Here is a 227,206-nt window from a genome sequence, read left to right as displayed (position 1 = left end):
CCAATCGACATGCAATCCCTGTTTGACAGCGGGCCCTTCGCGCCCTGCCCCGCGCCGTTCAATCTGGCTGACCACGTGCTTTACCAACGTGGGTCGGCCCAACCTGCCGCCGCGGATGCCATGGCACTTGCGGTTCTGGCGGTTCAGGCAAACGCCGAAGCGTCGACGTCACCGGGCCAGCAGCCAAGCCCCCAGGTGCAGTCCTGGACCTATGGAAACCTGCGGGCCGCTGTGCGTGGAACCGGTACGGGATTGCTGGCGCAAGGTTTGAAACCCGGCGACCGGGTGTTGCTGCGCCTTGGCAATACGCCGATCTTTCCGATCGCCTATCTGGGCGCCATTGCCGTGGGTCTGGTGCCGGTCCCCACGTCATCGCAGCTGACCGAACCGGAGGTGGCACGTATTATCGACGACCTGTCTCCGGCCGCTGTGCTGCGCGATCCCGAGGTTCGGTCGGTACCACATCCCCACGAGATTGACCGCGACTCACTTGAGGCAATGCAGCGCCACGCTCCGGCAGAAGACAGGTTTCAGATACCCCTCGGCGACCCTGATCGGCCCGCTTATATCGTCTATACCTCCGGAACCGGCGGAAATCCGCGCGCGGTTGCCCATGCCCATCGCGCCATCTGGGCGCGGCAGATGATGATCCGCCACTGGTATGATCTGCGCCCCGACGACCGGCTGCTGCATGCCGGGGCCTTCAACTGGACCTTCACCCTCGGCACCGGTCTGATGGACCCCTGGAGTATCGGCGCGACAGCTCTGATCCCCGTGGAGGGCACGCCAGTGACCGCGCTGCCGGAGCTGTTGCGTCAGCATCGCGCCAGCCTCTTTGCCGCCGCGCCCGGTGTCTATCGCAAGCTGCTGCAAGCTGACGGGTTGCCTGATCTTCCGGCCCTGCGCCACGGTCTGTGCGCCGGGGAAAAGCTATCGGGCCAACTGGCTCGGAGCTGGCATCAGACCACCGGCACGCAGCTCTATGAGGCCTTTGGCATGTCGGAGTGCTCCACCTTCATCTCCTCGGATCCGGCGCGTGATCGCGATGCGGCTGAGGTCGGCGATACCCTGGGGTGGCCGCAGCCGGGGCGACGGGTTGCCATCCTCGATCCTGACGGCAATCCGGTCCCCCGCAACACCCCCGGCGTCATTGCCATTGATCGCCACGATCCCGGGCTGATGCTGGGCTATGTCAACGCGCCCGAGGCGACCAGGGACCGCTATAGGGGCGACTGGTTCCTGACCGGTGACCTTGGCGAAATGACGGGAGATGGCCAGATCCGCTACCTCGGTCGCAACGATGACGTGATGAATGCAGGCGGCTATCGCGTCTCCCCGCTGGAGGTGGAGGCCGCGCTGATGGCCCACCCCGATCTGGAACAGGTTGCCGTCACCTCGGTCGAGGTGAAACCCGACACTCATATTATCGTCGCGTTCTACACCGGTGCCAAAGACGTGACCGCCGAGGCGCTATCGACTTTTGCCAAGACCCGGCTGGCACGATACAAACAGCCCCGCGCCTATCTGCGCCTCGACGCGCTGCCCAGCGGAGCCAACGGAAAACTGCTGCGGCGCGCCCTGCCCGATTGCTATATTCGACACCAAAGGACCCCGTCATGAGCCTCGTTAAGCTGGATATCCTGTCCGACCCGATCTGCCCCTGGTGCTATATCGGCAAGACCCACCTGGACAAGGCGCTGGCCGACGTCGGCGATCATCCGTTTGTCATCGAGTGGCATCCGTTCCAGCTGAACCCTGACATGCCAGGCGAAGGCATGGATCGGCGCGCCTATCTTGAGGCGAAATTCGGCGGCAAGGATGGCGCGGTCCGGGCCTATGCCCCGGTCGTTGAACACGCCAGCGCGGCCGGGCTGGAGATCAATTTTGAGGCCATGGAGCGCACCCCCAACACGCTGGACGCCCATCGGCTGATCCACTGGGCCGGGATCGAAGGCAAACAGGGCGCCGTGGTCGATGCTTTGTTTGACGCCTATTTCGTTAAAGCGCGGGATATTGGCGACGCCGAGGTCCTCGCCGATATCGCCGAAGCGGCCGGCATGGACCGGGCCGTCACCCTGCGCCTGTTGTCCGGCGACACAGACGCCGAGGAGATCCGCAGCCGCGATGCCCATTCGCGCAAGATGGGGATCACATCTGTCCCGACATTTGTGGTGGCCAATCAGCACGCCGTTCCCGGCGCCCAACAGCCCGAACTGTGGAAACAGGTTATCGCCGACATTCAGGCGCAGCTGGACCAGGACGCCGCTCCAAATGCGGAGCTGACCTGAGGGGCGCACGGTAACACACTGAAATACTATAAAAAACAATGAAACCGGATCGCTGACCTCTGGCGGTCCGCTTCGCATCTGGCTTACGACGCATAAAGATGCACATAATTCTGTGCGCCCCCGCTTCTGGCCCAATCCCGGTGGATATGTTAGCGCGGACAGAGTGACGCCCAGACAGCGCCCGATTACCGGGGCTCCTGATGTGTCACCAGAGGTTTCAAATGACAAAAGATATTCACATCAGCATGTCAAAAGCTGAGTTCATTGCCCTGATTGCGATGATGTTCGCAACCGTTGCATTTTCCATCGACGCCATGCTGCCAGCCCTGCCCGAAATCGGTCAGACGCTCAGCCCTGACAACCCCAACCGTGCGCAGCTGGTCATTGCCGCCTTCGCGCTTGGCATGGGGATCGGGACCTTCTTTACAGGCCCGCTTTCCGATGCCTTTGGGCGCAGGGCGGTCATTTTTGCTGCGGCTGCTCTTTATATTCTCGCCGCGCTGGCGGCCTACGCTAGCTCTTCTATCGAAATGCTGCTGCTCAGCCGTGTGGTCATGGGGCTTGGCGCTGCCGGTCCGCGTGTCGTGGCTCTGGCCATCGTGCGCGATCTCTATTCCGGCCGGGAAATGGCGCGGATGATGTCCATTGCCATGCTGATCTTCACCCTGGTCCCGGCCATCGCGCCGATGCTGGGGGCTGGTATTATTCTGCTGACAAGCTGGCGCGCGATCTTCCTGGCCTTTGCGCTATTTGCGATCATCATCATCCTGTGGATGGGGCTGCGCCTGCCCGAACCCCTGCCGCGGGAAAATCGCCGTCCGTTCCGCCTGCCAAGCCTGCTGGCTGCCGTGGCCGAGATGCTCCAGCACCCGACCGTCCGGCTGTCAATGATGGTCCAGTGCCTGTGCCTGGCGATGCTGTTTTGCATGATCACATTGGTGCAGCCGATCTTTGACGTGGTTTTTGACCGCGCGGCCAGCTTCCCCTTCTGGTTTGGCTTCATTGCCGTGATGTCTGGCACCGGCAGCCTGATCAATGCCTCCGTTGTGGTCCGCCTTGGGATGCGGCGCATGGTGACCTGGGCGCTGGGGGGGCAGATCCTGCTGTCAGCGATCATGCTGAGCCTGGGCACGCTGAACCTGCCGAATGATGTGATGTTCGGCCTCTTTGTGGCCTGGCAGACAAGCGTCTTTTTCATGGCTGGGCTAACCCTAGGCAACCTCAACGCAATGGCGATGGAACCGATGGGTCATATTGCAGGTATGGCAGCCTCGATCGTCGGGGGGGTCTCCACCGTCTTTGCTGCCGCTGCGGCTGCAACCGTCGGGCTTCTGTTTGACGGCTCCATTGCGCCACTGACCGGGTCGATCCTGCTCATGGTCGCCGCAGGCTTTTTCATCATGCTGCATATGGCGCGGGTTGAGAACCGGATCGCAGCCGAATAATCCCGCCCCCAAGAGAATGAAAAACAAAGCCTCTCCAAAATGTTGGAGGGGCTTTTTCACGTTCTCACTTCAAGCCGATCAGATCAAGCCGATCAGCTGGTTTTGGCCCTGGCCTTCTTCTTCTCGGCAACCACTTTTTCCGCCAGATCCCGCGCGATGGCAAAGGCACCTTTGATCTTGTCGCCGTCTTTCTTCCAGTCCCGACGGACGACAATCTTGTTGTCTTTCACCTTGGCCAGCCCATCCTGGGCCTGGATGAAGTCCACCAGCCCCTGGGGTGATGCGAATTTATCGTTGTGGAACTGGATCGTTGCCCCCTTGGGCCCGCCGTCCAGTTTGGCAATGCCAGCGCGTTTGCACATTGCCTTGATCCGCACCACAAGCATCAGCGTATTGACCTCCTTCGGCAGCGGACCGAAACGGTCGATAAGCTCCGCCGCAAAGCCTTCCAGCTCCACCTTGGTGCTAAGGTCGGAAAGCCGACGATACAGACCCAGACGCACATCCAGATCGGGTACGTACTCCTCTGGGATCAGGACCGGCACCCCTAGGTTGATCTGTGGCGCCCATTGATCATCGCTGCCGGTCAACCCTTCCAGCTCACCAGATTTGATCTTGGCAATCGCCTCTTCCAGCATGGACTGATAAAGCTCATAGCCCACATCACGCATCTGGCCGGATTGCTCCTCGCCCAAGAGGTTGCCAGCGCCGCGAATGTCCAGATCCTGTGACGCCAGAGAGAACCCCGCGCCCAGCGTATCCAGCGACCCCAACACCCGCAGGCGTTTCTCGGCTCCGGGTGTCAGACGCACCCGCGGCTTGGTCGTGAGATAAGCATAGGCGCGCGTCTTTGACCGGCCCACGCGGCCCCGGATCTGATAGAGCTGCGCCAGACCAAACATATCGGCACGATGCACGACCATCGTATTGGCGGTCGGAATATCGAGGCCGGACTCCACGATTGTGGTCGCCAGCAGAATGTCGAACTTACCATCGTAAAAGGCATTCATCCGGTCATCCAGATCCCCGGCGGCCAGCTGGCCGTGAGCGATGACGTAGCTCAGCTCGGGCAGCTGCTCCTTCAGAAAGGCTTCGACATCGGGCAGATCGGTGATGCGCGGCACCACGTAAAAGCTTTGCCCGCCACGATAATGTTCCCGCAGTAGCGCCTCGCGGATGGTGACGGCGTCAAACTCGCTGACATAGGTGCGGATCGCCAGACGGTCCACCGGCGGCGTGCCGATGATCGAGAGGTCCCGCACCCCGGTGAGGCTCAGCTGAAGCGTGCGCGGAATCGGCGTCGCGGTTAGCGTCAGGACGTGAATGTCGCTGCGCATCTGTTTCAGCCGTTCTTTATGCGCGACCCCGAAATGCTGTTCCTCGTCGATGATCAGCAGGCCAAGGTTCTGAAACCGGATCGATTTGGCCAAAAGCGCATGGGTGCCAACCACGATATCAACCGTTCCGCGAGCCATGCCTTCGCGGGTTTTCGCCGCTTCCTTTGCTGAAACAAAGCGTGACAACTGCCTGACTTCCAAGGGAAACCCACGAAACCTCTGGGCAAAAGCCGCCGCATGTTGACGGGCAAGCAGCGTCGTCGGCGCGACAATGGCCACCTGCACGCCGGACATCGCCGCAATGAAGGCCGCGCGCATCGCAATCTCGGTCTTGCCAAATCCAACGTCGCCGCAGATCAGACGATCCATCGGCGAGCCGGACTGCAAATCCTCCATCACCTCGGCAATGGCACGCAGCTGGTCGTCGGTCTCCTGATAGGGGAAACGGGCGGAGAATTCCTCCCAGGCGTGCGGCGGCGGATCCATCATCGGCGCCTTGCGCAGCGCCCGTTCTGCGGCCACACGGATCAGCCGATCCGCCATCTCGCGGATGCGTTCCTTTAGCTTGGCCTTCTTGGCCTGCCAGGCACCGCCGCCGAGCCGATCCAGAAGCCCCTCGTCGTGGCCGTATTTGGACAGCAATTCAATGTTTTCGACCGGCAGGTACAGCTTTGATTGTTCTGCATATTCCAGCAGAATACACTCATGCGCCGCGCCAGCGGCGGTCACCACCTCCAGACCCTTGTAGCGGCCAATCCCATGGTCCACATGCACCACCAGATCACCCGGGCTGAGCGATTGGGTTTCGGTGAGGAAATTCTCGGCCTTGCGCCGCTTCTTGGGCGCGCGGATCAGCCGGTCACCCAGCACATCCTGTTCGGAAATCACTGTCAGATCGGCGGTCTCGAATCCGTGCTCCAGCGCCCAGACCGCCAGATGCAACCCAGATTTGCCGATCCGGGTGCCATCGCGGATCGCGATCACCTCGGCCAGGCCCTCATCCTCGATCAGGCCGGTCAAACGCTCTCGGGCGCCCTCTGAATAAGAGGCAACAACCACCGGACCCACCTGCAAACGCGCTTTAATATGATCTGCCAGCGCACTGAACAAGCTCACATTTTCCAGCTGTCGCTCCGGCGAGAAATTGCGTCCTATCCGCCCACCGGCATCAATCACCCCCGGCCCGCTGGCCTGTGGCAGCGGATGGAACTGGATCACCCGGTGATCCGCGATCGCGGCCTCCCAAGCGGCATCATCCAGATACAGCAGCCCCGGCGGCACCGGTTTATAGACGGTATCCATCCGCCCCTTTTGCGCCATCGCGATCTTGCGCGTCTCATATTGGTCCGCGATGCTGTCCCAACGCGCCAACCGAGCCGGTGTCACCTGATCGTCCAATGTCACCGTGGCTGACGGCAGATAGTCAAACAGCGTTTCCAACCGCTCATGAAAGAACGGCAACCAATGCTCGATGCCCTGGTATTTTCGCCCGGCTGAAACCGCCTCGTAAAGCGGATCATCGGTGCCCGCTGCGCCAAACTCAATCCGGTAGTTCTGCCGAAACCGGGTCACCGCCGCCTCATCAAGGATCACCTCGGAAACCGGCGCCAATTCAACCACGCTCAACTTTTCGGTGGTCCGCTGGGTGGCGGGATCAAACCGCCGGGCCCCATCCAGCACATCCCCAAAAAGATCCAGCCGCACCGGGCCGCTCTGTCCCGGCGGATAGATATCAATGATACCGCCCCGCACCGCAAAATCTCCCGGCTCCATCACCGTCGGGCTCTTGGTGAATCCCATCCGTGTGAGGTAGCTGCGCAGCCCCTCCTCGTCGATTCGACGGTCCACTTCGGCGGTAAAGGCGGAATCCTTCAGAACCTGTCGTGCAGGCAGCCGCTGGGTCGCCGCATTCAGCGTGGTGAGCAGCACAAATTGCCCCGGCATCTGATGCACAAGCGCCGCCAGCGTCGCCATCCGGGCCGCGGCAATATCTGCATTGGGCGACACCCGGTCATACGGCAGGCAATCCCAGCCCGGAAAGCTGATCACCGGCATGTCGGGCGCAAAAAAAGCCAGCGCCGCCCGGGTCGCTTCCATCCGCTTGTCGTCGCGCGCCACATGCAGGACAGGACCATTGCTGCTGGCCGCCTCTTTCAGGATCAGCCGCGCATCAAAACCTTCTGGTGCGCCGCCCGCGGTGATTGCCCGTTGCGCCATCTACGTCTCTCTTTCGTCGTCTGCCCGCAGGCGATTAGCCGAGGAACCCGATTTGAAGGTTCTGATACATGCCCCAGAGCGCGGTGACAAAAATCGCCACCATCCCCACCAGCTGAATGAACAGCCGGCTGAGTGTCAGCTGCCGGATCAGGGTTTCCCCCGCCAGCCCTTCGCGGTGGATCCGGCGCGCGGAGTTCCAGTTAATTAGGCCGACAAACCCCATGGGAAAGGCCAGCAGGAACACGGCCTGGGCAAATTCAACACCGTAGTAAAACCCCAGCATCCCCAGCATGGCGAGCACAAAACAGGTCATGCCCAGCACCCAGTGGCCCGATACATCGGTGATATACATCATCCGGTTCACATTGACCCGCGCAATCGCCTCCAGATCCAGCGCTGCCTGTCCACCCTGCTTGCGGGCGCGGTACACCATGTCAAACGGCACCCCCATCACCCAATGGCTGGCAGAGGACCAGACAACGGCCAGCGCGATCCAGTACCACAGGTTGGAAAAGGACCGCAGATCAATCAGCTCGGTCAAGGTATGAAACAGATCCACTGCGCGGCCCTTCTCTCGTCCAGTCTTTGCGCCCCTATATCCCCCGCGCGGCGCCCTGGCACAAGGGGTGGCCCCGCGCCGCCATAAGATGGGGACATTTGGCGCGGCGAATCTGTCACTTGTCGCCGCCGTCATTCCATGCGACCCAAAGGGAGACCACCGCGACCGCCCCCGGTCGCGCCAAAGACCTGCGAGGACCCGATGAAGCCGACCGTCGCCCCATTTCCCGCTGCCCGTCCACGCCGACTGCGCAGCACCTCTGCCCTGCGCAATCTGGTGCGTGAAACCACCTTGACCAGCGACGATCTGATCTGGCCGGTTTTTGTCCGTGACGGCGAGGCGATCGAGGAGCCGATCCCCTCCATGCCTGGTGTCACCCGGCGCAGCATCGACAAGGTGGCCGAAGCCGCCGTCGACGCGCAGGCGCTTGGTATTCCGGCGATCTGTCTGTTTCCCTATACCGACCCCGCGCTCAAGACCGAGGATTGCGCAGAAGCCTGGAGCCCCGACAATCTGGTCAACCGCGCCATCCGCGCCATCAAATCCGCCGCACCGGATATAGCGGTGATGACCGATGTGGCGCTGGATCCCTATAATATCAACGGCCATGACGGCTATGTCGTCGATGGCGAAATTGTCAACGACGAAACCGTCGAGGCGCTGGTCAAGATGACCGTGGCCCAGGCCGATGCCGGTGCCGATATCATTGGCCCCTCCGACATGATGGATGGTCGCATCGGCGCCATGCGCCGCGCGCTTGAAGCGGCGGGCCACCGCAATGTCACCATCCTGTCCTATGCGGCCAAATACGCCTCCGCATTCTACGGACCCTTTCGCGATGCCGTCGGCGCCTCCGGCGCGCTAAAGGGGGACAAGAAGACCTATCAAATGGACCCGGGCAATACCGATGAGGCGCTGCGTATGATCGAACGCGATCTGAGCGAAGGCGCCGATATGGTGATGATCAAACCGGGGCTGGCCTATCTCGACATCTGTCAGCGGGTGAAATCCACCTTTGGCGCGCCCACCTTTGCCTATCAGGTCTCCGGCGAATACGCGATGATCGAGGCCGCTGCGCAGAATGGCTGGATCGACGGCGAACGCATCATGATGGAAAGCCTCATGGCCTTCAAACGGGCGGGCTGCGATGGCGTGCTGAGCTATTACGCCCCGGCTGCGGCGCGGCTGCTGAACGGCTGATCCGCATCGGACCGGTGGCCTCTTTCGTGCATTGCGCGGGCAGCGGATCGCCTAAAATTGACGGCAGGAAGCCGCTGATTGCGGCGGTCGCAGTGATGACAGACGGCAGCTTTCCGCGTATACCATGCCACAGAGCCAGAGAACTGGCCGCAACTGAACAGTGACAGGCCGAAATGACAGCCCGCGCGGCGCCGGCCCCAGAAAACAGGCAAACAAGATGAGCAGCTCTTATTCTTCCCGTTTGACCCGGCGCGGTTTTGCGCTTGGCGCCCTCGCCGGTGCCGGTGTCACCGCCGCCTGCGGCAATGGCATCGGCAACAGCAATGCCAGCAAGATCGACGCCCGCGTCGATGCAACTCTCAGCCAGATGTACAGCCAATACCCCGGCGCCGTCGCGCTGGCCGAAAAATCAACCGGCATGCTGGTGATGCCACTGGTGACCGAGGCAGGCTTCCTTGTCGGCGGTGCCTTCGGCCGCGGCGCGCTACGCATCGACGGCGTAACGGTGGATTATTATTCCACCGTAAAGGGGAATGCAGGCCTGCAGATCGGCGCACAGCAATACGCCCATGTGCTGTTCTTCATGACCCAGGAAGCACTGTCGAACTTCCGCCGCTCCTCCGGCTGGGCCGCGGGCGCCGATCTGGAATATGTGATCCGCGACGAAGGCGACTCGCTGGCCGCCGATACCAATACGCTGAACAGCCCTATCCTGGCAGCGGTCTTCGGACAGGCAGGGCTGCGTCTTGGCGCCACCCTGGAAGGCACCAAATACACCCGCATTATCCCCTGACCCCTGTCCGCGCGCGCCCCGGCGGAGCGGATCAGCCAGGCTGGCAACGCGCGCGGCATGAAACAGGGTTTCGACTGTCGCGCGGCTGCCTATCTTCTGGCCCGAAATATCCCCGCCGGAGGCATGGCCTTTCCATCAGGAAAGGCCATTTTCATACCTACCTACTCAAAAGGCCTTCAGGCGTTTGAACAGGCTGGAGGTGTCCCAGCGGCCGCCGCCCAGTTTCTGGACATCCTTGTAGAACTGATCGACCAGCGCCGTAACCGGCAGGCTCGCGCCGGTTTCCTCCGCCGCATCCAGACAGATGCCCAGATCCTTGCGCATCCAATCGACCGCAAACCCATGCTCGAAGTGATCGTCCAGCATGGTCTCATGCCGATTGACCATCTGCCAGCTGCCTGCCGCGCCCTGGCTGATCACTTCCACCACAGCCCGACCATCCAGCCCCGCCTTCTCGGCGAAATGCAGGGCCTCGCTCAGCCCCTGAACCAGCCCGGCGATGGCAATCTGGTTGCACATCTTGGTCATCTGGCCAGCGCCGCTGTCGCCGATCCGGCGGCAGATCCGCGCATAGGCGCCGATGATCGGCTCTGCCTTGTCATAGGCGGCCTGATCACCGCCGCACATGACCGAGAGCACGCCATTCTCCGCCCCCGCCTGTCCGCCGGAAATCGGCGCATCGACAAAAGCCAGATCCAGATCCGCCGCAGCGCCATATAAGTCGCGCGTGACCTTCGCCGATACGGTGGTGTGATCGACAAAGATCGCCCCCGCGTCCATGCCGCCAAAGGCACCGTCATCGCCCAGGCAGACGCTGCGCAGATCATCGTCATTGCCAACGCAGGCCATCACGAACTCAGCCCCTGCCGCGGCCGCACGCGGCGTTGCGGCGGTGCGGCCACCATGTTCCTTGGCCCAAGCCTCTGCCTTGGCCGCAGTGCGATTATACACCGTGACCTCGTGACCGGCAGCCACCAGATGACCGGCCATCGGATAGCCCATCACTCCCAAACCCAAGAATGCAATCTTCGCCATCTGCTTTCCCCCTGATGCGTCTTGTCCTATGTTGGCGCCACCCTAGCAGCCGCGCCGCCCGGTGCAATCTGCGAGGGCGACAATCTGCGCCATAACCGGGCCAATAACGCCAAAAACCTGAGGAAACGCACCACCGATGGGACTTCTCTTTCGCTGGCTCCTGCGCCTTGCCGCCGCTTTGATTCTGCTTCTGGTGATGGGGCTTGGTCTGGTCTATTTCCTCGCCGCGCAATCCCTGCCCGACTACGACAAGGAGATCACCCTGCCCGGCCTCCTCGCACCGGTGGAGATCGTGCGTGACAATGCCAATGTGCCGCATATCTTCGGCAGCTATGGCGCCAGCGATGAAGATGTCTATTTCGGTCTGGGCTATGCCCATGCGCAGGATCGCCTGTGGCAGATGACCACCCTGCGCCGCACCGCCATGGGCCGCCTGTCGGAGATCTTTGGCAGCCGCACCGTACAGGTCGACACGCTGATCCGGCGGCTGGACATCTACCGGCTGGCGCAGCAGTCGGTCGCTGCGCAAACGCCTGAGACGATGACCGCCCTGCGCGCCTATTCCGCAGGGGTCAATGCCCGGCTGCAAGAGATCAACGAGGATGCGCTGGGGCGAGGCGCACCTGAGATGTTCCTGTTCAATGTGCCCATGGCGCCCTGGCAGCCCGCCGACAGCATCGCGGTTATGAAACTGATGGGCCTCAAGCTATCAGGGCACATGCAGGAGGAAATCCTACGCGCCCGTACCTCTCTGGCGCTGCCGGATCCCAGCCGACTGAAGGACATCCTGCCCGATGCCCCCGGCAATGGCGTGGCGGCCCTGCCGGAATATGCCGCGCTGTTTCCCCAGCTGCCCCGTCATGCCAGCACCAGCACCGATGGCAGCCAGACGCTGCCCTTCATGCCGATTGCGCCGCGCGGGCTGGCCGGTGCCTCCAACGCCTGGGCTGCGGCACCCAGCCGGTCGGCGGCGGGCGGTACGCTGCTGGCCAATGATCCGCATCTGGAGCTGACGGCACCCGGTCTGTGGTATCTGGCGCGGCTGGAACTCGGCACCGGCGGTGTCATCGGCGCCACCATTCCCGGCATTCCCGCTGTGATCTCCGGCCGCTCGGACCTACTGGGCTGGGGGGTGACCTCCTCTTATATGGATGATCAGGATCTGTTCATCGAACAGCTGAACCCGGACAATCCCGAGGAATACAAGACCGCCGACGGCTTCAAGCGGTTCACCAGCCGCCCTTCGATCATCAATATCAAGGATGAGACGCCGGTCACCCTGACCCTGCGCTGGACCGACAATGGCCCGGTGCTGCCCCGCTCGCTGTTCGATCTTGCGTCGATCACACCGCCCGGTCATGTGGTCAGCCTCGGCTGGACCGGCCTTAGCGGGCAAGACACCTCGATGAGCGCCGCACTCGAGCTGATGCGGGCCAATACGGTCGCAGAGGCGATCGCAATCGGCGAAGGCTATTTCGCCCCCTCGCAGAACCTGACCCTTGCCGACAGGACCACGGTCGCGCTCAAAACCGTGGGCGCCATACCGCAGCGCGACGCACGGCACCAAAGCCAGGGCCGGATGCCGAGCCAGGGCTGGCGCCCCGAGAACCAGTGGCAGGGCCGCGCACCCTATGCCGCCAACCCGGAATTTGTCTCGCCCATCGGCGGCATTCTCGGCAATACCAACAACAAGCTACTGGACCGCCCCTTCCCCAATCATGTGTCCTACACCTGGGGCGATACCCAGCGGATCAACCGCTGGAAAAAGCTCATGCAGGACCGCCAGGTCCATACCCGTGACAGCTTTATCGAGGCACAGCTCGACACCGTGTCCTATACCGCGCGCACCCTGCTGCCGCTGATTGGTGCCGATCTGTGGTTCACGGGAGAGGCCGCCCCCGAGGGTACCCGCGAACGTCAGCGCCAGATCGCCCTGACCCTGCTGTCAGAGTGGAACGGTGAGATGAACGAACATCTGCCGGAACCGCTAATCTATGCCGCCTGGGTTCGGGCTTTGCAGAAACGCCTGATCACCGACGATCTCGGCCCGCTGGCTGCTGAGTTCACGCAGGTCGATCCGCTGTTCCTTGAACGGGTCTTCCGCGATGTCGAAGGCGCCTCGGTCTGGTGCGATATCCGCCAAAGCGCACCTACAGAGAGCTGCACCGAATTGGCCCGCCTGGCCGTTGATGATGCACTGATCTGGATCGAAGAAACCTATGGGACCGCATTGGAATCCTTGCGCTGGGGCGATGCCCATCAGGCCACCCAGAACCACGAAGTGCTGGGCGACGTGCCCCTGCTGCGGGTTTTTGTAAACATCCGTCAGTCCACCAGCGGCGGCGACAACACGCTGCAACGCGGGCTCACCTCCGGCAAAGGCGAGCACCCGTTCAGCAACGTTCACGCCGCCGGCTATCGGGGGGTCTATGATTTTGCCGATCCTGACAGCTCCGTTTTCATCACCGCCACCGGCCAATCCGGCCATTTCCTGTCGCGGCACTACGACGACATGTCCCAGCTCTGGCGGCGCGGCGAATATATCCCGATGTCACTGGACGAGGATTTGGCCCGGGCAGCAGCCGTTGGTATCACCCGGCTGATCCCCGCGGCCCCCGCGGAATGAGGCGGGCGATCCGGCGCCCGCAGCCAAACGTATCTTTTTCAAAACAAAATACCCCGCAACCGGTCCGGTTGCGGGGTATTTTCTAGACGAACTGCGCGACCTGATCAGAGCGCCGCGAAGCGATTCTTCTGTGTCTCGGTCCACAGAACAGTCAGTTCGAACCCGGTATCGGTCTGGGTTTCGCTTTGCACAACATCCTGTTCAAACAACCAGGCACGCTGCTTTCCTTGCGCAAATGTCAGGGTGATATCATCCTCATGCCGGATCAGCCGCAGCTTGTCGGTGATATCCGCCAACAGCCCATCCAGCCCCTCGCCGGTGATCGCAGAGATGGCATGAATGCCATCTTCACGCTCCGCGCGCTGGCGGCGGGCCTCGGCCTCTTCCTCATCCAGAAGATCAAGCTTGTTCCAGACCTCAATCCGCGCACGGCTGTCATCAACCCCGAGCGAGGTCAGAATGCTCTCGACATCCGCCGCCTGGTTCTGGGTCTCATCATGGCTGATATCGCGTACATGCACGACCACATCGGCGGCCAGCACCTCTTCCAGCGTTGCTCGGAACGCAGCAACAAGCTCGGTCGGCAGATCAGAAATAAACCCAACCGTATCCGACAGGATGATTTCCGGCCCATCCGGCAGCTCAACCCGGCGCATGGTCGGATCCAGCGTGGCAAAGAGCATGTCCTTTGCCATCACCTCGGCACCGGTCAGCCGGTTGAAAAGCGTCGATTTTCCGGCGTTGGTATAACCCACCAGCGCCACAATCGGATAGGGAATCTTGGCCCGTGCTGCGCGATGCAGCGTCCGGGTTTTCACCACCTTGTCCAACTGCCGGCGCAGCCGAACGAGCTGCTCGTCAATGGCGCGCCTGTCGGCCTCGATCTGGGTTTCGCCGGGTCCGCCGACAAATCCCAATCCGCCACGCTGCCGCTCCAGGTGGGTCCAGGCCCGCACCAGTCGCGTGCGCTGATAGCTGAGTGCCGCCATTTCAACCTGCAACACCCCCTCACGGGTGCGCGCCCGGTCCGAGAAGATCTCGAGGATCAGCCCGGTCCGGTCAAGGATTTTGACCTTCCAGGCCTTCTCAAGATTGCGCTGCTGAACCGGCGACACCGGGCCGTCGATCAGGACCAGCTCCACCTCTTCGGCCTGGAACATCGCCTTCAGCTCTTCGATTTTCCCGGATCCAAACAGCATCCCCGCATGCGCCTTTGGCAGGCGCACGACGGCCGATCCGATCACCTCGATGTCGGGCAGAGCCTCGGCCAATGACACACCCTCAGCAAGGGCGGACACCGGATCGCGGCGATCGCGGTCTGATTTGATATCGGGATGCACCACCCAGGCACGGGTGGGCGTCCGGTCATGCTCCATCAAGAGGCGTCTTCACCTTCATACAGGCTGATCGGCTGGGCAGGCATGATCGTCGAGATGGCGTGTTTGTAAACCAGTTGCGACTGCCCGTCCCGACGCAGCAGGACACAGAAATTGTCAAACCATGTGATCACACCCTGCAACTTTACGCCGTTGATCAGAAAGATGGTGACCGGAACCTTGGTTTTACGAACGTGGTTCAGGAAGGCATCCTGAAGATTCTGTCTGTCCGAAGCCATTATTATTATCTCGCCTTTGTTCTTGTCGCGCTGCGGACCAGCGCCCCGTTAATGAATACTATGAACGCAGATAGTCGGAGTTTCCACCCGAAAATTACTCATATGACATCCACGGTAACCATGATTGATCAGCTGCGCCAGAGGTTTGGTGTCATAAGGGCAATGATCGCCAATGTTTCCAGCCGTCCCAACACCATGGCAAAGCACAGGATCAGTTTTGCGCTGGCTGTCAGATGGATCAGGGCGATGGGTTCGGATCCTGCGACCTCGGTCAACGGGCCGGTTGTGGACAGGGTCGCAATGGTCAGGATCAGCGCCTGTTCGAAATCCGAACCAACTGCGGCCAGACTGATGCTGATCACCGCCAGTGACAGCGCAAACAGCATGAAGAACACCCAGGCGACAAAAGCCCCGTTGCGTTGCAGTCGCCGATTGCCCTTGCCCTCGTTGCTGACGGAGGACGGATGCACCAGCCGTTCCATCTCGCGCAAGCCGTTCAGATAAAGCGCATAGACCCGCAGCAGTTTCACCCCGCCTGCCGTAGTGGCGACGCCGCCGCCAATCACCGCAAGCCCCAGTAGGATCATGCCCGGCGTATCCAGCCCCGACCATTGGCGGGCGGTTTCCCAGTCGGCGCTCTCGAACCCGGTGGTCGACAGGAACGACAGCACGGTAAAAGTCGCCCCCCACCATGAGTGCAGCCCCTGCATCAGATCACTGGTGGTTGCGACATCAAAACTGGCGATCCAATGGCGCAGGAACAACAGCAGAGGCACGCCAAAGACGATCAGCAGGCCGATGCGGAACTCCGGGTCGCGATCCAACCGGCTATGGCCGCTGGTCACCGTATCGGTCGAAAACGTCAGCCGAGACAGGGCAAAGAACATGAACAGGAACATCACCATTTCCCCGGCGATGCCACTGGCGCCATTTTCCACCCCGCCCACCGCCGAGATCCCGGAGGTGGCCAGCACCGACATCGCATGTCCCAGCGCAACAAGGGCGGTCTCGCCCGTGATGATCAACAGGATCCACAGAACCAGCGTCAGCCCGGCATAAAGCGGCGCCAGGGTTTTGGTCACCACCACCAGTTTGCGACGTGGATCAGCCCGCTGCATATGGAGCGGCGTCTCGGTGCCGCGTCCCGGCTCCCCCCGCGCGGTCACCTCAAATCCCCCCAGCGACAGCGGCGCCAGAATGGCCGAGGCCGCAACCCACATCAGCAGCCCACCCAGCCAGCCCACCATGGCCCGCCACAGATGCACGCTCGGCGGCAGGCGGTTGGGATCGGCAAATACATCCGCCCCGGTGGTGGTGATCGCGCTGACCATATCGAAATAGGCGTTGAGATAGCTGGTGTTGCCCAGGGCATCCTGTACCGGAACCGCCAGGAATGCGGGCAACACGGCAAAGCTCGCAAGCAGCGAGGTGAGCTGCCCCGGCATGCTGTACCGCGGCATCCGGTTGCCCATCGACAGCCCGACCAGCACAACCAGCATCAATCCCAGCACACCGGAATAGAAGAAACTGCGCGAGGTCTGGTGATCATCCAGGATCAGCGCGTGAACGGCAGGCACCCACATCGCCAGCGCGGCCACCATCAGGATCAGCAGAAAGAGCGGCAGACGCAGCAGGCCGCCTGTCTTTTCCATCGGCTGTTTGCGATGACGCGCCATGTTAGAAGAAGTCAATCGAGACCTGCATCAGGCGCTCAACCTCCGGCACATCCGCAGCCATTGCAAAGAGCGCAATCACATCGCCCTCCTCGATCCGCATTCCTCCGGTCGGCCGCATCACCTTACCGTTCTTGCTAACGGCGCCGACCAGTACCCCTTCGGGGAACGCGATGTCGCGGATCATCTGCCCAGCCATGGGAGAGGTCGACATCACCTCGGCCTCGATCACCTCGGCCTCGGCATCGCCGATGGAATAGACCTGTCGCACCCGGCCATAGCGGATGTGGCGCAGGATCGAGCTCACCGTTGTGGCCCGCGGATTGATATAGGCGTCGATCCCCAGCGGCGCCATCAGCGGCACCAGCGTCGGATCGTTGATCAGTGCAATCGCCAGCGGGCAGCCTTCGGCCTTGGCCCGCACAGCGGCCAGCATATTGACCTTGTCATCATCGGTGACCGCCAGCATGGCGTCGGCCCGGTCGATCCCCGCCTCGATCATCAGGCTGCGATCAAGACCATCGCCGTTCAGCACGATGGTTCGCTCCAGCGTCTCGGCGGCGCGTTCGGCACATTTGCGGTTGCGCTCAATCATCTTGGCACGGGTGCGCCCAGTCCGGGCCTCCAGCGCCTTGGCCACCTCAAGCCCGACATTGCCGCCGCCAACGATCACAACGCGATCCTGACGTTTCTGTTGTTTGCCAAATACTTCGATCGTGCGGCTCACGTCATCAACATGGGCAAACACATAGGCGCTGTCCCCCACAAACAGCTGATCTCCCGGCTCTGGCGCAAACAGAGTGCCATCGCGGCGAATGCCCACAACGATGGCCCGCAGCGTCGAAAACAGATCCGTCAGCTGTCGCAGCGGCGTGTTGACCACCGGACAGTCCTCGTCAATCTGCACGCCCAGCAGCTGCGCTTTGCCGTCCATGAACATCTCTGTATCAAAGGCGGCAGGCGCCGAAAGACGCTGCATCGCCGCCGCTGCCACCTCGCGCTCGGGGCTGATCACCACATCAATCGGCAGATGGTCGCGGCGGTAGAGATCCGAATAAATCGCTTCGAGATAGCTTTTTGAGCGCAGTCGCGCGATCTTGCGCTGGATCGAAAAGACCGAATGAGCCACCTGGCAGGTGACCATATTGACCTCATCCGAATGTGTGGCCGCAATGATCATGTCTGCGTCACGGGCACCGGCGCGAGTCAGCACGTCCGGGTAGGAGGCAAACCCGGCAATCCCCTGCACATCCAGCGTATCCGTCGCGCGGCGCACCAGATCGGGATTGTTGTCCACCACGGTCACGTCATTGTGCTCCCCCGACAGGTGCCGGGCGATCTGCCAGCCGACCTGACCTGCGCCACAGATAATAACCTTCATGTGCTTGTTCCTCAGGGCGCTGCTGCGCGAAATCGCGCGTTTTGAATGACAGAAGCCGCCGGAACGGTCAATTCAATTGTCTTACCGCCCGTTCTGGCGCACAATCAAAGGATGTCCATAAGAAATCATATGCTTGCCGCACTGCTGGTGACATCAGCGCTGGCGGCCTGTGGCCCGGTTCCGGTCTATTACCGCGCCGGTGCGGATGTAGCCCGGCGCGATGCGGATCTCCTCGCCTGCGAGGTCAGCGCCCTGCGCGACGCCCCGGTGGCCACCCAGATCCGCCAGCACCCGCCGATCTTTCGCCCCGGTGGCGAGGTTTGCCGCAACGGGCGTTGCTATCACCGGGCCGGCTATTGGGAGGATGGCGGCATCTATACCGTGGATGTCAACGCCGATCTGCGCCAGCGGGTCGAGCGGTCCTGCATGGCCGCGAAGGGCTACGAAAACATCGCCGTAAAACGCTGTCCGCAGTCGGTGGCGGATGCCGTCGGGGCGCGGCGCGCCGCAACCCTGCCTCAACTCAGCCAGACCTCCTGTGCGATCGAACGCCGTGGTCAGTCGCCACAAATTGTGGCGACGACGCCCTAAGGCTCAACCACGGCGTACCGAGCTTTCAGTCAGGAAACCCTGACAACCCACTGATAAGCAGGGGATATGGCCTGAATCAGACCATATCCTCCTCGGTTTCCTTCTCAACATGCGCGATCCGCGCGCCTGCCTTGTTCGAGGTGACAACCCCCAGCGATTTCAGTTTGCGGTGCAAAGCGGAGCGTTCCATCCCGACAAAAGACGCGGTGCGGCTGATATTGCCGCCAAAGCGGTTGATCTGTGTCAGCAGATATTCGCGTTCAAACGCCTCGCGGGCCTCCCGCAGCGGCAGGGTCGCCAGCGCCCCGGAAAGCACAACCCGGCTCTGGTCATCAACCGCTTCTTCATCGCGAGGCAGATCCTTTGGCTCAATCGGACCGCTGCTTTCGCCAAGGATCAGAACCCGTTCCACCATGTTCTTCAACTGCCGCACATTGCCCGGCCACAGCATGGTCTGCATCAGGGCAATGGCATCCTCGCTGAGCTTGCGCAGCGGCAGGCCCTGGCTCTGGTTGAAATGCGCGATGAAATGATCCGCCAGCAGCGGAATATCCTCGCGCCGGTCGGCCAGCGAGGGCACCGGAATCGGCACCACATTCAGGCGGTGATAGAGCTCCTGACGGAAGCGATCCGCCTCAATCTCGCGCTCCAAGTCCTTGTTTGTTGAGGAAATAACCCGCAGGTCAACGCGCACCTTATCGGCCCCGCCAACCCGCTGGAACTGCTGATCCACCAGCACCCGCAGGATCTTTGACTGGGTCCCAAGCGGCATATCCGCCACCTCGTCAAAGAAGATCACGCCGCCATGCGCCTGTTCCAGCAGCCCCGGCTCAACCCCGCGTTCGGCGCTTTCCCGACCAAACAGCACCTCTTCCATACGGTCCGGCTCGATACTGGCGCAGTTCACCGTCACAAAGGGGGCAGAGGCGCGATTGGACTGGGTGTGAATATAGCGCGCTGCAATCTCCTTGCCGCTGCCCGCAGGCCCCGTCAGCATCACCCGGCCGTTGGACTTTGTCACCTTGTCCAACTGGCCAATCAGCGCACGATAGGCCGCGGAGGCCCCGATCATCTCGCTCACGCCGGCATCCTGACGCTTCAGATCGGAGTTTTCGCGGCGCAGCTTCGAAGCCTCCATCGCGCGGCGAATAACCACCAGCAACTGGTCGATATTAAAAGGTTTTTCGATGAAATCATACGCGCCCTGCTTGATCGCGGCGACGGCAATTTCAATATTTCCATGGCCGGAAATGATCACCACGGGGATTTCCGGGTTGTCGCGTTTCACCACCTTCAGGATGTCGATCCCATCCATCTGGCTGTCCTTCAGCCAGATATCGAGGATCAGGAGCGCCGGCGGCTCGGCGTTGAGCGCGGCCATGCATTCCTCAGAGCTGCCGGCCTTGCGCGTTGCATAGCCTTCATCCTCAAGGATATCGGAAACCAGCTCACGGATGTCGCGTTCGTCGTCAACAATCAGAATGTCACTCATGTCAGACCTGCTTTCACTGTACTCTTATTGGGGGCTGCCGCCTCATGTGCGGCAGGCAGGCGGATCACGGCCATGGCGCCATAATGGGCCTGACCTTCGAACACCGGTGCGTCTTCCAGCACCAGCGTTCCGCCGTGTTCTTCGATGATCTTCTTGACGATCGGCAGGCCGAGACCGGTGCCTTCGTCACGGGTGGTCACATAGGGTTCAAACAATCGGGCACGGTCTTCTGGCAGACCGATGCCATTGTCGGCGATGGTGACCTCATAGCCGGTTTTCGTCGAGGTGACGGCAATGCGAATTTCCGGATCCAGATCCGGCACGCCACCTTTTTGCTTCAGGGTTTCAACGGCTTCGCCCGCGTTCTTGATCAGATTGGTCAAGGCCTGGCCGATCATGGTTGCATCCAGATCGGCAAGCATCGGTTCGGTGGGCAGATCGGCGGTGATGCGCAGATCAGGCTGGCCTGCCCGTTGCAGGGTCACCGCATCGCGCAACAGCTTCACCAGATCCTCTTCGCGGCGCTCCGGCTCCGGCATCCGTGCGAATTTTGAAAACTCGTCAACAATGCGGCGCAAGTCATTGGTCTGGCGCACGATCACATCTGTCATGGATTGCAGGAGATCGCTGTTCTCCTCCCCCAGCTTAGGCGCGAATTTGCGCTTGATACGCTCGGCACTCAGCTGGATCGGGGTCAGCGGGTTCTTGATCTCATGGGCAATCCGACGGGCCACATCGCCCCAGGCCGCCATCCGCTGGGCGCTGACCAGGTCGGTGACATCGTCAAAGGCAACCACATAGCCCTCAAGCCGCCCCTCCTCGCTGCGCCGTGGCGACATCCGCACCAGCAGGTTCTCCAGCTGCCCCTGGCGCGTCACCTTGACCTCATCCTGCACCACATCGGCGCCGGTTTCGCTCAATTCCACAAACAGCGGCCCAAACTCCGGCACGGCCACAGCCAGTGCCAGCGACTGACGATCGCCATTCCAATCCAGCAGGCGCTCGGCGGAGCGGTTCACAAAGGTCACCCGCCCCTCAGGGTCCAGCCCGACCACACCGGAGGTCACCGACATCAGCACGGAATCAAACAACCGGCGGCGGCGTTCGATCTGGCGGGTGTTCTCAAGCAGCGTGTCGCGCTGCTCGCGCAGCTCCAAAGTCATCTGGTTGAAATAGCGCCCCAGCTGCGAAATCTCGTCATCGCCGTCGTCTTCGGGCACCTGCACGTTGAGATTGCCCGCCCCGACCCGGCGCGCGGCAATCGTCAGCCGTCCGACAGGCCGCGACAGCCGTTCGGCAAACCACATGCCCAGCCACATCGCCGCAAGGATCAGGATCACCGCAAAACCGAGGTACAACAGCACAAAGTCAAACAGAACCCGCCCGCGTTCGCTCTCCAGCTGCTGGTAGAGATGCGCGGTTTCCTTGGTGTCATCCAGGAGGCTCAGCAACTCACCGTCCACATCACGGCTGACATACAGGAAGCGGTCGACAAACGCATCCAGCCGCACCAGCGCCCGCAGTTCGCTGTTTTCCCAGTCCTGGATCAGCGTAACCCCGTTAAACGACGCCTTGCTGATGTCAGCGGCGCGCGGCTCTTCAAAGTCAAACTCATAGGAGCGTTCGCCACGGGCCCGGATGGCCCCGGCGCCATCCACCACATAAGCCTCCTGAAGGCCGCGTTGGATCTGCAATTGCCCCTGTGTCAGCACCTGGCGCAGCTGCCCGTCGCTGATGAAGAAATTGCGGTTCCGGCTGTTGTCGATATAGCGCGCCAGCGCCACCGCATCCTCCGACAGGTCGCGCTGCTGCTGCTCCTGATAGGCCTCAGCGGCGGCAAGCGAACTTCCCACGACCTGACGGACCCGGTCCGAAAACCAGCCCTCAAGGCCCACGTTCACGGTCAGCCCGGCAAACAGCGCCACAATCACGGTGGGCGTCAGCGCCAGAAAGGCGAAGGCCCCGATCAGCCGCAGATGCAGCCGGGAACCCGCGGATTTGGCCCGTCGGGCTGCGATCAACCGCCCAACCTGCGTCAGGACCAGTGCCGCGACAGCCAGTACATAGATCAGATCAGCCAGCAGGATCAGCCGCAGCGACAGCGAGGCGACCCCTTGCGAGAACGGGCCGATGATCAGAAATGTCGAGAGCGCCAGCACAGGCCCCAGAACAACCAGCCCAAGCGCGCCGACATTGCGTGCCCTGCGGGTTCTGCGCCAGCGGTCAAGGGCCGCAAATGGCCCGTATGCCGAGCGAAGATGTGACCTCTGCGCCACGTACCGTCCCCATCCTGATGTGCGACCATTCTGGCCGACCGCCACATATCGTGATCGTCACCAGCGCGAACGCTGATCTGCCACGGTTCTGTGGCTATATTACATCAGTTTGCGACGGCGTGTCACCTCAATATCAAGGTCGGTGATCTTCTTGCGCAGCGTATTGCGGTTAATACCAAGTAAATCCGCACATTTTGCCTGATTTCCGCCGGTCATCGCGAGCGATAATTCAATCAAAGGGGTCTCAACCTCCCGCATCAACCGGGCATATAGGCCGGGTGGCGGCAGCATATCGCCGTGCAGATCGAAATAGCGCTGCAAATGGCGCGCCACTGATTCCGACAGTTTCTCGGTACTGAGGGCCGCACCGCTGGCTGCCAGCGGCTCCCCGCCCGATTGCGCGCCCAGCGCACCGTTGACTTCATCCAGGCTGATGTCCTCGCTGCGGGCGGTCAGCGCCAGACGCCGCATCACATTCTCCAGCTGGCGCACATTTCCCGGCCACGGGAACTGCCGCAGCGGTTCGCGCGCTGCCTCGCTCAACCGGCGGTGCGGTGCGCCATCATTTTCGGCCCGCGTCAGGAAATGCGCGCAAAGCAGCGGAATGTCATCCACCCGCGCCCGCAGCGCAGGCACGGGGAGCTCCGTGCCGCTGATCCGGTAATAGAGATCCTGTCGCAGCCGCCCGGCCTCCATCGCTGCGGTCAGATCCTGCTGGCTGGTGGCGATGAAACGCGGCTGGTGGTCTCCGGGGGCATCCATCATGCGAACGACGCGTGCCTGTGCCTCCTCGGAGAGATCCGCCAGCTCATCCAGCAGCAGCGTGCCGCCACGGGCCTGCGCCAGCAACTGCGCCGGACCATCGAGCGAGGCGAGATCAGCCGCCTCAGCCCTGACAAACGGCAGGGTGCGCCGATCCGAAAGATCATGCATGGACCGCGCGATCAGGGATTTTCCAGTGCCGCTCTCGCCGGTGATCAACAGCGGGATATCGGTGTTCATCACCCGCGCCACCAGACGGTAAAGTGTCTGCATCACCTCGGTGCGCCCCACCAGTGGCAGGTCCTCATGGGTCTCGCCGCTATGAAGGCCGAGATCGCGCGCGCCCTCCCCCTGCGGCGTCGAACGCCCCTGCCCCTGCGTTTGCCGCCGCTCTGTCAGCGCCTTGGCAGTCCGCTTCATCAGCTCCGGCAGGTCGAACGGTTTGGGCAGGTAATCATAGGCCTCGGCCTCAGCCGCCTTGATCGCTGTCATGATGGTGTTCTGCGCCGAGATCACGATCACCGGCAGCCCTGGCCGGTCATCGGCGATCTTGGGCAGCATCTCCAGCCCATTGCCATCCGGCATCATCACGTCGGAGATGACGACATCACCCTTGCCCTCGCCAACCCAGCGCATCAGCGTCGTCAGAGAGGAGGTCGCATGCACCTTGCACCCGGCCCGTGTCAGGGCCTGTGTCAAAACCGTGCGGATAGTGCGATCGTCATCTGCGACCAGAACGGTGCCGTCCATGATGTGCTACTCCTTGGGTGCGTCTGCGGTATGGTTGGGATCATGTGGAAACGGTGCCGGGCGTGGCGCCGTCGGCACGCGCGACAGCGACAGGCGAAACACCGTCTGCCCGGGTTCGGAACTGACCGAGATCCAGCCCTGATGATCGGCAATGATCTTGCTGACCAGCGCCAGTCCCAGACCAGTGCCATTCTCGCGGCCAGAAACAAACGGATCAAAGATATCATCGCGGATCGCCTCAGGCAGACCCGGACCGTCATCGGAAATCTCAATCTGCAGCGGCAACAGCTTGCCCGACCCATCACTGCGCCGCAGGCGGAACGAATGCTCATAGAAGGTACGGATGCGAATGGTTCCACCACCGGGATCGGCGGCCTCTGCTGCGTTCTTCAGCAGGTTCAGGACCACCTGCAACAGCTGGTCCCCATCGCCCCAGGCCATCGGCAGCGAGGGGTCGTAATCCTCGATGATGGTCATCTGCGCGCCAAACCCCAGCAACGCAGAGCGGCGCGCCCGGTCCAGCACATCATGGATATTGACCTCCTGAAAGGCCGGGGCCGAGAGGTTGCCGAATTGCTCCACCTGTTCCAAGAGTTTCACGATCCGCCGACTTTCGCTCACGATCAGATCGGTCAGCTCCAGATCATCCCCCGACAGCCCCATGGACAGCAGCTGCGCCGCACCGGTGATCCCTGCCAGCGGGTTCTTGATCTCATGGGCCAGCATCTCGGCCATACCGATTGCGGATTGCGCGGCGGATTTGGCCGAATGGTTCTGCGTCAACCGCCCGGCCAGCTCGCGCGGGGAGAGCAGGATCAGCATCCCCCCCTGAACGCCCTGCACCCGCGCCACCTGTACATTGCATTGCAGCGGCGCCCGCCCGGGGGTGCCGACGTCGATATCGTTGACAAACAGCGGCGTGCCATTGTCGCGGGCGCGCTCCACCGCCTCGTCAATGGCCGGGGCAATGATCACATGCTGCCAGATGCCCTGACCCAGCAGCGCCTTGCGCGAGGTATTGAGGAAGCCCTCACCGGCGGAATTCACATCCGCAATCCGGGCCTCGCGATCTATGACAAAGGCCGGGATCGGCAGCGACGCCCAGAGCGCGCTGTCTGCACCGTTCCAATCGACCTGCGTGGCGCCGGTTTTTCCGCCCTCTGCCTGCGTCATGCCGCCTGCCCGCCCATGGTTTGTGGCCCAAGATCCGGCCCAGCGCCCCCGGTCAGCGCCGCAGGCAGGAGGCTGAGCACCGTCTTGGGGTTCTTGGCTGTCAGCACGTCCCGGCGCAGCTGAGCAGGAGTGGCGGCCTCATCCATATACCAGCCCAGATGTTTGCGTGCGACCCGCAGGCCAAGATCCACGCCGTAAAAGGCGATCATCGCCTCGTAATGAGCGCTGACCATCTGAACCAGATCCGAACCGGTCGGCACATCGGGGGCTGCACTGCCCCAGATGTCATGCGCCACCTCAGCCAGCAGCCAGGGCTTGCCCTGTGCCCCGCGCCCAATCATCACGCCATCCGCACCCGAGAGTGCCAATGCACTGCGGGCCGTGGCCGTATCCACGATATCGCCATTGGCCAGCAGCGGAACCGTCAACGCAGCTTTCACTGCTGCAATGGCCTGCCAATCTGCATTGCCCTTGTAGAACTGACACCGGGTGCGGCCATGGATGGTGACCATCTGCACCCCAGCCTCCTGCGCGCGATAGGCCACATTGGCGGCGTTCAGACAGCTGTCGTCCCAGCCAAGCCGTGTCTTCAACGTCACCGGCACCGAGACCGCAGCCACCACCGCCTCAATCAGCGACAGCGCATGATCCGGTGTCTTCAGCAGGGCCGAGCCGGAATAACCATTGGTCACCTTCTTGGCCGGGCATCCCATATTGATATCAATCAGCTTTGCGCCCCGGCTTTCCACCTGCCGCGCGGCCTCTGCCATCCAATAGGCATCGCGCCCGGCAATCTGCACCGCCGTATTCTCCACATCCGCACTCAGCTCGGCCCGTTCACGCACGCCGGGCTTGGCCTGCACCATTTCCTGACTGGCAACCATCTCGCTCACCATCAGCCCGACACCAAAGCTGCGCACCAGATCGCGAAAGGGGCGATCGGTGATTCCAGCCATCGGCGCCAGCGCGATGGGAGGGGTCAGAGAGGTGGAACCGAGAGTGAAGGACAACTGCCTAATCCTTGTGCATATGTGGTGTTTCTATCCGAAGCAGCCTCTATGCGACAATGAAACCCCTGGCGGCAAGGCTGCTTCTTTTGGCAGTTGCCTAATTTTTAGGCACTTTACCCAGGGTGACGCGCTGCCATTGCCTCCCCTTGCATCACCTCCTAAACATTTGCGACCCAAGAAAGAGCCATCCCATGCCGTCTGCCCCCCTACCCACCGCGCCGGTTACCACCGCAGCTGATCCTGCGTCCCACCAAACCGCAGCGCTGATTGTTGCCGCAGGCAAGGGCCTGCGGGCCGGCGGCGGTCTGGCAAAACAATGGCGCCCCCTGATGGGACGCCGGGTAATCGACTGGACCATTGATGCCTTCCTACGCGCAGGCGTTCAGCGGATTGCCCTCGTTCTCGCTGCTGAGGATACCGATCACTGGCAGGAGTTTGCATCGCGCGCGGAGCTGCTGCTCACAAAGGGTGGCGACACAAGGGCGCAGTCGGTGGCCAACGGGGTGGAACTGCTCAATCAGCACGGGCTCCACAGGGTTCTGATCCATGATGCCGCCCGCCCCTGTGTCTCTCCCCGGGTGATCCGCGATGTGATGGCCGCGCTTGATAACCATCCGGCCGCCGCCCCGGCGCTGGCGGTGACCGATGCGCTGTGGCGCGGGGATGGTGGGACGGTGACCGGCACCGAGAACCGCGACGGCCTGTTTGCTGCCCAGACCCCGCAAGGCTTTCACCTGCCGCAGATCCGCGCCGCCCATCAGCAGCTTGCCGCATCCGGCGGCGACGCTGCAGACGATGTGGCCGTGGCCCGTGCGGCAGGGATTGACGTTGCCATCATTCCGGGCGACCCAGACAATATCAAAATCACCCGCCCGGAGGACTTTGACCGGGCTGCGCGCATATTAGGGGGCGACATGGATGTAAGGCTTGGCAATGGCTATGATGTTCACCGGTTCGGACCGGGGGATGAGGTCGTGCTCTGCGGTGTGCCCGTGGCCCATGATCGCGGCCTTCAGGGCCATTCCGACGCCGACGTCGGGCTGCACGCCATCACCGATGCCCTCTATGGTGCGCTGGCAGAGGGCGACATAGGTCGCCACTTCCCGCCCTCGGATCCCCAATGGAAAGGTGCCGCCAGCGATATCTTCCTGCGCCACGCCGCCGATCTGACCCGCTCCAAGGGCTATCAGATCTCGAATGTGGACTGCACGCTGGTCTGTGAATTCCCCAAGATCACGCCCCATGCCCCCGCCATGCGCGCGGCGGTGGCCGAGATCCTGTCGATTGATATCTCCCGCGTCTCGATCAAGGCGACCACCTCCGAACGGCTTGGCTTTACCGGTCGCGGCGAAGGCATCGCCGCCCTCGCCACCGCCTGCGTGGTGAAATCATGAAACGCTCGCGCCTCGCCTTTCTGATCGGCACCGTGGGCGGCATCGGCTACATGCGTCCGGCACCCGGCACCTGGGGGTCGCTTGCTGCGCTGCCCATGGCTTTTGTCCTGCACCAGCTGGGCGGTTTCCTCCTGCTGGCGCTGGCAACCGTGATCTGCATGGTGGTCGGCGTCTGGGCGGCGGAGGCGATGACCCGCAACCGCGAAAACATGGATCCTTCCGAATTTGTGCTGGATGAGGTGGCAGGCCAGTTTGTTGCCCTCTGGGCGATTTCCTATCCCGCCTGGGCGCATGACATTGCCATCACTGCACTCTGGCCCGGCTGGATTGCCGCATTTGTGCTGTTTCGCCTGTTTGATGTGTGGAAACCCGGCCCCGTTGGCTGGGCCGACCGTCAGAAAGGGGCCACAGGGGTGATGATGGATGATATTATCGCAGGCATCCTTGCTGCCATCGGTGTCGCCGCGCTGGCCGGCCTCACCCATGGTGTACTGGGCCTGTAAATTGCAGAGGTAAGTCCATGGACGCGTCCGACATCATCCGCAAGGCCAGCGCAAAAGGCCTGACCATCGCCACCGCAGAGAGCTGCACCGCCGGTATGATCGCCGCTGCGCTCACCGATGTGCCCGGCTCCTCGGCGGTGGTTGATCGGGGCTATGTCACCTACTCAAATCGCGCCAAGCAGGAGATGCTGGGTGTGCAGGCCGCGACACTCGAGGCTCTCGGCGCGGTCAGCGAGGAGGTCGCGATCCAGATGGCAGAAGGCGCCCGCAGCCGCGCCCGTGTCGATATCGCGGTGGCCGTGACCGGGATCGCAGGCCCCGGCGGCTCCGAACACAAACCGGAAGGCCGCGTCTGTTTTGCGCTGGCAGCCGGGGACCGCAGCACCCATGTCGAAACCGTCGATTTCGGCGCCCTTGGCCGCGACGCGGTGCGACGGGCCACCCGCGACTATGCGCTGACACTGATCCGACAGGTGCTCTGAACCCGCTGACGCAAATCACCGCCCATCTGCCGCAATTTCATATTCTGTGCGCAGATTGGGCAGCACCCCCTCGATTGTGCTCATTTTTTCGGCATTTTGACAAAAGCCTGCTTTTTTAGCGCCAACATCAAACCTGCCGCTTTTTTCAACGCTGCAACTCCGCTTTGTCAGGCCTCAGATAGAAATCAGCCTGAAATGCGGAAGGAACGGCGATGAACGCAGCCGATACAGCTTGGATTATTGTGGCCACGGCCCTTGTCCTCTTTATGACTTTGCCGGGGCTAGCCCTGTTTTACGGCGGGCTTGTCCGTGCCCGCAATGTGCTCAGCGTGTTCATGCAGTGCTATGCGATTGCCTGTTTGATGAGCGTTCTATGGCTCGCCTTCGGCTATTCCATCGCCTTTGGCAGCGGCACCTCCGGCATCTGGGGCGGGCTGGACAAGATGTTCCTGTCCGGCGTCACCGCCGACAGCCTGTCCGGCACCCTGCCCGAGGTGCTGTTCTTTGCCTTTCAGATGACCTTTGCCATCATCACGCCCGCGCTGATCGTCGGCGCCTATGTCGAGCGCGTCGGCTTTGGCTTTGTGCTGGTCTTCTCCGGCCTCTGGATGCTTCTGTGCTACGCGCCGGTGGTGCATTGGATCTGGGGCGGCGGCATGATGGCCGATGGCGGCATCTTTGGGGAGACTGGCGTGCGCGACTTTGCCGGTGGTATCGTGGTCCATGAAACCGCCGGTCTGGCTGCGCTGATCATCGCCGTCTTCCTCGGCCCGCGCAAAAACCGCACCACACCGCCGCACAACCCCGGCTATGTCTTCATCGGTGCCGCGATGCTTTGGGTCGGCTGGTTCGGCTTTAACGGTGGCTCGCAGCTGGCCGCTGACGGCGGTGCGGCAATGGCGCTGACCGTGACGCATATTTCTGCCGCGACGGCCTCTCTCACCTGGGCGCTGTGGGAAAAGATCAAATACGGCAAGGCCTCAATGGTCGGTCTGGTCACCGGCACCATCGCGGGGCTGGCCTCAATCACGCCGGCCTCTGGCTTTGTAGGTCCGGTTGAGGCGCTGATGATTGGCGCTGTCGCGGGTATCCTCTGTCAGGAAGCCGTGAATCTGGTGCGCAATGTGCTGAAGATCGACGACACGCTTGATGTCTTTGCCGTGCACGGTGTCGGCGGCATCTTTGGCACCATCATGATCGCGCTCTTTGGCCAGGGCACCTGGCTGGCACAGCTGGGCGGTCTTGCGATCGTCGGTATCTTCACCGCCGTTGTGACTGTTGTTCTGGTCAAGGTTACCGCCGCGATCACCCCGCTGCGCGTCGATCCGGAGACCGAGACAAACGGCTTGGACATCTCCGTCCATGGCGAACGCGCCTATGATATGACCAGCTGAGGACGCAGCACCAGCCGCCATAAAAAAGAAACGGGCCTGCATCGCGGGCCCGTTTTCTTTCAATAACTTACAATGCGTTCCTGATCAGCCATACAGCTCCGCCGCGCGCCGCTCAAACGCCCGCACGATCCGCTGCATCGCCTCGTTGAAGACCACACCAATAATGCCCTGCAACACTGCGTTCTTGAACTCAAAATCCACGAAGAAGGACACGTCGCAGCCGCCATCCGCACGGTCGGCAAAGGCCCAGTTCGACTTCATATAGCGAAACGGACCGTCCAGATATTCGGTGTCGATCTTCTTATCCTCGGCGTAGAGCGTCACCCGGCTGCCAAAACGCTCGCGGAACACCTTGAAGGAGATCACCAGATCCGCCTCCATCACCTCCGCGCCCCCCTGCGGCACCCGGCTACGGATCCGCGCCGCCGCACACCAGGGCAGAAACTTCGGATAATCCCCGACATCAGCCACCAGATCATACATCTGCTGTGCCGTGTAGGGCATTGGCCGGGTTTCTGAATGGGTAGGCATGAGTGGCGCATTTCCTGCTATGATCATCCGGCGTCATGTCATATGAACGCGCGGGAATTTCAAGGGGGCACCCATGACACAGCGGCCATATGTCATCGATGTGATGATCTCAGCCAAGGCCATTGCGGCCCGGATCGAAGAGCTTTGCGCCGAGATCCAAGACGAATTTCAGGGCACCGACAAACTGGTGGTGGTGGGGCTGCTGCGCGGCAGCTTCGTCTTTATCGCAGATCTCGTGCGGGAACTTGACCTGCCGATCGAGGTCGATTTCCTCGAGGCGTCCTCTTATGGGGACGCGATGGAAAGCAGCCGAGAAGTTCGCATTCTCAAGGACTTGCGCGGCGCAATTGAAGGGCGCGACGTGCTGGTTGTCGAAGATATCGTCGACACCGGTCATACCCTGAACCATGTCACCCATCTGCTGCGCAGCCGTCAGCCTGCACGGTTGAAGTCGATCGCGCTGCTGGACAAACCATCACGGCGTGAGGTCGATTTCCGCTCTGACTGGATCGGCTTTGAGATCCCGGACGAATTTGTGGTGGGCTACGGAATCGACTACGCGCAGCGCAACCGCAACCTGCCCTTCATCGGCAAGGTCCGCTTCACCGATGAGGGCTAAGCGCCGCACGGAACTGCCCGGCCGGTATCAGAGCACCTAACATGGCACCGAGAAAGGCGCGCAGACACCGCGCCTTTTTTCATGCGCGAGGGAACCGGCGGCCCCTTGCCGATTGTCGCACCCCGGTCAGCACAAAGCAGCGCAGGCGATTTGCCAAAACCGGCAGGCTCCCCCATGTCTTGGTCAAAGCAGAGATCACGAGGAGATCCGCCATGACGACGAAATACCTTGCCGCCGCGGCCACTGCCGCCGCGCTGAGCCTGACGCCCGCCCTTGCCCCGACCATCGCCAATGCGGCGCCGCCAAAATGGGCTCCGGGCCATAATAACAGCGCCGCCCATTACGCGCCTGGGCAAATCAAGAAACAGTATAAGAAGCGCCACAAGACGCGGGAGCGCATCAGCGGCGACTATATCTATATCGACGATTACGCGCGTTGGGGTCTGGCACCACCGGCTCCCGGCCACCGCTATGTGCGCAAGGATGACCGCATCTATGAGGTGGTGCGTGACACGCTGGCAATCGTAGGGGCCGTCGCACTGGTCGAAGCCCTGACAAACTGACGCTTGAGCGGATTGAACAGGTCCGCGCAAGGGCCTGTTGCAACACGCTAATCGCTCAAAATCTCGGCGATAACCTCGGCAAAGATGGCAACCCCGACCGGGATTGCCGCATCCGGGAAATCATAATCGGGATTGTGCAGCTGCGGCTGATCCAGGCCGGAGCCGAGCCAGAACATAGCTGCCTTGGCCTGCTTGCCAAACTGGCCAAAATCCTCGGACCAGCGCTGTGGCTGCGCCCGCATCCGAACGGCATGGCCTGCGCGCGTGCAGGCGCGCCGCAGCAGCGTCACCGCCTCGGCGTCATTGGTGCAGGCCTCGAACACATCATCAAACCTGATCTCACAGCCAAGGCCGCTCTCAAGGCAGGTGCTCTGTACCAAAGTCGTGGCGGCTGTGATCAGCTCCGCCATGCGCGTATCATTCACCGTGCGCAGCGTGGCCCAGACCTCCCCTTCGCCGGGAGCGATGCCAAACGTGGCCTGCCCCAGTCGCGCATGGGTCAGCGTGACCAGCGCGTAATCGGGGCCAAGATCCCCACCACCCCCCAGCGCGACCAGCCCCGGAAGCAGCTGCGCCATGGCAGATGCAGGCGAAATTCCATCCTGCGGCGCCGCCGCGTGAGAGGTCCGGCCAGTCAGCTGCACCCGCATCCCCCGCGAGGCACAATTGGCGGCACCCGCGCAGAGCGCAATCTCCCCAACCGGCAGCCCCGGCAGATTATGCAATGAAAACGCGTAGTCAGGCGCGATAGTGGCAAAGGCCGGGTCGCCGATCACCGCAGCGGCCCCCTTACCGGTCTCTTCGGCCGGCTGGAACAGGAGCACCACCCGCCCGCGAGACGGGCGTCGGGCTGCCAGATCCTCTGCCAGCGCGGCGACCATCACCATATGGCCGTCATGGCCGCACAGATGGCCACGCCCGGCATGGCTGGACCTGTAGGGCTGCTCCGACAGTTCCTCGATTGGCAGGCCATCGAGCTCGCAGCGGATCATGACGGTCGGCCCCGCCTGTATGCCCTGATAGACTGCAGCAACGCCATCGCCGCCGAGCCCGGTCAGCAGCTGGTCCGGCTGGTACTGGCGCAGATAGCGCGCCACCACCTCCGCCGTCTTCTCCTCGGCACCCGAAACCTCGGGGATCTGGTGCAGGCGATGGCGCAGCCCGGTCAGCCGCGCCAGACGCTCCGGTGTCATGCCTGGCCGAGCTTGGCGTTCCGTGCAGCACGCAGCCGGGCAAAATCATCCCCCGCGTGATAAGATGACCGCGTCAGCGGCGTCGCCGATACCATCAGAAAGCCCTTGCCATAGGCGGCCTTCTCATAGCTCTCGAATTCTTCCGGCGTCACAAAACGGTCCACCGCATGGTGCTTCGGCGTGGGCTGAAGATATTGGCCGATGGTCAGGAAATCGATATCCGCGGCGCGCATATCGTCCATCACCTGCTTTACCTCCTGCGCATTCTCGCCAAGGCCGACCATGATGCCGGATTTGGTGAAGATCGCAGGATCCAGCTCCTTTACCCGCTGCAACAGCCGCAGGGAGTGGAAATAGCGCGCACCGGGGCGGACACCGGGATAGAGACCGGGAACGGTTTCCAGATTGTGGTTGAACACATCCGGGCGGGCCTCCACCACGGTTTCCAGCACCTCAGGGGCGCATTTCAGAAAATCCGGTGTCAGGATTTCGATCGTGGTTGTCGGGCTGCGATGGCGGACCGCGCGAATGGTCTGGGCGATATGGTCTGCACCGCCGTCTTCCAGATCGTCGCGGTCGACGGAGGTGATCACAACATGGTTGAGGCCAAGTTTCTGCACCGCATGGGCGACGCGACCCGGCTCAAACGCATCCAGCGTATCGGGTCGGCCGGTGGCGATATTGCAGAAGGTACAGCCGCGGGTGCAGATTTCACCCATGATCATCATGGTGGCGTGCCCCTGGCTCCAGCATTCGCCAACATTCGGGCAGCCGGCTTCCTCACAGACCGTGACGAGGTTGTTCTCACGCATGATCTTATGTGTTTCCGCGTAGCCTTTGCCCCCTGGCGCCTTGACCCGGATCCAGCTCGGCTTCTTCGGCTGAGCATTGTCAGGACGATGCGCCTTTTCCGGGTGGCGTTGCTCGGGGATTTTCAGATCTCGCACGTCGATGTTCCCTTGCGGCAATGGTCTTTTGGTCTTCGTAACATAGTTGCAATCGCTTGGCACGACCAGTTCTGCACCTGACGACGAAGGCAAAACAGATCAGCTCTGCACCGTAATAATCTGTCTTGATTAAGATATTTGCGCGCAATGCAGAATTTGCAACCCTGCCCGCCGGTTTTGCCTTCCACGCTATTGCAGGATCAAACCCGCCTCCGAGTCGGTCAGAAAGCGGCGCATGACCACAGCGATGCGGCGCCACCCGGACACCGCTGCACCAGCGCGCGAATACCCCATTGCGGGCGATTTAGAACTATTATAAGTCACCGCCCGACACCGAATTGATCAACTAGGAGCCGATGATGAAAGCTGGCGTAAAACTGCCCGACGTGACCTTCCGCACCCGTGTTCGCGACGAATCCGTGGGCGGCCCGAACCCGTTCCGCTGGGAAGACAAAACCACCGCTGACTATTTCGCGGGCAAGCGCGTAGTGCTGTTCTCCCTGCCCGGTGCTTTCACCCCCACATGCTCGACCTATCAGCTGCCCGGTTTTGAAAACGGCTTCGCCGACTTCCAGGCCGAAGGCATCGATGCGATCTACTGCATGTCGGTGAACGACAGCTTCGTGATGAACAAATGGGCCGAATCCCAGAACCTGAAGAACGTTGGCGTGATCCCCGACGGGTCGGGCGAATTCACCCGCAAGATGGGTATGCTGGTGGCCAAGGATAACCTGGGCTTTGGCAACCGGTCCTGGCGCTATGCAGCCATCGTCAACAACGGTGTTGTCGAGGCATGGTTCGAAGAGCCGGGCCTGTGCGACAACCACGGCGAAGATCCCTATGGCGTCTCCTCCCCGGAGACCGTTCTGGAGCACCTGAAAACCGCCAAGGCTGAGGTCGCCGCCTGATCCGCGCGACCCCGGTCAGGTCCGGACCGGCCAGAGAAAATCCGCAAACCCGGTGCCGCATGGCGCCGGGTTTTTCTATGTCAGGCCATGGGTTCAGCCGATAAGCTCATCCTGCGCCTGCTGGGCGTCATAGTGAAGTTTCAGCTGTTGCAACGCGATGCGCAGCACCACCTTGCCTGACCGCGCCGACCAGCCCAGCTGGCGTTCGGCCGCCTCCAGCCCTTCCAGATGGCAGCAACAGCGCATCACGATGTCGCTCAGCCCCTCGCCAAGCGCGTTGAGCGCGGCAGAGGCCCGGCGTTTGGCGGCTGCCGCGGCCTGTCCGGGTCGGCGACGGCGGGCGGCGGCCGGACTGCAATCGCCATCGGCAAACTGCGCCACCGATTGCGCCAGATGATCGCCGACCTGCGCCAGTTCGAAATCTTCGCGCAGCCGCTCACCGGCGCGCACCAGATCGCTGGTCAGAAACGGCGTCCCATCACGATCCGTCAGCCGCGCCAGCATATGCAGCGGCGTCTCACCCAGCCCATAGCGCGCCCGGCGTGGACGACGCGGACCGCGACCAACCTTGCGCGTCGCCAGGCTGGCGCTTTCCAGTCGGGAACGGGCGCGGTTCTCGCGGCGGGCCACAAACTGGCTGAGCGCGGTGCGCCCTTCGGGTGTGATATGATAGCGGCTGAGCCGCCCCGGCGCCGGACAGGCGATCCAATCGCGCAGCGCCATGGCCTCGGCCAGGATGCGATCCACCACGACCTTCTTGTCACCGCTTGCCGCCTCCCGCACGACAACCGCTTTCTCCATGCCATCCGCCACCGCGAGCACCGCGCCCTGCGGGTTCAGACAGGTCAGGATTTCGACCACCTCGCTCTCGAAGGCTTCGGCGCAGGCGGGCACTGTGCCCAGGGCCAGGGCACGGGCCGACATTGGCCTGGGCCCCGGCATCGTTTCGGCGTAGTGGCGGGCCGCCAGCGACGCCAAGGCGCCATCGACCAGCGGATCGTCGCGTCGGGTTTCGACCCGTCGGACCTGTCGCAATACCGTGGACGGGTGGCAGCCCGCCTGTTTTGCAAGATTGCGGATCGAACGGCCCGCTTCGGTGTGTTCAAGATATCGGCACGCCTCCTCAGGCACCCATTCCGGCAAGCCGGATACAGCCATAGTTTGCATTTTATCACCCCACATGTGATCATTCGAAACTATCCTCCCACTGGCCGCCTACGTGTTATCCACAGACACCATTCACCGTACTGGCCTGATTTTTCTGGATAGTCTCAGTCAGAGCATCATTGGTTTCAAATTTTCATCAATCAATATCGAATAGACCGTTCGCCGAACCGGCCCCTTCGGCAACACCCGCCTCAGTTGTGTTACACAGCGCTATCAACAGAGCTGGAAAGGACATGACGATGCAGGATATCTTTGGTCATCTGGCCGCTTTGCGCCGCCCTCGACTGTTGGTGCGGACCGCGCGGATCGGCGCGCGGGACTATAGTCGGCGGCGCGATTTGAAACGGGTGCTGGGCTATGGCACCCTGCCGAAACCGGCCGCTGCGGTGATGCGGCTGCTGGATCTCGAACACGATTACAACCGCCAGCGCGAGTCCGGCGATGCCGGGTATTCACTGACCCGCCATGTCGATGTGCTGATTGCCCTGATGGGCGAGGCCGAGGGGCTGCGCCGCCCGACCCTTAAAGTCGCCTGAGACCGTCGCCAGACAGGATGGATCCCAGGGCAGACCACCGGCCCGTAACGCAAAACGGCGGCCCCGAGGGACCGCCGTCTGCCTGCCAGCCGGGCTGGCATATATCAGAGTGCCGCTCTCAGCCGGTCTTACATGAAGGCATCGGGCATCGAGGCTTTCTTCTCGGCGACATAGGCCTCCAGCCTGCTCAGCACTTCAGGATCGAGCGGCGGCGCCTGATAGGCGTCGAGCAGCGTTTCCACCCGGCTGCTGGCCAATGCAACGGTGTCACGCGCACCTTCTTCTTCCCAGGTTTCAAAGGGCTTGTAGTCCAGCAGCTCGGATTTCCAGAATGCGGTCTTGAAATTCGCCTGCGTATGGGCGCAGCCAAGGTAGTGACCACCGGGACCAACCTCGCGGATGGCGTCCATGGCCTGGGCTTCCTCGTCCACGGCAACACCTTTGGCAAGACCATGCAGCGCGCCCAGCTGATCGGCGTCCATCACGAACTTCTCGAAATCGGCAACCAGACCGCCCTCGAGCCAGCCGCAGGAGTGCAGCTGGAAGTTCACGCCCGACAACAGGCCCATGTTGAGCGAATTGGCGGTTTCATAGGCCGCCTGCGCGTCGGGCAGCTTGGAGCCACAGAACGATCCGGCCGAACGGAACGGCAGGTTCATCCGGCGTGCAAGCTGACCGGCCCCATAGGTCACCAGCGAGGCTTCCGGCGTCCCGAAGGTCGGCGCACCGGAGTTCATGTCGATCGAGGATACAAAGGCGCCGAAGATCACCGGCGCACCGGCGCGGATCAGCTGGCTATAGGCCACGCCTGCCATCACCTCGGCCAGAACCTGTGTCAGCGTACCGGCAACCGAGACCGGTGCCATGGCACCGCCAACGATAAAGGGCGAGATGATGCAGGCCTGGTTGTGGGCGGCGTAGACCTCCAGCGCACCCATCATCACATCGTCAAAGGTCATTGGCGAGTTGATGTTGATCAGCGAGGTCATCACGGTGTTGTCGCGCACGAAATCCTTGCCAAAAAGGATCTCGCACATCTCGATGGAATCCTGCGCCCGGCTGGGCTCGGTCACCGACCCCATGAACGGCTTGTCGCTCAGGGTCATATGCGCCATCAGCATGTCGAGGTGGCGTTTGTTCACCGGTACGTCGGTCGGCTCGCAAACGGTACCGCCGGAATGGTGCAGCCATTTGGACATATAGCCCAGCTTCACGAATTTCTGGAAATCATCCAGCGTCGCGTAACGGCGCCCGCCCTTGGCATCGCGCACAAACGGCGGGCCATAGACCGGTGCCAGCACCATGTTCTTGCCGCCGATGACCACGGATTTCTCCGGGTTGCGGGCATGTTGGGTGAATTCGGACGGGGCCGTCTTGCATAGCTCGCGCGCCAGGCCGCGCGGGATCCGAACCCGCTCGCCATCAATCGTGGCCCCGGCCTCGCGCCAGCGCTCCAACGCGCCGGGGTTGTTCACGAAGTTGACACCGACCTCTTCGAGGATGGTTTCGGCGTTGGCTTCGATGGTCTGCAGCGCCTCTTCGCTCAACACTTCGAAATTCGGAATATTCCGCTCGATGTATTTTGCGGTATCAATCTTGACGCCGGTTCGTTCTGCGCGACGGGCGGCACCACCGCCTCCACGAGCGCGACGGCGCGGTGCTGCTGGAGCTGCTTCTGTCATGGTTGTTCCTCACCACAGGCATTTCGTTGCTGGTGTGATTATAGCGCCCAAGACCAAAGCCGCCGCAGGATTACGGCCATTGAAGTTGAAAAGCGACATTCCCGACAGGTTTCTCGCGCCTGCGGCCCGATATCGGCCGTAAGAGGCCGCGCGACAACCGGATCAGAGATTGTGCAAACGCGGCCCGAAACACGAAAATACCTTGCGAATTTCGCGCCGCTGCCCTATGGCGCGTGCATGACAGAGACATCCCACGACCGCCTTCTCATCATCGACTTTGGCAGCCAGGTCACGCAGCTGATTGCGCGCCGCCTGCGCGAACTGAATGTCTATTGCGAAATTCACCCCTACCAGAATGTCACGATGGATTTTGTGCGCGAAATGGCGCCCAAAGCCGTGATCTTTTCCGGTGGCCCGGACAGCGTGACCCGCGAAGGCAGCCCCCGTGCGCCGCAGGAAATCTTTGACCTTGGCGTGCCGATCCTGGGGATCTGCTATGGTCAGCAGGTGATGATGCACCAGCTGGGCGGCAAGGTGCTCTCCGGCCATGGCACCGCCGAGTTCGGTCGCGCCTATGTGACGCCGACGGTCAGCAGCCTGCCGCTGCTGGATGGCTGGTTTGCAGATGACAGCGACCGCGAACAGGTCTGGATGTCTCACGGCGATCATGTCAGCGAAATCGCGCCCGGTTTTGAGGTCTACGGCACCTCGCCCAACGCGCCTTTTGCCATCACCGCCGATGTGTCGCGCAATTTCTACGCGGTTCAGTTCCACCCGGAGGTGCATCACACTCCTAATGGTGCGAAACTCTATGAGAATTTTGTCAAGATCGCAGGTTTCACCGGCGACTGGACCATGGGTGCCTACCGCGAACAGGCGATCCAGGCGATCCGCGATCAGGTGGGCGACAAGAAAGTCATCTGCGGCCTCTCCGGCGGCGTTGACAGCTCGGTTGCGGCGATCCTGATCCACGAGGCCATCGGCGACCAGCTGACCTGTGTGTTCGTGGACCACGGGTTGCTGCGCAAGAACGAGGCCGAAGAGGTCGTCACGATGTTCCGTGACAACTACAATATTCAGCTGATCCACGCAGATGAAAGCGATCTGTTCCTGGGCGAACTGGACGGCCAGTCCGACCCGGAAACCAAGCGCAAAATCATCGGCAAACTGTTCATCGACGTGTTCCAGAAACACGCCGACACGATCGACGGCGCCGACTTCCTGGCGCAGGGTACACTCTACCCGGATGTGATCGAATCCGTGTCCTTCTCGGGCGGGCCGTCTGTCACCATCAAGTCGCACCACAACGTCGGCGGCCTGCCGGAGAAGATGGGCCTGAAGCTGGTCGAGCCGCTGCGCGAGCTATTCAAGGATGAAGTCCGCGCGCTTGGCCGCGAACTGGGCCTGCCGCAAAGCTTCATCGGTCGCCACCCCTTCCCCGGACCGGGCCTTGCGATCCGCTGCCCCGGCGAAATCACCCGTGAAAAACTGGAAATCCTGCGCGAGGCGGATGCGATCTATATCGACCAGATTCGCAAGCATGGTCTCTATGATGAAATCTGGCAGGCCTTTGTGGCGATCCTGCCTGTTCGCACCGTCGGTGTGATGGGCGACGGCCGCACTTATGACTATGCCTGCGCCCTGCGCGCGGTGACATCTGTCGATGGTATGACTGCCGATTATTACCCGTTCAGCCACGAATTCCTGGGTGAAACCGCCACGCGGATCATCAATGAGGTCAAGGGTATCAACCGCTGCACCTATGACATCACCTCGAAGCCTCCGGGCACGATCGAGTGGGAATAATCTAAGCCCCTGAAACCCCGGCCAACTGGCCGGGGTTTTTCTTTTATAGAAAGCCCTGAATTTATTCTACTTTCACTGATGTCTTAACAGTTTCAAAAACTCTATTTGCGAGGTTTCAGTGAAGTTCTATTGGGAGAATCTCTGGAATGATTATCTGCCATCCGCTCAAACTGATTTTCATTAAGACCAAGAAGGTTGCTGGAACCTCGTTTGAAATCGCACTGTCCAGCTATTGTGATGAAAGCAGCATCATCACACCAATCAGCCCAAAGGATGAAGAGAGGCGGAGGGCGTTGGGCTATCCCGGCCCTCAGAACCATCAGACCCAGACTTGGCCGGATGGAAACGGGGGCACGCAGGTTTTCTTCGATCACATGACCGCCGGACAGATCCGCGCCGCAGTTCCTCAGGATATCTGGGAGACCTATACCAAAGTAACGATCCGGCGCGATCCCTACGATGCCATGGTTTCCCGCTACTACAACGAGGCGATGGATCAGAGAGATGTTCCGCTCGATATCTTTGTCCGACGCTACCGCAGCCTGTTGAGCGAAAACCGCCGTATTGCACCACTGGATGGTTCGAATTCCGCAGATGTCGTGCTGCGCTATGAGCATCTAGAGGAGGATATAAATGCGCTCGATATCGACGGGCTTTGGGAGCGGTTTTCGAACCTGAACGCCAAGGCGCCGATGCCTGCGAAAACTGGCGCTGATGCGCCCAGGCTCTTCACAGCCCACCCGGAAGCGGCGGACGTGATCGAGGTCGAGGCCGTCGGCGAAATTTCCCGGTTCGGCTACACCCGCCCGGCACTGGCTGCCGCAGTCCCAACGCTTGCCACGCAGGTGTCAGAAAACGCTCAACAACGCTTAAAGCCTGAATTCATCTTCACCCTCTCAGCCGGACGTACGGGCACCGCATGGCTTGCGAAATTTCTGGGTGAGAACCTGAATATCCCGTCGGTGCATGAGCCGCTTGGCGCGAATGACTATGGCATTCGTATGCCCGGTATCGGACACATGCGTGGGTTCAATACCTACGGGATGAACGCGAATGTCTGCGACTTCTGGGAGGGCAAACTGGGCAACCTGCAAGCCCCCTATGCGGAAAGCAACCATACATTGGGCAAATGCGGGTTGATTGAGGCACTGGTGGAACACGGTTTAGCGCCGCGAACCAGCGTGATCATCCTGCGCCGCAACCTTGGCAAACAAATCGCAAGCTATGTGAACCGTAATGATTTCTGCAATATTACAATACCTTGGCAATGGTACCTGCATCCGACCTACAATCACAAGATCCTCGACCCCGCGCCGTTCGAGCAAATGGGCGAAATCGGCATGGCGATCTGGTATGCGCTGGAGATGGAAGTGCGCTACGCCTACTACAAACAACTCTACGGCGACCAACTCCACTTTATCGAAACCACGCTGGAGCAGGCCACGACGCCGGATGGCGCTCGAAACCTGCTGCGAGAGCTGGGCCACACCGCAGGAGCGATCCTGCCTCAGAAGGTCAATGCGTCGCCACAAGTCAGCGCCACGACCAATGCGCTGGTTGAAGAAATCGAGACGCTGCTGTCACGTTTGGGGTTTGATGCCGACACGATAGCGAAGGAGTATATCGAGCGCGGGAACCGGCTGGACCTCCCCTCACTGCCCCACACGGCAATGCTCAAGCAGACGGTAGCCGCCGAATAGACGCCTGTTCTGCGCGGCCCGGATCCGCGACCGCCGCCGCGCAGAGATGACTTGACCCGCCTGCTAAATTAGCCCTTCTTCGTGACCAACGGGCAAAGGGGCGGCCATGGCGCAGGGTGAGTTAAGAATAGGCACGGCTGCGCTCTGGATGGTCGGGGCGATTGTCTCGTTTTCCTCGATGGCCATCGCTGGCCGCGAAGCCGGGTTGAGCCTCGACACCTTTGAGATCATGACCTATCGCAGCGCCGTCGGGCTGGTGATTGTTGTCATCTGTCTGACCGCCACCGGCAGCTGGGGCCAGGTGCGGCGCGATCGGCTGGGCCTGCATCTGATCCGCAATGCCGCCCATTTCACCGGACAGAACCTGTGGTTCCTTGCGGTAACGCTGATCCCGCTTGCACAGGTTTTTGCGCTGGAGTTCACCTCGCCGCTCTGGGTGCTGCTGCTGTCACCGCTGCTGCTGGGCGAGCGGCTGACGAAGCCCCGCGTATTGGCCGCCGCGCTAGGCTTTGTCGGCATTTTGATCGTGGCCCGCCCCAGCCCGGAGACGCTGAGCCTTGGCGTTTTTGCGGCAGCGGCCTCAGCCATCTTCTTTGCGCTGACCATCCTCTTCACCAAAAGGCTGACCCGGCACGAGCCCATCAGCTCCATTCTGCTCTGGCTCACACTGCTGCAACTCGGCATGGGGCTGGTTATATCGGGGTGGGACGGGCAGATCACTCTCCCAAATGCCGCAACGGCACTTTGGCTGCTGATTATCGGCTGCGCCGGGCTTGCGGCGCATTTCTGCATGACCAAGGCGCTCTCCATTGCCCCGGCCACCGTTGTGGTTCCGATTGATTTCGCCCGACTGCCCACCATCGCCGTGGCCGGAATGTTGATTTACGGTGAAGCGCTTAACCTCTGGGTATTGATCGGGGCTGCGGTGATTTTCTGCGCAAACTACATCAATATTCTGGATGCCGCCGGACGTTTCCGCGCGCCCCGCCGACACGGTCATTCTGCCTGATTTTCTTGCCGTTGATTGCCTTTGCGTCAACATTGACCGAAAAAATCCCCCTTGCTAGCGTTTCGCAATGTAAAACCAGGCGCCCAAGTCTGGACAGGGAGGAACAATGAAACGCTATCTTGCAACGTCAGCAGCGCTGGCGCTGGCTTCCGGCGCAGCTATGGCAGGCGGTCTTGACCGCACCGGCCAGCCCGTTGGGATCATCTTTGAAAAAGGGAACTACGCAGAGCTCTCGTTCTCGCACACCAACCCGGATGTAACCGGCACGGACGTGCGGACGCTCAACCCTGCCGGAACCCCGAGCGGCAATGTCGCACTGAGCTTCAACCAGATTTCCGGTGGCATCAAATACGACCTGAACGACCGCGTATCGTTCTCGATGATTTTTGACCAGCCGTGGGGGTCGGACGTCAGGTATCCGAGCGCAGATGCCAACCCGATCACACCCGGCTCTTTCTTGCTTGGCGGAACCACAGCGATTGCCGATTCAGAAGCAATCACCGGGATCGTTCGCTACAAGTTCAACGAGAATTTCAGCGTGCACGGTGGTATTCGTTACCAGCAGATCAAGGGCGACATCACCCTGAAAGGGCTTGCCTATAACAGCCCCTTGACACCCGGCAATGATCTCGACGGTTATAACGTCAGAGTAGCGCGTGATGGCGCAGTTGGCTGGCTGGTTGGTGGTGCCTATGAGCGTCCCGACATCGCCCTGCGCCTGGCTGTGACTTATCAATCTGAGATCGAGCATACCTTCGCCACCACCGAAAGTCTGCCGGATGTCCCGGGCACGACCTTCAACGGATCGACGACAACCAAGACTCCTCAGTCGCTTAACGTTGATTTCCAGACCGGTATTGCTAAGGACACGCTCCTGCTGGCCGGTATTCGCTGGGCCGAGCATAGTGTCGTCAAACTACGCCCCAGCACTGCCAATGTCGATCTGATCGACCTGTCTGACTCGGTGTCCTACACGCTGGGTGTCGCGCGCCGGTTCAACGAAAATCTAGTCGGCTCGATCAGCCTCGGCTATGAAGCCGAAGACAGCGACAATCTGGTGTCGCCGCTGGCCCCGACCAATGGCTACAAGAGCATCTCAGTCGGGCTGCAATACACCAAGGATCAGTTCAAGATCTCGGGCGGCGTGCGCTATACCGACCTTGGCGATGCCTTTGCTGAGACCGGAACGCCGGATGTCGCCCGCGCCTCCTTCAGCGGCAACAAGGCGGTCAGCGTTGGCGTGAAGTTCGGCTACTACTTCTGATCCTGGCGTAGACCTGCGTGCGCCACAGGCAGCGCTGGAACAAAGACAGGTACAGGACCAGTTCTCCCCCGCATCCTATGGTGCGGGGGTTTTGCGTGGTCCATCGCCAGCCGCCGCGCCCAGGTCCTCCAGCGCTGCCGATTGACCCGCAGGCCCGGGGCGATTAGCAAGGCAAGGAACCAGAAGGGACCGGATTTCACATGCTCTATTCGTCTGCCGAAGATTGGCGCAATGCGGCGCATAAGCGGGTTTTGTTCTTTGGCATGTCCGGACTGGGCAAAACCTATATCAGCAATATTCTGCGCGGCGCGGGCAGCTGGTTCCACTACTCGATCGATTATCGGATCGGCACCCGATACATGGGCGAATATATCGCCGACAACGCCAAGGCAGAGGCGATGAAAGTGCCGTTTCTGCGCGATCTGCTGCTGTCGGATTCGATCTATATCGGCTCCAATATCAGCTTTGAAAACCTGACACCCGTTGCCTCCTATCTGGGCAAGCCCGGCAATCCGGCCAAGGGCGGGCTGGCAATGGCGGAATATACCCGCCGCCAGGACCAGTTTCGCACCGCGGAACTGAACGCGCTGCGCGATACCGGTTATTTCATCGACCGGGCCGAGCGGCTCTATGACTATCCAAATTTCATCTGCGACACCGGCGGCAGCATCTGCGAATGGGTCGATGCCAATGATCCAAGCGATCCGCTGCTGAGCGAGCTTGCTAAACACACGCTGATGGTCTGGATCAAGGGGGACGACGCCCATACCCAGGAGCTGATCCGCCGGTTTGATCGCGCCCCCAAGCCCATGGCCTATGAACCGGCTTTCCTCGCCCGCGTCTGGCAAGAGTATCTAAAGGAAAACCACCTATCTGAAAACGAGGTGGACCCTGACAGCTTCATCCGCTGGACCTATGCCCAGGCGCTGGCCCATCGCCAGCCCCGCTATGCCGCCATGGCTAAGAACTGGGGCGTGACGGTCACGGCGGATCAGATTTCGGGCATCCGCAACGAGGCCGATTTCACAGATGTGATTGCGGGCGCTCTTGAGGCGCGCGGCTAGGCCTTCTACATCACAGCGCCAAGACTCCGTCCAGAACGGGCGGAGCATAGACCAAAGGACACGATATGCCGATCAAGATCCCTTCTGACCTGCCCGCCTATGACGTTCTCACGAACGAAGGCGTGATGGTCATGTCACCGGATCAGGCGGCCCGTCAGGATATCCGTCCGCTGCGCATCGGCCTGCTCAACCTGATGCCGAAGAAGATCCAGACCGAGAACCAGTTTGCCCGGCTGATCGGTGCCACCCCGTTGCAGATCGAGCTGTCCCTGATCCGCATGACCGAACATCAGACCCGCAACACCGCCGCAGAGCATATGGCGGAGTTCTACCGGCCGTTCCAGGAGATCAAGGACGAGCGTTTTGACGGTCTGATCATCACCGGCGCGCCGATCGAACATCTCGAGTTCGAGGATGTCACCTATTGGGATGAGCTGTGTGAGGTCTTTGACTGGACCCAGACCAATGTGCATTCCACCTTTGGTGTCTGCTGGGGCGGCATGGCGATGATCAACTATTTCCATGGGGTGAAGAAACACCTCTTGGATCACAAGGTTTTTGGCTGTTTCCGGCATCAGAACCTTGATCCCGCATCCCCCTATCTGCGGGGGTTTTCCGATGACTGCGTCATTCCCGTGTCGCGCTGGACCGAAATCCGTCAATCCGAAATTGATGCCCGACCCGGCCTGCGCAGCCTGCTGGGCAGCCCCGATGCCGGCCCCTGCCTCATTGAGGATCCCAGCCACCGTGCGCTCTATATCTTCAACCATTTCGAATACGACAGCGATACGCTGAAGCAGGAATATGATCGCGATATCGCCAGCGGCACGCCGATCAATATTCCGATGAACTACTACCCGGACGACGATCCCAGCCGCAAACCGCAGAACCGCTGGCGCAGCCACGCGCATCTTCTTTATGGCAACTGGATCAATGACATCTACCAGTCCACCCCGTTTGATATGGCGCAGATTGGGCGTTAAGCGCGTGCTGACAGCCGGTCTGATTCTGGCGCTTGCGGCTGGCGGAACGCTGTGGCGGGCCAAGGCTCGCGAGGCGGACGCCATCGCCGCCTATCCGCCGCTCGGCAGCTTTGTCACGGTTGATGGCCAGCAGCTGCACCTGCTTGATCTGGGGCAGCCGACACCCCGGCCCGACGGGCTGCCTGCGGATGCGGCAGCGCCGGATCTGGTGTTGATCCACGGCGCCAGCGGGCACATCCGCGATATGACCTTCCGGCTGGCCCCGGCCCTCAGCAGCCGCTTCCGGGTGATCATCGTGGATCGCCCCGGGCTGGGCTATAGCGATCCCACCGGTGGCGCGCAGGCGTCCCTCAGCAAGCAGGCCGCCATCATTCGCCAAGCGGTTGCCGCTCTGGGTGCAGAGCATCCCATCGTGCTGGGCCAGAGCTATGGCGGCGGTGTCGCCCTCGCCTGGGCGCTGGATGCGCCCGACAGCCTCTCGGCGCTGGTCACGGTCGGCGCGGTCTCCCATCCTTGGCGGACGCCGCTCAGCACCTTTTACAAGGTCACTTCCTCGCCGCTGGGCCAGCGGCTGGCGGTGCCGCTGCTGACCGCCTATGTGCCCGAAAGCACCATTCGCGACACCCTGACCGAGGTCTTTGCACCGCAGGCCGTGCCAGCGGGGTATTTCGAACATTTCGGCCCGGGGCTGACCCTGCGCCGCTCCGCGCTGCGGGCCAATGCCCGCCAGCGGGCCGACCTTCTGGCCGAAATCAGAGCGATGGCCCCCCGCTACGGCGATCTCAGCCTGCCCATTGAGGCGGTTCATGGCAGCGCCGACACCACGGTGGGGCTGGATCTGCACGCGCGCCAGCTGGAGCGCGATGTCCCCTCGCTGAACCTCACGGTGCTGGATGGCGTCGGCCATATGCCACATCAGGTGGCCACCGATGCGGTTGTGGCGGCAGTAGACCGGGCGGCGGCGCGGGCAGCTACGGCACGGAATTTGCGTTAAAACGATTCACATTTCGCCGCAAAGCCCCATATAAGGGACAGAAGACAGAAGGAATTTTCTATGCCCCTGCCCTTTGACGGCGCAATCAGCGCGTTCTACGAGACCAAGGCCCCAGAGGAAATCCGCGCCGCGATCAAAGCTTCGCAGAAGGATGACCTGCTGGATCCGGGCTTTCCCTATGACACGCGGATGAGCCGCAAGCGCTATGAGAAAGAGATGGCGCGGCTTCAGATCGAACTGGTCAAGATGCAGTCTTGGGTGCGTGAGACCGGGGCACGGGTCGCCATTCTCTTTGAAGGGCGCGACGCCGCTGGCAAGGGCGGCACCATCAAACGGTTTCGCGAAAACCTGAACCCGCGCGGAGCGCGGATCGTGGCGCTGTCAAAACCCAGCGAGCGGGAACAGACCCAGTGGTATTTCCAGCGCTATATCACCCATCTGCCCGCCGCAGGTGAGATCGTCTTCTTTGATCGCAGCTGGTACAATCGCGGCGTGGTCGAGCCGGTCTTCGGCTTTTGCACCGACGGTCAGCGCGAACGGTTCTTTGATCAGGTCAACGGCTTTGAGGAGGCGCTGGTCGAGGATGGGATTCAGCTGTTCAAGATCTGGCTCAACGTCGGACGCGCCGAACAGCTGCGGCGGTTCATCTCGCGCGAGACCGATCCGCTGAAGCAGTGGAAACTCAGCCCGATCGACGTCAAAGGTCTGAGCCTCTGGCAGGAATACTCCACCGCCATTACGGATACGCTGACACGTAGTCACACCGAGCACGCCCCCTGGACCATCGTGCGCTCCGACGACAAGCGCCGGGCCCGGCTGGCCGCCATTCGCCGGGTGCTGCACGCCGTCGATTACACCAACAAGGACGCCAAAGCGCTTGGCGATCTGGATGATTCCATCAGTGGCGGACCGGATCTCTGGGATGCCTAAGCGGGGGTATCACCACGGCAACCTGCGCCAGGCGCTGGTCGAAGCCGCACTGAAGCTGATCGAGGCCAAGGGCCCAACCGGCTTTACCCTGTCGGAGGCGGCCAAACAGGCCGGCGTCACCCCGGCCGCGGTCTATCGTCACTTCAACGGGCGCGAGGATCTGATCGCCGAGGCAGGCCGTCAGGGCTATGTGATGTTTGCCGATCTGATGCAGCACGCCTATGACAAATATCAACCTTCGGCCCTGGCAGCGTTTGAAGCGACGGGCCGGGCCTATCTCGCCTTTGCGCGCAAACATCCAGGCCATTACATCGCGATGTTCGAAAGCGGGATCTCCGTCAACCGTACGCCTGAGCTGGCCGAGGCCGCCAACCGCGCCCGTGCCATTCTGGAACGCGCCGCCGCAGATCTGAGCAAACATATCCCGGCCGAAAAACGCCCGCCCGCCTCGATGTTCTCGGCGCATGTTCTGGCGATGAGCCATGGCGTGGTGGAGCTCTATGCCCGGAACTCTCCCGGTGCGGCCTCCCCCTTCCCGCCCGAGGATCTGCTGGAGAGCGGCATCGGCATCTACCTGCGCGGACTGGGCCTGATCGAACCGGACAGCTAAGACTGACCGCTGCGCAGGCTCAGGCAGCATTCGAACAATCCACACAAAGAAAAGGCCGCAGATTGCTCTGCGGCCTTTTCCAAATCCATGTGATCCAGCGATTAACGCTTGGAGAACTGGAACGAACGACGCGCTTTGCGGCGGCCGAATTTCTTACGCTCGACAACACGGCTGTCGCGGGTCAGGAAGCCTGCGGCTTTCAACGCGCCACGCAGCGACGGATCGTACAGCTGCAGTGCTTTGGAGATGCCGTGCTTGACCGCGCCGGCCTGACCGGAGAGGCCACCGCCCTTGACGGTTGCGTAGACGTCGAATTCGCCTTCGACACCGGCAACCTGGAACGGCTGGCGCAGGATCATCTGCAGCACGGGGCGTGCAAAATATGCGTTCAGCTCTTTACCGTTGACGGAGACCTTGCCGGAACCCGGCTTGATCCAGACGCGGGCAACCGCGTCTTTCCGCTTACCGGTGGCATAGGCACGGCCCAGCTCGTCGCGAACGGGTTCGCGCACGATGGTTTCTTCGGCTACGGTTTCTACGCCTGCAACGGCGCCGAGCTCTTCGAGAGTGTTGATCTGATCAGCCATCGGTCTCAGCTCCGGGTGTTTTTCTTGTTCATGGATTTGACATCCAGAACCTCGGGGGACTGGGCTTCATGCGGGTGCTCGGCACTTGCATAGATGCGCAGGTTGGTCATCTGCTGACGCGACAGACGGTTGCCGGGCAGCATCCGCTTGACGGCCTGATAGACAACGCGCTCGGGGTGGGCACCGTCCAGGATTTCCTGTTTGGTGCGGGATTTGATACCACCGGGGTGGCCGGTGTGCCAGTAGAAGTGCTCTTCGCGCTTCTTGCCGGTCATCTGGATCTTGTCAGCGTTGATCACGATGACATTGTCGCCCATATCCATGTGAGGAGTGAAGGACGGCTTGTGCTTACCACGCAGGCGCATGGCGACGATCGAGGCAAGACGGCCCAGCACCACGCCTTCGGCGTCGATGATGATCCACTTCTTCTCGATGTCTGCCGGTGTAGCAGAGAAGGTTTTCATAGCAGGTCAATCCTGTTTGACGTGAAGGGCACCCCCAAAACGGCGCGCCCGAATTCGATGGACGGGGTTTACGGCAGGCCTGCGCATAGGTCAACACCCTGAAATCATATTAAAACGTTTAAATACAGTACCTTACAAAATAGGTATTATAATACCCCATATTTGAACACCCTCGGATACGCTCCTGCCCCGATCCAGACCGCATCTGTCGTCGCGGAACAGGTCTGGGCTCCTTTTCAGCCGGTGTTTCACACGCTAAAGCTGCACCTGAAAGACAAATTATAGGATCCTACTACATGTTTCGAAAACTTGCTCTGGTTGGCGCCCTGCCGCTGGCCCTTGGTGCCTGCATGCAAAACGCCGAAGTCACCGCTCCCCCGGTGACGGTCGCGCTCAAGAATCAAGGCTCAACAGCGCCGCGCGTTCAGGGCTACAAAGAGCTGACCTTCCGCACGCATGTCGTGCTGGACAAGGAAAAGATGAAGGCGACAGGCGGTCAGCCCAGCAGCGCCAACATGCGCGAAGTTGTAGGCGCCCGGTGCACCGTCGAAAGCGCCGAATTCAAGGCGACATTCATCACCCCGGCTCTCGTCAACGTTCCGGTGCTCAAACGCCGTCCGACCCCGGCCTATGTGCAATGCGACGCGGGCCAACAGTCCGGCCAGACCACGCTTAAACCTGAGCTGAACGGCACAGTGGTTGGCGGGGCCTCGGCAGCAGGTCTTCTGGCCGCTGCCATCACCGCTGGCATCGCTGCTGGTCGCGACAACTGGTCTTTTATCGGGAACCACACCTCGGGCGTGTCGATCCTGGTCGAATAAGCACACCGGTCGATCACCGCTTACATATAAGGGGGCCTGAGTGTTCAGGTCCCCTTTTCCTTTGCCAAACAGCCCACCTCGAGCCGGGCAACAGTTCAGACGCTGATCTGCTCCGGTGGGTTGTCGAGCAGTGCGCGCAGCCGCAGCATTGCCTCCTCAAACCGTTTGGGCGTGACGTGGCCGTTCACCGCGATCCGCACCGCATTTGGGGCGCGGCCGTCGCGCAGGGCGAATTCATCGGCCGAGCGGATCTGAACCCCCTGCGCCTCTGCCGCGCGGGTGAACGCGGCTGAACGCCAACCCGATGGCAGCCTTAACCACAGGAAGGGCACGCTGTCCGACCAGACAAGTTCAAAACTGCCCAGAGCGTTGACGGCAATGCGGACGTATTTGGCCATCTCCTTGCGGACATCGCGCACCAGCTGCGGCGTGCGGGGGTCGGACAGCAGGATACGGGTCAGCTCCGCCAGTGGCTGTGCGATTCCGAAATAACTGTATTCCGCCGTGCGCCGCAGATCGGCGCCACGCCCCTTGGGGGCGAGTGCGAATCCCACCCGCAGCGCCGGTGTTATCGTCTTGGAAAATGAGGTGACATGCCAACCCAGCTCAGGAGCAAGCACGCGGTAGCTTGGCGCACGCGCCTCCCCCATCCGGTAGCAGTCATCTTCTATGATCTGAACCTCGTGGCGCCGGGCGATCTCGACAATCTCCTTGCGACGCTCCAGCGGCGTATAAAGCCCGGTCGGATTATGCACCTCCGGGCTGGTGCATAGAACGGTGGCGCCTGTCTTGCGAATGGCGAGTTCCAGTGAATCCGGCAGGATGCCCTTGTCATCCATCGCCACCCCCACACCCCGGGCGCGCGCCAGCTCTGCGGCGCGCCGAAACCCAGCATATGAGAGATCTTCGACCAGAATCGTCGGCTGCGGCCCCTCAAGCACGGTTTGCAGCACCGTCAGGATGCCGTTCTGCCCGCCGTGGGTCAGCACGACGTCATTCTGATGCACATTGCCCAGCAGCTCATCCGAGAGCCAATCGGCAACCACCTCGCGTACCGGTTTATAGGCATCGCGTGTGGGGTAGTTCAGGAATTGCAGCGGATCGCCCTGGGACACTTTCACCATCGCCTCGCGCAATGCCGCAACCTGACCAACATCCGCGAGGCGGGGACTGAACAGGCTGACGTGGCCGGGATTACTGGCCTCCAGCAGATGCAGCTGCCGCGACCAGACATCATCCAGCACCTTGGTTTCCGGTTCCGCCACAAAAGTCCCGCGCCCGACCTCCGCCTGCAACAGCCCGTCATCGGTCAGGAGCGAATAGGCCCGCGCCACCGTGCCGGGGGTGATCTTCAGCTGATAGGCCAGCTCCCGCACCGGCGGTAGCTTTGTACCGATACAAAGTGTGCCATCTTCAACCGCCGCCCGGATGGTATCAGCCACCCGTTGATATTTCGGCCCGGATCGCCCGGAAAGATCAGCCGGCAGCTCGTTTGGCCAAATTGTACCCATTACAATCCTTTCTTGGACAAGACGTCGCGCAAATTGTACCCATTGATTGTGATATTAACACAGGATTGTATCAATACAATAGGAAACTGCCATGACACAGAACGCAACACCCTCTTCGCCCGACATGATCTATCTTTCCAGCCGCCCCACCCTGCCGGTGCTGGCTGAGATCGCGGTCTCCTTTGCGGTTCTGGTCACCAAATGGACCGTGCGTCAGCGCACGCGACAGGCATTGCGTCAACTGCCGCCGGAACTGCTCAAAGATGTTGGGCTGACCCGCGAGGACGCCGAGTATCAAGGGACTCTTCCGTTCTGGCGCCCATGATCCCCGGGCAACGGAACCACCTGATGACCGGGGCTTGCCCCGGTCTTTTTTATGGCACGATGGTGTTCATTTTACAAAAAACCCCTTGATCGAATCCCGCCCCCACAATAGATGCCCCCTCACTTTCGGTACCGATCCCAACCCCGGACTCTTATCCGGGGGGGCGCTAAGGGCCGGCTGGATTGTCATCTACTGGAACGAAGGGGAGTGTCATGACGGACGCCAACCTCTTCCAACTGGGGATCGGTCTGGAGACAGGCGCCCAAGAGGAAGATACCGCCCGCAGTGCAACCACTGCGATCGTAAACTCACTTGTGGATTCGGATCGCGAAGACCATTTCATCCGTCGGGATGGAAAGGTATTTGCCGGAACCCATCTCATTATCGAGGTCATGAACGGCAGCGGTCTGGATTGCGAAACCCGCATTCAGAACGCCTTCCGCAAATGTGTCGAGGTCTGCGGCGCGACGCTGCTGCACATCCATACGCATAAATTCTCGCCGCAAGGCGTCTCCGGCGTGGCCGTTCTGGCCGAAAGCCATATCTCCGTCCACACCTGGCCCGAGATCGGCTATGGCGCCTTTGACGTCTTCATGTGCGGCGATGCCGAGCCCTGGAAAGCGGTTGACGTGCTGAAAGAAGCCTTCGACACGCCGACGGTTGCGGTGCGTGAACTGCTGCGCGGCGAGGAGTTCCTGGCAAAGGGCATCCTGACCAAGGAAGTGGCGGCATGAGTGATCACACCTGGATCACCGAAGGCCTGCACGCCCATTACGCCCAGCGTTTGCGCGTCGATGAGATGCTCTATGACAGCAATACCGAGCACCAGCGTCTGAAGGTGTTTCAGAACGGCCAGTTTGGCCGCGTTCTGACGCTGGACGACGTGGTGCAGACCACCGAAGGCGATAACTTCATCTACCACGAGATGCTGACCCACGTGCCGATTCTGGCCCATGGCAATGCAAAACGGGTGCTGATCATCGGTGGCGGCGATGGCGGCATGGCGCGCGAAGCGCTGCGCCACCCATCGGTCGAGCATGTCACCATGGTTGAAATCGACGGCGGTGTGGTGGAATTCTCCAAAGAATACCTGCCGATGCTGAGCGATGGCGCCTTTGATGATGCCCGCCTCAATCTGGTGATCAACGATGGTGCGCTCTTCATGAAAGAGAACACCGAGAAATTCGATGTGATCATCGTCGATTCAACCGACCCGATCGGCCCCGGCGAGGTGCTGTTCACCGATACTTTCTATGGCCACGCAGCCCGTTCGCTGACTGAGGATGGCATCATCGTGACGCAGAATGGCGTGCCCTTCATGCAGGGCGATGAGCTGACCGGCACCCTGCGGGCGTTTCAGGCGCTGTTTGCGGATGCCTCCTGCTATCTGGCCACCGTGCCGACCTATGCGGGTGGCCCGATGGCGTTCGGCTGGGGCAGCCATTCGGACAAGGCGCGCAGCGTGAGCCTTGCGGATCTGGAGGCACGTTTTGCCGCCGCGGGGATCGACACCGGCTATTACAACCCGGAGGTTCACAAGGCCGCATTCGCCTTGCCGAACTATGTGAAAAAGCTGTTCCCGTAAGGGGCAGGCATCAGGGGGCTTCGGCCCCCTTTTTCGTTGCTCTCCTGGCAAAAAATCACGTCGCACGGACACCGGACCTTCGGGCCCTGGCAGCCTGCCCGTCGCCTTGCGCTCCAAATCCCCCTTGGCGTGACTGCTGCTTCTTGCTAGGCGCGGCGGGAGCGAAACAAAATCTGGCAGGCCCCATGCAGCGCGACCCTATCCTAGTTGTTGACCGCGACACCGGAGACACCTTTGAAGAGGTCGTTCTGGGTGAAAAATGGATCCGCTGGGCCTATCAGAACGCCAGCGCAAAACCTGTGGAAAAACTGTTGTTCCGCTCCGCCCTGATCAGCCGCCTGATGGGAGCATGGTTTGATTCGTCCCTCTCCAGAGGGAAGATCCAGACCGTGGTCGACGACCTTGCCATCGACATGAGCGAGGCAACGGAACCGACGGAAAACTATGCAACTTTCAACGCCTTCTTTGCCCGCCACCTGAGGCCGGAGGCACGCCCCTACAGCGACGATCCCAGCGAAATCGTCAGCCCCGCCGATGGTCGGGTGCTGGTCTTTCCCGAGCTGGCGGAGGATGTCTTTGTCCCCGTAAAGGGGCATCCGATGTCGGTGCGGACCATGCTGCCCGGTATTTCTGACCGCTTTGTTGGTGGCGCGTTGGCCATCGTGCGGCTCTGTCCTGCGGATTATCACCGCTACCACTTCCCGGCCGCCGGTCGCATCACCGCCGCGCAGGATATTCCGGGCGCGCTGCATTCGGTGAACCCCATCGCGCTTGGCGCAGGTCCGGATGTCTTTGGCGAGAACAAACGCAGCTGGACCCTGATCGACACAGACACCATTGGCAGCTACGCCTTTGTCGAGGTCGGCGCCTTTGGCGTTGGCTCCATCGTCAACACCCGCACCTCGGGCGCGGTGCAGAAGATGGACGAAAAGGGCTATTTCAAATTCGGCGGCTCCACCGTTGTGGTGGTGTTCGAACCGGGCCGCGTGCAGTTCAGTGACGATCTGGTCACCAATAGCGCCAGGGGCCGCGAAACCCTGGTGAAAGTTGGCCAGCCGCTGGCCACTGCGCGCTAGGTCCTACCGGTCTGGCGGGATGGCATAGGTCATGGTGGAGCGGGCCACCGGACGCGGATCCCCTTCGGAGAATAACAGCACATCGCCCACCGCCAGCTGGCGTCCCAGTTTCAGCAGCTTGCCTTCGGCAATCAAGGGCGTGCCGCCTGCCGGTTTGCGCATGAAGTCGAACGAGGCATTGGTGGTCACCGCCAGCGCCTTGCGCCCCAGCCGCGACAGCACCAGCGCATAGATGGTGACATCGGCCAGACCAAACATCGACGGTCCTGAAACGGTCCCACCGGGGCGCAGGTGACGTTCATCCACCAGAAGCCGCATCGTGATCCCGTCCTCATCCAGCCGGTCAATCACAAAATCATTGGCCACCTCTGCAAACACCTCATGCAGATAAGCTCCCAACCCTGCGGCATCAAACGCCAAGCCCATGCTGTCTCTCTCCCTCACTGTTGCCGGTTCCCTGCGAGCCGATGTCGCATGGGGTGGCGGCGCAATACCGGTTCCCCCCTAAGTGCAACATGTTCTAACGTTGGCCTTAATCCGGGGAGGGACACAAGATGACAATTTTGGAACGTCACGACAGCAACGGCATCGCCACGCTCCATCTCAACGCGCCCGAGCGGCTGAATGCGCTGTCGGACGGGATGCTGGCCGCACTTCAGGGGCAGATCGACAGCCTGCGCGACGACGACGAAACCCGCGTCGTCATCCTCGCCGGACGGGGCAAGGCGTTCTGCGCGGGCCATGATCTGCGTGAAATGACAGCCGGGCGGCAGGCCGAGGATGGCGGACAGGCTTATTTCGCCGATCTCTTTGCCCGCTGCACCGAGGTGATGCTGGGGCTGCAACAGATCCCGCAGCCGGTAATCGCACAAGTCCACGGTATTGCCACCGCAGCCGGCTGCCAGCTGGTGGCCTCCTGCGATATGGCCGTCGCCGCCGAGGGCACACGGTTTGGCGTCAATGGCGTCAATATCGGCCTGTTCTGCTCCACTCCCATGGTGGCGCTGACCCGGAATATCTCGCGCAAACATGCCTTTGAAATGCTGACCACCGGCGATTTCATTGACGCCACCCGCGCCGAGGAGCTGGGGCTGATCAACCGCATCGCCGCAGCTGAGGATCTGACCGAGACCACAAATGCCCTCGCCCAAACCGTGGCAAGCAAACTCGGCGCCGCCGTCAAGATCGGCAAACGCGCGTTTTATGACCAGCTTCAGCTGCCCACGGCCGATGCCTATGCCCACACCGGCGCCGTCATGGTCGAAAACCTGATGCTGCGGGATACCGTCGAAGGCATTGATGCCTTTCTGGAAAAACGCGACCCGGACTGGAAAAATCGCTGATCTGCTCAAAAAATCTAAAAGACATCGAAAATTTTAGTCTTTGTTTACGATTGGTGATTTATTGTTTCCATGTCAGGTCTTTCAAACAAGGCAAGATCATGGCAAAGATTGGGCAGGGTTGGTGAGACATGGTCACGAACCCCAGCACAATTAGGGTCGCTGATGCGGACCGTCCCTCCACCGGGTCTCTCCCCCGGCCAGACAGTTCCCCAGCGACCCCAATACCCCTCCCGCTCAGATCAGTCGACATTTCCACTGCTTGCAACAGGCTCGCTTGGCCCAAAAGCACCAGTTTTTCGTGCCGATCTGCACAAGCCGCACCGCGCAATATTGCGTGACGGCCCCAGCTGCCCTATGTGGCGGGCATGACAAAAACATTGCATATCGTGGGCGGCGGCATGGCCGGCTCAGAGGCCGCATGGCAGGCCGCACATATGGGCGTAGAGGTGGTGATCCACGAAATGCGCCCAAAGGTGGAAACCTTTGCCCATCAGACCGGCAATCTGGGCGAGATGGTCTGCTCCAACTCTTTCCGCTCAGACGATGACGAGCAGAACGCCGTGGGCCTCCTGCATTGGGAGATGCGCGCAGCTAACGGGCTGATCATGTCCACCGCCGAACAACACCGCCTGCCCGCCGGCGGCGCACTGGCGGTGGACCGCGAGCCTTTTGCCGAAACCGTCACCGCGCGGCTGAAAGCGCTGCCGAATGTCACCGTTTCCTATGAGGAAATCACCGAGCTGCCCGCCGATGGCCACTGGATCTTTGCCACCGGCCCGCTGACTTCGCCTGAACTCGGCAAGGCCATTCAACGTGAGACCGGCGCCGAGGCGCTGGCCTTCTTCGACGCCATCGCCCCGATCATCTACGCCGACAGCATCGACATGTCGCAGGCCTGGATGCAGTCGCGCTACGACAAGGGTGAGACCGAAGAAGAGCGCACCGCCTATCTCAACTGTCCGATGGACAAGGATCAGTATGAAGCGTTCATCGACGCGCTGCTGGCCGCCGACAAGACCGAATTCCACGAGGGTGAGACCGCAGGCTATTTCGATGGCTGCCTGCCGATCGAGGTGATGGCCGAACGCGGCCGTGAAACCCTGCGCCATGGCCCGATGAAACCGGTGGGGCTGACCAACCCGCACCAGCCGGAGGTCAAGGCGCACGCGGTGGTCCAGCTGCGGCGCGACAATGCGCTGGGAACGCTGTTCAACATCGTCGGCTTCCAGACCAAGATGAAATACGGCGCCCAGACAGAAGTGCTGCGGATGATCCCGGGGCTGGAAAACGCCAGCTTTGCCCGCCTCGGCGGCATCCATCGCAACACATTCCTGAACTCCCCCACCCTGCTCGACGCGCAGATGCGGCTGAAATCAAAACCGCACCTGCGGTTTGCCGGCCAGATCACCGGGGTCGAAGGCTATGTGGAAAGCGCCGCCATGGGCCTGCTGGCCGGCCGTATGGCCGCTGCCGAGATCCTGGGCCAGGAGCTGCCAGAGGTGCCGCAGGACAGCGCCATGGGCGCCCTGATCCATCACATCACCGGCGGCGCCGAGGCCAAGACCTTCCAGCCGATGAATGTGAACTTCGGCCTGTTCCGCCCGGTCGATGGTCTCAAAGGCGGCCGCCGTGGCCGCAAGGACCGCTACAAGGCCTATACCGACCGGGCCAAAGCCGCGTGGCAGGACTGGCTTGGCAACTTTTCCTAGACGCTTCGGGCGGCGAAGGCATAAACTGTCGTCATGAGCAAAAAGTTCCTCGACAAATCCTATGACCTGGAAACACCGGAAGCGACCCTGGCGCATTACGACCAATGGGCCGCTTCCTACGATGCTGAAATCGCCGAGAACGGTTACGCGACGCCGGGACGGATTGCCCTGGCGCTGGCGAAATTCCAATCGGACATGAGCGAACCCGTTCTGGATTTTGGCTGCGGCACCGGCCTGTCAGGTCTGGCGCTGCGCCTCCAGGGGTTTGAAACCGTCGACGGGATGGAGCCCTCCGCCCGGATGCTGGAGCAGGCCCGTGCCAAAGACGCCTACCGCCAACTGACGCAGATCGACGCCGCCGACCGCCAGCCGATCCCCAAGGGCGCTTATCGTCTGATCACCGGCTGTGGCGTTCTGGGCACCGGTGCCGCTCCGCCTGCGGTCTTCGACAGCATCCTGCACGCCCTGCCGCGCGGCGGCCTCTTTGCCTTTTCCTACAATGATCACGCACTGGAGGATCCCGCCTATACCGGCAAGCTCAACGAATGGCTGGATTGTTCGGCGGCACGGCTGCTGTTTCGGGAACACGGTGACCACCTGCCCGGAATCAACCTGAAGTCCACCGTTTATGTGATTGAGAAAGCGTGACATTCGCAACCCGATTTGCGCCATCCCCAACTGGACCGCTGCACCTCGGCCACGCCTATTCGGCGCTTCTGGCACATGATATGGCGCGGGCAGCGGAGGGCATTTTCCTGCTGCGCATCGAAGATATCGACCAATCCCGCTCCCGGCCCAGCTGGGAGGCGCAAATCTATGACGACCTGCATTGGCTCGGCCTCCGCTGGCCGCAACCGGTGATGCGCCAGTCCGAACGGCTGCCACGCTATCGCGCCGCGCTGGATCAGCTTGCGGCAATGGGGCTCACCTATCCCTGCCGCTGCAACCGCGCCGATATCGAGGCCGCCGCAGGCGCGCCGCAAGAAGGCGTACCGCAATTCGGCCCCGACGGGCGCATCTATCCGGGCAGCTGCCGCAGCCGCGCAATGGCCGACGCCGCACCACAGGACGTGATACGGCTCAACATGGCAAAAGCGCTGGATGCGGCCAGCCTGCGCAGCTTCTCGGAAACCGGCCTATCCCATCAGGGCCGGCACCGGCTGAACCCCGATCAGCTGCTCACCGCGGCCGGCGATATTATCCTCGTCCGCCGCGGCATGGGCAGCGCCTACCACCTCTCCGTAGTGGTCGATGATGCCGATCAGCAGATCACCCATGTCGTGCGTGGAGAGGATCTGTTCGAGGCTACGCAGATCCACGTGCTGCTCCAGGCACTGCTCGGCCTGCCGACACCCATCTACCACCACCACGGGCTGATCCGCGACGATCAGGGCAAGCGACTTGCCAAGCGCGACGATGCCCGTGCTCTCGCCAAATACCGCGCCGAAGGCGTCAGCCCGTCGCAGATCCGCGCCATGGTCGGCTGCGCTGCGGTGCCCGAACAGACATCTTCTGGCTAGAAATATCCCCGCCGGAGGCACGGCCCGCACCGGGCCGTCCCCTTCAGCCGGTTGCTGTCAGACCATCGGCGCCATCAGCTCGACCTCATCGCCATCGCGAAGGGCAGTATAAAAACAGCTGCGCCGGTTGGTGTGGCAGGCAGGCCCGGTCTGACGCACCACCGCCAGCAGGCAATCGCGATCGCAATCCACGCGCAGATCGACCAGTTCCTGCACATGTCCCGAGCTTTCGCCCTTGACCCAGAATGCCTGCCGCGACCGCGACCAATAGGTGACCCGGCCACTGTCCAGCGTCTGTTTCACCGCATCGGCATTCATCCAGGCCATCATCAGGACCTCGCCGCTGCCCTCCTGCTGCGCGATGCAGGGGATCAACCCGGCCTCATTGTACTTTAGGCTAAGAGGATCAAACGACATGGCAAAAACCTTTTGCATCTGGAGACTGGCTCCCTATGTATTGGGAACAGCACGTAAGGGAAAGCCCGAGGTATCCGATGTCCGGCGAGACTGATCTGATAAAACTCTACTCCGCACGGATCCTGGCCCTGGCCGCCGATATCCCGCATCTGGATCGTCTCGACGCCCCGGATGTTACGGTGAAAAAACGCTCGCCCCTGTGCGGCTCGACCGTGACCGTCGATCTTCGGATCGAGGATGGCGCGATTGTCGGATTTGGTCAGGACGTCAAAGCCTGTGCGCTTGGCCAGGCCTCGGCAGCGGTTGTCGGCGAGGTCATCCTGGGTCGCACCCTGCCCGAGGTTGAGCGGGCCCGCCAGCAGCTGAAGGCCATGCTGACCGAAGATGGCCCGGTTCCGGACGCGCCGTTTGACGGGTTTGAAGTCCTGATCCCCGCCCGCGAGTTCAAGAACCGCCACGCCTCGATCATGCTGGCGCTCGATGCCACCTATGAGGCTATGCAGACCCATCAGGAACAGAGCTGCGCCTGATGGCCGCCTGCCGATCCAGCGTTACAAGTTCAACACGTTGGATCAGTCGCGCACGCCAATAAGGCAGATCCGCAGTCATGATCCAAGGCCGCCATCTCAGCCGCCGATTGATATGCCTGTCTCACCAGCGCCCGTGACGACAGCCAGAACAACCCGTCCAAAAGGACCACATGAAAAAACCGCCGCACACCTGACAGGTGGCGGCGGCAGTATGCTCTCTCATGCGGGACCCGAACGGGGCCTGTTGACCTGAGGCAGGTCGGCCAGACCGGCAGGCAAACCGGGCAGGCTTGGGACAGGCGGCCCCGTCCGGCATAAAGAGTGCGATCAGGAAATCTCAAAAACTCAAGGCTGGTCGCCCGGCGTCATCACAGCAGACCCGGCAGGTGCAACCCCGCGACCAGCATCACAACCAGTGCCGCCGCGCCAATGGCGTCTTGCAACAGTGTCGATTGGGCATTCTGAACAGTCGTCTTGATTTGGGTCATCATGGTGCATCCTCCTGTCTGTCTTGCGCTCGCTCTCTGGCGTGTTGTTGCCTATTTGTTCTCATATTCAAACGCAGCTGTAAAGAACTTTATGAGAACATTTGCGAACACATGAGAACACGGCGCAAAAACACAAAGCAGCGTCTCGATCATAAGGGCCGCCGCTGATGAAGGTTTCAGCTCAGGAAGACGTGCTAACCGACAGAAATCAAACGGATCGCCTGATCCTGTTTCATCAGCCACAGAAGAACCCGCGCCGCCTGTCCGCGCGGGCTGGACAGATCGGGATCGCTGGCCAGCAGGGCCCGCGCGTCGCTTTGTGCAACAGCCATCAACCCAGCCTGACGGTCCAGATCGGCGATGCGGAATCGCGGCAGCCCCGATTGTGCGGTGCCGATGACATCGCCCGCACCGCGCATCTCAAGATCGGTTTCGGCAATGCGAAAACCATCCTCGGTCTCGCGCAGGATCTCCAACCGTTTCTGGCCGCCCTTGCTGAGCGGCGCCTGATAGAGCAGCAGACAGGTCGAAGCCGCATCGCCGCGCCCGACACGGCCGCGCAGCTGGTGCAGCTGTGCAAGGCCGAATATCTCGGCCCGCTCGATCACCATGATCGACGCGTTGGGCACATTGACTCCGACCTCGATCACCGTCGTGGCCACCAGAACCTTGGTCTCTCCAGCCTGAAAGGCAGCCATCGCCGCGTCTTTCTCCGCCGGGGGCATCTGTCCGTGAACCAGCCCGACCACGCCCTCTCCCAGCGTCGCCCGCAGATGTTTGAACCGCTCCTCGGCGGCGGTCAGGTCCATCACCTCGGATTCCTCAACCAGCGGACAGACCCAGTAGCATTGCCGCCCGGCTTCGATGGCGCCGCGCAGATGGCTGACCACCTCCTGCATCCGCTCGGTGCTGATAACCGCAGTCTTGACCGGTTTGCGACCGGGCGGTTTTTCATCCAGTACCGAAACTTCCATATCGCCATATTGCGTCAGCGCCAGCGACCGCGGAATCGGTGTTGCGGTCATCACCAGCACATCCGCGCCTTTGCCCTTTTCCGCCAGCTCCATGCGCTGACGCACGCCAAACCGATGCTGTTCGTCGACAATCGCCAGCCGCAGATCCCGAAACACCACATCCGGCTGAAACACCGCATGGGTGCCGACCAGAATATGAATGTCCCCCCGCGCCAGCGCCGCGCATTTTGCGGCCCGCTCCCGGCCCTTGTCGCGGCCTGTCAGGATTTCCAGAACCACGCCTGCGGTTTCCGCCAGCGGGCGCAGCGCCTCCAGATGCTGACGGGCCAGAATTTCTGTCGGCGCCATCATGACACCCTGCCCGCCTGCTTCAACTGCGACCAGCAAAGCCATGAAAGCAACAAGAGTTTTGCCAGCGCCGACATCGCCCTGCAACAGACGGTTCATCCGCGCACCAGCCGCCATATCGGCGGTGATCTCCGCAATTGCGCGGGCCTGCGCATTGGTCGGCCGATAAGGCAAGGCCGCAAGCACCCGCGATTGCAACGCCCCGCTGGCCAGGCTGCTGCGCCCCGGCAACGTCCGATCCCGCAGCCGCGCCAGCGCCAGTGTCAGCTGATGGGCAAACAGCTCATCATAGGCAAGACGTGTCCGACCGGGTGCCTCTGCTGCCAGCGCATCCGGCCCATCGGGGTTATGCGCAGCGCGCAGCGCCTGCTGCCAGCTTGGCCAGGATTCCTTGGTGATCTGCGAGGGATCTGCCCATTCGGCCAGCTCCGGCAAGCGCGATAGCGCGCTTTGCGCCGCCTTGAACATGGTTTTCTGCGACACACCATGGGTCAGGTGATAGACCGGCTCAAAATCGGGGATCTCGGCAGCCTCTGCCAGCGGCAGCATATGGTCAGGGTGCACCATCTGCGCCATGCCATCAAACAGTTCCAGTTTGCCCGACACCACCCGGCGCGCCCCCTCCGGCAGCTGGGCCTCCAGATAGCGGCTGCGACCGTGGAAAAATACCAGCTGGAATTCCTCCTCGGCGTCGCTCACCTGGATCCGGTAGGCGCCCCCCTTGTTCCGCGCCGGCCGATGCGCGCCGATGGTCACCTCAACCGTTGCAACCGTGGGAAAATCAAGCCCGCGAATGCTATCGCGCCGCCGTCGATCCACCACCGAATAAGGCAGCGAAAACAACATGTCACGCGGCGTTTCTATATCAATCTGCGCAAAATGCTGCGCCGTCTTCGGGCCGATACCCTGAAGCGTTTCCAACCCGGCAAACAGCGGGAAGAGGATCTCTGGTCTGCCGCTCATGCGCCCGCAATCAGCTCCAGCCAGCCGTCTTCGTCGAGGATCCGCACGCCAAGATCGCGAGCCTTCTGCTCCTTTGACCCCGCACCGGGACCTGCGACCAGAATATCCGTCTTTTTCGACACCGAGCCGGCCACCTTCGCCCCCAGGGCTTCGGCGCGTGCCTTAGCTTCGGCGCGGGTCATTTTCTCCAGCGTCCCGGTAAAGACCACCGTCAGGCCGGTGACCGGGCTGTCGTTCTTCGGAGCTTCGGGCGGAATGATCGTCAGATGGCCGCGCAAGGCGTCGAAGGCCGCCCGCTCATCGCTATTGGCAAAAGCATCGGAAAGCGACAGACCCAGCGTTGCGCCAATGCCGTCGATCCCGATCAGATCCTCCCATGCCGCGGCGGCCTCCGCAGGCACGTTCAGCGCCGCAATGGCCCGGTCTCGCGCTTCCTTGATGCGGGCGCGACGGCCCTGCTGGGCTGCTGCAACCCGCTCGGCCTCCTCGGCCTCATCCGCTGCGCGCTGCGCCAGGGCGGCCGGGCGGGCCAGATCAACAGCCGCCGCCATCGCGTCCCAATCCGCATAATGCAGCGCCAGATCGCGCGCGCCGACCTCGCCCACGTGGCGAATGCCAAGACCAAAGATCAGCCGGGCCAGCGCGATGTTGCGCTTCTCGTCAATCGCGGCGAAGAGGTTGGCGGCAGAGGTCTCGCCCCAGCCATCGCGGTTTTTCAACTTGGCCAGATTCTGCGCATCCCGCGCCTGAAGGGTAAAGATATCGGCCGGCGTTTTGATCGCCAGACCCGCGTCACTGTAAAAGGCTTCGATCTGCTTGGCGCCCAGACCTTCGATATCGAAAGCCTTGCGCGAGACAAAATGCTTCAGCTTCTCAACCGCTTGTGCCGGACAGATCAAGCCGCCGGTACAGCGTCGCACCGCGTCGCCCTCCTCACGCACGGCCGGGCTGCCACACTCTGGGCAAACGGTCGGAAAGGCGAAGGCAACCGCGCTCTCGGGACGTTTGGACAGATCCACATCGGCAATCTTCGGGATCACATCCCCGGCGCGGTAGACCTGAACCCAGTCGCCGATCCGGATATCCTTGCCGTCGCGGATCTCTTCACCCTTGGAATCCAGCCCGGCGATATAATCCTCATTGTGCAGCGTCGCATTGGAGACAACAACGCCGCCCACCGTCACCGGCTGCAACCGCGCCACCGGGCTGAGTGCGCCGGTCCGTCCAACCTGGATGTCGATGCCCTCCAGCCGCGTCCAGGCCAGTTCAGCCGGAAATTTATGCGCAATCGCCCATCGCGGGGTGGTTGAGCGGAAGCCGAGACGGTCCTGCAAGGCCAGCGCATCCACTTTGTAAACCACGCCGTCGATATCGTAGCCAAGCGTCGCCCGCTGTTCCTCGATCAGGCGATAATGCGCAATCAGCTCGGTTGTGCCCTTGCAATATTTGGTCAGCGGGTTGGTCTGAAAGCCCATGCCCTTCAGGCGTTCAAGCGCTGAAAACTGCGTATCGGCGAGCGGCTCCGACAGCTCGCCCCAGCTGTAGGCAAAAAAGCGCAGCGGCCGCGACCGGGTGATTTCAGCGTTCAGCTGCCGCAGGGATCCCGCCGCCGCATTCCGCGGATTGGCGAAGGTTTTGCCACCCTGTGCGGCGTGCCGCTCATTCAGCGCCGTAAAATCCGCATGGCTCATGTAGACCTCGCCACGCACCTCAAGCACCGCCGGAGCATCGTCGATCCGCTGCGGAATATCGGCAATGGTCAGGGCGTTTTCGGTGACATTCTCCCCCACCGCCCCGTCGCCACGGGTGGCCGCATGGATCAGCCTGCCCGCTTCATAGCGCAGCGACAGCGACAGCCCGTCGATCTTCGGCTCCGCCGTATAGGCCAGCGGGTCCTCGGCGCCGAGGCCAAGATATTTGCGCAGACCTTTGTCGAAATCGCGCACGTCCTCGTCGTCAAAGGCGTTGCCCAGCGACATCATCCGCTGTGCATGGGTGATCTTGCCAAAGCCGGAGGCTATTGGCGCACCAACCGTCTCCAGCTCGGTTGCGATCTCAGCCAGATCGGGAAATTGCTCCGCCAGCGCGCGGTAGCGGCGTTTCTTAGCGTCATATTCCGCATCGCTGATCTCGGGATCGTCGGCCTGATGATAGGCAAGATCGGCGGCGCGCAACTGCTCCTGCAACGCCATAAATTCGCGGCGCGCCTGATCCTTGGTCAAACCGTTCAAATCGCTGTTGCCTGACTGTGTCACGTCTGTCGCCTCGCTTTATCTTAGCTAGGTGATAGGACGGTGACGCCATCGCGTCCAGCCACAGCGCAGGTGACAGACGTGAAAAATCCCGCCGTAGCGGGATCGTTCGGGAACCGGGTGAGATGAAGGTCGCGCCGGATCAGGCGCCAACAGCCATCCGGTGACCCCCAGTCAGCTGATCGTCCTGCGGATCGCGCAGCACATAGCCGCGGCCCCAGACTGTTTCGATGTAGTTATCGCCACCTGTCGCCGTGCTCAACTTCTTGCGCAGCTTGCAGATAAAGACGTCGATAATCTTCAGCTCGGGCTCATCCATGCCGCCATAGAGATGGTTCAGGAACATCTCCTTGGTCAATGTGGTGCCCTTGCGCAGGCTCAGCAGCTCCAGCATCTGGTATTCCTTGCCGGTGAGATGCACGGCCTTGCCTGCAACTTCCACCGTCTTGGCATCCAGATTGACCGAAATCTTGCCGGTGTTGATAATCGACTGCGAATGCCCCTTGGAGCGGCGGATGATGGCGTGAATACGGGCCACCAGTTCCTCGCGATGGAAGGGTTTGGTCAGATAATCATCAGCGCCAAATCCAAAGCCCTTGATCTTGTTTTCGGTGTCATCTGCACCGGACAGGATCAGAATGGGCGTCTCGATACGGGCCATGCGCAGCTGCCGCAGCACCTCGTGGCCGTTCATATCGGGTAGGTTAAGATCCAGCAGGATCAGATCGTAATCGTAGAGTTTAGCAAGATCGATCCCCTCTTCGCCGAGATCGGTCGAATAAACGTTGAGGTTGGCATGAGTCAGCATCAACTCAATGCTCTTCGCCGTTGTTGGATCATCCTCAACAAGAAGAATGCGCATATTATTTTCTCCGCCTGTACACTGTTTCCCTCAGGTCGAATTAACCTTGGTGGAAAAAAGTTAATGGCCCGTTACCATGATGGTTAATTTGCGCGTTCACCTCAAGTCTGAATGATTTTTTTGCGTCAGGATTTACGATAGTCTTTGAGACGGGTGGCTTTCAGGGCGTCCTCGCCAAAGTCCGCAACAGCGGAAACCCAGCTGCGAAACTCCTCTTCGGAGAGGCTGTATCTGCGCAATGCCTCGCTTTGCGGGATCAAGCCGTAGAGGACTCCGCGCACAACCGCCGCCTTGCGTGAGGCCACCCAGCGCCGCGTGGTCTTTGGCGGCAGATCCGCGCGCGTCATCACCGTGCCATCCGGCAGGGTCACAGCGCGCGGGCCATCGACTTTCTTCAAGAACATCTTTTCTTCCTTCGTGTGGAGCATAGAAATTGGTCCGTCCCCACATTTCGCGCAAACGCCTTAAGGAGGGGTGAACCTGCCCCCTTGAGGATCATTAGGATTTTCCTATATTCTGCGGTGTCTTTCCCACATATCCGAGGAGTCGCCTGATGGCGCAGGATGCCAATCCCCAACTGAATTCGCTTGGCTTTGCCAAACCACCGTCGGAGACGCGGGTGGTTGTCGCCATGTCGGGTGGCGTCGACAGCTCTGTTGTTGCTGCACATTTGGCCGATGAAGGCTATGATGTTGTGGGCGTGACGCTACAGCTCTACGACCATGGTGCGGCGCTTGCAAAGAAAGGCGCCTGCTGTGCGGGGATCGATATCCATGATGCGCGCCGAGTCGCCGAAGAGCGCGGCTTTCCGCATTACGTGCTGGATTATGAGAACATTTTTAAGGATGCGGTGATCGATGAGTTCGCCGACAGCTATCTGGCTGGCGCAACCCCGGTACCCTGTATCCGCTGCAACGAACGGGTCAAGTTCAAGGATCTGCTGGAAACCGCCCGCGATCTGGAAGCCGACTGCATGGCCACCGGCCACTATATCCAGCGCAAGGATGGGCCAAACGGGCCCGAACTGCATTCGGCCGAGGATGCCAACCGCGACCAGAGCTATTTCCTGTTCTCCACCACCCCCGAGCAGCTGGACTATCTGCGATTCCCGCTGGGACATCTGCCGTCAAAGGACGCCACCCGCGAGATGGCGGCACAATATGGTCTGGCGGTGGCCGATAAACCCGACAGCCAAGACATCTGCTTTGTTCCCAATGGTGATTATGCCAGCGTGATCGAGAAACTGCGCCCCGGCGCGGCGGAGCCGGGGGACATCGTTCATGCCGATGGCCGGGTGCTCGGCCGTCACAACGGTGTCATCCACTACACCATCGGCCAGCGTCGCGGCCTCGGCATCGGCGGGCTGAGCGAACCGCTTTATGTGGTGAAACTGGATGTGGACAAGAAACAGGTCGTCGTTGGGCCCAAGGACTTGCTGGCCACCCGCACCATCCCGGTGCGGGAAATCAACTGGCTCGGCGATGAGCCTTTCACCAGCCGCGACGAATGGCATCTGAAGGTCAAGGTCCGCTCGACCCGGCCCCCGCGCGATGCGGTGATCCGTCCGATCTCGGAGACCGAAGCCGAGGTCGAACTGCTGACCCCGGAAGAGGGTATTTCCCCCGGACAGGCCTGCGTGTTCTATGCTGAGGAGGGCAGCCGTATCTTTGGCGGCGGCTGGATCTGGCGCGGCTACTGACACGGCCAGTAACACGGTGCGTCTGTCAAGGAAGGCGCAGCCTCCGCGCGATACGCGCGGCTTGTCCTTGACAGGCCCTCCCCAAATCCAAAATCGAGATAGCGCCTGAGGGCAGACCTGCCCTTATGCGCATCTCAGCAAAATATAATCCACCACAACACCACGCCCAACGGCACATGCTCAGTTACCCGCATTGCGGCGCGCACCGCGCGGGTGCATAGCGCCCGCGCTACGAGAGGCCACCTGCCGGAGGCTCTGCATCCGGCAGGCTTCAGGAGACGGCGGAGGCCTGCGCAGACAGACGATCCAACACTGCGCGGGCCGCGCGCAGACCGGGGTCTTCGCCCCCCTCGCCCAGCCGCTCCATCGTGATGGCCATGGCAGAGGATTGCGCGGTAGGCGCCGCCTTGACCTTGATCAGCGCCTTGGCGATAGCCTCCGGCGTACACTCAGGGCCGAGGCATTCCGGCACCACGCGTGTATCGCTGACCAGATTGACCAGCGTGACGGTGTCAATCAACGCCATGCGCCGCATGATATGCCAGGTGAGCCACTGGAATTTATAGGCAATCACCATTGGGGTGCGCGCCGCCGCCAGCTCCAGCGAGACCGTACCAGAAGCCGCAAGCGCCAGATCCGCCGCCGCAAAAGCCGCGCGTTTATGCGCCTTGGCCACTTCACCGTCCAGCGTATTGGGGTCGATCACCACCGCGGTATCCGACCATTCCGCAAGATGGCTGCGCACCAGATCGGCAACCGGACCCGCAGCAGGCACCACGATCCGATACTCCGGGTGGCTGTCCTGAAACTGTTTCAGGGCCGCACCGAATACCGGCGCCAGACGTGTCACCTCAGAGCGCCGCGATCCCGGCAGCGCCAGAATGCAGGGCGCCTCCTCCAGCTGGTACTGGCTGCGAAAGGCGGCAATCTCCTCCGCCGTGGCCTGTGGCTCCCCCACAACGGGGTGGCCAACGAAATCGCACTCCATGCCAGCCGCTTCCATATAGGGCGGCTCAAACGGCAGCAGCGCCAGCACATGATCGATGACCTTGGCCATCTTCTCCGCCCGCTTGGGGCGCCAGGCCCAGACCGATGGCGCCACATAATGTACCGTGCGAATACTGCTGGCTTCTTTCACCAATGCGGCGACCCGTAGGGAGAAATCCGGGCTGTCGATGGTGATCATCACATCCGGCTTCATGTCCAGAACCGCCTCTGCGGTTTCGCGAATGCGGCGCTTCAGCTGACGGTATTTCGGCAGCACCTCGGCCAGTCCCATGACCGACAGCTCCGACATATCGAAGCGCGACTTTAGGCCCTGTTCAGCCATCAGCGCGCCGCCAACCCCCTCAAAGATGATATCCGGGCAGAGCTGCCGCAGACCTGCCATCAGCGCACCGCCAAGGCGGTCCCCAGAAGGCTCGCCTGCGAGGATGAACACCCGTAGGCTCATGCGCTGCGCAGCCAGAGAAACAGCCCGAGCCGATTGCAGGTGGCCACCACCTCATCCTGATCGAGCACGATAACACCGCCTGCCTCCAGCACGATCCCCGACAGCCCAGCCTTGGCCGCCAGCTCAACCGTCTGCACGCCAATCGTGGGCAGATCCGCGCGGCGGTCCTGTCCGGGTTTGGGCGCCTTGAACAGCAGACCTCCGGTGCCGTCAGGCCGGTTCTGCAACGCCGTCAGCATCCAGTCGGTGCCAAAGAGGTTCTCGACCGCAATCGCCTGTCCGCGCCGCACCGCGCAGGACTGGCCGACATCGGCGCGGCACATGGCCTCGACAACCTCTGCGCCGCGTTCTGCATCGCGCCGGTCCAATTCGCCGGGCTGCACCTCGGTCGGGATGCCCTCGGCCATCACCAGATCCGGTGCTACCTCATGGGCGGCGCGCACGCACATGCCCGCCTGCTCAAAAAGGCCGATGATGGCGCGCAATGCCCCGTCGTCACCTGCGGCAATCGCCCCCTGCAGAATCGGAACCAGCGGCATGGTCTCGGCATCAATCTGCGATGGATCAATGGCCGGGCGGCGCACTGCGCCCGCCAGGCAGATCTCGCGCACACCGCTGGCCGACAGGCGCGCGATAAAGCTGCCGAGCTGTTCCAGGCGAAAGGTCAGCTCCGGCTCAATGTGATCGGGCTCGGAGCCGCGCATGGCACAGACCAGCGGCCGGTCGGACAGGCGCGCTGCCAGTTCGGCAGGCAGTGCGCCCTGCCCTGCAATCAATGCCAGCATGGTCTCAGCCTCCCGGCGTCAGGAAAGAGCGGTCACTCTCGCCGGTAATGAAATCAACGATTTCCTGCACGTATTCGCTGTCGCTCTCTGCGCCAAGACGGCGCGCGCGCTCCTGAAACGTGCCCTCGCCCTGGGCCAGCATCTGAAAGGCCGCCCGCAGCGCGGTGATATCCGCACGCTGCACGCCCCGGCGTTTCAGGCCGACAAGGTTCAGCCCGTCCAGCTCACCGCGCGGCGCCTGAACCAGCCCGTAGGGAATCACATCATTGGTCACCATCGTGACCGCGCCGACAATGGCGCCGTGACCGATGCGCACCCATTGGTGAATGCCGGACAGGCCACCGATGATGACGTCATCTTCCAGCACGCAGTGGCCCGCAACCGCAGCGGAATTCACCACGATCACACGATCTCCGATCTGCGCATCATGGGCGATGTGGCAGCCGGCCATAAACAAGCCGTCATCACCGATCCGCGTGATCCCGCCGCCGCCTTCGGTGCCGGCATTCACCGTCACATGCTCCCGGATGCGGTTGCGCTTGCCGATCACGGTCTTGCAGCGCTCGCCCTTGAACTTCAGATCCTGCGGAATCTCGCCCAGCACGGCAAAGGAGAACACCGTGGTATCCTCTCCGATCTCGGTATCTCCGGTGACGACCACATGGGATTTCAGCTCAACCCGGTCGCCGAGCACGACCTCAGGGCCAATCAGGCAGAACGGGCCAATGACGCAATCGGCGCCAATCTTCGCCCCTTCTTCGACCACCGCGCTGGGATGGATCCGGGTCATCTGTGTCAATCCTTCTGCACGTCGATCATGGCCGAGAACTCGGCCTCCGCCGCAGTCTCACCATTGACGGTTGCAACACCCTTGAACTTGAAGATCTTGCCACCGGGCTTACCACGTGTGGTCTCCACCCGCATCTCCAGCACATCGCCGGGGATCACCTTGCGGCGGAATTTGCACTTGTCGATGTTCATGAAATAGATCAGCAGCTCGGTGTCGATCATATCCATGCCTACGCCCAGCATCACGCCCGCAGTCTGTGCCATCGCCTCGACGATGGTGACGCCCGGCATAATCGGCGTGCCCGGGAAATGGCCCTGGAAATGCGGTTCGTTCATGGTGACGTTCTTGATCCCGCAGGCCGAGGAATAGCCGTCGATCTCGACCACCTTGTCGACCAGCAGAAACGGGTAGCGATGCGGCAGGATCCGCTGGATCAGGTGAATGTCGGCGCTTTTCAGCTCGGTTGTCATTGCGGTTTCCCCGTTTTCTGAATGTTAGGTATGTCCTAGCAACTGCCCACAGCTTCGGCAAGCGGCAGACCCGGCGATGGCTGCACGGTCGGCGCCCTGCCTCCGCCTGAGGCAATCACCAGCCGGGCGCGGTAAGCCTATTCGCCGGTGGCCTCGGGCAGGCTCTCACGCCCGTCGCCGAGCACTTCGTTCACCCGCGCAATCGCCAGATCGGTGACATCCGCGGCATCCGCGCTCAGGAACACGCTGGCGTGTTCCAGAATGGCTCCGGCTCCGGCTTCCAGCATGATCTGTTGCAGCACAGGCAGCGAAGCGGTGAAGAAATCACGCCGCGCATCTTCGCCGATCTGGTTGATATCGCGCAGTTTCTGATCCTGTTGACGACGGGTTTCCTGCACCTTTTTGTCAAAAGCATCGGCCAGCGCGCGAAACGCCGCAGGATCCATGCTGCTGCGGCGCTCGGTCAGCTCAAGTTCCTCTGCGCGCAGCTCCGCCTCGATCCGGCGGTTTTCGGCCGTCAGGACCGCACCCTCGGCATCCAGTTCCTGGGAAACACGCTGACCAAAGGCGCTCTCGGCATAGAGCCGCTCGGACTGGATGGTCAGCAGCCCGGTCTGCGGTGCGCCCAGCTGCAATGTCTCGCCAAAGGCAAAGCCCGCCCCCGGCAATGCCGTCTCCTGCGCCATCGCAGGCAGCACCAGCAGCGGCAGCATCGCAAGCCCGCGCACAAAAGGCGCCAGCATCTCCGCCAGCGCCCCCGTGTGCCGTGTGTCCACAGCTCGTGTCATTGCGATCAGAACCGCGCCTGCAACGTCAAATCAAAGCTCTGCTCCTGGTCGAAGTCTTCTTTCTTCAGCGCCTTGGAGAAATTGAACCGCAAAGGGCCAAATCCGGTTGTCCACAACAGCGAGAAGCCGACCACATGACGGTACGACCCGCCGCGCCCGACAATATTGCCGCCCGCCGCGCCGGTATCGGCATTGTTCAGACCCCAGAGGTTGCCCACATCATAGAACAGACCGCCTCGCAGGCCGATCTCTTCTGGCAGGCCCAGCGGGAATTCCGCATCAAAGCGGGCCGCCGCGTAATAATTGCCGCCGAGGAAGTCGTTATAGGTCCCGCCTGCGCCATTGGGCGACTGGTCCCGTGGACCGATACCACCCGGTTCAAAACCACGCAGGATATTGGGCGACAGGACAAACCGATCAATGGAGCGGCTGAAGCCATCCCCCTGCCAGGCAAAGGCGCCTGCCTCGATCGTTGCCCGCAATGTCACCTCTTCGTTGAAGACACGACGCTGGGCGATGATCTTTGCGGTGGTGCGCAGATATTCGGAATCCCCGCCAAGCCCGGCATAATCGGCCCCAACCTGGAACAGATAGCCCGAATTCGGATCCAGTCCGTTCAGGCGGCTGTCAACAGTATAGGTAAAGCCGATGGAACTGGCGTTGATCGCACCCTGGTTGATCTCGCTACGAACCACAGGACCGGCCAGCGGGATCCCGGCGGAATCATCACCACGGGTGATCATCTCATCCTCATCCCAAGTGTACCGGATCTGAAGGCTGCTGTTTTCCGAGGTTTGGAAGGTCAGCGCGGGCGAGAAGAACGCACGTTTGGTGTCGTAAAGCGCAAAGCTGGAATCCGTCTCAGACAGACCCAGATCCAGATCAAGACGCAGGTCGCGCCCCAGAAGATAGGGCTCGGTGAAGCCAAGCGTGTATTCCTCGGCGTCCTGAGCGGTCGAGATATTGAACGACAGGCGCTGCCCCCGACCAAGGAAGTTGTTCTCCGACAGGCCGATGCTGAGACCGAAGCCGTCGTTGACCGAGTAGGCACCACCAAGGCTCAGTGCACCCGTTGGCTTTTCCTCGACGTCCACATCGACAACCACCTCACCGGCGCTGCTGCCTTCGCGCACGTCCACCTCGGCGGTTTCAAAGAACCCCAGCGCACGGATGCGTTCAGCGCTTTCGCGGATTTCGCGCGGATTGAACGGGTCGCCCTCGACGGTGCGGAACTGCTGACGGATCACCCGGTCCAGCGTGGTTGTGTTGCCTTCGATGTCGATCCGCTCAACGAACACGCGCGGACCACGGGTCAGCACAAAATCCACGTCCAGCGTCAGCTCGCGATCATTGCGGCTGATCCGCGGCTCGGCCCGCAGGAAATCAATCCCCTTGCGGATCGCATATGTTTCCAGGCGCCGGATGGCATTTTCCACCACGCTCGGCGAATAGGTTACCCCAGGGCGGACCCTCAGAACCTTGCGGAACTCATCGGCGTCAGCTTCCGACATCTCGCTGGTGACCGAAATTTCGCCAAACTCGAACTTCTGGCCCTCGCTGATATCCACCACCAGGAAGGCGGCGTCGCGTTCTTCGGTTACCTCGGCATTGGTGCTGTTGATACGCACGTCAACATAGCCGCGCGACAGGTAGAAATCGCGCAGCACCTGCTTGTCGAATTCCAGACGGTCCTCGATCAGCGTATCGGCGCGGATGAAGGTGCGCAGCAGACCGGCCTGTTTGGTCTCCAGCACGCGGCGCAGACGCCGATCGGAATAGACGCGGTTGCCGATGAAGGACACGCGCTCGACCTCGATGGTGTCACCTTCGGAGATTTCGAACACCAGATCGACACGGTTGTCACTGCGGCGGATGATGCGCGGTGTCACGGTTGTGGCCAGACGTCCCTGTGCGCCATAGGCTTCGGCCAGATTGGAGGCGTCACGCTCGGCGACCGTGGGGTTGAACACCCGGCGCGGCGCCGATTCGATCAGCTCGGCCATGGCATCGTCCTTGATGCGGCGGTTGCCTTCAAAGCTGATCTTGTTGATGGTCGGAAATTCGGTGACCTTGATCACCAGCGTATTGCCCTGCGGAACAATCTCGACGCTTTCGAATACGCCGCTGTCCAGAATGCGCTGATAGGCATCGTTGAGCTGCCCGGCGCTCACCGATTTGCCCCGCTCAATGCCGGTATAGGCCACAATTGTTGAGGTCTGGATGCGTTGATTGCCCTCGACCTGAACGTTTGTGAAACTATAGCTCTGCGCCACTGCGAACTCTGGCGTCAGGACAAATCCCAAGGCAACAGCCAGCGCTACAGCAGATGCGTTTCTATACAAAATATGGGCACCTAATTTGCGCCCCCCACAGGATCTACCTGTGTGCTTCCCCCGAACCATCAGTCAAAACCCGATTTTTTTACAGCTTAATCCGTGCGTATCGGGTTTATCAGCGCTTGTCAAAAACAACAAAAAGGCGCGTGGGAGGACCCCACGCGCCAGATTGCTTGCAACAGGTTGAAAACTCAGAGACTGCCGATCCAGGCCCCGGCCACCAGCGCCCCCAAAATCGTCGCCACAGACATGGCGCGGTCCCAGTTCAGGCGCATAAAAAGACCCAATCCCGTATTGGTAATATGCAGGCTGCTCATGGCGTCCACTCTCCCGTTTATCTAAAAAAAGATCCCACATCCGCCACAACCGCGCCGCGATCTGCGGCACCGCTGCCCACCGGCGGCTTACCAAAGGATTAACAGGGGAATGTGGCGACAGTTTGGCGCGCCCTGCTGCTGCGGGATCTGCCGACCAGCCGGATCGTGGCCGGTCGGCAAGAAAGCGCCTAGCAGAAGATATCGTTGAAAAGCGCAAACATCATCAGGCTGAGGATGGCGGAGATACCAACCGCCATCAGTACCCGCATCACCGCATCATTCGGCGGCTTACCGGTCACCGCCTCATAGGCGTAGAACATCAGATGCCCGCCATCCAGCGCCGGGATCGGGAACAGGTTCAGCAGGCCAACGGCAGTGGAGAGCACGGCGATAAACCGAATGAAGCTGGCCGCCCCCTGGCTTGCCATCGCACCAGAGGTCTCGGCAATGCCAATCGGACCCGACAGGTTGCAGGTGCTGATCGCACCGGTGATCATATGTTTCAGCCCGGAAAGCGACATTTCGACCACGCCCCAGACCTGCGCCGCACCACCGCCAAGCGCCTCTCCAAGGCCCAGGCTCTCGGTCGCAGGCTCAAACGCCAGACCACCGACAATGCCCATACGCCAGCGGGTGGCAAAGCCGCCATCCGCCTGCGGCTCATCCACACGGCGGGGTGCCAGAGCCATCTCGAATTCTTCGCCAGCGCGCCAGACCTTCAGCAGCAACACCTTGCCCTCGGCGCTTTCAACCGCGCGTTTCAGCTGGTCAAAGGCAAAGATCGGCGCGCCATCCACGGCGGTGATCACATCGCCCGGCTGCAGGTCGATGTCAGACGCGGCACTGCGCGGTGCCACGCCACGCACATGCGGCGGCCAGGGATACGGTCCCTCGACCTCGGTCTGCTGGCCGTCGCGCAGCACGGTATAGGTTAGCGGCTGCTGTTCCGGCACCGCATCGCGGAAGGCCGCAAAGGCAGTGTTATCCTCCAGAGAGGGAACATCGACACCGTTGATCTGCAACAGCGCGTCACCTTCGCGCAGGCCGGTTTGCAGCCCCGGCAGCGGCACCAGCCGCTCCACCGTCAGCGGATCGCGCATGGTGCCCTGCACCATGAAAACACCGGCAAAAATCAGCGCGGACATGATGAAGTTGAACACCGGCCCCGCCGCGACGGTGGCCGCCCGCGCCCAAAGCGGCGCGCCGTGCATCGTGCGCCGCAGCGCCACCGGATCAGCCGCCGCATCCGCCATTGCCGCGCTATCCTTGCCCGAGGCCGCATCCGCATCACCTAGGAACTTCACGTAGCCACCAAACGGCAGCAGCGCCACCTGCCAGCGGGTGCCGCGCTTATCCACCCGCGAAAACAGCACCGGACCGAATCCCAGCGAGAAGACCTCGGCATGGATCCCGGACCAGCGCCCGACGATGTAATGGCCATATTCATGCACAGCCACGATCACCGACAGGGCCACCACAAAGCTGGCAATCACATAGAGATACCCGCCAAACTGCGGAAGAAAGGAGACGAGATCCAAGGGCTTACCTTACATATTTCAAAATTTCATTGTCGGCGTCCATACGGGCGAGATGGTCGGTCCGGCGCACCGTATCAAGTGTCATTGCCTCATCTAGCCCGCGATCGGCACTGTCAAATTGATCCAGCACCCGCGCCACCACTTCGGCCATGTCCAGAAAGCCGATGCGCCCGGCGATGAAATGATCCAGCGCCCGTTCCTTGGCGGCATTGAACACCGCCCCCATCAGCCCGCCCCGCGCCATCACATCATAGGCCAGCCGCAATGCCGGATAGCGCGCGGGATCAGGCGCCCGAAACGTCAGCTGCGCCAGCCGCGCCAGATCCAGCCGCTCCACCGGCAGCTCGCGCCGTTCGGGCCAATGCAGCGCATAACCAATGGCATGGCGCATATCCGGCGCGCCGAGATGCGCCATCAGCGCACCATCGCGAAAACCGACCAGCGCGTGAACGATGGATTCAGGATGCACCACCACTTCGATCTGGTCTGGATCGACGCCAAAAAACTCACGGGTCTCAATGACTTCCAGCGCCTTGTTGAACATGGACGCACTGTCGATAGTGATCCGCTGGCCCATGTCCCAATTGGGGTGCGAGGAGGCCTGTGCCACCGTGGCGGTCTTCAGCTGCTCCAGCGGCCAGTCGCGAAACGCCCCGCCAGAGGCGGTGATCACCACACGTTCCACCGCCGCGATGTCTTCACCGACCAGCCCCTGAAACACAGCCGAATGTTCGCTGTCCACGGGCAGGAGCCGCGCATTATGGCTGCGGGCGGTCTCCAGCAGCAGCGCTCCGGCGCAAACCAGCGATTCCTTATTCGCCAGCGCCAGAGTCGCGCCCTGTTTCAGCGCCTCGAGCCCCGGAGCAAGGCCGGCCGCGCCGACAATCGCCGACATGACCCAATCCGCAGGCCGCGCCGCCGCCTCGACCAGCGCCGCCTGCCCGGCGGCCGCCACGATGCCCGAACCGTCCAGGGCGGCCCGCAGCTTCGGCAGCTTGTCATCATAGGCGGTCACGGCGATATCGGCACGCAGCGCTCTGGCATCCTGTGCCAGCTGGGCAATATTAGCGCCACCGGTCAGCGCCACCACATTGTAGTCACCGGGGGCCCGCCGGATCAGGTCAATCGTATTCTGACCAATGGATCCGGTGGCCCCGAAAATCGAGATCTTGCGCATCAGATCGTCCCGCCGGGCAGACCCCACAGGCTGAGTACCAGCAGCACCATGGCCGCCGCGCCCAGCATACCGTCAAAGCGGTCGAACAGCCCGCCGTGGCCCGGGATCAGGCCGCTGGAATCCTTCACAGCCATCTTGCGTTTCAGCGCGCTTTCGGCAACGTCACCGGCCTGGCTGGCCATGGAGACCAGCACCGACAGCAGCACGACGCCAAAGCCAAGCCCGCCCTGCACCGCAAAGACCGCACCAACAGCTGCGGCCGCGATCCAGCCCGCAGAGGTGCCGGACCAGGTTTTCTTCGGGCTCACACGCGGCCAGAATTTCGGCCCGCCAAAGGTCTTACCCGCGAAATAGCCCGCAATATCCGTGGCCACCACAACCGAGATCAGCCAGATCATCCAATCCAGCCCCAGCGCGCTGCGCATCCAGATGAACGCATAGGCCGCGAACAGCACCCAAAGCGCGAAACCGATGTAAATGCCCCGGCGGATGTCGATGGCCAGCGCGCCCAGCACCGCCGGTATCAGCAGCAGGCCAAGCGCCCAGCCGCCGCCCATCAGCGCTGCGGCCAGCACCGCCCCCATCGACAGGACGCCGAGCGGCAGCGCCAGCCCCTGACGATCAGGCACCACCATGCGCAGCAATTCCCAGATCATGCCACCACAGGCCGCCGCGATCAGCAGGTCAAACACCACGCCCCCGCGCCACACGGCCCAGCCCCCCACGACGATCATTACGATGGCGGAGATCACCCGCGGCATCAGATCGGCCCAACGTCCCGCGGCGCTCATGTCTTCACCGCGCCAAACCGGCGATCCCGCTGCCCGTAGCTGCGGCACAGCCGGTCCATCTCGTCGGCGGTGAAATCCGGCCACAGCGTGTCGATGAACTCATATTCCGCATAGGCCGACTGCCACAGCAGAAAGTTGGAGATCCGCGCTTCACCGCTGGTGCGGATGACCAGATCTGGATCGGGCAACACATGGGTATCGAGATAACGTGGCAGGGTTTCCTCATCCACATCCGCAGGGTTCAGGCGCCCCGCTGCCACATCCTCGGCCAGCCGTTTGGTGGCCCGCGCCACCTCGTCACGACTGCCATAATTCAGCGCGATGGTCAGGTGGGTACCGTCATTGCAGGCGGTCTCCTGCTCCAGCTGGTCCATCAGCGCGACCAGCTTTTTGTCCAGCCGCACCCGGTCCCCGATGAAACGGACCCGGACATTGCGCTGCGACAGCGCTTTCATCTCCTTGGAGATATAGCGGCGGAACAGGCTCATGAGGCCTGCGACCTCCACCTGTGTGCGCTTCCAGTTCTCGGTCGAGAAGGCAAAGATGGTGAGGTATTTCACCCCCAGCGCGGGGCAGCATTCCACCACCTCGCGCACCCGTTTGGCGCCCGCGTGGTGACCGAACAGACGCGGACGGCCCCGCGCCTGTGCCCAGCGGCCATTGCCATCCATGATGATGGCAACATGTTTCGGGCCGCGTTCCGGTGCGGGGTCGCTCTCATCCGGCGCCAGGACGGTGTCTGTGCTCTGTGACATAAGCAGGTGTCAGACCTGCATAATTTCGGCTTGTTTGGTTTCCAGAGCAGCGTCGACAACCTTAATCATCTTGTCGGTCAGCTCCTGAACTTCGCCTTCCCAGAGCTTCTGGTCGTCCTCGGACATGCCGTCGGCCTTGGCTTTCTTGATCTGGTCCATCCCATCGCGGCGCACATTGCGGATCGACACCCGCGCGTGCTCGGCATACTGGCCGGCCACTTTGGTCAGCTCGCGGCGACGTTCTTCGTTCAGCTCGGGGATCGGCAGCATGATGATGGTGCCATTGAGCTGCGGGTTGATGCCCAGACCGGATTCACGGATGGCTTTTTCGACCTTGCCGACCAGCGCCTTGTCCCAGACGTTGATGGTGACCATGCGCGGCTCCGGCACGTTGACGGTGCCAACCTGGTTGATCGGCGTCATCGAGCCATAGGCGTCCACCATCACGGGCTCCAGCATCGAGGCGGAGGCACGACCGGTCCGCAGCGACGCGAATTCGGTTCTGAGATTGGCCATGGCACCATCCATGCGGCGCTGTAGATCATCGGTATCGAGAATAAAATCGTCAGACATTCTGCTCTCCCCTGACTTGAGGCGGTGTTTGCATTGCTCATAAGACATTGGTGCGGCGTTGTATAGCGATCTTGCCGCAGATTTGAAGCGGCCACAGGCAGGGTTCTGCCCTTCTCCGGGACGGCCCGGCACCGCAGCCGGTCAGCCGCTGTCGCACAAAACCGGCCGCCAGCGCCGCGCGCCACATGAAAAAACCGCGCGCCGGATCTCGATCCGGGCGCGCGGCTCATCGTGCATGTAGCAAGGGCAAGTGCGCCCCCTCCCACCCCGGCGCGGTTAGCCGTGAACCTTCGTGTAGGTCCCCTTGCCCGCCAGAATGCCCCGGAAGCCGCCCGGCTCATCCAGCGGGAACACCATCAGCGGCAGGTTGTTGTCGCGCGCCAGCGCAATGGCCGAGGCATCCATCACCTTCAACCGCTTGGCCAGAACTTCGTCGTAGCTGATGGTGTCATAACGCACCGCGTCGTCATGCTGCGCGGGATCCTTGTCATAGACACCATCGACGCCATTCTTACCCATAAAGATCGCCTCGCAGGCCATCTCATTGGCGCGCAGCGTGGCCGCGGTATCGGTGGTGAAATAGGGGTTGCCGGTGCCTGCGGCAAAGATGCAGACCCGTTTCTTTTCAAGGTGACGCACGGCGCGGCGGCGAATGTAGGGCTCGGCCACCTCATCCATGCGAATGGCCGAGATCACCCGGGTAAAGACACCCAGACCTTCCAGCGCCGACTGCATCGCCAGCGCATTCATCACCGTGGCCAGCATCCCCATATAGTCCGCCGTTGTCCGCTCCATCCCCTGGGCCGAGCCGGACAACCCGCGGAAGATATTGCCGCCGCCGATCACCATGCAGATCTCCACGCCCATGTCTCGCACGGATTTCACCTCCTGCGCGATGCGCTGGACGGTCGGCGGATGCAGGCCAAACCCCTGGTCCCCCATCAGCGCCTCGCCTGAGATTTTCAGCATCACACGTTTATAGGTTGCCGCCGGCGTGGCCTCCGGCTGATCGTTTGTAAGGGGCATGTTGCGCTCCGGAATATGACGGGGTTAATTTGCGCGCAAAATGAAGCAAATCGGCGGCAGGATCAATGCGGCCTGAGATGTTTTTCGGCGCCCCACCGCAGCAACGCTCCGCGCGCCGCAGAACATCCAAAGAACAGGACGCCCGCATGACCACCGCAACCCAGCTGCCAGACATCCCGCCCCACCAGCCGGTGCTGATCGCCGGGCCAACCGCCTCCGGCAAATCGGCGCTTGCGCTTCAGATCGCCGAAGCTCAGGGCGGCGTGATCGTCAATGCCGATGCCAGTCAGGTCTATGACTGCTGGCGGGTGATCACCGCCCGCCCCTCGCCCGAGGAAGAGGCGCAGGCCCCGCATCTGCTCTATGGCCACCAGCCTTATGACGCCGACTATTCCGTCGGGCATTGGCTGCGCGAGGTGCTGCCGCTGCTGGACCACGGCCCCCGTCCGATCATCGTCGGTGGCACCGGGCTTTATTTCAGCGCCCTCACGCAGGGCCTTGCGGAGATCCCTGCCACGCCGGCCGAGGTCCGGGCGCAGGCCGATCTGCTGTCGCTTGAGGATATGCGCGCGGCGCTGGATGCCGCGACGGCTGAGCGGATCGACCTTCTCAATCGCGCCCGGGTGCAGCGCGCCTATGAGGTGCTGACTGCGACCGGTCGCGGCCTGGCCGACTGGCAGGCCGAAACACCGCCGCCGCCGCTGCCACTGGATCGCTGCACCGCGATTGTTTTTGACACCGACAAGGAATGGCTCGAAGCGCGGATCCGCCGCCGCTTTGATGCGATGATGGAGGCCGGTGCGATGGAGGAGATTGCCGCCATGCAGGATCGCTATGATCCCGCGCTGCCCTCCTGCCGCGCAATTGGCGTGCCGGAGCTGATGGCGCATTACCTGGGCGCGATGACCGAGGCGGAGGCGCGGGAGCGGGCCTCGGTTGCGACCCGGCAGTTTGCCAAACGTCAGCGCACGTGGTTCCGCGCGCGAATGAAGCAGTGGACGCCCTACCGTCCGGCCTGAGGGCCGTCCGAACAGCCTCGAAAACACCGTTCGAACGACGCCTTGGTACTGCCCGGCACCCCGGCTTGCGTCCGGTCGATAGCGCTTTCGCTGGCCAGAATGACATCGGCGGCACGGTGCGCGGAACAGATGTGGACAAAATGTCCAGATGACCGCGCGTCATACGCACATTGTTGCCCAAACCCCATGCAGAGACCTGCAATTCTATTAAATCCTTAAGCATTTTTCGGCAAAAACTTGCCAGAATCAATTTTTCATGTCCATTTGCGCCAACCGAAAATACGAGCATCACATATCAACCAGCCTATGCCTTTTGACCCCACCCATATCGGCGAGATCACAGTCGCACCGCTGTCGCAGCTGACTCCCGATGGGCCTTGGCAGGTCGAATTGGCACATGACCGCCCCGAAAATCTGCTGATCTGGATCACCCGTGGCCAGGGGCGGGTCTTTCTGAACGGGCAGCAGCGTGGCTTTGGCCCCAACAGCGCCATCTTTGTTCCGGCCGGGACCCTGTGGTCGCTGGAGCTGGGTCGGCAGTGCATCGGGCAAGTCATGAATGTGCCCACCTCGACCCCGATGGATTTCCCCGATGCCGCCGACACGCTGCGCATCCCCGATGCTCAGGATCAGGCGGTGATCAACAGCATGTTCCAGGCCATGCAGGCCGAACAGCAGGATCGCCCCGCGCTGTGGTATCGCGCGATGCAGGCCCATGGCACGTTGATCGCAATCCACATCCGCCGCCTGATGGCGGAACGCAGCAGCACCAGCGGCAAACCCACCGCTGCCCAGCGGCTGGCTCAGGGCTATTGCGGGCGCATTGTCGAATGCTATGCCCAACATGCCAGCATGGCCGATCATGCCGCCGCGCTGAATGTGACGCCGACACATCTGACCCGCGTCTGCAAATCCGAAACCGGCAAGACGGCGGGCGCCCTGCTGACCGAGCGCCAGCTGCACGCGGCGCGCAGCCTGCTGATCAACTCTGAATTGCCGATGCGCGATATCGCCTCGACCCTCGGCTTTGGCAGCGCCGCCTATTTCACCCGCTTCATCACCCAGCACACCGGTGAAACCCCAAGCCGTCTGCGCAAACAGGCGCGCGAAAAGCTGAAACGCGCCGCCTGAGATATCAGGCCGCACCAGATCTCCCCCGCACCGTGTCCACCGGGGGCGCAGCGGCGCCGCGCCTGCGCGCCTGCACCACCTCGCGCCGAATTCCCCAGCCCCTGGACCGCGCTAAACGTCCACGAGTCACCCCGGCGACAGACGCGCGGCCTACCGGCAGACTGTGCACATATGCCCAGTACTAAAACTTTCGGACTGGCCTCCCTTGGGGAAAAACACAAAACCGACACCAACAATGTCGCAAAAGTCATGCGAAACGTCGACTTCTTACATTGACCTAACCCGCGATCTGGGGCCGAATGACCAGACGGGGAAACAATCTTTGAACACAGCACCTCAAACGGCGCCAGCCAGCTCAGATGGCCCGCCGTTCCAAAAGCGAAAACTTGCGGTGCAACAGGGAGAGCCACATGACAAAAGACACCATCACCGGGACCGATATCCACCCGGCGGCAAAGATGTATGCGACAGAAACCCTTGCTGGGAAGATGGATCGACGCGAATTCATGGTCCGCGCCACCGCGCTTGGCGTCAGTTCGGCTGCGGCATACGGCCTCCTTGGGCTTGACGCCCCTGTTCAGGCCGCAGGTCATGAACAGACCGGCGGCACCCTGCGCATGCAGATGGAAGTGCGCGCCCTGAAGGATCCGCGCACCTATGACTGGGCGCAGATCGCAACCTTTACCTCCGGCTGGCTGGAATTCCTGGTCGAATACAACAGCGATGGCTCCTTTGAGCCGCTGTTGCTGGAAAGCTGGGACGTCAACGAAAACGCGACCGAGTTCACCCTGCATGTCCGCAAAGGGGTGAAGTGGAACAATGGCGACGATTTCACCGCAGAGGACGTGGCCCGCAACATCACCGGCTGGTGCGACAAGAGCGTCGAGGGCAACTCGATGGCAGGCCGTATGGCGTCGCTGATCGACGCGGAGACCGGCCAAGCCGCCGAAGGCGCCATCACCGTTGTCGACAGCCATACCGTGCTGCTGAAAACCAACACCCCGGACATCACCATCATTCCGGGGATGGCTGATTATCCAGCGCAGATCACCCATGCCAGCCATACCGGCGACACCATGCTGGAGAACCCCATCGGCACCGGCTACATGCTGCCTGAGTCGATGGAAGTCGGCGTGAAAGGCGTCCTCGTACGCAACGAAGACCACGAATGGTGGGGCACCGCAGCGGGCAAAGGCGGCTATCTGGACCGGATCGAATTCATTGATTACGGCACCGATCCGGCGTCGTTCCTGGCGGCCTATGAGGCCGAAGAAATTGATATGAATTGGGAATCCGTGGGGGAATACGTCGATATCTTTGACGGCATCGGCCTGAACCGCTCGGAAATCGCCTCCGGCTTCACCATCGTGATCCGCCCCAACCAGCTGGCCGAGGTCAACGGCACCAAGCCTTATGCCGACAAGCGCGTGCGCCAGGCGATTGCCATGGCGGTGGACAACACCGTCTGCCTTGAACTGGGCATGTCCGGCTATGGCATTCCGGCAGACAACTGCCATGTCGGCCCGATGCACCCCGAACACGACCCGACTGTGACGCGGCTGCCGTTTGACCCGGCCAAGGCCAAGGCGCTGATGGAAGAGGCAGGCATGCTCGACTATGAGCACGAGCTGCACTCCATCGACGACGACTGGCGCCGCAACACGACCGACGCGGTCGCAGCCCAGCTGCGTGACGCGGGCTTCAAGGTCAAACGGACCATTCTGCCCGGCTCGACCTTCTGGAACGACTGGGCGAAATACCCGTTCAGCTCCACCAACTGGAACCACCGCCCGCTCGGCACCCAGGTTCTGGGACTGGCTTACCGCTCCGGCGAAGCCTGGAACGAAGCCGGTTTTGCGAATGAAGAGTTCGACAGCCTGCTGGCCGAAGCCAACGCACTTGCAGATGTCGATAAACGGCGCGAAGTCATGGCCAAGCTACAGGCCATCATGATTGACGAAGGCGTTACCATCCAGCCCTTCTGGCGGACCGCCATCCGCCACCACACCGACAATGTGGTCGGCGTCGACAAGCACATCGCCGATCTGCCCCAGATCTACAAATGGGCTTTCAAGGCCTGATCTGACACAGCGGGCCGCGCCGCACGGCGCGGCCCAAAGCTTCTGGCCGCAAGAAAACGCTCAAAAGCCTGGCAGGCCGCCGACTGCGGCCTGACCATTGGCCTAACTCAAGGCGTACAGCCACCAACGGGAGCATTCCATGGGACTGTTCATCCTCAGGCGCGTCGGGATCATGATCCTGACCGCGCTCTGCCTGACCTTCATCGTCTTCACGCTGACCAATCTCTACCCGAACCTTGAAAAACTCGCCAAGACCCAAGGCAACTTCCGCATGTCGGACGAGGCGGTTGCCAGCTGGCTGGAAAAGGGAGGGTATCTGCAACCGATGCCGGTGAAATACGGCCAATGGCTGGGAGTGCTGCCGGGCTGGACCACGGTGACAGATGAGGGGACCACAGGACGCTGCATCACCGGGGTTCAACCCGCCGAAGAGGCAGCAGCTGCCCCACGTTTCTGCGGCATTCTTCAGGGCGACTGGGGCCATTCGAGCGTTTTCAAGGATGATGTCAGTTCCATCATTGCAACGCGCCTTGGCAATACCGGTTTTCTGATGATGTGGGTTCTGATCCTGATGGTGCCCTCGGCGCTCTTGATCGGGATCCTGGCCGGGATGCGCGAAGGCTCCGTCACCGACCGCACACTGTCAACCGCCTCGATCCTGACCACGGCAACCCCGGAATATGTCTCCGGTGTGATCTTCATGGCGGTCTTCACCTCCTCTGCCGTTGGCTTGAAATGGTTCAAGGGCACCGCAAATTCGGCGATGGTCGACGCCAATTTCGAAAACTTCTTCCTGCCGGTACTGACCATCGCCCTTTATGGCATCGGCTATATCGCCCGGATGACCCGCGCCTCCATGACCGAGGTGATGACCGCACAGTATATCCGCACCGCCCGGCTCAAGGGCGTCAGTTTTCCAAAAATCGTCATGCGTCACGCGCTGCGGAATGCGCTGATCGCCCCCTTCACGGTGATCATGCTGCAGTTTCCCTGGCTGCTGAACGGCGTGGTGATTGTCGAGACCCTGTTCAACTACAAGGGCTTCGGCTGGGCGCTGGTCGAGGCGGCTGGCAATAATGACATCGAACTGCTCTTGGGGATTTCGGTGGTCTCTGTCGTTGTTGTGCTGCTCACGCAGCTGATCTCCGACATTGGCTATGTCTATCTCAATCCCCGTATCCGGATTTCCTGAAGGAGGAACGCAGCATGGACCCTCTCAGCTGGACCGGAAGTCTTGCCTTTCTGAACCCGGTGCTGATCCTTGCCCTTGTGGCACTGGCGCTCTGCATCATTGCCTGGCTGGTGCTCAGCATCGTCACGGTCAGCCCGACAACAATGATCAACGCCCATGGCAGCGCCGGTCTCGCGACCACACCCGATGTGCTGGCCGGCAGGGCGGTGCGCCTCAGCTTTCTTGCGGTGATCGGACTGATCCTGATCTATATCCTCTTCGGCGTGCTGTTTGGCGCCAGCGGCGGCATCGTCGGTGCCATGGCGCGGCTGCTGCTGCCGGTCTGGATCGCGCTGGTGGTGCTGTTTGCGGTGTCGATGACCTTCAAGCGGCGGCTCGGTCTTTATGGCAAGCTGTTCGACAGCCCAATCGGTATGATCGGCTTTGCGCTGGTGATGTTCTGGGTCTTTACCGGTGTGCTGGGCGCGATGGATCTGATCTCACCGCACGACCCGCTGACCCAGGTCAGTGGCCTCAAGAACAAGCTGCCCGGCACCCCCCTGCCCGGCGCCGAGGCCGACAGCGGCATTGCGGCCTGGTATCTGCTTGGCGGTGACAACCTGGCGCGCGACGTCTTCAGCCGCCTGATAGATGGCGCCTGGGTGGTGGTGCAGATCGCGCCGCTGGCCACGGTGTTTGCCTTTATGGTGGGGATCACGCTGGGGCTGCCTGCGGGCTATTACGGCGGCCTGTGGGACACGGTGCTGTCCTTCCTCGCCAACCTGATCCTGGCCTTCCCGGTGATCCTGCTGTTCTACCTGCTGGTCACCCCGGAGATCATCGCAACCGGGCTGCCGCAATATATCGCCGTGGTGCTCTTTGCCTTTCCGCTGATCTTTGTCGGGGTGCTGATCCACTCGCGCTTCCGCACCCGGCCGCAGCACAGCGCGCTCTGGCTGGCCGTTGTACTTATCCCGGGCCTTCTGGGCTATCTGTCGCTGATCAATGAGGCGGGATCCAAGATTACCTTCTGGCCGCTCGATCTCTTTGACGTGCCGGGCGGTATTCTGGTGGTCTTTGTCTCGGTTGTCTTTGTCAATTCGCCCACCGTGTTCCGCATCGTGCGCGGGCTCACCATGGACATCAAGACCCGCGACTATGTCGCCGCCGCCCAGACCCGGGGGGAACGGCCCTGGTACATCATGCTGTGGGAAATCCTGCCCAATGCGCGCGGGCCGCTGATCGTCGATTTCTGCCTGCGCATCGGCTACACCACCATCCTCCTCGGCACGCTGGGCTTTTTCGGACTGGGCCTGCCACCGGAAAGCCCTGACTGGGGCAGCACCATCAACGACGGGCGCAAGCTGCTGTCGGTCTACCTGCACCCGCCGCTGCCGCCGGCGCTGGCGCTGCTGAGCCTGGTTCTGGGGCTGAACCTCCTGGCCGATGGCCTGCGCGAAGAAAGCCTGCGCGATTGATCCGAACCGGTCGGACCGGGGGCCAGCCCCCGGTCCCCCGGGATATTTTGGGGCCAGAAGAAGGGCAGACCACCCTTCCAGCTCCAACAGGGAGATAAGATGATGAACAAACTGGCAGATTATGACGGCCCGATCCTGGAAATCGACAAGCTGTCGATCTCCTTTTTCACCCGGTTGCGCGAAATTCCGGCGGTGATGGATTTCTCCGTCACCGTGCAGCCCGGCGAAGCGGTGGGGCTGGTCGGGGAATCGGGCTGCGGCAAATCCACAGTGGCGCTTGGCGTGATGCAGGATCTGGGCAAGAACGGCCGCATCACCGGCGGCTCCATCAAGTTCAAGGGCCGCGATCTGAGCGAGATGAGCGCCGAAGAGCTGCGCGATGTGCGCGGCAATGAGATCGCGATGATCTATCAGGAGCCGATGGCCTCGCTCAATCCGGCGATGAAGATCGGCAAGCAGCTGATGGAAGTGCCGATGATCCACGAGGGCGTCAGCAAGGAAGAGGCCTATCGGCGCGCGCTGGAGGTGGTGAGCGATGTCCGCCTTCCCGACCCTGAGCGGATGCTGAATTCCTTTCCGCATCAGCTGTCGGGCGGCCAGCAGCAGCGTATCGTGATCGCCATGGCCTTGATGTCGAAACCGGCGCTGCTGATCCTTGATGAGCCGACCACCGCGCTCGACGTGACGGTGGAGGCCGCCGTGGTCGAGCTGGTGAAGGATCTGGGCAAGAAATACGGCACCTCAATGCTGTTCATCAGCCACAACCTCGGGCTGGTGCTGGAAACCTGCGACCGGCTCTGTGTGATGTATTCCGGCGAGGCGGTGGAGCGCGGCTCCATCCATGATGTGTTCGACGAGATGCAGCATCCCTATACGCAGGCGCTGTTCCGCTCGATCCCGCTGCCCGGCGCGGATAAGAATGCCCGCCCGCTGGTGGCGATCCCCGGCAATTTCCCGCTGCCCCACGAACGCCCGCCCGGCTGCAACTTTGGCCCGCGCTGCGACTATTTCGTGGCCGGGCGCTGTGATGCCCAGGATATTCCGATGGCAGCCGTCCATGGCAACGACCGCCACCACACCCGCTGTCTGCGCCATGATGAAATCGACTGGAACGCCCCGATTGCCGCCGCTGTGCAAAAGGAAAAGCCCGAGGTCGGCAAGGTGGTCCTGAAAATCGACAATCTGCGCAAATATTACGAGGTCTCGGCCAATGCGCTGTTTGACAGCGGCGCGCGCAAGGTGGTGAAGGCCAATGAAACCCTGAGTTTCGAGGCCCGGGAGAGCGAGACCCTGGCCATCGTCGGCGAGAGCGGCTGCGGCAAATCCACCTTTGCGAAGGTGCTGATGGGGCTGGAGACGGCGACCGATGGCGCCATCGAACTGGATGGCAAGAATATCGAAGCCACCCCGATCGAACAGCGCGACACCCGCACGGTGTCCGATGTGCAGATGGTGTTTCAGAACCCGTTCGACACGCTGAACCCCTCGATGACCGTGGGCCGTCAGATCATGCGGGCGCTGGAAATCTTTGGCATCGGCGACAGCACGGCGGCGCGCCGGGAGCGGATGCTGGAGCTGCTGGATCTGGTCAAGCTGCCGCGGGCTTTTGCCGACCGGATGCCGCGCCAGCTGTCAGGCGGGCAGAAACAGCGCGTCGGCATTGCCCGCGCCTTTGCCGGTGGCGCCCGCATCGTGGTGGCGGATGAGCCGGTCTCGGCGCTGGATGTCTCGGTGCAGGCGGCGGTCACCGATCTGCTGATGGAAATCCAGCGCAAGGAGAAGACAACGCTCCTGTTCATCTCCCACGACCTCAGCATTGTGCGCTATCTCAGCGACCGGGTAATGGTGATGTATCTCGGCCATGTGGTGGAACTGGGCACCACCGATCAGGTCTTTGCCCCGCCCTATCACCCCTACACGGAGGCGCTGCTGAGCGCCGTGCCGATCGCCGATACCTCGGTTGAGAAACGCCATATCGTGCTGGAAGGCGATATTCCCTCGGCGATGAACCCGCCGCCCGGCTGCCCCTTTCAGACCCGCTGCCGCTGGAAGTCGAAGGTGGCCGATGGGCTCTGCGAACGCGAGGTTCCGCCGGTCCTCACCCTTGCGGGGGGCCATCAGGTGAAATGCCATCTCGACGATGCCGAACTGGCCCAGATGGAACCGGTGATCAAAATCGCCGCCGAGTGATCGGCGGTCAGGGCGCCTGCGAAACGATCAGCCCAGCAGCAGCATCACGATGATCAGCAGGTTCATCGAGGCAAACTGCATCAGTCGCGGCATATCGTGGCGGCGCAGCACGGCATAGGCGGCCAGCGCAATAGAGGCCGCCGCCCCGGCGAGAGAGGCGCCGCCGATCAGCAGCCCGATCTGGCCGGTATTGGGTCCCCAGGGCGCGCCGGGCGTATAGATCCCCTTGAGGCCGACACCGATCAGGATGCCCAGAATGGCGCCCGCCAGCGTGAACTCCACGCCGCGGATCGCCAGCGGTGCGCGGTCGGCAATCACACTGTCAACGATCTGCGGCGACGGGCCGGACTGGGGCTGCCATTGCATCTGGTTCAGGCGTTCGTCGAAGCGTTTGAAAGACACCGGGATATTCCTCTTCTGAAGCTTCCGATTAGTTGCCAAGAGATTAAGGCAACTTTCTGGCAGTCAGACGGAGTTAACGCGGCATTAAGGAAGATTATCAGCGTATTAATGCCGATCCCCCGGACAATCGGCAAGCTGCTGCCGAAACTGCGTAGAATTTCAGATTTGAAGCTCAGATTTCAAACAGAGAAAACACGCAGACCCCCGGTCAATTGCGCCCCCAAGCGCGCAGGCTCAGCGTGGTCAGGCTGCTGCGCGACGGTCACCCTGGCGCAATCCCCTGCCGGAGGGGCTTAGCTGCCCCAGATCTTCTTCACGTAGTTCTGGGTCTCGCGGTAGGGCGGCACACCGCCATGTTTGCGCACCGCTTCGGGGCCTGCGTTATAGGCCGCCAGCGCCAGCCGCCAGGATCCGAACTTGCGGTATTGCCGGGCGAGATAGCGCGCGCCACCTTCCAGGTTCTGCCTGGGATCGGTGGCGTCCACCCCAAGCGCCTTGGCGGTGGCGGGCATCAGCTGTGCCAGCCCCAGCGCGCCCTTGTGGGATTTTGCCGTCGGGTTCCAGCCGCTTTCCTGCTGCACCAGTCGCAGAAACAGATCCTCCGGCACGCCGTGTTTCTGCGCCGCGGCCCGCGCAATGTTCAGATACTGGCCCCGATATTTGCCACTATACGGCAGGCTGCCGTGTTTGGAGGGCGTATGGATGGTGGGCGGTTGCAGGCGGATCGAATTCTTGTACTGCCCGGCAGCGCGCTCATCCAGAACCCGCGCGTGCGAGGCAAACAGCTTGCGCTGGCTCTTTGTGCTGAACATATCTGCCGTTGCCATCTGGCCCGATACAACACCGGCCAGCGTGACCCCCACCAACAGCCTACGCATAAAACGCCCTGCCCTGTCCCTGTTTTTCCGTATCCTGGATTGCGCGAAACTATATCCGGATTGACTAAAAAGAAAAGAACCTTCGCGTTTCCTGCGGCTGCGGCCGGTGATGCGGGCGCCTCTCGCGCAAAATATGAGGATGACCTCAGATATCGCGGCCAGCCGACTTTCATGTGGCGACCCGGAGCGGTAGTGTGGCCGCCAACCCGGCGCGACCAGATTCGGACCGGACAGATTTCATACCCCGACGGGGCCCGCCGAAACCGCTGAGCTGGAGGGGTAGACCACCCGGCTTTTGCTGATTTTCGCGACTCCGAACGACCAGACCAAGAGGACAGACCCATGGCAGGCTCAGTCAACAAAGTAATCCTGATCGGCAACCTCGGCCGTGATCCCGAAGTGCGCAGTTTCCAGAACGGCGGCAAGGTCTGCAACCTGCGGATCGCAACCTCCGAGACCTGGAAAGACCGCAACACCGGCGAGCGTCGTGAAAAAACCGAATGGCATTCGGTCGCGATCTTCTCCGAAGGTCTGGTGCGCGTGGCAGAACAATATCTGCGCAAAGGCTCCAAGGTCTATATCGAGGGCCAGCTGCAAACCCGCAAATGGCAGGACCAGAGCGGCCAGGACCGCTACTCGACAGAGGTGGTCTTGCAGGGCATCGGCGGCACGCTGACCATGCTTGATGGCCGCAACGAAGGCGGCCAGGGTGGTGGCAGCGGCTATGGTGGCGGTCAGGGCGGCGGCAGCTATGGCGGCGGCGGTGGCTACGACAGCGGCCCCAGCGGCGGCGGTCAGGGCGGCGGCTTCGGCGGCGGCAACCAGGGCGGCGCATCGCATAATATCGACGATGACGAGATCCCGTTCTAAAGGCGAATCACAGTCACGAACCGGCGCCAAAAGCCCGGTCGACTGGTGTTTTTCCTGCGCAGACCTCCATCGGTCTGCGCATTTTTTTTTGCAAAACCCTTAGTTCCCATAGCGATAGCGGCGGCGATTGATCCCAGCCAATAACCAGCAAAACAAGGCGATTTTGAATTCATCTTTTATCTAAAATCTCTATCGGGCGATAAAATACATATTCTATTAGCACCTCGAACCTACGGTTTTGCGGACCGATAACGTTAAGCCGGAGCGTAGAGTATGATCAGCCGACTGTTGCAGCGTATGTCCATCCGGGCAAAGATTATGACCCTCATCGGGTTGCCTCTCCTTATTATTATCGGGATATCCGGCGCGGTGCTGTACACGCTGAACAAACGGGCGAGTTTCGACACCACGCTGACCCGGGACATCATGCTGACCGCGAGCGAGCTGGTTCATAATCTACAGCTGGAGCGCGGCATGTCTGCGGAGTTCCTCGCCACCGAGGCGACCGCGCTCCCTGCCCGGCTGGAAACCCAGCGCCAGACATCGCAGGAGTTGCGCGAGCATATGCTGGAGGTGATCGAAACCGCCGATCTGTCACAGTTGCACGACAACACGCGTGTCTTCGTCAGTCTCGCCCATGACGAGCTGGAAGCCCTGGATGACATGCGCCTCAAGATCGCGGATCGGGCCATCAGCGCGCCGGAAGCGGTCGAATTCTACAGCAAACTGAACCTCCACCTGCTGGAAACCGCCCTTGCCTTTGAGGTGCTGGTCCACGACACCGAACTGGCCGAGCGTGCGATGGCCTTTACCTATTTTCAGATGGCCAAAGACGCCTATGGCATCCAGCGTGCGGTCGGTGCCCAGGGCTTCGCCAATGGCTGGACCGAAAACCTGCAATCACGGATGCTCATTTCCTATATGCAGTCAAAAGAACGCATGCGCGTTTTCCATGAGCTGTCCGACAGCGAAAGCGTCGAGCTTTTTGACGGGCAGGCCGCAGGCGAAACCTATCAGACCTTTGCGAATATCCGGTCGGATGTGCTCGCCGGTCGCACCCCTCAGGACCTGACCGCCGAGGAGTGGTTCGAGATCGCCACCAATGCGATTGAGATTGTCAAAGAGGTCGAAACCGAGATCCGCGATCAGCTGATGGCCGATTTCGAGGCTTTCGACAGGTTCAACAACAATGCCTTCTACCAGACGTTGGCTGGCCTCTCTTTTGTGATCGTGGCGATAAGCCTTGGCGCGCTGGTGATGGCCCGCGATATCGCAGGCGGGGTGCGGATGGTAACCACCGCGCTGGAGCGCATCAGCTCCGGTGAGCTGGAGATCGACATCTCCGGCAAATCGCGCAAGGACGAGATCGGCAATATCGCGCGACAGGCCGAAATCCTGCGCGGTCACGCCCTCGAAAAACGCGCGGCCGATGATCATCTGGACCGCGCGATGGCCGAACAGAAACTGGTCTCCGACGCCATCGCCGAAGCGCTGAGCCAACTCAGCAACAAGGTGCTGGTCTACCGTCTGAAAGACCATTTCCCCGAAGATTTCAAAAGCCTGCGCATGGATTTCAACGAACTGGCCGCCTCGCTACAGGATGCCATGAGCACCGTCCGCAGCGCCGCCCTGTCGGTTGGCGACGACAGCCAGACCATTGCCGCCAATATGGATGATCTGTCCCGGCGCACCGAATCGCAGGCCGCCGCGCTCGAACGCTCCACCCATGCCATGAACGAGATCACCACCAGCGTTGGCGAATCCGCCAGCAACGCCAAGGAGGCCGAGACCATTGCCGGCACCACTCAGGACAAGGTCAACGATTGCGAAGAGATCGTTCAGAAGACGGTGACCGCGATGGAGGAGATCCGCGCCTCCTCCGACGAGATTTCCCAGATCACCAAGGTGATTGAGGATATCGCCTTCCAGACCAACCTCCTGGCCCTCAATGCCGGTGTCGAGGCGGCGCGCGCCGGTGAGGCCGGTCGCGGATTCGCGGTGGTCGCCAGCGAGGTGCAGCGGCTGGCACAGCGCTGCTCCGATGCGGTGTCGCAGATCGACGAAATCACCGCCCGCAGCTCGGCGCAGGTCAATACCGGATCCAGCCTCGTCGGCTCTGCCGGCAGCGCCATGTCCGAGGTCAGCACCCAGGTGAGCGCGATTTCCGAACTGATCGTCTCGATTGCAAAGGGGCTGGAGACCCAGTCGACCCAGCTGAGCGAGGTGAACCACGCCGTCGGCGAGATGGAACAGATGACCCAGACCAATGCCGCCATGACCGAGGAGACCACCGCCTCGGCTACACAGCTGTTCCAGCAGGCACGCGAGCTGAACACGATGATCGGCGCCTTTCAGCTGGAAGGCACAGCAGCCCCCGCCTCAACGCAGGAGGAGCACAGCGACGCGGAGATGGCGGCGCAGATGGCCGCCGCCGCCGAGCATGACGCCGCAGATATCGAAGCTGGCGTTGACGACGACGAATCCTGGGTCGCCTGATCCTCAGGCCAGCCAGGCCAGATCCTCATCCGGCATATGACACAGCCCCCGCCATGGCAGGGGCTGTCGTCAGTTGAACGGCGTGCCGAGCAGCGCGCCGTCGCGTCGGGATCAGGTCTGGGCCAGCGCCGCCCCTCAGGCCGTCACCGCTGCGCCAGCGCCTCCCGCAGCACCTCCAGCACCGCCTCCGGCGGCACGTCCCCGGTGACAAAAGCATGGCCGATGCCGCGCGCCAGAATGAACCGCAGCTGGCCATCGACCACCTTCTTGTCCTGCCCCATCAGCGCCAGCAGCACCTCGGCATCCGGCAGGTCGCCGGGGATATCGGCGAGGTCGGTCTTCATCCCCATCGCCTTCAGATGCGCCCGCACCCGGCTGGGGTCTTCCTGGCTGCACAGGCCCAACCGCGCCGAGAGCTCAAACGCCAGCGCGCAGCCGATCGCCACCCCTTCGCCATGCAGCAGCCGGTCACCATATCCGGTGGCCGCCTCCAGCGCATGACAGAAGGTATGGCCAAGATTAAGCAGCGCGCGGTCGCCCTGTTCGGTCTCGTCACGCACCACGATATCGGCCTTCATCTGCACCGAGCGGGTCACCGCCTCCACCCGTGCCGCGCGCGCACCGGCCGCCAATGTCGGCCCCTGCGCCTCCAGCCAGTCGAAAAACGCCGCATCCCCCAGCAGCCCGTATTTGACCACCTCGCCATAGCCGGCCAGAAAATCGCGCGGCGTCAGCGTGCTCAGCAGCGCGGTATCCGCCAGCACCAGCGAGGGCTGATGAAAGGCCCCGATCAGGTTCTTGCCCTGCGGCGCATTGATGCCGGTCTTGCCGCCGACGGAGCTGTCGACCTGCGCCAGCAGCGACGTCGGGATCTGCACAAACCGCACCCCGCGGCGCAACACAGCCGCCGCAAACCCGGCCAGATCGCCGATGACGCCGCCACCAAAGGCGATGACGATGTCATTGCGCTCGACCTTCTGCTCCAGCAGCCATTCCACAGCGCGGCTGAACTGCGGCCAGCCCTTGGTGCTTTCTCCGGGGGGCAGCGCCAGCGCCGCCATCTCGATCCCCGCCTCCGCCAGCCCGGCCTGCAAGGCCTCCAGATGATGGGCAGCCACCGTCTCATCGGTCAGCACCGCCACTTTCGGACGGCGCAGCAATGGTTGCAGCCGCGCGCCCACATCCGCAAGAAGATCCGGCCCGATCACCACGTCATAGGCCCGCTCGCCCAGGTCGACATGCACAACCCGTTCCAAGCTGAACTGCACCATCATATCCACTCCAGCACGTCCGGGCGGGCGCGCAGCGCCTCGATCACCCGGTTCACCATTTCATCTATCGACGCCTGCCCGTCCGACACCACGGTCAGATCCGCCTGCGCATAATAAGGCACCCGTTCATGATAGAGCGCCGACAGCGTCGCATGGGGATCCTTGGTGCGCAGCAGGGGCCGCGTGTCGCGGTGTTTGACCCGGTTCCACAGCACCTCAAGATCCGCATTCAGCCAGATCGCAACCCCGCGTTCGGAGATGATCCTGCGGTTTTCCTCGGCCAGGAACGCACCACCGCCGGTGGACAGCACGCCACGCTCCTCATCCAGAAGACGCCGGATGACCTGGCGCTCCTTCTGCCGAAAGAACGGCTCGCCATCGCGGGCAAAGATTTCGGGAATGGTGCGGTTGGCCGCGGCCTCGATTTCGTGATCGCTGTCCAGAAACGGGGCCTTCAGACGGGCAGCAAGGGCCCGGCCCACGGCCGTCTTCCCTGCCCCCATCATCCCCACCATGACGATGGTCTTCTTCAGCGCTCCGGGCACCCGGCGGTCACCCGCGCCACTGAGTGTTTGCTCTTTTTCGCTCATTCTTCAGTGAATGACGTGATATTGCTAAAAAGGCCATATATAACTTGCACAAAAGCCAAAGAAGCAGTCAGCGGGACACCCATGGGGCGATTGATCAAATACCTACTTTATTTAGTTATACTGGCAGCGATCGGATTGGTGATCTATGCCTATGTCGGGCCGTGGTTCGGGGCGGATTTCGACGCCCCCACCTCCGAGGTCCGCAAACCGGTGGTTCTGAATGCCGACTAGAAAACGGCGCGGTGAGTCGGCCCCTGCGCGCTCTCCCTCGGGCAGAGAATGCGAGGCCGCCCCCGCCCTGATCACCCAGCGACTGGCGCAGATCGCGTCTCTGACCCGCCCCCTGACGCTGAGCCTCGGGGTGGCGGTCGGCGTTGGCCTTGCCGCTTCGGCCCCGGCACAATCGCCCGCGACCACGCGCCCCCCCGCACCCGCTGCCACGCCCCCATCAACCACGCCCCCCGCGGCCAAGACGCCGCGACCGGGCAGCCGGGCCGCAAAACCGGATGATCCGCTCGCCGCCATCGACTGGCTGGCCACGCCGGCGCCGGATGCAGGGCTGCCCGGCACCGTTCTGCTGGAACCACCCGTCGCCGGGTCTGCCCAACGCCCCGAGGTCACCGTGACGCCGCTCGCCAGCCTTGTTGCGCCCGTCGGCCTTGTCAAACCCGCCTCCACCGGACTGCCTGTCGACCTGTGGCGCGGCAGCAGCGCCGAGGAGCTGGCCACCCTGCTGGCCGCCGTGCCTGTGCGCAACTCCCCGGCGATGCAGTCGCTGATGTTCACCCTGCTGCTGTCGGAAACCCGCCCGCCTGCCGAGGGCGGCGAGACGCTGCTGCTGGCGCGGCTGGACCGGCTGATGGATCTTGGCGCCCCGGACCCGGCGCAGGCCCTCGCCGAACAGGCAGGCCCCACCCGCAGCACCGCCCGGTTCAAGCGCTGGTTCGACGCCACCCTGCTGACCGGTGACGAGCAGACCGCCTGCCGTGCCCTGCAGGAACAGCCGCATCTGGCGCCCGATTACGCCGCCCGCATCTTCTGCGCCGCCCGGCTCGGCGACTGGCCGACCGCCGCGCTGCTGCTGGAGGCCGCCCATGCGCTTGAACTGGTCGACAGCCGCCAGCTCGACCTTCTGGACCGCTTCCTCAACCCCGATGTGTTCGAGGATGCCGCCCCCCTGCGAGCACCCAAATCGCCGGATCCGCTGACCTTCCGCCTGTATGAAACCATCGGAGAACGCCGCCCGACCGCCAATCTGCCCCGCGCGTTTGCAGCGGCAGATCTGCGCGATATCGCCGGCTGGAAGGCGCAGCTGGAAGCGGCTGAACGGCTGACCCGCATCGGCGCGCTGAACCCCAATCATCTGCTGGGGCTCTACTCCGAACGCGCCCCCGCCGCGTCCGGCGGCATCTGGGACCGGGTTGCGGCGCTGCAACGCTTTGAAACCGCACTCGAAACCGGCAGCGCCGAGGCCGTCAGCAAGACCCTGCCAAAGGTCTGGCAGGCCATGCGCACCGCTGAGATCGAAACCGCCTTTGCCGATCTTTTTGCCGACCGGCTGGCGCGGATCCCGCTGGAGGGCAGCGCCGCACAGCTGGCCTGGCGCATCCGCCTGCTGGCCCCGACCTATGAAACCGCCTCCCACAGCCTGCCGGATCTGAAGGGCCACGCCGCCTTTGTCGCGGCGGTGGCGCAGGGCGTGCCGACGGCCGAGCTGGCACATAGCGGTCTTGAGCAGGCGATCGCCGCCGCCTTTGCCCCCGAAAGTGCTGCCCCCCGCAAACTTCAGCGCCTGCTGGACAATGGCCAGCTCGGCGAATCGATCCTGCGCGCGATGCAGCTCTTTGCCCAGGGCGCCGAGGGCAATCTCGGCGATCTCACCGATGCGCTGGCAACCTTCCGCGCCGTCGGACTGGAGGATACCGCCCGCCGCGCCGCCTTGCAGCTGCTGCTGCTGAACCGTCGCTAGGCCCGCCGCCATGGCCCCTCCCCGATGAGCAGCCCCGCCAATGCCCCACAGGATGATCTGCAATGGATCTCCACCTTTCTGGATGCGCAGGCCGCCGATCTCGGTGCAGCGCGCAACACCTTGCTGGCCTATGGCCGCGATCTGAAGGATGTCGCCAGCTGGCTTGCCCATAAAAACCTCGGTTTTGGCAGGGCCTCCCGCGATGATATCGAGGCCTATCTGATCTCCTGCGACGCCGAAGGGCTGGCCCGCGCCACCCGCGCCCGCCGCCTCTCCGCGATCAAGCAGATCTACCGCTTTGCCTTTGACGAAGGCTGGCGCAGCGACAATCCCGCGATCCAGATCAAGGGGCCGGGACGCCAGAAGGCGCTGCCCAAGACCCTTGAGGTGATCGAGGTCGACCGGCTGCTCTATGCCGCCCGCCAGTCCGGCCGCAGCACCGCCGACCGGCTGCGCAACACCTGCCTGATGGAGCTGCTCTATGCCACCGGCATGCGGGTGAGCGAGCTGGTTGGCCTGCCGGTGGCGGCTGCGCGGGGCGATCCGCGCATGTTGCTGGTGCTGGGCAAGGGCGGCAAGGAACGCATGGTGCCGCTGTCGCCGCCGGCCCGCGATGCGCTGGCGGCCTGGCTTACCGCGCGCGACACCGCTGAGGAGGCCGCCGTTGCCAAAGGGGCCGCCCCCTCGCGTTTCCTGTTCCCGTCGCGTGGCAAATCCGGCCATCTGACCCGGCATCGGTTCTATCTGCTGATCAAGGAATTTGCCGTCGCCGGGGGCATCGCGCCCGAAGCGGTGTCGCCCCATACCCTCCGCCACGCCTTTGCCACGCATCTTCTGACCAATGGCGCCGATCTGCGGGCGATCCAGGCACTGCTTGGCCATGCCGATATTGCCACCACCGAGATCTACACCCATGTGCTGGACGCCCGGCTGAGCGAGCTGGTGCTGGACCATCACCCGCTGGCCCGCCCTGCCGGGGCTGCCGATCACCCCGCCCCACCGGGTAAAACCGACCTGTCGGGAACAGAATAGCTCCCGCACGGCGCGAGCGCGCCACCTCCCCCCTTGCGACAGGGCGGTCGGCACCCCATAACCATGGGGATCACAACATTTCTTTCGGGACTCTTATGGACAGCACCACGACCTTTGTCGATTCCACCTTCTGGACCACCGCCGGCGCAATTGTCTTCCTGCTGGTTCTGTCAGGGTTTTTCTCTGGCTCCGAGACCGCATTGACAGCCTCTTCGCGGGGCAAGCTGCGTTCGCAGGCCGACAAGGGCTCCAACGGCGCCAAACGTGCACTGGCGATCACCGAAGACAGCGAACGGCTGATCGGCTCGATCCTCTTGGGCAACAACCTGGTGAATATCCTCGCCACCTCGCTGGCCACCGCGCTGTTCACCCGCGCCTTGGGCGAAAGCGGTGTCGCGCTGGCCACCCTGGTCATGACCCTTCTGGTGCTGATCTTTGCCGAGGTCCTGCCCAAGACCTACGCCATCTCCAATGCCGAGAAAGCCGCCGCCGCCGTTGCCCCTCCGATTGGCATATTGGTCACGCTGCTGGCCCCCGTGGTGGGGGCCGTCCGCCTTCTGGTGCGCGGTGTGCTGCGTCTGTTTGGCGTACGCATCGACCCCAACAGCCACATCATGGCCGTCCGCGAGGAAATCGCCGGCGCCCTGCACCTTGGCCACTCCGAAGGTGTGGTCGAAAAGGAAGACCGAGACCGGATCCTTGGCGCCCTTGATCTCTCCGACCGCTTTGTCGAGGAAATCATGCTGCACCGCTCCAATATCGAGATGATCGACGCCAGCCTTGAGCCACAGAAGATCCTCGAACAATGTCTGACCTCACCGCACACCCGCCTGCCGGTGTTCAAGGACGAGCCGGAGAACATCATAGGCGTGCTCCATGCCAAGGATCTTCTGCGGGAGATGTACGCCCAGATCGGCGGCCCCGACGGCGATGCCGCCTCGCTGCGCAACTTCAATATCACCAGCGTGACCAAACCGCCCTATTTCGTCCCGGAAACCACCACACTGGATGAACAGATGCGCCAGTTCCTGCGCGCCCGCACCCATTTTGCGCTGGTGGTCGATGAATACGGCACCCTACAGGGCCTGATCACCCTGGAAGACATCCTTGAGGAAATCGTCGGCGAGATCACCGATGAATTCGACCCGGATGAGGAAACCGTGGTGAAGAAAACCAGCGACGGCAACTACCTGGTCGATGGCGCCACCACCATTCGCGATCTCAACCGCGCAACCGACTGGTCGCTGCCCGATGACGAGGCCAACACCATCGCCGGTCTGGTCATTCATGAAGCACAGACAATCCCCGTCGTGGGGCAGGTCTTTTCCTTCCATAATTTCCGCTTTGAGGTCACCGCGCGCGACGGCAACCGCGTGACGGAGCTGAAAATCCGCCCGCTGCAATAACGCAACCGCGCCCCCGCATTATCAGGCCGCCGCCCCACCGGGTGGCGGCTTTTTTTGATGCAGCGCACAACGGCTGACGCCCGGTTCGTCCTTGCAGCGCTCAATCCCGACGGCAGATGTCGCGTTTTTGCTGGACTACTAAACACATCTGTCCAGAATAACCGCAAACAGCCAGTGGGGGATGCAAGATGAAGACGACAACACGGGTAGCGGTGATCGGTGGCGGCGTTGTGGGGTGCTCGGTGCTCTATCACCTGACCAAGCTCGGCTGGTCCGATGTCCTCCTGCTGGAACGCTCGGAGCTGACCTCAGGCTCCACCTGGCACGCGGCTGGCGGCTTCCATACGCTGAACGGCGACACCAACATGGCGGCGCTGCAGGGCTACACCATCAAGCTCTACAAGGAGCTGGAGGAGATCACCGGCATGTCCTGCGGGTTGCACCATGTCGGCGGCGTCACCCTCGCGGACAACCAGGAACGCTTCGACATGCTGAAGGCGGAGCGCGCCAAGCACCGGTTCATGGGGCTGGAAACCGAGATCATCTCTCCCGAGGAGATCAAGAAAATCGCCCCGGTCACCAATATCGACGGCATCATCGGCGGTTTGTATGACCCGCTCGATGGCCACCTCGACCCCTCCGGCACCACCCACGCCTATGCCCGCGCCGCGCGCATGGGCGGCGCCACGATTGAAACCCACTGCAAGGTGATCGAGACCAGCCAGCGCCCCGATGGCAGCTGGGATGTGGTCACAGACAAGGGCACAGTGCACGCCGAACATATCGTCAACGCCGGCGGCCTCTGGGCGCGCGAGGTGGGCGCCATGGCCGGCATCTACATGCCCCTGCACCCGATGGAGCATCAATATATCGTCACCGACGAGGTGCCGGAGATCGCCGAAATCATCAACGCAGGGGGCGAGCATCCCCATGTGATGGACCCGGCCGGCGAAAGCTACCTCCGTCAGGAAGGCCGCGGCCTCTGCATCGGCTTCTATGAACAGCCCTGCAAACCCTGGGCCGTCGATGGCACGCCATGGGACTTCGGCCATGAACTGCTGCCCGATGATTTCGACAAGATCGAGGACAGCATCGCCTTCGCCTACAAACGCTTCCCGGCGCTCGAACGCGCAGGCGTCAAATCGGTGATCCACGGCCCCTTCACCTTTGCCCCCGACGGTAACCCGCTGGTCGGCCCGGTGCCGGGGATGCGCAACTACTGGTCAGCCTGCGCCGTCATGGCCGGCTTTAGCCAGGGCGGCGGCGTCGGGTTGATGCTGGCGCAATGGATGGTTGAAGGCGAATGCGAGCGCGATACCTTTGCAATGGACTGCGCCCGCTTCGGCGGCTGGATCACTCCGGGCTATACTCGGCCCAAAGTCATTGAAAACTATCAGAAACGATTCTCCATCGCCTACCCGAACGAGGAGCTGCCTGCGGCCCGCCCGTTCCGCACCACCCCGATGTATGACATCTTCGATGGCATGGGCGCGGTCTGGGGTGCCCAATACGGGCTGGAGGTGCCGAACTACTTCGCCACTGGCGACGAGCCGCGCTATGAAACCCCCTCCTTCCGCCGCTCCAACGCGTTTGAGGCCACTGCACGCGAAGTCAAAGCCGTGCGCGAAAACGTCGGCATCAACGAGGTCCACAATTTCGGCAAATATCGGGTCAAAGGCGCCGGCGCCCGCGCCTGGCTCGACCGCATCATGGCCGGCCGGTTGCCACAGCCGGGCCGCCTGTCGCTGACCCCGATGCTGTCGCCCAAGGGTCGCCTGATCGGTGATTTCACCATCTCCTGCCTCTCCGAGGACGAGTTCCAGCTCACCGCCTCTTACGGCGCGCAGGCCTACCATATGCGCTGGTTCCTGCAGAACCTGGACGCGGGCGTTCAGCTGGAAAACATCTCCGACACCCGCACAGGCTTCCAGATCGCAGGCCCCCGCGCGCGCGCGGTCCTGCAAGCCTGCACAAGGCAAGACATCTCGGACATGCGCTTCATGGATGTGCGCCGCCTGAACTTGGGCATGGCCGACTGCATCGTGCAGCGGGTCAGCTATACCGGGGATCTGGGCTATGAAATCTACTGCGACCTGCCCAGCCAGCGTGCCCTGTGGGATGCGCTGTGGAATGCTGGCCAGCCCCACGGCATGAAGCCCTTCGGCATGCGGGCGATGATGTCGCTCAGGCTCGACAGGTTCTTCGGCTCTTGGCTGCGCGAATTCTCCCCCGATTACACGGCGGCGGAAACCGGCCTCGACCGCTTTATCTCCTTCAAGAAACCCGTTGATTTCATTGGCCGCGCCGCGGCTGAGGCGGGACGCGACACACCGCCAGCCCGCCGACTCTGCGCCTTTGAGGTGGAGGCTGACGACGCAGATGTGACCGCCTATGAGCCGATCTGGCTGGACGGCGCAGTTGTGGGCTTCTGCACCTCCGGCGGCTACTCCCACCACGCGCAGAAATCCATCGCACTCGGCTTTGTCCCCACCGACCGCGCTGAAGAGGGTCTGGCGGTCGAGATCGAGATCCTGGGCAAGATGCACAAGGCCCGAATGATCACCAGGCCGCTGTTTGATGCCGACGGTGCCCGGATGCGCGGCTGACAGCAGCAGGCGGGTCAATATTTCTGACCCGTCTCCCCCAGTGTTGCCATGTCAGCGCGCGCCGGGCCGCCGCTTTCGCGCAACAGATGGGTCCTGCCCCGGCCCCAATGTTTCGCACGCGAAACATTACGTCAGCCTCACTGACCTGCCCTGTCACTTTTGCTGGACCCCTCTCCTCTTCTGGCCCTAAATATCCCCGCCGGAGGCTTCCGACAGCGCGGCACCACGCCAGGGAGGCGACAGATATGACCGCCATCGCCATTCTGATCCTCGCTGCCGGCAGCGCCTCGCGGATGCGCGGGCGTGACAAACTGCTGGAGGAGATCGACGGAACACCGCTTCTGGCCCGGATCTGCGGGGCTGCCCTTGGCACCGGGCAGGACACCTATGTCACCTTGCCAGCCGCACCCCACCCAAGAGCCCAGCTGCTCAGCCGCGCCTGCCCCGCTGCAACAGCGCTCTTTGTGCCGGACGCGCAGGAGGGCATGGCCGCCTCCATTCGCTCAGGCATCGCAGGTCTGACCAAGAGCTACGAGGCGGTGATGATCCTGCCTGCCGATATGCCGGAGGTGACGCAAGCCGATCTGGCGCAGGTCGCGGGCAGCGCTATGGCGCTGCCAGACCGGATCCTGCGCGCGACCGGGACAGCAACCGGTGCAGCCACAGGCTCAATCACCGGGGCGCAGGAGCGGTTTGGACATCCGGTGGTCTTTCCCCGCCGGTATTTCGCCGCGCTCGGCCAGCTCAGCGGCGATCAGGGCGCCCGCGCGGTTCTAAAGGCTGCACAGGATCAGGGAGAGACCATTCACCCGGTGCCGCTGCCCGAGGCCCATGCGCTCACCGATCTGGACACGCCCGAGGCGTGGACGGCCTGGCGCCGCGCGCGAACGACATTCAAAAGCGATTAGGCCACAGGGCTAGTGGATGAACCACTGCGCCCCCGCCTTGCACCCCGGCCGTCGGCGTGACGGCTGCGCAGGGGGCGCACCGGGCACCGGCGGCCGTGTCTGCAACTCGGGAAACAGCATCAGCACCTCATCGCGCTGGGCGCGATCCAACCCGCGCTGGGACTGGTCGGCAGGCTGAAAACACTCGATCCACGCCCCGTCGGCACAGACCACCTGATGGTCCTCACAGACAAAATGCAGGTAATCGATGCTGGTGGTCTCTACCGCATCGACCCCGGACAATCCGGTCAGATGTTTGGCCGCGACCAGTATCTCGCGATTCTCGAAATAAAACGCGGTCTTGTCATTGCCGATCAGCACCCGATGGCTCGGGCTGAGCAGCAAATCGCGCTCCGGCATCCCATTGCCAAGCGACCCTGCCGCGATCAGCACCGGTTGCAGATGTGCCGCCGCCTGCAGGGCGCTGCGATCCAGCCTCCGCCGCCCGATCCAGCGAATGGGCTGCAGACCGTTGTCGCGGGTCATCACCCGATCGCCAACGCTCAGATCCTCGACAGCACAGCTCCCCTGAGGGGTCGCAACAGTTGTTCCGGGCGTAAAGCAAGGCACGTCATGATCTCCGTCCAAAAGCCCGACCACCCCGGTCGCACAGCCGTGCAACCGGTCCCTAGCCTGCCTTGGTATTGCAAAGGGGCGCCACACCTCGGGGTACAGCTTTGAAGAGAGCGCCACTCATCCTGTGGCAGCATGGGATTACCCTACGCGGGCAAATCTGCCTAAAAAAGAACAAAATCTTAATCAGCGTGCATCCGCCGGCCCGACCGACCGATGATCCCCTCCCCAGAAGCCGGGGATTGTTTCCGGTCTGACCGCCGTCACCGGGCGATCCCGCAGAAACTGCCGTCACCGCCGCGAAACAACCGCCGTTTGTCGCCATCCTGCAAACAATGGCAGATCATCAGAGCGCACAGCCGCCCTCTGTCAGATCCATCACGCGAACCGCTGGGCGCAGGGGTTGTCCCATGGCGCGCAACAATGGGGAGAATTTTAGACAACTTGTCGCCACCACGGGCTGATTTACGATTCGCCCGGCCCCGTGACGCCGCCTGAGGCGCCGACCAGCGCTCAGATCATGTCGCTGACCCGCTGGCGAAAGGTTGCATAGGCTGCGTCAAAACCATCGCGCAGGGCAGCATCGGGGGTGACCGTGCGCGCGATCTGCGGCGCGGTCAGAACCTCGGCGGGATCCGCACCTGTCACCGCCAGCCGGGCCAGTCGCGCCGCACCAAGCGCGGCGCCGAACTCGCCCCCCTGCGGGAGATGCAGCGGCAGGTCCAGCACCGTGGCCAGCAGCTTGACCCAATAGGGTGATCTGCTGCCGCCGCCGATGACCAGACAGCTGTCCAGCTCAGCGCCGGTGCTGCGCAGCGCCGCCAGACAGTCGCGCAGCCCGTAGCAGACACCCTCCATCACCGCGCGGGCCATATCCTCGGGCGTGGTCGCGACCGACAGCCCCTGAAACCCACCGCGCAGGCTTGCCGAGTTATGCGGCGTGCGCTCCCCGGAGAGATAGGGAAGGAATGTCACCTCGCCGGGGGGGCGCAGCTGATCGCCAAGACCTGCTGTCAGATCCGCAGGGCTGCGTCCGGTGATCCGTCCCAGCCAGTTCAGGCAATCGGTGGCCGAGAGCATCACCCCCATCTGATACCAGCGCTCCGGGATCGCGTGACAGAAGGTATGCACCGCCGTTGCCGGATCCGGGTGGAACCCGTCGCGCGCGGTCAGCACCACACCGGAGGTGCCAAGCGAGACAAACCCCTGCCCCGGTGCCATCACCCCGGTGCCACAGGCCGCAGCGGCATTGTCGCCTGCGCCACCGGCCACGGTCACGTCTTTGCCAAATCCCCAGCGCGCGGCCAGTTCGGGACGCAGGATACCACCAGGCTCGCAGCCTTCGACCAGATCCGGCATTTGATCACGCCGCATGCGACCCGCGCGCAGCAGGGGCTCCGACCAGTCCCGCGCCCCCACATCCAGCCAGGAGGTGCCTGCGCTGTCGGACATGTCGGCCACATGGCGCCCGGTCAGATGCAGGTTCAGATAGGCCGCAGGCAGCAGGACCTTGGCCGTATTGGCAAAAATCTCCGGCTCGTGGCGCTGCACCCACAAAAGTTTCGGCGCGGTGAACCCCGGAAAGACGATATTGCCGCTCAGATCGCGGACCTTCGCCGTCGCGTCCAGCTCAGCCGCCTCAGCGGCGGAACGGGTGTCGTTCCACAGGATGCAGGGCCGCAGCACCTGATCGGCGCCGTCCAGCAGCACCGCACCGTGCATATGCCCTGCCACGGCAATGCCGCATATCTGACCATAGCCGGGGGTATCCCGCAGCTGGTCCATCGCGCGATCCAGCGCGGTGATCCAGTCGCCGGGATCCTGTTCCGACCAGCCGGGATGGGGGGTCTGCACGCAATACTGCGCCTCAGCCGAGGCGACGGGCCTGCCCGCCGCACCGGTCATCAGCGCACGCAGTCCCGATGTGCCAAGATCAATGCCAAGATACATATCTGTGCCCTCTCCCCATTACGCCATGGTTCCGCCGCCTCAGACGAAACGGTTGACCAGCGCCTCCAGCTGTTCCTGACGGCCAGAGACCGGCTGCGGATCAAGCGCCCTGGCCTCGGCCTGATCGGCGATGGCCTCCAGCGTTGCGCCCTCGGCCAGATAGGCCTGCGCCTCGGCAGTGGTCCAACCGGCGTAACGGTCGCGGCGCTTGGCCTCAAGGCTATCACTTTCCAGCAAGGCAGCGGCGGCGCGTAGTCCCCGCGCGCAGACGTCCATGGCCCCCACATGGGCCGCGATCAGATCCTCGGCATCCAGCGACTGACGGCGCAGCTTGGCATCGAAATTGGTGCCGCCGCTGGTAAAGCCACCGCCGCGCAGAATTTCATAATAGGCCAGCGCCACCTCCGGCACGTTGTTGGGGAACTGATCGGTGTCCCAGCCGGACTGGTAGTCGTTGCGGTTCATGTCGATGGAGCCAAAGATCCCCAGCGCATTGGCCATGGCGATCTCATGTTCAAAGCTGTGACCGGCGAGGATGGCGTGACCCTGTTCAATGTTCACCTTCACCTCCTCCTCAAGACCAAAGCGTTTGAGGAAGCCGTAAACGGTGGCAACGTCATAGTCATATTGATGTTTGGTCGGCTCCTGCGGCTTTGGCTCGATCAGGATCGCGCCTTTGAAGCCGATCTTGTGTTTGTAGTCGACCACCATCGACAGGAAGCGGCCCATCTGCTCCAGCTCCCGCGACAGATCGGTGTTGAGCAGGGTTTCATAGCCCTCGCGTCCGCCCCAAAGGACATAGTTCTCGCCGTTCAGACGATGGGTCAGATCCATGCAGGCGCGCACGGTGGAGGCGCAATAGGCAAAGACATCCGGGTCGGGGTTGGTGCTGGCACCGGCCATATAGCGGCGGTTGGAGAACATATTGGCCGTCCCCCACAGAAGTTTCGGGCCACCATCTGCCATTTTCTGTTCCAGCAGATCGCCCATCTGGTTCAGGCGTTTGTGGCTTTCGGCGAGGCTTGCGCCTTCTGGCCGGATATCGTGGTCGTGGAAACAGTAGTATGGCACGCCGAGGATGCGGAACATGTCAAAGGCGGCCTCTGCCTTCATGCGCGCCAGATCCATGGTATCGGCGGGGAACCACGGCCGATCAAAGGTCTGCCCGCCAAAGGGGTCGTTCCCCTCCCAAACAAAGTTGTGCCAGTAGCAGACGGCAAAGCGCAGGTGGTCTTCCATCCGTTTGCCCATGATCATTTCATCGGGGTTGTAGTGGCGATAGGCCAGCCCGTCGCCATCTGGATTGTAGGTGATTGCTGCGATGTCGTCGAAATAGCCAGCCATGGTCAGGCCCTCTCTTCTGGCCCGACCGCAGGCTGCGGGGGCATGTTGTGTTTGAAATGGACGGCGGGAATGATCTGCGCGGTCAGCGGGTCGAACGGCAGCCCGTCGCTGAGCGCGACAAGGGCCGCAAGGGCGGCGGTGATTTCCTGCGCCGGTTTCTGGTCGATCACCGCATCAATAAGGCCCTGCGCCACGGCATCGCGGGTCGCGGCGCAGAGTTCGTGGCTGATCACCACCGGAGGGTGCGGCCGTTCCGTCGCCGACAGGGCCGCGACCAGCCCCGGAATGCCGGCACCCAGATTGTAGACCCCGGTAATGTCGGGGTTTGCATCAAGCGCGCGGCGCAGCGCCTGTTCCAGCACATCGGGGTCGTCGCCTGTCTCCAGCGGTGGCAGCACCGGCAGACCGGGCGAGACCACATCGCAGAACCCGGCGTAGCGGTCGGCATGATCGCGGGCGCTGAGACTGCCGGTGATGGGAAGGATCCGGCCCCGCCCTTCGGAGGCCGCTCCGCGATGGGCCAGCACCATCAGGTCGCCTGCGGTGCGACCTGCGGTCCGGTTGTCGATCCCCACATAGGCATCCCGCGTGGTTTCCGGGCTGTCGGCGACCAGTGTGACCACGGCAACACCCCTGGCCCGCAGGCTGGTCAGCGCGGCCTCAACCTGCGGATCCTCCACCGCCACAAGGCAGAGACCGTCGTAATCCTCGGCGGCGCAGTTTTCGATCGCCCGCACCAGCGCCGCCGCATCAAAGGCAGGCACATGGGTGATGGTGATCTGCTGGCGCGCCTGCGCGCGGCGGGTCTGTTCGCTTTTGAGATGCTCATGCAGCCGGGCAAAGAAGCCCTCGCCCGCCATCGGCAGCAGAAAGGCAAACCGGTAGCGGCGACGGCGTGACAGATTGGCGGCGGTGATATCGCGCTGATAGCCCAGCTCGGCAATGGCGGCGCGCACCCGGTCCTGCGATTTTTTCGCCACCCCGCCGCGATTGTTCAGCACCCGGTCCGCCGTGGCGTAGCTGACCCCGGCCGCGGCAGCGACATCATGTAGGGTTGGTTTTCCCATCCTTGCAGCCCATCTGTTTCCGGCAGTTTTGACAGACGTATATCATTTTCTGATAGACGTCTATCATTTTGTCGATCAAGCCGCGGTCGCCACGATCTGACAGGTGGCTGATGGATCACGGGGGCAAGGTCTGAAACGCAAAAAGCCACCACATGCTGTGGCGGCTGTCATAAAACCATCTTGGTCTAGATGTTATGGCGGAGAGACAGGGATTCGAACCCTGGAGACGGTTCCCCGCCTACACACTTTCCAGGCGTGCGCCTTCGACCACTCGGCCACCTCTCCGTTGGGCGGACTTTTGACGGATCACGGAAGCAATTGCAAGAGCGAAAACAGGAAAAAATTCACTCTTGCAGAAACTTATTTGCAGCCCGCGCTCAAGCCCCCAGATGCAGGTAGACACGGCGGTTCTGCTTGCCCTTTTTTTCAACCTTTCCAAGGCGGATAGGACCAATTTCAGCGGTGCTGCGTACATGGGTGCCGCCGCAGGGTTGCAGGTCGATCTGCTCCTGCGTCGTGCCGATCCGCACCAGCCGAATGCGGCCATTGCCACGGGGCGGCGCCACCGACATGGTTTTCACCAGATCGGGGTTTGCATCCAGCTCCTCCTCGGTGATCCAGCGCTCGCTGACCTCCAGATCGCGGCTGATGAGGGCGTTGAGCGCATCCTCCAGCGCCTGTTTGTCCTCCGGCGCCTCGGGCATGTTGAAATCAAGCCGCCCCTTGTCGGCGCCGATGGAACCGCCGGAGACCGGCAGGGGAATCACCACCGAGAGGAGATGCAGCGCGGTATGGATGCGCATATGGCCAAGGCGGCGGTCCCAGTCGAGGGTCTGCGTCACCTCCTGCCCGACGCTGGGCAGCGGCTGGTCAGGTTCCGGCAGCAGGACAATGGCGCCCGCCTCCCCCTTTACCGTATTAGTGATCGTCAGGCGGTGCGCCCCTGCCCCATCGGACCAGCTGAGATGACCGGTATCGCCCGGTTGCCCGCCCCCGGTTGCGTAAAAGACGGATTGGTTCAGCACCAGCCCGCCTTCGGTTGTGTGGTCAATGATCTGCGCCGGGGCCTGTTGTGCATAGGCATCCGTCAGGAACAATTGCTCGGTCATCGATCGCCGTCTCCGTCTTCATCGCCGCTGTCGGCTGCATCGTCCCGGTTGGAGAGGTCCTCCAGATCCGGGGTTTCGGGGCGTTTGCTGGCGGGCGCCGCTGCCGCAGCCGGTGATGGCCGGGCCGCGCTGTCCTGAACAGATCCGGGGCCAGAGTCGGGGCCAGAGTCGGGCGCAGCTTCAGGCGCCGCGGCCGCCGCCGCCGCCCCGGCCAGCGCCTCGGGGTTGCGGATCCAGATATCGCGCTGGGCGAAGGGGATCTCGATCCCGGCCTCGTCGAAGCGGCGGGCGATGTCGTAGTTCATGTCGGATTTCACCGACAGGACCCAGTTCACATCGCGCAGGATCGCGCGGATCTCAAAGTTGAGACTGTCCGCCCCAAAGCCCTGAAACACCACCGATGGCGGCGGGTTCATCAACACCATCGGATGTGCCTTGGCGACCTCAATCAGGATGGCCTCGACCTTGCGCGGGTCGGTGCCGTAGCTGACCCCGACAGGCACGATCACCCGGCCCACGGTATTGCCGCGGGTGTAATTGGTGACGGTGCCGGTGATCAGGTCCGAATTCGGAACAATCACATCGGTGCGGTCGAAGGTCTCGATCCGGGTGGAGCGCACGGAGATATCGCGCACATAGCCCATCAGGCCGCCAACCTCGATCCAGTCGCCCTTGGACACCGGGCGCTCGACCAGAAGGATGATGCCGGAGACAAAGTTCGACACGATGGTTTGCAGACCAAAGCCGATGCCCACAGAGAGCGCACCGGCGACAATGGCGAGCGACGACAGATCCAGACCGGCCATCGAAATCGCCACCAGAGCGGCCAGAAAAATCCCGACATAGCCCATGCCGGAGACGATGGCATTCTGGCCGCCGACATCAATGCGGGTCTTGGGCAGCAGCGCGTTGCGCAGGCTGCCCTGCACCAGCCGGGTCAGACCGTAGCCGACGGCAAAGATGGTCACAAAGGTCAGAAAGGCGGTGGGCGAAATACGGGTGTCGCCAATCTGGAAGCCCTCGAGGAAGTTCGACCACAGCTCCGTCAGATCCGCAACGCGCGCGCCCCAGATCAGCGCCAGCATCGGCAGCGCCACCAGCGCCAGTGCAAAGCCGATCAGCGCCGTGAAGAGCGAGTCGCGGGCGGCGCTACCCTTGCCGGTGACAAAGCCGTAGAGATCGGCAAAGAACCGTTGCAGGACAAACAGGCCCGCCAGCATCGCCAGCGTCAGCATGGCCGGGTAGATCACCGCCTCGGCCGCGTTGAGATAGCCGACCGCAGCCAGCAGCGGCCCGGCAAAGCCGAGAAGGTAGATCGCCCGGCGCACCACCGCGATGATGCGATTGGCCCCGGCGGCGATGGCGCCTTCCTCGGGCTCCTCCTCGCTCTGTGCCTGACGCTGCTTGGCCCCGATGCGGTGCAGACGCAGCAGGATCAGCGCAGCACAGCTGATCAGCGGAAAGGCATAGACCGCGGAACTGCTGTCCGGGATGTTCTGGATCCGCTCGATGGTGGCAAAGACATCCTGCAGCACCAGGATCACCGCCATCATGTCGATCAGAAAGCGGGTCTCGGCCTGATTGCCCTCCTGTACGGGCAGCAGATCATTCTCGATCTGATTGGTATAGAGCTGCTCGCCCAGCCAGTGGAACGACAGCATGATAAAGGCCCAGGCCGGCACGGATTCGAGGAAGATGCTGCCGCGCACCCCAAGAATGCCCGAAAGATCGACCGCTGCGACCAGAAAGATAACACCGATCAGCGGCAGCAGCACCTGTAGCAGCGAGACGACAAAGGTCCAGACGCCGGTGCCCCGCGCGCCGTAGCGCCGCAGGTAATCACCCGCCAGATGCGCCCATGGGCGCCCGCGCAGGATCAGCAGCATACCGATCAGCACCAGCACAAGAATGCCCACCAGATCGCCGCTGATGCGTTCGCTGGTGGTGTCATTGCGCAGCTGCGACAGGGTTTCATTGCCCACGGCGCGGCTGGCGTGGACCAGATCCCGCAGCGCGCCGGGCCAATGTTCGGGGTTGAGCGGCGAGGTGCCGCGTTCAAACAGTCGTTTGGTCAGCCGTTCGCGGACAATCTTGTCGATCTCGTTGATCAGGCCGTCGGCGCGGCTGTAGGCCTCTTCGGCGACGATGCGCGGCACCCGCAGCTCATTGAGCTGCTGGGTCAGCGCGTCGCGCAGCTGGGCGATGTCTTCGGGCTCTTCCTCGCCCTCGCCCGGTGGGGCGCCAAGCGCGTCCAGCTGGCCCTGAAGGGTCTGGATACGCTCGCCGTTTTCCCCACGCTTGGTCTGGAAGGTCTGCCGGAATTCGGCCAGCTCGCTGCGCAGCTGTTCCAAGGCGATATTGGAGGCGCGGCTGGCATCAATGACGTTTTCGGCCCTGTTCGCGGTGCGCAGCCAATCCTCGTAATAGGATTTCGAACGCGCATCGAGCTGGGCCAGAGCGGGAAAGGCCAGGCTGATCAGAAGAACCAGCCCGGCCAGACATTTCACAAAACCACGCATGAGGGCGATCATACGTCCTCGAACACGCCGGGGATAGAGGCCGGGGTGTGAGTCATCCAATCCGGCACCGGCAGGTTCTTTTCACGCAGGAAGTCGGGGTTGAACAGTTTCGACTGGTAGCGCGTCCCGTAGTCACAGAGCACGGTGACGATGGTTTTGCCCGGTCCCATGTCCTTGGCCATGCGCACGGCACCGGCGATATTGATCGCCGAGGAGCCGCCCAGCACCAGACCCTCTTCGTGCAGGAGGTCGAAGACATAGGGCAGCGCGTCGCGATCCTCGATCTGGTAGCAGAAATCCGGTTTGAACCCTTCAAGGTTCTTGGTGATGCGCACCTGGCCGATGCCTTCTGCGATGGAGCCGCCTTCGGTCACGATTTCACCGGTGGTGTAGTAGGAATAAAGCGCCGCGCCCATCGGATCGGCAAGGCCGATTTTCACGCCCTTGGGCTGGAGCACATCGGCCACACCTGCCAGCGTGCCGCCAGAACCGACCGCGCAGACAAAGCCGTCCACCTTGCCGTCGGTCTGCTCCCAGATCTCGGGTGCGGTGGTTTCGATATGGGCCTGCCGGTTGGCGACATTGTCGAACTGATTGGCCCAGATCGCGCCATTGGGTTCGGTCTTGGCCAGTTCCTTGGCCAGACGTTCCGAATAGCGGACAAAGTTGTTGGGATTGCGATAAGGCGCTGCGGGGACCTGCACCAGCTGGGCGCCGGCCAGTCGCAACATGTCCTTTTTCTCTTCGGACTGGGTTTCGGGGATCACGATCACCGTTTTGAAGCCCATCGACGCGCCAACCAGCGCCAGGCCGATCCCGGTGTTACCGGCAGTGCCCTCGACGATGGTGCCGCCCGGCTTCAGATCACCGCGCGCGATGGCGTCCTTGATGATATAGAGTGCGGCGCGGTCCTTGACCGACTGGCCGGGGTTCATGAACTCGGCCTTTCCCAGAATCTCACATCCGGTTTCATCGCTGACGCGGTTCAGGCGGATCAGAGGCGTGTGGCCGATCGCGTCGGCCAGATCATGTGCAATGCGCATGGTATCCCTTTCGATCATTCCAGTTGAGGTGTAGCCAAGGCATTGGACAACCACAAGCCGAGATAGCGGCGCGCCGCGCGGTTGGCGGGGTCAGCCCTGCCGCAAGCGCTCACGATGGCGTGACAGCCAGAGGGCGGCGGTGACCAGTGGCATGTCCTGATAGGTCTGGTCATCTACGCCCTGTATCAGCGCCTCATAGGGCAGGATCTGGCTGCGGATATCTTCGCCCTCGCTCTCCAGTCCGCCGCCGCCGGCGATCTCGTCAAAGTCGCAGAGACCCACAAAAATATGCAGAAATTCGCCTGAGGCGCCGCTGGAGGGGTAGACCTGGGCGACGGTTTCCAGCTGGTCGATCTTCAGCCCCGCCTCCTCCATCGCCTCGCGGCGGGCGGCCTGTTCGGGGGTTTCGCCGGGGTCGATCAGCCCGGCCACCGGCTCCCACATCCAGGGGCGCTGGTTGCCCGCGATATAGGTGGCGGCGCGGAACTGTTCGATCAGCAAAACCGCGTCGCGGCGGCGATCATAGGGCAGCACCACCGCCGCCTGCCCCACCAGCGCGACGCCCCGGTTGATCACCGGGCTGAGGCTGCCGTCATAGCGGCGGAACTGCAGGTCCATCTCCTCCATCGCGAAGAAGTTGAGATAGGCGCGTTTATGCTGGTGGACGACGACGTCGCGGGCCAGATCGTGATCGGGATCGCCGGGGCGGTTCTGCGCCGCGAGCCAGGCGGCGGCGCGGATGCGGATCGGGCGGAACCGCTCGGCCACCTCGGCGGCGGTCAGGCGACCGCGATAGGCCATGACCTCCTCTGCCGCGCGCAGGGACAAGGCGCCCCATTTCTGCTGCCAGTCGCCCAGATCCCAGGCCGCCCCGGTCTGCCACAGGCCCGGCTCCGGGAAATAGACCTCCGCCGGGGCGCTGCCGCCTGCGTCCAGCGCGACCGTGACAGGGCGCAGCGTATAGTCGAACCCGCCTTCGTAGAAATTCAGCGCCGCCATATCGTCCGGGATGAGACCGCGCAGCAGCAGCCCCGGTGCGCGGTGGCCGACGCGGGCCTCTATCGCCGGGAAAGGCTGATCCACCACCGCAAAGGCACCGTGATCGGGCAGATGTGCAGGGGTGACATCCAGCGCGGCACCTGACCGCCCCAACACCAGTTCAAGCAGCGGCATATGGCGCAGCGTGCCATAGACAAAAAGATCAACCACGGTCTGTATCCTGTTGGAATTCTGTTATCTCAGCGCCAGCGTCTTGCGGCATTCTCGGTCACCAGACCGCTGAAGATGCCGCCGATCACCAGCGCCAGCAACACATGTGGCACCGCCATCAAGAAAAAGAAATCCAAACCGATGACAAAAATCGCCGAAAGCGCCTCAAACGGGCCGTCATAGCGGTTGCGCATGGCGAGGCGAAACATTTCCCAGGCGCCTTGCAGAAACAGCCCCCAGAGCACCAGCAGGGCCACACCGGTGACGCCGTTGTTGATCGCATTGACCACGCCGCGACCGACATGGCGGCCGACCCAGACCCAGCCGATCAGCGCGCCAAGCGCGGCGTTGAGCGGCACGAAATAGCCGAAATCGGTGCCCTCGGGCATCAGTGGCATGATCAGGAAAGAGGCGGCAATCGCGACAAGCGCCATGCTGACGGCGGCGATAAGACGGGCGGCTGTGGGCATGATCCGGGCTTTCGTTCAGCGGTGGGCCAGCGTGATCTGGGTCACGTCGCAGGTTTGCGCCTTAAACGCGGCGGCGCAGGAGGTGAGGTAGAAATTCCACATCTTTTTGAACCGATCATCAAATCCCATGGCCGCAATCTCATCCCAGCGACTGTTAAAGGTGGTGTGCCAACGCCGCAGCGTCTGATCGTAGCTATCACCGAATTCGAGCGATTTCATGACCTTTAGCCCGGCATTTTCAACCTGCTGGCGCAAGATCCCGGGTGCAGGGAGCATCCCGCCGGGAAAGATGTGTTTCTGGATGAAATCAACGCCGCGTTTGTAGACCGTCCAGCGCCGGTCGGCGACGGTGATGATCTGCAAGGTGGCCTGACCGCCGGGGCGCAGCCGGTCGTGGATCATCCTGAAATAGGCGGGCCAGTATTTTTCGCCCACCGCCTCGAACATCTCGATAGAGGCAATGCCATCGAAGGTGCCTTTGCAGTCGCGATAGTCCTGCATCCTGAGCTCGACCCTGTCGGAAAGCCCCGCCTTTTCAATGCGCTCGCGGGCGTATTTCAACTGTTCTTCGCTGATGGTCAGGCCCGTGACCCGCAGGCCGCGTTCGCGGGCTGCATATTCGGCAAACCCGCCCCAGCCGCAGCCGACCTCCAGCACGTGATCGCCGGCCTGCACGCCCATCTGGTCGACCATTGAGGCATATTTGGCGGTCTGCGCCGCCTCCAGGCTTTCCTGCCCGGTTTTGAACAGGGCGCTGGAATAGGTCATCGTGTCATCAAGCCACAGCCCATAGAAGGCGTTACCGAGGTCATAGTGATAGGAGATATTCGCCTTGGCCTGCGCGCGGTGATTGCGTTGCAGCCAGAAGCGGAACTGTTCATAGGCGCGGATCAGCCCGCGTCCCGGAAAGCCATCATAGACGGTTTCAGACCCCAGATGCACCAGATCCATGAAGGCCTGAAGATCGGATGTGCTCCACCAGCCATCAAGATAGGCATCAGAGAACCCCAGATCCCCCTCGCGGATCAGCCGGGCGAAACAATCGGGGTTGTGAATGCGCAGATCGGCCACCGGACCGGGGCGGTCGCCAGTGACACGGAACACCCGGCCGTCTGGCAGATGGATGTCCAGCTGCCCCACCTCTAGCGCCTGCAACTGGTCAAAGATCGCCGCGAAATAGCGCGGCAGATTGGCCTGTCCTTCGGTCTGTGTGAGCGCCATTCTCTCCTCCCCTAGACGGGTCCGGTGGGTTCACGGCCCCTGTCCAGAGAAAAGGCTAGGCCAAATCAGGCGCTTCTGGCAAGGGATCTATCAGTCCTCGGGCAGCTCGCGCTGGCCATAGACCTCAAGCGCGCGGGCGCGACCCTCTTTCAGATCAACGAAGGGGCTGGCGCGTCTGTCCTGAGGCGACAGCTCCCAGGACAGAGGTGTCGCGCGGTAGAAATCCAGCGCCGTCTGCGGCGGGCTGTCCTGACCTTCGGCGATCCACGCGGATTGGTAGCGGCCCTTGGGGTCGAATTTCTCCAGCTGGCCGTCGGGGTTGAATATCCGAAAAAAAGGCGAGGCATCGGGGCCGGAGCCGGCCACCCACTGCCAGCCCATGGCGTTGGAGGCCGGATCCCAGTCCACCAGACACTCCTCGAACCATTTCTGACCGATGCGCCAGTGGGTGAGCATATGTTTGGTCAGGAAACTGGCCACGATCATCCGGGCGCGATTGTGCATCTTGCCGGTCACATAGAGTTCGCGCATGGCGGCATCGACGAAATTGTAACCGGTCTGACCACGCCGCCAGGCCTCGACCCGGTCGTCGTCCTGCTCGGACCAGCGGAAGCTTTCCCATTCGGGGCGCCAGTTGCGGGTCAGGATATGCGGAGTGTGGAACATCAGGTGGTAGGCGAACTCGCGCCAGACGATTTCCTTGAGAAAATGCTCAGCGCCGGATTTGCCTGCGCGACGTGCCTCCAGCCCGTGATGCCACATGCGGCGCGGGCTGATTTCTCCCCAGGCGAGGTTTTCAGACAGGCCGGACGTGGCATCCACCGCGGGAAAGTCTCGGTCCTGTTTGTAGTCGGCCACGCGGGAGTCGAGGAATTCCGCCAGCCGCTCCTGCGCGGCATCTTCCCCGACCCGGCAATATTGCGCCACGATGTCAGCGCCGCGCCGCATATCAGCGGCGAGTTTCCAGCCGTCCAGATCATCAGAGGCGGGCCATTGCTCCGGCGCGGGTATTCGGGATGGGGCGGCGATCAGATCCGCGACATCGCGGTCGCGCACGGATTTCCAGTAGGGCGAATAGACCCGGTACATGCCGCCGGTCTTGGTCTCGACGGTCCAGGGTTCAAACAGCAGATGACCACCAAAAGACTGCGCCGCAACGCCCTGCCCATTCAGCTGTTCCTTGATGGTGGTGTCGCGGGCGATGGCGTCGGGATCATAGGCGCGGCTCCAATGCACCGCCCCTGCCCCGGTCTCCGCGATCACCTGCGCCAGCACCTCGGCTGCCGGACCACGCCGCAGGATCAGGCGGCTGCCGCGCTGCTCCAGCACCTTGGCCAGATGGGCAAGCCCCAGCCCCAGCCGGAACTTTGGCGCAGCGCCCAGATGTTCATCCAGCGTGTCAAAGACAAAGAGCGGGATCACCGGGGTGCCCCGGGCGACGGCCGCCTCAAGGGCGGGGTTGTCGGCGAGCCGCAGGTCTCGGCGCAGCCACCAGATCACCGGCGCCTGTCGCGGGGTATGGTCAGTCATGAAAGATCAAGGTCCCTGTATCGCTGCGGTTTTCACAACACGCGATCTAGGGCCTCGATCAACTGTGTCATCTCTTTTTTCGAGGTGTAATGCGTAAAACTGAGCCGCAGCACGCCGTCACCGGTGGAGACACCCATCGCGTTCAGGGCACGCAGGGCGTAGAAATCACCGCCCCCCGCCATGATGCCATGTTCGGCCAGTTCACCGGCTACGGCTTCGGCGGGGCGATCCAGCGCCAGTGCCACAGTGGGCGCGCGTCTGTCGGCATCAGAGGGGCCGATCAGGCGCAGATCATTGCGGTCCTTCACCATATCGAGCAGCGGTTGCAGCAGCTCCACCTCATGGGCGCGCATCAGATCGTGGACAAAGGCCCCCTGTGCCGCGCCTTCGGTCAACGGGCCGCCGTGATGATGGGCCAGCGCGGCGATGTAGTCGGCCATGCCCGCGCAGGCGGCGACCTGAGCGTGGTCCGGCCCCGCCGGAGTGAAGCGTTTGTAGAGCGTGTCACCGTTGAAGAAATGTCCCTGATTGGGCAGCAGCTCCCCCAGGGCGCGGCGGATCACCATCAGCCCCTGATGCGGCCCGTAGGTCTTATAGGCGGAGAACAGATAGATATCCGGCCCCAGCTCGCCGACATTGGGCAGGCCATGGGGCGCGTAAGAGACACCATCGACGCAGACAAAGGCGCCGGCCGCATGGGCCAGAGCGGTGATTTCGGTGACCGGGTTCAGCTCCCCGACCACGTTGGAACAATGCGGAAAACAGACCAGCCGGACGTTTTCGTCCAGAAGATTTTCCAGATCTGCGGGGTTCAGATGGCCGGTTTGCGGGTCGATCTGCCATTCGCGCACCTCGATCCCGGCATCCGCAAGGCGCCGCCACGGGCCGCTGTTGGCCTCGTGATCCTGATTGGTGACGATGATCGCCTCCCCCGGAGACAGGAACTGGCGAAAGGCCTGCGCCAGCACATAGGTATTCTGGGTGGTCGAGGGGCCAAAGCTCAGCTCATCCCGTGCCACCCCGAGGATGCCGGAAAGCCGGTGCCGCGCCTCGTCCATCTCGTCGCCCGCCAGCGTCGAGGCCTCATAGGGGGCATAGGGCTGCACTTTGCGTTCGGTATAAAAACGGGTGAGCCGGTTGATCACCTGCTGACAGGTATAAGAGCCACCGGCGTTCTCGAAAAAGGCCTGACCTTGCAGGTTGGGCGCTGCAAAGGCCGGAAACTGGCTGCGGACAAAGTCGATATCAAGGGCCATGGTCTCTCCTCTTTCTGTCTCAGAAGAAGTGACGGCGATGATGCGCAAGGTCAAGCGCGGAGAGACTGCGGCCACCGCTGACCTGATGTCATTTTCTGTCAACAGTGGCGGGTAGCTAGGGGATACATCAACACGAAAGGATGCAGATGATGGCCTATACGCCCAAGGATTTTCTGGTCTGGGGAGAAATCCCCGTCACCGACATGGACGGCGCGCGCAAGTTCTACGAGCATGTGACCGGCGCCGCGCTGGAACTGGTCAGCGATGGCCCCAACCCGATGCTGCTGTTTCGCCCCAAGGACCCGGCAACCGGGGTCGCGCTGAGCATCTATCCCGGCACCCCGGCCCCGGATGGTGTTGGCCCGACCCTGCATCTGGCCGCCGAAGGTGCGCTGGCCGATGTGATGACGCGGGTGACCGACGCCGGTGGGCAGGTGGTGTCAGAGGCGGTGCCGCTGCCCGACGGGCAGTTCTTCTACGCCAAAGACCCCGACGGCAATTCGGTCGGCTTCTATGAGGCCAAGAGTTGAACGGCAAACGCCCCGGAGTTCTCCGGGGCGTTTCGGGGCGTTTCTGGGCGTTTCTGGTCCGGGATGGCGGCGCGGGATCAGCGCGCCTCGGTCTGCAATCCGCGCAGGATCGCCCAGCACATCAGCAGCAGCACGATGGTGAACGGCAAGCCGGTGGAGATCACCATCGCCTGCAGGGCCACAAGACCACCGCCGAGCAGCAGCACGATCGCAACCGCACCTTCGAACACGCACCAGAAGACCCGTTGCGGCAGCGGCGCGTCGACCTTGCCGCCTGCGGTGATGGTGTCGATCACCAGCGAGCCGGAATCCGAAGAGGTGACAAAGAACACGATCACCAGAAGGATGCCGACAAAGGAGGTGATCGAGGCCAGCGGCAACTGATCCAGCATCTTGAACAGCTTCAGCTCAAGTGCGGCATCCTGCGCGCCGGTATAGCCATCAGCCACCACCTGATGAATGGCGGTGCCGCCAAAGACGCTCATCCACAGGACGCAGACCAGGCTGGGGATCAGCAGAACGCAGATGATGAACTCGCGCACGGTGCGACCCCGGCTGACGCGGGCGATGAACATGCCGACAAACGGCGACCAGCTGATCCACCACGCCCAGTAAAAGGCGGTCCAGCCCTGGCTGTAGTTGGCATCCTCGCGGCCGAAGGGCATGGAGAGCGCCGGCAGATACTGCACATAGGCCACCAGACTGTCGAAAAAGCCGGTGATGATCAGCAGCGTTGGCCCGACCAGAAGCACGAAGATCAACAGCAGGAAGGCCAGCCCCATGTTGATTTCGCTCAGAACTTTCACACCGCCATCAAGACCGCGCACAACCGAGATCAGCGCAACCGCGGTGATGGCGGAGATCAGCAGCACCTCGGTGGTTGAGCCAACCGGCACACCGAACAGCTCGTTCAGGCCCGCATTGGCCTGTGTCGCGCCAAAACCCAGCGAGGTTGCAAGGCCAAAGAGCGTGGCGAAAACCGCCAGAATGTCGATGATATGGCCGGTCCAGCCCCAGACCCGCTCGCCGAAGATCGGGTAGAAGGCCGAGCGGATGGTGAGTGGCAGCCCCTTGTTGAAGGAGAACAGCGCCAGCGACAGGGCAACAATCGCGTAGATCGCCCAAGGGTGCAGGCCCCAGTGATAGATCGTCGCCGCCATGCCCAGACGCACGGCTTCGGTGCTGTCCCCGGCCGCGCCGCCCAGCGGCGCCCAGTCGGTGCGGGCGCCATTTTCACCCATGCTCACACCACCAAAGGCGGTGGAATAATGGCTCATCGGTTCGCTGACGCCGTAGAACATCAGGCCGATGCCCATGCCGGCCGCAAACAGCATCGCAAACCAGCCGATGTAGGTATAATCGGGTGCCGCGTCGGCCCCGCCAAGGCGCACCTTGCCCCAGGGCGAGACGATCAGGAAGAAACAGAACAGCACGAAGATGTTGCCCGCGCTGAGGAAGAACCAGTCGAACGAGCTGGTCACGGCGGGGCGCAGCCAGCCAAAGAAGGTAGCCGCCTGTTCCGGCAGAACCAGCGCGTAGAACACAAACAGCATGATGCTGATGCCGGAGACCATGAAAACCGGGTTGTGGATGTCAAATCCAATCGGTCCCACGGATCCTTCCAGATTGTCCTGTCCGATTTCATATTCGGTGTCGATGACGGCGGCCTCACCGTCGGGGGCGGGTATGCCCTGATTGGCCGTTTCGTCTGTCATGGGTGTCCCTGTTCTGTCTTATGTGAACGTCCAGTGTCTCAACCGTCGCGCGCTGCGCAGGTTCCCGCCGATCGCGAAAAAAATGCAGCCCCCGCACGGGTGCCTCTCCATGACCGGCGCCCGTTGAGCAGGCGGTCGGGCGCGATCATCACAGCGCTCATGCCGACAACGATCGCCAATAGATCCGCGTCAGCCCAGTCACGCGCTGCGGTCAGGCAGCGGCTGGCGTGGCCATGGACAGATCACCAGCCTAGCAGAAAACCATGCAAATGTCGCGTCTTGTGGGGCGATCTGCGTGACAGCGGTGCAATCGCTGCGCGACATGCGCCCGGTTGCCGGGTCTATGACGCGGGGATTGACCGGCTGGCCCCACGGACGCGCAAAGAACGCGCAGGCTGGCTGCGCGTTCTGACAGGTTTCCCTGTGATCATTGCCCGATCAAACTCTGATCTGTCGACCTTCAGGCGAGCAGCCCCGTCAGCAGAGGCCGTGTCAGCCGTTCACATCAACGACAACGCGGCCCTTCACCTGCCCTTTCAGGATATCGGCGCCCAGCTGTGGCAGGTCGGACAGGGTGGCCGGCTGCACCATCGCCTCCAGCTTATCCATCGGCAGATCGGTGGCGATGCGCTGCCAGGCCCGCAGGCGGTTGTCATAAGGCTGCATCACGCTGTCGATGCCCAGAAGGTTGACGCCGCGCAACAGAAACGGGATCACCGTGGCGGGCAGACCGGCCCCGCCTGCAAGGCCAACCGCCGCCACCGAGGCCCCATACTTCATCTGGCCCAGAACCCGCGCCAGCATCGCACCACCGACCGCATCAATGCAGCCCGCCCAGTTCTCGCTTTCGAGCGGGCGCTTTACCGTCTCGTTCAGCTCTTCGCGCGGCACGATCTGGGTGGCGCCAAGGGCGGTGAGATAGTCGGATGTCTCAGGGCGCCCGGTGACCGCCGCAACCTCATAGCCGAGGTTGGAGAGGATCGCGGTTGCCACCGACCCCACGCCACCCGCAGCGCCGGTCACCAGCACCGGGCCGTGGCCCGGTGTCAGCCCGTGATCCTCAAGCGCCATGACGGCCAGCATTGCGGTAAAACCCGCTGTGCCAACAGCCATGGCCTGGCGCGTGTCGATCCCATCCGGCAAGGGCACCAGCCAATCGGCGCGCACGCGGGCCTTTTGCGCATAGCCGCCCCAATGGGCTTCGCCGACGCGCCAGCCGGTCAGCACAACCTTGTCGCCGGGTTTGTAACGCTCATCGCTGGAGGTCTCGACCGTGCCTGCAAAATCAATGCCCGGCACATGCGGATATTTGCGCACCAGTCCGCCGCCCGGACCAAGACAGAGGCCATCCTTGTAGTTCACGGTTGAGTAGTCCACTGCCACGGTCACCTCGGCATCCGGCAGCTGCTCGAGGCTGAGCGTTTGCACGGCGGCGGATGTCTCGCCGCTGTCTTCGTCCTTGGTCACAACCAATGCGTTGAACATGATGGGTCCTCCTCTGAATTCAACCTGACGCGCCAGGAGCGCGGACCCGCCGTGCAGCCGAAACGGCGATGGTGGGCGACTCAACTCTTGCCAATCAAATGTCAGACTTTTAAATGTCTGACAAATGATTTCTGCCGAGACGCGTGCTGCGCCACAGGTCATCACAGAGATCATCACACAGGCCAAGACACTGGCCACCACACAGGGCACCACACAGGGCACCGACATGAAGCTGAACCCCCGTAGCGCCGCCGATCTGTCGGCGCAGATTGCCGAAGCCATCCGCGATGCGATCATCAGCGGCGCCCTGCCTGTGGACCAGCGCCTGCCCTCGGAGGCCGAACTGGCCGAGCAGTTTCAGGTGTCCCGGCCAACAGTCCGCGAAGCCCTGAAGCGGCTGGCCGCGCAGGCGCTGATCCGCACCCAGCGCGGCGCCACCGGCGGCGCCTTTGTCAACCGGCTGAGTTTTGAGGATGCCTACGCCCAGCAGGTGACCACATCGACGCTGCTGCTGAGTATGAATGCTGTCAGTTTCGACACTGCCTGCGAGGCGCGCTATGCGCTGGAACGGGCCTGCGCGCCGCTGGCGGCGGCACGTCGGACGGCGGATCAGCTGGCGACCATGCGCGCCGAGATCTTTCGTCAGGGGCAGCCCGGGCTGACGGATGAGGCGTTCTGCGCCTCGGATGTGGCCTTTCACCGGGCGCTGGTCGATGCGGCGGGCAATCCGGTGTTGTCCTACCAGCTGGCCGGAGCGGTCGAGGCGATGCAGCCGCTGATGAACATGATCACCTTTACCGCGCGCGACCGCGCCCGGATGGTGGCACTGCATGGCGCCATTGCCGATGCGCTGGAGGGGCGCGACGAGGCCGCCGCCACTGCCGGGCTGACCGCATTGGAGGACGAGACCCGCACGCTGGCCGCTGCGGTCTTTGCCCGGCGGGCTGCCGAAGCGACCAGGGGCGACCATGGCTAAACCACCGCCCCGGCGTCGTGGTGCAGCCGCTCCCGCCGGGACGTATTTTATGTGTCATTTCCCCTTTAACTCCGTATCGGCACGGCCTATATTCAGGGTGTTCCTTCGGGAACTATGGACATAAACGCGCTCGTAATAAGCGGATCGGACCCGGGGGCGGTACCCGGCGACTCCACCAAACATCCTTCATTTGGGGATCATGGGGTCGAAACAGGATCGACGAACGTCTAAAGGGGTTAGCTTTGTCTCGGCTGTCTGCCACCGTTATCGGCGAAACTTGTACAATTGCAAATGACAATCGTGCTCCGGCAATGGCAGTAGCAGCGTAAGCTGTTAATGTCGCCGAAACTAAGTCCTTGCGCCTAGCCGCGTAAGGCGGGGTTCGCAGGTACCTGGCAACAGAAACCTGCACTTCCTCCTCGCCTACTCCAGACTTCGATCTTGGCCTCGGCCCTACCGCAATATCTGTTTCTCACAATGCAGGCATCTCGGTACCACAGGCGCCCCCTGACGCCACATCCGGGGCCACGCCGAAGGTCGATACACCAGCGCAGATGCGGGAGGCACCAGAGGCGATCAAACTCGACTGCGGGCAGCGCCAACCGGAGCGAATGCCCATTGAATTGTTGTTAACACTTGTGCTTCAGTCTCATGTCTGACGACGGTCCAGTCCCGCGTCAGGCGTTGTTTCGACCAATGCTGCAACCCTGAATAAGGCTGCCTGCGCAACCCCGATGCTTCAACCGGCGTCAGTTTCTGACCCTTAGGGAATAAATGAAAAACAGTGAACGGCTCTTTCGATGGTTTTACGATGTCTGGGTCGGTCTGGACCTCGACCAGATTGAGCCGATGTTTCATCCTGAGCTTGAGGTAAACGGCCCTCTGCATGGCGCAATCGCAATTGCCGCGGACTACCGCGAAATTGTCGGCACGCTGCACAATCTCATGGAGGATCTTGACCTGACCCTGACCCATGCGCTGGATGACGGCGACTATTGCGCGATCCGGGTCCACGTACGGTGCTATGGCCGCAGTTCGGATGACAAACTGGACTACTACGGCCAGCTGATTGTGCGGATGCAGGATGGTCAGATCCGGGAATTCCTGTCCAACTTCGACTATATGACCATGTTCGAGCAGCTCGGCCAGCTGCCACAGGACTGTCTGCCGATCTGCATGACCGGTGAGCGGCTGACCTGGATGGATGACACCTGACCAGGCAGCCGCAGGCGGCACTGTGAAGTTTCTGTAACCTCTCCGGTTTTCGGCCTTTCCACGGTCCGCGGCCACTGGCACTGGTCGCGCAGAATGCTACAAGGTCAGCGTCCAGCCAATGGTGCGCCTATGACCGACATGTCCGCAGACCCCGAGATTAGCCCAGTCCCCCCCCAGATCGCGATGGCGGATCTGATCCGGGTGTTTGGCCGCATTGGGCTGCTGTCCTTTGGCGGGCCTGCGGCGCAGATTGCATTGATGCACAAGGAGCTGGTCGAGGATCGCCCCTGGCTGAGCGAGGCCGGATTTCTGCGTGCGCTGTCGTTCTGCATGATGTTGCCGGGACCGGAAGCGATGCAGCTGGCCACCTACGCCGGCTGGCGGCTGCGTGGTGGCATCGGCGGGCTGATTGCAGGGCTGTTGTTTGTCCTGCCGGGTGCGCTGGTGATCGCCGCCCTGGTCTTTCTATACGTGAACTTTGGCACCCAACCTGTTGTTCAGGCGGCTTTCCTCGGCATCAAGGCAGCGGTGGTCGCGATTGTCCTTCAGGCGCTGCAACGGCTGGGAAAGAAGGCGCTGCATGGTGTCACCGATTATGGGCTGGCGGCTTTTGGCTTTGTTGCGCTGTTCCTGTTCGGGCTGCCGTTTCCGCTGGTGGTTCTGGCAGCTGCGCTGATCGGCGCGCTGGGGGCCCGGCCCGCGCCCCCCTCTCCCGCCGGGCCGATCGGTCACCGGCCCGAGGCCGCAACGCCGTTCTGGTCGACACTGCTGATCTGGGGCGGGCTCTGGCTGCTGCCGCTGGCTGCTTTGAGCCTGTTCGGCCCGCAGCTGCTGGCGGATATCGGCTGGTTCTTTGCCAAGTTGGCGGTTGTCACCTTTGGCGGAGCCTATGCGGTTCTGGCCTATATGTCGCAGACGGTGGTCGGGCAGTACCAGTGGATCGATACCGGCCAGATGATTGATGCGCTGGGGCTGGCGGAAACCACACCGGGGCCGCTGATTCTGGTGACGCAATTTGTGGCGATGCTGGCCGGTGCGCTGGCCTTCGGGGCATGGATGGCGATTGCGGCCGGGCTGGTCGCGCTTTGGGCGACCTTTCTGCCCTGTTTTCTGTGGATCTTTCTCGCGGCTCCACATGTGGAGCGGATTGCCAGCCATCCCCGGCTGGGCGCTGCGCTGCGCGCAATCACCGCTGCCGTGGTCGGCGTCATCCTGAACCTGTCGGTCTGGTTTCTGCTGCATGTGCTGTTTCGCGAAATTGCGGTTCTGGAACTGCCCGCGCTCACCCTGATGATGCCAGTCATGGCCAGCCTGAATGTCAGCGCTGCGCTTTTGGTGCTGGCCGCACCGGTGGTGGCGCTGGCCTGCGGTGGACGACTGGCGCTGATACTGCCGGTGATGGGCGGACTTGGCATCCTTCTGGCGCAGGTCATCTGAGCAACGCAATCCCAGCGCAAATGTCGGGCATTCCCCTGCTAGTGTCAGAAATTATTTACGAATCCCTAACGAGCGGGCCTTTAGTTTCCGGTAGAAATCCGTATTCTGAAACCAATAGAGACTTAAGGGTATCGGAATGTCCCGCGAAATTGACTATGGAAATCTGATGCATTCGGCCATGCGTGGTCTGATCCGATCTGTACTGGATGGGGTGGCTGAACACGGGCTGCCCGGAAATCATCATTTTTTCATCACCTTCGACACCTCGCACCCTGATGCGGAGCTGGCAGATTGGCTGTCGGATCGCTACCCTGGCGAGATGACCGTGGTCATGCAGCACTGGTTCGACAATCTGGAGGTCGGCGAGGACGGCTTTGCCATCACGCTGAATTTCGGCGATGCGCCGGAGCCTCTCTATATCCCCTATGACGCCATCAAGACCTTTGTCGATCCCTCGGTTGAGTTCGGCCTGAGGTTTGAGACGCCAGAGGATGACGACGACGCCGAAGAGATGATTGCCGAACTGGACGACGGCATCGAGATCGAGGTCGACGAAGACCCGGACGCGAAGAAGGCCGCCGACGTAGTATCGTTGGACAGTTTCCGCAAGTAACACGCGGTTCCACGCGCCCATTCATTCACATCTGACCGCTAAGGTTCGTGAACCGGTGCTTGCATCGGTGCGCTCCTGTGGGGCCACTGAATGGGCCGCGATAGACTGTGTCCCGTGCGGTGCAGCCCTGACATGCCCGGCAGCCGCGCATGTTCGACGCCGCCCGTGACGCCTTAGCTTTGCGCCACAAGAGACTGTTAATAAAATATTTCCCCGGATCCGGCGCGGCGGTCAGTGACGTTCGAGGAAAGTTTTCAGCTCCTTGCGCGGCAACCCGTTGCGATGGGAGGAATAGACCAGATCCAGCCCGCCCTCTGCCAATGTCCGGTCATATTGCTGCATCTCGTAGTCGCCATTGGGGCCGATGAACATCGAGAAAACCGTCAGCGTATCGCCCACGATGCGGCCCCAGACATAGGGTTCGCCCTTCATCGGATCGAGCTGCACGGTATGGCCAAACACATTGCGTTTCATCGCGGCGGCAAAGATATCGTCCCGCTCGGTCGGCTGGAACTCGACACTATAGGACTTGGTCTTGCGTCGCCCATCCTTCTTCAGCGAGGTGGTTGTCCATTGCACATAGAAGCCTTCATCGCTTTTGGCGATCGGGCCGATCTGCACGGTGGCATCACGGTGTTCCTCGCTGCCGTCAGCGTTGGGCACCACCAGAGAGCCCTGATAGCGGCCAAAGAATGGCCGCACATCAGCGGCCAGCGCCTGCCCGGCAAAGATCACGATCAGCGCAAGTGTCAGAAACCCGGCCTGAAGACGCATCTGCAGCCGTGATACACACCGCGTCGCCGCCTCGGGCGTGCAGTGGCGCCTGCCCTGTGAGATGGCCAAAGATGGCTGCAATGGTCGGTGTCTGAGCACAGGCGGATCCTTCGGTTTGGGCTGACGTCGGATTGTCTGAGCCTAATCTAGCGGTCTTCTGCCCCGGTGCAATGGCTCATCCCGCATTGGCCTCTATACCTCGGGTGCGGAATGGCTATGCTGCGCGAAACTGCGCAATTGCCTCGTGGTCCGGCACGGGGTAGACGGCATACCAACGCATACATTTAGTCATCATCAGACGGAGAGAGACTTATGTCCGATACCCGCACCGAAACCGACAGCTTCGGTCCGCTTGAGGTCCCTGCAGACAAGTACTGGGGCGCTCAGACCCAGCGCTCGATCATGAACTTCCCTATTGGCTGGGAAAAACAGCCCGTCGCCATCGTGCGCGCGCTGGGGGTGATCAAACAGGCCTGCGCCATGGCCAACAAGGCATCGGGCGCGCTGGATGCGACGCTGGCGGATGCCATCATCCAGGCTGCGGGCGAAGTGATCGAGGGCAAGTTCGATGACAACTTCCCGCTGGTGGTCTGGCAGACCGGGTCCGGCACCCAGTCCAACATGAACTCCAACGAGGTGATCGCCAACCGCGCCATCGAGATCCTCGGCGGCACCATCGGCTCCAAGGATCCGGTGCATCCGAATGATCACTGCAACATGGGCCAGTCCTCAAACGACACCTTCCCCACCGCGATGCATATCGCCACCGCGATGATGGTGCGCGACGTGCTGGTGCCGGGGCTGACGAAACTGGCCGAAGGGCTGGAAGCCAAATCCGAGGCCTTCAAGGATATCATCAAGATTGGCCGCACCCATACGCAGGATGCCACCCCGCTGACGCTGGGCCAGGAATTCGGCGGCTACGCCCATCAGATCCGTCAGGGTCTGGCCCGGGTCGAGGCGGCGATGCCCGGCATCTACGAGCTGGCACAGGGCGGCACCGCCGTTGGCACCGGACTGAACACGCAAAAAGGCTGGGGCGAGACGGTCGCTGCCAACATGGCCGAGATCACTGGCCTGCCGTTTGTCACTGCGCCGAACAAGTTCGAGGCACTGGCCGCCCATGACGCCATGGTGTTCCTGTCCGGCGCGCTCGCGACCATTGCGGGCAGCTGCTACAAGATCGCCAATGACATCCGCTTCCTCGGCTCCGGCCCGCGCTCCGGCCTTGGCGAGCTGATCCTGCCAGAGAATGAGCCGGGATCGTCGATCATGCCGGGTAAGGTAAACCCGACCCAAGCAGAGGCGCTGACCCAGGTTGCCGCCCACGTGATGGGCAATGATGCCGCGATCAAATTCGCAGGCTCGCAGGGCCATTTCGAGCTGAACGTCTACAACCCGATGATGTCCTACAACCTCCTGCAGTCGATCCAGCTCCTGGGCGATGCGGCGGACAGCTTCACCGAGCGGATGCTGAACGGCATCGAGGCCAATGAGCCGCGCATCGACAAGCTGATGAAGGAATCGCTGATGCTGGTCACCGCGCTGGCGCCGACGATTGGCTATGACAATGCCACCAAGGTTGCCAAGACCGCCCACAAGAACGGCACCACGCTGAAGGAAGAGGCCATTGCGCTTGGCTTCGTGGATGAGGCGACATTTGACGCGGTGGTGCGGCCTGAACAGATGATCGGTCCCAAGGGCTGATGGTGAAACCGGTCAATCTGAACCGGTATCGCAAAGACAAGGCGCGGGCCGAGAAAAAGGCCCGCGCTGACCGAAACGCCGTGACCTATGGCCGGACCAAAGCCGAGAAGGATCTCGACAAGGCGCGCAATGCGCAGGAGATCGACCGGCTGGACAAGCACCGGCGCGACGATGACTAACCGGCCCAGAAAACACTCTCTGACCCTGCGGGGCCACCGCACCTCGGTCTCGCTCGAAGATGAATTCTGGCAGGCCTTCCGCGAGATTGCAGCCGAAGACGGGCGCGCCATCAATGATCTGGCCGCCGAGATCGACGAAACGCGCGGCGTGGATTGCGGTCTGGCCTCGGCCATCCGCCTGCATGTCTTGCGACGCTTAAGGTCACGTTAATCAGGGCTTGGGATCGTATCGCCATACCGATGCCCGCCCCGCCTACCACCGACAGCTGACTGTTGCGGCTGTTCCAATCTCAGGCCACTGCCCGAGGTGGCGTGATCCGCCGCCAGAATCGCGACATCGAACGGCTGCTGGGTTGGGAGCGTTTTCGGCGCGAGCTGAAACGCAGGGGCGTTCATGCCGTTGGAAACGTAAGTCAGGTGATCCTCTTTTGCCATCAGGACGCATTGCGCATCACTCAGTGACGCAAATATCTTAGACGAAATGTGCCAATAAAATTCGAATTTTCTTGGCTAGCGCGGTGTCAGCTGCAGCCAGATCCCGTTCTTTGACCGAACCGTCAGATGGGCCACCGGGATCGGCTCTTTGCCTGATACCGGCGCCACCCGAAACCTTCGCAGGATCATCGACAGGATCAGCGGCCCCTCGACCATGGCAAACCCCGCGCCGGTACAGACGCGCGGTCCGGCCGAAAAGGGGATATAGGCCTCGCGCTGACAGGTCTTGCCATTCTCGGTCTGCCACCGCCCCGGATCAAACCCGTCCGGGTTCTCCCAGAGCCGCGTATGGCGGTGCAGGTGCCAGGGGCTGAGCACGACCTGAGCGCCCTTTGGCAGGGTGCGGCCACGAAATTGCTGCGGACAGGTCGTCTCGCGCACCATCATCGGCACCGGCGGGTAAAGCCGCAGCGCCTCGCGGAATACATCACGGCTGACCCTGAGCTTGCCCACTTCCGCGAAACTGTCGAGTGACAGATCCTGAGCCTCCGCCGCGATCCTGTCCTGCCAGTCGGGCGCAAGGGCCACCAGATAGAGTGCCCAGGCCAGGGCGGAGGCACTGGTTTCATGCCCGGCCAGAAAGAAAATCGCGACCTGATCGACCATCTCCTGGGTTGAGAACAGATCTCCGGTTTCGGGATCCGCCGTGGTCATGATCTTGGTGGCCAGATCATCCGGGGCGCCGCCTGCCGCGATGGTCGCCATCCGCTGTTGGGTGAGATCGGTGATCAGAGCCCGGATCCGCGCGGCGTTGCGGCGTGTGGCAAGGCGGTGAAACCGCGGCATCCAGCGCGGCAGCGGCACCAAGGCGGCAATATTGAGGATCGGCTGCGCCTGCTGATAGGCCCGAAAGCGATGAAAGACCTCCTGCGCCATATGATGCTCTATCGGGATCGAAAACAGCGTGCGAAAGATCACATCGGCCGCCGCGTGAGAGGTCACGGATTCGATTTCGACCGGGTGGCCGGGGGTTTCGCGCTGTTGATCGGCGAGCCGCGCCACTGCGGCCTCGGCGGCGTCATGGATAGCCGGATAGATCTGGCGCAGGCGGCCACCTTCAAAGGCCGGGTCAATGATCCGGCGCTGGCGCTTCCAGACCTCGCCATTGGTCAGAAACACCGAATTCCCGAGCAGCGGGCGCAGCCCCTCGCTGATGCGGCTGGATTTCGGGAAGCTCTCCGGGCGCTGTTTCAGCACCGTATCAACCAGATCCGGCTGATTGACCAGATAAGAGCGAAAGAAGGGTGTGCGAAACTCTGCCATCCAGGCGCGGTAGAGTTTGGCGGGCTGTGCCGATAGAAGATCGGCGCGAAACAGCCGCAGATAGCGCCAGAGCGAGACCTTGTCGGCGCGCGCGGGCGGCTTGGGCGGGGTTACCGTTGATCCTGCGGAACCGGGCGCCGAGCCGGGTATGGCTGTGGTTGGATCTGACGTTTTGCCTTTGCCCGCCATCAGTCCCCCAACGAGGTATATTTGGACGCGGTGACATCAATCCGGGACCGCGAGGGGTTGCGGTTGCGATAGCGGCTTTCGAGCGTCCTTGGCCCTGCCGTGATCTGAAAATAATCGTAGTCCCCCGGCCGGTCGAAGGCGCAGAGATATTGAAAATGCAGCCGGAAAAACCGCCACCGCAGCGCGGCCCATCGTTCCGGGCTGAGGGTCTGGGTAAAGGCCGCCGAGATCACCAGCGGCCAGCGTTTTGTCGCGGGAGCAACGCCGCTCACGGCAACGGGATCACAAAGCGCAAAGGCACAGCCATCTCCCGGCGCCGTGACATCTACCCAGCACAGATCCCCGCGCCCGGACAGGTCGTGCAGATCACGGCGCAGCCGATGTGCCTCGGGCAGGAAGGAGACCATCGGGACCACCTGGCCGAGGCTCAGAAAGCCGAGGGTGGCATGACGTCCGGCCAGCCCGCTGCGCTGCACATCGGCCAGTACGCTGACCCCGATATAGGCGCCGGAGGAATGACCGACGACCAGCACCTCGTCATAGCTGGGGTCACTCAGGGCGACGGCAACCTCCCCGGCGAATTGTGCAATACGCTGTCCCAGTTCGGGCGCATAGGCGCCGCGCAGCGCGGCGGAATGGGCGTAATCATGCATCAGGTAATAGGCAAACAGCCGACCGTCCTGACGCCGGAACCAGCGCATCAGCGCCGCCGCCGCAATCAGCCCCAGCGCCCAGAACACCACCGCTGCCGCCGCAGCAGCCCAGCCCGCGGAGAGACCAAGCCAGGCAACAGCGCCCTGCCCGAGCCGGGCGATGGTCACGGCAAGCAGACAGGCAAGCACCAGCTGGAGCAGCAGCATACCCACAGGATAAAGCGCCGCGATCACCGGACCTTTGCGCAGCCACATGAGCCGCCGCAGGGTGCCGGTGGAGATATAGATCCAGGCGGTGCGCAGCATCTGCCAATAGGTCTGCGCAATCGACGGCGCCATGCTGCCCTGAACAATGTCCGACCAGATCAGCACATCAACATCGGTGTGGACCTCGCAGCCCTCGATCTGTGCGGTGACCTGCCAGCCGAACCCGTGTGTTGCGGCAGCTGCCTGCGGTCTCTCAGATCGGGGCGAGAGCGACAACTGGTAGCCGGAAATCTCCGCCTGCCGGGCGCCCTCCGTCCGGTAGAGCTCGCGGTAGCGGCGCGGTGGCATCGGATCATAGCCGGGGATGTAGAACAGCTTGCGGCGGCGCACGGGCGGATCCTGCCCGTCGCACGGGGAGGCGCCACTCTTTTGCGCACCGGGCTTGCCAACGGCGGATGTCTTGGTTGCTTGCTCTTGCACGGACTGCGCGACCCGATTTGCCTGTTTGTCGTCGCGCCAGCTTAGCGGTGCCGTGCAAAAAGAGTAAGCCCCGCCGGACCTCTGTCAGACGGGGCGATCTCGGGCGGGGATGTCGTGGCAACGGCGCAAAGGGACCGCCAGCCCGGACGGCAGGTCAGCCGAGGGTGGCCAGCGCCGGGAAGGTCTCAAGCAGCCAGAAAGAGAACTCAGAGAACAGGCCGGTGACCAGCATGAACCCGACAACAATCAGCAGCAGGCCCATGAACTTCTCGATCACCCCCATGTAGGGTTTGATCCGGTTCATCAGGACCATCGACCGGGTCAGGAAGATCGCCGCCAGCAGGAACGGCACGCCAAGACCAAGCGCGTAGATCCCGAGCAGCAGCGTACCGCGCGCCACCGATGCCTCGGTCGCCGCCAGCGAAAGAATGGCACCGAGCTGCGGGCCGATACAGGGCGTCCAGCCAAAGGCAAAGGCGAGCCCGAGAATATAGGCCCCCACGGCGGAGCCGCCGGATTGATCGGTTTCCATCCGCGCCTCGCGGTCAAGGATCGGAATGCGGAAAACCGACAGGAAATGCAGGCCGAAAATGATTACGACAACGCCTGAGATCTGCGCAAAGAGTTCCTGATTCTGCAGCACAAAGGCACCAAAAGCCGAGGCCGTGAACCCAAGCAGCAGAAACACCGTCGACAGCCCCATGACAAAGAACAGCGCCGCGACGATGGCCTTGCGCCGGGCATGGGTCGTGCCCTGAATCTCGCCAATGGAAACGCCGCTCATATAGGCCAGATAGGGCGGCACGATGGGCAGCACACAGGGCGACAGAAAGCTGATCAATCCAGCCGTCAGCGCCACCAGCATGGCAGGGATCAGCCCTGCGTCGATGATTTCAATACCAAACATGCCCAATCCTTAGACCAGCCTCTTGCAAAGGTCACGGGGGGGCCCGGTCACAACCTTGTGGACAGGATGAAACAACCGGATTATCTGCAAGGTATGACCGACACCAAAGAGACTCTGGACGCAATCGGGCTGCTGTGCCCCCTGCCCGTACTGAAGGCGCGCAAACGCCTGAAACCATTGGCCTCTGGCATGGTTCTGGAGGTTCATGCCGACGATCCGGCAGCGGTGGTGGATATCCCGCATTTCTGTCATGAGGCGGGCCATGAGCTGCTGGAAATCCGCGACAATCCGAAGCATCAGACCTATCTGATCCGCAAAGGCGGCTGAGCCTATCAGCCCGTGCAACCCTCTGTTCAGGGTACGGACATGGACAGGCTGTGCGCCTGGGCGGGCTGGTGATCGCCAGCGCCTAGGGGAGCGGGTTTTCCGCCCCCTCTGGCAGGGCCTCGGTGTCCTGGCTGAAGATATTGATCCAGACCGCATCGACGCGCTGCCAGATTGAACTGACATACATTGCGGCGGCCTCTGCATCCCCGCCGGTCTGGTCCGGGCGGGCATAGGTGGCACGATAGGCGAGCAACGCGCAATCGGGTGCCAACGACAGGACGCGCGCCTGCTCAAGTCTGAACCATGCCACTGTGGGTCCGTTGGCCAGCTGTTCGCAATGATCGTCGCGCCCGGCAAAGCCGCTGGGGTAGACGCCCAGAAACTGCGGATGCAGCGCGGCGCGGTCCGCGGCAACATCACCCCGCTGCAACGCTGTCCAGACGGCGGTTTCCGCCGCCAGCAGCTGCTCCAATAGCGGATCCATCACGGGGGGCTCGCTCTGCATGGAGGTGCTCCTGATGTCTTGGGGCCTGACATGAAAAAGGCGGGCTAAACGCCCGCCTTTCTTTGGTTTTGCTGATCAGCTACCAACCGACCACCAACCGCGCCGCTTGGGCTTGGGCGGGCTAACCGGCTCCGCCTCTGCGCCTGCCAGGGCAGGTTCGGCCTGGTCCTCAGGCGCCGCTTCGCTAGGCGCTTCGGCAGCGGTCTCCGTCGGCGCCTCGACGTGATCTGCGGCCACATCCTGCGCGGTCGCTTCATCGGTCTCGATCGGGTCGGCCGTTGCCGGTTCGGCTGGAACCTCCTGCGCGGCGGTCGGCTCAACCTCCGCTGCGTCTGGCTGTTCGGGTGTGGAGACGGTGTCTGCCGCTTGGGTTTCTTCCACCGGAGCCGCCCCGTTGAGAGCTGCTGCTGGTGTGGGTGCCACCTCCTCCTCGGTCGGGGCCTCCTCTGCCGCCACCTGCTCATCCGAAGGCTGCGGGGCGGGATCCGCCTCCTCTGCGCCGGCTTCGGCCGGTGTCTCACCATCGGCTGCCACGGTCTCATCGGTCTTCTTCTTGCGGCTGCGCGAACGGGTGCGGGTGCGGGTGCGTTTCTTCACCTCGCCCTCACCCTCCTCGGGTGCGGCGTCCTTGCCTTCGGCGGCATCAGCTTTGTCGTCGCTGTCGTCTGCGTCGCCATCTGCCGAGTCTGCGGCCTTCTGGTCATCAGATTTCGCATCCGCCTGAGCGTCGCCGTTGGTCTCATCGCCCTCACCGCCGGAGGACTTCCGCCGCCGCCGACGACGACGCTTGCGCTTGGGTTTGTTGTCCCCATCGCCCTCGTCGCCAGAGGCTTGGGTCTCTGCGACATCCGCATCACTGGTATCGGTCTCGACCTCATCATCGGCCTCCTCGGCCGCCTCGTCGGCGTCGACCTGATCCATGATCGAGGTATCAACGGATACCACCGGCGTCGTAACAACAGGAACCACACGCGAGGCGGTCTTGAACTTCTCGAGCGAGAAATCCGGGCTGACCAGATGCGGGTCACCCTCGATCCGCACGGACAGGCCGTAACGGGTTTCGATCTGGGCGATATGCTCGCGTTTCTGGTTCATCAGATAGTTGGCAATGCTGACCGGGCAGCGCACCAGCACCTCGCGGGAACGACGGCGGGTGCCCTCTTCCTCGATCTGGCGCAGGATCGACAGCGCCAGCGAGTCATCCGACCGGATCAGACCGGTGCCGTGACAATGCGGACACGGCGCGGTGGTCGCCTCGATCATGCCGGGACGCAGACGCTGACGCGACATCTCCATCAGGCCAAAGCCGGAGATCCGGCCTACCTGGATACGGGCGCGGTCGGTCTTCAGCTTGTCCTTCATGCGCTTTTCGACGGCGGCGTTGTTCTTGCGCTCGTCCATGTCGATGAAGTCGATGACGATCAGACCGGCAAGGTCACGCAGACGCAGCTGGCGCGCCACCTCTTCGGCGGCCTCCAGGTTGGTCTTGAGCGCGGTTTCCTCGATCGAGCCTTCCTTGGTGGCGCGACCGGAGTTCACGTCGATTGCCACCAGCGCCTCGGTCACGCCGATCACGATGTAACCGCCGGATTTCAGCTGAACGGTCGGATTGAACATCGCACCGAGGTAGCTTTCGACCTGGAACCGGGCAAAGAGCGGCAGCTGATCCTGATAGTTTTTCACGTTCTTGGCGTGGGACGGCATGATCATTTTCATGAAGTCCTTGGCGATGCGGTAGCCGCGTTCGCCCTCAACCAGAACCTCGTCGATCTCGCGGCTGTAGAGGTCGCGGATCGAGCGTTTGATCAGATCGCCCTCTTCGTAGATCTTAGCCGGTGCGATGGATTTCAGCGTCAGTTCGCGGATCTGCTCCCACAGGCGCTGGAGGTATTCATAGTCACGCTTGATCTCGGATTTCGTGCGTTTGGCACCGGCGGTGCGAACGATCAGCCCCGCGCCGCTCGGCACGTCCAGTTCAACCGCGATATCTTTCAGCTTTTTGCGGTCGGCGGCATTGGTGATCTTGCGCGAGATACCACCACCGCGCGCGGTGTTGGGCATCAGCACGCAGTAGCGGCCAGCCAGCGACAGATAGGTGGTGAGTGCTGCGCCTTTGTTGCCGCGCTCTTCTTTCACGACCTGAACCAGCAGGACCTGACGGACCTTGATGACTTCCTGGATCTTGTAGCGACGCGGGCGCGGTTTGCGCACCGGACGAATGTCTTCGCTGTCGTCTTCCTCGGCAACAGATTCGATATTCTCATCCTTGGCCGTCGCATCGGCAGCGGTCTCGGCATCGTCGCCGTCGTCATCGGCAGCCGCATCAGAAGCGTCTTCTGCCTCTGCCGCGAGATCGTCAGCGGAGCTGTCGTCCTGTGCTTCCGGCTCTGGCGAAGCTTCCTTCACCGCTTCTTCGACAACCACCTCTGCGGCGGCGGTCTCATTGCCGTCTGTGGCCTCGGGCACATCCGCCAGCTTGGTGTCGGCTGCGGCCATGTCATCGGTCAGGTCGATGGTTTCCATACCCGCGATGTCGGCGCCGCCTTCGCTGGCCTCCGGGCTGACATCCTTCGTCTCGACGACATCGGCGGATTTCACCTCGGCAGCCCGAGTGCGACCACGACGCGACCGCGACTGGCGCTTGGCAGGCCTTGCCTCTTCCTCGTCATCACGGGCGCGCTGTGCCTCGGCATAGGCGCGCTCTTCCTCCATCAGGGCCTCACGGTCGGCGACGGGGATCTGGTAATAGTCGGGATGAATTTCCGAAAAAGCGAGGAAGCCATGGCGGTTGCCGCCATAGTCCACAAAAGCTGCCTGCAGCGAAGGTTCGACGCGGGTTACTTTTGCGAGGTAGATATTGCCAGCGAGCTGACGTTTGTTTTCGGATTCAAAGTCAAATTCCTCAACCTTGTTTCCATCGACCACCACAACGCGGGTCTCTTCCGCGTGGGTGGCATCAATAAGCATCTTCTTTGCCATGAGTCCTTGGTGCACCTGCCGCGCACGCGCGCATCTGGCCCGTTTCCGGGCGGACGTGAACGATTGGGGTGGTGTCTTGTCTGGGCGATGTCTTGAGGCGCGCGATTGGCCCATGCAGTACAGCGGTTAGCCCCGGAACATCTGTCCGGCCCTCCTGCCTGTCTGCTGTTCTCTCTCGCGCGCGTCATCGCGTTTCTTCTCCGACAGGTGGGAATATCCGCGCCCTGCCCTGATTATATCCCTGCTGGGAAACCCCAGTCAGGTGCTAAACTGCCCCGAAATACTGCGGGGCCAATCGGTCTGACTTTGCTTTCTCGGATCTTGCCGGACAAAAACAAAGGCAGCGAATCTCATCAAGAGGGGCAGGATCACTCTAGTCCCGTCCCCATTTAGGCAGCATAAGACCTGTGGATAGGTAATGACAATGGTCATTCGTCACACCTGCAATCTAAATGCTATCCTCTTGGTTCCTTGGCTGAAAATCATGAATATTCCGTTACCGGAACGACAAGGACCGCCCCCAGGAGGGAGGCGGCCCAATCTTGGTTAACGCGCGGTTTGGCGGTCAGGACAGATAGTCGGAGCGTTGCAGCCCGTATTTGGCCATCTTTTCGTTGAGCGTCCGGCGCGGCAGGCACAGCTCATCCATGACGCTGGCGATGGACCCTTTGTGGCGCCGCATGGTGTTGTCGATCAGCATCCGTTCGAAGGCTTCGACATATTCCTTCAGCGGCTTGCCTTCGGTGGTCATCACCGGTTGCATATCCTCGTGGTCCGACATCAACAGCGATGCAATGGTCCCCGAGCCACGGCGCGACTGAAGCACCGCGCGTTCGGCGATATTGATCAGCTGGCGCACATTGCCCGGCCAGGGCGCCTGCAACAGCTGCGCGGCCTCCTGGGCGCTCACCTGAGGTGCGTCACAGCCGTATTCTTCGGAAAACTGTTCGGACAGGCGGGTGAACAGCGTCAGGATATCCTCGCCGCGCTGGCGCAGTGGCGGCACGGTGATCCGAAGCGCGGCAAGCCGGTAGAACAGATCCGGGCGCAGCGCGTCTTCGCAGGTCTTGCCGGCTTCCTGCAGGTTGGAGATCGCCACGATGCGTGTCTCCCCCGGAATGCCCTGCTCATTGATGACGCTAAGCAGCTTGGCCTGGAGCGTTTCGCTCAGGGCTTCGACATCTTCCAGCACCAGGGTGCCGCCACGGGCCTCCTCAATGGCGGGGAGCGAGCTGTCTTCGGGCTGCATCGGACCGAACAGGCGTTTGGACAGCGCCTCCTCTTCCAGCGCGGCGCAGGAGACCAGCACGAATTTCTTGCCCGCCCGGCTGCCGACCGCGTGCAGCGCGTGGGCCACCAGCGTCTTGCCGGTGCCGGTTTCGCCGTCGATCAGCACATGGCCATCCGCCTGCCCCAGATCCAGGATATCCTCGCGCAGGCGCTCCATCACCGGGCTGGAGCCGATGAGTTTCTTCATGATGGTGCTGCCGTCGGAGAGCTCGCGCCGCAGCACCCGGTTGTCGAGCGTCAGGCGCCGGGCCCCGGTGGCGCGCTTGGCCAGTTCCGACATGCGATCCGGGTTAAAGGGTTTTTCGAGAAAGTCGAATGCGCCAACCCGCATCGCCTCAACCGCCATCGGCACATCGCCGTGACCGGTGATCATGATCACCGGCAAGGCAGAGTCGCTGCCCATCAGTTTCTTCAGGAACTGCATCCCGTCCATGCCCGGCATCTTGATATCCGAGATGACAATCCCGGGATAATCCGGCCCCAGCACCTTTAGCGCGTCCTCGGCGCTGGCAAAGGTCTCGGTGTCATAGCCAGACAGCGCCAGCCATTGGCTGATCGACTGTCGCATATCCTGTTCATCATCGACGATCGCGATTTTCATGGCCTGTGCCATTCGCGTGCCCTCCATCCAGTGATACCGCGCTATTCCGCGGCCTCGATACCGTCCACAAGGATCGGCAGTTGCATTTCAAATACGGCGCCACCGCTCTGCCCGTTGCGGGCGGTCAGCCGACCGCCTAGGTCGTTCACGATACCCGAGGAGATGGCAAGCCCCAACCCAACCCCGTCCCCCGGCTGCTTGGTGGTGTAGAAGGGTTCAAACAGGCTGCCGAAGTCCTTGATCCCCATCCCGTTGTCGCGCACCGACAGAGTGGCTGTCTCGCCCGCCGCCAGCAGGATTTCGACCTCCGGGTCTTCGACTGACTTTGTAGCATCTAGTGCGTTTCGCAACAGGTTCACCATCACCTGCTCAATCCGCATCCGATCGCCCATCACATAGACCGGTTCCTCGGGCAGGATACGGGCGATCTTGACGTGCCGCTGACGCAGCTGCGGCTCCATCATCGACAGCGAGGAGGCAAGCGCATCGCCCATATTTACGGGGCTGAACGTATCACCGCCCTTGCGCGCGTAGGACTTCAGCTGGCGGGTGATCGCGCCCATCCGTTCAATCAGATCGTCGATCCTGCCAAAGGAGGCCAGCGCCTCCTCGGGGCGGTTGCGATTGAGCAGCAGCCGCGCCCCCGCCAGATAGGTTTTCATCGCCGCCAGCGGCTGGTTCAGCTCGTGGCTGACGGCCGCCGACATCTCACCCAGAGCGGCCAGTTTCGAGCTCTGCGCGAGGCTCTGTTCGGCGACTGCGAGGGTCTCCTGCATGCGTTCGCGTTCGGCAATTTCCCGCTGTAGCCGTGCGTTCAATACGCGAAGCTCTGCCGACTCGCGCTGGAACAGCGCCATGCGCAGCGCGGTGCGACGGCTCAGCGCATAGAAAGCCAGCGCCAGCAGAATGGCGAATCCCATGATCTCAAGCGCCAAAACCGTGTTCACCCGCTCGCGGATCGACGCGTAGGTGGTGAAAGAGGTCAGCCGCCAGCCCTGAAACGGGATCCGGGATTCCAGCCGCATCACCGCTTCGCCCTGGAGATAGGCATCGGCGGGCAGCGCGGTCCAATCCGTGGTGGCCCGGATCGCCCGCTGAATGGCCCCCTCAGGGGTCTGCAATTGCAGCGCATCCGCCTCCGACAGGCCGCGCCAGCGCGACTCTGTCGCCAGAATGATGGTGCCGGTGCTGTCGGACACCATCACCGCATCCGAAATCCCTGCCCATGCGCGCTCGAACTTCTGCAGATCGACCTCCACCACGATCACCCCGAGGATGCCGGAGGTGTCGACGATGCGGCGCGAATAGGTGAAACGATAGCTGCCGACCTCGCTGCGGATCGCCGAGAACACGGTGGTTTTGGAGCGCAGCGCGTCGACGAAATAACCCGCATTACGGTGAGTTTGGCCCAACCGGTTGCGATCGGTGGCAGCCACGGTGCGCCCGTCCTGCGCCATCAGCATGATGGAGGCGGCGCCGATTTCCTCGACAAAGGAGATCAGCCGCTGGGTCGAGAGCGAAAAATCATTCGATTGCAGCGCCGAGATCAGTGCCTGATCCCGCGCCAGAAGCTGCGGCACGATGGCGTGGCGCCCCAGCTCGCTCACCAGGTTGCCAGAGTAGAGCGCAAGACGCAGCTCAGCCCGGTTGCGGGTGCTTTCGGTGAAGCGATCGGTCAGCGCCCGATTGGTGACCCAGACGGTCACCGCAGCGACGGCCATAAGCAAGAGCAAAGCAAGACGCACCCGCCACGAGGTCGTGCGGGAGCGCGGTTTTCCAGAGGATAGAGTTGCGTCACGCGCGGCAGTCATAGGCAAAACCTAACGCAAGCCGCCGCGCATTCACAAGTCACGCCGCAGTGACTAGCCCGGCCAATGCGCGGAACACTGCCGCCCCGTCGGTGCCCCCGTGGCCTGCATCCGCAGCCCGCTCCGGGTGAGGCATCATGCCCAGAACCCGGCGGTTTTCCGACAGGATACCGGCGATATCGGCAACCGAGCCATTGGGATTGTCGACATAGCGGAAGGCGACGCGGTCCTGATCCTGAAGGGCGGCGATGGTGTCGGCATCGGCATAGTAGTTGCCGTCGTGATGCGCGATCGGCACGCCGATCACATCACCTGCCGCATAGCCTTCGGTAAAGACGCTGTCGGCTGTCGCCACCTGCAGATCGACGGTGCGGCAGATGTATTTCAGACCGGCATTGCGCAACAGCGCGCCCGGCAGCACGCCGGTTTCGGTCAGAATCTGGAAGCCGTTGCACACGCCGATGGCATAGCCACCGCGATTGGCATGATCGACAACCGCTTGGCAGATCGGTGACTGGGCGGCAATGGCGCCGCAGCGCAGATAGTCGCCATAGGAAAACCCGCCCGGCACGCCAACGATATCGACACCCTCGGGCAGCGCGCTGTCCTTGTGCCAGACCATGGAGACGTCACAGCCCGCCTGTTCAAACGCCACCGCCAGATCGCGGTCGCAGTTGGACCCGGGGAAGACAACAACAGCCGCCTTCATCCCTGCATCTCGATGCTGTAGGATTCGATCACGGTGTTGGCCAGCAGCTTTTCGCACATCGCGGTCACATCCGCCTCGGTGGCATCATCCGCCAGATCGAGGTCGATCACCTTGCCCTGACGCACGCCGCCCACCTTGTAAAAGCCCATGGCGCCAAGCGCGTGGCGCACGGCCTCGCCCTGCGGATCCAGAACCCCGTTTTTCAGCATTACATGCACGCGTGCCTTCATCGCATTTTCCCTCAGGTTTCGATGGCAAAGCCCGGATTAGGGGCCTCTAAGTTAGATAGTCAAAATCCCGCCCTTTGGTCAGGGCGGGATCCATGGATCAGGTCAGTTTACCAGCGTCGGCTTGCCGCTCGCCGGCGGGTTGTTCGGCATCACGCCCAGACGCCGGGCCACCTCGGTATAGGCGTCGGTCAGATTGCCAAGGTCGCGGCGGAACACATCCTTGTCCAGCTTCTGACCGGTTTTCATGTCCCACAGACGGCAGCTGTCGGGGCTGATTTCATCGGCGACGACCAGACGCTGGAAATCGCCGTCATAGATCCGGCCGATTTCGATCTTGAAATCCACCAGCTTGATCCCGACCGCCAGCATGACACCGGACAGGAAGTCGTTCACCCGTAGCGCGAGGCTGAGGATATCATCCATATCCTGCTGGCTGGCCCAGCCGAAGGCGGCGATATGCTCCTCGGTGACCAGAGGATCCCCCAGCGCGTCGTCCTTGTAGCAGTATTCCACAATCGGGCGCGGCAGCTGGGTGCCCTCGTCAATGCCCAGGCGTTTGGAGATCGACCCGGCCGCATAGTTGCGCACGATCACTTCCAGGGGAATGATCTCGCAGCTGCGCACCAGCTGTTCACGCATATTGAGCCGCTTCAGGAAATGGGTCGGCACGCCGATCTGCCCCAGACCTTGCATGAAGAACTCGCTCAACAGGTTGTTGAGCACGCCCTTGCCTTCGATGACATCCCGCTTTTCCGCGTTGAAAGCGGTGGCGTCGTCCTTGAAGTACTGAACGATGGTGCCCGGTTCGGGACCTTCATAAAGTGTCTTCGCCTTGCCTTCGTAGATCTTCTTGCGACGTGCCATGCGGAGCCTTTCGGGAAAAAAGCGGGAATCTCATGCCCGGGAACTGTCGCCCTCATACGGCAAGGGGGGCCGTGCCGCAAGCTTGGTCCCTGCCCGCCCGCAATCACGATTGGGGAGACGGGCTTTTCGTCCCTGCGGGCTTGCTGTGCTATGATGGCCCGGCGTGGTCGGGGAGCCACGCGGATTCTGGGATCAATTGCCCCGCCCGCCTCTTGTTGGCGCCGCGCGCCATCCACATATCACAATGATCTACGACACTTATCGCCCTGAGGGAGGATCCATGACCACTTTCGACGACCGCGAACACGCCTTTGAAGCGAAATACGCCCATGACGAGGAAATGCAGTTCAAGGCGCAGGCCCGCTGCAACAAGATGCTCGGGCTGTGGGCCGCTGGGCTGCTGGGCAAAACCGGCGCTGATGCCGAGGCCTATGCGCATGAGGTGATCAAATCCGATTTCGAGGAACCGGGGTTTGAAGATGTGCTGCGCAAGGTCAGTGCTGACCTGGAAGGTCGGGCCACCGCGGATGAGGTACGCCAGAAGCGAGCCGCCCTGCTGCCGGAGGCCAAGGACCAGGTTCTGAACGACAGCGCATGATTTTACGCGCATTTCACGCAGGACCGGCAGCGATGGGACTGGCATTAACCGGGTGACAATCCATCAGGTGTAGCGTGTCGATTGGCGACCTGCCATTTGACACAAGGATGCTGATGCCCAGCCTACTGTCCCCTGCCGCCCGCATCTTTGCGCGGACTGCCGCACGCGGTCTGCGCCTGATGCTGCCTGTCGCCGTCATGATCGGCTGTCTGGCATTGCTGCAGGCCCATGTGGCGCTACCCGATCTGGCGGAACTGCGCGGGATATTGCGCTCTCTTGCGCCGTGGCAATGGGGCGCTGCGCTGATGGCCACCGCGGTAAGCTTCTGGGCTTTGGGCCGCTATGACAGCGTTGCGCACAGGCACCTCGGGACCGGGCTGGATGGCCCGCAGGCGCGGCGCGCCGGTATGATTGCCATCGCGGTGTCGCAAACCCTTGGGTTTGGTCTGGTCACCGGCGCCTTTGCCCGCTGGCGCGTGCTGACGGGGCTGCGCCCGATCCGTGCAGCCCAGCTGACCGGAATGGTCGCCATCACCTTCCTGATTGCACTGGCGGGTATCTGTGGCGGCGCCCTGATCCTGAGCCCGCCCCCGGTGTCCAGCCCATGGCTGGGATCGGCTATTCTCCTTGCAACTTTCGCCATGACCGCTGCCATGGTGGCGGTGCCGGTGGTGCGGATCGGCCGGATGACCCTGCGCTGGCCCTCGCTGACGGCGATTTCCGCGCTTGGGTTCTGGGCCATGATCGACGTGGTGGCAGCTGGCACAGCGCTGTGGCTGCTGCTGCCTGCCTCTGTCGAGCTGTCTCTTGCTGCAATGTTGCCCGCCTATTTTCTGGCGCTTGGCGTTGCGATCCTTTCCTCGGCGCCCGGCGGCGCCGGCGCATTCGAACTGGCGCTTTGCGCGATGTTGCCCGCAGATATCACCCCCGAAGTTATCGCGGCTATCCTCGGGTTTCGTCTGGTCTACTACCTGCTGCCCGCGATCATCGGCGGGATCTGCCTCGGGTGGCCTGCGCTGGCCGAACTGCCACGACGATTGGCAAGCAATACGCCCGACGCTGAGCTCTCTGGTCCCGAAGACAAGCAGGCCCTCAGCGGCAGTCGGATGCGCCCAGCAGCACAGCTGCCGCAGATCCGCCGTGTCGCCGAAACCGCCGTGATCCAGCAGAATGGCGGACATCTGCATGCTTTTGGCTTCAATCAGGTGGCGCTGCTGGACAGCCCGCAGGCCTCAATCGCGCTCTTTGGTGCGGTGAGCGGTCATCTAAGCGAACTTCTTCCGGGCCTTCACCACCATGCCAAACACCGCAATGCCGTTGCCTGCCTCTATAAGTGCACGGCCCGCGAGGCGGTTGAGTGTCGCCGTGCCAGCTGGCGGGTGCTTCGGATCGCGCAGGAGGCGGTGCTTCACCCCGCGACCTTCAGAGAAACAGGCTCAAGCCGGCGGCAGCTGCGACGCAAACTCCGGCAGGCCGAAAAGGCGGGCGTCTGCGCCCTGCCCGCAGCCGCCGAGCTGCCGATTGAACAGATGAAAGCCATCGATGCCGCCTGGCAGTCCACCCACGGACAAGCCAAGGGCACGACGATGGGACGGTTTCAGGCAGATTATCTGGCACAGCAGCAGGTGTTTATCGCCTGGCATGACAAGCGCATGGTCGGCTTTGTCAGCTTTCACGCCATCGCACATGAATGGTGCCTCGATCTGGTGCGCCTGCTGCCCGATGCCCCCGATGGCACCGGCCACGCGCTGATCCGCGCGGCGCTTGCTGCGGCGGCGGAGAGCGGCGTTTCGCGACTGTCACTCGCCGCGGTGCCCGATCATCGTTTTGCCAAGCGCCTGGATCCCGGCTTGCGCCGCTTCAAGACCAGCTTTGCCCCGACGTGGGAAGATCGCTATGTGGCCGCGCCCTCATTCCTGCACATGCTCATCGCCCTTGGCGAACTGCTGCGGCTGGTCCATCATCCTGCGCCGCTGCCCCATTGGCCCAGATCGACCGAAACCGATGGCAGCGACGACACAGCACCGCGCGATGGCGACCGTGGACCGGATGGCGAGCGGCTGAACGGCAGCGTTGCCGACACAAACGCCCGGACCGAAGAGAGCCTGTGGCGCAAATTCGAGCGCCGCGCAGCAGCTGCCCGCGCGGCCCGAAAGCAGGCCTCGGGAAGATGGTCCGACGTGGCAGATCGCGATGATCCGCCGCCCGATGGTGATCGTCTTCATAATGAAGATGAAGAAAATGAAATTGCCCTCACCCGCCGCGCATGACAGACCGGGCCATTGACACAAGCCGACCCCAGGTGCCGATAGCGGCGAGCCGCGGCCCAACCACCGACATCACCCCACAGGAACATCCCATGACAAATACTTTCACAACCCTGCTGGAAACCAAGGACGCCCTGCTTGCCGATGGGGCCACTGGTACCAATCTGTTCAATATGGGACTGCAATCCGGTGACGCGCCTGAACTGTGGAATGTGGACGAACCCAAGAAGATCACCGCGCTTTATCAGGGATCGGTCGATGCAGGCAGCGACCTGTTTCTGACCAACACCTTTGGCGGCACCGCAGCCCGGCTGAAGCTGCACGACGCGCAGCGCCGTGTGCGGGAGCTGAACATTGCCGGCGCAGAGCTGGGTCGCAATGTCGCCGATCGCTCCGAGCGCAAGATCGCGGTGGCCGGATCCGTTGGCCCGACCGGCGAAATCATGCAGCCGGTGGGCGAATTGAGCCACGCGCTGGCCGTCGAGATGTTCCATGAACAGGCCGAGGCCCTGAAGGAAGGCGGCGTTGATGTTCTGTGGCTGGAGACGATCTCCGCGCCCGAGGAATTTCGCGCCGCGGCGGAGGCGTTCAAACTCGCCGATATGCCCTGGTGCGGCACCATGAGCTTTGACACCGCAGGGCGCACCATGATGGGCGTGACCTCATCCGACATGGCGGAGCTAGTCGAGGAGTTTGATCCGGCACCGCTGGCGTTTGGCGCCAACTGCGGTACCGGTGCCTCGGATATTCTGCGCACCGTGCTTGGCTTTGCTGCGCAGGGCACCAGCCGCCCGATCATTTCCAAGGGCAACGCGGGCATTCCCAAATATGTCGATGGTCACATCCATTATGACGGCACGCCAGCCCTGATGGGCGAATATGCCGCCATGGCGCGCGATTGCGGCGCCAAGATCATTGGCGGCTGCTGTGGCACCATGCCCGATCATCTGCGCGCCATGCGCGAGGCGCTGGATACCCGCCCTCGCGGCGAGCAGCCAACGCTGGAGCAGATTGTCCAGATCCTCGGGCCGTTCAGCTCAGACAGCGATGGCACCGGCGAGGATAGCGCGCCCGAACGGCGCAGCCGTCGCGGCCGTCGGCGCGGGTAACACCCGCCCGAACGGCATTGCGTTTTCAGCCCGAAGCGGTCTCAGGATGGCTTCGGGCGATCACCTTCGCGGCCCTGCCACGACTTTTAGAACAGCGCCAGCTGATCCCCGGCCTGTGCCGGTTTTGCAAAGAGATCACAGCGCAGCTGAGGCGCGCGCTGCGCAAGGCCCAGCCGTTTGCACGCGGCATTGAACCGGTTGGCGATCACCGTCGCATAAGGCCCCTCGCCACGCATACGATGCCCCCAGCGCGGGTCATAGTCCCGCCCTCCGTGCATTTCGCGCAGCCGTGCCATGACTTTTTCGGCGCGCAGCGGCACATGCTCCGCCAGCCATTCCTGCCAGAGCTCCGACACGTCACGCGGCAGCCGCAGCATGATCCAGCTTGCCGCATCGGCGCCGGCATCGGCCCCGGCGGCCAGCAGCGCCTCCAGCTCATGGTCGGTCAGCCCCGGCACGACGGGCGAGGTCATGATACGCACCGGGACACCCGCCTCAGACAGGCGCCGGATGGTCGCGAGGCGACGGGCAGGCGTCGGCGCGCGCGGCTCCATGCGGCGCGACAGCTCCGCATCCAATGTGGTGACGGAGATGCCAACCCGCACAAGGCCACGCCCGGCCATGGCCGACAGAATATCAAGATCCCGCTCAATCAGGGTCCCCTTGGTGACGATGGCGACCGGATGGGAGAACTGATCCAGCACCTCCAGACAGGCGCGGGTCAGCCCGAGATCACGCTCACACGGCTGGTAGGGATCGGTATTGGTCCCGATGGCAATCGGCGCCACCTTGTAGCGCGGCTGCGACAGTTCGCGGCGCAACACCTCGGCGGCATTGGGGCGCGCGATCAGCCGGGTTTCGAAATCCAATCCCGGCGACAGCCCCAGATAGGCATGGCTGGGACGGGCAAAGCAATAGATGCAGCCATGTTCACAGCCGCGGTAGGTGTTGATAGAGCGATCAAATGGCAGATCGGGCGATTTATTATAGGAAATCAACGAGCGCGCCACCTCATGCCGGATATCGGTTTCGATCCTCGGCGCGCCGCCATCATCGCCGTCATCACGCGAATCCTGCAGCCCTCCCCAACCGTCATCAATGACATCTCGTGCCAAATCAAACCGCCCTGCCGCATTGCTGAGGCTGGCGCGGGCTTTGCGACGTTGTGGCGGTGGTGGCAAGATCTCGGTCATCGGGGCATCTTGCCGCAAAGTTGAGAACAAATAAAGAACAAACGCAAGAAACCGAAGATTTCCATGCGAAATCTTCATTATTATTCCGCCATTTTTGCGCCTATACGTCGGTTCGGACCAAGGCAACGTCGCAAACAATGCAGTCTCTTGGGGTCAATCTGGACCAATACGAGTTAAACGAGGCCAAACCGGGGTCACCCCGCCCAGTCAAGGAATACACCCATGTCGGAAGACGCAGATGACATCATCCTGGCAGATCTCAATGACGAGGAACTCGTCCAGCAGATGTTCGATGACCTCTATGACGGCCTCAAGGAAGAGATCGAAGAGAGTGTCAATATTCTGCTCGAGCGCGGTTGGGCACCCTACCGGATCCTGACCGAGGCGCTGGTAGGTGGCATGACCATCGTGGGCGCCGACTTCCGCGACGGCATCCTGTTTGTGCCCGAGGTGCTGCTGGCGGCCAACGCGATGAAGGGCGGCATGGCCATCCTGAAGCCGCTGCTGGCGGAAACCGGCGCGCCGCGCATGGGCTCCATGGTGATCGGCACCGTGAAGGGCGACATTCACGACATCGGCAAGAACCTCGTCTCCATGATGATGGAAGGTGCCGGTTTCGAGGTGGTGGACATCGGCATCAACAACCCGGTCGAGAACTATCTGGAAGCTCTGGAAGAGCACAAGCCGGACATCCTCGGCATGTCGGCCCTGCTGACCACCACGATGCCCTATATGAAGGTCGTGATCGACACGATGATCGAACAGGGCAAACGCGACGATTACATCGTTCTGGTTGGCGGCGCGCCGCTGAACGAAGAATTCGGCAAGGCAATTGGCGCAGATGGCTATTGCCGTGACGCGGCTGTGGCCGTGGAAATGGCGAAGGACTTCGTTGCGCGCAAGCACAACCAGATGAGCGCCTGATTTGGCACGCAAAGGACGCGCCGCCCGCCTGACTGAGCGGGCGGCGTTCCAACCGCCCACCGGGCGGTCGCTTGAGGAAACCTCCCTCACCGAGCGGGGCCTAGCCGCACCTTTGAGAAAAACGGGCCGTATCCTGTTGATTGCCTGCGGTGCGCTGGCCCGGGAAATTCTGGCTATCAAAGATGCCAACGGGCTTGATCACATTGATCTCACCTGCCTGCCGGCCAAGCTGCACCTTTACCCTGAACAGATTGTTGATGCGGTGGACGGGGCCGTCGCCAAACATTCCCGCGTCTATGACAGCATCTATGTCGTCTATGCCGATTGCGGTACGGGCGGCGCGCTGGAGCGCAAATGCGCCGAGCTCGGTGTCGAGATGATTGCCGGCCCGCATTGCTATTCGTTCTTCGAAGGCAACGACAAATTTACCGCCCATGGCGAGGCCGGAGAGATCACCGCCTTTTACCTGACGGATTTTCTGGTGAAGCAATTCGACGCCTTTGTCTGGCGGCCGATGGGATTGGATAAGCACCCGGAACTGCGGGACATGGTGTTCGGCAACTACACCAAGCTGGTTTACCAGTCGCAGATCGATGATCCGGCACTGGTTGAGAAAGCTGAACTTTGCGCCAAGCGCATGGGGCTGGCGTTTGAACATCGCCACACCGGGTATGGGGATCTGAAAACCGCGGTGCTGGCCTGGAGCGATAAGACGGCGCGCGATTAGACCGCGCGCCGCAGGTTTATCGGAATGGGTGGCTGCCCTGACCTGCTCAGGCGTCTTCCAGCGCGCTCAACTGCGCGGTTGTTTCGGCCTCGTAGGCCGCGATGGCCTGACCGTCCTGCGCGGCGCTGACCCGCTCCACCCAGGCCTTGATCACGGCGCTGTCGGGCATCAGATGCGGCGCCCACTGAAATGGCGACGCCAACAGGATATCGGCGAGGCAGAGCGTATCGCCCAGCAGGAAGTCACCTTCGGCCAGCGCTGTTTCCAGCGCCGTGCAGACTTCAGCCAAACCGCGATATGCCCCATTGATGGCCGGATGATCCAAGCCTGAGAAGGCCGCCACCAGAACCGGATCCAGCACGCCGCCGGCGTAGGTCATCCAGCTGAGATAGCGGCCACGATCCGGCGCGCCGATCTTGGGGCTGAGCGGCTGACCGTACAGCTCATCCAGATACATCATGATGGCAGCGCTCTCACGGACACCCTGCCCCTCATCGGTGACCAGATAGGGGACTTTCCCCTCGGGATGAGGATTGCGTGGATCACGGCGACCGGTGCCATCAAAGCGCTCTACGCTGACGGGAACGACCTCGACCGCATCCAGTTTGCCGATGAGCATAAGCTGCGCAATGACACGAGAGGAGCGGCTGTTGGGGCAATGATAAAGCGTCGGCATTTCAATGACTTTCCATTTGTTATGTTGCTGATGGTAGTGATATGCGACTACCCTCCTGCCAAATTCTGTCAGGATGTTTGCGGATAGATGGACCCATGCCTAAAACAGATCGCCTTTTTCGTCTGCTGCATCTGATCCGGGGGTTGCGCCCGCCGGTCACGGCGGCCCGGCTTGCCGCCGCGATGGAGGTGTCGGAGCGTACGATCTACCGTGACATCGACAGCCTGCGCGCGGCAGGGGCGCGGATCGAGGGAGAGGCGGGGCTGGGTTATACGATGACCGAAGATCCGGCGCTGCCGCCGCAGACCTTTTCCCAGATCGAGCTGGAAGCGCTGACCCTTGGGCTGTCGGATGTGAATCAGCGCGGCGACCCCGATCTGGCGAAGGCAGCGACAGATGCGCTGGTCAAGATCCTCGCAACATTGCCCGAACGCCAGCAGCGGCAGGCCATGCATGCGGTCAATCTGGTCCATCGCTATTATGCACCGGCCAAACCCACCATTGACATGACCCTCCTGCGCGAAGCGATGTGGGCGGAGGAGGCGCTGGATATAGGTTATCGCGACCTGAAAGACGCCCGGACCACGCGGCGGATCTATCCGCTGGCGCTATCCTATCACGACCGCAGCGTGATGCTGCTGGCCTGGTGCTGCAAACGCGAGGATTTCCGCAGTTTCCATGTGACCCGGATTGATGGTTACAGCAAGACCGGAGAAAGCTTTCGCCCCCGGCGTGTCACCCTGCTGCGTACGTTCATTGACCACCTTCATTCGCGGGATCGCGGTGGCGAAGGCGCGGCCCGATGACGGGCGATGATCACCCGGGACCGGCCCGCTGGATCAGACGGCCGCCGCTGCCGTTTCGCGAATGCGCTGGACCATGGCAGTCAGCCCATTTGAACGCTGCGCCGACAGATGATCATTGAGACCCAGCCGCGCCAGTTCGGCCCGCGCGTCGACCGCCAGCACCTCCTCAAGGGAGAGGCCGTTATACAGCGCACGCAATACCGCGATCAGCCCGCGCACGATCATCGCGTCGCTTTCACCATCGAAGCGGAACACACCGTTTTCGATGGTGGGATGCAGCCAGACCTGACTGGCGCAGCCGTCAACCTTGGTTGCGGGCACCTTCAGCGCGTCTTCCAGCGGATCCATCGCCTTGCCCTGCTCGATGACATGGCGGTAGCGATCTTCCCAATCGTCGAGAAACTCGAAATCTTCGACAATCTCTTCAAAGGCGGCACTGGCCATGGGGGTGTTCCTCGTCTGGTTTTGCGGCCCGGTGTCCTGCGCTGATCGACGCAACCACCGGCACCGCTGGACCTAAGGCGCAAACAATGGCTTTTCAACTGCTTTTCAAGTGGCTTGCAATCGGGTAACCACATGCGAGGACATATCGAACGGGTGAACCATCATGCAACGATCTCTCGCACTCCTCCTGATTGGAGCCGTGGCGCTATCTGGCTGTGGGTTTCGCGATTCGCGGGTGAACCCGTTGAACTGGTTTGGCGGCTCCGATGAGGTCGAGGTGCAGGAGACCAGCGGTGAGCCGGTCAATCCGCTGATCCCGGTGAAGACCCGCGTCAGCGTCTTTGCCCGCCCCGATGCGGTGGACAACAGTGTGCTGGTGCAAAGCGTCAGCGAGATGCGGGTGGAACGCACGCCAACCGGCGCAATCGTCTATGCTACCGGCATTGCCGCGCGGCAGGGCGCCTATGGGGTCGAGCTGCGCCTGGACGAGGCCGATCGAGACGTGCGCACCCGTGACGACACGCTGGATTTCACATTCCGCGCCACCTACCCCGAGTATCGGACGGCTGTCGGCAGCGACCGCACCCGGACCTTGCGGGCTGCTTTCAGCCTCAGCAAGCAGGAGCTTTCCAGCGTACGCAGCATCCGGGTTGTCGCCGCACAGAACGCACGCGAAAGCCGCCGCTGAGGTTCACGCCCAACATAGGCTGAATATGCAAAAGGCGCCTGCAACGGGCGCCTTTATTGTTTTATGTCCCGGTGCCCCGGCGACGTGATCGGGCAGCGATCAGAGGGTTACAACCTTCACGTATTGCCCCTTTGCAGCCAGCGCGATCTCGCCGTTGCAGAGACGCAGCGCATCGGCGCCAAACACCTCGTGACGCCAGCCATTAAGCGCGGGAACATCGCGCTGACCGGCCGCGATGGCGTCCAGATCGGAGCTGGGGGCAATCAACTTGGCCGCAACACCGGAGGCCTCGGTCTTGGCCTTCAGGAGCACCCGCAGCAGATCGGCGAGCGCCGGATTCACCTGCATTTTCTCACGGCTGCGATCCGGTTGCGGCTGTGATCCCGTCGGGCAGTTCACGCCCTTGGCAACCGCCTGAAGGATGCCTTCGGCGATTGCGCCCTTGCGGGCCTCGCGCAGCAGCAACCGCGAATTGCCGAGGTCTGAGCTGTTCTTCGGCTTGGTCGAGGCCAGCTCCACCAAGGCGTCATCCTTGAACACACGGTTGCGCGGGACATTGTTGGTCTTGGCGTAGCTCTCGCGAAAAGCCGCCAGCTCGCGCACGATTGCAAGGAATTTGCCGGAATTGGTGCGGGTTTTCACGCGCCGCCACGCCTCTTGCGGGTCGACATCATAGGTCGCCGGATCGGTGAGCACCTGCAGCTCTTCAGCCACCCAATGGGCGCGTTCGGTGCGCTGCAGCTCGGCCGCGAGATGTTCGTAGATCTGGCGCAGATGGGTCACATCCGCCAGCGCATAGGTTTTCTGCGCCTCGCTCAGCGGGCGACGCGACCAGTCGGTAAACCGCGAAGTCTTGTCGACCCCCTGTTTGGCGATCTTGCGCACCAGTGTCTCATAGCCCACCTGTTCGCCAAAGCCGCAGACCATCGCCGCGACCTGCGTGTCAAACAGCGGCTTGGGAAAGACCTGCGCGTCAACCCAGAAGATTTCCAGATCCTGCCGCGCGGCATGGAACACCTTGACCACATTCTCGTTGCGAAACAACGCATAGAGCGGTTCCAGAGAAATCCCATCAGCCAGCGGATCAACCAGAACGGCGTCAGTCTCTCCGTCACCGGAGAAGGCCAGCTGAATCAGGCAGAGCTTGGAATAATATGTCCGTTCACGCAGAAACTCGGTATCCACCGTGACATAGGCGTGCTGCGCTGCAGCTTCGCAGAAGGCCTGCAGTTCTTCGGTAGAGGTCAGAGTTTTCATCAATTACGGCTTTTTCTTTATCTGAATTATTGGGCCGTGATACGCGCTTGTCCCGGTCAATGCAAACATGTGCAGAGGGGGCCAGAGGATTTCAGCCCCGCCGTGATGTAGCAGGCGCACAGTCGCTGACAATGTTCAATTTACGTGATGACAGGGCAATCAAACATTCATTTTCGGAATACCTAACGGATGGCTAGGTTGGTCATATAGCCAAAAAGGAGCATGACCGATGACCGCCCTGACCCCCTGTGAAACCAGCCCCCTTGCCCTCGCCTGCCCCGGGTTGTCCGCCGCCAGCCTGGCAGCAGTGGCGCTTGTCCTGGTGCTTGGCCTGCCCGCCCTGATGGCCCCGTCACCACAGGGGGCGACGCCGGACTGGCATGGCAACAGCGCGACACTGCCTATGCCAGGACCGAGCAATTAGACCGGGAAGATAGTCGTCGGGGCAGATCGTCAGGGCAGATAGACTGGCGTGCGATCTCCGGCGGCATAGCGACGCAACACGGCCGGATAGAGCTGATGCTCCTGCACCAGAACTTTTGCGGCCAGGCTCTCCGGCGTGTCGTCAGCAGCGACATCGACCCGCGCCTGCCCCAGGATCGGCCCGTCGTCGAGCACGGCCGTCACCTCATGTACGGTGCAGCCATGCTGGCGGTCGCCCGCCGCGAGTGCCCGTGCATGGGTGTTGAGACCGGTGTATTTCGGCAGCAGCGAGGGGTGAATATTCAGCATCCGCCCCTGAAACTGCGATACAAAACCATCAGTCAGAACGCGCATGAACCCCGCCAGACAGACGATATCCGCGCCGGAGGCAAGGATCGGCTTGACGAGTTCCGCCTCAAATGCGGCGCGATCCTTGCCATAGGGTTTGTGGTCCACCACCGCAGTTGGAATGCCTGCGGCGGCAGCCTTAGTCAGGCCACCGGCGCTGGCGATGTTGGACAAGACCAGACAGGGCCGCGCCGGATGATCGCCGGTCATGCTTTCGACCAGCGACACCATGTTGGAGCCGCCGCCCGAAATCAGGATCGCGACCTTCTTGTGGCTCACAGCAGCTTGCCCGAATAGCGCATACCGGCGCCTGCTGTGACGGTGCCCAGACGCGAGACGGTCTCGCCCTCGGTTTCCAGCACCTTCACCAGTTCATCCGCGCGGTCGGCAGAGACAGACAGGATCATGCCAATGCCGCAGTTGAAGGTCTTCAGCATCTCTGCCTCGGCAATACCGCCAGTCTCGGCCATCCATTTGAACACGGGCGGCAAGTCCCAGGCATTCAGGTCGATGTCAGCGCCCAGATCCTCGGGCAGGACACGCGGCAGGTTTTCGGTCAGACCACCGCCGGTGATATGAGCCAGCGCATGAACGCCGCCCGCCCGCACCGCAGCCAGGCATTGTTTTACATAAAGACGGGTCGGCGTCAGCAGCGCCGCACCCAGCGTGCCCTCGCCGAAGGGGCAGTCCGCGTCCCAGCCGAGGCCGGAGACGTCAACCAGCTTGCGCACCAGCGAGTAACCGTTGGAGTGCACGCCGTCAGAGGCCAGCCCCAGAAGCACGTCGCCTTCTTGCACGTCGGCAGGCAGCGCGCTGCCGCGTTCCATTGCGCCCACCGCAAAGCCGGCCAGGTCGAAATCCCCTGCGGGGTACATGCCCGGCATTTCGGCCGTCTCACCGCCGATCAGCGCACAGCCAGAGCGCACGCAGCCCTCGGCGATGCCTTCGATGATGCGGGCCGCCACGTCGGTTTCCAGCTTGCCGGTTGCGAAATAGTCGAGGAAGAACAGCGGCTCAGCACCCTGGCAGACCAGATCGTTGACGCACATCGCCACCAGGTCGATGCCAACGCCATCCACCACACCGGTGTCGATGGCAATCCGCAGTTTGGTGCCGACACCATCGGTGGCGCCAACCAGAATGGGGTCGCTGTAGCCTGCGTCCTTCAGATCGAACAGCGCGCCAAAGCCGCCAAGGCCGCTCATCACGCCAGAACGGTTGGTCCGTTTCGCGGCGGGCTTGATGCGGTCCACCAAAGCGTTGCCTGCATCAATATCCACCCCCGCGTCCGCGTAGGTCAAACCGTTCTTGCCGCTGGTCATCTCAGTGCTCCTTCAAAGACGTTGGGCAGCCTTTAGCGCAAGGCGCATCAGAAGGGAACTAGGGAATCCGCTGCGCCATCCCGGACGGCGCAGCAGGCTGTTGTTCAAGACGGGACAGCTGTCTCAGATGCCAAACTGCCAAGGCGCTGCCTGATAGGCAAAGGCGTCCCCCTGCCGCAGCACCCGGCCCAGCGCCGGGAAGTCGAGATGCGCGCCAGTGACCAGCAGGTTGTCCGCCGCCGCCCGGTCCATCATCCGCCGCCGTGTCTGAGCGGTCTGGGCCGGATCGGTGTCAAAGGCGATGGTCCACTCCGGCAGCGCGAACTGCAGCGCGGCGCTGTGGATCAGGTCACCCCAGAACAGCAACCCCTCGCCGCCCGCATCCAGCATGAAGCCGGTATGGCCCGGCGTATGGCCCGGCAGTTCCAGCGCGGTGAAGCCAGGCGCGGCCTCGCCCTCGCCCTGTAGGAGGCGCAGGCGGTCCGCATAGGGGGCAACCGTGCGGCGCGCCATTTCAAAGAAACCGCGGTTGCTTTGCGGTACGCCCGCCATGATGGCATCGTCATGCCAGAAATCCCATTCCCGCTGCGCCACGACCAGCTCAGCACTGGCAAAGGCCGCATCACCGTCGGGCGTGATCAGCCCGCCGGAATGATCCGGGTGGATATGGGTCAAGAGTACAGTATCAATACTCTCCGGCGCGACGCCCGCTGCGGCCAGTCCGGCACCCAGCGCCCCCAGCCCCGGCCCCATCAGCTGCGCGGTCCCGGTGTCGATCAACAGCTTCTTCCCGCCCCGCTCCACCAGGTAGCCGTTGACAGGGATCTGCAACGCATCGTTCTGAAGCCGGTGCAGGCCCTGTGCCAGGACGGTTTCGGCCTTGGCAGCATCGTAGTCGTTGAAGAGCTGCGTCCCCAGCGGCAAGTGGCCATCCAGCAATACCGTGATTCTGGCATCCCCAAGTGTGAATGCGTGGATAACCGGGCTCGCCGTTACAGCCCCTTCTGCCGCCCAAGCCCAGCTGCCGCCCGCGAACCCGGTTGCCACTGCCGCGGGGGCCGCTACCAGCCCGCCCAGAAATGCCCTGCGATTGATTGTCATAAGAAACTCCAATATCTGTTTCAGGAAATATTCCCGTGCACCGGACTTAAGGCCGTAATTTCACGGCTTGCAGCCCGGCAGCACCGATAACTGTTATTAGCAACTCTTATAGGCCACCATGGACAAACTGACGCTGCTGGAAACCTTCACCATCGCCCTGGACGAAGGCAGCCTGAACCGCACTGCCCAGCGCCGCGGCATTACCCAGTCTGCAGTTAGTCAGCAGATCAAGCAACTAGAGGCGCTGATGGGCCAGCAATTGCTGCATCGCACCGCCAAGGGCATTCACGCCACCCGCGCAGGCGATCTGGTGTTCAGCCATGCGCAGGCCCTGCTGTCCGGCTACAACCGCATGACAGCGGAAGTGGACGCCCTGGAAGGCAGCGTCTCCGGCACCTTCCGCATCAGCGTGAACTCCTTTCTGGGGCGCAGTGTGATTGGGCCGATGCTTTTGGATCTGAACCGCGAACACCCGGACCTGAATATCGTGATGCGGCTGGAGGACCGGCTGGTCCATGTGGTGCGCGAAGGCTACGACCTTGCGATCCGCACCGGGAGGCTGGGCGACACAGACGGATTTGGACGCAAGATCTCCACTCTGGAAACAGTGCTGTTTGCCACCCCGGACTATCTGGACCGCGAAGGTCGCCCGCAAACGCCGGAGGAGCTGAAACGACTCAAGTTCATTCAGCACCACGAGGATCAGACCCGCGGCTTCTTTCCGCTGCGCCGCGGCGGGCAGGAATACCCGGCACCGGTGCAGGTTGGTTTCACCGCCGACGACCCGGACCTGATCATGCGCGCCGTCAGCAGCGGCTCCGGCTATACCCGCGCGCCCCGTTTCATGGTGGAGGATCAGCTGGCCAGCGGGGAATACGAACAGGTTCTTCCCGGCTTTGAAGCCCCTTTGAAGGACGTGTTTGCCGTCTACCCGTCGCGCCGCACGCCAGACCGCCGCCGGGACCTGACCATCGAACACACCGTGGCACGGCTGGACGCCCTGCTGCGGCCCCAAGCGGCGGAAACACCGGCGCCCTCTGCAATCACCGCTTGACCTTGGCTGCCCCATTTCCTAACCAACCTGTGGCGGGCCTGTAGCTCAACGGTTAGAGCAGAGCGCTCATAACGCTTTGGTTGCAGGTTCGAATCCTGCCGGGCCTACCATTCCTCCGCTACAGATCAGGGTGATACTACTGCCGGAGCACCCGCAAGGAATTTGACGCGCGTCAACTTGCGTGACACAGTCCACATCCTGCGCGGCGCACTGCGGCGACGGGCGCTGGCATTCAGACCGCAAGGATGCCCCCGGACGCCCCCTCTCCGTACGCCCAAGGACGACAACAAGGACCGCGACTGATGAGTGATCCCAAGATCAAGAACATGGATGAATTCGCGGCCGTTAGCGGCATCTCCCGCCCGACGCTGTCGAAGTTCTTCAACGATCCGGCCAGCGTTCGCACCTCGACACGCAAGCGGATTGAAGATGCGCTGGAGAAATTCGACTACCGGCCCAATCTCTATGCGATGAACCAGAACCGGCGGCTGACCAAGACCATCGGCATCGTGGTTCCAAATCTCACCGATCCGTTCTTTGCCAAGATCGCCGGCCATATCGAAGATCATGTCATCGCCGCAGGCTATCGGCCGGTATTGCTGGGATCAAACGGCACGCCGTCACAGGAATTGGAGAACCTGACCAATCTGCGTATGCTCAAACCCGCCGGTGCGCTGCTGGCGCCCCTTGGGCGCGGGTCCGAGGTCCCGCAGATCCGGCAGTTCTGCGAAGAGGTGCCGACCGTCCTGTTTGATGCCAATCTGGAAGAGACCGGTGCCGCCTTCATCGGCTCGAACAATCAACAGAGTATCGGCACGATCGTGGAGTATCTGTGCCGCACTGGCGATGCGCCAGCCTTTTTCGAGATGAAGACGCCGACGAACCCCAATGCGGTGAAACGGCGCAACGCCTATATTTCCGCGATGCAACAGCTGGGTCACGAACCCGAGCTGATCCAGGTCGAAGGTGACGGCTGGGATTTTGAAGAGATCGGCTTTCGCGAGGGCACCCGGGTGCTGTCTGGTCAGCGACCGCAAACCGATACCATCCTGTGCAGCAATGACCGGCTAGCCATCGGGCTGTTGTCCGCTGCCTATCAGCAGGGGCTGCGCGTCGGCCTTGGGGATGGCTGCGCCCTGCGGATCGCAGGGCATGATGACCACCCGTTTTCCCGCTACACCTGCCCGACGCTGACAACCGTTTCGCAGGATTACACCGCAATCGCCCGCACCAGTGCCGAAACACTGGTGGCCCGAATCGAAGGCAGCGCGGCGGCGGCGCCCCGCCGGGAAATTCTGTTTGACGGACAGCTGGTCATGCGCGGATCCGCATAGGCACTCCCATTCATCCAGCTCTTTCAAAACTTTACGCGCGTTAAATTTAAATTGACGCGCGATGATCCGTTCCGGTATCCTCACGTGGCAACATCCAATCATGGGAGGATAAGGATGTACCTTAAGAGCGCATTGCATGCGGCAACGGCCTTGACCGTTTTTGCCAGCACCGCCGCCTTTGCCGATACGATCACAATCGCCACCGTGAACAACGGCGACATGATCCGAATGCAGGGGCTGACAGAGGATTTTACCGCCAAGACCGGCCATGAGGTGGAATGGGTCACGCTTGAGGAAAACGTGCTGCGGCAGCGTGTCACCACCGACATCTCGGCCAAGGGCGGTCAGTTCGACATCATGACCATCGGCATGTACGAAACCCCGATCTGGGGCAAGAACGGCTGGCTGGTCCCTCTGGATGATCTGCCTGCCGAGTATGACGTAGACGATATCCTACCCGCCATGCGGGGTGGCCTGTCCCATGACGGCACGCTTTATGCGGCGCCGTTCTACGGCGAAAGCTCCATGATCATGTATCGCACCGACCTGATGGAAAAGGCCGGTCTTGAAATGCCCAGTGCACCGACCTGGGACTTTGTCGCCGATGCGGCACGTCAGATGACCGACAGGGACAATGAAATCTATGGCATCTGCCTGCGCGGGAAAGCCGGCTGGGGGGAGAATGCGGCCTTCCTTACAGCGATGTCCAACTCCTTTGGTGCGCGCTGGTTCGATGAAAACTGGGTGCCTCAGTTCGACAGTGATGCCTGGTCGAACACGCTCAATTTCTACATCGACCTGATGAATGACGCAGGCCCTCCCGGGGCATCGGGCAACGGGTTCAACGAAAACCTTTCGCTGTTCCAGCAGGGCAAATGCGGCATGTGGATCGACGCCACAGTTGCGGCGTCTTTCGTGACCAATCCGAATGATTCCACCGTCGCAGACAAAGTCGGCTTTGCCCTCGCGCCGGATACCGGGCTCGGCAAACGCAGCAACTGGCTCTGGGCCTGGGCGCTGGCCATTCCGGCAGGAACACAGAAGGAGGCCGCCGCAAAGGAATTCATCCAATGGGCCACTTCGAAGGACTATATAGAGCTGGTCGCCGAGAAAGAAGGCTGGGCCAATGTCCCGCCGGGTGCGCGGACCTCGCTCTATGACAACCCGAACTACAAGGATATCCCCTTTGCCAAGATGACACTGGACAGCATCCTGTCGGCGGATCCGAACAATCCGACGGTTGATCCGGTGCCCTATGTTGGGATCCAGTTTGCGGCAATCCCAGAGTTCGCAGGCATTGCGACCGAGGTCGGTCAGGAGTTCTCGGCGGCCCTCGCCGGGCAACAGACCGCTGACGAGGCGCTGGCCAAGGCGCAGGCGCTGGCCGCAGACGAAATGGAAGCGGCAGGGTACTGACGCCTCCTCCCTCCCAGAGGGCGGCGCCACGATCTGGCCGCCCTCTGGCCCCCCGGAACTAACAAGCCAATATTGCTCACGACGGCCTCAGCCCCCGGCGAGAATGGAGATTTGCCATGGCGACCCAGCATTCCCGGTCGGCAGCACGCATCATGATGGCCCCCGCAGTGATCCTGCTTCTGGGCTGGATGCTGGTCCCGCTGACGATGACGCTCTACTTTTCCTTCAAGAAATATCTGCCCCTGCGTGGTGGCGATCTGGGCTGGGTGGGATTTGACAACTACGTCCGGTTCCTGTCCTCCAGCTCGTTCTGGCCAAGCGTTCAGGCGACGCTGATCATCGTTGGTGGAGTGCTCCTCATCACCGTGATCCTCGGCGTGTGCCTCGCGCTGCTGCTTAATCAGCCGATGTGGGGACAGGGCATCGTCCGCATTCTGGTGATCGCGCCGTTTTTCGTGATGCCAACGGTCTCTGCGCTGGTCTGGAAGAACATGTTCATGGATCCTGTGAACGGTCTCTTTGCTCACCTGTGGAAGGCCTTCGGAGCCGAGCCGGTGTCATGGCTGTCCGAGGCCTCGCTGCAATCCATCATCCTGATCGTCAGCTGGCAGTGGCTGCCCTTTGCCACGCTGATCCTGCTGACCGCGCTCCAGTCGCTGGACAGCGAACAGCTGGAGGCTGCTGAAATGGATGGCGCCCCGCCGGTTGCACGCTTCGGCTATATCACCCTGCCCCATCTCAGCCGCGCGATTACCGTCGTGGTGCTGATCCAGACCATTTTCCTCCTGTCGATTTTCGCGGAGATCTTCGTCACCACCCAAGGCTCGTTCGGGACCAAGACGCTGACCTATCTGATCTATCAACGCGTTTTGGAAAGCCAGAACGTCGGATTGGGATCCGCCGGTGGTGTCTACGCCATCATCCTCGCCAATATCGTTGCCATCTTCCTGATGCGCATCGTTGGCAAGAACCTCGACGCATAGGAGGCCACCATGGCACGAGCCGTTACACCTAGACGCAAAGCCATCAATACTGCGCTGGCCTGGGCAGTTGGGTTGCTGATCTTCTTTCCAATCCTCTGGACCATTCTGACCAGCTTCAAGACCGAGGCACAGGCCATCAGCGATCCGCCCGTCTTCCTGTTCTTTGACTGGACGCTTGAGAACTACAGCATCGTCCAGGAGCGCTCCGACTATATGCGCTTTCTGTGGAACTCGGTGATCATTGCCGGCGGCTCCACCATATTGGGGATAGTCATCGCCGTTCCCGCCGCCTGGTCGATGGCCTTCGTACCCTCGAAACGGACCAAGGATATCCTGCTGTGGATGCTCTCGACCAAGATGCTGCCAGCGGTCGGCGTGCTGTACCCGATCTATATCCTGTTCATCAAAATGGGTCTTCTGGACAACCGCTTTGGCCTGGTTGTGGTGCTGATGCTGATCAACCTGCCGATCATCGTCTGGATGCTTTACACCTACTTCAAGGAAATCCCCGGCGAGATCCTTGAGGCGGCGCGCATGGATGGCGCCACCCTGAAGGAGGAGATCCTCTATGTGCTGACGCCCATGGCCATCCCCGGCATCGCGTCCACGCTGCTGCTGAATATTATCCTGGCCTGGAACGAAGCCTTCTGGACGCTGAACCTGACGGCGGCGCAGGCTGCCCCCCTGACCGCCTTTATCGCCAGCTATTCCAGCCCGGAAGGCCTGTTCTACGCGAAACTGTCAGCCGCCTCGACCATGGCCATCGCGCCGATCCTCATCCTTGGCTGGTTCAGCCAGAAACAACTTGTCAGCGGCCTGACCTTCGGCGCCGTGAAATAAGGAAGATACCCCATGGGACAGATCAAACTTGAACGCGTGACCAAGCGCTTTGGCTCCGTTGAGGTTATCCCGCCGCTGGACCTGACCATTGAAGATGGCAAATTCACCGTCTTTGTCGGCCCCTCCGGTTGCGGCAAGTCCACGCTGCTGCGGCTGATTGCTGGGCTTGAGGATATTACCACCGGCACCATCCGCATCGACGGGCAGGATGCCACCGACATTCCACCGGCCAAACGCGGGCTGGCGATGGTATTTCAGTCCTATGCGCTCTACCCGCATATGACAGTGCGCAAGAACATCGCCTTTCCGATGAAGATGGCGGGCATCCCCGCAGATGAGCAGAAGCGACGCATTGAAAATGCCGCGGCGGCGCTGAACCTCACCGATTATCTGGATCGCCGACCGGGGCAGCTGTCCGGCGGTCAGCGCCAGCGGGTCGCCATCGGTCGCGCCATCGTGCGTGAGCCCGCAGCCTTTCTGTTCGACGAACCGCTGTCCAATCTGGATGCCGCCCTGCGCGTCGGGATGCGTCTTGAAATCTCCGAACTGCATAAGCGCCTTGCCACAACCATGGTCTATGTGACCCATGATCAGGTTGAGGCGATGACCATGGCCGACAAGATCGTGGTCCTGAATGCCGGGGTCATCGAACAGGTTGGCAGCCCGCTGGAGCTCTATCGCGCACCGCGCAATGTATTTGTGGCAGGCTTCATCGGCTCGCCCAGAATGAACCTGCTGACCGGACCGGCGGCAGCGGCGCAGGATGCCGCAACGATCGGCATTCGACCCGAGCACATCGCGATTTCCGAGACCGAAGGATCGTGGGAGGGAACCATCGGCGTTTCCGAGCATCTGGGCTCCGATACGTTTTTTCATGTTCAATGTGAGGCCTTTGACGATCCGCTCACTGTTCGTGCCGGGGGCGAACTCGATCTTCGCTATGGAGCGCGCGTTTTTCTGACGCCCGATATGGCGCATCTGCATCGGTTCGGCTCTGACGGGCTGCGGATCGGATGACGCGGCTGCTTGGAAAACGTGCCCTGATCACAGGGGCCGCGCGTGGCATCGGCGCGGCCTTTGCCGAAGCATATCTGCTCGAAGGTGCACGGGTGGTCATCGCCGATATCGATCATGCGCGCGCCGAGGCTACCGCTGCGCGTCTCGGCGACGCCGCCATTGCCATCGAACTTGATGTCACCGATCAGACCAGCATTGACCATGCGCTTGCCCGCACGGTGGAGGCGCTGGGAGGCCTGGATATCCTGATCAACAATGCCGCCGTGTTCACCGCAGCGCCGCTGGTCGAGGTCACGCGGGAGGCCTATCAGCGCACCTTTGATATCAATGTCTCCGGCACGTTGTTCATGATGCAGGCCGCCGCGCGGCAGATGATCGCGCAGGGCAATGGCGGCAAGATCATCAACATGGCCAGCCAGGCCGGCCGCCGGGGAGAACCGCTGGTGTCGGTCTACTGCGCAAGCAAGGCCGCGGTGATCAGCCTCACCCAATCTGCCGGACTGAACCTGATTTCGCATGGCATCAATGTGAACGCCATCGCGCCCGGAGTGGTCGAGGGCGAGCATTGGGACGGCGTCGATGCTTTCTTCGCCAGATACGAAGGCAAGGCACCCGGCCAGAAAAAGGCCGAAGTGGCGCAATCCGTTCCCTATGGCCGCATGGGCACCGCATCGGATCTGACCGGAATGGCAGTCTTTCTTGCCAGCGACGAAGCCAATTATATCGTCGCCCAGACCTACAATGTCGACGGCGGTCAATGGATGAGCTGATGCGGGAACACAAGCGGGAGGCAGCGGCCATGAAACTATCGAATGACACCCTGACACAATTGCCGCAAACAATCGCGCGCCCCGGCTACGACCGGGCACAGATCACGCCCGGCATCGTCCATATCGGGCTTGGGAATTTTCACCGGGCACATCAGGCCTGGTATCTCCACGCGCTGATGCAGCGCGGTCTTGCGATGGACTGGGGCATTATCGGAGCAGGTGTGCGCGCCGCCGACGCCAGAATGCGCGACCGGCTGCTTGCGCAGGACTGCCTGACAACTTTGATCGAACTCGACCCCACCGGGCGCTCGGCCGAAGTGATCGGCCCGATGATCGACTTTCTCCCCGTCGAGGCGGGCAACACAAGCCTGATCACGACGATGGCGAGCCCCGCGATCAGGATCGTATCGCTTACGGTGACGGAAGGCGGCTATTATCTGGACCCGCAGCAGGGTGGGCTTGACCTCATACACGAGGATATCCGTCACGACATCGCCCATCCGGGCCATCCTCGCAGCGTGTTCGGCGCCATCGTCGAAGCGCTGAGGCGGCGCAGAAGCCGCAGCCTGCCCGCCTTTACCGTGCAGAGCTGCGACAATCTGCAGGGCAATGGTCAGATCACCCGCACCGCCGTTGTCACCCTGGCACGACAAACCGATCCCGAGCTTGCGGCATGGATTGATCAGAACGCAGCCTTTCCGAACTCCATGGTCGATTGCATCGTTCCGGCCACCGGCCCGGCAGAGGTGGCACTGGCGCGCGGATACGGGCTTGAGGACAGCGCCCCGGTGACCCATGAGAATTATCGCCAATGGGTGATTGAGGATGATTTCTGCGCAGGCCGCCCCGATTGGGATCAAGTTGGTGCGATTATGACTGATGACGTGCACGGTTATGAAAGCATGAAGATCCGCGTGCTGAACGCAGGGCATCAGGTGCTGGCGAATGTCGGCGAGCTATTGTCGATCCCGACCATCGCCGATTGTATGGGTGACCCTTTGGTGGCGGCCTTCTTTCGCAAGGTCCAGCAGGAGGAAATCCTGCCCTATGTCGCGGCCGTCCCGGACATTGCGCCGAGCGATTACCTCAGCCTGATTGAGGCGCGGTTTTCCAACCCGGAGATCCGCGACACGACGCGGCGGGTGGCCTATGATGGCTCGTCTCGCCATCCCGGTTTTGTGCTGCCCATCCTGCGCGATGCGGTGCAGCAGGCCGGAGCAATTGATGGCTTGTGTCTTGTCGAGGCGCTATGGGCGCGGATGTGTACCGGCATTCGCGAAGATGGCAGTCTCATCCCGCCAAACGATCCGGACTGGGAGGTCCGTAATACCCACGCCGAACGGGCACAGCACGCCCCGGAAGCCTGGCTACAGCAGAGCGCGATCTACGCGGATCTTTCGGTTGAGGTGCCTTTCGTTCAGCGGTTTTCCCACTGGATGCAGGTCATAACGGCGCAGGGCTGTCGTTCGGCACTTCGCACCTATCTCGCCCCGGCATGAACATGTCCTATTGCGGAATGCTGGACCGGTCAGCGATTGGTCCCATCAACGGGCAGGCCGCTTGGAACGGACGCGGGCACTGATGACGTTTCGGCGCGGGCCTCTGCCCCGGTGAGTGCTGTGAGGAAAGCGATCAGCGCTGCGATGTCCTGATCGCTGAGGTCCCGGCGTAGATAAATATCCCGCGCGCGCGCCTGTCGCGCCATCTCGAACCGGTCCTGCTGTACCACAAAATCCGTGGCGGCCAGCCAGGGCACATCTGGCAATTGCAGATCGTCAGGCGTCCACGCCGAACGGCTTGCGACTGGATCGAGGTGATGCCGGATCATCCGGTCAAGCGTCGGAAAAGCGCCATTATGGCCATAAGGCGCGGTCAGCTCCACATTGCGCAGCATCGGCGTGCGAAAGCGGTAGGCATCTGACAGATCGTCGCTTTCTCCCATTCGACCGACATCCCGGACGTAGGGGTCAAAGCGGCGCGCGCGACCGGGGCCAAAGGCCGGTAGACCAAGGGCGTAGAAGTTCTGATCCGAAAACAGCGGCCCAGCATGGCAGCCGCTGCATCCGGCGCTGCCAAAAAACAGATCGGCACCGGCTTTTTGCTGCGCGGTCAGCGCCGTCGCATCCCCGGCCAGATAGGCATCAAACGGGCTGTCGAACGAGGTGAAATCCTGCACCATGAACTGGGCCAGAGCCTCCGCGATATCGGTTATCTGCACATCCTCAGGCGCCATGATGTGATCAAAGGCGGCGACAAACCCCGCCGCATATGTCGGCAGGCCGCGGACGCGTTTGGCAATGATCGGCCAGGCCAGATCAATCCGGTCGCGGCTGGCACCGATGATTTCATTCTCGCCGACATTCCCGGCCATTTCCACGCTGGACGTCATCGGAAACAGCGCCTGCGCCGCCAGCAGGGATTGCAGCCCGTCAGGCAGCCACTCCTCTGCCGGGGTGTTGAAGCCATTGCCATAGACCGGATCCGCGCTGATCCGCCCGTCGTGCATCAGAACCCGGATGGATTTTGCCCCGAGGTTCCAGAGCGCGGGCGCATTGCGGGGGATGCGTTTTTGCACCCGGTTGCGGCCCCTGGTGGAAACCCGCGCCCGGCCCAGCCCCTCGCCGCCTTCTCCAAGGCCTAAGGATAGTCCGTCAGAGGTGCCATGGCGCGGATGATGGCAGGTTCCGCAGCTGATATTTCTGTTCCCGGACAGGATCTTGTCGTAAAATAGCAGCCGACCCAACTCGGCCTTTGCGGGGTCTACGGGTAGAAAATCGCTTGCCCCCAGCGGCGGCGGAAACCGCGGATCAGTCGCAGCCGCCGACCCCGCAAAAAGGCCAAACGCCAGCACAACACAGGAGAGCACATGCGCAAGAGATGGAAACCGGTTCTGGCCGCGATGGCGCTGTCCACGAGCAGCCTGGCGCTGCTGGTCCCGCAGCCTGCGCGGGCCGAAATCGAGCAGGCGCGCGACCTGATGGAGGCCGGCGAATTTGCGGCTGCGCGCGAGGCGCTCTGGCCAGCAGCGCGCTCCGGCAACGCAGACGCTGAAGAGCTGATCGGGGTGATGTATGCCATGGGGCTGGGTGTTGACCGTGACGACCAGCGGGCCTTTGAATGGTATCTGCGCAGCGCCATGAAGGGACACCCCGGCGCGCAATCGGGTATCGGTTGGTACTATGAAATCGGCCGTGGACTGCCCGCCCCCGACTTGGTGCGCGCCTATATGTGGTACACGCTGTCGGCCATTGGCGGTGATCCCGATGCGGCGATCAGCCTTGAAGAAGTGGTCAAGAAAATGACCCCTGCGGAGATCGAGAAAGCGCATGTTCTGGTCGCGGACTATAAGGTCTGGATGTATCCGTTTCGCTAGCCAACGGGGCAGCGGCGCGGCTAGATCCCGCACCGCCGGTTGGTGTTGCAGCCGACTGATCAGTTCAGATCGGCGGCACGTGCCGCGTTGACGTCGGCTTCGGCCTTGGCGACTGCATCGGTCAGCGCGGTAAAGATCTCATCGCCGCGCGTCACGTTGGATTTGAACCAGTCATAGACCGGCTCGGCTGCGGATTTGAACGCCGCCTTCTGTTCGGACGTCGGAACATAGAGATCGCCGCCACCGGCAACAAAATCCTCATAGGCCTGGATCGACTTGCGCTTCGGCGAGGCAAATGTGGCCTGTTGCAGCGCGTAGAAGCCATCGACCACGACCTGCCGCATGTCTTCCGGCATACTGGTGAAGGTTTGGTTCGACATCCACCACAGCGCCCCCATATAGGCGTGTCCGTCCAGCGTCACATATTGCAGGCCAGCGTCGGGGAATTTCATGCCCATGATATCGGTGATGCCGTTCTTGGAGCCTTCGACCACGCCGGTCTGGAACGAGGTAAACAGCTCCGGCCAGGGGATCGGTGTCGGAGAGGCCCCGAGCGCCTTTACCAGCTCCTGCGGCAGGTCGGCGACGACCGTTCGGATTTTCAGACCTTCCATGTCGGCAGGTTCCGCGACCCGGCGTTTGGTATTGGCGAAGTTGCGCCAGCCGCCGGTGTTGCCAATGGTCATCAGGCGGATCGCATCGCCGGAATCCTCCAGTGCCATCCGGCGCATGGTGCGGGTGAAATCGCCCGACAGCACATGTTCGGCAATCCGGTCATCCGCCATCAGATAGGGCAGATCCAGCACCTGGACGTAAGGGAACAACCCCGACGCGCCGCCGGAGGTGGAAATATAGATGTCGATTGAACCATCCGCGACGCCTTGCAGGCATTCTGCCCCGTTGGAGCAAAGCTGGGTGCCGATGAACAATTCAACCTCGATTGCGCCATTGGAGGCCGCTTCGACGTAGTTCTTGAACACGACCAGACCGTCGTAATCCTCGTCATTCTCGTTGGAATTGGCGGTCGCGCGGATCTTGTAGTCTGCGGCGTAGGCCGACAGCGCGGTGCCTGCCATCAGGGCCGACAGGGCCAGTGTCTTCACCATTTTGCTGAGCATTCGTGTCTCCTCCTGTTGCTCTTTTATTCTGGGTATCGGGTCGTCCTTAGTTCAGAAATCCGGTCAACCGCGGAATGGTCAGCGAAATGGCCGGCACAAAGGTGATCAGAAAGATCACCGCAATTTCAATCGCAAGAAAGGGCAGGATCGCCCGGGCAATTGTTGTGACCCGCTCTTGCGAAACGGCGGCTGCCACAAACAGCACCAGCCCCATCGGCGGTGTCGCCAGACCAACCGTCAGGTTCACACACATGATGATGGCAAAATGGACCGAGTCGACGCCAAGATCGGTGAACACCGGTCCGAGGATCGGGCCAAGGATGATGATCGCAGGGCCCGCATCCAGGAACATGCCCACGACAAACAGCAAGAGATTGATCAGGAACAGCAGGATCAGCGGTTTTTCCGAGAGGGTGAGGATGAAATCCGCCAGCTGTTCCGGCGCGTGACTGAGGCTGACGACGGTCTTGAACGACATCGCGGCGCCCACCAGCAGCAGCACCACGGCGGAGGTGATCCCCGCCCTCGTGAACACCTGCGGCAGGTCCGCCAGCCGCATCGACCCCAGCACCAGAAAGCTGATCAGCAGCGCATAGGCCACCGCCACGGCAGCTGCCTCGGTCGGGGTGAAGACGCCGGCAAGAATGCCACCAAGGATCAGGACAGGCGTCTGCAACGGCACCACCGCTCGTTTGCAAATGGTGCGAAACGCCGGGCTGACCATCCGGCGCAGCCCTAGCATCAGCCCATGGGCAAACAGAACCGCGCCAAGGAACACCAGCCATTTGATCTGCGCTCCGGCCCCCTCGCCCAGCGGGACAAACTGTGCCAGCAACAGGCCAAGGTTGAGCCGCACCAGCCCAAAGGAGAACCAGCGCTCCATCGCGCCGATCTCAACGCTGTCGAACACCACCCGCCGTGCGGCCGGCAGCTCATACCGGTCGGCCATGGCGCGGACCATGATCATCAGGCCGACGCCGACCAGAACACCCGGAACGATGCCTGCGAGGAACAGCGCGGCAACGCTTTCGCCCATGACATAGGCATAGATGATCATGATGCCCGATGGCGGAATGATTGGCCCGATCACCGAACTGGCAGCGGTGACGGCCGCCGCGAATTTCCGGCTGTAGCCTTCGCGCTCCATCGCCGGGATCAGCATGGAACCCAGCGCCGAGGTATCGGCCACGGCAGAGCCCGAGAGGCCGGCAAACAAGATCGACGACAGGATGTTCACCTGCGCCAGACCGCCGCGCAGATGACCCATCAGCGCCTGCGAGAATTCGACCAGCCGAACCGTGATACCACCGCGGTTCATCAACTCGCCCGCCAGCATGAAAAACGGGATCGCCATCAGCGGAAAGCTGTCCATCCCGTTATAGAGGTTGCGATACAACAGGGTGAGATCGCGTTCTTGGCCATTCAGCCACAGCAGGGCACCCGGGGCTGCCAGAAGACAGAAAAAGACCGGCAGACCGATCAGCAGAAGAAACAGGAACAGCGGCAGGAACCAGATCAGCATCACTCGGCCCCTCCGATGGTCATGCCCGGACGGTCCGGCAGGCGATCACCCTGACCGAACAGTCGCACGATGCGTTCCAGGATCAGCTCGATATTGACCAGGATCAGCAGGCCCAGGCCCACCACAAGCGACAGCATCATCCAGCTGCGGGGCACCCGGTGCCAGCTGTCAAAACCGAGAGAGGTCGGAACATAGAGCGAGGCGGTGGCAAACCGCCCACCAAGACCGGTGACCTCCCTATATCCGATCTGAATACCAACGATCAGCACGGTCAGGCCAATCGCCAATAGCAGCAGCTGCAGCAGGTGGAACAGCCGCCCACGCAGCAGGGAGTCGATAACATCAATGGCCACAAAACCACCGTTGCGCAGTGCGGTCGGCGCCATCAGGCCGGTCATCCACAACATGCAGAACCGCGCGGCCTCATCCGGCCAGGGCAAGGCACTGCCCAGCACGTAGCGAAAGAAGACCTGAATCAGGATCGCCAGAACCATCAGGCCAATGGCAAAAACGCCCACCCATCGGCCGAGCGCAAGCAGGCCGGTGTTGAGCGGGCGCAGTATGTTCAGGACCGACAGAACTGCCGTCATCGCGTCTCTCTCCTCCCCCCAATGTGCCCGCACCAACCTCCCTTGGTGCAGGCAGCCGGTCGCTAGCGTGACACGGCGATCTGGCCCATCTGGCCCTTGTAGAATGTCAATGCGTCCCCTTCTTCGCGCATGGTGGCGCGGTCAACGTGACCCAGCACGATGGCGTGGTCTCCCCCGTCATGGATGGCTGAACGGGTGCATTCAAACCGCGCCAGACAGTTTTCCAAGAGCGGCACCCCGTTTTTGTTGCGCTCCAGCTGCAAATGGTTCAGCCCAAAAGCATCTTTTGCGACCTGCCAACACAGATCATCCTGATCCGCCGCCAGAACGTGGATGGCGTAGTGGCGGGCTCTCTCGAAATAGGGAAAGCGGCGCGAGTTGCGGTCGGGCGACCACAGCACCAGCGGCGGCGTCAGCGAGACCGAGGAAAAACTGTTGGCGGTGATCGCCACAACCCCCTGATCGGAGGCTGCGGTCACGATGGTGACCCCAGTTGCGAACCGGCCAAAGGCGTCGCGCAGCAGCCGCGTGTTGTCCGGTGCGGGAACAAAGCTGTGTTTGCCCTGCCCTGCATGTGCCGACATCATGCGACCTCCCGGCCCAATGCCGCCTCGTACAGGGTGAACCAGGTCGGGCGGTCCAGCTCGACCTTCAGCGCGTCAGAGGCCTGTTTGATCCGCTCCAGATTATTGGTGCCCAGCACCGGCAGGATCTGAGCCGGGTGCCGCAACAGGAAGGCTATGGCGACGGCGGCGCGGTCAACGCCTTGCGCGGCAGCAATCGCATCCAGCCGATCGGCCAATTGGCCGCTCCCGGTCATCAGCCCCCCACCGCCAAGCGGTGACCACGCCATCAGCGGATGCCCCTGCCGCTGATGAAAGGCCAGATCGCCGTTGGTGAAGGGGCTGATCTCGGACAAAGAAAGTTCGATCTGATTGGTGGCCAGCGGCGTCTTCATCGCCGATTGCAGCAGCTCCCAATCCCAGGGACGGAAGTTCGACACGCCGACGGCGCGCAATTTGCCTGCGGCGACCAGCGCGTCCAGCGCGGCCCCTGTCTCGACATGATCCATCAGCGGATCCGGCCGATGGATCAGCAAGAGGTCGATATGGTCGATGCCCATTTCCATCAGCGACGTCTCAACCGAACGGGTGATATGGGCGGCGGAGGTATCGTAATGTTTGACCGTCGCGTCCGCATAGCGCCCGACTGGAGCCACGATATCGCATTTGGTGACGATCTCCATCTGCTCACGCAGGGCTGGATTCGCCTTCAGCGCCCGCCCCAGGATCCCTTCGGCTGTATAGCCGCCATAGATATCTGCCTGATCAAAGGTGGTGATCCCCTGCGCCAGACAGGCCTCGATCTTGGCCTCGACATGGGCGGTCGAGGTATCGCTGTCATCGCCAAGACGCCACATGCCATAGACCAGACGGCTGAACTCCAGCCCTTCTGCGATCTCGATCCGTTCCATCAACGACGTTCTCCGTTCCCTAGGGGTGTCGCCGGGGTCGATTGCGGCACCCGGCCATATTCATGCGGCAGTGAGCAGGTTTTAAGATGTGGCATCACCCGCGCCCCGAAATGCCGCGCTTCCTCCAGATGCGGGTAGCCCGACAGCACAAAGGCGCGGATGCCCATCTTCTGGTAGGCTTCCAGCTTTGACATGACCTGATCGGTGGATCCGACCAGCGCCGCCCCGCAACCAGAGCGTGCCCGCCCTATCCCTGTCCAGAGGTTCGGTTCGATAAACCCGAATTCATCAGCAATATCGCGGTTCTTGGCCTGATGCGCCACGCCCAGCGAGGTGGCATCCAGCGCCCGCTCCCGAATGGCCTTGCCCTGCGCATCATCCAGTTTCGATACAAGGTGATCGGCGTATTCATAGGCTTCTGCCTCGGTGTCGCGGACAATGACATGCACCCGCAGACCATAATCAAGCGTACGCCCATAAGTTTCCGCGACGCTATGAACCGCCTGCATCCGACCGGCCAGATCTTCCATCTTTTCCGGCCACATCAGATAGACGTCGCAATGTTCACCGCAGAGCTCCAGCGCCGCCGGGGAATAGCCCCCAAAGTACAGCAGCGGCCCGCCGGTCTGATAGGGTTTCGCCGGATCGGTGGTCAGCCCTTCGAATTGGTAGACCTCGCCATTGTGGTTGATCTCATCCCGGGTCCAGGCCTGTTTCAGGATCTCCACCACTTCGCGCGAGCGCTGATAGCGAAAGCCGCTGTCGGCGGTCTCCCCCGGAAAATCGGAGGAGATAATATTGACCGTCAGCCGCCCCTTCAGCATGTGATCCAAGGTGGCCAGGGTACGCGCCAGCATGATCGGCTGCATCTCGCCGCAGCGCACCGCTGCCAGCATGTTGATCCTGTCAGTGATCGGCGCACAGCCCGCCACAAAGCTGAGCGTATCCTGACCCACCTGATAGGACGACGGGCAAAGGATATTACGAAACCCCTGCGCCTCTGCCTCTTTCACGATGTCAGAGCAATGCGCCCAGGACGACCGCAGGTCACCATCCGGTACACCAAGAAACTGGTAATCGTCCGAGCAGAGTGCCGCAAACCAGGACACTTCGACCGCATCAAGATCCGCGGATGTTACCGGAACAACGCTCATCGGTCTCTCCCTCGCAGTTGGCAACTTAACTCTTGCATAGCCTGCGCCTTGATGTAGATCAATGGTGTATCAATTTTTCTCACATGGTGACGATTGGCCCCATGCCCACTGCCCGCTCCACTGCCAGCGCGCTGCCGCTTTACCTTCAGATCAGCGAGTCCCTGACCCGTGAGATCGCAGCCGGGAGGTTGGCCGACGGGGAGCGACTGCCGCCCGAGCGTCAGCTGGCGCAGCAGTATGGAACCACCGTAAGAACCCTGCGCAAATCCCTGTCGGAGCTAGAAAAACAGGGGATGCTCGAACGGATTCAAGGATCGGGAAACTACATCCGCACCACCCAGTCAGTGCAAAGCGTCTATTCGATGTTTCGGCTGGAGCTGCCCGGCGGTGGTGGCTTGCCCACGGCAGATGTTCTGTCGGTGACCGCGCTCGCCAAGCCCGATACGCTGCCCGAATTTGGCAGGTCAGGCAGTGGCACCCGGATCAGGCGGCTGCGGTATCTCGATGATGTGGTGATCGCCGTTGAAGAGATCTGGCTGGATGGTGGCGCGGGACAGGTTGATGCCGGACAGCTGTCCGATTCCCTCTATAGATATTATCGGCTGCATCTGGGCTTCTGGATCAGCCGAGCCGAGGATCGGGTATCGCTTGGTCGGGTGCCCGACTGGGCGCCGACACGGTTTGGCAAGCCCCCGGGCGCGACGGTTGGGTATATCGAACGGCTAAGCTGGGCACAGGATGAGGCCGCCGTGGAGTTCTCACGCACTTGGTTTGACCCGGACAGGGCGCTTTATGTGCAGCGCCTGACGTAGGAGGAAACATGTCACACCCCACCACCTATGGAATCATCGGCTGCGGCATGATGGGCCAGGAACATCTGCGCAATATCGCCCTGCTGGACAACACGCGGGTCGGTGCGATCTATGAACCCAATGCGGCCATGCGCGAGATTGCCGCCACACTCGCCCCTGATGCAGCGTTCGTGGACAGTATCGAGGCCCTGCTGGCTGTAGCTGAGCTTGACTGCCTGTTGATCGCCAGTCCCAATTTCCGCCATCTGGAGCAGCTGGAGACCCTGGCCCGCCTGCGCCCGTTGCCGGTGCTGGTCGAAAAACCGCTGTTCACCAGTCTTGCCGATCTGGCACGACTGGACGGTTTTGCAGCAGATTATCCGGCCCCCGTTTGGGTGGCGATGGAATATCGCTATATGCCCCCCATTGCGGCTTTCCTGAAGCAGGCCCAGACAGCGACCGGCGGCATCAAGATGCTGAGCATCCGCGAGCATCGGTTTCCATTTCTCGCAAAAGTCGATGACTGGAACCGGTTTGACGCCAAATCCGGAGGCACCTTTGTTGAGAAATGCTGTCACTTCTTCGATCTGATGCGGCTGACGCTCGGTTCTGAACCGCTACGGGTTATGGCCAGCGGCGGTCAGGATGTGAACCATCTGGACGAACGCTATTCCGAGGGAACCCCGGACATCCTCGACAATGGCTACGTGATCGTCGACTTCAGCTGCGGCGCCCGGGCGATGCTGGACCTGTGCATGTTTGCCGAAGGCGCTGAATATCAGGAAGAGGTCGCCGCCGTCGGCCCCACAGGCAAGATCGAAGCCTTTGTGCCCGGACCGGGGCGGTTCTGGCCCACCCATCTGGGCGCGCCGCCGCTGCCGAAGCTGGTGACCTCGCCACGCTCCCCCAAAGGCCCTGTAAAACAAGAGATTCCTGTTGATCCCGAACTTCTTGAGGCGGGTGATCACAACGGATCCACCTTTTATCAGCACCAGAAGTTTCTCGAACTGGTCCGCGGCGAACGCGCAACACCTGAGGTGACCCTTCATGATGGGCGGATGGCAGTGCTCATGGGGATGGCGGCGCAGATCTCCATTGCCGAGCGGCGCAGCGTAGAGATCTCAGAGCTGATCTGAGCGCGCCCCGGTGACGGGGATATTACAAGCCGATCACGATATCGGCCTGTAGCCCACCCAGCTCGGCGCTGATGCCCAGCCGGAGCGTCCCACCATGCGCGCGCGCAATATCGGTGACAATCGCCAGCCCCAGACCAACCCCGCTGCCAAGATCCTGATTGCGGGCAGGATCAAGCCGGGTAAAGGGCCGGGTCGCCTCGGTCCGGTCCGCCTCTGCAATGCCAGGACCGTCATCCTCGACCCTTATGCGCAGGAATTTCTCGGTCATGGCAACGGACACCCGTGCGCGGGTGCCATAACGCACTGCGTTTGAGATCAGATTCTGCACGGCCCGACGCATCGCTGCGCCGCGCAGCATCACCTTGCCTTCGCCGCTCATCTCGCCGAGCATCACATCCTTGCCCTGCCGCCGCCAGCCATCGACCAGCAGCGTGATCATCACATGCGGATCCACTTCTTCCGGCTCGCTGGTGGAGACACCGCGCGAGAAGTCGAGAAAGGCATCCAGGAGCGCCTGCATCTCGTCGACATCCTGACGCAGCGGCTCGGCCTCCTCGTCATCCAGCATTGACAGGCCCAGTTTCATGCGCGTCAGCGGCGTGCGCAGATCGTGGCTGACACCGGAGAGCATCAGCGTGCGCTGCTCCATCTGACGTTCGATCCGCGCCCGCATGTCCAGAAAGGCGCTGCCGGCTGCGCGCACCTCATTGGCCCCGCGCGGCGAATAAGGCTCCGTTCGTCCCCGCCCAAAGGCCTGTGCCGCCTCCGCGAGCTGCTTGATCGGGCGCAGCTGGTTGCGCATGTAGACGAATGCGATGACCGTCATCAGGAAACCAAAGACGATCATGGTGACAATCAGCTGATGCGGCGCCGCTGCCGTCAGTCGCCGCCGGTCAAACACCAGCGCCAGTGGCCCGTGTTCGCTATCCAGCACCAGCTGCACCCGGCGCGTGTTGGGGAACTGGGCAGAAATGAACTGTGGCGCCGTCGCCTGCAAGGTGTCCCGCACCACCCGGCCCGAAAACTCCAGTAGCCCCATCTGATCCAGCGGTACCGGCTCCTCCGGCTCGAGAAAGCGCAGCTGCATCTGGAGCGGTCGCAGCAGCGGATCGGCCAGTTGCAGGGCCTCCTCGCGACTGCCAGCCGGTGCCAGCACCTGCTCCAGCAGGCGCAGCTCGCGCAGCATTGTGAGCGTCATCTGGACCGTCAGATCCTCAAGGTCACGCTTGATGAACACAACCGAAATAACCAGTTGCAGCGTTACGATCGGCACCAGCAGGATAAGCGCCGCTCGCCCGTAAAGGCTGCGCGGCATATAGTGTTTGAGCCATTGAAAGAACATGCGCTACACCTACCGCGCGACCCCGCCGCTGAAAAGCAAAACGCGCATCTTCCGCGCCCCGTTTATCACCAAGGATCAGAGCAGATGCAGGCACCCGACGATTTCAATCCCCCCGCAGGCATCGCGGAGAATGTCGAACCGGGTCTGCGCCGTATCCTCGCACCGAACCCCTCTGCGATGACATATCGCGGCACCAATACCTATCTGCTGGGCCACAGCGATATTGCCATCATCGACCCCGGCCCAATGAGTGACGCCCATCTGCGGGCGATCCTTGACGCCGTGGAACCGGATCAGCGCATCAGCCACATTCTGGTCAGCCACAGCCATCTGGACCATTCCCCCCTCGCCCGGCCGCTTGCCAAGGCCACCGGCGCGCCGGTCTACGCCTTCGGCGATGCAACAACAGGGCGAAGCGCTGTGATGACGGAGCTGGCCGCCGCCGGCCTCGCCGGTGGCGGTGAGGGCATCGATGTGGATTTCACGCCAGACATCAGGCTGCGCGACGGTGATATCGTGGCCGGCCCGGACTGGCAGCTGGAAGTGATCCACACGCCCGGACATCTTGGCAATCATATCGCTTTTGCCTGGAAAGACACCTGTTTTACCGCCGATCACGTGATGGGCTGGGCCAGTTCTCTGGTGTCGCCTCCCGATGGCGATCTGACAGATTTCATGGCTTCCTGCCAGCGATTGGCCGCGCGCAACTGGCGCGTCTTCTACCCCGGGCACGGCGCACCAGTTTGCGACCCTGCGGCCCGGCTCGCCTGGCTGATCACCCACCGCAAAGGGCGTGAGGCTGCGATCATGGCGGAGCTTGCGAAAGGACCGGCCACCGTGGCAGAGCTGACCGCGCGTATCTACACCGAAACCCCGGCCGCGCTGCGCATCGCCGCCGAGCGCAATGTTTTTGCCCACCTCGTTGATCTTGCAGGGCAATCCCGCGTCACATGCGCAGATCCTCTGTCATTCGGCGCACTGTTCGCTCAGCTCCCATAGACAACCGGATGACCGCAGATTTTTTCAAAAAATCGCAAAACGACTCTGGACCTCATCAGATCCGACCGCTATACGGCACAAACCGTTCCGGCGTAGCTCAGCGGTAGAGCAGTTGACTGTTAATCAATTGGTCGTAGGTTCGATCCCTACCGCCGGAGCCAAAGATTTCAAGGGCTTGGAGTTTACATCTCCAAGCCCTTTTCTTTTGTGAAGGCCGTCAGCCGGTGTCATGAGCCCTGAGACGCAGTACCAGCGGCACCATCGCCACCACAAGGACAGCGGCGACCAGAAACGGGGCACCGGGCAGATACCAGCCGGTCTCGCCGACAAACCGTTCAAACACCCCGGTAAGCACCAGCGGAGCTGCGACAGCAGCAACCGACGACAGCGAGGCGATGACGCCCTGAACCACACCCTGCTGATCCTCGCCAACCCGGTTGGCCGCAAATGCGGTGATCAGCGGCGGAGCCATATCTGACAGGGCGGCGATCGGCAGAAACACAATGACGACCCAGATGGCACTGGCAACGCCAAACCCGATCATGGAAATCACCGCCGCCACCATCGCGATGATCAGTGTTCTGAAATCCCCAAGGCGTTTGGTGAGCTGCGGCAGGATGCCCGCCTGTACCACGGCGATCAGAACACCATAGGCTGAAAGGGTCAGCCCGATGGTGAACCCGTCCCAGCCAAACACCTCGCGGCCCCAGAAGGACCAGAGTGTCGGGTAGACCAGATTGGCGAACTCAAAGACAAAGATACAGATCAAGGGGATCGCCAGACCGGGGATGGCAAAGGCGCGGAGGAGGGTCGCGAAGGGGTTGATATCACGGCGGCCAAACGGGCGACGGTTCTCCGGCTTCAGGGATTCCGGCAGAATGATCAGCCCGAACAGCACGTTGACCGCCGAAAGGCCCGCAGCGATCCAGAAGGGCGCGCTGATGTGCAGCCCCGACGCCATGCCGCCAATCGCAGGCCCCAGCACAAAGCCGATACCAAAGGCGGCACCGATCATCCCAAAGGCAGCGCCACGCTCTGCCGGTTTGGCGATATCCGATATATAGGCGGTCGCCGTGATATAAGTCGCCCCCGCCATCCCGGCGATGACCCGACCAACCAGCAGCATCCAATAGGTCTGGGCCAGCGCCATGATGACATAGTCGATCGTCAGGGTGACAAGCGCGAGGATCAGGATCGGCCGACGCCCATAGGCGTCGGAGAGGCTGCCGACAATCGGGCCGAACAGAAACATGGCGGCGGCATAGGCCGACATCATGATGCCGCTCCACAACGCGCCTTCGGCGGTACTTTCGGCCCCCACTCTCAGCATCAGATCGGGCATGATCGGAAACACGATGCCAATACCAATCGCATCAATCATCAATGTCGCAAGAATGAACAGAAAGGGGCCGGTCAACTTCATGGTGCTTGTCATTTTTGATCTGAAACAGCGCCAACACGCGGCACAGCACTTAGTAGCTGAGGCGCGCGCGCAATGGGTAACCCTATTTCCGCAGCTTCGCGGCTTTTTGGCGCAGCGGTACAAAATGGCATCCTCGACGGCGGGCGGGCGACGTCAGCCTTCGGGAAATCTCACCTCGACCCGCAGTCCGCGCTGATCTGGTCCCGACATCAACGCCAGCTCCGCTTCGTGCAGGTCTGCAATCGCTTTTACCATGGCCAGCCCAAGCCCTGCCCCGGCGGTGTTGCGGCTGCGATCGAGCCGGTAGAGCGGATCCAGCACGCGGCTGCGTTCAGCCTCGGGTATTCCCGGGCCAGTGTCGGTGACTGACAGCCTGCGACCGCTCAAGTCGATTGCAATGCTGGCCCCCTCGCCGGCGTGGCGGATTGCGTTCTCGATCAGATTTGCCAGAAGCTGCATGATCAGGCTGCGGTCCGCATTGATAGTGACGGCATCGCTGACGCGGCAGGACAGCTCTTGCCCGGCGTCCTGCGCCACCGCCTCGTATATTTCGTGCACCTGCTCCACGACTGTCGCCAGTTCGACGGGTGCAAAACCGTCCCGCCGCCGCTGGCTCTGCATCCGCGCAATCCGCTGGATGGCGCCAAAGATGGCAATGATATCATCCATCTGCGCAATCGCGGCCTCTCTATGGGCGGCCTGATCCTCGGCGTCTTCCGCCTGATCGAGATGCAGCCGCAGACGTGTCAGTGGCGTGCGCAGATCATGCGCAATATTGGCGGAAAAATCAGACATCTGCCGCATCGAGGACTGCAAACGTTCGGTGGCACCGTCAATCCGCGCAGCCAGTTCATCAATATCATCGCGGATCACCCGGGGCGCCAGCCGAAGATCAAGATTGCCATCGGCAATACGGTCAAATCCCGCGCCGATCCGGTTCAGACGTCGCTGTGCCCGGATCCCGAAGATCAATCCGATGACCAGCGCAGGCAGCGACAGGATGATGACGAAGATAAGGATGACGCCGGTAAGATCCGCGCCAAAGGCACTGACACCGGGCGCATAGACCAGAAGGCGGCCATTCAGCACCGCACCGCTATAGATGCGCCAGCCGAGATCGGCGTCGCTGTCAAACTCCACATCGAAGCCCAGCTGGCGAGCGGTACCAGGGTTCTGCCCCGGCTGGTCAGAGGATATATCGTCCTCTTCGGCTTCATCCTCGATCAGCTCAAAGATCCGGTCCAGAGTTTCCAGTGCCTCAGGTTGAAACAGCTGTTCGCCCTCCAGGATATCAAACCCCGGCCTGTCAAAAGCTCCCCGCAGCACGGGGCCGAGAACCTTGCCATCTGCGCGCAGAACGGCATAGCCGACACCGCTGTCGGAAAACACTTCGGCAGTCACGATCTGATCGGGGAAGCGACCGGTGCGTGTCAGCCGATCGCTGATGCGCTGATATTCCTCCCGCAGCGCCGCTTCCGTCTCGGCGCGGAACTCTTCGGTGATGACATCGTCAAGCAGCAGCCCGCCAATGGTCAGCAGAACCAGAAACGCCAGCGACAGGGCAATCGCCTGACGCAGGGCGCTCATCCGCAACAGGCTCTTTATGAAGGATCTAATCAAGGAACATATACCCGGACCCGCGCACGGTTTTGATGAACTCCGTTCCGAAGGGTTTTTCAATCTTGTTCCGCAAGCGGCTCATATGGGTTTCGACAACGCTGGTGGCGGGATCGAAATTAATGTCCCAGACCCGTTCAAGCAGCATGGCGCGGGTCTGGATCCGCCCCTTGGAACGCATCAGAACCTCCAGCAGGCGAAACTCCTTGGGGTTCAGCAAGACGGTCTGGCCATTGCAGGTACAGGTCTGGCTCAAGAGATCTAGCTCAAGCCCGCGATGAGAGAGCCGGGTCGTCATTTCTGCGGCCTCAGCCCGTCCGCGACGGCCCAGGGCGGTGATACGGGCCAGCAGCTCAGACATGGCGAAGGGTTTGCTGAGATAGTCGTCCGCACCAGCTTCCAGCCCCTCGACACGGTCCTCAACCGCGCCGAGCGCGGTGAGCAGGATCAAGGGGGTGGCAATCCGTGCAGAGCGCAGGGTTTTCAGCGCCGAAAGCCCGTCAAGATCCGGCGTCATCCTGTCAAAGATCAGGACATCATAGTCGCGGGTTGTTGCAGCCAGCAGCGCCTCGCGACCATTCTCGATCCAGTCGACCACATGGCCCGCTGCCATGAGGCCCTTGACCGTCCAGGTGCCAATTTCAGGATCATCTTCGAGCAGGAGAATTCGCATCAGGACTCCGCCGGTTTCAGCATCGCGCCCAAGTGACCAAGCAGGCCCCCTGGCGCTGCAATTGGGTGCCAGCTCGTTTCGGATGACCGGAGTTCAACGGATCACAATTAAGCTCCCCAAGGTTGAACCCGGCGCACCGGACGATCGGCCGTATCTGTCGACCGGCAAGTCGGCGACGGGATCTGGGCAGGGTTTCACGCCAACACACGATGCCCGCGCCCCTGCATGCAGCGGATAAGAATGGTGCGGCGCTGTTTGTCGCGTTCATTCTGCCCGTCAAGCGCCCCGATACCACCGCCGAGTGCAGCTCCGATCCATGCGTCATCGGCGCGGTCTCCATCCTCACTGTCTACCGCTCCGATGATGCCACCGATCACCGCACCTTGAACAGCGCTGGATTTCAACGTTTTGTCTACGTGTTGTTCGGCCAACGCACGGCAGGCGCCCAAATCGGAGTGAAACCCGACTTGCTGCGGCCCATCTAACAGGAGCGGTTTTTCATAGCTGTCGCCACAGGCTCCAAGGGCGACTGCCGCGAGGCAGCCAAGATATAGCTTTTTCATGAATGGTCTCCGGCCAGCCGCCTGATCTGTCTTTCTCGCGGCGGCAAGGATGGTCTAGGGAATACTTCGATAAGGTCGGAGCCCACGCTCCGGCCCGTCATCAGATCCGGACGAGGTAATCAGCCTTTGTGATCGTCATCCTCATCGTCGTCATCGTCGCAATCGCACTCATCATCTTCGAGTTCATCAATCAGGCTTGCGAAGTCCAGCCCGTCCTCGAACTCATCGTCCAACAGCTGCTGCATCATTTCGGGTGAGGCCGCGGTTTGGGTCGCGGTGTTCAGGATCGAGCCATCGGTGGCTGACACCACGATCTCTGTCAGGCTGGTCGGACTGGCGACAACCGCAACAAACACAGGCGTGTCGTGAAGGTCATCAAGGCTGATTTCCACCAGTCGGCCTTCGGCGTTTTCCAATGCTGTGCGCATGACCTGATCAAAGGTGACAGGCACGGCGAGCATATCCGCATAGGTCAGCTCGGCCTCTGCCACCTCGACCGGGGCCACCTCCGGCGCCTGCTGCGCGCGCAGACTCTGTGCGGCAAAGCCACCTGCAATCAGGGTTGCGGTCATCACGATACGTGTCGTTGTCTTGGTGATCATCTTCCATTCCTCTCATCTATTGCGCCAGGGCGGTGGACGCCGCGTCTGGCTGATGAGACGAATATGCAGGTCCAGTCTTACAGGGTCTCTGCGCGGAGCTTACAATTCTGTAAACTTGGGATTTTTTGGGCCACGGCATAGGATCTGTCGTGGCCCGAAGCTGTATTCTTTATATCTGGCAGAACCTTAGGCGAGGCTTGGCAGCCAGAGCACGATAGAGGGGAAAGCAACCAGCAAAGCGATGGTAATACCATCGGCAATGAAGAACGGCGTCACGCCCTTGAACACATCCTGCACCGTCAGATCGTCCCGCACACCCGCAACGACAAAGCAGTTGAGACCGATCGGGGGGGTGATCAGGCAGAACTCGGCCATTTTCACCACCAGAATACCAAACCAGATCGCACACATCGGCCCGGACATGCCAAATGTGCTTTCCGCCGCTGAAACGTATTCACCACCGTTGAGCGCCATCACCGCCGGATAGACCACCGGAAGCGTGAGAAGCAGCATACCGATGGCGTCCATGAACATGCCGAGCACCGCATAGGCCAGCAGGATGCAGATCAGGATCAGCATCGGCGACAGGGTGAGCGAGGTGATCCAGTCGGAAAACGCCGCCGGCAGTTCAGCAAAGCCAAGGAAGCGGACGTAGATCAGGACGCCCCAGATGATAGTAAAGATCATCACCGACAGTTTTGCGGTTTCCAGCAGCGCGTCCTTGAACTCCGCCCATCGCATCCCGCGATACAGCGCCATCAGAAACACCACAAAGGCCCCGATTGCGCCACCCTCTGTCGGGGTCCCCCAGGCATCGCCCCCAAAGGGGTTGTAGACAAACAAAATGATCGTCGCGACCACAAACAGGATCGGCAGCGCAGGCGGCAGCGAAACAAAGCGCTCGCGCCAGGTAAAGCCGGTGACAGCAGGGCCAAAGCCCTTGATCGTCATCGCCATTCCGATGATCAGCAAACCGTAAATCAGCGCCGAGAAGGCACCGGGGATAAAGCCTGCCAGCAGGAGCTTGCCCACGTCCTGTTCGACGATGATCGCGTAGATTACAAGGATCGCAGAGGGCGGGATCAGCGAGGCCAGCGTGCCGCCGGCCGCCACCACACCTGCGGCAAAGCGTTTGTCGTAACCGATTGCCAGCATCTCGGGGATCGCGATCCGGGCAAAGACGGCGGATGTCGCAACAGAGGCGCCAGAGACGGCGGCAAAGCCCGCCGTCGCAAAGACGGTCGACACCGCCAGCCCGCCCGGCACCCAGGCCAACCAGCGTTTTGCGGCCTCAAACAGCGCTTTGGTGAGGCCTGCGTAATAAGCGAGATAGCCGATCAGGATGAAGGTCGGAATGAGGCTCAGCGCCTGGCTTGAGACCTTGGAATGGGGCACCTGCCCTGCGGTCTTCACGGCGATGGTCAGCGCCTTCGTGAACCGCGCCGGATCATAGCCAAACTTGGCCCAGAAGATCCAGACAAGGCCGACCAGCCCAGCTAGACCGGCGGCAAAGGCCACCCGCATCCCCAAGAACACAGTTACCAGAAGAAAGCCGCTGACCCAGAGGCCAATTTCGATAGGTTCCATAGTCTGCCCCTTTAGTCGCGGTCACTGGCGGTGGTCGACACCCCGCCCAGATGTTCAGCCTCGGCCGCTGCCTGCTCTGCGGCGCTCTGCACCAGCGGAACCGCAGCCGGGCTGTCCAGCCCCAGAACCAGCGCGCGGCCATAGCCCCAGACCTGCAGCAACAGACGCAGGCACAGCACGCCAAATGCGACCGGCGCCAGCAGCTTGGCCGGCCAGATCGGCAGACCGATATCGATGGAGCTGTCGCGGCTCCACAGGGGGGCGGCAAAATCGAAGGAGCGCTGGAAATGCGACCAGCTGCCCCAGAGCAGCGCCAACATCAGGGCCAGGATCAATAACACCGAGAACAGCTCAAACAGCCAGAGTGCACGCCCCCGCAGCGACGAGATCACCAGATCCATGCGAATATGGCTGCCGTCGCGCTGAACAAAGGAAATGCCCATAAAGGCGATCAGCGGCATCACCTGTTCGATCCAGTCCACATAGCCAGGTAGCGGCGCGTTGAAACCATTGCGCCCGCCAACCGAGACCACCGCAAGTACCATCAGCGAGAACACCGCAAGACCACTGACCAGGGCCAATCCGCGTTCCAGCCGCAGCAGACGCCTGTCCAAACTGCTGATCAGGCTGTCATCTACCAGCACCGCCGCACTGCCTGCCATCGTCTGCCCCCGTCATAACTACTTTGCAATCACGTAAGAAAGGGCCGGCACAGCTTTGCCCGGCCCTTTCATCATTTGGATGAAAATCAGCTTCCCGAACGCAGGTCGCTCAGGGTTTTCTGCACCAGGTCATAAAGCTCCTGCGCAGGCAGCCCCTGCGCGCTCATGTCGGCGATCCACTGCTCGCGGATCGGATCGGCGGCAACCTTGCGGAATTCAGCCAGCTGATCCTCGGAGATGGTGACCTTCTCGACGCCTTTTTCGGCCAGAACACTGTCCCATTTCTCAAGCAGCACGCCATAGTTCGCAAGGTAATGGGCAATTGCCTCATCAACCGAGCTGTCCAGGGCTTCACGCTCGGCATCGCTCAGCGCGTCATAGGCATCGGTGTTCACGACCACCGGGCAGTTCACGGTGCCGGGGTTGAGGTTTTCGGTCCACCAGTCGGCCTTGTTGATGGTGCCAAAGCTGAGATGCGCGTGCTGGGCAAAGGCAACGGTATCGACAACGCCGGATTCCATCGCGTTATAGGCTTCTGTTGCAGTCACGGATGTCGGCACCGCGCCCACGGCAGAAAATGCCTGACCGATACCGCCGGTAGCGCGCACCCGCATATCCTTGAACTCACCCAGCTCATCGCGCGCCTCGCCGGTGCCGACGATATTGTACTGCGGCATGGGTGAAGTCATCAGCAGCTTGGCGTTCCAGCGCGCCAGATCCTTTTGTACGGCCGGATGTGCATAGACCGCATGGCTGACAGCGACTTCCTCTTCCAGCGTATTCACGCCAAGGAACGGCAGTTCCAGCACTGTGATCGACGGGTTCTTGTCGCGGTGGTAGCCCGCGCAGAACTGCGCCATCTCGAAGGCACCGATGGAAATCCCGTCAAGGTTTTCCTTGTTCTTCGACAGGCCACCATAGCTGATGTTCATTGTGAATTCGCCGCCGGTTTTCTCGGACACCAGCTCAGCCAGCTTTTCGACATGTTCGGTAAAGGCGCGGCGTTTGCCCCAGACAGAAACGTTCCATTCGGTGGCCGCAGCGCTGCCTGCAATGGACAGGCCGACAAGCGCCGCAGTTGCGGCGGTCAAATTGGTCTTCATGAGTACCTCCCAGTTTGTGCCCTTGTTCCTCTTGCGCCCCCCCCCTGCACCTTGGCGTCGCCGGGTGCCGGGCTTGCTGTGATCCTGCGATCACAGCCCTCAGGTCCGCAGAGTTGCGAGCATCTGGCACCACGCTAGCGCTAAGCCAGGGCGCTGCCAACCCCACAAGGCGCTGGTGCGCCATGGGCACAAAACCTGCCTGACAACCTGGCAGCGGTCCGCAGACGCGCCCGGCCCCATGGACCGACAGGCACCCGAGGGCGTCGTACCCTGGCACAGTTTGCCGCAGGCGATGGTGCCAGTCGGCGCCCGATGATAGCGCCAGCATCGCGCAGGCCGCTGATTTGCCAGCACGGGCGCTCCGGTCGATATTTACACCTAACATCATGATAAACAAAAGATTGATGTGCCAACGCCAGAATAAGTTTACTACCTCAGACCGACCTCGGAAATAGATTTACAGGTAAATCCTTATTCCTCTGACACTTATTTCCTTATTTTCAAGCTTGGGTATTATCGCTGTGGAGGACGGAAAAGGTTTGACACATCTCGCTGTGCGCTGTGGTGTGCCATTCCGAGAACAGACTGGAGGGAGGGACACAAGATGACCCAGGAGAGCGACAGCAAAGCCTATGCGCCGTCGGAGGAGACGGTTGCACGCGCCCATGTCAACGCTGCACAATACGACGAGATGTACGCCGCTTCGATGCGGGATCCCGAGGGGTTCTGGGGCGAACAGGGCAAGCGGATCGACTGGATCAAGCCCTTCAGCCAGGTGAAGGATGTGGATTTCACACTCGGCAATGTCTCGATCAACTGGTACGCGGACGGTACGTTGAACGTCTCCGCCAACTGTATTGATCGCCACCTGGACACCCGAGGCGATCAGACCGCGATCATCTGGGAACCGGATGATCCGGAAGAGCCTGCCCAGCATATCTCTTACAAACAGCTGCATACCCGTACCTGCCGGATGGCAAACATCCTGGAGACCATGGGCGTGCGCAAGGGCGACCGGGTGGTGATCTACCTGCCGATGATCCCCGAAGCGGCCTATGCCATGCTGGCCTGCGCCCGCATTGGCGCCATTCATTCCATCGTCTTTGCCGGCTTCTCCCCCGATGCGCTGGCAGCCCGGATCAACGGCTGCGACGCCAAGGTGATCATCACCGCCGACGAGGCGCCGCGCGGCGGCCGCAAGACCCCGCTGAAATCAAACGCCGACGCAGCCCTCTTGCACACAAAAGACACGGTGAAATGTCTCGTGGTGAAGCGCACCGGCGGTCAGACCACCTGGGTCGACGGGCGCGACTACGACTACAACGAAATGGCGCTGGAAGCGGATGATTACTGCAAACCGGCCGAGATGAATGCCGAGGATCCGCTGTTCATCCTCTACACATCCGGCTCAACCGGCCAGCCGAAGGGCGTGGTGCATACCACCGGCGGCTATCTGACCTATGCCGCGATGACCCACGAAATCACCTTCGATTACCACGACGGCGACATCTACTGGTGCACCGCGGACGTGGGCTGGGTCACCGGCCACAGCTATATCGTCTATGGCCCGTTGGCCAATGGCGCCACCACGCTGATGTTTGAGGGCGTGCCGACTTACCCGGATGCCTCGCGCTTCTGGCAGGTCTGCGACAAGCACAAGGTGACGCAGTTCTACACCGCACCCACCGCCCTGCGCGCCTTGATGGGTCAGGGCAATGAATGGGTCCAGAAATGCGATCTTTCCTCGCTGCGCACCCTCGGCACCGTCGGCGAGCCGATCAATCCGGAAGCCTGGACATGGTACAATGATGTGGTCGGCAAGGGGAAATGCCCCATTGTCGACACTTGGTGGCAGACTGAAACCGGCGGCCATCTGATGACCCCCCTGCCCGGCGCCCATGCGACCAAACCGGGTGCTGCGATGAAACCCTTCTTTGGTGTGGCCCCCGTTGTTCTGGACCCGCAGTCCGGCGAGGAAATCGACGGCAATGGCGTCGAGGGCGTGCTCTGCATCAAGGACAGCTGGCCCGGCCAGATGCGCACCGTCTGGGGTGATCATGAGCGGTTCGAGAAAACCTATTTCTCCGACTACAAAGGCTACTACTTCACCGGCGACGGCTGCCGCCGCGATGCCGACGGCGATTACTGGATCACCGGTCGCGTCGATGACGTGATCAATGTCTCCGGCCACCGCATGGGCACCGCTGAGGTCGAAAGCGCGCTGGTGGCCCACGCCGCCGTGGCCGAGGCCGCCGTGGTTGGCTACCCGCATGAGATCAAGGGCCAGGGCATCTATTGCTATGTCACCCTGATGAACGACCGCGAGCCCTCGGATGAGTTGATGAAGGAGCTGCGCACCTGGGTGCGGACCGAGATCGGGCCGATTGCCAGCCCGGATGTGATCCAATGGGCGCCGGGTCTGCCAAAGACACGGTCAGGCAAGATCATGCGGCGTATCCTGCGCAAGATCGCCGAGAACGATTTCGGCTCGCTTGGTGACACTTCGACCCTCGCCGACCCCTCCGTGGTCGACGACCTCATTGCAAACCGGGCCGACAAAGGATGATTGCTGACATGGAGACTGATGTTCTAACCCGCCCTGCGGTTCTGATCCTGCTTGGACCGCCCGGCGCCGGCAAAGGCACCCAGGCGCGCAAACTGGAACAGAGTTTTGGCCTTGTCCAGCTATCCACCGGCGATCTGCTGCGGGCTGCCGTCGCTGCGGGCACTCCGGCGGGCCTCGCGGCAAAAGCCGTAATGGAGGCAGGCGAGCTGGTCAGCGACGAGATCGTGATCAACATCCTGCGTGACCGGCTGGCGGAACCGGATTGTGCAAAGGGCGTCATCCTGGATGGCTTCCCCCGCACGACGGTCCAGGCGGAGGCACTGGACAAGTTGCTGGCGGAAACCGGTCAGCGGATCAACGCCGCTGTCAGCCTGGAGGTGGACGATGCCGCAATGGTGGCGCGGGTTGCCGGACGGTATACCTGCGCAGGCTGTGGCGAAGGTTATCACGACCAGTATAAGCAGCCACGCGTCGAGGGCACCTGTGACGCCTGTGGTGGCACAGAGATGACGCGTCGGGCGGACGACAATGCCGAAACCGTGGGCAGCCGTCTGGCCGCCTATCATGCTCAGACCGCGCCGCTCATCAGCTATTACGACGACAAAGATGTGTTGAACCGAATCGATGCAATGGGCGAGATCAACCAGATCGCGAACTCGCTGAGCAAAGTTGTACGTGCTGCAACCGCTTGACGAAGGTCAGCACCACGGCGTTCAATCAAAGCGTGTTGTCGAAAAACATTAATTACCAGACAGGTCCGCAGAAATGTGGGCCTGTTTTCAATCCTCTCTGGCTTTTGAGGGGATGCGTGCCACATTGGTAGCTGGTGGACATGGGCTTGTTCCCATGGCACCCAGCACAGAACTGAACCAAAGGCGCGCGAGATGTCCGAAACCAGCTTTATCCCCGGTCCCGACAGCCTGCGGGCCTACCGAGACGCCCTAGGGTGTTTCGGCACTGGCGTGACCGTGGTGACCACACGCACGGACCGTGGGCCGCTGGCAATCACAGCCAACAGCTTCACCTCGGTCTCGATGGATCCGCCACTGCTGCTCTGGTGTCCCGCCCGCGCGTCCAAACGCCACGATCCCTTTGTCTCTGCCACCCATTTTTCGATTCATGTCATGGCCGAGGATCAATTGGACATGGCGATGCATTTTGCCCGCAACGGCGAAGATTTTTCCTGTATTCCAGCGCGAGACAATGACGAGGGAATACCCGTTCTGCCTGATGTCATTGCCCGATTTGATTGCCGCACCCATGCCTGCCACGACGGCGGCGATCATAGTATTCTTGTCGGCGCGGTGCTGCGTACCACAAGCCGCCCGGGCAAGGGTCTGATTTTCAAACGCGGCCAATACGGCGGGTTTATGGAGCAGAGCTAGCTTCGGATCTCCAGATCTGTCGCCCCTCTGCACAGCCACGCCAAGGTCCTAGGACAGCGGATCTTCGCGCCGTTTTGCCATAAGTCCCGTCAAACGCGCCCAGTCAGGCCAATGCGCGCCCAGATCATTCAGCCGCAGCAGCGACGAACCCGTGCCAGCCCCCCGGTCTGTCCTCTCCCGGACAGTATGCCCGGACCAGTCAGCGCCGCCACCGCCCATCCAATCATCGGGATCGTCATGATCATCATCGATCTCGGTCTTGCCCGATGCCGCTGCGTCAGTCGCCCGAGCAGCGCCCGGCGTATCGATGGTCGGCCCGGAACCGCAACTGGCCGTCTGCGGCGCCGTCTCCCCCGTTGCGGTTTCGGCCCCGCCGGACAGCCCATCCGACCAGAAGAAATCCGGCTGGGTCAGCGATACCGGCAGCCGGTCCCGCTTCAGCTCCAGCCGTGGCACCAATCTGATCGCATTCTGGCGGCACACCGATACGCATAGCCCGCATTGCATGCAGTCCGCCTCTATGAAGTCCAGCCCGCCTCCGTTCTCCGCTCCGATCAGCGCATTGGTGGGGCACATCCAGGTGCAGGCCTGACAGAGGGTGCAATCCCCAGTCAGCTCGATCCCGCCATAAGGGGCGTCCTGCGGCAACGCGATGACATCAGTGTCTTGCGACAGGGTCACACTGGCAAAGAGCTGCAGCGCCTCGCGCCGACGGCGCGGCTTGGCGTTGCTCTCGGTGTCGACACGACGGTGCTCCATCACCGGCAGCTGCGCAATACCTTCCGCCAGCAGCTGCTCCAGATGCGCCGCCGAATGGAACAGGACCACCCGCCCCTCAAGCCCCAGACAAGCGGCCAGCTCCATCTCCCGGAGTTGCGCCAGACGCGCGTTCTCTTCAATTGCGGATTCCAGCAGCACCCAGTCAAACCCGTCGGAAATCGCGTGTAACAGATCCGCGTGACCAGCGCGTTCCAGACCGCTGGTGGCCGCAGCTGTGACATCCATACCCGCTACCGGGGGATGGTTCTTCAACCAGGATAGCTGCTCCACTGCGCGGGCATCATACATCACCAGCACCTGATCGGAGCGCGGCGCCGACGCTCCCAACCGCGAATGCTGCTGACGCCGCCGCACCGCCGCCTCACAGAGATCTGCCAGCGGCCAGCGCACCTGGCTTTCGGGGTTATACCGTCGATAGGAGGCACCGGGATGCGACACCCGGACCGCAGTCCGCAGATCAGCCATTTCGCGCACATTGGGTTGAGAGCGCAGGCAGAGTTGCACATTTTCCCAGACAGTCATGGCCTCTCCCTTCAGATTGAGAACCAAACCACAGCCGAAAATCCCCATCGTTTGATGAGATGAGGCTAACATGGAATTTCGACCTGTAACGTGTAATCGAAAATAAGACTCAACTTTTAACTGTCATTTATTCTGAAAGATCCGCCCTATCCGATCGGCGGTCACGCCGTTTCTGTCGGCGTCAACAGCTGCTGAAGGAACAGGGAAATGGGCGACCTGCCCACAGACCGGGCGCAACTGGTGCAGAACCAGCCGCCGCACCGGCTGCGGCGCAACAACGACGGCAGGGTCACAGACCTGTCTCCACCATCTGGCGAATCTTTACTGCCTTTTCAAAATGGTCCAGCTCATGATGCTTGATCCACCATTCTGCCGCCTCCATCAGCGCCTCGGGATCGTCATTCCGATTGGCAAAAAACGCATAGAAGGAAAGGCCAACGCCATCCCCCTTTTTCGCGATCTTGTCGTTGCAGACGGCGATGATCTTTGCCCTCAAACTGTCTCTCATAAGATGCTTCCGCCCCCACCGCTGGCCTGCCGAGACAGGCGAGGATCACAGCGCCCCATAGCGCGCCTGTGCGCGATACAATAGAAAAGCCCCCGCCCGCAGAACAGCGGACAGGGGCCAGATCACTGCACTGAAACTCAGTTCAGCGCGGCATCGGTGATGACATGGGTCCAGGCGCCTTCCGGCTCCTTGGTGATCACCGGACTTGAGCCGCCATCCAGCAGCGTCTTCACCGTGCGCTGGTAATCAGCCTCGCTCAATGCGCCGTTGCTGCCAGCTGTCAGCTTGGCGACTTCCGACATCATCCGCTTCTGATGCTCTTCGGTCTGCGCGCCCGAGGCATCATTGTCCAGGACGATCTCTGCTGCGGCGTCCGGGTTCTCCTCAGCCCATTTCCAGCCCTTCATGGAGGCCCGGACAAAACGCTGCATCTTGTCGACAAAGGCCGGATCAGAAAGCTTGTCTTCGAGAACGTAAAGACCATCCTCAAGCGTTGCCACGCCCTGATCCTCATATTTGAAGGTAATCAACTCATCCGGCGACACGCCGGCATCAATCACCTGCCAATACTCATTGTAGGTCATGGTCGAAATGCAGTCGGCCTGACGCTGCAGCAGCGGATCGACATTGAAGCCCTGTTTCAGAACCTCGACGCCCTTCTCACCCTTGCCCTCGGTGGAAATCCCGAGCTGGCTCATCCAGCTCATGAAGGGGAATTCATTGCCAAAGAACCATACCCCCAGCGTACGATTTGCCAGATCTTCAGGCGCTGCGATGCCAGTGTCCTTCCAACATGTCAGCATCATGCCCGAGCTTTTGTAGGGTTGCGCGATATTGACCAGTGGCAAGCCCTTTTCACGCGCCGCAAGCGCGGCCGGCATCCACTCGACCGTGACATCAGCACCGCCGCCTGCAATCACCTGCGTCGGCGCAATATCGGGACCGCCGGGCAGAATGGTCACATCGAGATTCTCGGCCTCGTAGAACCCCTGATCCAGCGCGACATAATAGCCCGCGAACTGGGCCTGCGTGACCCATTTCAGTTGCAGCTTCACCTCATCGGCAGCCTGCGCAACCGATGCCGTTCCCAGCGCCAATGCGGCGGCGGTCAGCAGTGTTTTCATCTGTCTTCTCCCTGTTGTTATGTCTGTTGTTCTTTGCGAATTCTGCGCGAATTTCCCTGTGTCTCCAAAGGTTTTTTCCAGTTTTTACGGGGCCGGGCAACGACGGCCCGCCCCCGCCTATCCCCGTTGCGACGGGTGCCAGAAAGTAAGCGTTTTCTCAACCAAAGCCATCATGCCGTAGAATGCCGACCCCGCCAATGCAGCCACCAGGATTTCGGCCCAGACCATGTCCAGCGCCAGCTGTCCGACCGAGGTCGAGATCCGAAATCCCATCCCCACCGTCGGTGAACCAAAGAACTCCGCCACAATGGCCCCCACCAGGGCCAGCGTTGTCGAAATCTTCAGACCATTGAAGATGAAGGGCAGCGCCGCAGGCAGGCGCAGTTTGAAGAACCCCTGCCAGTAGCTCGCCGCATAAGTCTGCATGAGATCGCGTTGCATGGCCGAGGTTTCCCGCAGCCCGGCCACGGTGTTCACCAGAACCGGGAAAAACACCATCACCACCACAACGGCCGCTTTTGACTGCCAGTCAAAGCCGAACCACATCACCAGAATCGGTGCGGTGCCGACAATCGGCAGCGCGGCCACAAAATTGCCAACCGGGAGCAATCCCCGCCGGAGGAAGTCACTGCGGTCCACCGCAATGGCCATCAAAAGCGCCGCAACGCAGCCGATGATATACCCAGACAGCGCCCCTTTGAGAATGGTCTGCTGAAAATCCTGCCAGAGAATGGGCAGGCTGGTCGCAAACCGCTCCGCAATGACCGAAGGCGCAGGCAGGATCACCAGCGAAACCGCAAGCCCCCGCACCAGAAGCTCCCAAACGACAAGAAGCGTCACGCCAAAAATTGCCGGGACAAGCAGCTTCACACCACGGGTATGGGCGCGTGGACCATTGGCCAGACGGCTGTTCAGCCACCAGCCTCCACACCAGACCAGCAGCGCAATCGCAACCATCGTCATGATCTGATCCCCTTGTTCTTCTGGCCGAAAATATCCCGGGTGAGCCGCGCAGCGGCGAGGGCAGAGCCCTTGGCCCAAACATCAATCATACGGTCACCCCCATCCGTTTCAGCACCAGCCGTTCGATCAGTCCCAAGAATGCAACCAACGCGGCGGCCAAGATCGCAGCCGCAAAGAGCGCCGACCAGATCTGTACGGTCTGCCCATAGTAGCTCCCCGCCAGAAGCCGCGCGCCTAGGCCCGCAACGGCGCCCGTTGGTAACTCCCCGACGATGGCCCCGACCAGCGATGCGGCAATGCCGATCTTGAGGGAGGCAAAAAGATAGGGAATCGAGGCAGGCAACCGCAACTTCCAGAACCCCTGCCCGACACTCGCATTGTAGGTCTTCAGCAGGTCAAGCTGCATCTGGTCCGGGCTACGCAAGCCTTTCACCATACCCACAACAACCGGGAAAAAACTCAGATAGGCCGAGATCACCGCCTTTGGCAGGATTCCCTGTACCCCGATGGAATAAAGAACCACGATGATCATCGGTGCCAGTGCAATAATCGGGATGGTTTGGCTGACGATGGCCCATGGCATCACCGACATATCCATCACCCGGCTGTGTACGATTCCAACCGCCAGAAGAATGCCCAGCCCGGTGCCGATCAAAAAGCCGAGAAGCGTCGCCGACAGCGTCACCTGACCGTGATAGATCAGACTGCGCTTTGAGGTGATCCTCTTCTCAACCGTGGTCTCCCAAAGCTCCACCGCCACCTGATGAGGAGCCGGCAGTCGGGGCCGGTCCTGCGACCAAACCTGTGTCACCACAGCGGGGTTGCCTGCAACCAGCCCAAACGCCGCCATATCTCGCCGCTCACGCGCGGTGGCCGGTGTCACCTCGGCACCCGCGCGTTCCGCAGCGTCCAGAACTCCCTTGATGTTCATCGGCACACAGGCCGCGTACCAGATCGCGGTTATTGCGGCGAGAACACTTAATATAGCAAGTGCGGTTTTCATGATCCTGCCCCTCCGGACCCAGCGCTCCGCGACCCCCTGTTTCTTCCACGAAAATGTCCCGGAAAATTGGAATCTTCCGGTGCCCCGCCCCGCAAACAGACCACATCAGTCATCGGCATGCCCCGCTCGCAGACCGTCACGAACACGATGCGCAATCTCGATGAACTCCGGGCTGTCGCGAATATCCAGCGGTCGGTCCTTTGGCAGCGGGCTGTCAATCACGTCATGGATCCGCCCGGGTCGCGGCGACATGACCACAATCTTGGTCGACAGATAGACCGCCTCCGGGATCGAGTGGGTGACAAAGCCGATGGTCTTGTTGGTGCGCGCCCAAAGCTTCAAGAGCTGCTCATTCAGGTGGTCGCGCACAATCTCGTCCAGCGCCCCAAAGGGTTCATCCATCAGGAGGATATCCGCATCAAAGGCGAGCGCCCGCGCGATCGAGGCCCGCTGCTGCATACCGCCCGACAGCTGCCAGGGGTATTTGCCGCCAAACCCGGTGAGTTCCACCAGGTCCAGAACCCGTTCGACCCGCTTGTCCTGCTCCGCCCTTGAGTAGCCCATGATCTCCAGCGGCAGCTTGATGTTCTTGGCGATGGTTCGCCACGGATAGAGCCCGGCCGCCTGGAACACATAGCCATAGGCCCGCTTGCGCCGCGCTTCATCGGGGGTCATGCCATTGACGCTGAGACTGCCACCGGTGGGCTGTTCCAGCGCCGCGATGCAGCGCAGGAAAGTTGTCTTGCCGCAGCCGGACGGACCGATAAAAGAGACAAAGTCGCCGCGGTTGATCTCCAGGCTGACATTCTTCAGCGCGTGCACCGGCCCGTCATTGGTCTGAAACGTCAGATCGAGCGCCTTCGCCTCGATGACGGGGCCAAGCGGGTTGATGTCGGAAGCGGCGGCCTGGGAGTTGAGCGCCTGGGTGGTCGTTTCCATGTTCATTTCTTCGCCTTGATTACACACAGGAAAACGGGCCGCCATAGCTGGCAGCCCGTCCCTGGATTACACACCTGTTGCCGGAATTCCCGACCGCTCCACCGGGCGCGGCGCCGTCAGCTCCTTCCAGGTCGACAGCGCCTTGTTCACAGTGGCATTGGCCTCGCGGGCGACGAACTTGCCATGGCCCTCCTGACAGCGGATCTCTCCGTCATGCACTGCCACATGGCCACGGGTCAGGGTAAAGCGCGGCAATCCCTTCACCTCATGTCCCTCGAACACGTTATAGTCGATCGCCGACTGCTGGCTGGCCGCGGAAATCGTCTTGCGCTTCTCCGGATCCCAGACCACCAGGTCGGCATCGGCGCCAACCAGAACCGCGCCCTTTTTCGGATAGCAATTCAGGATCTTGGCAATATTGGTCGAGGTGACGGCCACAAACTCGTTCGGGGTCAGTCGGCCGGTTTCGACGCCGTGGGTCCATAGCATCGGCATCCGGTCTTCCAACCCGCCGGTACCATTGGGAATCTTGGTGAAATCGCCAACGCCATAGCGTTTCTGCTCGGTGGTAAAGGCACAGTGGTCCGTCGCCACCACCGACAATGAGCCCGACTGCAAGCCGTTCCAGAGCGAGTCCTGATGCTGCTTGTTGCGGAACGGCGGCGACATCACCCGGCGCGCGGCGTGGTCCCAGTCCGTGTTGAAATACTCGCTCTCATCGAGCGTCAGATGCTGGATCAGCGGCTCGCCCCAGACGCGCTTGCCCTGCATGCGGGCCCGGCGAATGGCCTCGTGGCTGTCCTCGCAGGAGGTATGGACCACATAGAGCGGCACGCCAGCCATGTCGGCAATCATGATGGCGCGGTTGGTGGCCTCGCCCTCTACCTGCGGCGGGCGGGAATAGGCGTGCGCCTCTGGGCCGGTGTTGCCTTCTGCCAACAGCTTGGCCGACAGCTCCGCCACCACATCGCCGTTTTCAGCATGCACCATGGCTATGCCGCCAAGCTCAGCCAGCCGCTGGAAGGAGGCATAGAGTTCGTCATCATTCACCATCAGCGCGCCCTTATAAGCCATGAAGTGCTTGAACGTGTTGATGCCGCGCTCCTGGATCACGGTCTTGATGTCGTCAAAAACCTGCTCGCCCCACCAGGTCACCGCCATGTGGAAAGAGTAGTCGCAGTTGGCGCGGGTCGATTTATTGTCCCAGCGTTTCAGCGCGTCCAGCAGGCTCTCGCCTGGATTCGGCAGCGCAAAATCCACCACCATGGTGGTGCCCCCCGCCAGCCCGGCCCGGGTACCGCTTTCAAAATCATCCGAGGAATAGGTCCCCATGAAGGGCATTTCGAGATGCGTATGCGGGTCAATCCCCCCCGGCATCACATAACAGCCGGTGGCGTCCAGCTCCTCGTCGCCTTTCAGGTTCGGGCCAATCTCGGTGATTACCCCGTTCTCGATCAGCACATCCGCTTTATAGGTCAGATCGGCCGTCACGACGGTGCCGTTCTTGATGACTCTACTCATGGTAACAACTCCCTGGATTGGGGCGTGTTTCTACGCCTCCGCGTGTTCTTTCAGAACAGGTGCCCTGTTCCTCTGGTTGTTCTTCTGGCCGGAAACATCCCGGGGGAGCGGCCCGGCGGGCCGCGGGGGCAGCGCCCCCTTCACTGCACGCCGCAGATTGCCGCAACCCACACCCCAAACCTTTCCGGGGCGCATCTCACACGACGATCTCTGCAGTTTCCAGCACCGCATGTAGCATGACATCGGTTCCGGCGGCCGCCCAGTCCTTGGAAATATCCTCGGCTTCATTGTGGCTCAGACCGTCCACACAGGGGCACATGATCATCGCCGTCGGCGCCAGATCATTGATCCAACAGGCATCATGTCCTGCACCTGACACGATATCCATATGGCTATAACCGAGCCGCTCGGCCGCCGAGCGCACCGCGCTGACGCAGCCCTCATCAAAGGTGACAGGATCAAAATGGCCGACCGGTTCAATCTCCAGCCCAAGGCCCAGCTCGTCGGCGATCTCCTTCGCCTTCACCTCGTATTTCGACCGCATCGACGTCAGCTTTTCAAGATCGGGCGACCGGAAATCGACGGTGAAGACCACCTTTCCGGGGATCACATTGCGCGAGTTCGGGTAGACGTCACAATGTCCGACTGCCCCGACCGCATGGGGCTGATGCGCCATGGCAATCTGATGCGCCGCCTCCGTCATGCGCGCCATGCCAAGGCCTGCATTGACACGCATGTTCATCGGGGTCGATCCGGTATGGGCGTCCTTGCCCGTGACCGTACATTGCAGCCACCACAGGCCCTGGCCATGGGTCACCACGCCGATATCCTTGTTTTCCGCCTCAAGGATCGGCCCCTGTTCGATGTGCAATTCGAACATCGCGTGCATCTTGCGCGCGCCAACCTCTTCATCGCCCACCCAGCCAATGCGTTTCAGCTCGTCACCAAAGGTCTTTCCCTCGGAATCTTCCCGCGCATAGGCCCAGTCCTGCGTATGCTTGCCTGCAAAAACACCGGAGGCCAGCATCGCCGGAGCGAACCTCGTGCCTTCCTCATTGGTCCAATTGGTAACCACGATCGGATGTTTGGTCTTGATGCCTAGATCATTGAGTGTGCGGATGACTTCCAGCCCGCCCAGCACCCCAAGGACGCCGTCATATTTACCGCCAGTGGGCTGCGTATCCAGATGTGATCCCATATAGACCGGCATCGCATCGGGGTCTGTTCCTTCGCGACGGGCGAACATATTGCCCATCGTGTCCAGCCCCATAGTGCAACCTGCCGCTTCGCACCATGTCTGAAACAGTGCGCGCCCCTCGGCATCTTCATCGGTGAGCGTCTGGCGGTTGTTGCCGCCCGCGACGCCGGGTCCGATTTTTGCCATCTCCATCAGACTGTCCCACAGCCTGTCACCATTGATCTTCAGATTCTGTCCAAGCGACGTCATCTCAGCTTCCTTCCCTGTTGCCCTGCTTTTTTGCAGGGTCCCGCGGCTTTGCGCCTTGTCGGTGGCTTTGAAACGCTGGTCATGATTTGACCAACTGGTCAAACTCAGGCTATCACGGGTGGACATTCAGTCAAGAAATTGCGTCTAACAAGACAAGAAAACTCCGGCGCGCAGAGCCGGTTGAGCGAAATTCAGGCGCGCAGCGGTGTTGCGGCCACCAGCGAGAGCCCAAACAGCCCCATGCCCAAGGATCGCAACCCCACCCGCATTCAGAAAAAGAATCGCGCCACCATTCTGGAGGCCGCATTGGAAGTATTCTCCAACAGCGGATTCCGCGGCGCCACTGTCGACCAGATTGCCCGTGCCGCCGGGTTAAGCAAGCCCAATCTTCTCTACTATTTCCCCTCGAAGGAGGCGATTTTCACGGAACTGCTGTCGGGGCTGCTTGACACCTGGCTGGATCCGCTGCGCGCCATCGACGCCGAGGGTGACCCGCTGGAGGAACTGCTGTCCTATGTACAGCGCAAGTTGCAGATGAGTCGGGATTACCCGCGCGAAAGCCGCCTGTTTGCAAATGAAATTGTCCAGGGCGCCCCACGAATGCTGGAAACCCTGTCCAAGGATCTAAAACCGCTGCTGGAAGAAAAAGCGGATCTGATCGAAGGCTGGATGACAAACGGCAAGCTGAACCCGACCCATCCAAAGCATCTTCTGTTTTCGATCTGGTCGCTGACCCAGCATTATGCGGATTTCGATGTGCAGGTCCGCACATTGATGGGGGATGAGGATCCGTTTGATGCGGCACCAGAGCATCTAGACCGGATGTTCCGCCGGATGCTGACACCTCCCGGTTCCGGCAGGTCCTGATCCTAGCCAAACCCCCGTTCAACAGTGTGATGCGATCAATAGCAAACGGCGCGCCGATCAGGACGCGCCGTTTCCAATTATGTCAGTCGGGCAGCGTGTTAGGCCGCCAGCCCCCCTATTCGGCCGCCGTCACCGACGGATTGTTGGGATGGGTTGTCCAATTTGCATATTCATCGGACACCACTTTGCCCGTGCGTTCGTCGATCTGACCGGCGGGGACCTCCTCCATGGTGATGCAGCCTTCGACCGGGCAGACATTCACGCAAAGATTACAGGCGACGCATTCGTCATCCTTGACGGTAAAGACGCGGTCCTCGCTCATCGCGATGGCCTGATGCGAGGTGTCTTCGCAGGCGGCAAAGCAGCGACCACATTTGATGCAATCATCCTGATTGATCTTGGCCTTGGCGACGTAGTTCAGATCCAGATACTGCCAGTCGGTGACATTGGGCACGGCTTTACCAACAAAATCATCTAGACGGTTGTAGCCTTTGTCATCCATCCACTGGTTCAGGCCCGAGATCATCTCCTTCACCACGTTGAAACCATAGGTCATGGCAGCGGTGCAGACCTGCACGTTGCCTGCACCCATGGTCATGAACTCAGCCGCATCGCGCCAGGTGGTGACGCCGCCAATGGCCGAGATCGGCAGGCCATGAGTCTGCGGGCATCGGGCGATTTCGGCCACCATATTCAGCGCAATCGGCTTCACTGCCGGACCGCAATAGCCGCCATGTGTGCCCTTGTCGCCGATGGTTGGCTCAGGCGCCATGGCATCAAGATCCACCGATACGATCGAATTGATCGTATTGATCAGGCTGACCGCGTCGGCACCGCCCGCTTTGGCCGCCCGCGCTGGGTGGCGAATGTCGGTAATATTCGGTGTCAGCTTCACAATCACCGGCTTGGAGTAGTATTTCTTACACCACTCCGTGACCATCTGGATGTATTCCGGCACCTGCCCCACGGCAGAGCCCATACCACGTTCGGCCATCCCATGCGGGCAGCCAAAGTTCAGCTCGATCCCGTCAGCACCGGTGGCTTCGACACGCGGCAGGATATCCTTCCAGGCCTGCTCCTCGCAGGGCACCATCAACGAAACGATGATGGCGCGATCTGGATAGTCCTTTTTCACGCGGGTGATTTCTTCCAGATTCACCTCAAGCGGGCGGTCGGTGATCAGCTCGATATTGTTGAGCCCCAGAAGGCGGCGGTCCGCCCCCCAGATCGCACCATAGCGCGGACCGTTCACATTGACCACCGGCGGGCCTTCGGAGCCGAGGGTCTTCCAGACCACCCCACCCCAGCCGGCCTCAAAGGCGCGGCGCACGTTGTATTCTTTATCCGTCGGCGGCGCAGAGGCGAGCCAGAACGGGTTCGGAGATTTGATCCCCAGAAAATCTGCTGTCAGATCAGCCATTTGTCTGTTCCTTACACTGGCAACACAGGGCCGGGTCCGGCCCTGCTGCTGGCTTAGCCCATCAGGCTGGCGTGAATATCCATGGCCGCATCGCGACCTTCGGCGACTGCCGTCACTGTCAGATCCTCGCCGCCAGAGGCACAATCACCCCCGGCCCAGACCCCCGCGACCGATGTCCGGCCCTGCGCGTCCACCTTGATCTTGCGCCCATCAAGCGCCAGCGCGTCCGGCTGGCCCTCAAGCGTCTGCCCGATCGCCTTGTAGATCTGGTCAGCTGCGATCCGCACCGTCTCGCCGGTGCCGGTCAGCTGACCGCCTTCGCTGGTGGTATACTCCAGCTCGATTTCCGCACAGGCGCCATTCCCGTGCACAGCCACCGGCTGAACGTTGAACATCAGCTTTACACCCTTGGTGGCCGCAAGGTCCTGCTCGAACCGGCTCGCCCCCATGGCGTCACGGCCGCGGCGGTAGGCGATGGTGACATTCTCGGAACCAAGAAGCTTGGACTGCACAGCCGCGTCAACCGCAGTCATGCCGCCGCCGATCACCACGACATTGCGACCGACCGGCAGGTTTGCCAGATCATCGGCCTGACGCAGCTCGGCGATGAAATCGACTGCATCACGCACACCGTCCTTGTCCTCGCCCGCCGCCCGCAGGGCGTTCACACCGGCAAGACCGATGGACAGAAACACTGCGTCATATTCGGCCTTCAGGGCATCGAGGCTCAGATCGCCACCAAGCTTCTTGCCGTATTCCATGGCAATTCCACCGATCTGCAGAAGCCAATCGACTTCTTTCGCCGCAAAATCATTGGTGGATTTATACGCGGCGATCCCGAATTCATTCAGGCCGCCCGCCTTGGACCTGGCGTCATAAACGACAACATCATGGCCCAACATCGCAAGACGGTGCGCCGCAGAGAGACCCGCCGGACCGGCACCAACCACCGCCACTTTCTTGCCGGTTGTTTCGGCGCGGCTGAAAGGGTGCACGCCCTTTTCCATCAGCGTGTCGGTTGCATAGCGTTGCAGACGGCCAATCTCGACCGGCTTGCCTTCGGCCGCTTCACGAACGCAGGCTTGCTCGCAGAGGGTTTCGGTCGGGCAGACCCGCGCGCACATCCCGCCAAGGATGTTCTGTTCGAGAATAGTCTTCGCCGCCGTTTCCGGGTGGCCTGTCTGGATCTCGCGGATGAACTGCGGGATGTCGATGGAGGTTGGGCAAGCCGTAATACAGGGCGCATCATAGCAGAAATAGCAGCGATCTGCTGCCACCGCCGCCTCATGCGCCTCATATTGCGGATGCAGATCTCCAAAGTTGTCGGCAATTTCTGAGGCGGACAAACGCCCTGCCTGAACGCCGGATGCCTGATGGCTGGTCGCCATTGGGTGTCTCCCTGGATTTGTTTATTATGCAAACCAGAGTGCCACAGTTTGATTTTTTATCAACTGGTAAAATTTTTGAAATGACGTTTTTCTTAGCCTGCCCTGCCGAGCCTCCACTCAAGGCGTTAAAAACAAAAACGAAAACCGCGCCGCCCAGAATATGGGCAGGCGCGGCATCCCTCAATCTACCCGCGCGCTCGGGGGAGTATCGGTGTCAAAAAAGGTCAGGACAACTGATCTAAAACAGCGCCCGCAGCGCTGCCGACAGGACCATTCGCCTGGAGAGATTCAGCGCGCGGCTAAGCGCCAGCCACCTCAGGCAAGCATGGCCGTCGCTTCGATCTCGATCTTGGCACGGTCTTCCACCAGGTCTGCAACAACGACCATTGTCATGGCTGGAAAATGATAACCCATCACCGCACGATAGGCGGCGCCAACCTCCGCCTGATGGGCCAGATACTCCGCCTTGTCGGTGACATACCAGGTCAGCCGGGTGATATCGCTGGCCTGCCCGCCTGCCTGCTGCACCACGGTCAGGATATTCTGAAGCGCCTGGCTCATCTGGCCGATGAAGTCATCGGTTTCAAACACCTGATCCGCAGTCCAGCCAATCTGGCCACCGACAAACAACATCCGCCCCTCGCCGATCATGCCATTCGCATAGCCTTTTGCAGGTTTCCAGCCATCGGGGTGCACGTTGATTGTGGGCATTGGGGACTCCTGCATCGGCGGACGGGGGACAATTATCCGCCAATATCGGTCACCTGAGATGATACTTCAAGCTTAAAATTTACAGACCTAAAGCATAATCGGGATCAAAGGCCCAGAAACAACAAAGCCCCCCGCATTGGCGGAGGGCCGATGTCGTCACCTTGCAGTCACGCGCGGTCTGAGGCCGCCGTTACATGCCAAGCGCTTCTTTATACATTTCAAGAACCGCTTCTTCCTCGGCGATATCGTCCTTGTCCCGCTTGCGCAGGGCGATCACCTTGCGGATCACCTTGGTGTCATAGCCGCGCGCTTTGGCTTCGGCCATGATCTCTTTCTGCTGCTCTGCGAGATCTTTTTTCTCGGCATCCAGACGCTCGAACCGTTCGATAAACTGGCGCAATTCACCAGCGGTCACACGGTAGCTGTCGCTTTTTTCGTCTTCGGTCATATCCATCGTGGGCTCCGTCGGCAAAGGGTAGACATTCGGATCAGCCCTCCAGATACAAGTGCGCACCTCAGTCCGCAAGCAGTGATAGGACAATCCCGCGCAGCGCCCGCCCCAATAGGCAAAATCTGCCACACACCATAACCCACCAGGCCCGCACGGGTTGCCGCGGGCGCAGCAATCCGATAGGCGCTGCCCCTGAAAACGACCGGCGCATTGGCGCGCCGCCATCGGAGAGTGCGATGTACGAGATTCTGGTTTGGGCTGGTGCGGCTGTATCTGTGGCCGGTCTTTTGGGGCTGATGTGGAGCGTTCTGCGCGTGATGCAGGCCAAACGTCAGAAGCTGGACGACGACGCCCTGCGGGCCGTCATCCAAAAGGTCCTGCCCTATAATCTGGGCGCGCTATTCCTGTCGGTTATCGGCCTGATGCTGGTCATGCTGGGGCTCAGCCTGGGCTAAGCCCCGCCTTGCGGTGGCGCCGTTTTTTCCACCGTGTCGGTGACGCACTGCCCCCCCGGGCAGGCCGACCGTGACCATGACAGTCCAGCGGCTGACCGCCGGACACAGCGCCATCTTTCAAACCGGCATATTGTCGAACATATCCTCGGCGGATTCCTCGCTAAGGATCTGCTCCAGTCGCACCATGCGGGTCGGCACACGCCCACCCGCCACACGCAGACGTGCCAATGTCCGGTTAAAATCAGGATGCAGCGCAAGCCGATCCTGGCGATGTGCGGCCAATATCTTGCGTTCGAGCCCTTCGGCCCGCTGTATCAGACTGTCGATCCTGCTATTGTCGTTGGTCATTCCACACTCCTCCCTAGAGCCTGCGCGGCGGGCATCACCCGCGCCGCAACACGGGGGTATGAACCGGGACCGGGGGGCTAAACAACGCCCTTCTGTCCGCTCCCGACACCCCTTGTGTTCTGCACAAGTCATCGCGGTTCACCTCACCACAATCGCCACAGTAGCATAGTATCCGCAGCATGACTTTGAGCGAGATCAACCATAACGAGAAAATGAGCAGGTACAAGCCAGGGCACCGACCCCGCGCCCTGATTTACGGTCGATTTTTCGCAGCCCCGGGCGAATGCCCACTTGAACATATTCATTATTTAATATATGTAAGTGCCACAGCAGGAGGGTCCCCATGAAGCCGATCGTCAAAGCCTTTTTTGATGAACAGACAAATACCGTATCCTATGTGGTGCGGGAGCCGGACGGCAGCGCCTGCGCGCTGATCGATTCCGTGCTGGATTTTGATCATGCCGCAGGGCGCACCGATACCCGGTCCGCTGATGAGATGATTGCCTGGGTCAAGGCCGAAGGGCTGCGGGTGGAATGGATCCTCGAAAGCCACGTTCATGCCGACCACCTGTCGGCAGCGCCCTATCTTCAGGAACAGCTGGGCGGGAAGATTGGCATTGGTGCCAATATCACGCTGGTTCAGGACACTTTCGGCAAGGTGTTCAACGAAGGCACCGAGTTTCAGCGCGACGGCAGCCAATTCGACGCATTGTTCAAACATGGCGATAGTTTTCACATCGGCCAGATGCGCGGCGACGTGCTGCACACACCGGGCCATACCCCGGCCTGCCTCACCTATGTGATTGGCGACGCAGCCTTTGTCGGTGATACGCTGTTCATGCCGGACTTCGGCACCGCCCGCTGCGATTTTCCGGGTGGATCCTCTGAGGCGCTGTTTCAATCCATCCAGAAAATTCTCGCCCTGCCCGATGAGACCCGAATCTTTGTCGGTCACGATTACAAGGCGCCCGGCCGCGACGACTATGCCTGGGAAACCACCGTTGGAGAGCAGAAGGCGCTCAACATCCATATCGGTCAGGGCCGTCCCATCGAGGAATTCGTGGCCATGCGGGATGCCCGTGACGCCACTCTGGCCATGCCCCGGCTGATCCTGCCATCACTGCAGGTCAATATGCGGGCCGGCCGGATGCCAGAACCGGAGGACGACGGCCATGTCTACCTCAAGGTGCCGATCGACAAGCTTTGATCGGGCCTGACACACACTGCGCCGAACTGGGCACAAGCGGCCATAAACAAGGGATATCACGATGAATGCAGATTGGATCTGGGGACTGATTGGCGGTGCGCTGATCGGCTCAGGCGGGGCAGTTTATCTGCTTGGCAACGGCCGTATCATGGGCGCCAGCGGCATCCTTGGAGGGCTGATCGACGGCAGTGGGCGCAATACGTCGGGCGAGCGCATCGCGTTCATCGCCGGTGTCATTCTGGTGCCGCTGGTGATCTGGCTGACCGTGGCCGACGCCCCTGACACCCATCTGACCAGCAACACCGTGGTGATCATCGCAGCGGGCCTGCTGGTTGGTCTTGGCACCCGTATCGCCAATGGCTGCACATCCGGCCATGGCGTCTGCGGCATATCGCGGCTGTCGCTGCGCGGGCTGGTGGCAACTCTCATCTACATTCTTGCAGGCGCCGTGACATTGGCCCTGTTTCGTCATCTCTGGGGGCTAATCTAATGCGGGTACTGCTGTCCTTCGTCGCCGGCGGGCTTTTTGGTCTGGGACTGTTTCTGTCAGGGATGACCGACACGCAAAAGGTCCAGGGCTGGCTTGATATCTTTGGCAACTGGGACCCCACGCTGGCCTTCGTAATGGGCGGCGCGATCCTGCCGATGGCAGTGGCCTGGCAACTGACAGACGGACGCCGCCCACTGGTCGGTGGCTCCTTTCCCAGCCTGCCGCGCCAGGAACTGGACAGGCGCCTGGTGATCGGTTCGGTCCTCTTCGGGATGGGCTGGGGACTTGCCGGTCTCTGCCCCGGACCAGCAATGGCCTCGCTCAGCTATAGTGGGTTTGGAGGCGTCATTTTCCTGGTCTCGATGGGCGCCGGCATGATTGCGGCACCGCCCGTCGTCCAGCGACTGGACCGAACCGCAGCAAGCACGTAAAAGACAGATCCATGGATGCACGCACATTGACCCCCCGCTATTCCGTCTCGCCGCAGATTTCGGTTGAGGACCTGCCACAGCTGGCCGAGGCCGGTTTCACCACGGTGATCTGCAATCGGCCCGATGCCGAGGTACCGCCAAGCCATCAGGCCGAGGCTATCCGCGCCGCCGCTGAGGCGCAGGGGCTTCGGTTTGAGGTGCTTCCCCTGACCCACCAGACCATGACGCCTGAGAATGTTGCACAGCAACAGGCCTTTATTGAGGCTTCCGAAGGTCCGGTTCTGGCCTATTGTGCCTCGGGCACGCGCTGCTCGGTCATCTGGGCCCTTGGGCAAGCGCCGGTGATGCCGGTGGATGAAATCCTCGCCGCAACCGCGCAGGCGGGCTATCAGCTGGACGGGCTCCGGCCGACTCTGATCGCCGTCGCAACCCAATCCGCCCTTGCCGAAGGCGACAGCTGACGTCGTGGCCAAAGCCCGCAACGCCAGATAAGCTTCGCCATATAAACATATGAAAAATAAAGACAGTGCCGATCGTGCACTGTCTTTATTGTTTCTGTCGATAGCGGGTGTTCCACTGAGCTTTCGAAAGGGTCGCATTGCCGCGCACCGTGCGGAGACTGGCAGGACAGCATCAGGCGCGATGGGATTGCGTTATCGCGGTCAGCCGGTACCGCTGTTCAGCCCGGCCAGATCGGAGATTTCCATCGCGGCGGCGTCGGCGTTGAACTCGCCCAGCCCATCTCCGAATCCATCACCCAGACCGTCCCCCATGGGCATCGCGCCAAGGTCCGGCAATTCGCCAAGATCCGGCAGATCACCAGACATCGTATCACCAAGACCGTCGCCAAGCCCATCACCGAGGCCATCGCCCATTGGCATTCCGCCGAAATCGCCGCCAAGGTCGCCTCCCAGATCGCCGCCAAAGTCGGCTCCAAGATCACCGCCCAAATCCCCAAGATCGCCGCCCATATCGCCAAGCCCATCACCTAGCCCACCCATGCCGCCCATCGGGTCTTGCAACCCGTCGGCCGCTATGGAGAGATCCAGCGTCGGAGGTTCATGGTCGAGCGCAGCGGCATCGCCGCCCATATGAGTTGAGAATGAGCCCTGATCGGCCGCACTATCATTCACAAGTTTGGTCCGGGGATCTGTCAGCCGCACGGCGCGGGCGCCATTCATCTGCCCCAGACGTCCCTGCGCAACGGCTTGGCCGCTGATCGAGATCATTTCCGTCTCATAGAGATAGGCCTGATCCAGCGGCAGAAGATCCCCCTCCTCGAGCGAGGAGAATTCATTTGCGGGGATCTTCATCTTGCAGAGGATCGCGCGCAGCTCTGCACGCATTGACCCCATATTGCTGCCCAGTGACGGACCCGCAGCATGGGCCGATTGCCCGGCCTGCCCCAGATCCTCCGGCGTGGGTTCCGGCAGGATCAATGTCAGCCCGCCCTGCATGGCACCGCAGGCCAGATCCAGCGTCAGCTCAATCACCCGGTAATCTTCAGCCTCAAGACCCAGAACGAGGCTGCGCACATCCTCTACCTGCGCGCCGAAACGGTAGCCGGAGAAGATCGCCTCATCCTTTTGCTGGGCCAGCATGGAGACCACCTTGGCAAAGGTGCGCTCAAGAAAATCGGCAACCATGGCCGCGTCTGTCGGGGTATAATTACGTTCGCTCGGCGCCTTGCCCAGAACCTGCCCCATGGTCTGCTGCTGAATGAGGGCGGTCACGGTTGGCGCGTCCAGTGTCGCAGCACCGATACGCCCGTTCGGCCCGTCCAGTACCACCAGCAGATGCTTGTCCGACAGATGCGGTGGCAGATCTTCCGGAACACGGTTGGACTGGCGCGCGGCCAGCACAGCGACCGGCAGATCACACAGATCCGCCGCCGCCCGCGCAATCGAGCGGCGCAACGCCTTCAGGGTCAGGGAGCTGGTAAGCCCGCCTTTGCCTTCTTTGGTGGCGGCCAATTTGCGGGCCAATACGCCGCTGCCACCAGTCGCTGCCGATTCCGATTTCGTTTCAGACATAGGTTGTAAACCTGCCCCTCTCGCACCGCTTTGCCATAGGTCTACCCCAAGAGTGGTTACCAATAACTTTACGATAAACAGTTAAACCGGGTTTTCCCGACGAAGAGGTAAGGAAACCTGAAACGCGCCGCCGACCTCATCCGATAGGTAGGCCACATCACCGCCGAGTCGCTGCATGATCTCGCGACAGATCGCCAAACCAAGACCGGCGCCGCCTGCACGTTCTGGGCTAACTCGCGAGAATTTCTCGAAAATCATGGTCCGAAACTCCGCCGGGATTCCCTGCCCATTGTCGATGAAGTCAATGAACAACCAGTCACCGCTCTGCCGCGCCATGATACGCAGCTGCGGCTCTGCCGCGGTGCAGTATTTGTCGGCATTGGCGATCAGATTGATAAACACCTGTGCCAGCCGGTCCAGATCCGATGACAGCCGCATCTCATCCGTCGCGGCATCACGCTGAACCTTCAACCGCGCGGAACCATCCGCCAGCGCGGTTGCCTCCGCATGATCCAGTACATCGCCGAGCCGCCCGGCGCTGATGTTGAGGCTGACCTGACCGTTTTCCAACACGCTCAGATCCAGCAGATCGTTCAGCAGACGGGTCAGCCGCTGCGCCTCGTCATGGATGATACCAGCATAGCGGCTGTGATCACGGGGTTCGAGGTTCTCAGTGTCGCGCAGGATTTCGGAGAAGGCGCGAATAGAAGTCATCGGCGTACGCAATTCATGGCTCACCTGGCTAAGAAACGCATCCTTCTGCTGCGATAACTGGGTCAGCTTTTCGTTTGTTTCCTGAAGCTTGCGCGCGGTTCTTGACAGCTCTTCAGATTGCGCCTCAAGCCGGTTGGAATACTCGAGGATCTGCGCGGTCTCATCCGCCACAGCCAGCAGATCCTGCACCGACACCGACGATCCCCCCACAATCTGCCCCACCATGGCGTGGGCCGCCGCCGCCCCGATCGAGGCGCTGAGTTCGCGTTCCAGCCGCTCCAGAAACGCAGGCGTCGGCTCCGGCAACGGACCACGCCCTCCCTGCCGCGCCAATTCGCTCTGAAAGAACTGCTGAGCCTCGCCCGCGCCCAGAATACGCTGCGACATGATCATCAGATCCTCGCTTTGCGCAACCGAGCCGGTCCAGCCGCGCGGCCCCGACGAATGATCGAACACATGAACAAACTGCGCGCCCTGTAACCGCTCCAAAGGGCTCGGAAAGGTCAGCAATGATCCGATAAGAAACGCCGCCGTGTTCAAGGCCATCGACCAGAGCACCGCATGGACCGTCGGATCAAGGCCCTCGATCCCAAAGAGCGCATGTGGCCGCAACCAGGATAGGCCCAGCAGCCCCTCGGCCAGCACCCGCGCGGGCAACAGCCCACCGCCAAGCTCCGGCAGCAGCATTGTATAAAGCCAGATCGCAAAGCCGACCGACAGGCCGGCCAGCGCACCGCTGCGCGTGGCGCCGCGCCAGAACAGGCCCCCGACAAGGCTCGGCAGCATCTGGGAGATACCGGTAAAGGAGATCAGACCGATGGCGGCCAGCGCCGCACCGCCGCCCGATAGCGTGTAATAGAAATACCCCAGCGCCATGATGCCTGCGATGGACAGACGTCGCGACAGCAGCACCACATGCCGCACATCCCCCGAGACCGAGGCGCCCACCTCCTGCCAGCGCAGCCAGATCGGCATCACGATATGGTTCGACACCATCGTCGACAGCGCCATTGCAGCCACAATGGCCATGGATGTAGCCGAGGAAAACCCGCCAAGGAAAGACAGCATCGCCAACCCTTGCTGTCCCTGCGCCAGCGGCAGGGTCAGCACGAACAGATCCGGATTCGACCCGGCCGGGAGCAACTCCAGCCCGATGGCCGCAATCGGCACCACGAAGATCGAGATCAACAGCAGATAAAGTGGAAACGCCCAGGCCGCGACCCGCAGGTGGCGTTCATCCTCATTCTCGACCACCATGACCTGAAACATACGCGGCAGGCAGACAAAGGCGGCGGCAGACAGGAATGTAATGGTGGCCCAGCGACCGCCATCGACCTGCCACTGACCTATGCTGGAGGCGTCAATCCGCGCCATCGTCTCGCCCACACCACCCGCCACTCCCCAGACCACAAAAATGCCCACCGCCAGCAGGGAGATCAGTTTTACCACGGCCTCAAGCGCGACGGCGGTGACAACACCATGATGGCGTTCGTTGGCGTTGAGATTGCGCGTACCAAACAGAATGGCAAAGGCCGCAAGCCCCGCCGCCACCCAGAATACCGTCTGCGTTTCATTGACGCTGCGCAGCGGATCAGCCTCGGCAAAGATCGAGAAAGACAGTGTAATCGACTGCAATTGCAGCGAAATATAGGGGGTCGTACCAATCACCGCCAGAATCGTGACGCCAATCGCCAGAAGGTTCGACTTGCCATAGCGCGCAGACAAGAGGTCAGCGATAGAGGTGATCCGCTGGCTGCGACCGACCCGTACCAGCTTGCGCAGCCCCCACCACCAGCCGACCATTACCAGCGTCGGGCCGAGGTATATGGTGATAAACTCCAGTCCCGAACGTGCCGCATAGCCCACGGCGCCATAGAAGGTCCAAGCCGTGCAGTAGATCGACAGCGACAGCGTATAGATCAGCGGAGATCGCATCCATCTGGCGGCGCGACCGTGGCTGGCATGGCGGTCCGCCGCAAAGGCGACGATGAACAGAAGGGCGACATATCCCAGACAGACCAGCGCCAGAACATTGAGTGACGCCATCAGTCTGCGTCCCCGCCCCGGCGCGGCTCGCCACCCTCTGTCCAATGTTCCGCCCAGCGGCGCACCGCCAGTGCAAAGCCGAAGCTGGCCAGGATCAGCCCCGCCCAAACGACCAGGATATAGATCATTGCCCGCGACAGGGGCATACCCGACACCGTGTCGGGGGCCGGATAGGGATCAGGGTCAGGCCACATCAGCGGAACCGCAAACAGCAGCGCACCGAGCACCGGCAAGAATCGTGCGACATCCATCAGGCGACGGCGGCGGTAGGTCTTGCGCTCGACAAACGGCGCCGCGGTTTCACCCTCGCCTTCGGCCCCGTCGCCACGGATCATCCCTGGCGGGCCCGTTCGGCCAGATCGGCAGCGGCGGCAGCCGCCGCATCAGACAGTTTGGCCCGGTTCTGGGCAGCCTGCGCGTGCAGATCCCGCACAGCGGTCAGCACCTCATTGTTGGAAAACGGTTTGGTCATGAACCGCGTAACTCCGGCCTGTTCGGCCATCTCCCGGTCGCGCAGCTGCCCCCTTGCGGTCAGCATCAGCACCGGCAACCCCGGCAATCGCGCGCTCTCGCGCAGCTCGCGGATAATCTCCAGGCCGCTTTTGCCCGGCAACATCAGATCCAGGATCACCAGATCCGGCTTGGCTGCACAGATCACCTCTACCGCATCACTGCCATCGGCATGGCTGTCCACCTGCCAGCCGTCGCGGGTCAGCAGAAACCGGATTGCTTCGGTGATATTCGGCTCGTCTTCGACCAGAACAACATGCCTGCCCATTGTGTGGATAGTCCTCCCCTACGCCCGAACCTTCGCGGGGTCATTGCCCCCAGGCGCCTCCGTCCCTGGCGCAACAGTAGCGCTGCGCTTGCGCCGCTGTCAAAACTCTTCCTTCAGGATCGACGGCTCGCGCCGCGCCACACAGTCGCGGCGCGAACAGATCCGGCAGCTCGCGCCGACCGGCTGAGCGGTCTCGGCCACGTCACGCTTGGGCAGGATCAGCATCACAGCATGATACAACGGATCACTGTCGAAATCCGGTCGCTGATGCGGCCAGGAAACCGCCAGACAATCAAACCCGACTGCATTGCGCCCCTGTTGCACCACATCGCGGCGCACGGGTTCCTGCGGCCGCGACAGCGCCGTGTAAAGCGGCCAGAGCGGACAGGAGGCTCCAAAACGCGGCAGGGCGAACCCGGTCACAGGCTTGCGGAACAGGATCGACCCCGAGGCATCGCAGATCACCAGCCCTGCCTCCTGCCCCAGAACTTCAGGCGGCAAGGCCCCAAGCCGCCGCAGCACCGTCGGCAGGTCACAGTCGAACGCACGCGCCAGGGCGACGGGGGCCACGCCATCGCGGGCAAGCCGCTCGGCCAAATCTGTCAGCGGCATCGCCTCGGCATCGGCGCAATATTGCAGCAGCCCGGCGCGGGCAATGGCGGTTCCGGCGGCGCTGACCAACTCATCGGCCTGCGACAGCAGCGCCGCGATCAGCCCGGGGCGGGCGGCCACATCCGCAACTTCCAGTTCCACGAAGTGGTGCTCATGAGCGGCAAAGAACTGCTCCGCCTCTTCCTGCGGCATCCCCCGCCGTTCGACCGATGTGTTGCTCTCATCAAGAAAATTCACCAGCGCGCGGCTGCTCTCGGCCAGACGCCGGGAATCCTCGTTGAGGTTCTTGTGGAACCGATCCCGCCATTCGGCCTCCAGCTCGCCGGTTTCGGCGAGGATCGAGGCAGTCGACCGGATGGCGGCAGCGGTAGACAGCACCTCATGTAGCGAAGCCGCCAGCTGAGGATCATGTGTCAGCCGGTCCGACAACGTCTGGACCGTCCGTTCCAAGCTGGCAATCCGCAGTCGGCCTTGGGCCAGAACCTCGGCCCAGCCGGGAAAGCGGCCCGCAAATTCGTCTACCCGGTCCAGTTCGGCCACAGGTCGGGTTAGATCAGCCGCCGCCTCCCGCAGGGTCGCCAGCAACGCCACCTCTGCCCCTTCGGTCAGCATGGAGGGTTCAACCGCCAGCACCCGTGCAAGATCCACCAGCAGCTTACCGCCGATTCTGCGGCGATTGTGTTCGATCAGGTTCAAATAGGAGGCCGAGATATCGACCAGCCGGGCCAGCTCCGCCTGACGCAGTCCCAACATCAAGCGCCTCTCCCGGATACGGCTTCCTGTCAACGTGTCACGGCCCATGGCAATGCCCCTCTCAAAAACACGGTGGATCAAGGGTTTTCTGCAACGCAACATAAGTTTCTTTACAAAGAATCCTTAACACCTGTTCATTTCTTTACAGAATAAACCTGCATTTCAAGGGTTTTATTGCGCAATTTTACAAGCCGCGCCCATACTGATTTTGCACGAAAACGTGCGGGCGCCAGCGGAAGTGAGGAGCTGTTGTCGTCATTACACAAATGGGAGGATTACATGTCCAAGACTGACGTATCACGTCGCGGAGTCCTGAAGACCGGCGCCCTGGCAGGTGCCGGCGTTGCGCTTCCGACAATCTTTACCGCATCGTCTGCTGCGGCGTTTACCAACGAACCGACCGGCAGCAGCGTGACGCTGGGCTTCAACGTTCCGCAAACAGGCCCCTATGCCGACGAAGGCGCGGACGAGCTGCGCGCCTACAAGCTGGCGGTCGAACATCTGAATGGCGGCGGCGACGGCGGCATGATGAACACCTTCTCGTCCAAGTCGCTACAGGGCAACGGTATCCTGGGCAAAGAAGTCAAATACGTCACCGGCGACACTCAGACGAAATCTGACGCCGCCCGTGCCTCCGCCAAGTCGATGATCGAAAAGGACGGTGCCGTAATGATCACCGGTGGCTCGTCCTCCGGTGTTGCGATTGCCGTGCAGGGTCTCTGCCAGGAGGCCGGCGTGATCTTCATGGCGGGTCTCACCCACTCCAACGACACCACTGGTAAAGACAAGAAAGCCAACGGCTTCCGTCACTTCTTCAACGGTTACATGTCCGGCGCTGCCCTGGCGCCGGTGCTGAAGAACCTCTACGGCACTGACCGGAACGCCTATCACCTGACGGCGGATTACACCTGGGGCTGGACCCAGGAAGAATCCATCGCCGCCGCCACCGAGGCCCTGGGCTGGAACACCGTGAACAAGGTGCGCACGCCGCTGGCTGCAACCGACTTCTCGTCCTACATCGCCCCGGTTCTGAACTCCGGCGCGGATGTGCTGGTGCTGAATCACTATGGCGGCAACATGGTGAACTCGCTGACCAACGCGGTTCAGTTCGGCCTGCGTGAAAAGGTTGTAAACGGCAAGAACTTCGAGATTGTCGTACCGCTCTATTCGCGTCTGATGGCGAAAGGTGCGGGCGAGAACGTGAAGGGCATCCACGGCTCCACCAACTGGCACTGGTCGCTGCAGGACGAAGGCTCGCAGGCATTCGTACGTTCCTTCGGGTCCAAGTATGGCTTCCCGCCCAGCCAGGCCGCGCATACCGTCTACTGTCAGACCCTGCTATATGCAGATGCGGTGGAACGCGCGGGTTCGTTCAACCCCTGTGCGGTTGTCGAAGCCCTCGAAGGGTTCGAATTCGACGGTCTGGGCAACGGCAAGACGCTCTATCGCGCCGAAGACCACCAGTGCTTCAAGGACGTTCTGGTTGTGCGCGGCAAGGAAAACCCGACCTCGGAGTTCGACCTGCTTGAAGTGGTCGAAGTGACCCCGGCAGCGCAGGTGACTTACCCGCCGGATCACCCGATGTTTGCAGGCGGTGCCCTGGGCACCTGCAACAGCGGCGCCTGATCACGATAACCGGGGCGGGCACTCTCAACGGTGCCCGTCCCGTCACTCTCCCGGCTTGACCCTGCCCGACATGTCTAGACGACAGGACCAGCGCCAGCGGCGCTGAACAGCCGACTTATGCCAATTCCAGACGGACCAACCGAAGGTGGGGACAATGGACGCAATCCTATTGCAAATCTTGAACGGGCTCGACAAGGGCTCGGCCTATGCGCTGATCGCGCTGGGTCTGACACTCATCTTTGGCACGCTCGGCGTGGTGAACTTTGCCCATGGGGCGCTGTTCATGATCGGCGCGTTCTGTGCGGTCACCGTGCAACGCGTCCTGAGCCTCAGCTTTGAAACCGTGGATGAAACCCAGAAGGATTTTCTGGGCAATCCGCTCAAGGTGAAAACCCCCTATGTGGAGAGTTGGTTCGGCCCCGAGGTGGGCGGTGCCATCGTCGACTGGGCCGTGCCGTTGGCGATCCTATTTGCCATCCCGATCATGATTACGGTTGGCTATGTGATGGAACGCGGGCTGATCAAGCATTTCTACAAGCGCCCCCATGCGGATCAGATTCTGGTGACCTTTGGCCTCGCCATCGTGTTGCAAGAGGTGGTGAAATATTTCTACGGCGCCAACCCGATCCAGACGCCTGCGCCCGATGCGCTGAACGGCGTGATCAATCTGGGTGCGATCATCGGCCTCGACATCATCTATCCGGTCTGGCGCGTGGTCTATTTCGGCTTTGCCCTTGTGATCATCGGCGGCATCTTCTCCTTCCTGCAGTTTACCACATTCGGCATGGTGGTGCGCGCCGGTATGGCCGACCGTGAAACCGTCGGGCTGCTGGGGATCAATATCGACCGCCGCTTCACCATCATGTTCGGCATCGCGGCCGCCGTCGCGGGACTGGCCGGCGTTATGTACACACCGATCAACTCCCCCAACTACCACATGGGTATGGATTTCCTGGTGCTGAGCTTTGTGGTGGTGGTTGTCGGAGGTATGGGATCGCTGCCCGGCGCCGTGCTTGCAGGGTTCCTTCTTGGCGTGCTCGAAAGCTTCGCCTCGATGAATGAAATTAAATCCCTGATCCCCGGTATCGACCAGATCATCATCTATGTGGTCGCAATCATCATTCTGCTCACCCGCCCTCGAGGCCTGATGGGCCGCAAAGGTGTGATGGAGGACTAAGCACATGTTCGCACTCAACAAAAAAGACAAGACGCTGCTGCTGGTCGTTGCCATCCTGACCCTGTTTGCACCGTTCATCCTGAACCCCTTCCCGACGGGCAGCGCCCTGGCGCAGTTCAACGCGGGCTACCCGGACCTGATGCAGCGGTTTGTGATCTTCGGGATCTTTGCCATCGGCTTCAACATTCTCTTTGGCCTCACCGGCTACCTGTCCTTTGGTCATGCCGCCTTCCTTGGTGTGGGATCCTATTCAGCGGTCTGGATGTTCAAGCTGCTGAGCATGAACGTGGTGCCCGCCATTGTACTCTCTGTGATCGTCGCGGGTCTGTTTGCACTGGTGATCGGCTATGTCAGCCTGCGCCGCTCCGGCATCTACTTCTCGATCCTTACGCTGGCATTCGCGCAGATGTCCTTCAATCTGGCCTATTCGGTGCTGACCCCAATCACCAATGGCGAGACCGGCCTGCAGCTGACGCTGGATGACCCGCGCATTCTGGGCGTGTCGGCGACCGCTGATGGCTCGATCCCGGTGACCAGCCTCTTTGGCCTGGAGATGCGCTCGACCTTCGAGATGGTCGTGGGTCCGTGGGCCTTCCAGTTCAACGCGGGCTACTACCTCTGCGCGCTGATCCTGCTGGCCGCATTCTACCTGTCGATCCGTATCTTCCGCTCACCCTTTGGTCTGATGCTGAAGGCGGTGAAATCGAACCAGCAGCGGATGAACTACACCGGCCTGAACACGCGGCCCTACACGCTGGCTGCCTTTGTGATTTCGGGCATGTATGCCGGTCTCGCTGGCGGCCTGATGGCCTCAATGGACCCGCTGGCAGGCGCCGAACGGATGCAGTGGACCGCCTCTGGTGAAGTGGTTCTGATGACAATCCTCGGCGGAGCAGGCACCCTGATCGGGCCGGTTCTGGGCGCAGGGTTCATCAAATACTTCGAGAACATCTTCTCCAAGATCAACGACAACGTCCTGCACAGCTGGTTCAGCTTCATGCCCGACGGGATCGAGGATGCGATGGTCTTCATCGTCCACCCCTTCATCGGCAAGGGCTGGCACCTGACGCTGGGCATCCTGTTCATGCTGGTTGTGATCTTCCTGCCCGGTGGCCTGGTCGAAGGCGGACAGAAGCTGCGCGGCTGGATCCAGGGGCGCAAACACGAAAAAGACAGCCCCTCGGGCAAAACTGAACCTGCGGAATAAGGAGCAAGACCAATGGGTATCCTTGAAGTCAAAAACGTAGGCAAACGGTTCGGCGGCCTTCAGGCACTGTCAGAGGTGAACCTCAGCGTGCGCGAAAACACGGTCCATGCCATCATCGGCCCCAACGGTGCAGGCAAATCAACCCTTCTGAACTGCCTGGTGGGCAAACTGATCCCGGATACAGGGTCGGTGATGTTTGACGGCAAATCCGTTCTGGGCCGCGCGCCCTATGAGATCAACCAGATGGGCATTTCCCGCGTCTTCCAGACGCCAGAGATCTTTGGCGACCTCTCGGTGCTGGAGAACATGATGATCCCCTGCTTTGCCAAACGCGACGGCGCCTTTGAGATGAATGCGATCAGCGCCGTCTCCAGCCAGCGCGACATTCTGGAAAAGGCAGAGCATATGCTGGAGGAGATGAACATGGCCGACAAACGGCACATGAACGCGGCCTCCATGTCACGCGGGGATAAGCGACGGCTTGAGATTGGCATGTGTTTGTCACAAGAACCGCGCCTCCTGTTGCTGGACGAACCCACAGCGGGCATGGCGCGGGCCGATACCAACAACACCATTGATCTGCTGAAACAGATCAAGTCCGAGCGCGACATCACCATCGCGATCATTGAACACGACATGCACGTCGTATTCTCGCTGGCGGACCGGATCACCGTGCTGGCGCAGGGCAAACCACTGGTGGAGGATGATCCGCAAAACATCAAAGGCAACCCGAAGGTGCGCGAAGCCTACCTCGGCGAGTCGGCGTAAGGAGATCACAGATGAACGTCAAACCCGACTTTTCCAAACACGCCAACCACGCCACCACGGCCCCGGCCTTTCTCTCGGTCTGGGACATGCACGCCTATTACGGCGAGAGCTACATCGTTCAGGGCATTTCCTTCAATGTGCATGAAGGTGAGATCCTGGCGCTTCTGGGTCGCAACGGCGCTGGCAAGACTTCGACCCTGCGTTCCATCGCGCGCACGGGTTCACCGATGGTGACCAAGGGTGAAATCTGGCTCGATCATCAGCCGCTGCACACGATGTCCTCGCATGAGGCTTCGGCGGCGGGCCTGGGTCTGGTGCCGGAAGATCGCCGCATCATCCCCGGCCTGACGGTTGAGGAAAACCTGCAGCTGGCCCAGATTGCCCCGCCCATCGGCTGGTCGATCGAACGTCTATATGAACTGTTCCCGCGTCTTGGCGAGCGGCGCAAGCAAGAGGGCGTGACCCTCTCCGGTGGGGAGCAGCAGATGCTGGCCATCGCCCGCGCGCTGGCCCGTGACATCAAGGTGCTGCTGCTCGACGAACCCTATGAAGGTCTGGCCCCCGTGATCGTCGATGAGATCGAAAAGACCCTCATCCACATCAAACAGCAGGGCATCACCACCGTCATCGTCGAACAGAACGCAGTGCGCGCCCTGGAACTGGCCGACCGCGCGGTGATCCTCGACACCGGCGGCATCGTCTTTGATGGCTCAGCGGCCGAGGTTCTGGAAAACGAGGAACTGCGCGCCGAATATCTGGCCATCTGATCCAAACACTCCCCGTCGGGTCGGTACGAATGGCCGACCTTGGCACCTTGGGGCTGATGCCAGTGCATCAGCCCTTTTTTTGGTGCCGCATCCGCGCGGAATCCCGGACAATGAAGGCCTGCCACCACGAGACAGATCGGCATTGGCGCCTATCGGGCGGAATTCGCTTTGCTTTGCACAATAACAGCGGTTATCTGCCCGCATGACCGATCTCGCCTTTGAATTTGCCCCGGTGGGGCTGGCTTTGCTTGACAAACGGGTGATCCAGCGCTGCAACCGGCAGTTTGCCGAAACCTTTGGCGGCGCCAGCGCCAGTTATGTCGGCCTGCCCATCGCCGAGCTTTACCCCAGTCAGGAAGACTTCCAGCGGATTGGAGATCGGCTGCAACAGGCGGATGCGCAATCCGGCCACTATAACGACGAACGGATCATGCGCCGTCGCAACGGCGATCTGTTCTGGTGCCGGGTGCGCGGACGGTCGCTGACACCGGAGCAGCATTTTCGCAGCGGTGTCTGGAGCTTTGCCGATATTTCAGACGACCGACCGGTGGTCAGCCTCACCCCGCGCGAGCGGGATGTGGCGATCCTTACCTGTCGCGGGCTGTCGGCCAAGGAAATCGGTGCGGAACTGAACCTTTCGTATCGCACGATAGAAACCCATCGCGCCCATCTCCTGGTCAAATTCTCCGCCCGCAAGCTGCCGGAACTGGTGGCAAAACTGACCGGAATGCCGCTCTGAGCTCTGATCTGCGCGACGAGATTGCAAATCCTGCCAATGGCGCTCATGTTAGCGGCTATCTTGTCAGCGCTTTCCTTGTGGTAAAGCATACCCTATAAGCGCCTTCAATTCTTATGCCCGTAGGGATCTGCGGGCCTGTCGGAACCGGCTGAGGACAACAATGACAAATAAGACCCACGAAGCAGACGTATCCTTCATCAAAGCGCTGGCGGAACTGCTGCGCGACAATGATCTGACCGAATTGCAGGTCAAACGTGACTACGGCGAAGACGACAGCCTGAACGTGCGCGTATCGCGCCAGACCATGGCCGCGGCCCCTGTACAGGCTTATGCCGCACCGGCCCCGGTGGCCGCGGCAGCTGCCCCGGCGGCCGCCGCCCCTGCCGCAGCACCCGCCGCCGCAGAGGATCCCGCCAGCCACCCCGGCGCCGTTCCCTCGCCGATGGTCGGGACCGTCTACACCCAGCCCGAACCGGGCGCGCCGACCTTTGTAAAAGTTGGCGATCAGGTGGCCGAGGGCGATACCCTCTTGATCGTCGAAGCCATGAAGACCATGAACCACATCCCGGCCCCGAAGGCCGGCACCATCAAGCGTATCCTCGTCGAAGACGGCGCAGCGGTCGAATTCGGAACGCCGCTGGTCATCATCGAGTAAGGGTCCAACATGTTTGATAAGATCCTGATTGCCAACCGAGGTGAGATCGCGCTGCGCGTGATCCGCGCCTGCCGGGAAATGGGCATCAAGTCGGTTGCCGTGCATTCCACCGCTGACGCGGATGCGATGCATGTTCGCATGGCCGACGAATCCGTCTGTATCGGACCGCCGTCCGGCACCCACAGCTACCTGTCGATCCCCGCCATCATCTCCGCCTGCGAGATCACCGGTGCTCAGGCGATCCATCCCGGCTATGGCTTCCTGTCGGAGAATGCCAATTTCGTTCAGATCGTCGAAGACCACGGGCTGACCTTTATCGGCCCCACCGCGGAACATATCCGCGTCATGGGCGACAAGATCACCGCAAAGGACACCATGAAGGATCTGGGCGTGCCCTGCGTGCCCGGCTCCGATGGTGGTGTACCGGATCTGGAAACTGCCAAGAAAATTGGCGAGGACATCGGCTATCCGGTGATCATCAAGGCCACCGCCGGCGGTGGCGGACGTGGCATGAAGGTAGCCAAGACCGCCGCCGACATGGAACAGGCCTTCATGACTGCCCGCGCCGAAGGCAAAGCCGCCTTTGGCAACGATGAAGTCTATATCGAGAAATACCTGACCACACCGCGCCACATCGAGATCCAGGTCTTTGGCGACGGCAAGGGCAATGCCGTTCATCTGGGCGAGCGCGACTGTTCGCTGCAGCGGCGCCACCAGAAGGTTTTCGAGGAGGCTCCCGGCCCCTGCATTACCCCGGAGGAACGCGCGCGGATCGGCAAGACCTGTGCGGATGCTGTTGCAAAGATCAATTACATCGGCGCTGGCACCATCGAGTTCCTCTATGAAAACGGTGAATTCTACTTCATCGAGATGAACACCCGCCTGCAGGTGGAACATCCGGTCACCGAGAGCATTTTCGGTGTCGATCTGGTGCGCGAGCAGATCCGGGTCGCCGAAGGCCTGCCGATGTCGTTCACACAGGACGATCTGGAGATCAACGGTCACTCGATCGAGGTGCGGATCAACGCCGAGAAACTGCCGAACTTCTCGCCCTGTCCGGGCAAGATCACCCAGTATCACGCCCCCGGCGGGCTGGGTGTGCGGATGGATTCGGCGCTTTACGACGGCTATTCGATCCCGCCCTACTACGACAGCCTGATTGGCAAGCTGATCGTGCATGGCCGCGACCGGCCAGAGGCCTTGGCACGTCTCAGCCGTGCCCTTGGAGAGCTGATCGTGGATGGTGTCGACACCACCGTTCCGCTGTTCCACGCGCTGCTCGAAGAGAAGGATATCCACACCGGGCAGTACAATATTCATTGGCTGGAAAAATGGCTGGAAACCAATCTCGGTAACGCCTGATCATTTGGGGCGGCCTTGCGGGGCCGCCTTTTTTCTTTCCCGCTGCCCGATTTTTACCCCTGCCCTTTGCCTTGTATCATCGCGTTTTCCATTTCCCCGAACCCACGATCCCGTTTTAGACTAGCCTTATGACCCTCACGCCAGAACTGCTGCTTCACGCCTATTCCGTCGGCGTTTTTCCCATGGCCGAGAGCCGGGACGACCCCGACGTTTTCTGGGTAGATCCGAAGCGGCGCGGCGTGTTCCCGATCGGTGGATTTCATCTGTCGCGCTCGCTGGCCAAAACCCTGCGAAAGGGGGGGCATGAAATTGCCGTGAACCGGGATTTTGCCGCAGTGCTTGACGGCTGTGCCGATCGCGCCGAGACATGGATCAACCCAGAAATCCGCGCCCGCTACATTGATCTGCACCAGCAGGGCAACGCCCATTCGCTTGAGGTTTATCACGCAGGTGAGCTGACAGGCGGCGTCTATGGGGTTGTGCTGGGCGGTGCGTTCTTCGGTGAGAGCATGTTCTCCCGGCGCCGGGACGCGTCAAAGATCGCATTGGCCTATCTGATGGATCGGCTGCAACAGACGGGTTTCACCCTCTGTGATACGCAGTTCCTGACGCCGCATCTCGCCTCTCTCGGCGCGGTCGAGATCAGCCGGGCGCGCTATCGCCGCCAATTGCGGGAGGCGCTGGATATTGACGCGGATTTTACCGCCGCCCCCCTGCCCACGCCTCAGACGTTGGTGCAGCGCATCACCCAGATATCATAGCGGCTGTGATCCAGCGCGTTCAAAGCCGGGCTTGACGCGATCATCCAGCCGTCAAAATAAACCGTGGCATCATTGGGATTGCGCACCGTCACATAGGCATAGGCATCGCCGGTTGGGTTGTCGGCAGGAAAGCGGCATTCCTGCAGGCTAACGATCACGCCAAATATCTCAGCGCTGCCGCCCACCGGAATTTCCAGATCCTGCGTCTGACCATTGACCTTGTCGAGGCCGCGCAGAACGGCGGAGGTGCCATTTTCAGCAGCCCCCTGCGCGCAAGCGACACCCGTGGCTGTCACAAGTGCAAAAAGCGCCGCAATCAGACGCATCAGCCTTCGTCTCCGCTGCCTGCAACAAATTTCACCAGAAGCGAGATCAGGCTGACCGCGCCCTGAGTGTCCTCCACCGCGTCCCCCGCCTCAAAGGCAAAGGGCGATCCGCCGGGCATCACCTCAACGAAGTTGCCGCCAAGCAGGCCTTCGGAAGAAATCACCACCGCGCTGTCGTCGGGGATCTCGATCCCTTCCTTGACGGAGAACCGGGTATCGGCACGAAAGGTCTGCGGGTTCAGTTCAACACCGGTGACCGTGCCGATCTTGACACCGGCAAGACGGACATCGGTGCCGACGCTCACCCCTTCCAGAGACCGGAACGAGGCGTTCAGCTCATAAGCAGAGCCGGCGCGCGACAGACCGGCAGCCTGACCGGCATAGACGGCAAATCCGATGGCAGCGGCCAGAACCAGCCCACCTGCCAAAACCTCGGTAGTGTTATGCGACATGCTGTTTCAGCCCCTGCCTTTGGATGGGTCGACACCTGTGCCAACCGGCCAGCGCCGCTGGCGACGCTGTTGTCTCGATCAGATGTGACCGATGCTTATTCCGGCGACCATGCTTCATAGTCGCTGCGTTCCTTGGGAGCTCCGGCTGCGCGGATCGACCCGGCCGGTGCATAGGCCAGCATGGTGCCGGTCAGGTTTTCCTGATGCGGCTTTTCCCAGGGTTTATGCGCCAGAGGTTTTTCGGACGGCACTTCGTCAAACGTGCGGTGCAACCAGCCATGCCAATCTGCCCCGATGCGCGAGGCCTCAACCTCGCCGTTGAACATCACCCAGCGCTTGCTGTCGTCGGCATTGCGATAATACACGTTGCCCTGATCGTCCTCACCCACCTTGGTGCCCTTACGGGCGGTGAAGATACGCGTATTCAGGGTCGAGCCGTTCCACCAGGTCACAGCCCGCAAGAGAGAGTTCAGGATTCCCATCGGTTCCTCCGAAAATTTCGCTTCTGATATGGCGCAATTTACCGCCAAGGTCCAGACACGCTGCACCCGCCCATGGGGATTGTCGCAAAACTTCTCGGGCATTTGCACAATCGGGCCATAATTGCCGCCTAAGATGCGCGTGAATTCTTAACATCCGATAGCGAGGCCGCCCGTGCGCTTCATCCTTTCTCTGGTCGCGACCCTTATTGTCGCTGTTACTGTGCTGGACCTGATGCAGGTGACCAGCCTGATGATCCACGGCGACCGTGCCCAGCAGGGGCCAAAGACGATCCGCCTGGCCGAACCGGATGAAGGAGATTGGCAGCAGATGACAATGAAAACGCTGGACGCGGCGAAATCCATGCTGGGCCTGAATGCAGAACCAGAGAAAAGCGAGTTGCAGAAGCTGATGGAGCGGCGCCGCAAGGAAACCGCCCCTATGCGTAGTTTCGAGTTCTAGCCCGCAGTCGGCCCAGGCCAGAGTTCCCCTTAGGCCGGGGCCAGGGCCGTTACCTCGATCTCGATCCGAAACTTGGGATCAATCAGCCCGCATTCGATCATCGTGGCAGCTGGCGGGTTATCGCCAAAGGTCTGCGCCAACAGCGGCCAGCAGGGCTCGAACTCAGCGCGATCGGGCAGGTAGTAGTTCACCCGTACCACATCGGCAAAACTGCTGCCCGCCTGCTCAAGCGCGGCCCCAATGATATTAAGCGCTGACTGGCACTGCGCGACCACGTCGTCCCCCTGTCCCACGGTGCCTGCCACATGCACAAAGCCGCCCGCAACCACGGCGCGGCAATAGCCGATCTTGGCCTCAAATTCGCCTCCGGAGGAAATGCGTTTGATCATGTTCTCTGTCTCTTTCTTACCGAAAATCACATGGAAAAGCGGCGCAAGGTTACCCTCACGCCGCCTTTCAATCATCTCAGCTCTGCCATTGGCATCGCTACAAAGCTTAACCAGCTGTCGCCGACTCTTTTTCGGCGTCGGCGTGGATCATCAGCGGTTGTGCGTCCGAGTTCACAGCCTCTTCGTTCACGACCACTTTCTCGACGCTGTCCATTCCCGGCAGCTCAAACATGGTGTCGAGCAGGATATCCTCCAGAATGGAGCGCAGACCACGGGCGCCGGTTTTGCGTTCGATCGCTTTCTTCGCAATCGCACTCAGCGCTTCCTCGGTAAAGTCCAGCTCGGTATCTTCCAGCTCGAACAGGCGCTGATACTGTTTGACCAGAGCATTCTTCGGCTTGGTCAGAATGGTGATCAGCGCGTCCTCATCCAGATCTTCCAGTGTTGCCAGAACCGGCAGACGGCCGACGAATTCCGGGATCAGGCCGAATTTCAGCAGGTCTTCAGGTTCAAGCTTCTTGAAGGTTTCACCGACACCCGCATCGCTGTCATCACGCACATCCGCGCCAAAGCCCATGGCCGAGCCCTTGCCGCGCTGTTTGATGATCTTGTCGAGACCGGCGAAGGCACCACCGCAGATGAACAGGATATTGGTGGTGTCCACCTGCAGGAATTCCTGCTGCGGATGCTTACGCCCGCCCTGCGGCGGCACGCTGGCCACGGTACCTTCCATCAGCTTCAGCAGCGCCTGCTGCACCCCCTCGCCCGACACGTCGCGGGTGATCGAGGGGTTTTCCGACTTGCGGGTGATCTTGTCGACCTCGTCGATGTAGACAATGCCGCGCTGCGCACGTTCGACGTTGTATTCCGACGCCTGCAACAGCTTGAGAATGATATTCTCGACATCCTCGCCCACATAACCGGCTTCGGTCAGCGTGGTCGCATCCGCCATGGTGAAGGGCACATCCAGAATACGCGCCAGCGTCTGCGCCAGCAGCGTCTTGCCGCAGCCGGTTGGGCCGATCAGCAAAATGTTGGATTTTGACAATTCGATGTCCGAACCCGCCTTCTGAGCGTGATTCAGGCGCTTGTAGTGGTTGTGCACCGCAACAGACAGCACCCGCTTGGCCATTGCCTGACCGATCACATAATCGTCAAGGACCTCGCAGATGTCCTTCGGCGTCGGAACGCCGTCGGTGGACTTCAGCCCGGAGGCCTTTGTCTCTTCGCGGATGATGTCCATGCACAGTTCGACGCATTCGTCGCAGATGAACACGGTTGGGCCCGCAATAAGCTTGCGTACCTCATGCTGGCTCTTGCCGCAGAAGCTGCAATAAAGCGTGTTCTTACTGTCGCCGCTTGAGTTCGTTGCCATGGTCTACCTTTCCGTCCAGGGCGTGCATGCGCCTCCTGCGCCACCCGTAATATTGGCAGCTTATGCCACAGGCACAGCAGCCACAATCGCAAAGTGTGCCCCGATGACGACGGGGCACACCTGCCAGCTCACACCGCTGATCAGCTGTCCTCGTCGTCCAGCTTGCTGCGGTTTTCGACGATTTCGTCGATCAATCCGAATTCCTTCGCCTCTTCGGGAGACATGAAATTATCCCGCTCCAGCGCGTTCACGATCTTGTCGTATTCCTGGCCGGTGTGCTTGACGTAGATTTCGTTCAGGCGCTTCTTCAGCTTCAGGGTTTCCTCGGCGTGGATCATGATATCCGTCGCCTGCCCTTGGAAGCCACCGGAGGGCTGATGCACCATGACGCGGCTGTTGGGCAGCGAGAACCGCATCCCCGCCTCACCCGC

At 61.7% G+C, this 227,206-nt stretch carries 214 protein-coding genes, 3 tRNA genes and 1 other RNA gene (1 of these 218 running past the window's edge); 100 read left to right on the top strand and 118 right to left on the bottom strand.

Annotation, left to right across the window (positions count from 1 at the left end; genetic code table 11):
- The first annotated feature begins 9 nt into the window (after positions 1 to 9).
- From VWY34_RS11660 to VWY34_RS11650, 3 genes are all read left to right on the top strand, one after another.
- On the top strand, positions 10 to 1,620 hold the full coding sequence (locus VWY34_RS11660; RefSeq protein ID WP_416548949.1) for a class I adenylate-forming enzyme family protein: 1,611 nt from the start codon (positions 10 to 12) through the stop codon (positions 1,618 to 1,620).
- Positions 1,617 to 2,288, top strand: coding sequence for a DsbA family oxidoreductase (locus tag VWY34_RS11655; RefSeq protein ID WP_416544342.1), 672 nt, complete (start codon positions 1,617 to 1,619; stop codon positions 2,286 to 2,288). Before VWY34_RS11660 ends, VWY34_RS11655 begins: the two co-directional genes overlap by 4 nt.
- A 221-nt stretch (positions 2,289 to 2,509) precedes the next feature.
- Positions 2,510 to 3,733, top strand: a complete 1,224-nt coding sequence (locus tag VWY34_RS11650; RefSeq protein ID WP_416544341.1) for an MFS transporter — start codon at positions 2,510 to 2,512, stop codon at positions 3,731 to 3,733.
- A 92-nt stretch (positions 3,734 to 3,825) separates the two neighbouring features.
- Here VWY34_RS11650 and mfd read toward each other — a convergent pair whose 3' ends face one another.
- A complete protein-coding gene (mfd, locus tag VWY34_RS11645; RefSeq protein ID WP_416544340.1) occupies positions 3,826 to 7,287 on the bottom strand; it encodes a transcription-repair coupling factor in 3,462 nt (1,153 codons plus the stop codon).
- Positions 7,288 to 7,321: 34 nt separating this feature from the next.
- Positions 7,322 to 7,846 carry a component of SufBCD complex gene (locus VWY34_RS11640; RefSeq protein WP_340545503.1) on the bottom strand — a complete coding sequence of 175 codons (525 nt, stop codon included), beginning with the start codon at positions 7,844 to 7,846 and terminating at the stop codon, positions 7,322 to 7,324.
- Between the two features lie 201 nt (positions 7,847 to 8,047).
- Here VWY34_RS11640 and hemB point away from each other — a divergent pair, with 201 nt between their 5' ends.
- Positions 8,048 to 9,046 (top strand): porphobilinogen synthase, encoded by a 999-nt coding sequence (gene hemB, locus VWY34_RS11635; protein ID WP_416544339.1) that lies wholly within the window; start codon positions 8,048 to 8,050, stop codon positions 9,044 to 9,046.
- A 217-nt stretch (positions 9,047 to 9,263) separates the two neighbouring features.
- Positions 9,264 to 9,839, top strand: coding sequence for a YSC84-related protein (locus tag VWY34_RS11630; RefSeq protein WP_340545501.1), 576 nt, complete (start codon positions 9,264 to 9,266; stop codon positions 9,837 to 9,839).
- A 165-nt stretch (positions 9,840 to 10,004) separates the two neighbouring features.
- Here the strand turns inward: VWY34_RS11630 and VWY34_RS11625 are convergent, their stop codons facing one another.
- The gene (locus VWY34_RS11625; protein WP_416544338.1) at positions 10,005 to 10,874 is read right to left on the bottom strand and encodes an NAD(P)-dependent oxidoreductase; all 870 of its coding nucleotides are present in this window, start codon (positions 10,872 to 10,874) and stop codon (positions 10,005 to 10,007) included.
- A gap of 136 nt (positions 10,875 to 11,010) precedes the next feature.
- Here VWY34_RS11625 and VWY34_RS11620 point away from each other — a divergent pair, with 136 nt between their 5' ends.
- Positions 11,011 to 13,500 carry a penicillin acylase family protein gene (locus VWY34_RS11620; RefSeq protein WP_416544337.1) on the top strand — a complete coding sequence of 830 codons (2,490 nt, stop codon included), beginning with the start codon at positions 11,011 to 11,013 and terminating at the stop codon, positions 13,498 to 13,500.
- A 104-nt stretch (positions 13,501 to 13,604) separates the two neighbouring features.
- Here VWY34_RS11620 and hflX read toward each other — a convergent pair whose 3' ends face one another.
- The 4 genes from hflX to trkA form a co-directional block, all read right to left on the bottom strand.
- Complete coding sequence (gene hflX, locus VWY34_RS11615; protein ID WP_416538718.1) at positions 13,605 to 14,876, bottom strand: GTPase HflX; 1,272 nt, start codon at positions 14,874 to 14,876, stop codon at positions 13,605 to 13,607.
- Entirely contained in the window at positions 14,876 to 15,115 is a 240-nt protein-coding gene (gene hfq / locus VWY34_RS11610) for an RNA chaperone Hfq (protein WP_008204623.1), read from the bottom strand. The genes hflX and hfq overlap by 1 nt, the downstream gene beginning before the upstream one ends.
- Positions 15,116 to 15,243: 128 nt before the next feature.
- Positions 15,244 to 16,791 (bottom strand): TrkH family potassium uptake protein, encoded by a 1,548-nt coding sequence (locus VWY34_RS11605; protein ID WP_340546316.1) that lies wholly within the window; start codon positions 16,789 to 16,791, stop codon positions 15,244 to 15,246.
- A gap of 1 nt (position 16,792) precedes the next feature.
- Positions 16,793 to 18,169, bottom strand: coding sequence for a Trk system potassium transporter TrkA (gene trkA / locus VWY34_RS11600; RefSeq protein ID WP_340545497.1), 1,377 nt, complete (start codon positions 18,167 to 18,169; stop codon positions 16,793 to 16,795).
- 129 nt (positions 18,170 to 18,298) lie between these two features.
- Between trkA and VWY34_RS11595 the strand changes: the two genes are divergently transcribed.
- The gene (locus tag VWY34_RS11595) at positions 18,299 to 18,760 is read left to right on the top strand and encodes a hypothetical protein (RefSeq protein ID WP_374015281.1); all 462 of its coding nucleotides are present in this window, start codon (positions 18,299 to 18,301) and stop codon (positions 18,758 to 18,760) included.
- Between the two features lie 76 nt (positions 18,761 to 18,836).
- On the opposite strand, the gene VWY34_RS11590 is transcribed toward VWY34_RS11595, so the two are convergent.
- The 5 genes from VWY34_RS11590 to dusB all read right to left on the bottom strand — a co-directional run bounded on the left by VWY34_RS11590 (position 18,837) and on the right by dusB (position 26,223).
- Positions 18,837 to 20,252, bottom strand: a complete 1,416-nt coding sequence (locus tag VWY34_RS11590; RefSeq protein WP_416544336.1) for a sigma-54-dependent transcriptional regulator — start codon at positions 20,250 to 20,252, stop codon at positions 18,837 to 18,839.
- Positions 20,249 to 22,528 carry a sensor histidine kinase NtrY-like gene (locus VWY34_RS11585; protein ID WP_340545494.1) on the bottom strand — a complete coding sequence of 760 codons (2,280 nt, stop codon included), beginning with the start codon at positions 22,526 to 22,528 and terminating at the stop codon, positions 20,249 to 20,251. The genes VWY34_RS11590 and VWY34_RS11585 overlap by 4 nt, the downstream gene beginning before the upstream one ends.
- Before the next feature lie 99 nt (positions 22,529 to 22,627).
- Positions 22,628 to 24,040 (bottom strand): response regulator, encoded by a 1,413-nt coding sequence (locus VWY34_RS11580; RefSeq protein WP_340545493.1) that lies wholly within the window; start codon positions 24,038 to 24,040, stop codon positions 22,628 to 22,630.
- A gap of 6 nt (positions 24,041 to 24,046) precedes the next feature.
- Positions 24,047 to 25,213, bottom strand: a complete 1,167-nt coding sequence (locus VWY34_RS11575) for a two-component system sensor histidine kinase NtrB (RefSeq protein ID WP_416535983.1) — start codon at positions 25,211 to 25,213, stop codon at positions 24,047 to 24,049.
- Positions 25,210 to 26,223, bottom strand: coding sequence for a tRNA dihydrouridine synthase DusB (gene dusB, locus VWY34_RS11570; protein WP_416544335.1), 1,014 nt, complete (start codon positions 26,221 to 26,223; stop codon positions 25,210 to 25,212). The genes VWY34_RS11575 and dusB overlap by 4 nt, the downstream gene beginning before the upstream one ends.
- A gap of 191 nt (positions 26,224 to 26,414) precedes the next feature.
- Here dusB and VWY34_RS11565 point away from each other — a divergent pair, with 191 nt between their 5' ends.
- From VWY34_RS11565 to VWY34_RS11550, 4 genes are all read left to right on the top strand, one after another.
- Positions 26,415 to 27,617 carry a bifunctional 2-C-methyl-D-erythritol 4-phosphate cytidylyltransferase/2-C-methyl-D-erythritol 2,4-cyclodiphosphate synthase gene (locus VWY34_RS11565; RefSeq protein WP_416544334.1) on the top strand — a complete coding sequence of 401 codons (1,203 nt, stop codon included), beginning with the start codon at positions 26,415 to 26,417 and terminating at the stop codon, positions 27,615 to 27,617.
- Entirely contained in the window at positions 27,614 to 28,120 is a 507-nt protein-coding gene (locus tag VWY34_RS11560; protein ID WP_340545489.1) for a phosphatidylglycerophosphatase A, read from the top strand. Before VWY34_RS11565 ends, VWY34_RS11560 begins: the two co-directional genes overlap by 4 nt.
- A gap of 17 nt (positions 28,121 to 28,137) precedes the next feature.
- Positions 28,138 to 28,602: a CinA family protein gene (locus VWY34_RS11555; protein ID WP_416535989.1), complete on the top strand. Its 465-nt coding sequence runs from the start codon at positions 28,138 to 28,140 to the stop codon at positions 28,600 to 28,602.
- Positions 28,603 to 28,814: 212 nt separating this feature from the next.
- Positions 28,815 to 29,996 (top strand): ammonium transporter, encoded by a 1,182-nt coding sequence (locus VWY34_RS11550; RefSeq protein ID WP_340545487.1) that lies wholly within the window; start codon positions 28,815 to 28,817, stop codon positions 29,994 to 29,996.
- 84 nt (positions 29,997 to 30,080) lie between these two features.
- On the opposite strand, the gene VWY34_RS11545 is transcribed toward VWY34_RS11550, so the two are convergent.
- Entirely contained in the window at positions 30,081 to 30,527 is a 447-nt protein-coding gene (locus tag VWY34_RS11545; protein ID WP_340545486.1) for a type II toxin-antitoxin system RatA family toxin, read from the bottom strand.
- A gap of 73 nt (positions 30,528 to 30,600) precedes the next feature.
- Between VWY34_RS11545 and hpt the strand changes: the two genes are divergently transcribed.
- The gene (gene hpt, locus VWY34_RS11540; RefSeq protein ID WP_340545485.1) at positions 30,601 to 31,146 is read left to right on the top strand and encodes a hypoxanthine phosphoribosyltransferase; all 546 of its coding nucleotides are present in this window, start codon (positions 30,601 to 30,603) and stop codon (positions 31,144 to 31,146) included.
- 212 nt (positions 31,147 to 31,358) lie between these two features.
- Positions 31,359 to 31,709 (top strand): hypothetical protein, encoded by a 351-nt coding sequence (locus tag VWY34_RS11535; RefSeq protein ID WP_416540220.1) that lies wholly within the window; start codon positions 31,359 to 31,361, stop codon positions 31,707 to 31,709.
- A 47-nt stretch (positions 31,710 to 31,756) separates the two neighbouring features.
- Here the strand turns inward: VWY34_RS11535 and VWY34_RS11530 are convergent, their stop codons facing one another.
- Positions 31,757 to 32,902: an amidohydrolase gene (locus VWY34_RS11530; protein WP_416544333.1), complete on the bottom strand. Its 1,146-nt coding sequence runs from the start codon at positions 32,900 to 32,902 to the stop codon at positions 31,757 to 31,759.
- On the bottom strand, positions 32,899 to 33,849 hold the full coding sequence (lipA, locus tag VWY34_RS11525) for a lipoyl synthase (RefSeq protein WP_416544332.1): 951 nt from the start codon (positions 33,847 to 33,849) through the stop codon (positions 32,899 to 32,901). Before lipA ends, VWY34_RS11530 begins: the two co-directional genes overlap by 4 nt.
- Positions 33,850 to 34,208: 359 nt before the next feature.
- Between lipA and VWY34_RS11520 the strand changes: the two genes are divergently transcribed.
- Positions 34,209 to 34,757, top strand: a complete 549-nt coding sequence (locus VWY34_RS11520) for a peroxiredoxin (protein WP_340545481.1) — start codon at positions 34,209 to 34,211, stop codon at positions 34,755 to 34,757.
- Positions 34,758 to 34,850: 93 nt separating this feature from the next.
- Here VWY34_RS11520 and VWY34_RS11515 read toward each other — a convergent pair whose 3' ends face one another.
- Positions 34,851 to 35,924 carry a DUF6456 domain-containing protein gene (locus VWY34_RS11515; RefSeq protein WP_340545480.1) on the bottom strand — a complete coding sequence of 358 codons (1,074 nt, stop codon included), beginning with the start codon at positions 35,922 to 35,924 and terminating at the stop codon, positions 34,851 to 34,853.
- A gap of 239 nt (positions 35,925 to 36,163) precedes the next feature.
- Between VWY34_RS11515 and VWY34_RS11510 the strand changes: the two genes are divergently transcribed.
- Positions 36,164 to 36,460: a DUF6477 family protein gene (locus tag VWY34_RS11510; RefSeq protein WP_340545479.1), complete on the top strand. Its 297-nt coding sequence runs from the start codon at positions 36,164 to 36,166 to the stop codon at positions 36,458 to 36,460.
- A gap of 128 nt (positions 36,461 to 36,588) precedes the next feature.
- Here VWY34_RS11510 and VWY34_RS11505 read toward each other — a convergent pair whose 3' ends face one another.
- Entirely contained in the window at positions 36,589 to 38,142 is a 1,554-nt protein-coding gene (locus VWY34_RS11505; RefSeq protein WP_416535996.1) for a trimethylamine methyltransferase family protein, read from the bottom strand.
- A gap of 237 nt (positions 38,143 to 38,379) precedes the next feature.
- Here VWY34_RS11505 and guaA point away from each other — a divergent pair, with 237 nt between their 5' ends.
- The 9 genes from guaA (at position 38,380) to VWY34_RS11460 (ending at position 48,502) form a co-directional block, all read left to right on the top strand.
- Positions 38,380 to 39,948 (top strand): glutamine-hydrolyzing GMP synthase, encoded by a 1,569-nt coding sequence (gene guaA / locus VWY34_RS11500; RefSeq protein ID WP_340545477.1) that lies wholly within the window; start codon positions 38,380 to 38,382, stop codon positions 39,946 to 39,948.
- A gap of 146 nt (positions 39,949 to 40,094) precedes the next feature.
- Positions 40,095 to 41,648: a hypothetical protein gene (locus VWY34_RS11495; RefSeq protein ID WP_416544331.1), complete on the top strand. Its 1,554-nt coding sequence runs from the start codon at positions 40,095 to 40,097 to the stop codon at positions 41,646 to 41,648.
- Between the two features lie 106 nt (positions 41,649 to 41,754).
- A complete protein-coding gene (locus VWY34_RS11490) occupies positions 41,755 to 42,657 on the top strand; it encodes a DMT family transporter (protein ID WP_416544330.1) in 903 nt (300 codons plus the stop codon).
- Positions 42,658 to 42,763: 106 nt separating this feature from the next.
- A complete protein-coding gene (locus VWY34_RS11485; protein ID WP_340545474.1) occupies positions 42,764 to 43,921 on the top strand; it encodes an OmpP1/FadL family transporter in 1,158 nt (385 codons plus the stop codon).
- 200 nt (positions 43,922 to 44,121) lie between these two features.
- Positions 44,122 to 44,985: an ATPase gene (locus VWY34_RS11480; RefSeq protein ID WP_340545473.1), complete on the top strand. Its 864-nt coding sequence runs from the start codon at positions 44,122 to 44,124 to the stop codon at positions 44,983 to 44,985.
- A 65-nt stretch (positions 44,986 to 45,050) separates the two neighbouring features.
- A complete protein-coding gene (gene metA, locus VWY34_RS11475; protein WP_340545472.1) occupies positions 45,051 to 45,968 on the top strand; it encodes a homoserine O-acetyltransferase MetA in 918 nt (305 codons plus the stop codon).
- Positions 45,958 to 46,962, top strand: coding sequence for an alpha/beta fold hydrolase (locus VWY34_RS11470; protein WP_416538707.1), 1,005 nt, complete (start codon positions 45,958 to 45,960; stop codon positions 46,960 to 46,962). The genes metA and VWY34_RS11470 overlap by 11 nt, the downstream gene beginning before the upstream one ends.
- Positions 46,963 to 47,022: 60 nt before the next feature.
- Positions 47,023 to 47,892, top strand: coding sequence for a polyphosphate kinase 2 (gene ppk2 / locus VWY34_RS11465; RefSeq protein WP_416544329.1), 870 nt, complete (start codon positions 47,023 to 47,025; stop codon positions 47,890 to 47,892).
- Positions 47,885 to 48,502 carry a TetR/AcrR family transcriptional regulator gene (locus tag VWY34_RS11460; RefSeq protein WP_340545469.1) on the top strand — a complete coding sequence of 206 codons (618 nt, stop codon included), beginning with the start codon at positions 47,885 to 47,887 and terminating at the stop codon, positions 48,500 to 48,502. The genes ppk2 and VWY34_RS11460 overlap by 8 nt, the downstream gene beginning before the upstream one ends.
- Positions 48,503 to 48,603: 101 nt before the next feature.
- On the opposite strand, the gene rpsI is transcribed toward VWY34_RS11460, so the two are convergent.
- On the bottom strand, positions 48,604 to 49,089 hold the full coding sequence (gene rpsI / locus VWY34_RS11455; protein WP_416536010.1) for a 30S ribosomal protein S9: 486 nt from the start codon (positions 49,087 to 49,089) through the stop codon (positions 48,604 to 48,606).
- Positions 49,090 to 49,094: 5 nt separating this feature from the next.
- The gene (gene rplM / locus VWY34_RS11450) at positions 49,095 to 49,553 is read right to left on the bottom strand and encodes a 50S ribosomal protein L13 (RefSeq protein WP_260101830.1); all 459 of its coding nucleotides are present in this window, start codon (positions 49,551 to 49,553) and stop codon (positions 49,095 to 49,097) included.
- A gap of 296 nt (positions 49,554 to 49,849) precedes the next feature.
- On the opposite strand from rplM, the gene VWY34_RS11445 reads away from it, so the two are divergent.
- Entirely contained in the window at positions 49,850 to 50,374 is a 525-nt protein-coding gene (locus tag VWY34_RS11445; protein ID WP_340545468.1) for a hypothetical protein, read from the top strand.
- Positions 50,375 to 50,469: 95 nt separating this feature from the next.
- On the opposite strand, the gene VWY34_RS11440 is transcribed toward VWY34_RS11445, so the two are convergent.
- Positions 50,470 to 51,885, bottom strand: a complete 1,416-nt coding sequence (locus tag VWY34_RS11440) for a PLP-dependent aminotransferase family protein (protein WP_416558546.1) — start codon at positions 51,883 to 51,885, stop codon at positions 50,470 to 50,472.
- Between the two features lie 91 nt (positions 51,886 to 51,976).
- On the opposite strand from VWY34_RS11440, the gene VWY34_RS11435 reads away from it, so the two are divergent.
- From VWY34_RS11435 to asd, 4 genes are all read left to right on the top strand, one after another.
- The gene (locus VWY34_RS11435; RefSeq protein WP_340545466.1) at positions 51,977 to 52,210 is read left to right on the top strand and encodes a DUF1127 domain-containing protein; all 234 of its coding nucleotides are present in this window, start codon (positions 51,977 to 51,979) and stop codon (positions 52,208 to 52,210) included.
- 212 nt (positions 52,211 to 52,422) lie between these two features.
- Positions 52,423 to 52,944 carry an adenosylmethionine decarboxylase gene (speD, locus tag VWY34_RS11430; protein ID WP_340545465.1) on the top strand — a complete coding sequence of 174 codons (522 nt, stop codon included), beginning with the start codon at positions 52,423 to 52,425 and terminating at the stop codon, positions 52,942 to 52,944.
- Positions 52,941 to 53,795 carry a polyamine aminopropyltransferase gene (gene speE / locus VWY34_RS11425; protein WP_416536014.1) on the top strand — a complete coding sequence of 285 codons (855 nt, stop codon included), beginning with the start codon at positions 52,941 to 52,943 and terminating at the stop codon, positions 53,793 to 53,795. The genes speD and speE overlap by 4 nt, the downstream gene beginning before the upstream one ends.
- Positions 53,796 to 53,980: 185 nt before the next feature.
- On the top strand, positions 53,981 to 54,871 hold the full coding sequence (gene asd, locus VWY34_RS11420; RefSeq protein WP_416538704.1) for an archaetidylserine decarboxylase: 891 nt from the start codon (positions 53,981 to 53,983) through the stop codon (positions 54,869 to 54,871).
- Positions 54,872 to 54,874: 3 nt separating this feature from the next.
- Here the strand turns inward: asd and VWY34_RS11415 are convergent, their stop codons facing one another.
- The gene (locus VWY34_RS11415; protein ID WP_416538703.1) at positions 54,875 to 55,297 is read right to left on the bottom strand and encodes a PaaI family thioesterase; all 423 of its coding nucleotides are present in this window, start codon (positions 55,295 to 55,297) and stop codon (positions 54,875 to 54,877) included.
- Between the two features lie 128 nt (positions 55,298 to 55,425).
- Between VWY34_RS11415 and VWY34_RS11410 the strand changes: the two genes are divergently transcribed.
- The 4 genes from VWY34_RS11410 to gluQRS all read left to right on the top strand — a co-directional run bounded on the left by VWY34_RS11410 (position 55,426) and on the right by gluQRS (position 59,443).
- Positions 55,426 to 56,214, top strand: a complete 789-nt coding sequence (locus tag VWY34_RS11410) for an enoyl-CoA hydratase (protein WP_340545461.1) — start codon at positions 55,426 to 55,428, stop codon at positions 56,212 to 56,214.
- Positions 56,215 to 56,579: 365 nt separating this feature from the next.
- Positions 56,580 to 57,923 (top strand): methylenetetrahydrofolate--tRNA-(uracil(54)-C(5))-methyltransferase (FADH(2)-oxidizing) TrmFO, encoded by a 1,344-nt coding sequence (trmFO, locus tag VWY34_RS11405; protein WP_416536016.1) that lies wholly within the window; start codon positions 56,580 to 56,582, stop codon positions 57,921 to 57,923.
- Positions 57,924 to 57,956: 33 nt separating this feature from the next.
- On the top strand, positions 57,957 to 58,571 hold the full coding sequence (locus VWY34_RS11400; protein ID WP_416536019.1) for a class I SAM-dependent DNA methyltransferase: 615 nt from the start codon (positions 57,957 to 57,959) through the stop codon (positions 58,569 to 58,571).
- Positions 58,568 to 59,443 carry a tRNA glutamyl-Q(34) synthetase GluQRS gene (gene gluQRS / locus VWY34_RS11395; RefSeq protein ID WP_416544327.1) on the top strand — a complete coding sequence of 292 codons (876 nt, stop codon included), beginning with the start codon at positions 58,568 to 58,570 and terminating at the stop codon, positions 59,441 to 59,443. Before VWY34_RS11400 ends, gluQRS begins: the two co-directional genes overlap by 4 nt.
- A 57-nt stretch (positions 59,444 to 59,500) precedes the next feature.
- Here gluQRS and hisI read toward each other — a convergent pair whose 3' ends face one another.
- Complete coding sequence (gene hisI, locus VWY34_RS11390) at positions 59,501 to 59,878, bottom strand: phosphoribosyl-AMP cyclohydrolase (RefSeq protein WP_416544326.1); 378 nt, start codon at positions 59,876 to 59,878, stop codon at positions 59,501 to 59,503.
- A 59-nt stretch (positions 59,879 to 59,937) separates the two neighbouring features.
- On the opposite strand from hisI, the gene VWY34_RS11385 reads away from it, so the two are divergent.
- Positions 59,938 to 60,390 carry an iron-sulfur cluster assembly scaffold protein gene (locus VWY34_RS11385; protein ID WP_340545456.1) on the top strand — a complete coding sequence of 151 codons (453 nt, stop codon included), beginning with the start codon at positions 59,938 to 59,940 and terminating at the stop codon, positions 60,388 to 60,390.
- Between the two features lie 368 nt (positions 60,391 to 60,758).
- On the opposite strand, the gene VWY34_RS11380 is transcribed toward VWY34_RS11385, so the two are convergent.
- The 5 genes from VWY34_RS11380 to VWY34_RS11360 form a co-directional block, all read right to left on the bottom strand.
- Positions 60,759 to 60,881, bottom strand: a complete 123-nt coding sequence (locus VWY34_RS11380; protein ID WP_024097384.1) for a hypothetical protein — start codon at positions 60,879 to 60,881, stop codon at positions 60,759 to 60,761.
- 191 nt (positions 60,882 to 61,072) lie between these two features.
- A complete protein-coding gene (gene recG, locus VWY34_RS11375; RefSeq protein ID WP_416538698.1) occupies positions 61,073 to 63,163 on the bottom strand; it encodes an ATP-dependent DNA helicase RecG in 2,091 nt (696 codons plus the stop codon).
- The gene (ligA, locus tag VWY34_RS11370; RefSeq protein WP_416544387.1) at positions 63,160 to 65,355 is read right to left on the bottom strand and encodes an NAD-dependent DNA ligase LigA; all 2,196 of its coding nucleotides are present in this window, start codon (positions 65,353 to 65,355) and stop codon (positions 63,160 to 63,162) included. The genes recG and ligA overlap by 4 nt, the downstream gene beginning before the upstream one ends.
- A gap of 202 nt (positions 65,356 to 65,557) precedes the next feature.
- Complete coding sequence (gene ctrA, locus VWY34_RS11365) at positions 65,558 to 66,277, bottom strand: response regulator transcription factor CtrA (protein ID WP_340545454.1); 720 nt, start codon at positions 66,275 to 66,277, stop codon at positions 65,558 to 65,560.
- 125 nt (positions 66,278 to 66,402) lie between these two features.
- Positions 66,403 to 66,681, bottom strand: a complete 279-nt coding sequence (locus VWY34_RS11360; RefSeq protein ID WP_040104126.1) for a DUF1153 domain-containing protein — start codon at positions 66,679 to 66,681, stop codon at positions 66,403 to 66,405.
- Between the two features lie 149 nt (positions 66,682 to 66,830).
- Between VWY34_RS11360 and mnmA the strand changes: the two genes are divergently transcribed.
- Entirely contained in the window at positions 66,831 to 67,976 is a 1,146-nt protein-coding gene (mnmA, locus tag VWY34_RS11355) for a tRNA 2-thiouridine(34) synthase MnmA (RefSeq protein WP_340545453.1), read from the top strand.
- Positions 67,977 to 68,247: 271 nt separating this feature from the next.
- On the opposite strand, the gene lpxB is transcribed toward mnmA, so the two are convergent.
- From lpxB to pyrH, 13 genes are all read right to left on the bottom strand, one after another.
- Entirely contained in the window at positions 68,248 to 69,429 is a 1,182-nt protein-coding gene (lpxB, locus tag VWY34_RS11350; RefSeq protein WP_416544325.1) for a lipid-A-disaccharide synthase, read from the bottom strand.
- Positions 69,426 to 70,214, bottom strand: a complete 789-nt coding sequence (locus VWY34_RS11345) for an LpxI family protein (RefSeq protein ID WP_340545451.1) — start codon at positions 70,212 to 70,214, stop codon at positions 69,426 to 69,428. The genes lpxB and VWY34_RS11345 overlap by 4 nt, the downstream gene beginning before the upstream one ends.
- Positions 70,215 to 70,218: 4 nt before the next feature.
- Entirely contained in the window at positions 70,219 to 71,004 is a 786-nt protein-coding gene (lpxA, locus tag VWY34_RS11340; RefSeq protein ID WP_340545450.1) for an acyl-ACP--UDP-N-acetylglucosamine O-acyltransferase, read from the bottom strand.
- Positions 71,005 to 71,009: 5 nt separating this feature from the next.
- Positions 71,010 to 71,474: a 3-hydroxyacyl-ACP dehydratase FabZ gene (fabZ, locus tag VWY34_RS11335; RefSeq protein ID WP_340545449.1), complete on the bottom strand. Its 465-nt coding sequence runs from the start codon at positions 71,472 to 71,474 to the stop codon at positions 71,010 to 71,012.
- A 137-nt stretch (positions 71,475 to 71,611) separates the two neighbouring features.
- Positions 71,612 to 72,262, bottom strand: coding sequence for an OmpH family outer membrane protein (locus tag VWY34_RS11330; protein WP_340545448.1), 651 nt, complete (start codon positions 72,260 to 72,262; stop codon positions 71,612 to 71,614).
- 5 nt (positions 72,263 to 72,267) lie between these two features.
- The gene (bamA, locus tag VWY34_RS11325; protein ID WP_340545447.1) at positions 72,268 to 74,664 is read right to left on the bottom strand and encodes an outer membrane protein assembly factor BamA; all 2,397 of its coding nucleotides are present in this window, start codon (positions 74,662 to 74,664) and stop codon (positions 72,268 to 72,270) included.
- 125 nt (positions 74,665 to 74,789) lie between these two features.
- Positions 74,790 to 74,915 (bottom strand): hypothetical protein, encoded by a 126-nt coding sequence (locus tag VWY34_RS11320; protein WP_340545446.1) that lies wholly within the window; start codon positions 74,913 to 74,915, stop codon positions 74,790 to 74,792.
- 188 nt (positions 74,916 to 75,103) lie between these two features.
- Positions 75,104 to 76,453: an RIP metalloprotease RseP gene (rseP, locus tag VWY34_RS11315; protein ID WP_340545445.1), complete on the bottom strand. Its 1,350-nt coding sequence runs from the start codon at positions 76,451 to 76,453 to the stop codon at positions 75,104 to 75,106.
- 4 nt (positions 76,454 to 76,457) lie between these two features.
- Positions 76,458 to 77,630, bottom strand: a complete 1,173-nt coding sequence (dxr, locus tag VWY34_RS11310; protein ID WP_416544324.1) for a 1-deoxy-D-xylulose-5-phosphate reductoisomerase — start codon at positions 77,628 to 77,630, stop codon at positions 76,458 to 76,460.
- Positions 77,630 to 78,421, bottom strand: a complete 792-nt coding sequence (locus VWY34_RS11305) for a phosphatidate cytidylyltransferase (protein WP_260103190.1) — start codon at positions 78,419 to 78,421, stop codon at positions 77,630 to 77,632. Before VWY34_RS11305 ends, dxr begins: the two co-directional genes overlap by 1 nt.
- Positions 78,418 to 79,176 carry an isoprenyl transferase gene (locus tag VWY34_RS11300; protein ID WP_416536039.1) on the bottom strand — a complete coding sequence of 253 codons (759 nt, stop codon included), beginning with the start codon at positions 79,174 to 79,176 and terminating at the stop codon, positions 78,418 to 78,420. Before VWY34_RS11300 ends, VWY34_RS11305 begins: the two co-directional genes overlap by 4 nt.
- A 9-nt stretch (positions 79,177 to 79,185) precedes the next feature.
- Positions 79,186 to 79,749: a ribosome recycling factor gene (gene frr / locus VWY34_RS11295; RefSeq protein ID WP_340545441.1), complete on the bottom strand. Its 564-nt coding sequence runs from the start codon at positions 79,747 to 79,749 to the stop codon at positions 79,186 to 79,188.
- A gap of 276 nt (positions 79,750 to 80,025) precedes the next feature.
- Positions 80,026 to 80,775, bottom strand: coding sequence for a UMP kinase (gene pyrH, locus VWY34_RS11290; RefSeq protein ID WP_340545440.1), 750 nt, complete (start codon positions 80,773 to 80,775; stop codon positions 80,026 to 80,028).
- A gap of 146 nt (positions 80,776 to 80,921) precedes the next feature.
- Here pyrH and miaA point away from each other — a divergent pair, with 146 nt between their 5' ends.
- From miaA to VWY34_RS11260, 6 genes are all read left to right on the top strand, one after another.
- Entirely contained in the window at positions 80,922 to 81,794 is an 873-nt protein-coding gene (miaA, locus tag VWY34_RS11285; RefSeq protein ID WP_416544323.1) for a tRNA (adenosine(37)-N6)-dimethylallyltransferase MiaA, read from the top strand.
- A gap of 306 nt (positions 81,795 to 82,100) precedes the next feature.
- On the top strand, positions 82,101 to 82,925 hold the full coding sequence (locus VWY34_RS11280) for an AraC family transcriptional regulator (protein ID WP_340545438.1): 825 nt from the start codon (positions 82,101 to 82,103) through the stop codon (positions 82,923 to 82,925).
- A gap of 410 nt (positions 82,926 to 83,335) precedes the next feature.
- The gene (locus tag VWY34_RS11275) at positions 83,336 to 85,006 is read left to right on the top strand and encodes an ABC transporter substrate-binding protein (protein WP_340545437.1); all 1,671 of its coding nucleotides are present in this window, start codon (positions 83,336 to 83,338) and stop codon (positions 85,004 to 85,006) included.
- Between the two features lie 139 nt (positions 85,007 to 85,145).
- A complete protein-coding gene (locus VWY34_RS11270; protein WP_340545436.1) occupies positions 85,146 to 86,198 on the top strand; it encodes an ABC transporter permease in 1,053 nt (350 codons plus the stop codon).
- 14 nt (positions 86,199 to 86,212) lie between these two features.
- Positions 86,213 to 87,655, top strand: a complete 1,443-nt coding sequence (locus VWY34_RS11265; RefSeq protein WP_340545435.1) for an ABC transporter permease — start codon at positions 86,213 to 86,215, stop codon at positions 87,653 to 87,655.
- Between the two features lie 102 nt (positions 87,656 to 87,757).
- Entirely contained in the window at positions 87,758 to 89,845 is a 2,088-nt protein-coding gene (locus tag VWY34_RS11260) for a dipeptide ABC transporter ATP-binding protein (protein ID WP_416548947.1), read from the top strand.
- Positions 89,846 to 89,872: 27 nt separating this feature from the next.
- Here the strand turns inward: VWY34_RS11260 and VWY34_RS11255 are convergent, their stop codons facing one another.
- Both VWY34_RS11255 and VWY34_RS11250 read right to left on the bottom strand, forming a co-directional pair.
- A complete protein-coding gene (locus VWY34_RS11255) occupies positions 89,873 to 90,247 on the bottom strand; it encodes a hypothetical protein (RefSeq protein WP_340545433.1) in 375 nt (124 codons plus the stop codon).
- A 293-nt stretch (positions 90,248 to 90,540) separates the two neighbouring features.
- Positions 90,541 to 91,125, bottom strand: coding sequence for a lytic transglycosylase domain-containing protein (locus VWY34_RS11250; RefSeq protein ID WP_340545432.1), 585 nt, complete (start codon positions 91,123 to 91,125; stop codon positions 90,541 to 90,543).
- A gap of 342 nt (positions 91,126 to 91,467) precedes the next feature.
- Between VWY34_RS11250 and ssb the strand changes: the two genes are divergently transcribed.
- Both ssb and VWY34_RS11240 read left to right on the top strand, forming a co-directional pair.
- Positions 91,468 to 91,995: a single-stranded DNA-binding protein gene (ssb, locus tag VWY34_RS11245; RefSeq protein ID WP_340545431.1), complete on the top strand. Its 528-nt coding sequence runs from the start codon at positions 91,468 to 91,470 to the stop codon at positions 91,993 to 91,995.
- A 273-nt stretch (positions 91,996 to 92,268) separates the two neighbouring features.
- Entirely contained in the window at positions 92,269 to 94,491 is a 2,223-nt protein-coding gene (locus VWY34_RS11240) for a methyl-accepting chemotaxis protein (protein ID WP_416544322.1), read from the top strand.
- A gap of 143 nt (positions 94,492 to 94,634) precedes the next feature.
- Here the strand turns inward: VWY34_RS11240 and aroB are convergent, their stop codons facing one another.
- A complete protein-coding gene (aroB, locus tag VWY34_RS11235) occupies positions 94,635 to 95,762 on the bottom strand; it encodes a 3-dehydroquinate synthase (protein WP_416544386.1) in 1,128 nt (375 codons plus the stop codon).
- Positions 95,762 to 96,352 carry a shikimate kinase gene (locus VWY34_RS11230; RefSeq protein ID WP_340545429.1) on the bottom strand — a complete coding sequence of 197 codons (591 nt, stop codon included), beginning with the start codon at positions 96,350 to 96,352 and terminating at the stop codon, positions 95,762 to 95,764. The genes aroB and VWY34_RS11230 overlap by 1 nt, the downstream gene beginning before the upstream one ends.
- Before the next feature lie 81 nt (positions 96,353 to 96,433).
- On the opposite strand from VWY34_RS11230, the gene VWY34_RS11225 reads away from it, so the two are divergent.
- From VWY34_RS11225 to VWY34_RS11200, 6 genes are all read left to right on the top strand, one after another.
- Positions 96,434 to 96,583 carry a hypothetical protein gene (locus tag VWY34_RS11225; protein ID WP_340545428.1) on the top strand — a complete coding sequence of 50 codons (150 nt, stop codon included), beginning with the start codon at positions 96,434 to 96,436 and terminating at the stop codon, positions 96,581 to 96,583.
- Entirely contained in the window at positions 96,573 to 98,321 is a 1,749-nt protein-coding gene (locus VWY34_RS11220; protein WP_416544320.1) for a hypothetical protein, read from the top strand. Before VWY34_RS11225 ends, VWY34_RS11220 begins: the two co-directional genes overlap by 11 nt.
- A 24-nt stretch (positions 98,322 to 98,345) precedes the next feature.
- A complete protein-coding gene (locus VWY34_RS11215) occupies positions 98,346 to 99,353 on the top strand; it encodes a site-specific tyrosine recombinase XerD (RefSeq protein ID WP_416544318.1) in 1,008 nt (335 codons plus the stop codon).
- 95 nt (positions 99,354 to 99,448) lie between these two features.
- Positions 99,449 to 100,759, top strand: a complete 1,311-nt coding sequence (locus VWY34_RS11210; protein WP_340545425.1) for an HlyC/CorC family transporter — start codon at positions 99,449 to 99,451, stop codon at positions 100,757 to 100,759.
- Between the two features lie 188 nt (positions 100,760 to 100,947).
- Positions 100,948 to 103,365, top strand: coding sequence for a GcvT family protein (locus tag VWY34_RS11205; RefSeq protein ID WP_416544316.1), 2,418 nt, complete (start codon positions 100,948 to 100,950; stop codon positions 103,363 to 103,365).
- A gap of 245 nt (positions 103,366 to 103,610) precedes the next feature.
- Positions 103,611 to 104,273, top strand: coding sequence for a nucleotidyltransferase family protein (locus VWY34_RS11200; protein WP_416544314.1), 663 nt, complete (start codon positions 103,611 to 103,613; stop codon positions 104,271 to 104,273).
- A gap of 9 nt (positions 104,274 to 104,282) precedes the next feature.
- Here the strand turns inward: VWY34_RS11200 and VWY34_RS11195 are convergent, their stop codons facing one another.
- The 13 genes from VWY34_RS11195 to VWY34_RS11135 form a co-directional block, all read right to left on the bottom strand.
- Positions 104,283 to 104,882, bottom strand: coding sequence for a Hint domain-containing protein (locus VWY34_RS11195; RefSeq protein WP_416544312.1), 600 nt, complete (start codon positions 104,880 to 104,882; stop codon positions 104,283 to 104,285).
- Between the two features lie 516 nt (positions 104,883 to 105,398).
- Positions 105,399 to 106,835, bottom strand: a complete 1,437-nt coding sequence (xylB, locus tag VWY34_RS11190) for a xylulokinase (protein ID WP_416544310.1) — start codon at positions 106,833 to 106,835, stop codon at positions 105,399 to 105,401.
- 39 nt (positions 106,836 to 106,874) lie between these two features.
- Entirely contained in the window at positions 106,875 to 108,179 is a 1,305-nt protein-coding gene (xylA, locus tag VWY34_RS11185) for a xylose isomerase (RefSeq protein ID WP_416544308.1), read from the bottom strand.
- Positions 108,180 to 108,181: 2 nt separating this feature from the next.
- Positions 108,182 to 109,246 carry a LacI family DNA-binding transcriptional regulator gene (locus tag VWY34_RS11180; RefSeq protein WP_416544306.1) on the bottom strand — a complete coding sequence of 355 codons (1,065 nt, stop codon included), beginning with the start codon at positions 109,244 to 109,246 and terminating at the stop codon, positions 108,182 to 108,184.
- Positions 109,247 to 109,441: 195 nt separating this feature from the next.
- Positions 109,442 to 109,531: transfer RNA gene (locus tag VWY34_RS11175), tRNA-Ser, on the bottom strand.
- Between the two features lie 92 nt (positions 109,532 to 109,623).
- Positions 109,624 to 110,355, bottom strand: a complete 732-nt coding sequence (locus VWY34_RS11170) for an alanyl-tRNA editing protein (protein WP_416544304.1) — start codon at positions 110,353 to 110,355, stop codon at positions 109,624 to 109,626.
- A complete protein-coding gene (locus VWY34_RS11165; RefSeq protein ID WP_416538682.1) occupies positions 110,352 to 112,886 on the bottom strand; it encodes a DUF3772 domain-containing protein in 2,535 nt (844 codons plus the stop codon). Before VWY34_RS11165 ends, VWY34_RS11170 begins: the two co-directional genes overlap by 4 nt.
- The gene (locus VWY34_RS11160) at positions 112,883 to 113,917 is read right to left on the bottom strand and encodes a cysteine synthase A (protein ID WP_340545416.1); all 1,035 of its coding nucleotides are present in this window, start codon (positions 113,915 to 113,917) and stop codon (positions 112,883 to 112,885) included. The genes VWY34_RS11165 and VWY34_RS11160 overlap by 4 nt, the downstream gene beginning before the upstream one ends.
- A gap of 90 nt (positions 113,918 to 114,007) precedes the next feature.
- On the bottom strand, positions 114,008 to 115,126 hold the full coding sequence (locus VWY34_RS11155; RefSeq protein ID WP_416544302.1) for an NUDIX domain-containing protein: 1,119 nt from the start codon (positions 115,124 to 115,126) through the stop codon (positions 114,008 to 114,010).
- Positions 115,127 to 115,155: 29 nt separating this feature from the next.
- The gene (locus VWY34_RS11150) at positions 115,156 to 115,596 is read right to left on the bottom strand and encodes a TrgA family protein (RefSeq protein ID WP_416544300.1); all 441 of its coding nucleotides are present in this window, start codon (positions 115,594 to 115,596) and stop codon (positions 115,156 to 115,158) included.
- Positions 115,597 to 115,611: 15 nt separating this feature from the next.
- Positions 115,612 to 116,817, bottom strand: coding sequence for a class I SAM-dependent methyltransferase (locus VWY34_RS11145; RefSeq protein WP_416544298.1), 1,206 nt, complete (start codon positions 116,815 to 116,817; stop codon positions 115,612 to 115,614).
- A gap of 90 nt (positions 116,818 to 116,907) precedes the next feature.
- The gene (locus tag VWY34_RS11140; RefSeq protein WP_416542359.1) at positions 116,908 to 118,347 is read right to left on the bottom strand and encodes a cryptochrome/photolyase family protein; all 1,440 of its coding nucleotides are present in this window, start codon (positions 118,345 to 118,347) and stop codon (positions 116,908 to 116,910) included.
- A 32-nt stretch (positions 118,348 to 118,379) separates the two neighbouring features.
- Complete coding sequence (locus VWY34_RS11135; protein WP_340545411.1) at positions 118,380 to 119,603, bottom strand: aminotransferase class V-fold PLP-dependent enzyme; 1,224 nt, start codon at positions 119,601 to 119,603, stop codon at positions 118,380 to 118,382.
- A gap of 149 nt (positions 119,604 to 119,752) precedes the next feature.
- Here VWY34_RS11135 and VWY34_RS11130 point away from each other — a divergent pair, with 149 nt between their 5' ends.
- Positions 119,753 to 120,133: a VOC family protein gene (locus VWY34_RS11130; protein WP_416536081.1), complete on the top strand. Its 381-nt coding sequence runs from the start codon at positions 119,753 to 119,755 to the stop codon at positions 120,131 to 120,133.
- A 77-nt stretch (positions 120,134 to 120,210) separates the two neighbouring features.
- Here the strand turns inward: VWY34_RS11130 and VWY34_RS11125 are convergent, their stop codons facing one another.
- Entirely contained in the window at positions 120,211 to 121,848 is a 1,638-nt protein-coding gene (locus VWY34_RS11125; RefSeq protein ID WP_340545409.1) for a BCCT family transporter, read from the bottom strand.
- A gap of 492 nt (positions 121,849 to 122,340) precedes the next feature.
- Complete coding sequence (acuI, locus tag VWY34_RS11120) at positions 122,341 to 123,333, bottom strand: acryloyl-CoA reductase (protein WP_416536082.1); 993 nt, start codon at positions 123,331 to 123,333, stop codon at positions 122,341 to 122,343.
- A 226-nt stretch (positions 123,334 to 123,559) separates the two neighbouring features.
- Here acuI and VWY34_RS11115 point away from each other — a divergent pair, with 226 nt between their 5' ends.
- From VWY34_RS11115 to VWY34_RS11095, 5 genes are all read left to right on the top strand, one after another.
- Positions 123,560 to 124,309: a FadR/GntR family transcriptional regulator gene (locus VWY34_RS11115; RefSeq protein ID WP_340546313.1), complete on the top strand. Its 750-nt coding sequence runs from the start codon at positions 123,560 to 123,562 to the stop codon at positions 124,307 to 124,309.
- A 60-nt stretch (positions 124,310 to 124,369) separates the two neighbouring features.
- Positions 124,370 to 124,722: a transfer-messenger RNA gene (ssrA, locus tag VWY34_RS11110) on the top strand.
- 361 nt (positions 124,723 to 125,083) lie between these two features.
- Positions 125,084 to 125,524 (top strand): nuclear transport factor 2 family protein, encoded by a 441-nt coding sequence (locus VWY34_RS11105; protein ID WP_340545407.1) that lies wholly within the window; start codon positions 125,084 to 125,086, stop codon positions 125,522 to 125,524.
- Positions 125,525 to 125,653: 129 nt separating this feature from the next.
- Positions 125,654 to 126,961: a chromate efflux transporter gene (gene chrA / locus VWY34_RS11100; protein ID WP_416544296.1), complete on the top strand. Its 1,308-nt coding sequence runs from the start codon at positions 125,654 to 125,656 to the stop codon at positions 126,959 to 126,961.
- Between the two features lie 136 nt (positions 126,962 to 127,097).
- Positions 127,098 to 127,574, top strand: a complete 477-nt coding sequence (locus tag VWY34_RS11095) for an SspB family protein (protein ID WP_416538673.1) — start codon at positions 127,098 to 127,100, stop codon at positions 127,572 to 127,574.
- 231 nt (positions 127,575 to 127,805) lie between these two features.
- Here VWY34_RS11095 and VWY34_RS11090 read toward each other — a convergent pair whose 3' ends face one another.
- On the bottom strand, positions 127,806 to 128,348 hold the full coding sequence (locus VWY34_RS11090) for a hypothetical protein (RefSeq protein WP_340545404.1): 543 nt from the start codon (positions 128,346 to 128,348) through the stop codon (positions 127,806 to 127,808).
- A 312-nt stretch (positions 128,349 to 128,660) separates the two neighbouring features.
- Here VWY34_RS11090 and fumC point away from each other — a divergent pair, with 312 nt between their 5' ends.
- The 3 genes from fumC to VWY34_RS11075 are packed head-to-tail and all read left to right on the top strand — an operon-like array spanning position 128,661 to position 130,445.
- Entirely contained in the window at positions 128,661 to 130,055 is a 1,395-nt protein-coding gene (gene fumC / locus VWY34_RS11085) for a class II fumarate hydratase (RefSeq protein WP_340545403.1), read from the top strand.
- Positions 130,055 to 130,234 (top strand): DUF4169 family protein, encoded by a 180-nt coding sequence (locus VWY34_RS11080; protein WP_340545402.1) that lies wholly within the window; start codon positions 130,055 to 130,057, stop codon positions 130,232 to 130,234. Before fumC ends, VWY34_RS11080 begins: the two co-directional genes overlap by 1 nt.
- Positions 130,227 to 130,445: a ribbon-helix-helix domain-containing protein gene (locus tag VWY34_RS11075; RefSeq protein ID WP_029601902.1), complete on the top strand. Its 219-nt coding sequence runs from the start codon at positions 130,227 to 130,229 to the stop codon at positions 130,443 to 130,445. Before VWY34_RS11080 ends, VWY34_RS11075 begins: the two co-directional genes overlap by 8 nt.
- On the opposite strand, the gene VWY34_RS11070 is transcribed toward VWY34_RS11075, so the two are convergent.
- From VWY34_RS11070 to VWY34_RS11055, 4 genes are all read right to left on the bottom strand, one after another.
- Positions 130,442 to 130,669 (bottom strand): hypothetical protein, encoded by a 228-nt coding sequence (locus VWY34_RS11070; RefSeq protein WP_416539385.1) that lies wholly within the window; start codon positions 130,667 to 130,669, stop codon positions 130,442 to 130,444. The genes VWY34_RS11075 and VWY34_RS11070 overlap by 4 nt on opposite strands.
- 75 nt (positions 130,670 to 130,744) lie before the next feature.
- Positions 130,745 to 132,181: a cytochrome P450 gene (locus VWY34_RS11065; protein WP_416544294.1), complete on the bottom strand. Its 1,437-nt coding sequence runs from the start codon at positions 132,179 to 132,181 to the stop codon at positions 130,745 to 130,747.
- Positions 132,181 to 133,431, bottom strand: a complete 1,251-nt coding sequence (locus VWY34_RS11060; protein ID WP_416548945.1) for a hypothetical protein — start codon at positions 133,429 to 133,431, stop codon at positions 132,181 to 132,183. Before VWY34_RS11060 ends, VWY34_RS11065 begins: the two co-directional genes overlap by 1 nt.
- Positions 133,432 to 133,675: 244 nt before the next feature.
- Positions 133,676 to 134,428, bottom strand: a complete 753-nt coding sequence (locus tag VWY34_RS11055) for a cytochrome c biogenesis CcdA family protein (RefSeq protein ID WP_416536090.1) — start codon at positions 134,426 to 134,428, stop codon at positions 133,676 to 133,678.
- A gap of 93 nt (positions 134,429 to 134,521) precedes the next feature.
- Here VWY34_RS11055 and VWY34_RS11050 point away from each other — a divergent pair, with 93 nt between their 5' ends.
- On the top strand, positions 134,522 to 134,755 hold the full coding sequence (locus tag VWY34_RS11050) for a sulfurtransferase TusA family protein (RefSeq protein WP_340545398.1): 234 nt from the start codon (positions 134,522 to 134,524) through the stop codon (positions 134,753 to 134,755).
- Between the two features lie 82 nt (positions 134,756 to 134,837).
- On the opposite strand, the gene VWY34_RS11045 is transcribed toward VWY34_RS11050, so the two are convergent.
- The 7 genes from VWY34_RS11045 to purC all read right to left on the bottom strand — a co-directional run bounded on the left by VWY34_RS11045 (position 134,838) and on the right by purC (position 143,741).
- A complete protein-coding gene (locus VWY34_RS11045) occupies positions 134,838 to 135,260 on the bottom strand; it encodes a DUF4440 domain-containing protein (protein ID WP_416538669.1) in 423 nt (140 codons plus the stop codon).
- Between the two features lie 75 nt (positions 135,261 to 135,335).
- Positions 135,336 to 138,239: an Rne/Rng family ribonuclease gene (locus VWY34_RS11040; protein WP_416544290.1), complete on the bottom strand. Its 2,904-nt coding sequence runs from the start codon at positions 138,237 to 138,239 to the stop codon at positions 135,336 to 135,338.
- Positions 138,240 to 138,804: 565 nt separating this feature from the next.
- Positions 138,805 to 140,142 (bottom strand): sigma-54 dependent transcriptional regulator, encoded by a 1,338-nt coding sequence (locus VWY34_RS11035; RefSeq protein ID WP_340545395.1) that lies wholly within the window; start codon positions 140,140 to 140,142, stop codon positions 138,805 to 138,807.
- Between the two features lie 29 nt (positions 140,143 to 140,171).
- A complete protein-coding gene (locus tag VWY34_RS11030) occupies positions 140,172 to 141,941 on the bottom strand; it encodes an ATP-binding protein (protein ID WP_340545394.1) in 1,770 nt (589 codons plus the stop codon).
- A 37-nt stretch (positions 141,942 to 141,978) separates the two neighbouring features.
- Positions 141,979 to 142,647, bottom strand: a complete 669-nt coding sequence (gene purQ / locus VWY34_RS11025) for a phosphoribosylformylglycinamidine synthase subunit PurQ (RefSeq protein ID WP_340545393.1) — start codon at positions 142,645 to 142,647, stop codon at positions 141,979 to 141,981.
- Positions 142,644 to 142,877, bottom strand: coding sequence for a phosphoribosylformylglycinamidine synthase subunit PurS (gene purS / locus VWY34_RS11020; protein WP_416544288.1), 234 nt, complete (start codon positions 142,875 to 142,877; stop codon positions 142,644 to 142,646). The genes purQ and purS overlap by 4 nt, the downstream gene beginning before the upstream one ends.
- 102 nt (positions 142,878 to 142,979) lie before the next feature.
- Positions 142,980 to 143,741 carry a phosphoribosylaminoimidazolesuccinocarboxamide synthase gene (gene purC / locus VWY34_RS11015; protein ID WP_340545391.1) on the bottom strand — a complete coding sequence of 254 codons (762 nt, stop codon included), beginning with the start codon at positions 143,739 to 143,741 and terminating at the stop codon, positions 142,980 to 142,982.
- Positions 143,742 to 144,021: 280 nt separating this feature from the next.
- On the opposite strand from purC, the gene VWY34_RS11010 reads away from it, so the two are divergent.
- From VWY34_RS11010 to bmt, 3 genes are all read left to right on the top strand, one after another.
- Complete coding sequence (locus VWY34_RS11010; protein ID WP_340545390.1) at positions 144,022 to 144,339, top strand: DUF1476 domain-containing protein; 318 nt, start codon at positions 144,022 to 144,024, stop codon at positions 144,337 to 144,339.
- 113 nt (positions 144,340 to 144,452) lie between these two features.
- Entirely contained in the window at positions 144,453 to 146,609 is a 2,157-nt protein-coding gene (locus VWY34_RS11005; protein WP_416544286.1) for a GNAT family N-acetyltransferase, read from the top strand.
- 89 nt (positions 146,610 to 146,698) lie between these two features.
- Positions 146,699 to 147,715: a betaine--homocysteine S-methyltransferase gene (gene bmt / locus VWY34_RS11000; RefSeq protein WP_416544284.1), complete on the top strand. Its 1,017-nt coding sequence runs from the start codon at positions 146,699 to 146,701 to the stop codon at positions 147,713 to 147,715.
- Between the two features lie 86 nt (positions 147,716 to 147,801).
- Here the strand turns inward: bmt and VWY34_RS10995 are convergent, their stop codons facing one another.
- Positions 147,802 to 148,908, bottom strand: coding sequence for a PA0069 family radical SAM protein (locus VWY34_RS10995; RefSeq protein WP_416544282.1), 1,107 nt, complete (start codon positions 148,906 to 148,908; stop codon positions 147,802 to 147,804).
- A 222-nt stretch (positions 148,909 to 149,130) separates the two neighbouring features.
- On the opposite strand from VWY34_RS10995, the gene VWY34_RS10990 reads away from it, so the two are divergent.
- Both VWY34_RS10990 and VWY34_RS10985 read left to right on the top strand, forming a co-directional pair.
- On the top strand, positions 149,131 to 149,832 hold the full coding sequence (locus VWY34_RS10990; protein WP_340545386.1) for a corrinoid protein: 702 nt from the start codon (positions 149,131 to 149,133) through the stop codon (positions 149,830 to 149,832).
- 1 nt (position 149,833) lies between these two features.
- On the top strand, positions 149,834 to 150,559 hold the full coding sequence (locus tag VWY34_RS10985; protein WP_416544280.1) for a DUF1638 domain-containing protein: 726 nt from the start codon (positions 149,834 to 149,836) through the stop codon (positions 150,557 to 150,559).
- 46 nt (positions 150,560 to 150,605) lie between these two features.
- Here VWY34_RS10985 and VWY34_RS10980 read toward each other — a convergent pair whose 3' ends face one another.
- Positions 150,606 to 151,235, bottom strand: coding sequence for a glutathione S-transferase family protein (locus VWY34_RS10980; protein ID WP_416536106.1), 630 nt, complete (start codon positions 151,233 to 151,235; stop codon positions 150,606 to 150,608).
- A gap of 95 nt (positions 151,236 to 151,330) precedes the next feature.
- On the opposite strand from VWY34_RS10980, the gene VWY34_RS10975 reads away from it, so the two are divergent.
- Entirely contained in the window at positions 151,331 to 152,041 is a 711-nt protein-coding gene (locus VWY34_RS10975; RefSeq protein WP_416544278.1) for a helix-turn-helix transcriptional regulator, read from the top strand.
- A 33-nt stretch (positions 152,042 to 152,074) separates the two neighbouring features.
- On the opposite strand, the gene VWY34_RS10970 is transcribed toward VWY34_RS10975, so the two are convergent.
- The gene (locus VWY34_RS10970; RefSeq protein WP_416544276.1) at positions 152,075 to 152,485 is read right to left on the bottom strand and encodes a SufE family protein; all 411 of its coding nucleotides are present in this window, start codon (positions 152,483 to 152,485) and stop codon (positions 152,075 to 152,077) included.
- A 163-nt stretch (positions 152,486 to 152,648) separates the two neighbouring features.
- Here VWY34_RS10970 and VWY34_RS10965 point away from each other — a divergent pair, with 163 nt between their 5' ends.
- Entirely contained in the window at positions 152,649 to 153,173 is a 525-nt protein-coding gene (locus VWY34_RS10965) for a hypothetical protein (RefSeq protein WP_416544274.1), read from the top strand.
- Positions 153,174 to 153,272: 99 nt separating this feature from the next.
- On the opposite strand, the gene rnd is transcribed toward VWY34_RS10965, so the two are convergent.
- Positions 153,273 to 154,430 carry a ribonuclease D gene (gene rnd, locus VWY34_RS10960; RefSeq protein WP_416544272.1) on the bottom strand — a complete coding sequence of 386 codons (1,158 nt, stop codon included), beginning with the start codon at positions 154,428 to 154,430 and terminating at the stop codon, positions 153,273 to 153,275.
- A 229-nt stretch (positions 154,431 to 154,659) separates the two neighbouring features.
- Here rnd and VWY34_RS10955 point away from each other — a divergent pair, with 229 nt between their 5' ends.
- Positions 154,660 to 154,854 carry a hypothetical protein gene (locus VWY34_RS10955; RefSeq protein ID WP_416544270.1) on the top strand — a complete coding sequence of 65 codons (195 nt, stop codon included), beginning with the start codon at positions 154,660 to 154,662 and terminating at the stop codon, positions 154,852 to 154,854.
- A gap of 29 nt (positions 154,855 to 154,883) precedes the next feature.
- Here the strand turns inward: VWY34_RS10955 and purN are convergent, their stop codons facing one another.
- The 3 genes from purN to VWY34_RS10940 all read right to left on the bottom strand — a co-directional run bounded on the left by purN (position 154,884) and on the right by VWY34_RS10940 (position 157,624).
- Entirely contained in the window at positions 154,884 to 155,480 is a 597-nt protein-coding gene (gene purN, locus VWY34_RS10950) for a phosphoribosylglycinamide formyltransferase (protein ID WP_340545378.1), read from the bottom strand.
- Positions 155,477 to 156,523 (bottom strand): phosphoribosylformylglycinamidine cyclo-ligase, encoded by a 1,047-nt coding sequence (gene purM / locus VWY34_RS10945; RefSeq protein ID WP_416540276.1) that lies wholly within the window; start codon positions 156,521 to 156,523, stop codon positions 155,477 to 155,479. The genes purN and purM overlap by 4 nt, the downstream gene beginning before the upstream one ends.
- A 123-nt stretch (positions 156,524 to 156,646) precedes the next feature.
- Positions 156,647 to 157,624, bottom strand: coding sequence for an MBL fold metallo-hydrolase (locus VWY34_RS10940; protein WP_416544269.1), 978 nt, complete (start codon positions 157,622 to 157,624; stop codon positions 156,647 to 156,649).
- Between the two features lie 118 nt (positions 157,625 to 157,742).
- Here VWY34_RS10940 and VWY34_RS10935 point away from each other — a divergent pair, with 118 nt between their 5' ends.
- From VWY34_RS10935 to VWY34_RS10895, 9 genes are all read left to right on the top strand, one after another.
- Positions 157,743 to 158,678 carry a LysR family transcriptional regulator gene (locus tag VWY34_RS10935; protein ID WP_416544268.1) on the top strand — a complete coding sequence of 312 codons (936 nt, stop codon included), beginning with the start codon at positions 157,743 to 157,745 and terminating at the stop codon, positions 158,676 to 158,678.
- Positions 158,679 to 158,712: 34 nt separating this feature from the next.
- A tRNA-Ile gene (locus tag VWY34_RS10930) sits at positions 158,713 to 158,788 on the top strand.
- Between the two features lie 192 nt (positions 158,789 to 158,980).
- A complete protein-coding gene (locus VWY34_RS10925; RefSeq protein WP_340545374.1) occupies positions 158,981 to 160,012 on the top strand; it encodes a LacI family DNA-binding transcriptional regulator in 1,032 nt (343 codons plus the stop codon).
- 114 nt (positions 160,013 to 160,126) lie between these two features.
- Entirely contained in the window at positions 160,127 to 161,428 is a 1,302-nt protein-coding gene (locus VWY34_RS10920) for an ABC transporter substrate-binding protein (protein WP_340545373.1), read from the top strand.
- Positions 161,429 to 161,544: 116 nt separating this feature from the next.
- Positions 161,545 to 162,411 (top strand): carbohydrate ABC transporter permease, encoded by an 867-nt coding sequence (locus VWY34_RS10915; RefSeq protein WP_416544267.1) that lies wholly within the window; start codon positions 161,545 to 161,547, stop codon positions 162,409 to 162,411.
- A 9-nt stretch (positions 162,412 to 162,420) separates the two neighbouring features.
- Positions 162,421 to 163,251, top strand: a complete 831-nt coding sequence (locus VWY34_RS10910; protein WP_340545371.1) for a carbohydrate ABC transporter permease — start codon at positions 162,421 to 162,423, stop codon at positions 163,249 to 163,251.
- Positions 163,252 to 163,263: 12 nt separating this feature from the next.
- Entirely contained in the window at positions 163,264 to 164,268 is a 1,005-nt protein-coding gene (locus VWY34_RS10905; RefSeq protein ID WP_416544266.1) for an ABC transporter ATP-binding protein, read from the top strand.
- Positions 164,265 to 165,038, top strand: a complete 774-nt coding sequence (locus VWY34_RS10900; protein WP_416544265.1) for an L-iditol 2-dehydrogenase — start codon at positions 164,265 to 164,267, stop codon at positions 165,036 to 165,038. The genes VWY34_RS10905 and VWY34_RS10900 overlap by 4 nt, the downstream gene beginning before the upstream one ends.
- 29 nt (positions 165,039 to 165,067) lie before the next feature.
- Positions 165,068 to 166,537 carry a mannitol dehydrogenase family protein gene (locus tag VWY34_RS10895; protein WP_416544264.1) on the top strand — a complete coding sequence of 490 codons (1,470 nt, stop codon included), beginning with the start codon at positions 165,068 to 165,070 and terminating at the stop codon, positions 166,535 to 166,537.
- Positions 166,538 to 166,566: 29 nt separating this feature from the next.
- Here the strand turns inward: VWY34_RS10895 and VWY34_RS10890 are convergent, their stop codons facing one another.
- Positions 166,567 to 167,904 carry a cytochrome-c peroxidase gene (locus VWY34_RS10890; RefSeq protein ID WP_416544263.1) on the bottom strand — a complete coding sequence of 446 codons (1,338 nt, stop codon included), beginning with the start codon at positions 167,902 to 167,904 and terminating at the stop codon, positions 166,567 to 166,569.
- A gap of 33 nt (positions 167,905 to 167,937) precedes the next feature.
- Here VWY34_RS10890 and VWY34_RS10885 point away from each other — a divergent pair, with 33 nt between their 5' ends.
- Entirely contained in the window at positions 167,938 to 168,411 is a 474-nt protein-coding gene (locus VWY34_RS10885) for a tetratricopeptide repeat protein (RefSeq protein WP_416544385.1), read from the top strand.
- 59 nt (positions 168,412 to 168,470) lie between these two features.
- On the opposite strand, the gene dctP is transcribed toward VWY34_RS10885, so the two are convergent.
- The 6 genes from dctP to VWY34_RS10855 form a co-directional block, all read right to left on the bottom strand.
- Positions 168,471 to 169,529 carry a TRAP transporter substrate-binding protein DctP gene (dctP, locus tag VWY34_RS10880; RefSeq protein WP_416536122.1) on the bottom strand — a complete coding sequence of 353 codons (1,059 nt, stop codon included), beginning with the start codon at positions 169,527 to 169,529 and terminating at the stop codon, positions 168,471 to 168,473.
- 46 nt (positions 169,530 to 169,575) lie between these two features.
- Positions 169,576 to 171,051: a TRAP transporter large permease gene (locus tag VWY34_RS10875; RefSeq protein ID WP_416544262.1), complete on the bottom strand. Its 1,476-nt coding sequence runs from the start codon at positions 171,049 to 171,051 to the stop codon at positions 169,576 to 169,578.
- Positions 171,051 to 171,641 (bottom strand): TRAP transporter small permease, encoded by a 591-nt coding sequence (locus tag VWY34_RS10870; RefSeq protein ID WP_416536124.1) that lies wholly within the window; start codon positions 171,639 to 171,641, stop codon positions 171,051 to 171,053. The genes VWY34_RS10875 and VWY34_RS10870 overlap by 1 nt, the downstream gene beginning before the upstream one ends.
- Positions 171,642 to 171,703: 62 nt before the next feature.
- Entirely contained in the window at positions 171,704 to 172,225 is a 522-nt protein-coding gene (locus VWY34_RS10865) for a flavin reductase family protein (protein ID WP_416544261.1), read from the bottom strand.
- Entirely contained in the window at positions 172,225 to 173,115 is an 891-nt protein-coding gene (locus VWY34_RS10860; protein ID WP_416544260.1) for an aldo/keto reductase, read from the bottom strand. Before VWY34_RS10860 ends, VWY34_RS10865 begins: the two co-directional genes overlap by 1 nt.
- A complete protein-coding gene (locus VWY34_RS10855; protein WP_416542383.1) occupies positions 173,115 to 174,269 on the bottom strand; it encodes an LLM class flavin-dependent oxidoreductase in 1,155 nt (384 codons plus the stop codon). The genes VWY34_RS10860 and VWY34_RS10855 overlap by 1 nt, the downstream gene beginning before the upstream one ends.
- 101 nt (positions 174,270 to 174,370) lie before the next feature.
- Here VWY34_RS10855 and VWY34_RS10850 point away from each other — a divergent pair, with 101 nt between their 5' ends.
- Complete coding sequence (locus VWY34_RS10850) at positions 174,371 to 175,081, top strand: GntR family transcriptional regulator (protein WP_416544259.1); 711 nt, start codon at positions 174,371 to 174,373, stop codon at positions 175,079 to 175,081.
- Positions 175,082 to 175,089: 8 nt separating this feature from the next.
- Positions 175,090 to 176,196 (top strand): Gfo/Idh/MocA family protein, encoded by a 1,107-nt coding sequence (locus tag VWY34_RS10845; protein ID WP_416544258.1) that lies wholly within the window; start codon positions 175,090 to 175,092, stop codon positions 176,194 to 176,196.
- A 22-nt stretch (positions 176,197 to 176,218) separates the two neighbouring features.
- Here VWY34_RS10845 and VWY34_RS10840 read toward each other — a convergent pair whose 3' ends face one another.
- Positions 176,219 to 177,538: an ATP-binding protein gene (locus tag VWY34_RS10840; protein ID WP_416544257.1), complete on the bottom strand. Its 1,320-nt coding sequence runs from the start codon at positions 177,536 to 177,538 to the stop codon at positions 176,219 to 176,221.
- Positions 177,539 to 177,622: 84 nt separating this feature from the next.
- Between VWY34_RS10840 and VWY34_RS10835 the strand changes: the two genes are divergently transcribed.
- Both VWY34_RS10835 and VWY34_RS10830 read left to right on the top strand, forming a co-directional pair.
- Positions 177,623 to 178,537 carry an MBL fold metallo-hydrolase gene (locus VWY34_RS10835; protein ID WP_416538651.1) on the top strand — a complete coding sequence of 305 codons (915 nt, stop codon included), beginning with the start codon at positions 177,623 to 177,625 and terminating at the stop codon, positions 178,535 to 178,537.
- 86 nt (positions 178,538 to 178,623) lie between these two features.
- Positions 178,624 to 178,698, top strand: a tRNA-Asn gene (locus VWY34_RS10830).
- Between the two features lie 56 nt (positions 178,699 to 178,754).
- Here VWY34_RS10830 and VWY34_RS10825 read toward each other — a convergent pair.
- From VWY34_RS10825 to VWY34_RS10790, 8 genes are all read right to left on the bottom strand, one after another.
- Positions 178,755 to 179,960, bottom strand: coding sequence for an MFS transporter (locus VWY34_RS10825; protein WP_340545358.1), 1,206 nt, complete (start codon positions 179,958 to 179,960; stop codon positions 178,755 to 178,757).
- A gap of 153 nt (positions 179,961 to 180,113) precedes the next feature.
- Positions 180,114 to 181,547, bottom strand: a complete 1,434-nt coding sequence (locus VWY34_RS10820) for a sensor histidine kinase (RefSeq protein WP_416544256.1) — start codon at positions 181,545 to 181,547, stop codon at positions 180,114 to 180,116.
- Between the two features lie 25 nt (positions 181,548 to 181,572).
- The gene (locus VWY34_RS10815) at positions 181,573 to 182,250 is read right to left on the bottom strand and encodes a response regulator transcription factor (RefSeq protein ID WP_416536140.1); all 678 of its coding nucleotides are present in this window, start codon (positions 182,248 to 182,250) and stop codon (positions 181,573 to 181,575) included.
- Between the two features lie 194 nt (positions 182,251 to 182,444).
- The gene (locus VWY34_RS10810) at positions 182,445 to 182,813 is read right to left on the bottom strand and encodes a glycine zipper family protein (protein ID WP_416542390.1); all 369 of its coding nucleotides are present in this window, start codon (positions 182,811 to 182,813) and stop codon (positions 182,445 to 182,447) included.
- 119 nt (positions 182,814 to 182,932) lie between these two features.
- A complete protein-coding gene (locus VWY34_RS10805; RefSeq protein ID WP_340545354.1) occupies positions 182,933 to 183,415 on the bottom strand; it encodes a hypothetical protein in 483 nt (160 codons plus the stop codon).
- Positions 183,416 to 183,601: 186 nt separating this feature from the next.
- Entirely contained in the window at positions 183,602 to 185,002 is a 1,401-nt protein-coding gene (locus VWY34_RS10800; RefSeq protein ID WP_340545353.1) for a TRAP transporter large permease, read from the bottom strand.
- Positions 185,003 to 185,013: 11 nt separating this feature from the next.
- Positions 185,014 to 185,664 carry a TRAP transporter small permease subunit gene (locus tag VWY34_RS10795; protein ID WP_340545352.1) on the bottom strand — a complete coding sequence of 217 codons (651 nt, stop codon included), beginning with the start codon at positions 185,662 to 185,664 and terminating at the stop codon, positions 185,014 to 185,016.
- Positions 185,665 to 185,750: 86 nt separating this feature from the next.
- A complete protein-coding gene (locus VWY34_RS10790) occupies positions 185,751 to 186,767 on the bottom strand; it encodes a C4-dicarboxylate TRAP transporter substrate-binding protein (RefSeq protein WP_340545351.1) in 1,017 nt (338 codons plus the stop codon).
- A 604-nt stretch (positions 186,768 to 187,371) separates the two neighbouring features.
- On the opposite strand from VWY34_RS10790, the gene acs reads away from it, so the two are divergent.
- From acs to VWY34_RS10775, 3 genes are all read left to right on the top strand, one after another.
- On the top strand, positions 187,372 to 189,333 hold the full coding sequence (gene acs / locus VWY34_RS10785; RefSeq protein ID WP_340545350.1) for an acetate--CoA ligase: 1,962 nt from the start codon (positions 187,372 to 187,374) through the stop codon (positions 189,331 to 189,333).
- A gap of 8 nt (positions 189,334 to 189,341) precedes the next feature.
- Positions 189,342 to 190,025, top strand: a complete 684-nt coding sequence (locus tag VWY34_RS10780) for an adenylate kinase (protein WP_416536148.1) — start codon at positions 189,342 to 189,344, stop codon at positions 190,023 to 190,025.
- A 192-nt stretch (positions 190,026 to 190,217) separates the two neighbouring features.
- Entirely contained in the window at positions 190,218 to 190,718 is a 501-nt protein-coding gene (locus tag VWY34_RS10775) for a flavin reductase family protein (protein WP_416536150.1), read from the top strand.
- 48 nt (positions 190,719 to 190,766) lie between these two features.
- Here VWY34_RS10775 and VWY34_RS10770 read toward each other — a convergent pair whose 3' ends face one another.
- The 8 genes from VWY34_RS10770 to VWY34_RS10735 form a co-directional block, all read right to left on the bottom strand.
- Positions 190,767 to 192,020: a 4Fe-4S dicluster domain-containing protein gene (locus tag VWY34_RS10770; protein WP_416544255.1), complete on the bottom strand. Its 1,254-nt coding sequence runs from the start codon at positions 192,018 to 192,020 to the stop codon at positions 190,767 to 190,769.
- Between the two features lie 289 nt (positions 192,021 to 192,309).
- Positions 192,310 to 192,528 (bottom strand): DUF6500 family protein, encoded by a 219-nt coding sequence (locus VWY34_RS10765; RefSeq protein WP_416542393.1) that lies wholly within the window; start codon positions 192,526 to 192,528, stop codon positions 192,310 to 192,312.
- Between the two features lie 137 nt (positions 192,529 to 192,665).
- The gene (locus tag VWY34_RS10760; protein ID WP_416536154.1) at positions 192,666 to 193,652 is read right to left on the bottom strand and encodes an ABC transporter substrate-binding protein; all 987 of its coding nucleotides are present in this window, start codon (positions 193,650 to 193,652) and stop codon (positions 192,666 to 192,668) included.
- A gap of 117 nt (positions 193,653 to 193,769) precedes the next feature.
- Positions 193,770 to 194,615 (bottom strand): ABC transporter permease, encoded by an 846-nt coding sequence (locus tag VWY34_RS10755; RefSeq protein ID WP_340545344.1) that lies wholly within the window; start codon positions 194,613 to 194,615, stop codon positions 193,770 to 193,772.
- 85 nt (positions 194,616 to 194,700) lie between these two features.
- Positions 194,701 to 195,618 (bottom strand): ABC transporter permease, encoded by a 918-nt coding sequence (locus tag VWY34_RS10750; protein WP_416544254.1) that lies wholly within the window; start codon positions 195,616 to 195,618, stop codon positions 194,701 to 194,703.
- Positions 195,619 to 195,723: 105 nt separating this feature from the next.
- Positions 195,724 to 196,563, bottom strand: coding sequence for an ABC transporter ATP-binding protein (locus VWY34_RS10745; RefSeq protein ID WP_340545342.1), 840 nt, complete (start codon positions 196,561 to 196,563; stop codon positions 195,724 to 195,726).
- 60 nt (positions 196,564 to 196,623) lie between these two features.
- Positions 196,624 to 198,078: a dihydropyrimidinase gene (gene hydA / locus VWY34_RS10740; protein WP_416540294.1), complete on the bottom strand. Its 1,455-nt coding sequence runs from the start codon at positions 198,076 to 198,078 to the stop codon at positions 196,624 to 196,626.
- 196 nt (positions 198,079 to 198,274) lie between these two features.
- Positions 198,275 to 199,525, bottom strand: coding sequence for a Zn-dependent hydrolase (locus VWY34_RS10735; RefSeq protein WP_416544253.1), 1,251 nt, complete (start codon positions 199,523 to 199,525; stop codon positions 198,275 to 198,277).
- A 240-nt stretch (positions 199,526 to 199,765) separates the two neighbouring features.
- On the opposite strand from VWY34_RS10735, the gene VWY34_RS10730 reads away from it, so the two are divergent.
- Entirely contained in the window at positions 199,766 to 200,392 is a 627-nt protein-coding gene (locus tag VWY34_RS10730; protein ID WP_416540787.1) for a TetR family transcriptional regulator C-terminal domain-containing protein, read from the top strand.
- 115 nt (positions 200,393 to 200,507) lie between these two features.
- On the opposite strand, the gene preA is transcribed toward VWY34_RS10730, so the two are convergent.
- The 4 genes from preA to VWY34_RS10710 form a co-directional block, all read right to left on the bottom strand.
- The gene (preA, locus tag VWY34_RS10725) at positions 200,508 to 201,812 is read right to left on the bottom strand and encodes an NAD-dependent dihydropyrimidine dehydrogenase subunit PreA (RefSeq protein WP_340545339.1); all 1,305 of its coding nucleotides are present in this window, start codon (positions 201,810 to 201,812) and stop codon (positions 200,508 to 200,510) included.
- A 53-nt stretch (positions 201,813 to 201,865) separates the two neighbouring features.
- On the bottom strand, positions 201,866 to 203,200 hold the full coding sequence (locus VWY34_RS10720; protein ID WP_416542396.1) for an NAD(P)-dependent oxidoreductase: 1,335 nt from the start codon (positions 203,198 to 203,200) through the stop codon (positions 201,866 to 201,868).
- Between the two features lie 315 nt (positions 203,201 to 203,515).
- A complete protein-coding gene (locus VWY34_RS10715; protein ID WP_340545337.1) occupies positions 203,516 to 203,911 on the bottom strand; it encodes a RidA family protein in 396 nt (131 codons plus the stop codon).
- 190 nt (positions 203,912 to 204,101) lie between these two features.
- Positions 204,102 to 204,365 carry a DUF2312 domain-containing protein gene (locus VWY34_RS10710; protein WP_014874404.1) on the bottom strand — a complete coding sequence of 88 codons (264 nt, stop codon included), beginning with the start codon at positions 204,363 to 204,365 and terminating at the stop codon, positions 204,102 to 204,104.
- 233 nt (positions 204,366 to 204,598) lie between these two features.
- Between VWY34_RS10710 and VWY34_RS10705 the strand changes: the two genes are divergently transcribed.
- Positions 204,599 to 204,817, top strand: coding sequence for a hypothetical protein (locus tag VWY34_RS10705; RefSeq protein ID WP_340545336.1), 219 nt, complete (start codon positions 204,599 to 204,601; stop codon positions 204,815 to 204,817).
- A 117-nt stretch (positions 204,818 to 204,934) separates the two neighbouring features.
- Here VWY34_RS10705 and VWY34_RS10700 read toward each other — a convergent pair whose 3' ends face one another.
- Complete coding sequence (locus VWY34_RS10700) at positions 204,935 to 205,165, bottom strand: hypothetical protein (protein WP_340545335.1); 231 nt, start codon at positions 205,163 to 205,165, stop codon at positions 204,935 to 204,937.
- A gap of 343 nt (positions 205,166 to 205,508) precedes the next feature.
- Between VWY34_RS10700 and VWY34_RS10695 the strand changes: the two genes are divergently transcribed.
- The 4 genes from VWY34_RS10695 to VWY34_RS10680 all read left to right on the top strand — a co-directional run bounded on the left by VWY34_RS10695 (position 205,509) and on the right by VWY34_RS10680 (position 207,754).
- Entirely contained in the window at positions 205,509 to 206,372 is an 864-nt protein-coding gene (locus tag VWY34_RS10695) for an MBL fold metallo-hydrolase (protein WP_416536162.1), read from the top strand.
- 61 nt (positions 206,373 to 206,433) lie between these two features.
- Positions 206,434 to 206,862, top strand: a complete 429-nt coding sequence (locus tag VWY34_RS10690; protein ID WP_416540299.1) for a YeeE/YedE family protein — start codon at positions 206,434 to 206,436, stop codon at positions 206,860 to 206,862.
- Positions 206,862 to 207,293 (top strand): DUF6691 family protein, encoded by a 432-nt coding sequence (locus tag VWY34_RS10685; protein ID WP_416544252.1) that lies wholly within the window; start codon positions 206,862 to 206,864, stop codon positions 207,291 to 207,293. Before VWY34_RS10690 ends, VWY34_RS10685 begins: the two co-directional genes overlap by 1 nt.
- Positions 207,294 to 207,304: 11 nt before the next feature.
- Entirely contained in the window at positions 207,305 to 207,754 is a 450-nt protein-coding gene (locus VWY34_RS10680; RefSeq protein WP_416536168.1) for a TIGR01244 family sulfur transferase, read from the top strand.
- A 201-nt stretch (positions 207,755 to 207,955) separates the two neighbouring features.
- Here VWY34_RS10680 and VWY34_RS10675 read toward each other — a convergent pair whose 3' ends face one another.
- The 5 genes from VWY34_RS10675 to VWY34_RS10655 all read right to left on the bottom strand — a co-directional run bounded on the left by VWY34_RS10675 (position 207,956) and on the right by VWY34_RS10655 (position 214,277).
- Positions 207,956 to 209,326 (bottom strand): FliM/FliN family flagellar motor C-terminal domain-containing protein, encoded by a 1,371-nt coding sequence (locus tag VWY34_RS10675; RefSeq protein WP_416544251.1) that lies wholly within the window; start codon positions 209,324 to 209,326, stop codon positions 207,956 to 207,958.
- A gap of 81 nt (positions 209,327 to 209,407) precedes the next feature.
- Entirely contained in the window at positions 209,408 to 212,086 is a 2,679-nt protein-coding gene (locus VWY34_RS10670) for an ATP-binding protein (RefSeq protein WP_340545329.1), read from the bottom strand.
- Positions 212,086 to 212,421 carry a hypothetical protein gene (locus VWY34_RS10665; RefSeq protein WP_416536172.1) on the bottom strand — a complete coding sequence of 112 codons (336 nt, stop codon included), beginning with the start codon at positions 212,419 to 212,421 and terminating at the stop codon, positions 212,086 to 212,088. The genes VWY34_RS10670 and VWY34_RS10665 overlap by 1 nt, the downstream gene beginning before the upstream one ends.
- Entirely contained in the window at positions 212,418 to 212,864 is a 447-nt protein-coding gene (locus VWY34_RS10660) for a response regulator transcription factor (RefSeq protein WP_416544250.1), read from the bottom strand. The genes VWY34_RS10665 and VWY34_RS10660 overlap by 4 nt, the downstream gene beginning before the upstream one ends.
- Positions 212,865 to 212,963: 99 nt before the next feature.
- Positions 212,964 to 214,277, bottom strand: coding sequence for a short-chain fatty acyl-CoA regulator family protein (locus VWY34_RS10655; protein WP_416544249.1), 1,314 nt, complete (start codon positions 214,275 to 214,277; stop codon positions 212,964 to 212,966).
- Between the two features lie 231 nt (positions 214,278 to 214,508).
- Between VWY34_RS10655 and VWY34_RS10650 the strand changes: the two genes are divergently transcribed.
- From VWY34_RS10650 to aat, 9 genes are all read left to right on the top strand, one after another.
- Entirely contained in the window at positions 214,509 to 215,855 is a 1,347-nt protein-coding gene (locus tag VWY34_RS10650) for a substrate-binding protein (RefSeq protein ID WP_340545325.1), read from the top strand.
- Positions 215,856 to 216,009: 154 nt separating this feature from the next.
- Positions 216,010 to 217,032 carry a branched-chain amino acid ABC transporter permease gene (locus VWY34_RS10645; protein ID WP_340545324.1) on the top strand — a complete coding sequence of 341 codons (1,023 nt, stop codon included), beginning with the start codon at positions 216,010 to 216,012 and terminating at the stop codon, positions 217,030 to 217,032.
- A gap of 4 nt (positions 217,033 to 217,036) precedes the next feature.
- Positions 217,037 to 218,239 carry a branched-chain amino acid ABC transporter permease gene (locus VWY34_RS10640; RefSeq protein WP_416536174.1) on the top strand — a complete coding sequence of 401 codons (1,203 nt, stop codon included), beginning with the start codon at positions 217,037 to 217,039 and terminating at the stop codon, positions 218,237 to 218,239.
- A 12-nt stretch (positions 218,240 to 218,251) separates the two neighbouring features.
- Positions 218,252 to 219,007, top strand: a complete 756-nt coding sequence (locus VWY34_RS10635) for an ABC transporter ATP-binding protein (protein ID WP_340545322.1) — start codon at positions 218,252 to 218,254, stop codon at positions 219,005 to 219,007.
- A gap of 11 nt (positions 219,008 to 219,018) precedes the next feature.
- Complete coding sequence (locus VWY34_RS10630; RefSeq protein ID WP_340545321.1) at positions 219,019 to 219,774, top strand: ABC transporter ATP-binding protein; 756 nt, start codon at positions 219,019 to 219,021, stop codon at positions 219,772 to 219,774.
- 202 nt (positions 219,775 to 219,976) lie between these two features.
- Positions 219,977 to 220,513 carry a PAS and helix-turn-helix domain-containing protein gene (locus VWY34_RS10625; protein ID WP_340545320.1) on the top strand — a complete coding sequence of 179 codons (537 nt, stop codon included), beginning with the start codon at positions 219,977 to 219,979 and terminating at the stop codon, positions 220,511 to 220,513.
- Positions 220,514 to 220,673: 160 nt separating this feature from the next.
- On the top strand, positions 220,674 to 221,168 hold the full coding sequence (accB, locus tag VWY34_RS10620) for an acetyl-CoA carboxylase biotin carboxyl carrier protein (protein ID WP_340545319.1): 495 nt from the start codon (positions 220,674 to 220,676) through the stop codon (positions 221,166 to 221,168).
- 9 nt (positions 221,169 to 221,177) lie between these two features.
- Positions 221,178 to 222,530 carry an acetyl-CoA carboxylase biotin carboxylase subunit gene (gene accC / locus VWY34_RS10615; protein WP_340545318.1) on the top strand — a complete coding sequence of 451 codons (1,353 nt, stop codon included), beginning with the start codon at positions 221,178 to 221,180 and terminating at the stop codon, positions 222,528 to 222,530.
- Positions 222,531 to 222,658: 128 nt separating this feature from the next.
- Complete coding sequence (gene aat / locus VWY34_RS10610) at positions 222,659 to 223,291, top strand: leucyl/phenylalanyl-tRNA--protein transferase (RefSeq protein ID WP_416544248.1); 633 nt, start codon at positions 222,659 to 222,661, stop codon at positions 223,289 to 223,291.
- On the opposite strand, the gene VWY34_RS10605 is transcribed toward aat, so the two are convergent.
- From VWY34_RS10605 to VWY34_RS10595, 3 genes are all read right to left on the bottom strand, one after another.
- The gene (locus tag VWY34_RS10605; protein WP_416544247.1) at positions 223,255 to 223,617 is read right to left on the bottom strand and encodes a DUF2155 domain-containing protein; all 363 of its coding nucleotides are present in this window, start codon (positions 223,615 to 223,617) and stop codon (positions 223,255 to 223,257) included. The two genes, aat and VWY34_RS10605, sit on opposite strands and share 37 nt — an antisense overlap.
- Positions 223,617 to 224,069 carry an outer membrane lipid asymmetry maintenance protein MlaD gene (gene mlaD / locus VWY34_RS10600; RefSeq protein ID WP_340545315.1) on the bottom strand — a complete coding sequence of 151 codons (453 nt, stop codon included), beginning with the start codon at positions 224,067 to 224,069 and terminating at the stop codon, positions 223,617 to 223,619. Before mlaD ends, VWY34_RS10605 begins: the two co-directional genes overlap by 1 nt.
- Positions 224,070 to 224,164: 95 nt before the next feature.
- Positions 224,165 to 224,551 (bottom strand): NADH:ubiquinone oxidoreductase subunit NDUFA12, encoded by a 387-nt coding sequence (locus VWY34_RS10595; protein ID WP_340545314.1) that lies wholly within the window; start codon positions 224,549 to 224,551, stop codon positions 224,165 to 224,167.
- 172 nt (positions 224,552 to 224,723) lie between these two features.
- Between VWY34_RS10595 and VWY34_RS10590 the strand changes: the two genes are divergently transcribed.
- Positions 224,724 to 225,011, top strand: coding sequence for a hypothetical protein (locus VWY34_RS10590; RefSeq protein ID WP_416536184.1), 288 nt, complete (start codon positions 224,724 to 224,726; stop codon positions 225,009 to 225,011).
- 29 nt (positions 225,012 to 225,040) lie between these two features.
- On the opposite strand, the gene VWY34_RS10585 is transcribed toward VWY34_RS10590, so the two are convergent.
- From VWY34_RS10585 to VWY34_RS10575, 3 genes are all read right to left on the bottom strand, one after another.
- Positions 225,041 to 225,400, bottom strand: a complete 360-nt coding sequence (locus VWY34_RS10585; RefSeq protein WP_416536186.1) for a RidA family protein — start codon at positions 225,398 to 225,400, stop codon at positions 225,041 to 225,043.
- A gap of 106 nt (positions 225,401 to 225,506) precedes the next feature.
- Positions 225,507 to 226,775: an ATP-dependent Clp protease ATP-binding subunit ClpX gene (gene clpX / locus VWY34_RS10580; protein WP_340545311.1), complete on the bottom strand. Its 1,269-nt coding sequence runs from the start codon at positions 226,773 to 226,775 to the stop codon at positions 225,507 to 225,509.
- 140 nt (positions 226,776 to 226,915) lie between these two features.
- Positions 226,916 to 227,206: the final stretch of an ATP-dependent Clp protease proteolytic subunit gene (locus VWY34_RS10575; RefSeq protein ID WP_340545310.1), read on the bottom strand. 342 nt of this gene lie beyond the right edge of the window; only the last 291 of its 633 coding nucleotides appear in the window; its start codon lies off the right edge, out of view; it ends in the stop codon at positions 226,916 to 226,918.

Origin of the sequence: Phaeobacter sp. JH20_02, from assembly GCF_048056915.1 — a bacterium.
Taxonomy (GTDB): Bacteria; Pseudomonadota; Alphaproteobacteria; order Rhodobacterales; family Rhodobacteraceae; genus Phaeobacter; species Phaeobacter bryozoorum.
Note: the sequence above shows the minus strand (reverse complement) of the source record. Positions and strands in the feature narration are given on the sequence as shown.

Excerpts from the sequence above, each read along its gene's own strand:
- VWY34_RS11660 (WP_416548949.1), top strand. The coding sequence starts at position 10 with ATGCAATCCCTGTTTGACAGCGGGCCCTTCGCGCCCTGCCCCGCGCCG.
- VWY34_RS11655 (WP_416544342.1), top strand. The coding sequence starts at position 1,617 with ATGAGCCTCGTTAAGCTGGATATCCTGTCCGACCCGATCTGCCCCTGG.
- VWY34_RS11650 (WP_416544341.1), top strand. The coding sequence starts at position 2,510 with ATGACAAAAGATATTCACATCAGCATGTCAAAAGCTGAGTTCATTGCC.
- mfd (WP_416544340.1), bottom strand. The coding sequence starts at position 7,287 with ATGGCGCAACGGGCAATCACCGCGGGCGGCGCACCAGAAGGTTTTGAT.
- hemB (WP_416544339.1), top strand. The coding sequence starts at position 8,048 with ATGAAGCCGACCGTCGCCCCATTTCCCGCTGCCCGTCCACGCCGACTG.
- VWY34_RS11630 (WP_340545501.1), top strand. The coding sequence starts at position 9,264 with ATGAGCAGCTCTTATTCTTCCCGTTTGACCCGGCGCGGTTTTGCGCTT.
- VWY34_RS11625 (WP_416544338.1), bottom strand. The coding sequence starts at position 10,874 with ATGGCGAAGATTGCATTCTTGGGTTTGGGAGTGATGGGCTATCCGATG.
- VWY34_RS11620 (WP_416544337.1), top strand. The coding sequence starts at position 11,011 with ATGGGACTTCTCTTTCGCTGGCTCCTGCGCCTTGCCGCCGCTTTGATT.
- hflX (WP_416538718.1), bottom strand. The coding sequence starts at position 14,876 with ATGGAGCATGACCGGACGCCCACCCGTGCCTGGGTGGTGCATCCCGAT.
- hfq (WP_008204623.1), bottom strand. The coding sequence starts at position 15,115 with ATGGCTTCGGACAGACAGAATCTTCAGGATGCCTTCCTGAACCACGTT.
- VWY34_RS11605 (WP_340546316.1), bottom strand. The coding sequence starts at position 16,791 with ATGGCGCGTCATCGCAAACAGCCGATGGAAAAGACAGGCGGCCTGCTG.
- trkA (WP_340545497.1), bottom strand. The coding sequence starts at position 18,169 with ATGAAGGTTATTATCTGTGGCGCAGGTCAGGTCGGCTGGCAGATCGCC.
- VWY34_RS11595 (WP_374015281.1), top strand. The coding sequence starts at position 18,299 with ATGCTTGCCGCACTGCTGGTGACATCAGCGCTGGCGGCCTGTGGCCCG.
- VWY34_RS11590 (WP_416544336.1), bottom strand. The coding sequence starts at position 20,252 with ATGAGTGACATTCTGATTGTTGACGACGAACGCGACATCCGTGAGCTG.
- VWY34_RS11580 (WP_340545493.1), bottom strand. The coding sequence starts at position 24,040 with ATGGACGGCACCGTTCTGGTCGCAGATGACGATCGCACTATCCGCACG.
- VWY34_RS11575 (WP_416535983.1), bottom strand. The coding sequence starts at position 25,213 with ATGACGCAGGCAGAGGGCGGAAAAACCGGCGCCACGCAGGTCGATTGG.
- VWY34_RS11565 (WP_416544334.1), top strand. The coding sequence starts at position 26,415 with ATGCCGTCTGCCCCCCTACCCACCGCGCCGGTTACCACCGCAGCTGAT.
- VWY34_RS11560 (WP_340545489.1), top strand. The coding sequence starts at position 27,614 with ATGAAACGCTCGCGCCTCGCCTTTCTGATCGGCACCGTGGGCGGCATC.
- VWY34_RS11555 (WP_416535989.1), top strand. The coding sequence starts at position 28,138 with ATGGACGCGTCCGACATCATCCGCAAGGCCAGCGCAAAAGGCCTGACC.
- VWY34_RS11550 (WP_340545487.1), top strand. The coding sequence starts at position 28,815 with ATGAACGCAGCCGATACAGCTTGGATTATTGTGGCCACGGCCCTTGTC.
- VWY34_RS11545 (WP_340545486.1), bottom strand. The coding sequence starts at position 30,527 with ATGCCTACCCATTCAGAAACCCGGCCAATGCCCTACACGGCACAGCAG.
- hpt (WP_340545485.1), top strand. The coding sequence starts at position 30,601 with ATGACACAGCGGCCATATGTCATCGATGTGATGATCTCAGCCAAGGCC.
- VWY34_RS11535 (WP_416540220.1), top strand. The coding sequence starts at position 31,359 with ATGACGACGAAATACCTTGCCGCCGCGGCCACTGCCGCCGCGCTGAGC.
- VWY34_RS11530 (WP_416544333.1), bottom strand. The coding sequence starts at position 32,902 with ATGACACCGGAGCGTCTGGCGCGGCTGACCGGGCTGCGCCATCGCCTG.
- VWY34_RS11520 (WP_340545481.1), top strand. The coding sequence starts at position 34,209 with ATGAAAGCTGGCGTAAAACTGCCCGACGTGACCTTCCGCACCCGTGTT.
- VWY34_RS11515 (WP_340545480.1), bottom strand. The coding sequence starts at position 35,924 with ATGCAAACTATGGCTGTATCCGGCTTGCCGGAATGGGTGCCTGAGGAG.
- VWY34_RS11510 (WP_340545479.1), top strand. The coding sequence starts at position 36,164 with ATGCAGGATATCTTTGGTCATCTGGCCGCTTTGCGCCGCCCTCGACTG.
- VWY34_RS11505 (WP_416535996.1), bottom strand. The coding sequence starts at position 38,142 with ATGACAGAAGCAGCTCCAGCAGCACCGCGCCGTCGCGCTCGTGGAGGC.
- guaA (WP_340545477.1), top strand. The coding sequence starts at position 38,380 with ATGACAGAGACATCCCACGACCGCCTTCTCATCATCGACTTTGGCAGC.
- VWY34_RS11495 (WP_416544331.1), top strand. The coding sequence starts at position 40,095 with ATGATTATCTGCCATCCGCTCAAACTGATTTTCATTAAGACCAAGAAG.
- VWY34_RS11490 (WP_416544330.1), top strand. The coding sequence starts at position 41,755 with ATGGCGCAGGGTGAGTTAAGAATAGGCACGGCTGCGCTCTGGATGGTC.
- VWY34_RS11485 (WP_340545474.1), top strand. The coding sequence starts at position 42,764 with ATGAAACGCTATCTTGCAACGTCAGCAGCGCTGGCGCTGGCTTCCGGC.
- VWY34_RS11480 (WP_340545473.1), top strand. The coding sequence starts at position 44,122 with ATGCTCTATTCGTCTGCCGAAGATTGGCGCAATGCGGCGCATAAGCGG.
- metA (WP_340545472.1), top strand. The coding sequence starts at position 45,051 with ATGCCGATCAAGATCCCTTCTGACCTGCCCGCCTATGACGTTCTCACG.
- ppk2 (WP_416544329.1), top strand. The coding sequence starts at position 47,023 with ATGCCCCTGCCCTTTGACGGCGCAATCAGCGCGTTCTACGAGACCAAG.
- VWY34_RS11460 (WP_340545469.1), top strand. The coding sequence starts at position 47,885 with ATGCCTAAGCGGGGGTATCACCACGGCAACCTGCGCCAGGCGCTGGTC.
- rpsI (WP_416536010.1), bottom strand. The coding sequence starts at position 49,089 with ATGGCTGATCAGATCAACACTCTCGAAGAGCTCGGCGCCGTTGCAGGC.
- rplM (WP_260101830.1), bottom strand. The coding sequence starts at position 49,553 with ATGAAAACCTTCTCTGCTACACCGGCAGACATCGAGAAGAAGTGGATC.
- VWY34_RS11445 (WP_340545468.1), top strand. The coding sequence starts at position 49,850 with ATGTTTCGAAAACTTGCTCTGGTTGGCGCCCTGCCGCTGGCCCTTGGT.
- VWY34_RS11440 (WP_416558546.1), bottom strand. The coding sequence starts at position 51,885 with ATGGGTACAATTTGGCCAAACGAGCTGCCGGCTGATCTTTCCGGGCGA.
- VWY34_RS11435 (WP_340545466.1), top strand. The coding sequence starts at position 51,977 with ATGACACAGAACGCAACACCCTCTTCGCCCGACATGATCTATCTTTCC.
- speD (WP_340545465.1), top strand. The coding sequence starts at position 52,423 with ATGACGGACGCCAACCTCTTCCAACTGGGGATCGGTCTGGAGACAGGC.
- speE (WP_416536014.1), top strand. The coding sequence starts at position 52,941 with ATGAGTGATCACACCTGGATCACCGAAGGCCTGCACGCCCATTACGCC.
- asd (WP_416538704.1), top strand. The coding sequence starts at position 53,981 with ATGCAGCGCGACCCTATCCTAGTTGTTGACCGCGACACCGGAGACACC.
- VWY34_RS11415 (WP_416538703.1), bottom strand. The coding sequence starts at position 55,297 with ATGGGCTTGGCGTTTGATGCCGCAGGGTTGGGAGCTTATCTGCATGAG.
- VWY34_RS11410 (WP_340545461.1), top strand. The coding sequence starts at position 55,426 with ATGACAATTTTGGAACGTCACGACAGCAACGGCATCGCCACGCTCCAT.
- trmFO (WP_416536016.1), top strand. The coding sequence starts at position 56,580 with ATGACAAAAACATTGCATATCGTGGGCGGCGGCATGGCCGGCTCAGAG.
- VWY34_RS11400 (WP_416536019.1), top strand. The coding sequence starts at position 57,957 with ATGAGCAAAAAGTTCCTCGACAAATCCTATGACCTGGAAACACCGGAA.
- hisI (WP_416544326.1), bottom strand. The coding sequence starts at position 59,878 with ATGCAAAAGGTTTTTGCCATGTCGTTTGATCCTCTTAGCCTAAAGTAC.
- VWY34_RS11385 (WP_340545456.1), top strand. The coding sequence starts at position 59,938 with ATGTCCGGCGAGACTGATCTGATAAAACTCTACTCCGCACGGATCCTG.
- VWY34_RS11380 (WP_024097384.1), bottom strand. The coding sequence starts at position 60,881 with ATGATGACCCAAATCAAGACGACTGTTCAGAATGCCCAATCGACACTG.
- recG (WP_416538698.1), bottom strand. The coding sequence starts at position 63,163 with ATGAGCGGCAGACCAGAGATCCTCTTCCCGCTGTTTGCCGGGTTGGAA.
- ligA (WP_416544387.1), bottom strand. The coding sequence starts at position 65,355 with ATGGCGTTGCAGGAGCAGTTGCGCGCCGCCGATCTTGCCTATCATCAG.
- ctrA (WP_340545454.1), bottom strand. The coding sequence starts at position 66,277 with ATGCGCATTCTTCTTGTTGAGGATGATCCAACAACGGCGAAGAGCATT.
- VWY34_RS11360 (WP_040104126.1), bottom strand. The coding sequence starts at position 66,681 with ATGTTCTTGAAGAAAGTCGATGGCCCGCGCGCTGTGACCCTGCCGGAT.
- mnmA (WP_340545453.1), top strand. The coding sequence starts at position 66,831 with ATGGCGCAGGATGCCAATCCCCAACTGAATTCGCTTGGCTTTGCCAAA.
- lpxB (WP_416544325.1), bottom strand. The coding sequence starts at position 69,429 with ATGAGCCTACGGGTGTTCATCCTCGCAGGCGAGCCTTCTGGGGACCGC.
- VWY34_RS11345 (WP_340545451.1), bottom strand. The coding sequence starts at position 70,214 with ATGCTGGCATTGATTGCAGGGCAGGGCGCACTGCCTGCCGAACTGGCA.
- lpxA (WP_340545450.1), bottom strand. The coding sequence starts at position 71,004 with ATGACCCGGATCCATCCCAGCGCGGTGGTCGAAGAAGGGGCGAAGATT.
- fabZ (WP_340545449.1), bottom strand. The coding sequence starts at position 71,474 with ATGACAACCGAGCTGAAAAGCGCCGACATTCACCTGATCCAGCGGATC.
- VWY34_RS11330 (WP_340545448.1), bottom strand. The coding sequence starts at position 72,262 with ATGACACGAGCTGTGGACACACGGCACACGGGGGCGCTGGCGGAGATG.
- bamA (WP_340545447.1), bottom strand. The coding sequence starts at position 74,664 with ATGGTTCGGGGGAAGCACACAGGTAGATCCTGTGGGGGGCGCAAATTA.
- VWY34_RS11320 (WP_340545446.1), bottom strand. The coding sequence starts at position 74,915 with ATGAGCAGCCTGCATATTACCAATACGGGATTGGGTCTTTTTATGCGC.
- dxr (WP_416544324.1), bottom strand. The coding sequence starts at position 77,630 with ATGCGCAAGATCTCGATTTTCGGGGCCACCGGATCCATTGGTCAGAAT.
- VWY34_RS11305 (WP_260103190.1), bottom strand. The coding sequence starts at position 78,421 with ATGAGCGCCGCGGGACGTTGGGCCGATCTGATGCCGCGGGTGATCTCC.
- VWY34_RS11300 (WP_416536039.1), bottom strand. The coding sequence starts at position 79,176 with ATGTCACAGAGCACAGACACCGTCCTGGCGCCGGATGAGAGCGACCCC.
- frr (WP_340545441.1), bottom strand. The coding sequence starts at position 79,749 with ATGTCTGACGATTTTATTCTCGATACCGATGATCTACAGCGCCGCATG.
- pyrH (WP_340545440.1), bottom strand. The coding sequence starts at position 80,775 with ATGCCCCTTACAAACGATCAGCCGGAGGCCACGCCGGCGGCAACCTAT.
- miaA (WP_416544323.1), top strand. The coding sequence starts at position 80,922 with ATGACCACCGCAACCCAGCTGCCAGACATCCCGCCCCACCAGCCGGTG.
- VWY34_RS11280 (WP_340545438.1), top strand. The coding sequence starts at position 82,101 with ATGCCTTTTGACCCCACCCATATCGGCGAGATCACAGTCGCACCGCTG.
- VWY34_RS11275 (WP_340545437.1), top strand. The coding sequence starts at position 83,336 with ATGACAAAAGACACCATCACCGGGACCGATATCCACCCGGCGGCAAAG.
- VWY34_RS11270 (WP_340545436.1), top strand. The coding sequence starts at position 85,146 with ATGGGACTGTTCATCCTCAGGCGCGTCGGGATCATGATCCTGACCGCG.
- VWY34_RS11265 (WP_340545435.1), top strand. The coding sequence starts at position 86,213 with ATGGACCCTCTCAGCTGGACCGGAAGTCTTGCCTTTCTGAACCCGGTG.
- VWY34_RS11260 (WP_416548947.1), top strand. The coding sequence starts at position 87,758 with ATGAACAAACTGGCAGATTATGACGGCCCGATCCTGGAAATCGACAAG.
- VWY34_RS11250 (WP_340545432.1), bottom strand. The coding sequence starts at position 91,125 with ATGCGTAGGCTGTTGGTGGGGGTCACGCTGGCCGGTGTTGTATCGGGC.
- ssb (WP_340545431.1), top strand. The coding sequence starts at position 91,468 with ATGGCAGGCTCAGTCAACAAAGTAATCCTGATCGGCAACCTCGGCCGT.
- VWY34_RS11240 (WP_416544322.1), top strand. The coding sequence starts at position 92,269 with ATGATCAGCCGACTGTTGCAGCGTATGTCCATCCGGGCAAAGATTATG.
- aroB (WP_416544386.1), bottom strand. The coding sequence starts at position 95,762 with ATGGTGCAGTTCAGCTTGGAACGGGTTGTGCATGTCGACCTGGGCGAG.
- VWY34_RS11230 (WP_340545429.1), bottom strand. The coding sequence starts at position 96,352 with ATGAGCGAAAAAGAGCAAACACTCAGTGGCGCGGGTGACCGCCGGGTG.
- VWY34_RS11225 (WP_340545428.1), top strand. The coding sequence starts at position 96,434 with ATGGGGCGATTGATCAAATACCTACTTTATTTAGTTATACTGGCAGCG.
- VWY34_RS11220 (WP_416544320.1), top strand. The coding sequence starts at position 96,573 with ATGCCGACTAGAAAACGGCGCGGTGAGTCGGCCCCTGCGCGCTCTCCC.
- VWY34_RS11215 (WP_416544318.1), top strand. The coding sequence starts at position 98,346 with ATGAGCAGCCCCGCCAATGCCCCACAGGATGATCTGCAATGGATCTCC.
- VWY34_RS11210 (WP_340545425.1), top strand. The coding sequence starts at position 99,449 with ATGGACAGCACCACGACCTTTGTCGATTCCACCTTCTGGACCACCGCC.
- VWY34_RS11205 (WP_416544316.1), top strand. The coding sequence starts at position 100,948 with ATGAAGACGACAACACGGGTAGCGGTGATCGGTGGCGGCGTTGTGGGG.
- VWY34_RS11200 (WP_416544314.1), top strand. The coding sequence starts at position 103,611 with ATGACCGCCATCGCCATTCTGATCCTCGCTGCCGGCAGCGCCTCGCGG.
- xylB (WP_416544310.1), bottom strand. The coding sequence starts at position 106,835 with ATGTATCTTGGCATTGATCTTGGCACATCGGGACTGCGTGCGCTGATG.
- xylA (WP_416544308.1), bottom strand. The coding sequence starts at position 108,179 with ATGGCTGGCTATTTCGACGACATCGCAGCAATCACCTACAATCCAGAT.
- VWY34_RS11180 (WP_416544306.1), bottom strand. The coding sequence starts at position 109,246 with ATGGGAAAACCAACCCTACATGATGTCGCTGCCGCGGCCGGGGTCAGC.
- VWY34_RS11170 (WP_416544304.1), bottom strand. The coding sequence starts at position 110,355 with ATGACCGAGCAATTGTTCCTGACGGATGCCTATGCACAACAGGCCCCG.
- VWY34_RS11165 (WP_416538682.1), bottom strand. The coding sequence starts at position 112,886 with ATGATCGCCCTCATGCGTGGTTTTGTGAAATGTCTGGCCGGGCTGGTT.
- VWY34_RS11160 (WP_340545416.1), bottom strand. The coding sequence starts at position 113,917 with ATGCGCATTGCACATGATCTGGCCGACGCGATCGGCCACACGCCTCTG.
- VWY34_RS11150 (WP_416544300.1), bottom strand. The coding sequence starts at position 115,596 with ATGCCCACAGCCGCCCGTCTTATCGCCGCCGTCAGCATGGCGCTTGTC.
- VWY34_RS11145 (WP_416544298.1), bottom strand. The coding sequence starts at position 116,817 with ATGGCGCTCACACAGACCGAAGGACAGGCCAATCTGCCGCGCTATTTC.
- VWY34_RS11140 (WP_416542359.1), bottom strand. The coding sequence starts at position 118,347 with ATGACTGACCATACCCCGCGACAGGCGCCGGTGATCTGGTGGCTGCGC.
- VWY34_RS11135 (WP_340545411.1), bottom strand. The coding sequence starts at position 119,603 with ATGGCCCTTGATATCGACTTTGTCCGCAGCCAGTTTCCGGCCTTTGCA.
- VWY34_RS11130 (WP_416536081.1), top strand. The coding sequence starts at position 119,753 with ATGGCCTATACGCCCAAGGATTTTCTGGTCTGGGGAGAAATCCCCGTC.
- VWY34_RS11125 (WP_340545409.1), bottom strand. The coding sequence starts at position 121,848 with ATGACAGACGAAACGGCCAATCAGGGCATACCCGCCCCCGACGGTGAG.
- acuI (WP_416536082.1), bottom strand. The coding sequence starts at position 123,333 with ATGTTCAACGCATTGGTTGTGACCAAGGACGAAGACAGCGGCGAGACA.
- VWY34_RS11115 (WP_340546313.1), top strand. The coding sequence starts at position 123,560 with ATGAAGCTGAACCCCCGTAGCGCCGCCGATCTGTCGGCGCAGATTGCC.
- VWY34_RS11105 (WP_340545407.1), top strand. The coding sequence starts at position 125,084 with ATGAAAAACAGTGAACGGCTCTTTCGATGGTTTTACGATGTCTGGGTC.
- chrA (WP_416544296.1), top strand. The coding sequence starts at position 125,654 with ATGACCGACATGTCCGCAGACCCCGAGATTAGCCCAGTCCCCCCCCAG.
- VWY34_RS11095 (WP_416538673.1), top strand. The coding sequence starts at position 127,098 with ATGTCCCGCGAAATTGACTATGGAAATCTGATGCATTCGGCCATGCGT.
- VWY34_RS11090 (WP_340545404.1), bottom strand. The coding sequence starts at position 128,348 with ATGCGTCTTCAGGCCGGGTTTCTGACACTTGCGCTGATCGTGATCTTT.
- fumC (WP_340545403.1), top strand. The coding sequence starts at position 128,661 with ATGTCCGATACCCGCACCGAAACCGACAGCTTCGGTCCGCTTGAGGTC.
- VWY34_RS11080 (WP_340545402.1), top strand. The coding sequence starts at position 130,055 with ATGGTGAAACCGGTCAATCTGAACCGGTATCGCAAAGACAAGGCGCGG.
- VWY34_RS11075 (WP_029601902.1), top strand. The coding sequence starts at position 130,227 with ATGACTAACCGGCCCAGAAAACACTCTCTGACCCTGCGGGGCCACCGC.
- VWY34_RS11070 (WP_416539385.1), bottom strand. The coding sequence starts at position 130,669 with ATGGCAAAAGAGGATCACCTGACTTACGTTTCCAACGGCATGAACGCC.
- VWY34_RS11065 (WP_416544294.1), bottom strand. The coding sequence starts at position 132,181 with ATGGCGGGCAAAGGCAAAACGTCAGATCCAACCACAGCCATACCCGGC.
- VWY34_RS11055 (WP_416536090.1), bottom strand. The coding sequence starts at position 134,428 with ATGTTTGGTATTGAAATCATCGACGCAGGGCTGATCCCTGCCATGCTG.
- VWY34_RS11050 (WP_340545398.1), top strand. The coding sequence starts at position 134,522 with ATGACCGACACCAAAGAGACTCTGGACGCAATCGGGCTGCTGTGCCCC.
- VWY34_RS11045 (WP_416538669.1), bottom strand. The coding sequence starts at position 135,260 with ATGCAGAGCGAGCCCCCCGTGATGGATCCGCTATTGGAGCAGCTGCTG.
- VWY34_RS11040 (WP_416544290.1), bottom strand. The coding sequence starts at position 138,239 with ATGGCAAAGAAGATGCTTATTGATGCCACCCACGCGGAAGAGACCCGC.
- VWY34_RS11035 (WP_340545395.1), bottom strand. The coding sequence starts at position 140,142 with ATGGCACAGGCCATGAAAATCGCGATCGTCGATGATGAACAGGATATG.
- VWY34_RS11030 (WP_340545394.1), bottom strand. The coding sequence starts at position 141,941 with ATGACTGCCGCGCGTGACGCAACTCTATCCTCTGGAAAACCGCGCTCC.
- purQ (WP_340545393.1), bottom strand. The coding sequence starts at position 142,647 with ATGAAGGCGGCTGTTGTTGTCTTCCCCGGGTCCAACTGCGACCGCGAT.
- purS (WP_416544288.1), bottom strand. The coding sequence starts at position 142,877 with ATGAAGGCACGCGTGCATGTAATGCTGAAAAACGGGGTTCTGGATCCG.
- purC (WP_340545391.1), bottom strand. The coding sequence starts at position 143,741 with ATGGCACGTCGCAAGAAGATCTACGAAGGCAAGGCGAAGACACTTTAT.
- VWY34_RS11010 (WP_340545390.1), top strand. The coding sequence starts at position 144,022 with ATGACCACTTTCGACGACCGCGAACACGCCTTTGAAGCGAAATACGCC.
- VWY34_RS11005 (WP_416544286.1), top strand. The coding sequence starts at position 144,453 with ATGCCCAGCCTACTGTCCCCTGCCGCCCGCATCTTTGCGCGGACTGCC.
- bmt (WP_416544284.1), top strand. The coding sequence starts at position 146,699 with ATGACAAATACTTTCACAACCCTGCTGGAAACCAAGGACGCCCTGCTT.
- VWY34_RS10995 (WP_416544282.1), bottom strand. The coding sequence starts at position 148,908 with ATGACCGAGATCTTGCCACCACCGCCACAACGTCGCAAAGCCCGCGCC.
- VWY34_RS10990 (WP_340545386.1), top strand. The coding sequence starts at position 149,131 with ATGTCGGAAGACGCAGATGACATCATCCTGGCAGATCTCAATGACGAG.
- VWY34_RS10980 (WP_416536106.1), bottom strand. The coding sequence starts at position 151,235 with ATGCCGACGCTTTATCATTGCCCCAACAGCCGCTCCTCTCGTGTCATT.
- VWY34_RS10975 (WP_416544278.1), top strand. The coding sequence starts at position 151,331 with ATGCCTAAAACAGATCGCCTTTTTCGTCTGCTGCATCTGATCCGGGGG.
- VWY34_RS10970 (WP_416544276.1), bottom strand. The coding sequence starts at position 152,485 with ATGGCCAGTGCCGCCTTTGAAGAGATTGTCGAAGATTTCGAGTTTCTC.
- VWY34_RS10965 (WP_416544274.1), top strand. The coding sequence starts at position 152,649 with ATGCAACGATCTCTCGCACTCCTCCTGATTGGAGCCGTGGCGCTATCT.
- rnd (WP_416544272.1), bottom strand. The coding sequence starts at position 154,430 with ATGAAAACTCTGACCTCTACCGAAGAACTGCAGGCCTTCTGCGAAGCT.
- VWY34_RS10955 (WP_416544270.1), top strand. The coding sequence starts at position 154,660 with ATGACCGCCCTGACCCCCTGTGAAACCAGCCCCCTTGCCCTCGCCTGC.
- purM (WP_416540276.1), bottom strand. The coding sequence starts at position 156,523 with ATGACCAGCGGCAAGAACGGTTTGACCTACGCGGACGCGGGGGTGGAT.
- VWY34_RS10940 (WP_416544269.1), bottom strand. The coding sequence starts at position 157,624 with ATGACAATCAATCGCAGGGCATTTCTGGGCGGGCTGGTAGCGGCCCCC.
- VWY34_RS10935 (WP_416544268.1), top strand. The coding sequence starts at position 157,743 with ATGGACAAACTGACGCTGCTGGAAACCTTCACCATCGCCCTGGACGAA.
- VWY34_RS10925 (WP_340545374.1), top strand. The coding sequence starts at position 158,981 with ATGAGTGATCCCAAGATCAAGAACATGGATGAATTCGCGGCCGTTAGC.
- VWY34_RS10920 (WP_340545373.1), top strand. The coding sequence starts at position 160,127 with ATGTACCTTAAGAGCGCATTGCATGCGGCAACGGCCTTGACCGTTTTT.
- VWY34_RS10915 (WP_416544267.1), top strand. The coding sequence starts at position 161,545 with ATGGCGACCCAGCATTCCCGGTCGGCAGCACGCATCATGATGGCCCCC.
- VWY34_RS10910 (WP_340545371.1), top strand. The coding sequence starts at position 162,421 with ATGGCACGAGCCGTTACACCTAGACGCAAAGCCATCAATACTGCGCTG.
- VWY34_RS10905 (WP_416544266.1), top strand. The coding sequence starts at position 163,264 with ATGGGACAGATCAAACTTGAACGCGTGACCAAGCGCTTTGGCTCCGTT.
- VWY34_RS10900 (WP_416544265.1), top strand. The coding sequence starts at position 164,265 with ATGACGCGGCTGCTTGGAAAACGTGCCCTGATCACAGGGGCCGCGCGT.
- VWY34_RS10895 (WP_416544264.1), top strand. The coding sequence starts at position 165,068 with ATGAAACTATCGAATGACACCCTGACACAATTGCCGCAAACAATCGCG.
- VWY34_RS10885 (WP_416544385.1), top strand. The coding sequence starts at position 167,938 with ATGGCGCTGTCCACGAGCAGCCTGGCGCTGCTGGTCCCGCAGCCTGCG.
- dctP (WP_416536122.1), bottom strand. The coding sequence starts at position 169,529 with ATGCTCAGCAAAATGGTGAAGACACTGGCCCTGTCGGCCCTGATGGCA.
- VWY34_RS10875 (WP_416544262.1), bottom strand. The coding sequence starts at position 171,051 with ATGCTGATCTGGTTCCTGCCGCTGTTCCTGTTTCTTCTGCTGATCGGT.
- VWY34_RS10870 (WP_416536124.1), bottom strand. The coding sequence starts at position 171,641 with ATGACGGCAGTTCTGTCGGTCCTGAACATACTGCGCCCGCTCAACACC.
- VWY34_RS10865 (WP_416544261.1), bottom strand. The coding sequence starts at position 172,225 with ATGTCGGCACATGCAGGGCAGGGCAAACACAGCTTTGTTCCCGCACCG.
- VWY34_RS10860 (WP_416544260.1), bottom strand. The coding sequence starts at position 173,115 with ATGGAACGGATCGAGATCGCAGAAGGGCTGGAGTTCAGCCGTCTGGTC.
- VWY34_RS10855 (WP_416542383.1), bottom strand. The coding sequence starts at position 174,269 with ATGAGCGTTGTTCCGGTAACATCCGCGGATCTTGATGCGGTCGAAGTG.
- VWY34_RS10850 (WP_416544259.1), top strand. The coding sequence starts at position 174,371 with ATGCCCACTGCCCGCTCCACTGCCAGCGCGCTGCCGCTTTACCTTCAG.
- VWY34_RS10845 (WP_416544258.1), top strand. The coding sequence starts at position 175,090 with ATGTCACACCCCACCACCTATGGAATCATCGGCTGCGGCATGATGGGC.
- VWY34_RS10840 (WP_416544257.1), bottom strand. The coding sequence starts at position 177,538 with ATGTTCTTTCAATGGCTCAAACACTATATGCCGCGCAGCCTTTACGGG.
- VWY34_RS10835 (WP_416538651.1), top strand. The coding sequence starts at position 177,623 with ATGCAGGCACCCGACGATTTCAATCCCCCCGCAGGCATCGCGGAGAAT.
- VWY34_RS10825 (WP_340545358.1), bottom strand. The coding sequence starts at position 179,960 with ATGAAGTTGACCGGCCCCTTTCTGTTCATTCTTGCGACATTGATGATT.
- VWY34_RS10820 (WP_416544256.1), bottom strand. The coding sequence starts at position 181,547 with ATGAGCGCCCTGCGTCAGGCGATTGCCCTGTCGCTGGCGTTTCTGGTT.
- VWY34_RS10815 (WP_416536140.1), bottom strand. The coding sequence starts at position 182,250 with ATGCGAATTCTCCTGCTCGAAGATGATCCTGAAATTGGCACCTGGACG.
- VWY34_RS10810 (WP_416542390.1), bottom strand. The coding sequence starts at position 182,813 with ATGAAAAAGCTATATCTTGGCTGCCTCGCGGCAGTCGCCCTTGGAGCC.
- VWY34_RS10805 (WP_340545354.1), bottom strand. The coding sequence starts at position 183,415 with ATGATCACCAAGACAACGACACGTATCGTGATGACCGCAACCCTGATT.
- VWY34_RS10800 (WP_340545353.1), bottom strand. The coding sequence starts at position 185,002 with ATGGAACCTATCGAAATTGGCCTCTGGGTCAGCGGCTTTCTTCTGGTA.
- VWY34_RS10795 (WP_340545352.1), bottom strand. The coding sequence starts at position 185,664 with ATGGCAGGCAGTGCGGCGGTGCTGGTAGATGACAGCCTGATCAGCAGT.
- VWY34_RS10790 (WP_340545351.1), bottom strand. The coding sequence starts at position 186,767 with ATGAAGACCAATTTGACCGCCGCAACTGCGGCGCTTGTCGGCCTGTCC.
- acs (WP_340545350.1), top strand. The coding sequence starts at position 187,372 with ATGACCCAGGAGAGCGACAGCAAAGCCTATGCGCCGTCGGAGGAGACG.
- VWY34_RS10780 (WP_416536148.1), top strand. The coding sequence starts at position 189,342 with ATGGAGACTGATGTTCTAACCCGCCCTGCGGTTCTGATCCTGCTTGGA.
- VWY34_RS10775 (WP_416536150.1), top strand. The coding sequence starts at position 190,218 with ATGTCCGAAACCAGCTTTATCCCCGGTCCCGACAGCCTGCGGGCCTAC.
- VWY34_RS10770 (WP_416544255.1), bottom strand. The coding sequence starts at position 192,020 with ATGACTGTCTGGGAAAATGTGCAACTCTGCCTGCGCTCTCAACCCAAT.
- VWY34_RS10765 (WP_416542393.1), bottom strand. The coding sequence starts at position 192,528 with ATGAGAGACAGTTTGAGGGCAAAGATCATCGCCGTCTGCAACGACAAG.
- VWY34_RS10760 (WP_416536154.1), bottom strand. The coding sequence starts at position 193,652 with ATGAAAACACTGCTGACCGCCGCCGCATTGGCGCTGGGAACGGCATCG.
- VWY34_RS10755 (WP_340545344.1), bottom strand. The coding sequence starts at position 194,615 with ATGACGATGGTTGCGATTGCGCTGCTGGTCTGGTGTGGAGGCTGGTGG.
- VWY34_RS10750 (WP_416544254.1), bottom strand. The coding sequence starts at position 195,618 with ATGAAAACCGCACTTGCTATATTAAGTGTTCTCGCCGCAATAACCGCG.
- VWY34_RS10745 (WP_340545342.1), bottom strand. The coding sequence starts at position 196,563 with ATGAACATGGAAACGACCACCCAGGCGCTCAACTCCCAGGCCGCCGCT.
- hydA (WP_416540294.1), bottom strand. The coding sequence starts at position 198,078 with ATGAGTAGAGTCATCAAGAACGGCACCGTCGTGACGGCCGATCTGACC.
- VWY34_RS10735 (WP_416544253.1), bottom strand. The coding sequence starts at position 199,525 with ATGACGTCGCTTGGACAGAATCTGAAGATCAATGGTGACAGGCTGTGG.
- VWY34_RS10730 (WP_416540787.1), top strand. The coding sequence starts at position 199,766 with ATGCCCAAGGATCGCAACCCCACCCGCATTCAGAAAAAGAATCGCGCC.
- preA (WP_340545339.1), bottom strand. The coding sequence starts at position 201,812 with ATGGCTGATCTGACAGCAGATTTTCTGGGGATCAAATCTCCGAACCCG.
- VWY34_RS10720 (WP_416542396.1), bottom strand. The coding sequence starts at position 203,200 with ATGGCGACCAGCCATCAGGCATCCGGCGTTCAGGCAGGGCGTTTGTCC.
- VWY34_RS10715 (WP_340545337.1), bottom strand. The coding sequence starts at position 203,911 with ATGCCCACAATCAACGTGCACCCCGATGGCTGGAAACCTGCAAAAGGC.
- VWY34_RS10710 (WP_014874404.1), bottom strand. The coding sequence starts at position 204,365 with ATGGATATGACCGAAGACGAAAAAAGCGACAGCTACCGTGTGACCGCT.
- VWY34_RS10705 (WP_340545336.1), top strand. The coding sequence starts at position 204,599 with ATGTACGAGATTCTGGTTTGGGCTGGTGCGGCTGTATCTGTGGCCGGT.
- VWY34_RS10700 (WP_340545335.1), bottom strand. The coding sequence starts at position 205,165 with ATGACCAACGACAATAGCAGGATCGACAGTCTGATACAGCGGGCCGAA.
- VWY34_RS10695 (WP_416536162.1), top strand. The coding sequence starts at position 205,509 with ATGAAGCCGATCGTCAAAGCCTTTTTTGATGAACAGACAAATACCGTA.
- VWY34_RS10690 (WP_416540299.1), top strand. The coding sequence starts at position 206,434 with ATGAATGCAGATTGGATCTGGGGACTGATTGGCGGTGCGCTGATCGGC.
- VWY34_RS10685 (WP_416544252.1), top strand. The coding sequence starts at position 206,862 with ATGCGGGTACTGCTGTCCTTCGTCGCCGGCGGGCTTTTTGGTCTGGGA.
- VWY34_RS10680 (WP_416536168.1), top strand. The coding sequence starts at position 207,305 with ATGGATGCACGCACATTGACCCCCCGCTATTCCGTCTCGCCGCAGATT.
- VWY34_RS10675 (WP_416544251.1), bottom strand. The coding sequence starts at position 209,326 with ATGTCTGAAACGAAATCGGAATCGGCAGCGACTGGTGGCAGCGGCGTA.
- VWY34_RS10670 (WP_340545329.1), bottom strand. The coding sequence starts at position 212,086 with ATGGCGTCACTCAATGTTCTGGCGCTGGTCTGTCTGGGATATGTCGCC.
- VWY34_RS10665 (WP_416536172.1), bottom strand. The coding sequence starts at position 212,421 with ATGATCCGTGGCGACGGGGCCGAAGGCGAGGGTGAAACCGCGGCGCCG.
- VWY34_RS10660 (WP_416544250.1), bottom strand. The coding sequence starts at position 212,864 with ATGGGCAGGCATGTTGTTCTGGTCGAAGACGAGCCGAATATCACCGAA.
- VWY34_RS10655 (WP_416544249.1), bottom strand. The coding sequence starts at position 214,277 with ATGGGCCGTGACACGTTGACAGGAAGCCGTATCCGGGAGAGGCGCTTG.
- VWY34_RS10650 (WP_340545325.1), top strand. The coding sequence starts at position 214,509 with ATGTCCAAGACTGACGTATCACGTCGCGGAGTCCTGAAGACCGGCGCC.
- VWY34_RS10645 (WP_340545324.1), top strand. The coding sequence starts at position 216,010 with ATGGACGCAATCCTATTGCAAATCTTGAACGGGCTCGACAAGGGCTCG.
- VWY34_RS10640 (WP_416536174.1), top strand. The coding sequence starts at position 217,037 with ATGTTCGCACTCAACAAAAAAGACAAGACGCTGCTGCTGGTCGTTGCC.
- VWY34_RS10635 (WP_340545322.1), top strand. The coding sequence starts at position 218,252 with ATGGGTATCCTTGAAGTCAAAAACGTAGGCAAACGGTTCGGCGGCCTT.
- VWY34_RS10630 (WP_340545321.1), top strand. The coding sequence starts at position 219,019 with ATGAACGTCAAACCCGACTTTTCCAAACACGCCAACCACGCCACCACG.
- VWY34_RS10625 (WP_340545320.1), top strand. The coding sequence starts at position 219,977 with ATGACCGATCTCGCCTTTGAATTTGCCCCGGTGGGGCTGGCTTTGCTT.
- accB (WP_340545319.1), top strand. The coding sequence starts at position 220,674 with ATGACAAATAAGACCCACGAAGCAGACGTATCCTTCATCAAAGCGCTG.
- accC (WP_340545318.1), top strand. The coding sequence starts at position 221,178 with ATGTTTGATAAGATCCTGATTGCCAACCGAGGTGAGATCGCGCTGCGC.
- aat (WP_416544248.1), top strand. The coding sequence starts at position 222,659 with ATGACCCTCACGCCAGAACTGCTGCTTCACGCCTATTCCGTCGGCGTT.
- VWY34_RS10605 (WP_416544247.1), bottom strand. The coding sequence starts at position 223,617 with ATGCGTCTGATTGCGGCGCTTTTTGCACTTGTGACAGCCACGGGTGTC.
- mlaD (WP_340545315.1), bottom strand. The coding sequence starts at position 224,069 with ATGTCGCATAACACTACCGAGGTTTTGGCAGGTGGGCTGGTTCTGGCC.
- VWY34_RS10595 (WP_340545314.1), bottom strand. The coding sequence starts at position 224,551 with ATGGGAATCCTGAACTCTCTCTTGCGGGCTGTGACCTGGTGGAACGGC.
- VWY34_RS10585 (WP_416536186.1), bottom strand. The coding sequence starts at position 225,400 with ATGATCAAACGCATTTCCTCCGGAGGCGAATTTGAGGCCAAGATCGGC.
- clpX (WP_340545311.1), bottom strand. The coding sequence starts at position 226,775 with ATGGCAACGAACTCAAGCGGCGACAGTAAGAACACGCTTTATTGCAGC.